Below are 230,686 nucleotides of genomic sequence, written 5' to 3' on the forward strand. Positions count from 1 at the left end.
TCAACAACTTTTTCTGGTGTTTTTAATGGGCAACCAGAGCCATCTACTACAGTTCCAGAAGGTGTACCCGGACATTTATCCAATTTATCAGCAACACCATCACCATCAGTATCAGTTAATAAGTTATTTAAATCTGAACGTAATTTAGCATTTTCAGCTTTTTGAGCATCCAAATCAGATTTTAATGCATTTGCTATGTTTTTAGCAGCTAAAGCTTCATCATACGTTGCAGCAACAGGGTTATGGAAAGCCAATTGTTTTCCTTTACCCAAAGCAAATTCTAAACCTGCATAACCGTAGTTATATTTATCATTACTTCCTCCTTTGTATAATCCATCAAGATTATCACCATCAACATAGTTAATTGTCCAGCCTAAATCGATGTTAATACCGTCAGAAACTTTAAATTTCGCACCAACACCTACAGGAATAATTAATTCACTGATGGTTTTGTCGCCAGCATAAGCTGATGTACCTGCAGCAGTTGTAATAGTTGGTTTATAACCAGCTAAACCAGCACCTACAGAAGCATAAAGTTGAACAGCATTTTCTTTTCTAAACATGTCAATATTAAACATGTTAACAACTGCGTTCAAACTTGCTGAATAATTAAGTTTAGTATCAAAAGCAGATACGGTGTTTGTTGGCGTAAATCCACTATCAAAAGCTTCAGTATTATCACCTTTCAGTTTTCCCATAACTCCGTCTAAACGTAGTGAGAAATAATTTGTAAATTGTTTTTTGATGTACAATCCGTAACCAAAACTTGTTTTGTTGTTACTGAAGTCATTTTTTCCACCTAATGGAGATAATGGAGTTAATGCACCTGCGTTAACGCCAATAGACCAAGTTCTGAATTGAGATGTTGGTGCTACTGGCTCCTGAGCCATTGCTGCAGTACCCGCGAATAATCCGGCTAATATAACCGGTAGAGATTTGAATAAATTTGATTTCATGTCTTTTAAGTTTAACGTTAGCAAGCGTCTCAGACCTGGTACAATCACCATACCAAAAAGTTATTTTCGAAGAAATATTTTTCCACTTATCAACAATTAATAACCAATAGCGTTATCATCACCACGAGGATCTGCCCCTCCCTGATAAGTACCCCACTTTGTTCTCAAAATAGCATCAACCCTTCCTATTGAGCCACGAGACATTATTTTATATCCTTTCGCCTTCAATTTTTCAGTTGTTAAACTATCTAAAGCATCCTTTTCCACATAAACTTCATCGGGTAACCACTGGTGATGGAATTTCTTTGCACTTACAGCAGATTGCATTTGCATTTCAAAATCTATTACATTTATGATGGTTTGAAAAACAGACGTTATAATTGTAGAGCCTCCGGGAGTACCGACAACCATAAACAAATTACCATCTTTTTCCACAATACTGGGTGTCATAGAACTTAACATTCTTTTATTTGGGGCTATAGCATTTGCCTCGCCACCAACTAAACCATACATGTTAGGCGAACCTGGCTTAACAGAGAAATCGTCCATCTCGTTATTTAAAAGAAATCCTCCGCCTTTCACAACAACCAATGAGCCATATGAACCATTCAAAGTTGTTGTTATTGAAACTGCATTACCTTCTTTATCTACTATCGAAAAATGAGTAGTTTCTTCGTGTTCTTTACCACTAACATTCCCTGCAAGAACCGAACTGCTTGGTGTTGCGCTGTTCCAATTGAAGGTTGACATTCTATTTTTATTATAGCTATGCTTTAAAAGTTCGTTTTTTGGAACCGCATAAAAATCAGGATCGCCTAAATGAGTAGCCCTATCTGCATAAACCCTTCTTTCTGCTTCAACAATTAACTGAACTGTGGAATCAGCGTTATGCCCCCATTTTTTTAAGGGATAAGGCTCCACGGATTGCAATAACTGAATCAAAGCTATTCCGCCACTTGAAGTTGGCGGCATGGTAATAATTTTATAGCCGCGATAAGTCCCTGTAATTGGTTTTCGCCAGGCAGAATGATAATTTTGTAAATCTATTTTGGTAATTAATCCTTTTCCGTTTTGCATTTCCGCAACAATAGAATCCGCAACAGCACCCTCGTAAAAACCTGCTCTTCCTTTTTCCTGTATTAACTTTAAAGTATTTGCCAACTCGTTTTGTACCAACAAATCATTTTCTTTCCAGGTACTTTCTAAATTAATAAAAGCAGTTCCATTTGGATTAAACTTCATGAAATCTCTGTGCAAACCATTTAATTCTGATGCTTGCCTTTTAGTGATTTTGAATCCATTTTGAGCCAAATCAATTGCGGGCTGAACAACTTGATTCCAATTCAATTTGCCGTATTTTTTGTGGGCCTCTACCATGCCATCTACAGAACCAGGAACGCCAACAGCCAATTGACCATATAAACTTTTATCCACTATTGGATTGCCAACAGAATCCAAATACATATCTCTGCGTGCTGATGAGGAAGCTTTTTCTCTGAAATCCAGTGCATTTATTTCGCCCTTTGCCGAACGATAAACCATAAAACCACCACCACCCAAATTACCCGCATTAGGATAAACTACCGATAATGCGAACTGAACAGCAACTGCTGCATCAACCGCATTTCCACCTTTTTTTAAAATCTCTATGCCAACTGCTGATGCTTCAGGATGAGCAGAAACCACCATTCCGTTTTTGTACTCGCCACCATTATTTTTACCTAACTGACCACTAACACAACTGGATATTAAAGTTAGAGATAGAAAATAACCTAAAAAAGAAACTCTAATTTGGTGCTTTGTAATCTTCCGCATCTTTATAAATCTTTTCAACTATATTTTTATTTTTCTCAGTGATAACTTTTCTTTTCAGGCTTAATTTTGGAGTAAGTTCCCCACCATCAATACTCCATTCTTTTGGTAAAAGCGCAAATCTTTTAACTTGTTCCCATTTTCCAAAGCCTATGCTTGCGGCCTCAATTACTTCATTATATTTTGCTAAAACTTGCTCATTTTTAATAATTTCTTCGTTCGAAGTAAATTTGATTCCCTTTCTACCTACCCAAGTTTTAAGTGTTTCGAAATTTGGCACAATCAAAGCGGAAGGAAACTTTTTGTTCTCACCTAAAACCATTATTTGCTCGATAAAAATAGATTCCTTGTATTTATTTTCAAGCATTTGCGGGGCAATATATTTACCACCTGCTGTTTTAAACATTTCTTTTTTACGGTCGGTAATTCTTAAAAAACGACCATCAACCAATTCGCCAATATCACCGGTATGGAACCAACCATCAGCATCAATTGCTTCCGCGGTTAAATCAGGGCGATTGTAATAACCTTTCATTACCTGATGTCCGCGGGTTAAAACTTCCCCATCTTGGGCAATTTTAACCTCTACACCTTTTATAACTTCGCCCACCGAGCCAAACATTGTACCGCCAAAGTGATTAACCGTAATAACTGGCGAAGTTTCTGTTAATCCGTAACCTTCGAAAACAGGCATTCCTGCAGCCCAAAAAATTCTGGCTAATTTTGGATTTAATGCTGCACCCCCTGAAACAATAACTGTAATTTCCCCACCCAGAGCCTCCTGCCATTTTTTAAAAACCAGTTTACGGGCAATGCCTAATTTAAAATTATACCATGCACCTGCATCAATGGTATATTTTTCGGCCAAAGCAACAGACCAAAAGAAAATGCCTTTTTTTATCCCTGTTAAAGCTTTTCCTTTTTCCATTATTTTATCGTAAACTTTCTCAAGCAAACGAGGAACTGTAGAGAATGAATTTGGTTTTACATGTTGAATATCTGCAACAATTGTATCCATACTTTCTGCGTAATAAACCGAAGTTCGATTAAATAAATAAAGATAAATTATCATTCTTTCGAAAATATGCGATAATGGCAAAAAGCTTAATCCTTTTTTTACCCCCTCAGGCATTACTACAGCAGAATTTACAAAATTAGCAACTAGATTATTGTGTGTAAGCATTACACCTTTTGGTGTTCCTGTTGTACCGGAAGTATATATAAGCGTTAAAATATCTTCTGGTTTTATTTTGTCTCGGTATTCATCAAGATTGATTTCAGTACTTGCTTTACCTTCATCAATTAGTAAACTCCAGTTTTTCGCACCGGTAACTTCACTAAAGGTATATATTTTTATTTCTGGATTAGCGGCCTCGACATTTGGTTTCACCTTTTTATACAAATCTTCATCTGCAACAAAAATAACTGAGATTTCTGCATCTTTTAATATGAATTGTATATCATGATCTGCAAGTGTTGGATAAAGAGGAATTTGGTACGCACCTATTTGATTTGAAGCAAAATCTGCAATATTCCATTCAGGTCGATTATGAGACATTACACCAATACGACTTCCCTTATCAATTCCTACTTTTATTAAACCACGACTCAAATTATCTACAGCGTCGCAAAATTGTTGTGTAGTATAATTTATCCAATTACCTTTAATTTTTCCGCTGATAAATTCTTTTTGGGGTTCTTCAAGACTATGTTTTAGGAGATCGAATACCCTTGTGATTGCTGCAGCCATATAATTTATAATATTTGGTTAAGTTAAAAAATCAAAACATAAAGATGTATAATCCTATATTTTTAAATCGGTAAAATTTTGTCCGAGGTAAAAATACCGAATTTGAATACGGTATAAAATACTCGAATAAACTTAGCAATTAGAAAATTACTATGCAAGCATTGTTTTTATACATTTAAATTTTTACCTAAAAAACATAATCGGCATCAAAGTTGTTATGCTGATTATTATTTAAAAAACATATAAACATTTAGATTATGAAAAAATTACTTTTTACTATTTTTGGATGCGCAGCATTATTTACTTTAACTATAACAGAAGTTAAAGCTCAGAATTACAAAACTGGTGTTGGTTTAGGCTTGGATTTTGGCGATGGTGCAACATTAGTTGGTCCTTCACTAAGACATCATTTTAGCAGAAAAGGCGCAGTACAAGGAGAGGTTTTATTCGGTGGAAATTCTACAATTATCCAGGCTTTTCTTCAATACAACACGCCAATTAAAGGTGCTGCAGGCTTAGATTTTTATGCAGGAGGTGGTCCATCAATTCAATTGTATGATGGCGGTTCAAGTTTCTATTTAGTGCCAATGGCTGGTTTGGATTACAAATTTAAAGGAGCACCTTTAGCACTTGCTTTAGACTGGAGACCAAGACTTTATATAGGTGATAACGACAGCGATTTCAATGCTGGCAGATTCGGTTTAGGTTTTAGATATACTTTTTAAGCTTAAATAGAAGACGCTTAAAGCAAAAAACCCGTTAGAAATTATCTAACGGGTTTTTTGTTATTATAAATTTTATGAATTAGTTAAATACCCATCCATTTTTTAAGAACCGCTTTTTGTGTGGCCGTAGCACGCTCATCAATTGTTGCTTTTAAGCGAACATTCGGGTTTGCTTTTAAAGTTAAAGATATTTCTTTTTCAATTCCATCACGTTTAACTTTTAATTTTAAAACGTCGCCAATTTTCTTTTTTGAAACAATGGGTAATGATTCTAAAGAAACCATTGGAGAGCGCAATTTTATTGTACTTAATGCATCACCAACTGTTGTATCATCTAGTGAAATTATTATATCATTAACGTTCAGGCCAGCATCCCAAGCTGCAGAACCTCTAGTTGTAGATGTTATTGAAATGCCTTCATTTCCTAGCTGACCAGCTGCTCCTGTTACAGGTTTATCGGGTGTAGCATTTTCTGTTGATACATTTACGCCTGCATAACTGAAATACTTAACATATTCAGCATCGTCTACACCATTAACATATTTTGTCCAGAAATTAGTAAAACTAATACCTGAAATTTTCTCAACCATTACTTTAAATTCTGCATCAGTATAACCACGTTTTAGTGTTTTGCACTGCAGGTACATTGCTTTCATCACATCATCTAAACTTTTAGCTCCTTTTGTAGCATTTATAATTTCTAAATCCATCAAAATACCGATTACCTCACCCTTGTTATAGTACGAAACAGAGATATTTTTAGAATTTTCATTAGGACGATATCCGATAATCCATGCATCATAACTTGAAGCCGCTGCTGATTGAACTTTTGCCCCAGGTGTGTTCAAAACTGTGGCAATTCCGCCGGCAAGCGCATTAACAAATCCATTCTGATCATCAAAACCTGCCCTTAAAATATATTTATTCTCGTAATAGGATGTAAAACCTTCTGCAATCCAAAGATTTGTTGTATAATTTTCGTTATCATAATCAAATGGGCCTAAAGCAATGGGGCGTAAACGTTTAACATTCCAAAGGTGATGATATTCGTGAGCAACTAAACCCAAAAATCCTTTGTAGCCGGCATCAGTTCCATAAGCATTTCTGCTTGCACCTAATGTGGTAGAGTTTAAATGTTCCAAACCGCCGCCTCCACGAGCAAAATTATGAACAATAAACAGGTAATATTTATTTGGATTTTCTCCATAAACTGCTGTTTCCTGCTCTATAATTTTCGCCATATCTAATTTAAGCTTTTCTTTATCATAGTTACCACCGCCGTACATTGCAACTTCGTGTTTAACGCCCGAAGCCATAAACTCAAATGTATCCTGGTTACCAACTTCAATAGGGCTATCATATAAAATATCGAAATCCTTTGCGCTGTAAGTGAAAGTTTCTCCTGCAACTAAGGGCATACCTGTAGAAACTTTACTCCATGTGTTATAAGGAATAATTTTTACAGAACTGGGCGATTTAATCATCCCGGCAGGATGCATAAAAATACCTGTTGGTGATAAAAATGCATGAGATTCATCAATAAATGCTGTGCGAACAGATATTTCGAAAGCATAAACACGGTAATTAATTTTGATATTATTTGCTTTAGCTGAAAAAACTCTCCATATATTTTTTCTAACTTTTTCTACTTTTAATGTTTTACCAGAAGCCGATGCTGTAAATCCTTCAACACTTTTTTCAAATTCACGAACCAGATAAGAACCTGGAGTCCAAACAGGCATTTTTATATCAACATAATCTTTAGCTAAACCTGAAATATTCATTTGCACTTCGGCATAGTGTGCCTGAGGTTCTTTAAAGGAAACCTCGAAACCTATTTTTACCTGCGCCTTCGCTACCATAATGCTTGTTAGTATTAGAACTAAACTTAATATCGATTTTTTAATAAACATATAATTGTGTTTTGACACAAATTTATAGTTATTGATGAGTTTTTGGAATTAAAAAGAAAAATTAGTTAGCAGTTGTAAGTCAGCAGTCAGAAGATTATAACCTGATAACACTAAATTCTTATAAAATTTGAAATTAAAAAGGTTAATTATTCGCATTACCAACCATTCTGCTATTTCCATCTAAACTTTGCATGCCCGACCCCTGCCTTACGACTTATTTAGTAACATCCTTAATACAACAAATTTATGCTTAAACTATTTGAATATTTTTACAGGCTTTTACCGGGTATTTTTACAACTATAGCTCGGGAATTAAAGAATTACACACATACAAATGAAGAAAAGATATATTATTTACATTGTTTTGGCTTTAGGTTTGGCCTATCTTGTTTACTACAGAATAAACGCAAATAAAAAATTAGAAGGTAAAGGTGGTGCCACTGCTGGCGGAGCAAAAGAAGGTAAAGGTGGTAAAGATGCAAAATCGGCACCAGCAATGGTTGTTGATGGTATAGTTGTTAAGCTTTCTAAATTTGATACAGATTTGGAAGTTACAGGCGCAATCGAAGCAAACGAATCTGTTGTACTGAAAAGTGAAGTTTCTGGTTTGGTTACAGGCATTTATTTTAAAGAAGGTACAAATGTTACCAAAGGCAGTATTTTGGTTAAAATCAATGATAGAGATATTCAGGCACAGTTGCAAGATGCATTAACAAAACAAAAACTATCAGGCACAAATGAGAACAGGGCAAAACAGTTACTAGCAAAGGGTGCAATTAGTCAGGAAGAATACGATACTTCTTTAGCTGATTTGAGATCCTTTCAATCGCAAACAAACTTAATAAGAGCACAACTTGCCAAGACCACAATTCGTGCGCCATTTAGCGGTAAAATTGGTTTACGCAGTATCTCTGCAGGAACTTACTTAACGCCGGCAACAGTTATTGCAAATCTGGTAAGTACAAACCCTGTTAAAATTACCTTTTCGGTTCCTGAAAAATATACAGGACAAATTAAACTAGGTTCTGAAATTTCTTTCACTACTGATGGATCATCAAAACAAAATACAGGTAAGGTTTACGCAATTGAACCAGGAATTAATACCGCAACCCGTACTTTACAAATACGTGCACTGGCTCCCAACGCAGACAACGTACTTCTTCCGGGTTCTTTCGCTAAAATAAAACTTGCACTAAATACCTTACAAAATGCTATTCTAATTCCTAATGAGGCAGTAATTCCTGTTTTAAAAGGTAAGATTGTGTACATCCAGCAAGATGGGAAAGCAAAAGAAGTTAAAGTAGAAGCTGGAACGCGTACAGATGAAAACATTGTTATTACCTCTGGATTAAAAGAAGGCGATACAGTTTTAACTACAGGTTCAATGGCATTAAAAAAAGATGCACCCATTAAGGTTCATTTGGTTAAACAATAATTATGAGTATCTCAACCACGAGTATAAAAAGACCGGTTCTTGCCATAGTTATGAACCTTTTAATTGTCCTTTTCGGGATAATTGGATATAATTTTTTGGGCGTTCGCGAATATCCATCTATTGATCCAACAGTTGTTTCTGTTAGAACATCCTATCCTGGAGCAAACTCTGATATTATAGAATCGCAGATTACTGAACCGCTTGAAAAATCAATCAATTCAATCGATGGGATAAGAAACATCTCCTCATCAAGTAATCAGGGAACAAGCAATATCACTGTAGAATTTAACCTTGATAAAAATATTGAAGAGGCAACTAACGATGTTCGCGATAAAGTTTCGCAAGCCGCCAGAACTTTACCAAGAGATATAGATGGATTGCCGATTGTAAGCAAAGCCGATGCAAACTCGGATGCAATTTTATCAATGACCATACAGAGTGATAAAAGAAATACGTTGGAGCTAAGTGACTTTGCAGAAAATGTAATTGCAGATAGAATTCAAACCATCCCTGGAGTAAGTAGTGTTCAAATTCAGGGTCAAAGAAAATATGCTATGCGTATTTGGATGGATCCTAATAAACTAAGTGCTTATGGTTTAACTTCTCAGGATATTGTTACTGCACTTGATAATGAAAATGTGGAGTTACCTTCGGGGAAGATTACTGGCGAAACCACAGAATTAACCGTAAAAACTTTAGGAAAATTAACTAACGAAACCCAGTTTAATAACCTCATCTTAAAAACAGACAGTAACCAGGTTATCAAATTAAAAGATGTTGGGTATGCCGTTTTAGGTCCTGAAAATGAAGAAACAATTCTACGCGAATCTGGCAGGCCAATGGTTGCAGTGGCGATAATTCCGCAACCAGGTGCAAATTATTTAGATATCAGCAACGAATTTTACAAACGTTTCGATAAACTTAAAGCGGATATTCCTCAAGATATAAAATTAAAAGTTGCCCTAGATACCACGCTGTTCATTAAACGTTCCGTTACCGAAGTTGCTGAAACCATTGGTTTATCATTAGTATTGGTAATCCTTATCATTTATTTATTCTTTAGAGATTGGGGAATTGCTTTCCGTCCATTAATTGATATTCCGGTTTCTTTAATTTTTACATTCTTTATCATGTACGCTTTTGGTTTCTCTATTAATGTGCTTAGTTTATTGGCAATTGTATTGGCCACAGGTTTAGTAGTTGATGATGGAATTGTAGTAACCGAGAATATTTTCAAAAAAGTAGAGGAAGGTATGTCGCCGTTTGAAGCTGCAATTAAGGGCTCAAACGAGATTTTCTTTGCCGTAATTTCCATTTCAATTACCCTTGCAGCAGTATTTTTACCAGTAATATTTTTACAGGGATTTGTTGGGCGATTATTTAGAGAATTCGGGGTTGTAATTGGAGCTGCAGTATTGGTTTCTGCATTTGTATCGTTAACATTAACCCCAATGCTAAATGCGTATTTAATGAAAAAAGGCGGACATAAACCATCTAAATTTTACAATTGGACGGAACCCTATTTTGTTAAACTAAATGATTCTTATGAATCAAACCTGAATAAATTTTTAGATAAAAGATGGCTATCCATTCCAATTATTCTGGTTTGTATGGGAATGATTTTCTTATTTTGGAAAGTATTACCCAAAGAAACCGCACCTTATGATGACAGAAGTGCAATTAATATAAACGTAACAACGCCTGAAGGCTCATCATTTACTTATACGGATAAGTTTATCATGAAAATCAATCAAATGGTGATTGATTCAGTTCCTGAAAAAAATGTAAATATTACGATAACATCTCCCGGTTTCGGAGGATCAGGCTCCACAAACTCAGGTTTCGTAAGAATGGGTTTAGTAGATCCTGAAGATAGAGAGCGTTCTCAAAAAGAGATTGCCGATATGCTAACCAAAATCACCAAAAAGTATAGCGAAGGTAAAACGATTGTTAATCAGCAACCAACAATTTCTGTTGGTCGCCGCGGTGGTTTACCAATCAGCTACATTATTCAGGCGCAAAATTTTGAAAAACTTCGTGAAAAGGTGCCTTTGTTTATGGATGAAGTTAGTAAAAATCCAACTTTTACTGTTTCTGACGTGAACTTGAAATTCAACAAGCCAGAAATAAATTTAACTATTGATAGAGATAAAGCAAAAAACCTTGGCGTTTCCATCTCGGCAATTGCACAAACATTAAACCTGGGCTTAAGTGGCCAACGTTTTTCTTACTTTTTCATGAACGGAAAACAATATCAGGTTATTGGGCAATTCGACAGAACAGACAGAAAAGATCCTTTAGATTTGAGTTCTGTGTATGTTCGAAGTGATAATGGTACACTGGTTCAGCTTGATAATGTGGTTACGGCAAAAGAAGAAAGTAGTCCGCCGCAATTGTATCGCAATAACCGTTTTATTTCAGCAACAGTTTCTGCAGGCTTAGCACCAGGTAAAAGTATTGGTGAAGGAATTGATGCTATGGATGCGATTGCGAAAAAAGTATTAGATGAAAGCTTTTCTACCGATTTAAGTGGCGAATCACGAGATTTCAAAGAAAGTTCGTCAAATACATTTTTTGCTTTTGGATTAGCGCTATTGCTTGTTTATTTAATTCTATCGGCACAATTCGAAAGCTTTAAAGATCCGATTATTATTATTTTAACCGTACCAATGGCTGTTGCAGGTGCTTTTTTATCCCTATGGCTTTGTGGTCAGAGCTGGAACATCTTTAGCCAAATCGGAACCATTATGTTAATCGGTTTGGTAACCAAAAACGGTATTTTAATAGTAGAGTTTGCCAATCAGTTAAAAGAAAAAGGAGTACCTATTCCTGAAGCTATCAGGGAAGCGGCTGTATCTCGCTTACGTCCCATTTTAATGACAAGTTTGGCTATCGCAATTGGTGCATTACCTATTGCCCTAGCTTTAGGCGCAGCAGCAAAAAGCAGAATGAGTATGGGAACTGTTATTGTAGGAGGAACAATGTTTTCCTTAATTTTAACATTATTTGTTATCCCTGCCATTTATTCGTATTGGGCGAAACCATATAAACCAAATAAAGATTTAAAAGAAGCAGAGCGCTTTGAACATGAAGCATTGGAAGGAGCAAAATAAATAAAATGATTAAAAGAATAAATCTGTTTGTATTGCTATTGAGCATATTATCTTTCGCCTTAAAAGCGCAGGAAAAGTTGACTTTGCAAGATGCTATTACCATTGCAATGCAAAATAATTACGATATAAAAATAAGCAAGAATAACATTACCATTGCAAAAAACAATGCAAATATTGGTAATGCAGGCATGTTACCAAATTTAGCTGCGACTTATTCAAATGGTGGAAGTATTCAAGATACGAGGCAAACACCTGCAACAGGAGCCGATAGAGTTATTACCGGTGCAAGAAGTACCAATAATGATTTAGGTGCAGATTTAAACTGGACCATTTTCGATGGCTTTACTATGTTTGCAAATTACGACCGCCTGAAAGAATTACAGAAACAAGGTGAGGTTACCTCACGCCTTGCGATTTTAACAACAATAGCTGACGTTATTACAGCCTATTATGATGTGGTAAGGCAACAAAAATTAGTTATTGCTGCAGATAGTGCTATCGACATTTCTGTATTCAGGGAAAAAATTGCCAAAACTAAATTACAGTTAGGTCGTGGTTCAAAGCTTGATGTTTTAACTGCACAGGTAGATTACAATACCGATACATCAAATTATCTGCAACAAAAAAATGCTTTACAAGTTGCTAAAGTTCGTTTAAATCAATTAATGGTTCGTAATGTTAACCTTATATTTTCAGTTGATAATAATATCGACATTGATAAAGCACTAATTTATAGTCAATTGGCAGAATTATCTGCTAAGCAAAATCCAAATGTCCAAAATGCATTTATAAATCAAAGGGTTGCTTCATTAAATCTGAAATCAATTAAAGGTGCAAGATATCCTGTGGTTAGCTTAAATTCTGGTTATAGCAGATCAAACAGCACAAGTCCAACAGGGTTTAATCAAAAATTTGCAGCTAATGGATTTACTTACGGTGTAACTGCAAGCCTGAATCTTTTTAATGGTTTTTTACAACGGCAGAATGAAAGAAATGCCAAAATTGATATCGAAAACTCAACGCTAAATCTTGATAAAACAAAACTTGATGTAAGTACGCAATTATTAACCGCCTACCAAAATTATAGTACCTACCTGGATTTGGTTAATCTTGAACAAAGAAATGTTGATATAGCAAAAGAAAATTTAGATATTACTTTAGCCAAATACCGCTTGGGTAGCATTGCACCTTTAGAATTAAGAGAAGCACAACGAAATTCGATAGACGCTCAAAATCGTTTCATTGAGATTCAATATCAGGCAAAACTTGCAGAAATTACCCTCAAAGAAATCACTGGTAATATAGATTTATCCAATTAATTTTTATATTTATCGATATGATACTCGTTGCAGACAGTGGCTCATCAAAAACCGATTGGATGGGTTATTTTAATGGAGAAACCATTAAATTTAATACACAGGGAATAAATCCTTATTTCCTTAATGAGCAAGATATTAGCCGTATAATTCTAAAGAATGAGATAATAGCACCTTTGGCAGACGAGGTTAAAGAAATTTATTTTTTTGGCGCAGGCTGTTCATCACCCGATAAACATGAAGTTGTATCAAACGGATTATCGGCTGTTTTTGCCAATGCATTTATTTCGGTTGAGCACGACCTTTTAGGTTCTGTTTACGCAACCTGCGGAGATTCGGAAGGATTAAACTGCATTTTAGGTACTGGTTCTAATATTTGCTATTTCGACGGTAAGAAAATACATGATGGCCACCATGGTTTAGGCTACGTTTTAGGCGATGAAGGCTCTGGAACATTTTTTGGTAAAAAGGTATTATTAAGCTATTTGTACAAAAAATTGCCAGCAGATTTGGAGGCTGAATTTAAAAAAACCTTCACTGTAGAGAAAGAACAAATCATAACCAATGTTTATCAAAAGCCATTCCCGAACATTTACCTGGCAAGCTTTAGCCGCTTTCTGGCTAACAACCGCGAACACCCTTTCATCTACGAAATTTTAAAAAAAGGATTTCAAGAATTTGTGGATACAAATGTTAAAGATTATCCCAATTATAAAACTGTTCCTTGCCATTTTGTTGGCTCAATTGCATATTATTATCAAGATGTTCTAAAAACAGTTTTAGAAGAAAATGAAATTACCGTTGGGAAAATTTTGCAAAAGCCCATAGAAGATCTTTACAACTTCATTCTTCAAAAAGAAGGTGTTGTTAAACAAGGTTTTTAAATAATAAATAAATATTAAAAAGATATAAACATAACATTAATCATTTTGTTATAATTATAAAGCACATGAAAAATGCTTAGATGATATGAAGAGAATACTGGTAGTTGATGATGATATTGAGGTTTTAGAAACCATACAATTAATACTTGAAATAGGCGGCTTTAAAGTTTCTGCTCTTAACAATGGTGAAGAAGTATTTAATAGAATCGAAAGCTTTAACCCGAATTTAATATTACTTGATATCTCTCTTGGTCAAATTGATGGACGCGTTTTATGTGAGCAATTAAAATCTATAGAAAGTACCTCCAAAATTCCAATTTTATTAATCTCCGGTTTATATGACCCTAAAGACTTCACAACTTTAAATTACGGACAGGATGATTTCCTTTCTAAGCCTTTCCAGATGGACGTATTAATGAAAAAAATTACTAAAATTCTTTCTTTAGAACAAGATGAAACCTTTTTGATGAATTAAAATAATTGCTTAAAAATATATAGAAGCCGAATGTTTACAAACATTTGGCTTTTTACGTTTTTAGAAATGTGCCAGCAGGCATAATCTTATTATAATAATGCGAAAAATTCCTCTTTAAAAAGATTGCTATATTAGAGTTATTAACGCTACCAAAACATAATGCTGTCATTTTGGCAAATAAGACGCTTTGGAACAACCATTGTTATGCAGCATGTATATTAAACAATTTATTTACATATGAGCATACAAGAAAAAGGAAACATCTCGATACATACCGAGAATATTTTCCCGATAATTAAGAAGTTTTTATACTCTGATAACGAGATTTTTCTTCGTGAATTGGTTTCTAACGCAGTTGATGCCGTTCAGAAAATTAAAAGACTAGGTTCATTAGGTCAGTTTAATGGAGAAATTGGCCAACCATTGGTGCAAGTTGCAGTTGATAAGGAAGCAAAAACTATAACCGTTAGCGATAATGGTTTAGGTATGACTGCCGAAGAAATTAAAAAATACATTAACCAAGTTGCATTTTCTGGCGCAAGTGAGTTTGTAGAAAAATTTAAAGATGCTAAAGACGCGAATGAAATCATTGGTAAATTTGGTTTGGGCTTCTATTCCGCTTTCATGGTTTCAGATTTAGTTGAAATTAATACTTTATCTTATCAGGAAGGTGCAGAACCAGCGCGCTGGATTTGCGATGGAAGTACTGAATTCGAGATTACAGAAGGCACAAAAACTACTCGTGGAACAGATATTATCCTTCATATTAACAAAGATTCCATAGAGTTTTTAGAAGAGTCTAAACTTCAGGAGATTCTTGACAAATACGCTAAATTTTTACCTGTTCCAATAAAATTTGGCACTAAAACAGAATCCGTTGAAGATGGTGTAGATGAAGAGGGAAAAGCAAAATATAACGATGTTGAGGTTGATAACATCATCAACACAACCAATCCAATCTGGGCTAAAGCTCCTGCAGATTTGTCAGACGAGGATTATTTAAGTTTCTATCGCGAATTATATCCTTTTAGTGAAGAACCGCTATTCTGGATTCACTTAAATGTTGATTATCCGTTTAACTTAACTGGTGTTTTATATTTCCCGAAGTTGAAAAACGACTTCGAAATGCAACGCAACAAAATAAAGTTATATTCTCGCCAGGTTTTTATTACCGATGAAGTAAAAGACATTGTTCCGGAATTTTTAATGTTATTGCATGGCGTTATCGATTCACCAGATATTCCATTAAACGTATCGCGTAGTTTCTTACAGGCTGATAGTAATGTTAAAAAAATTAACAGTTATATTACTAGAAAAGTTGCCGATAAACTAGGTGAATTATTTGTAAAAGATCGTAAATCTTACGAAGACAAATGGAAAGACATTGGTATGTTCGTTAAATATGGAATGATTAGTGAAGATAAATTCTACGATAAGGCAAAAGATTTCGCCTTGGTTGGAAATACTAAAAATGAGCTTTTCACTTTACCAGAATACAAAGCGAAAGTTGCACCATTGCAAACCGATAAAAACGGAACAGTAGTTTATTTGTACACTAATGATGCTTCTAAACAAGATGCTTTCATTCAATCGGCAAACAAAAAAGATTACGATGTTTTGGTTTTAGATTCTCCTATTGATAATCACTTTATTAATCAATTAGAGCAGAAATTGGAGAAAACATCTATAAAACGTGTTGATTCTAGTGTTGCTGATAAACTGATTGAGAAAGACGAAGTTAATGAGCATGTTTTAAGTGAGGATCAGGCTAAAGAAGTAACAACTATTTTCGAAAAAGCAATTACCAAACCAGGTATGCAGGTAGAAGTGGTAGCTTTAAATCCAGATGAATTGCCCGTTACTATTACCATGGATGAATTTATGCGACGTATGAAAGATATGGCTGCGATGGGTGGTGGAATGGGCTTTTATGGTCAAATGCCTGATAGCTATAAAGTAGCAATCAATGGAAACCATAAATTGGTTAGCAAAATTTTAAAAGCAGAAGGTGAAGAGCAAAGCAATTTAGCTAAACAAGCCATAGATTTAGCTTTATTGGCTCAAGGCATGTTAACTGGTGCAGAATTAACTGCATTTGTTAGTAGAAGCGTAGAGTTAATTTAAAGAAAGAGGCTGTCTCATAAATAATTTACTTTTTGAATGTTGTCACGTGAGCCTGTAGAAACGCTTAAAAATTCTATTTTTATAAGTCCTTCAACAGGCTCAGGATGACAATTCGTACTTATGACACCGCCAAAAACTTTCTCCTTTTTTATATAAAATCAAGAGCAAAAAAAAGTCCTAATTTGCATCAGGACTTTTTTAAATATCAGCTTAAGCTCACCTTAACTTGCAATATTTTGCTTAACATTAAAGTAATCTTTGTGTTCCTCCAACATTTTAGCAATTGTTGCAGCCTTAGTATCTTTTATATTGAAAACAAATAATGGTTCTTGCTTCTTTTTGCTTCTAACCATTTTTTCTGTGTAGAAACGATATTCTAATCCGTTTGTTAATAAACCATATTTAGCTTTAGTTTTGCGAAAGTACTTAGATAAACGAGAATCGTTAATATCTAAACTATCTTCATGATGTTTACATTCAACCAAAATAGCTGGTTCACCATCTTTCATAATTGTGTAATCAACTTTTTTACTTTTTTTAACACCAAAATCCAAAACAGCTTCCGATTGAACTTCAGAAGGATTAAAAACGTCGAAACCTAATATTTGAATAAAAGGCATGACCAATGCATTTCTTGTTAAATCTTCAGATTGAACTTGAGGAAGCATTTTCTTAATTCTTACGGCAAATTGCCCGATTTCGTCTTTAAGTTCCATGTTAATATATTTTTAGGTATTTGTGTATTAATCTTAATTAAAATTCTTTCGCTTAGCTGCTAGAAATAGTATTTCAATTTATATTTTGTTTACCACTATCATTACCTAACCCAGGTTGTATGGCCTGTTGAGTTCTTTCACAGGCTACACAAACGATGGGCAGGCAGATGATTTTATAATTGAAAAATTTAATTTAAAAAGCTTTCCAATTATCTGTTTTTGGCAAACAGTAATAAAGATTAATAAATAGCTTGAAGTTGTTGCTTTTTTTACATCAACCTACCAGAATATTACATCAACTCGTAACAAGGCCTTGCTAAAGCTGGAAAAGATTTTTTTCAATGATATATAAAGAAATTCTTTTTTTAGCTAACTTGCGTTGAAATCATTCCAAACACACTTTAGTACACCATCATGAATTTAAAATGCGTTGTTATTGACGATGAACAACATGCTATTGAGGTATTAACTGACCACATAGCTGAAATGCCCGGTTTGACTGTCTTTAAAACCTTCACAAGTCCTGTGCAAGCCCTTACCGAAATTAGTGTTGGAGATGAGATTGATTTATTGTTCATGGACATTGATATGCCCGGAATAAATGGATTGGAATTAGCAAAAAACATTAGGGAAAAAGCCAAATACCTTATTTTTACCACAGCCCACCCAGATTATGCATTACAAGCATTTGATGTACAGTCTGATCAGTATTTACTTAAACCCATTTCATTTGCAAAATTTGCTCTTGGAATAGATAGAATTTTGAAGAAAGAGGCGAACAACGCTAAAAATGCAATGAAAGAAGCTGATCAGGTTGCAGCTTTATACATTAAAGGCGACCATAAATATGCTTTCTCGAATATTTTAATTGATGATATTTTATATATCAGGGCTTTGCAGAATTACATTCAGATAATTACTAAAACCGAAACAAACACAACTTACCTTACTTTAAAAGAAATTGAAAAGGCTTTAGAGAATCACGCATTTATTCGTGTAAACAAATCAAACATCGTTGCTAAGGCGGCCATTAAAAAAGTAGATGGCAACATTATCAGATTGGTAAATAACGAAATGATTCAGATTGGGGAAGGCTATAAAGAAGCTTTTTTCGCTTATATACAAAGTAGTTTATTAAAATCTGGAAGAAGTTAACTACTTGTTAAAGATTTGTGACATTGATGAATTAGTCATCAAAATTGTATTTGCTGTTGGATCAGTGCTAAAACTATTTTGAGACTTAACATTTTTAAAAACAAATGCAGTATTCTTTTTCAATTTAACAGTGATTTGAGTTTTCATATTGCTAGTTATTAAAAATATTTGGCATTCCAAATAGGTGTATTATTATTTATTGAAGATTTGAGACATTGAAGAGTTGGTCATTAAAATTGTATTTGCTGTAGGATCTGTACTGAAGTTGTTTTGACCTTTTATATTTTTATAAACAAATGCAGTGTTCTTTTTTAATTTACTGATATTTTGAGTTTTCATTTGATTATTTATTGAAAATTTGAGACATTGAAGAGTTGGTCATTAAAATTGTATTTGCTGTAGGATCTGTACTAAAGTTGTTTTGACCTTTTACATTTTTGTAAACAAATGCAGTGTTCTTTTTTAATTTACTGATATTTTGAGTTTTCATTTGATTATTTATTGAAAATTTGAGACATTGAAGAGTTGGTCATTAAAATTGTATTTGCTGTAGGATCTGTACTAAAGTTGTTTTGACCTTTTACATTTTTGTAAACAAATGCAGTGTTCTTTTTTAATTTACTGATATTTTGAGTTTTCATGTGATTATTTATTGAAAATTTGAGACATTGAAGAGTTGGTCATTAAAATTGTATTTGCTGTAGGATCTGTACTGAAGTTGTTTTGACCTTTTATATTTTTATAAACAAATGCAGTGTTCTTTTTTAATTTTGTATTGATTTGAGCTTTCATAATTATATTTTTCTTATTAGATATTGTTGTTTTGATTAACTGATGTAAAGGTGCGGCGAAAAAGAAGGCAGTCCGAAATTTTTACACAAAACCGCTATTTTTACAGATAAACCCCCTGTTTTAGTAGACAAAAACCACTTAAATGAACATTCTTAAAATAAAAAACTGGTATAACCGAAATGACATTCATGTTAAAGCTTGGTTGCTTTTCATAATCTATGAGGTATTTATCACAGGTATTGCAACGAGATGGTGGGGTACACCTGGCAATTATATTTTTCATTATTTACTTAACATATCTTTATTTTACTTTCATGCTTACGGCACAAGAAAAATTCTTTCAAGAAGTTTTAGATATAAAAACTGGCTATTTATTCCTTTTGTAATATTTGAATTAATAGCCTATATAGCAATAGCATTCCCCGGTGAGTACTTAATCTCTATCACAATTAGTACAGGTTTTAAAGATCCTATGAAAATTACAGAAGTATATGTGCTTAGATCAGTATGGAGAGCCTTATACTTTATCGGTTTTAGTACGGGTTATGTGTTTCTATTAAACTCCTTGAAAGAGAGAAAAAGAGTTCAAAAACTAGAGAAACAAAGCCTCGTTAATACCATAGAGAAACAAGCTTTAGAAAATGATTTGGTTCAATCTCAAAATAACTTCCTGCGGAGCCAAATCAATCCGCACTTTTTATTTAATACATTAAACTTTATATATAATGATGCAAGAAAGAAAGCGCCGCTAGCTGCCGATGCAATTATGAACCTTTCTGAAATGATGCGCTATGCTTTGAAAAGACCAGAAGCATCTGAATTAGTGCCTTTAAGCGAAGAAGTAGAGCAAATTGAACACCTAATCAACCTACACAAATTACGTACAGCTAATACCATCAACTTCAATTTAGAAATAGAGGGAGATTTATTTGGCATTCGTTTTCCTCCGCTCATATTGTTAACATTGGTAGAAAACATGTTTAAACATGGAAATATAGCGCATTCTGCACAACCATCAATTGTACAGATAAATTACGACAAAGCCAGCTTAAAAATTACAACCATTAATATGATTAATGATGTTAAAAAGAAAGAGCTAGAAAGCCACCACGTAGGGTTAGAAAATATAGATAAGCGCTTAAATAACTTTTTTAAAGACAAATATTCGTTCAAATTCTACAAAGATGATATTAATCGTTATTTCACAGAAATAAAAGTAGATATTCATAATCCTTTAGCAGGGCTGAATTAATTACTGCTTAAGGCATTTCTGCGCTGAACATCTTTTAATAAGAAATAATAGATAATCATTTCATGAGTACGTTGATCTTTATTAAAAAGACGATTAACGTGCATGTGCAATAAATCACTAAAAAGTTGTATTCTCCTGGTATCATTACAAGCTTTTAAAACATTTATAAAAGATAAACCAAATTGTTCAAAAGCATTTTCCTGATTTTCATTAAAGTCAACTGCGTCAGCTTTCCGATAAATTTGATATTGAGCGTTTATTTTCTTGAAATCTGCCGGTTCTAAATTATGTTCATCATTAAATGAATCAGACATTATTCTGATTACATTAGCAAAAACATTATTTTCGAATAAAGCTGAATTTTGCACCTTTTCAACTAAATCAGCACACATTTTATATTTATTATTTGCCTCTGGTTGTGTTTCTAGAAGCGACAAAACAAATTCACTATCTGTAGCAAAATGCTTTTCTACATCTTCAATCAAATCATTTCCGTATCGATGCGTTTCCCTTTTATATGTTCTTAATTGTAAATCAGAAACTAATCCTGTCGATAAATCTTGTTCCAAATAATTAGCCAATGCAGTTGTTAACTCCTGCCCGTCTTTTTCATCATTCAGTAAAAATCTTAGGCGCAAGTGATAGCCATTTTCATTGTAACGAATAAAAAACCAGGATTTGATTTGAAGTTTATGCGCATCCAAAAAATAAGCAATTGGTCCGCCAAGTAATGCATCGGAACGCTGTTGATGGCAATAAATCTCAAAATATAACCACTCCTTTCCGGGAGGAAAGACCTGCTTAACATTTGTTTTACTCTGATCGCTTTGTTCAAATCCATCATAAATTTTTTCCTGATGATAGATATTAAGAATAAATTGAGCTAAATATGGCTTTCCTTTTTCATCAATAACAATACTACTCTCCGGAAGTATAACTTCTTCCAGATACACTGTAGATTGCTTTTGCATGTATTGAATAAATGCCTCAATATCCATGCTATTATCTCGTTCGAAACACAAGGTCTGATCTGACAGGCCAGCTTTAAAATGTTTACTTACACCGATTTTACTTAAATACGCACTGCATTCAGCAGCGGATAATCCGATAAGACTTGCCTTTTTAACTTGCCATTTCTGTTGAGATAAAACAATATTTTGATATTGAACTTTGGGATAATACTCCAATTCGGGAAATAGATTCTCGATAAAAAGGGAAAGATTTGTTTGTATATTTTGATGCTGCAAATCGCAAAGGAGCCGAAAAACAGATAAATCGGAGCGTGAATAATTATAGGCAGATGCCATACGTGGAACAATCCGTTTATTTAGCCTTTTTGACCTCAGAATTACTTCATCACCTTGGACTGAAAGCATTATATCATCGAGTGTGAGTGGATCAGCAGATGTATCAAAATTTAGAATCGATAATTGTTTACTATAAACCAATTTACGCCGATTGATATTATCTACATTGGTTTCGACCATGTATGCAACATCAAAAAATAATATATCAGGGTTTGCAGATTGTTCTAAATTGGAAATATTATTGCAATGCTGATAAACTTTATGGTTAGCCATCGTAAAACGCCCGCTGAGGGCATTGGCTGTACTTCCACCAGTTTGGTCTACACAAATTAAATCATCTGCAACAGACATAAGCATACTAAAGGAATTTGGGATAGTAGCTGGTTTATCTGATAAATGGATACCCAATTTCTCTAAACGAATAACCTCTTTTGAACTAAAACCAGCTGGTTTGAATAATTTTTTAAAATTATCTTTCACCTTATCTGTTAAATCCTCCTTCTTTTTGTTTTGTTTTCCATAAAATTGAGCAATAAAATCATCTTCGCCACCAGCTTGCTCTAATTCATCATAACCTATTCCCATTTCAGGATCTAAAGCCAATGATAAGGGAACTTCCTTCTGTTCAAATTTTTTCATGAATTTATTTATAAACTGCTTCAGTGCATCGCGACCATCAATTGGTAAAATGTGCTGCATTAAATTTATTAAGCCTGGTATGCCATGAAGTAATTTTTCATCAATTCCACCAGAAATTACCTCACGCTCGGCTATCAAATACTTTGGAAAATCTACATGCGAAACCAGACCAATTCTTTGAAAATAATCATCTCCAATAATATTCGGGTCAGAGTTACTTAATAGCAGTTGTAAAGAGAGCATATCTTCTAATAGAGAAAATACTTCATCTATTCTTTCAGCAGAGATATTTAACCTTTCAATTAACTCATTAACATTTATTGGCTTTAAACATTTTTCTAAAATTTCGATAACAAAATCGTCTTTATCAATTTCTGCCAATTCAAATAAACCATCAGTACAGGCTATATATCGAATACTTGTTGTAGTAAAGTAATAGCTGCTGTTGGTAAAAAGCAAACAATTATTTTTCAACAAGTCTTTTAAAGAAAATGTTAAGGTATTTTTATAAGGCCAATCAATAAATTCATGAACAATTTGTTGCTCTTTAACAACCACTTGTAACTCTGTATTATTAAAAGCCTTATTTAATATGCTAAAGCCTGCAAAAGTTCCGTATGGTGTTGACCGAAATTTCGCCCTGTTAAAATATTTCCATATTGTAAAAAGTACCTTTGGAGGAAGTGAATTCAATTCTTCTGCTTTTACATCCCTAATTGTTTCATAAAAGGCATCTGAAGAAATCGAAATAGCAACTTTCAATTCTTCCCAACACTCAAATAGCGAAGATTTGTAAGAAAACTTAGGGGTTCTGAAAACGACATCCGGATATATTTTTACTTTCATGAAAGGAATTGATAATCGAAAATTACAAAGATTAATTTAATACACAGAATTTAACATCTTAAAATTGAATTGTTAATTTTTAAAAATTTACAAAAACTAAAAAGCCTTGCAAATTTTCATTACAAGGCTCAACATATATTATCGTTAAATTACTTAATCAAATTATACAATTCATCCAACTTTGGAGAAAGTACAATTTCAATTCTTCTGTTTTTACTTCTGCCATCATTACCAGTATTTGGCCCGAGAGGCTGGAATTCTCCTTTACCAGTGGCCGTCATACGCACACTTTCTACTTTTTCGGTTTCCGTTAAATAACGAACAACTGATGTAGAGCGCAGTACACTTAAGTCCCAGTTATCTTTAATTTGACCAAGATTATTTACTTTCTGATTATCAGTATGCCCTTCTACAGCAATGTTAATTTCAGGTTGTTCTTTTAAAACTTTTGCCAATTGCGCAAGTGCTTTCTTCCCGTTTTCATCAATAACTATGCTTCCTGATGGAAATAACAATTTATCCATTAACGAAACATATACCTTACCGTTTTTAATATCTACTGTTAAGCCACTTTTGGTAAAACCCAATAAGGCTTGTTGCAACTTCTCTTTTAATTGATTTGTAGCTTCATCACGTTTACGCAAAACCTCTTCTACTTCTTTCAAACGTTTTTCTCTGGCAGCTAAATCGCCAGATAGTTTAGTTATTTCTGTAGAACTGTTATTTTTAAGTTTACTGTAATTTGCATTTACATCATTAAACCTGGTTTGCAAATCACGCAGATCTTCTGCCATCAAAGAAGTATCTTTCTTTAACTTTTTGGCTTCATCTTCAAGGTTTTCAATTTTTATTTGACCCTCATTGAAAGCTGTATACAAAGAATCTTTAGTTCCCAATAAAGCTTTATACTTTTTTGGAGATAGAATAACGCAGGATGTAAGTGTTGAAGCGAAAAGAAAAATTGCAAAAGCTAGAAAGATATTCTTCATTTTTTTTAGTGTCAAGATTTTAGTATCAAGTATCGAGATTTTAGTATCAGGTATCAAGATTTTAGTATTGAGATATGGTTAATTGTGTACTTAGCTACAGTTCATTTATACAGTTAATAATTTTACGACTAAACATTTATTGCATTTCGTAAAAATACAACTAATGGTTGTACTGTATTGAAAGAAGTTATCAACTTATTAATGAGTGTAGGTTTAAAAAATTCTTCATCATCCAGTTTCATAGATGCTTCGAAACTTTTTAGTTTTAAATACTCAATATTTGGATCAGCAGGATCATATCCCTTTGGAGCATTTTTTAAGGCATCACCAGCACCGAAAATAAAATTCTTTTTAAATTCGCTATTGTTAATTATAACTTTGAAGTCGTCAATATTATAATCGATTTCCTGGCGGATTAATTTAACATGAGGTCCTTCGGGCATCCAGTAGCCGCCTGCTATAAAACTTTTGCCAGGCTGGATATGTAAATAATAACCTGGCTCATTTCCACCTTTACTTTTTGAAGAAAACCACATACCAAAGTTATTCTTATAAGGATCCTTATTTTTACTAAAACGTACATCGCGATAAATTCGCATTATGCATTTTTTAGGATCAAGTTCGGAAGAAATTAGCGGATCAATTTTGGAAAGTTCTGGAATAATTGCACTTACCAGTTCAAGAACATCTGCCCTGGCTTCCTCGTATTTTGGCTTATGCTCAGCAAACCATTCTCTGTTATTATTTTCTGCAATATTCCTAATAAAAACGAGTGTATCTTTTTTTAACATGTGCTCATTGGTAATTTTAATACAAAGTATTAATAAATTTATCCGTTAAGGATTATCATAATAAGGCTTATATTTTATATTAGGCGACAGGATATGAAGTAATATAATCCTGGAGTACCTATAATTGAAGGGAGATAATATAAAGCATCCAGCAAAAATCACAATCAAATAAGTCCAAAATGTGTTGTCTTCTAATGGCCCTACTAACAAATAGATAATGAAGCTAACAATCAGCATTTCTACCACATTCATTGCATAGCTAACATACATGGCTGCGTAAAAATAGCCTGGTTCTATTTCTATTCTTTGTCCACAACGAGAACAAACTTCTTTGGTGTGCTGAATGTTAAAACCATACATGCTACCTGTAAAAACATCTCCCCTGCGGCAATGCGGACATTTTGCATGAACAATTGCATACAGCTTAGAAGTTTTTTCAGCCATATTTAATTCAGATTAATTCTATCTGATTTCATATTGAGGTGAACATTCCTTTTACGATATTTTTTATACCAAAGTATACCTACTGCAGTAAACAGAAGATATGGAATTGCTAAAAGATACAACACGCCGGTGTTTAAGCCTGCAGCCTGAGTATTACCATTCTTTACACCTTGCTCGGCATTGATGGTACACATTGCACATTGTGCATTAACTTTCGGAGAAATTGTAAAAATTAAGGCAAATACAACTAAGATAAAAAATGCTTTTTTCTTCATCAGAACAAATATAATGATAAACCAAGTTAAGGATTTAAAAATTGTGTCATAAAAACACCAAATAATATTTATCCACTAAATTATTTTAATATTGATAATAAGGCGATATCATTAAATAAACAACTACTCCTGTAATTGCTACATATAACCACAACGGAAATGTAATTCTTGCTATTTTTTTATGTTTGTCAAACTTTTCTGCCAGTGCCCTAACATAGGTTACTAAAACAAGTGGAATAATTGCAATTGATAGAAGAATATGTGTAAGTAGTATAAAAAAGTATAAGTATTTAACAAAACCATCACCCCCAAATTTTGTTGATGGAGTTGTCATGTGATATGCGATGTACATAACTAAAAATAATAAAGAACAGCCAATAGCCATTTTCATTAAATTTTGATGAAGTTGAACTTTACCATTTTTAATTGCCCTAACAGCTACAATAAGTAAAACAGCAGTTATCCCATTAATTGTTGCATAAATTGGAGGCAAAAAGGGTAACGGACTTACATCTACACCTAAATCCTTTAATTTCACCATAAATAGCACGGCTACAGCCACAGGTATAAAAATAGATAATACAATTATCCAGATATTATATTTTTTTTCTATTGAGTTATTTTCCATGAGATACCAATTTACCAGGGATTTATTGTTTGGAGCAAATTAAATTATCTACCATCTTTAAGATTTCTTAGATCTTCAGCAACCAGCACTTTTATTTCATCATCAAGCTTTGCTAAAGCATCTGCATTAGTTGCTTCGTAATAGCCTCTTATTCTATGTTGATTATCAAGCAAAACAATTTGATTGCCATAAAGAAACTTAGGTTTCCCGGCTTCCTTGTAATAAATCATATCAAGCAGTAAGCCTTGCCTAACGAAAGGATAAATATTCATACTATCACCACTTAAAATATCCCACTTACCAGACTTTGCATTTAGCGTGTTGGCCAGCAATTTTAAAGAAGTTGGATTATCTTTAGGATCAACTGAAATGCTTAAGAAACGAATCAATGGATTTCTTTCGTATCCATCTGCAATCTTCTTAACATTCAAATTAACATCTTTTAATGGGCTTTCCAGATAAAATAGATTTAGAATAACAATTTTATTTTTTAAAGCTACCCAGTTTATGGTTTCGTTTTCCTGGTTTACCAAGCTAAAATCATTAACTATGTGGTAGATAGTATCAGGAATTTTTTTACCCTTTACAGAATGAAAAGTCTTTGCTACAATCTTCTCTCCGAATATTGGAAGGCTCTTATAGCGGTTTTTTGCAAAATGTGGCAACAAGTAAAAAAACAAAAATCCCGGTATAGCCAATATGCTTACCAGGATTAATGATTTTTTTATAGAGAATGATCTCATGAATGAGTTGCCATGTGTATGTTTAAAAACCCACCTTCAATAAGCATTAATACGATAAAGTACACGATAAAAATGAACGACACAGTTAGCGCTAATTGTAAGCCTAATTTCTCAAACTTTAAGTGCATAAAGTAAGCAACAATGTAAAATGCTTTTACTAAAGTTAAAGCTATGTATATGTAGTTACCCACATGTTGAGGTATATGGCCTCCTGGAATTGCCCAAAGTGCAATAATAAATTCTATAGCTGTAATTAGTGACAAAATACCAGCTACTTTCCAGATTTTTGATTTAGTCATTCCTGAATGATCATCGTGTTGGTGACCTTCGGCTGTATTAGAATGTTCTGACATGTTAAATATTTTTATAAATTAAAATTAAACCAAATAGAAGAATGTAAATACAAACACCCAAACTAAATCTACAAAGTGCCAATATAAACCAACTTTTTCAACCATTAAGTAATGACCTCTTCTTTCGAAGGTACCATTAATAGTCATTACTAAAATGATTATATTAATCAAAACTCCGGTAAAAACGTGAAAACCGTGGAATCCTGTAATGGTAAAAAACAAGTTAGAAAACTGTTGAGCAGATACCAAAGAAACCTTGCCTGTAAATAAATGATGCAATGTTTCTATAGGTGGGATTTTACCCCAACCAAATCCTTCATGAAAAAGGTGAGTCCATTCTAAAGCCTGACAGCCCAAAAACATAAAACCACCAATAATGGTTGCAATCATCCAACCAATAACTTCATTTTTAGCTCTACGGTGACCAGCTTCTACAGCCATTACCATAGTTACTGAACTTAAAATCAGAATAAAAGTCATAATACCCACAAAAACTAATGGAGCACCACTTTCTTTTAAACCAGGAATAGATTGGAAAACCAAATCCGGATCTGGCCATGCTGACTTAGAGAAGCGCTGAGCGCCATAATAGATCAACAAAGATGAAAATGTAAAAGCATCTGATAAAAGGAAAAACCACATCATGATTTTACCATATTCTACCGACCAGGGCGAACGACCACCATTCCATGGCCCGGTTTTAACTTGATCTAATTGTGATACTGAATTCATTGCAAATAGTATAATAGTTTGTTAACAAATTTAACGGTTCAAAAGTAAAAAAACATACAGATATATCCATAATATATCTATAAAATGCCAAAAAATAGAAGTAATTTCCATACGAAACTTATTTTTTGCCAAAGGAATATTTTTGTAGCTACCTGATAAGCTACTGGTTATAAAGCCTAAACCTGCAATAATGTGAAATAAGTGCATTAAAGGTACAACGTAGATAAAGGATATTGCCGCATTGTTTCCAACCATTGTTGCACCAGTTTTAACCATACTGCCCCAAGCTACAAATTGCATAAAGCCAAAAGCGAAGGCTAAGATAACCGTTAACCATAGCATTTTTCGCTGTAAACCAAAGTTTAACTTTTTTAATGCTCTCGATGCAAGCGTTAGTGTTACACTACTTGCAATGATTAATAACGTACTGTAAATAAAAGCATCAGGTAAAACTAAGCCATGCCCCTTTCCTTTCGAAGCTGCAAAAACCAGATAGTAGCTAGTAAATCCTCCAAACATGATGGTAGATGATACTACGAAAAGCCATACAATAAACTTCTTAGGCTTTGGGTCGAATATATCTTGTGTATTTTCCATTGATAAAACCATAAATAATTATTTTGCTATAAAATCAAACATTAATACCAACTGTACAGCAGGTATGTAAAAAAACGAACAGAACATAACTTTCTTGGCATCTATCAGTTCTCTGTTCATAAGAAGTTTAAATGCCAACCAGCTAAATACAGCACCCGCAATTATTGATAAACCTGTTATATAATAACCTCCAAAGCCATAAAAAGTTGGCAGCAAACTAACCGGAATTAAAATCAATGTACTTACAAACGTAAATATTGCAGATGTTTTATCTCTTTTTTTTGTGGGTAACAATCTAAATCCTGCTTTCTTATAATCATCATCCAAAACCCATGCAATAGCCCAAAAATGAGGAAATTGCCATACAAACTGAATAAGAAATAAAATTACGGCTATCTTATAATCAATATCTAAAAATAAATCTGCTTTTAAGCTACCAAAGGCAGCCAAATAACCAATTAGTGGTGGCAATGCGCCTGGTATTGCACCAACAAAAACGGCTATCGGTGATTTTCTCTTTAATGGTGTATAAACAAAAGCATAAAGCAAAATAGAAAACACAGATAATAATCCGGTTTCAAGATTCAATTGCCCTAAAAGCCATGTACCTAAAAATGCCATAAAAACACCTAATACCAACCCCTGACCTGTAGTCATTCTACCAGCAGGCATTGGACGATCTTTGGTTCGACTCATCAATTTATCCAAATCGACTTCTATAATTTCATTAAAACAATTCGCTGCAGCAGTAACTAAAAATCCTCCCGCTATCAAAATAAGCCAGTTACTCCAATCAATTGATGGAATATGTCCTCGGCCTATCTGCATTTTCTGGCCAATTAAAAACGAAATCGACGCAGAGAACACTACCGTAAAGGACAGTCTGAATTTAATGAGCTTAGAAAAATCTGAAAAAAATTGTTTCAACTTTTTTATTATTATTGTTTGTATGTTCTTGTGCGATAAACCAACAAGTACAAATAAAACTGTAAACTAAATAGCATTGTTGAAAATAATATGTGCAATGCTTGTGCAACAGGCGGCAGAGAAATATATGCTAATGCAAATCCTGTTAACAACTGAATTAACAATGTAAACAAAATAAATCTTGCAGTTAGTAAAGGAGCTGCCTTTCCGCTAAACCTGTCTAAAACCATTTTATAAATAACACCATTACAAATAACAACTAATATGGCCATGTCTCTGTGGTAATTAAAAACTTCTCCCACCTTTCCTATCCATGTATTCCTACCGCCAAACGATAAAGATTTTGCAATCGCATCTACGGCTTCCCTAACTTCTGTACCCATAATAATTTGAGCAACGCTAACTAAAAGTGTAAAGAACAAAAATCCTTTAAGCCATAAAATTCGATACATTATCACCGAAGGTTCTTTATGTAACTGTTTTGCATAGCTGTAAGTGTAAATGGATATTCCTAAAAGTACAAGTGCCAAAAGCATGTGTACTGTAACAAGCCATTGTGTCAAATTCGTTGATACAACGAAAGCACCTAACCATGCCTGCAGGATAATAATAAATACATTTAAAATACTTAAAAAAAATATTCTTTTCGCACTTTTCCTATAAATGAAAGAGAAAACGGCTGTTAATAAAATAAATATTCCTGCAACTACGCCTACTAAACGATTTAAGTATTCTGTCCAGGTTTTGGCAGGATTAAATTCTTCAGGTAAAGAAATCGTTTTATCATGCCTAATACTGTCAGCTAATTCCTTCTTACCAATTCCATCCAGATATTTGGCGAATTTTTCATTTTTCTTAATTCTGCCTACAACATATTTTTCCTTATAATTTGCAGGAAGCTGTGATACATCAGTTGGTGGTATATACCTGTCGAAGCACTTTGGCCAATCAGGGCAACCCATGCCTGAACCTGTACTGCGCACAACTCCACCTGCAAGTATAACCAGTAGCGTTACTATTATGGTTATAAAATTAATCCTGATAAAACGTTGTTCTGATCTGCTGATCATTATATGTATTAATGTGAAAAGGGTATCCGGATAAGCAGAAACTTAATCAGATACCCCTTTAAAAATTTGTTAAAGCTATATAATTAGCCTTTATTTTCTGTCACAGGATTGGATAATTCCCAATCTTGCTGTATTTTTTCTGCTTCTGCATTTCCTTCAAAATCATGAGGTAAATTAGAACTCATTGTTTGAGAGAAAGGGACAGTTTGAGGAATAAAATCAACATCATGGCCAGGTTTGCTGTAATCATAAGGCCATCTGTAAACAGTAGGGATTTCTCCAGGCCAGTTTCCATGTAAATGTTCTACCGGAGCAGTCCATTCTAAAGTATTCGATTCCCAAGGGTTTTGAGTAGCAACTTTTCCTTTGAATATGGAATAGAAAAAATTGAATAAAAATGCTACTTGAGCTAAAGCAGCCATAATTGCCGCCCAGGTTACAAAGATGTTAACCGTTAACCATTTCTTCATGAATTCGAACTCAGTAAAGGCATAATAACGACGAGGAACGCCATCTAACCCTAAGAAGTGTAAAGGAAAGAATACCAAGTATGCCGCAATGAACGTTAACCAAAAATGTAGATATCCTAATTTAGCATTCATCATACGACCGAACATTTTAGGATACCAGTGATAAACACCAGCAAGCATACCAAAAATAGCAGCAGAACCCATTACTAAGTGAAAGTGGGCAACTACGAAATATGTATCGTGTAAGTTAATATCTAATGATGCATTACCTAAAAATATACCGGTTAAACCACCTGAAATAAAGAATGATACTAAACCAATAGCAAATAACATTGCAGGAGTGAAACGTATATTACCTCTCCACAGCGTTGCTAAATAATTAAATGTTTTTACTGCTGATGGAACCGCGATAATTAAAGTGGTAATCATAAACACACCACCCAATAAAGGGTTCATACCTGTAACAAACATGTGGTGACCCCAAACAATGAACGAAAGTACAGTGATACCAATTAACGAATAAACCATTGCATGGTAACCAAAAATTGGTTTGCGTGAGTTTACTGAGATAACCTCAGAAGATATACCCAATGCAGGCATAATTACAATATATACTTCAGGGTGACCTAAAAACCAAAATAAGTGTTGCCAAAGAATTGGAGAACCACCTTCGTTAGGTAAAATGTTTGTACCCATTACGATATCAGAAAGGTAAAAACTTGTTCCAAAACTTCTATCGAATACCATTAATACAACTCCAGCTACAAGAACAGGAAAGGATAATATACCTAATATAGCTGTTAAGAAGAATGCCCAAATGGTTAAAGGCATTTTCCAAAGATCCATTCCTTTTGTACGCATGTTTAATATTGTACTTACATAATTTATACCACCCATTAATGATGATGCAACAAAAAGTACCATACTAATCAACCACATTGTCATCCCTAAGCCAGAGCCTGGAATTGCAGTTTCAATTATTGAAAGAGGTGGATAAACTGTCCAACCCCCTGATGCAGGTCCTGTTTGAATAAAGAATGAAGCCATCATTACCATACATGCAGTAAAAAAGAACCAATAAGAAAGCATATTCAAGAATGGAGATGCCATATCCCTGGCTCCGATTTGCAGCGGTATTAATAAGTTACTAAAAGTACCGCTTAATCCTGCAGTTAACACAAAGAATACCATGATGGTACCATGAATAGTAACCAGTGCCAGATAAAAATCAGATTTTATACGGCCACCTTCTGCCCATTTACCTAAAAAAGTTTCCAAGAAAGGGAAGTTCTTATCAGGCCATGCCAATTGAATACGGAATAAAATTGATAAACCCATTGCAATAACCGCCATGATAATACCAGTTATCAAAAATTGCTTTGCAATCATTTTATGATCCATACTGAAGATATACTTTGATATCAAAGTTTCTTTATGGTGCCCGTGATCAGCGTGATCGTGATTGTGTTCGTCGTGTAATGCTATTGTTGACATAATTCTTTCGCTCTTCGGTATATTATTTATTTAAAGCCATTTGGTTTGTTTTAACAGCTGCAGAATCTGTAGCTGTTGTATCTGAAACTGATTTTACAGGAGCAGGTGCCACTGGCAAATTAAATTCTTTTCTTAAATCGTCATTTAAATAGGTTTTTTGTTCAGCTAACCAGGTTTTGTATTCAGCCATAGAAACAACGCGAACTACTTTTTGCATGTTATAATGACCTGAACCACAAATTTTAGCACAGTAGAAAAGAAACTTGAAGTTTGGATCATTCGTTTCTTGTTGCATCTGAGTAGTTGTCTTCGTTGGCGTAAATTCAAATACGGTTTGCATACCCGGTACAGTATTTAGCTGTACTCTAAAGTGAGGCATGTAAAAACTGTGAATAACATCTTTACTGGTTAAAATAAGTTTGATCGGCTTATCTACAGGTATTACCATTTCATCAGCCATTTGATCATCACGAGATTTCAAATCTTTAAAATCAATCCCTAATGCGTTTGATGCGGTAGTTAATTTATAGTTTTTATGTCCTACAATACCATCAGCTCCAGGATAACGGATAGTCCATTTGAACTGTTCAGAAGTCATCTCAATTTGAATTGGCATGTTTTTAGGATCTTCAACTTTGTAGAATATTGATCTCCATGTTAAGAAACCCATTAATACCAATACCGTTAAAACTAAAGCAGGAACAATTGTCCAAATTTTCTCGATGGTATTATTATGAGGATAGTAGTAAGCTTTTCTTTTTGCAGAATATTTATAGATATAAGAAAATCCAAATAATAAAATGTGCGTTGCAATGAAAACAATTGTTGTAATGATTAAAGTCAGGTTAAACATATCATCAATACGCTTTCCATGCACCGAGGCAGCATCTGGAAGCAACATCGAACCATGAACGGTATATTCCCAATACACACCATACAAACCTAAAACCAAAAACAATGCAAATAAACTTGAATTTACTCTGTTCCAGTTAATACCAACAGGTTTACCTTGCGCTTCGCGACTTAGTTCATAAACCCTTATTGCTTTACCCACAATAGCGATGAATAAACATATTGCGAGGAACACCAGAATATAAAATATTACTGATTTATAAACCTCTCCCATATCAACTTTCGGTGCCGCGGCAGCTCCTGCTGCTGCATCTTGCGCAAATACGCTCGTGTTTGCAAAAACAGTAATTAATACTGCTAAAGCTGCGGTCGTTTTATTCGTGATAAACTTTCTTAAACTCATTTTCTTAAAAGTAGTACGCTGTACTTCTATATAATAATTAAAATATTCGCTTTATAAAATCATCAACTAAAGCTGATGATGCAAACTTTCTTGTAATAAAGGGTGATTCTTTGCTATCAAAGGTTTTTTGCTCAATGATGTTAACACGGTAAAAGTAAACAACCCAACAAAACCTATAGCTGTACCAATTTCAATAATTCCGAAACCATTGTGTCCATCTTCAACGGCACCTGGCATAATCATTTGATAATAATCAACCCAATGGCCTAACAACACAACGATAGCCACAAATAATAATTTAGCATCTGTTCTTTTATTGTCTCTATCCATTAACAACAATACTGGAGCTAAGAAATTCATTGCAAGGTTTAAGAAAAACCAAAACTTGTAATATTCAAAGCGTCTGTAGAAATAAATAGTTTCCTCAGGCATATTTGCATAGTAAATTAATAAGAACTGCGCAAACCATACATAAGTCCAGAAAATAGAAAAACCAAATATAAACTGACCCAAGTTGTGCAAATGGCTATTGTTAACCCATTGCATATAACCAGCTCTTCTTAATAGAATTATGATGATTGCAATTGTTGCTAAACTGCTAACCCACATTGCGGCGAAGTTATACCAACCAAACATTGTTGAAAACCAATGAGCTTCTAATGACATGATGGTATCAAAAGCAAAAATTGGAGTGGTAAAACCATAAATTACTAAAAAGATGCAAGCATTTTTAAAGCTTTTTCTGTAAGAATTTAATCCCCCAGTTAAATCTTCGTTATAAGAAAACTTAACAAATATTATAGAGAAAATACTGTATATACCTAAAAACAAAACCTGACGCCCTAAAAAGAAAGGTACATTTAAGAAAACAGATTTACCTGCTATCAAGGCATCGTAATTAGCACTATTAGGATCCGTTAATCCATCAGCATGCCAATGGTGGTATAAGTTATGCGTATATAAACCTGCGGAGATAATAACAACAAGTATTACAGCAGCAATAGGCAAAGTTTTTGCCATGGCTTGCGGTACACGTAAAATTGAAGCAGACCATCCTGCCTGAGCTACATATTGAACAGCAAGGAAAAATGTACCAGACATACAAACGCATGCAAAGTAGTATCCCATAAGTAACAGGTTGGCAAAAGTACGCTCATGCATTACTTTATCTCCGGCAATGAAACCATAAGCTACTGCAAGTACGCCTAAAGCTATACCAACTAAACTTAAAGTTTTTACTTTTCCTGTAAACTCAAATTGTTCACTAAAATTAATATTGTGAGTTCCCATTTATATTCTGCTTTACTTATTGTCCTTTTTGTAATTGTTGAACATACATCACTATTTTCCAACGATCTATTGGTAAAATTTGAGAAGCATGCGAGCCCATGTTATTTACGCCGTATGTAATGGTATGATAAATTTTACCAGCAGTAAGATCTATCATGTTACCACCTCTTGAAGAAGCACCTGTTAAGTATGAAGGAACACCGTTAAACTTTTCAATTTTAACTAAGTGACCTTGACCATCTCCTTTTTCACCATGGCATGGTGCACAGAAAACAACAAATGAGTGTTTACCTTGCTCCAGGTTAATGCTATCTGCAGTTAATGGATTAACCATTTTAGCACCCGCTTCGTTATATCCTTCTAAAGTATTAGGATATTCATCGTATTCTTCAAAACCAACTGGCTTTGTGTTTGCAGGTGGTAATTGTGCAGTTTTACCATCTTTAAAATTTTTATTTGGCTGATCAGGGTTATAAGCAATTGGATCATACATGTTCCTTGCATATTCTAATCCTGTACTGCGTTTATCTTTACAAGCCGAAAAAGTAGCTGCAAAAGCGATAGCTAAAAACGCGGCATAAACAAATTTATTCTTATTCATAGCTAATATACTTCCTTTCATTATACTTTACTTCTAAAGCACCAGCATCCTTTAATAAACCATCAATTACTACATGAGCTGCATTTTCATGTGCATCTACTGCTATAACAAAGCGATCGTTAGTAGCACGAAGATCCATTACTCTTGGTGATCTGCCTGGGAATAAATGGGTTGAAGCATAATAAGTTAAAACCATACCGAAAGCACAGAATAAAACTGTTAATTCGAACATTATCGGAATAAAATCCGGTAATGCAAATGATGGTTTACCACCAATATTTACTTTCCAATCAATAACTGCACAAAAATAAATTAAAGCGAAAGCTGCGCAGGTACCTGTAATACCAAAGCAAAATGCCGCTATATCGATTCTTGATCTTTTAATTCCTAATTTGGCTTCTATTCCGTGTATAGGCATTGGAGTATATACATCATGTATTGTGATGTTATTTTCCTGAAGCTTTTCAATGCCATGCATCATTTCGTCAGGGTCGCCAAAGCTGCCTAAAATATATTTGATATTACTCATTGTTATATTTTTGCGTATTCTTCTTGTTTAACACTATCAAATTTCTCTAAAGACTCTACGTATTCAGTTACATATTCTTTATTCTCATGCCCTTCTTTAATCTGTTTCATTTTAGCTTGCTCACTTGCAGATTTTAATAATAATTTAACCTCTGCTATCGCGATAGACGGTAATACCCTTAAGAATAATAAGAATAAAGTAAAGAATAGTCCGATTGAACCTACAAACACACTCACGTCAACCCAAGTTGGCGAAAACATTGCCCAACTTGATGGAATATAATCACGGTGTAATGATGTTACAATAATAACAAAGCGTTCGAACCACATACCAATGTTTACAACAATTGATAAAATCCATGTTGCTCTTATGCTTAATCGAATCTTTTTAAACCAAAGTAATTGTGGTGAGATTACATTACAAGTCATCATCATCCAATATGCCCACCAGTAAGGACCAGTTGATCTGTTGATAAATGCATATTGTTCATATTCAGAACCTGAGTACCATGCAATGAAAAACTCCGTTAAGTAAGCAACACCTACGATTGAACCCGTTAGTATGATAATTTTATTCATCGACTCGATGTGGAACATCGTGATGTAGTTTTCAAGACCTAAAACTTTACGTGCCACCAATAATAAGGTTAACACCATCGCAAAGCCTGAGAAAATTGCACCAGCAACGAAGTAAGGAGGGAAAATTGTAGTGTGCCATCCAGGAATTACTGATGTTGCAAAGTCCATCGATACAATTGTATGCACTGAAAGTACAAGTGGTGTAGAAATACCTGCTAAAATTAATGATACCGCTTCAAAACGTTGCCACGTTTTAACACTTCCACTCCACCCGAAAGAAAAGATAGAATAAATTTTTCTGCGTGTACCAACTGCACGGTCGCGGATAGTTGCAATATCTGGTAATAAACCCGTGTACCAGAATAATAAGGATACAGAGAAATAAGTGGAGATTGCAAACATATCCCAAACCAATGGCGAGTTAAAGTTTACCCATAATGAACCAAACTGATTCGGTAATGGTAAAACCCAATAAGCTAACCACGGACGTCCCATGTGTGACACTACATAAGTTGCAGCACAAATAACGGCAAAAATTGTCATCGCCTCTGCTGAGCGGTTAATTGAGTTTCGCCAGTTTTGACGGAAAAGCAATAGTACAGCAGAAATAAGTGTTCCTGCGTGACCTATACCTACCCACCATACGAAACCGGTGATATCCCATGCCCATCCAACTGTTTTATTTAAACCCCAAGCACCAATGCCATTCCAGAAGGTATAGCTTACTGCTACAACCCAAAGTAAAGCACCTAGTGAGGCAAAGATGAAACCAATCCACCAGGCTTTGTTTGGCTTATTTTCTACCGGGCCTAAAATATCATCCGTAATTTTTGCATACGTGATGTTATCTCCGGTAATTAATGGTTCTCTAAGTATTGATTCGTTATGTCCTGACATAATTTGTATTTTCTTTATACTAAAGCTTACGCTTGTACTGTTGTATCTGTATTTCTAATTTTTGTCATATATCCGATACCTGGTTTCACGTTGATTTCTTCCAATACGTAGTAGATACGCTCAGAACGTAAAGCTTTTGAAACTTCAGAATTAGGATCATTTGCATCACCAAAGATGATAGCATTTGCTGAACAAGCTTCCTGACAAGCCATTTTAATGTCGCCATCTTTTAATGGACGTTTCTCAATTTTAGCCTTCAATTTACCAGCCTGTATACGTTGAATACACATTGAGCATTTCTCCATAACACCACGTGAACGTGTAGTTACATCAGGATTTAAAACTAGTTGAGTAAACTCGTTATTTAAATAGTTATCGAAACGAGAATCATTCCAGTAGTTAAACCAGTTAAAGCGACGAACTTTATATGGGCAGTTATTCGCACAGTAACGAGTACCTACGCAACGGTTGTAAGCCATGTGGTTTAAGCCATCTGATGAGTGTACAGTTGCTAATACCGGACAAACGGTTTCGCAAGGAGCGTGATCACAGTGTTGACATAACATAGGCTGGTGAACTACAGAAACGTTATCTAAATCTTCCAATTTAGCAATTTCCTTTTCTCTTGTTACATCACCGGTTGGTGTTTCGTAGCTATAGTAACGATCAATACGAATCCAGTGCATTTCACGACGACGGCGAACCTCATCACGACCTACCACAGGAATATTATTTTCAACATTACAAGCAACGATACATGAACCACAACCTGTACAAGCATTTAAATCGATAGCCATAACCCAGCTATTACCTGGTTGCTCGTATTTATCCCAAAGGTCATAGTTTTTATGTCCTTCTTCGCTTTTGCCAGTACCCGCCGCCGGGTTTTTTAAATACTCTTTGAATGAAGCTTCGCGAATTACATTACGACCTTCAAAAGAGTGGTGTGTTTGTGTTTGAGCTAATTCGTAAGTAGCACCTGTTGGTGTAATTGTTACCGAAGTAGCATATTGCATTGTTCCATTTACAAAAGAAACAAAAGGGAAAGCATTTTTACCAACATCATTACCCGCTTTACCAACTTTAGTACGACCGTAACCTAATGCGATTGAAGCCGTACCTTGTGCTTGTCCTGGTTGGATAAGAACAGGCAAATCAATTGAATAGCCATTGTTACCTTTAACAGTTACAACATCAAATTCTTTTATTTTTAATTTCTCAGCGTATTTCGGTGCGATGGCAACATAGTTATCCCAAGTTACTTTTGAAACCGGATCAGGCAGTTCTTGTAAGAATGCATTATTTGCATTTTTACCATCACGCATTGGTATGTTTTCATAAACCTGTAATTCAACATCCTTAGCCAAACCTTTACTACTGTTTACGATTGATGTTGCCACTGCAGCTAAAGATAAGCTGAAAGAATAAGCAACTGCAGTTTTTGCAGCTACTGTTACAGCACCCTTTTCTAAAACATCGTTCCATTTCAAACCAAGCGCAGGTAGCATTTTGGTTTCCCAATTGTTACGAACAAATTGGTAGTAATCTTTAACAGGTGCATCAGCCCAAACTAATAAACTTTCTTCTGCCTGACGGCTATTGAAAACCGGGTTTATTGTTGGTTGCACGATTGAGTAGTATCCTTCGTAAGCATTTGCATCACCCCAAGATTCTAAATAGTTATGGTCAATTGCAATCGCATCGCAAATTGAAGCAGTTTCATCAGATCTATCAGCAAAAGAGATTTTTGCAGGAACTTTATTTAATGCATCAGTAAATTTTTTGCTGTCTATATAATCGTAAGCAGGGTTACTGTTTAAAAATAAAACAGCACCAACTTCTCCTCTGCTCATTTCAGCAACTAAGCCATTAAATTCGGCATCGTTACCGGCATATAAGTAGCAAGGGTTATCTAAATCGATAGTAGTACCATAACTGCCGATAGCGGCGTTAATGGCGTTTACTAAAATTTGTGTAGAAACATCGTTCGAACCACAAACTACTATTGATTTACCTTTAGCTTGTAATAATTCTTTAGCAACTAATTTAATTACTTTATCAGCAGTTGCATTATTAGGTAATGTTCCGCCTGGTAAAGCCTGACCAGTAATTGCGTTATATAAGGCAATTAAAGCAGGTCCTTGTTCAGATAATTTAACAGGAACACGGGTATCTGCATTAGTACCTGTTAAGCTCATTCCACTTTCAATTTGAATGTGGCGGCTCATTTTTTTATTTTCTAAGGATTTGTAATTACGGTTGGCGGTATATTGAGCAGTAAACTCCTCACCACTAATCCATGTACCTAAGAAATCGGCACTAAAACTTACTATTAAATCTGCTTTATCGAAATTGTATTTTGGTAAAACTGCTTTACCAAAACTATTTTGATTGGCCTGAATAATACCTGTGTAAGAAACTGCATCGTATTGAACCAGTTTTGCTGCAGGATATTTTGCAATAAATTCAGCAATTACTGCATTTGTAGAAGGGCTATTTACCGTCGATGAAACTAAGCGTATTTTTTTTCCTGAAACCTGAGCCTTTGCTAACTCTGATTTAACGAAAGTATCTACCTCACTCCAAGTTGCTTCTTTTGATTTAAGAACTGGCGATTTTAATTTAGATACATCATATAAATCTAAAACAGAAGCTTGTGCCCTTGCATCAGTACCACAATTGAACACACCTGCATTAGGGTTTGGTTCAATTTTAATCGGACGACCTTCTCTCGTTTTAACTAAAATACTTTGGCCATTAAAGCTCGAAGTATAATAGTTAGGAATGCCTGGAGTAACCTCTTCAGGCTTTACCAGATAAGGTATAGATTTTTTTAACGGGGTACTTTGGCAGGCTGCTAATGTTACCGCACCTAAACCAAAACCTAACGCCTTTAAAAAGTCGCGGCGTGGGGTAACGGTACTTAACCCTGCTTCATTTAAAACATCTTCTATTGGAATTGGCTCGGCGAATTCGTTTTTGTTATTTTTAACAAAATCGGGTGTATTGTTATACTCCTCTAAGCCTTTCCAGTATTTTTTATTGCTTTCCATTTAAGCTATATTACTGTTTATCGAACGTTCTTACTAAAACTTTAACTATTAATAGTGGCATTTACCACACTCTAAACCACCCAATAAAGCAGGTGTAATTTTCTCGCCTTTTTTAATTTTCTCATGCGCTTCGATAACTTTAGCGTAGAAAGCATTATTTTTCTGACCAGAAATATCTGTTTCTTTATGGCAGTTAATACACCATTTCATGGTTAACGGAGAATACTGATATATTTCTTCCATCGTATTAACCGGGCCGTGACATGCGAAACATACAGGCTCATTTGGCTGTAATCCTTTAGCTTTACGTATTGCATCTTCTGCAACAACTACGTGCTGAGAGTGATTAAAGTAAGCAAAATCAGGAAGGTTGTGTACACGCACCCACTCCATTGGTTTTTCTTTACTCTTGTCGTATTTCTGAGTTTCAGGATCGTAACCCAAAGCATTGTATATTTTTTTAATCTCAGGAGAAATCTCACCATCATAATTATCTCTTGCCTGCACCGCTTTGTGGCAGTTCATACAAACATTTAATGATGGAATTGTTGCGTTTTTAGATTTAAACGCACCGTTGTGGCAATATTGGCAGTCTATTTGATTAATACCAGCATGCAACTCATGAGAGAATTTAATTGGTTGTACTGGTTGATAACCTGTGTGAACACCTGTGTTCCACATACCCATCCAACCCCAAGAACCTAATGCAATAATTAAACACAAAATGAAGAACATAACAAATTTTTTGTTCTTGAACATTTTGCGAACACCCACCTTCAAAGGCACATCTTCTTCAATTTCGATACCTTGTTTTTGTAAAATTAAGCGCTCTAATAATTTAGAAGCACGACCTAAGATTACTAAAATTACAATAGCAACTAAAACTATACCTACGATACCAGCAATTGATAATCCTGATACATCACCATTATCAACAGGTGCAGTAGTACCAGCAGCACCAGCTTTCGGTTTTGGCTCGCCTTCTTTTATGTAAGCTAAAATGTCTTTAACCTTAGTCTCATCCAATTCAGGAAAAGAAGTCATTGCAATTTTACCGTTTTCGTTAAAAACTTTAACAGCAGCTGCATCGCCAGAAGCGATTAAAGCAGCACTGTTTGGAATCCACTTTAACAACCATTCTTCAGGATGACGATCAGTTACACCAGTTAAGGCCGGACCAATCATTTTCTGATCTAATGCATGGCATGATGTACACTTAGCCTTGAAAAGCGTTCTTCCATTTGCAGCATCTTGCGCATTAACGGTAGAAACCGCTATAACGGAAATAGCTGAAAACAGGAATAACGACTTCCAAACATTTTTTAAAATCATCGAGATATCTCTCATAATGAACACTTTATACTTATTTAATTTACTTTTTGTTGTGAAATTGATGCTAAGGATGAAATATCCCCACCAAAACATGAACAAAAGTATAACTTATTAATAAATCCCATGACATATAACTGACCTGAAATACAATTTATAATCATTCTAAACAAATGCGCATTCAGGCCAATCAGTTAACAAAAAAGCCCATTTTTCGAATTTATCTCCAATGGGCACAAAAACTAATTTGGTTTTGCAAAATTTTCTAATTATTGTTTTAATATCCAGGCAAACATCAAAGGTGCTACAATTGTCGCGTCGCTTTCTACGATAAACTTAGGTGTATGAATATCTAGTTTACCCCAGGTAATCTTTTCATTTGGAACTGCGCCCGAATAGGAGCCATAAGAAGTTGTAGAATCAGATATTTGGCAAAAATAGCTCCAGAAAGGAATATTTTCCATCTCCATATCCTGATAAAGCATTGGAACAACGCATATTGGGAAATCGCCGGCAATGCCACCACCAATCTGGAAGAAACCAATCCCTTTACCACCACTATTCGCGATATACCAATCAGCTAACCAACCCATGTATTCGATGCCGCCTTTAACGGTAGTTGCTGTTAATTCTTTTTTCATTACATAAGATGCAAAAATATTTCCCATTGTAGAATCTTCCCATCCAGGAACTACAATTGGCAAATTCTTTTCAGCCGCGGCCAACATCCACGAATTTTTTGGATCAATTTCATAGTATTGTTCCAAATCGCCACTTAAAAGCATTTTGTACATAAATTCATGAGGGAAATAACGCTCGCCGGCAGCTTCTGCATCCATCCATATTTTTTGAATGTGTTTTTGCAAACGACGGAAAGCTTCTTCTTCTGGGATACAAGTATCGGTAACTCGATTGTAATGGTTTTCTAATAAATCCCACTCATCCTGCGGACTTAAATCTCTGTAATTAGGTACACGTTTATAGTGAGAGTGTGCAACCAGGTTCATAATATCTTCTTCAAGGTTTGCGCCGGTACAAGAAATAATGGCTACTTTATCCTGACGAATCATCTCTGCAAGCGATATACCTAATTCGGCCGTACTCATTGCACCAGCTAAAGTAATCATCATTTTACCACCTTCATCCAAATGCGTTTCATATCCTTTAGCGGCATCCATCATTGCCGCAGCATTAAAATGGAGGTAATTACGCTCCATAAATTGAGATATTGGTCCTCTTGTGTTGCTCATCTTGTTTTGTCTTATTTGCCGCAAAAGTAATTAATCAATAAGCAAATAGCAATTAAGAGTTTACAATTTATGTTTACCTATCTACAATTCGTATTTGGGTTGAACGCTTTAAATATTAATAAACTCATGGTATCAGCCACGCATCATTTTTGTAATATTCCTGAAAAAACGTTGCAAAAGGGAACTTTCTTCGGTTATAATTTCAGCATCTGCCTGCATACCATTTTTAAGCACAATTTTACGATTGGGATCTTTGTTCTCAAATTGCTCAAAGCTAACTTTGGCTATAAATACACTATCCCGATAGGCTACATCTGAAATGTAGGTTAGTTTACCCCTAACCATACCATACTGTTCAAAAGGATAGCTACGAAGTTTAACCAGGGTCCGTTCGCCTTCACGGATTTTGCCCATATTGTACTGGGGTATCTGCACCTCACCAAAAAAATCGCTGTTGCCTGGGTTTATGATAAACACCTCCTGATTGTTCAAAATATTTTGGTTTTGCTGAACAATACCTGCGAAACTCAATTTACCTGCTACAGGTGCAGTTAAAATATGCTGTAATATCCAGGCATCGCTTTCCGTAAGGCATTGGTTCAGTGCCTGGAGAAATTTAGCCCGTTCTTCGGCAATAGTATGTTTTAATTCTAATAGTTCTTTTTCCTTTGTACTGTAATTACCATCATTGTTTAACAAAGCGGTTTCTGTTTGTTGTAAGGGATATTTTGAGCTTAAATATTTGTTTTCCTGTTGTGCAAATTCACTCCTGGAGATGACCTTATTTTTATATAATTTCTGGTAAGCTTTATACTCTTCTTCCTGGTTTGCATATTCTAACTTTTGTACTTTTTGCTGCTGGTAAATTTGAGCTTTTAAAACATTTATATCTCTTAAATCTTTTTCCAGGAATGCCATCCGGTTTAAATAATACCCATTTTTTTGGGTAGATTGGTATTGTAAATATTGCTGATAGAAGCTTTGGTAACTGCTTTGTAATTCGCCAAGGTTCAAATTTTCCGGCAAGCCAAATGGTGTTTTCGTACTATTGAGAACAGCTGACTGAATTTCTTTTAATGTTTTATTAAGCTGTAAAATGTGTTCAGGTTTTGCTGTACTTTCAAAATAAGCTAAAGGCTGGTTGATGTTGACCATTTGTCCATCTTGTACTAATAAAGCCGTTAACTTACCGCTTTGTTTGGCCAATACTGCCTTTGGCGAATTTAAAGAGTTTATTTTAAGGTTAACCTTAACCACATCAGGATATTCAATCAATGCCGATAGTAATATTAAACCGCCTAATATGGCTAATATCAGCAAAATTCCCCACCTTAATATCCATGATGGTACAGCGGTTATGATTTCCTGGACCTCTTCGCTATTTGTTTCCTGGTAGATTATTTCTTCTGTTGGCATATACTATTATTAATTAAGTTTTGGCTTAAACCTTATCCATTTTAATTTCCCAGTTCCAGCTGATTTTTAACCAACTGATAATACTCGCCTTTGGCACTGGTAAGTTCTTTATGTGTGCCTTGTTCTATAATGATGCCCTTATCCAGTACAACAATATTGTCCGCATGCTTCACGGTGCTTAAACGGTGGGCAACGACCACAACCGTTTTCCCTTTAAAAAACTTTTCCAGGTTTTCCATAATTACCTTTTCATTATTTGAGTCCAGGGCATTGGTCGCCTCATCAAAAAAGATATACTCCGGGTTTTTATATACGGCACGGGCAATTAAAATCCGTTGCCTTTGGCCCTGGCTGATGCCATTACCTTCAGCACCAATCTTAGTATTTAAGCCAAGTGGTAGGCTTTCTATAAATTCGCTAATGTTGGCCGCATGTATGGCATCTTTCAATTTAGCCATATCGGGATATTCATCACCCACGGCAATATTTTTTGAAATACTATCCGAAAAGATAAAGCCGTCCTGCATCACTACCCCACATAGACCACGCCAGTACCGGAAACTAATCTGGCTCAGGTAACCGTTACCTACTTTAATATCGCCTTTTTGCGGTTCATAAAAACGCAGCAATAACTTTAAAATGGTGGTTTTGCCGCTTCCGCTCATGCCGACTATGGCCGTGGTTTTGCCTTGCGGAATGTGGAGGTTAATTTGAGATAAAACTGGTTCATTACCTGCGCCCAGATAAGTGAATGATATATTTTGCAGCGTAATGCTTTTATCAGAAGGCAATTCGTTTACAAAGGTTTTATCCAGGGGTTCTTCATCATCCATTTCCCTGATTTCATTTAATCGCTCTAATGATATTTTTGCATCCTGTAATTGCTGTACAAAACCAAGCATCTGCTCTATCGGGCTATTTAATTGGCCGATGATGTATTGCACCGCCATCATAGCGCCCAGCGTAAGCTGTCCATCGATAACCGATTTGGCAACCAAAAAGGTAATGAGGATATTTTTCCCCTCATTAATAAAAAAAGTACCGGCCTGCTGGTACTGGCCTAAAGCCAGGCTTTTTACATTAAAACGGAAAAGACCGGCCTGGATTCGTTCCCACTCCCAACGTTTTTGCTGCTCGCAATTGTTCAGCTTGATTTCCTGCATGCCGCCAATGAGTTGTACAATTGCGGTCTGGTTTTTGGAAGAGATATCGAAACGCTTAAAATCCAGTGTTCGCCGTTTTTTTAAAAAAGCGATTACCCAAAGGCTATATAAAACCGTGCTGACCGCAAATATGATAAAAATGTTGATGTTGTAATAAGCCAGTACAACGGCAAAAATAACCAGGTTGAACATCGAAAAAACCACACTCAAGGTAGAACCTGTTAAAAATGTTTCTATTCTTTTCTGGTCATTCATGCGCTGCATAATATCGCCCGTCATTTTCGTATCGAAAAAGCTAATGGGCAGTTTCATCAGCTTGATTAAAAAATCGGTTAGTATCGAAATGTTAATCCGGGTACTGATGTGTAATAATATCCAGGAGCGGATAAAATCGACACTCATTCTCCCGATAAATAGCATACTTTGGGCGATAAGGATGATGTAAATGAAATTGAGGTTGCGAGTATTAATACCAATATCGACAATGCTTTGCGTAAGAAAAGGTAGTATTAATTGCAATAAGCTGCCCACAGCCAGCCCCGCAAATAGTTGCACAATAAGCTGTTTATAGCGGTAAAGATACTTTAACAGATAACTGAAATCCAGGCCATCGGCTTTATCGCCTTCCTGGCTGTAAAAATCGGGGGTTGGAGACAGGGTTAGTACAATCCCTTCGCTATGGCCGTTATTGTGTGTACTCAACCAATGTTTAAGAAACTCTGACTCGGCATAGGTAATTAACCCTTTAGCCGGATCTGCGATATGGTATTGACTATTTTTAACTTTATAGAGTATAACAAAATGGTTTTGGTTCCAGTGAAGGATAACCGGTAAATCTATTTCGGCAAGTTGTTGTAGGGATAACTTAATTCCTGTAGTTCGGAAGCCAATTTTTTCTGCGGCTTCACTAATGCCCAGAAGCGAAACACCTTCCCTATTAATTCCGCAAATCTCACGTAGCTTTTGAAGACTGAAGGTTTTGCCATAATGTTTGGCCACCATGCGCAGGCAAGTTGGGCCACAGTCCATCTGATCAGGCTGCTTATAAAAAGGAAATGCTTTCAATGATGTAGTGGTTAAAAAAAATTAATACTTAGAAAAGTACGATTTCCTCGATAATATTCAGAAATATTAATATTTGTTCATCTCAATAAATGGAAAAGTAAATATTTGGGACTCTACCCAAAGTAAATTAGTTTAAGGTTAGTAATATTCAATTTATAGAGTATAAATTATCTATTTTTAATAGGTATCATATGTTTAAAAAATTCATAAAACTTTTTGACTGACATCAAAGATATATCACTAATTCCATTAGTATATCACCTAATTTTTGATAACATGTAAATGTTTTACACCCTTTTTATTTAAAATATATTAGTTGAGATTTTCTGTTAAAAAATTTTTAAGTTCAGCAGGAAGAATATTTGTTGCAATTATCCTTCCAGATTGATTCACTAAGAAATTAGTGGGGAAAACTTTTATATTCAGACCCTTAGCCTCTAGACCATTTAAATCTAAATATTGTGGCCATGACATTTTATGTTTAACAATTGCATCCTCCCAGTCTTTTAGATACTTTTCCTTGTCTATAGATATTCCAATAATTTCAAAACCTTTGCTTGCGTATTGACTTCGTATTTTTATTAAGTCGGGGAACTGGCTAAGACACGGTCTACAGGAGCTATACCAAAAGTCAACTAATGTATACTTATTTAGGCCATAGGGCTTAGGGTGTATTTTCTCTCCTTTGGAGTTAATCACCTTGAATTCTGGAATAATAGCGCCAACTGAAATGGTTTTAGCAACTAGTATATTTTTATTAAGTTCTTTACCATAAGAGGAATTCTTCAGCGATACTGAAAAATAATCATATGCGGACCCTAATCTTTTGTTGTAGCCAAAATTAATAAGATGATATAACTTAAACAAGGCATAGTAGGAGCCTGGATTTATCTTTACGTACTCCATTATAGTAGAATCATAACTGTCAAAAGCCATTCTTCTTTCCTTCGCCAATGAAATTTTAATTTCTTCTGGAAGTTTATCTTTATAAATCTTTGCTAAACTATCGTATCGAATGTCGTACTTAGTTGTCAAATTATTTGCATTTGAAAAGAATTTATCAAATCCGGCAATTTCAGCAGTGATTGAATTACTATTTTTTGGTGATTGATAATTAGAATCTAAATTTAATATAATGGTTTGCTTACCAAAATCTATCGGAGTACTGGACGACACATATTTATCTCCAAGTCTAAATACGCACCAAATAGGATAATCGATTTTACCAGTAATATTGAATTTACCACCTTTAATATTTACTTTAATATTTTTAAAGTTAAGGGGATAAAGCTCCTTGACTTCAGCCATTTCGATGCTTATAGTTCCAGTATCTGCATTTACAATACCATAGATTTTAAACTCCTTAGATTTTGTATCTTGAGCAAAAATGGAAATTGGGACCAATATAAATATAATATATAAAATAATTTTCATGGTACATTAACTAATTCTGAAATAAGTATGAAGGTACGATAAATATACCTTCATACTCAATTATTGCAAGACTATTCCTAGCAAGTTGTTTGTGTTCTTGACATACACGTACCCTTAGCATCACAGCACCAATCTTCGGCTTTGCAAACTACATCTTTACAGTCCTTTGGCTCTGGTTGAGCATAGCCCGCTAAGATATTTTTCATTTCTGTTCTGCTCAATGCATTTGAAGCTCCTATAAAGCTATTTTGTTGTTTTCTCATGGTTTTAATTTTATTTTTTTTATCAGCCATTCACGCAAGGCCAATTTGGACGGTTCAGACATTCTTTTGAACTAGATTTTGAGGCATTTTGTTTGCAACCAAGTTGCCCCTGTTTTTGCAATTTTATTTTATATCTATATATTCCACTGCTATTTATTCTAAATAACTAAATATTTTAGATCCTCCAATCTGTAAGGCTCAGGCAATTTGTAACCATTTATTAGAATAGTTGGGGTATGCATAATTTCAGCAACGCCGCACCAGTTTTTTTGATTTTCAATCGCTTGAGCAATTTTATTGTTAATTATTACAGGATACTTTTTTATTAATTGATCGTAATTTAAACCACCATTATACCAATCTGCTAACACTTTTACCAAATTTTCTGTATTCCCCATTTGGCCTAATTCCATTAAATGTCTGGCGACCTTACTTCGTGCTTCCACTTTGTGGCTGCCAGCTGAAAAAAGTATATTTACTTTTAAATCATCAAGTATTTCAAGCCATTGAGACAATATTTCATGCGCCTTACTACACGGCCCACAAGTTGGACTACTGACAATAGTGATAACTGTTTCCCCGTTTGAATTACCCAAAACAATTGGCATCAGATCATCACTTATTGCATATCGTGGTTGGCCTGTCAACCTCTGTTTGAATAACTCACTATTGTATTTAAATAATTCAAGATGTCCTTTAACTAGCTTCAACTCTTCCGCTTTAAGAAATGATGGCTTTAAAGATGCCCACAAAACTATAGGTATGGCAAATCCTAACGTAAGGAAACTAATGTTTTGCAAATGAATTTTATTAGAGAAAGATTCAGAAGTTATTGCCGCAAAAAACTCAATCCATAGTAAAACCTGAACGATACAACATAATAAGCACCAGTTATTTTTGATAAACTGATATCGAATTGAGTAAATAGTATAAGGAATTGCTATAACATTTAACCAAATTACTATTCCAAAACTGCCAGAATGGATTAGTAAAGTAAGTAGTGAACCTGCAAAATAGAAAAAACCCATTTCGCTCCAACTTAGCCACGAAGTTATTTTAGATTCATCTGATCTTAGTATTGAATTACAATCATTATTACCTGATAATCCGCATAGATTCTGTATAAACGGATTGTTTGAATTTATACTTTGAATCAATAGCAAAACACTGACACCTAAACCAATCAGTTTAATAGTACAAATTATTATGAATATACCAGGCAAATCTATATAGCTAAGACTTAGATAAAATATTAGGGAAATCAGAACAATTAGTGATGGAAACTTTAGTTTGCTAAGGAAATACTTTAAAAAATTTTCATAATAATTTTTCTCGCCACTATTAACATTTTTTTCTGCTTGGATAGATATCCCATCCCAACCCAACAAGAAGTCTTCTTCTAAAATTTTGCCGGATTTACTGTTTTCATCAGAGAAATATACTATTCCACTAGTAATATTCTCTATGAAGATAAATCTTCCTCCAGATTCCTTTAAGTGGGCTAATAATGGAAATGATAATTGGGTCGGTTCGTAGCTTGATTTATTTATCTGGTACGCTCGATTCGGAATCTTAAATTCGGTTAATACATCGCTAATCGCTAATAGGCTTGGATAATTTGGGTGTTTTTGTAAACATTGAGAGATGGTTTCAAAATTTATTTTAATGTTAAGCTTTTTAACCAATTTGTTCGTTACAAATTCTAAATTTTGTTTCTTATGATTGAATAGATTCATATTTGCTTTAGTCGATGAAGTTACGGATAAGGTTTCCCAATAAAAATTTATAAGTTTGATTATATTTAATAGCAGATAAGCTAGGGAAATCCGGATGCGATTCTAAAATACCCTTCAATGTCGAATTATTTACTTTAACCTTTAGTGAACGCAATAAGGCTATTATGGCCCAAACAGTATTATGAATTGTAAACGGTTTCTTTAGATATATGGGCATGCGAATAATAATTCTAAGTGCGTATTATAATGGGTAAATTGTAGATTTCAGTTAATCATATTTTAATACTTAAGTGATGATTGACATAATGAAAACTGAATAGAACGCCGATAAAAAAAATGAACAATTTTTATTTTTTAAATAACTCTTAATTAATGTCTTAACTGAACTATGAAATTCGGTAATGGATTCGGTAAATCAAAGCGAATTACATGAATAGTACTATTTCCTGTACAGAAAGGTTATTTTCCGGCATGAAACGGTACAATTAAAGGATGAACACTCCCTATTTACCTGTGTTAGCGGTAGTGCTTAATACAGCAATTAAGTTAACGTTTGCGCGAGAAAATTTATTAGTGTGTGAATGGATAATTACTGATTATCTATATTAATGAACGAAATCAAGTGTTTAAAAAATTGATTGCCTGTTGGATAAGCAAGCTGAGTAAAAAACTCTACTTTTGCGCCATGAAAAAACTGGCTATTTTATTTTCTCTTTTGCTAATTGCTTTCTCCGGAATGGCTCAAATGAAACTGATAAAAAAAATGCTTTCCAATGAAAAGGATACAACCAGAAAAGCCAGTTTCTTACCTATCCCTGCTTTTGGCTACTCGCAGGAAACAGGCTTTGAGTTTGGCGTTGGAGCGATTTATTCTTTTTATACAAATAGAAAAGACACACTAACCAGAAGTTCAAATTTTTCGGCCAATGCAACTTATTCAACAAAAAAAACATATAACGTTGCTTTAAAAGGCGATGCCTGGAGCAAGGGGAATATTTACCACGCCATCGGCGAAATCAGATTCAAGAAAATGCCCTTTAATTTTTATGGGTTGGGCAATAACACCAGTAAAATAGATGAAGACAAGCTGGTTCAGCAACAAATTAAGGTAGCGTTTGATTTGGAAAAAACATTTATCAGAAATGCTTACACAGGTATTTCACTAGGCTTTGAAAATTATGATTTTATAGACCAGGTGGTTGGTGGTATTTTTTCTTCCGACCCCTCTATTTTAGGAAAAACGGGAGGAAAAGTAATATTTACCGGAGTTTCTCAAAGTTACGATACTCGAAATTCTAATAATTACCCGTCAAAAGGCTTTTTTGGAAGGATTAGTTACCAATATGCACCCGATTTTTTTGGCGGAAATAATTTCAACGGAAGTCAGATTAAATTAAATCTTCGAAACTTCTGGAAATTGAGCAACAAATTTATTTTGGGTACTCAAGGTTTATACCATACTGTACAAAGCGACAATACACCTTTCTATTTGTTACCTCAACTAGGGAATGATGAAATGATGCGGGGCTATTATACTGGTCGTTATCGTGATAAAAACTTATTGGCTTTGCAAGCTGAGCTTCGTTACAGATATAATAATCGTTTTGGCACTGTACTTTTTGCAGGTACAGGAACGGTTTGGGGGAAATCTGATTTTGCTCTTGACGCTTTTAAGCCAAATTTAGGCGGAGGATTGCGTTACTTCTTCGACCCGGCAAAAGGATTAAGCATTCGGTTAGATTATGGAATTGGTGAGAAAAAAGAAAACGAAAAAAGACAAAGCGGATTTTATATAAGTTTAGCTGAAGCTTTTTAACTGATAAAATTTCCTATTGATGTTCGCAGAAAGGAACCGCAGATTTACGCTAATTTTAACTGATTTAGTCGGAGCGGTTTAATGGTAGAATTTTCCACTGATGTTTGCAAATTTTCGGGAATAAAAATTAAAAATCAGCAGTTTTAAAATCAGCATATATCCGCGGCAAAAAAATTATAGCGATTTTTTCATTTTGCGATCAATAAACAAGTTTTTAAACTCCCAAAAACGTAGCTTTTAAACTACAAAAAAGCTTAAATTAATCAAAATTTCATATCTAAAAGAAATTATTAATCGATTTCATCAAAAGTTAAAGGTTAACAATCAGATACCAATTTGTAAACAAAAGCATACTATCGGTAAGATAAGTTACTAGTACTTTTGATTTAGAAAAAATTACTAACCAAAAATTAAATTAACCATTATGAGAAAAATTTTAATGTGTGCAGCACTTGCAACACTCTTTTTTGCTGCTTGCAAAAAAGAGGAAACTCCTCAACCCGCAGGAGAAGTAAAAGCAGATTGGACATCTGACAATAGTACAAACAATTACACAAGCAAAGTATATTCACCCTACACCGTTTTTAATAATGTTTGGGGTAGCGGTTCCGGCTACCAGAGCATCTGGGCCAACAGTGGCAATAGTTGGGGAATATGGTCAAATCATCCAAATACGTCAGGCATAAAATCATACCCAAATTCAGAAAGAAAGGTTCAAAGGTTGTTAAGCAGCATAAATAGCTTAACCTCACATTATGATGTAACCGTACCTGCTGATGGATCTTGGGGTGCAGATTATGACGTATGGACCAATAATGATAAATATGAAATTATGCTCTGGATGAATTATAGAGGTAATGTTGGCCCAATTGCAAGTGCATACCCAAATGGAGTTGCTCAGATTAATGTTGCCAATAAAAGTGTTGGCGGGCACACCTGGAACATTTACAAGGGCCCGGTAAATGCCAATGGCAGACAAGTCTTTTCCTTTCTACGCACCGGTAACTCTTTAGTTGGCGATGTAAATATAAAAGACATTATGAATTACTTACGAAACGACTTACAATGGATAGGAAACGAAACTATTGACCGGGTACAGTTTGGTTTTGAAGTAACCAGTACCGCCGGAGGAAGAGACCACAGGGTGAATAGTTACACCGTTTCTTTTAACTAAATCTATTTTTATTCTAATTAAATAGGCTGGCTAATTTTTTCTACCTAAATCCATAACCCAGTAGGTGCCGGTTTTTCCTGCACCTACTTCGTCATATTCAGCCTCCATCATAGCTTTGCAATGGCTTTCACTAGCCTTCCAGCCTTCAATAACCCCATCTACCGTATCGTAATTTCTGGCAATAACTTCACCAATGCTTAATCCGGTATAACCTTCCTGTCTGGAACGCTGTATTGCCGGAATACCTTCCAAACTGATGTGGCTAAAATAATTTCTGCTTACCATATCAGTTGCATGTGATTTGGCTGTTTTTTCTAGCGCATTATTCCATACTACTTTTTTTACCGCAGGCATTACATCAGTACCACATTTACATCCGTTCGCTCTTAAATCGTTCAACCTGGTTAAAATTTCTTCCTTAATTTCGATGTCAAGACTATTTTTATCATCTTTTTTGCAGGCAGATATGATAACAAGTATTATAAGTGAGATTTGGGATATTGGTTTAAGCAAAGGCTTCATTTAATTTCTTCCTGAATTATGTAAATATACAATAATGAAGATTTTAATTCGCTAATGTCAAGAAGGAAAGTAATAATATGAAATTTTGATGTGATTTTACACTTAAGGCTCAACAACTACATTTTCATTTTGCCAGATTTCTACTTTTCCATTCAAACTAAACTTAGCATACGAGCCTTTTATTTTTGTTCCTGAACCAACCTGTGTAATTACCATATTTTTGGCGGAGCCTAATTGAGTTTTACCGTTGTAGATAATTTCATCAGCATCTATCATTATATCTTTAAAAAACATTTTTATGGCAACCCAATCTATTTCTTGCCTTGTGACAGGCATTTGAATAATCTGAATTGGATGTACTTGCCGTGTTGAATATTGCGGTACTTCAGAAGTAAAAACGGGCGATACAAATTGCTCATCTTCTACATTCCGTTCAATATTAAATTGCATTGCAGGAATTACAAAACTTAAAAATAACACAATAAGCAAGTATAATCTGTTAATTTTAAAGAAGGTAAGCTTCCTCAAAACCAACAAATAAAAACTAAAGAACAAAGCTATACAGGTGCTTACTTTAAGCAGGTAAATTAATAATTCCATGCAAATTTAATTAGCAGCCACGTTTTGAAAAAGCGACAAATCCATCTAAAATCAGATTGCTGATTCTACGCATATTTTTTTCTTTATTAATATAGTTGAGCGTTTTTTCTTCTGAGATGTTTCCAAATTCAATTAAAATAGCGGGCACTTTAGATGCTCTTAACAACAAAAGGTTAGCGTTCTTTAAGGAATCTGTTACTTCTATACCATTCAGCTGTTTCAATTTACTCAAAATACCTGAACCCAAATCTTCAGTTACCTTAATCTTGCTATTCAGTTTAGAAACATAAACTTCGATTCCACTGAATGGCACTGCCCCATTTGCCAGTGTTGAATTATGATGGATAGAAATAAACGCAGTTGCTTCTTGATTTGGTAAACGATCTTTAAGAGACAAAAACTGATCAGTGGTTCTGGTTAATATTACTTTTATTCCTCTTTTAATCGCTTCTTCTTTCAAAATATTTACTGCTCTTAAGTTTAGGTCTTTCTCCTTCTGCCCATCTAATGCAACTGCAGCACCATCTTACCAACATGCCCGGCATCAATAATTAGTACGGGTTCTACTTCTTTAAGAGCCGACTTTACATATGGATTAAGCATCATATAACCAGCTAAATAATTTATGTCATAAACATTCTGTTTTTGGGCAGCAATTGATTGATTTTGATTAACTGCTAGTGTTTTCTCCACAACAATTTCTTTTCGATCCACAAAAGCCATACAGCAAATCAATAATACGGGTATTACTGCTACATAGACGAGCTTTTGAAACTTTACATTTGGTTCTTTGTACATCATCATAATTCTATTTTTTAAAGGGAGTTTACTAAAAGTGTTAATAGCTGTTTTTTTTGAAGAAATAGCCAGATTTAAAAGTAAAAAAGCATACTTTTTTTTATCTGTCACTTTTGAAGTTTCTCTATCCGCCAGAAATTCGTGATTATCATCGATAGCATTCCGCCAGAAATAAATGATTGGGTTAAACCAAAGGATTGTAGCCACCAGATTAATTAATAGTTTATCAACAGCATGTAATTGTTTTATATGAATATGTTCATGTTTGATAACGAGGTTCTTTTCTTCCGGCTGTAATGATGAATCGACGATAATTTGGTTGAAAAAAGAACAATTTTTCACGGTTGATTTCTTGTTAACAAAAATAATTGCATCATCTTCACTCACCACATGTTTACGCAATTGAATTTGGATGCGAAACATCATAAAAAGCATTCTACAAATAAGGATAGTTGAAATTGAATAATAACAATATTCCAATATTTTATTCCAATTTACTGGCGCATTAGCTGTTTTTACATCATCTACAAAATCCCGCTCCATATAACCATTATTACTATAAGTTACTTTTGTAGAATTTTCTTGCAAGGAAGTAATGATTTCCCTGTGATTTTCTATTGTTAATGCAGGTATGGTGAAACTTAAAACCAGCATAAATAAAAGATAAACTCTGTTCAAATTGAAAAATGTAAGTTTAGAAAGTAGAAAATAATAAACAATAAAGAACAATACCGTGCAGGCTGATACTTTTAAAAGATAAATTAAAATCATAGTGCTGAATTTTGGTTAATAATTTTCTTGATTTCTTCAATATCCTTTTCACTTAATTTTTCTTCTTTAACCATGAATGATAGTAGACTGGCAGGTGAACTATCAAAATAACCTGAAAACATTTTCGAAAAAGTTGTTTTTGCGTACTGATCTTTTGTAATGGCAGGGAAGTACTCGTATGTTTTTCCATAGGCCTTATAATTGATGTACCCCTTTTTTTCCAGTAACCTAACTATAGATGAAATGGTATTGTATGGTGGCTTTGGCTCATCATCCAATTCATCGATAATATCTTTTACAAATCCCTTTTGCAACTTCCATAAAACCTGCATAACGCGCTCTTCTGTTTTGGTTAATTCTTCCATAATCAAAAATATAACTTATTTTTCAGTTTTACAACTTAAAATTAAGTTATACGACTTAAAAATCAGTTTGAAATATAACCAACTGATTATAAGACACATTAATTATGCCTAGGACAAATTACTGTATCGCTAGGACAAACCTTGTGATGATATAGCGGTTTAAATACATGCGAAAGCTTAAACATTCCCACCTGCGTGGGAATGACGACTTGGGAAAAGGAATCGTCGAGATACCCGCTCTTGAATCCTCACTCTAAAAGGCTCTTAAAGGTGGAAGGTACTGGAAGGAGGATGGAGGTTAAGCATAAAGTAAATTTTTTATTATTTACTTAAACCAGCCAATGCATTTATGGTTAATGCAACAATAACGGTGTTGAAGATAAAAGAAATTATACTATGCAATAGCGTCAGTCTTCTAATTCTACGAGAAGATATTTCTACATCAGAAACCTGAAAAGTCATTCCTATAACGAAAGAAAAATAAGCAAAATCTATAAAATCCGGTTCTTCGTTGCCAGGAAAATCTAAGCCCCCATCTTTATTTTTACTATCACCATAAAATAAATGGGCATAGCGCATGGTAAAAGTGGTGTGAACCAAAGCCCATGACAGAAACATTCCTGATATTGCAGTTATTAAATCGAGTGTTTTAACTTCCTTATCGATTAAAAGCAGTACAACGGCGAGTAAGCCTGCAAAGGTTGATACAACTACAATAGCAAAAATTTCACCTCTGGTTTCATCCTGCATTTTTGCTTTTAAATGTGTTTGTGCTGCAGATGTATGAAAGAACATATACCAGTGAAGAAGAATGAGTACTAGGCAGAAAAAATCCCAGCCCAACATAATATGAGTTAAAATACTCATATCGGTAAAAAAAGAAATTCCGTAAATTAAAAGACCGGCAAAGAAGCTTAACAGCAAAATATGCAATGCAGATCGTTTCTGAATACCTATTAATTTTGGTACTGCTCTCATTGGCTAAATTTTAATTTGAAGTGTTCTTTCACCTGTCCTTTTTTAAAATAAACTAAACCTATCCAAAATAAATCTATTGTTATGGTAACATCTGGATGGTTTTTAATTTCTTCCCAGGCTTCTTTCATCCCCTGGCTCCAGTAAATATCATCAAAAATGATTAAAGAGTTTTCAGTAACTTTTGGCAAACACCATTTAAAATAGTTCAGTGTTGCATCTTTACGGTGGTTGCCATCAATGTAAACGAAATCTAAAGTTGGCTGGCGAGCAATAATATCAGGCAAAATTAAATCAAAATTTCCAACATGCAGTTTAATATTATTTAAACCCAAATCATTAAAATTTTCCTTTGCAACTGCAGCAGTTTCAGGACAACCTTCTATGGTAATAATTTTAGCTTCAGGGTTTGATTTTGAAAGATATGCCGAAGTAATGCCCAAACAAGTTCCCAATTCTATTGCAGTTTTAGGCTCAGTATTTTTAGCCAACCGATAAATAAGCTTAGCTAATCGCGGACTTTTTAAAGCATTTTTAGCAATTTGGCTTACCTTCTTGGTTCTGTTTTTATTGAGATGAGAACCTGCTCCAAGGTCAGTTACAGTGATTGTAGAATCGTCATTAAAAAGTTTTTTTCGCTGTGCTTCTATATTTTTATATTCAGGTTTGTTACTAAAATCGTAAATTACCTCGTCTGCAAGCTTGTAAACAAAGGGCGAGTGAGTACCATGCCTTGTTTTTGCAGTAAAACGGTGTTTTATGTAGTCTGTAATAAATTGAATTATCATATATATTGCAAAAGTAATTAATCGCCGCAAACGTATGTATGTTTTATGGAAAATAACACAGAGATAAGTGCTTTAGTGAAGTTGCTTGATGATCCTGATGAAGAAATTTATCAGCATGTTGAGCAAAAGTTGCTGGAATATGGTGGCGAGGTTATCCATTTCCTTGAAAATGCGTGGGAACAATCTTTCGACGGACTTTTACAAGAGCGTATTGAAAACATCGTTCATAGAATTCAATTTAATACCGTAAAAGAAGATTTAAACCTTTGGTATTTAAGTGGTGCTTTTGATTTATTGCAAGGCGCTTTAATTATTAACCGTTACCAATATCCTGATTTGGACGAACAAAAAATCATCGTTCAGTTGGAAGAAATAAAACGTGAGATTTGGTTGGGCTTGCAATATGAAATGAGCTCAGTTGAAAAAGTTAAGCTCATTAATCATGTTTTATATCAACAATTTGGTTTTGGTGGCAATACAAAAAACCATCATGACCCTCAAAATTCTTATCTAAATCAGGTTCTGGAAAGTAAAAAAGGCAATCAGATTACACTTGCAATAATCTATTCTACACTTGCCCAGCGGTTAGATATGCCAATATATGGCATTAATTTACCACAGCATTTTATTTTGGGTTTTATTGATGAAAGTAAACAGGAAGGTACAGAATACGGTGTTTTATTTTACATTAATGCTTTTAACCGTGGGAATATTTTTGGCAAACACGATGTGGATCAGTTTCTGCGTCAATTAAATTTAGAAGCATTGCCAGAATATTACAGACCTTGCAGCAATACGGATATTATTCGCCGGGTAATAAGAAATTTGATTTCAGCCTATGAAAATGCAGGTGCAGCGGAAAAGGTTGCTGAACTAAATGAATTACAAACAATTATTGCCGAAGGCGATAAAGAATAAATACCTCAGTTACTATCATAGAGTTAACCTTTATAATTTATCCGATGCTTAAAAAATTTATATCCTATTTTTCAACTTATAAAGTTATAGCAATAATCATTTTATTACTATCCTTCGAGATAACCGCAAAAGCACAAAAATCACTTAAACCAAATGTTATTGCCTACTATACTGGTGGAGGAGGAACGGTTATTGATAGCTTTCCTGTTGAAAAAATAAGTCACCTGATTTATAGTTTCGGCCATTTGAAAGGGGATAGCATGAATATTCATTCGGCTAAAGATTCTGCCTTGATTTTAAAAATGGTTGACTTAAAAAAGCGCAACCCCGATTTAAAAGTTATGCTGGCAATGGGCGGCTGGAGCGCTTGCCAGAACTGCTCAGAAGTGTTTAGCCGGGCTGAAGGAAGAAAAACTTTCGCCAAGACAACTAAGAATTTGCTTGATTATTTTCAGGCTGATGGGATTGACATTGATTGGGAATACCCTGCGGTTGTAGGCTTTCCCGGTCACAGGTATACTGAAGATGATAAACACAACTTTACTTTACTCCTAGCAGAATTGCGCAAAAAACTTGGCAAAAAAGCAGAAATTAGTTTTGCAGCCGGAGGAACAAAAAATTGCATCGACTCTTGTTTCGAATGGGATAAAGTAATGCCTTTAGTTAATAGGGTAAATATGATGAGTTATGATTTGGTGAGCGGTTATGCTACAAAAAGCGGGCATCATACGCCATTATATTCTACCAAAGAATTGCCGCTCTCGGCAGATTATGCCATTAACGAATTAATTAAATTAGGCGTACCTGCAAATAAAATCGCTTTAGGAGCTGCATTTTATGCCAGAATTTTCGAGAATACAACCGATGCAAACCAAGGTTTATACCAGCCCACCAAATTTTTAAGTGGCGTATCTTACAAAAATTTTAAAACAGAATTTTCAGAAGAAAACGGATACAAATATTATTGGGATGATGAAGCTAAAGCGCCCTATTATTACAATGCGACCACTCGCCGAATGGCTACTTTTGATGACCCAAAATCAATAGCTTTAAAAACTAAATACGTTATAGATAAAAAGCTTAATGGAATTATGTTTTGGGAACTAACTGATGATGCTTATACAGATGGATTGTTAAGTGTTATAGACAAGACAATTAAGGAGAATTAATTGCCTTGTCGTATGACTAAAACTTTTCTTTCTTCAACCAATGGGCCATTAATGTAAACCAATCTACATCAGAAGTTGGATTAATTAAGCCGAAACCGTGTCCACCTTTTTCGTATAGAAACATTTCTGTTTTAACCTTATTTGCTTTTAATGCATTGCTTAGCATTACACTATTTTCTACCGGCACAGATTTATCATCTTTAGCATGCACTAAAAATGTTGGTGGCGTTTTCTTATTTACATTCTTATCAGCAGAAAAATAATGTTTCAATTCCTTAGATGGATTTGGACCCAGTAAATTTTTCATTGTTCCTGCATGAACAGATTCTTCAAAACTAATTACCGGATAAATCAATACTGCAAAATCAGGTTTTAAAGATATTTTTTCAGGGTTATTAATTTTGATATCATCATAATGAGCTAACAAAGTTGATGCTAGATGCCCTCCAGCAGAGAGACCCATAATCCCTATTTTATTTGGTTTGATGTTAAACTTCTTTGCATCTTTTCTTACCAGATAAATTGCTTGTTCAGCATCTTGTAAAAGCGCATAGGTTTTATCAACCATAATTTCATCACTTGGTAAACGATATTTCAAAACGAAAGCTGTAATTCCAATTTCATTAAAACGTTTTGCAATGTTATAACCCTCATGGTTAATCGCTAAAATTGAGTAGCCACCACCTGGACAGATAATTACAGCGGTTCCATTTGCCTTATTGGCAGGCACAGGAAAAACAGTTAATGATGGGTTTGTAACCTTACTAATTCTATCAACACCATCACTTCCATTTTCTGTAACCTCTGCATAATTTGCTAAAGGTTTCGACCCTGGAATTGCTCCAGAATAAAGCGGAATAACTTGTTGAGCATTAAGGACAAAAACAGACATAGCCAATAAGATTGTAAACAAGAATGATCTATTCATTGCTAGAGATATTTAGAGTAAATGGATTAATGCACTTCAATAAAGGAACTTTAAAAAAGTCCTTATTATTATCCGCTATCAATGTTAAATTTTTTACTAAACACGTTGCAGCAATAAGTGCATCAGGAAGTTTTAATCCATAAAATTTTCTAACACGAACTGTTTCAGCAATAATTTCCTTTTCTAATCCAACAATAACCGAATTGGCTATAAAGTCTGTATAAACGTCAATGTCTTCCTCATTTGCAGGATTCCAAACTTGTAATTCTATTTCTGATATGAAAGATAGGATGCATTCATTATCCAAAATAACATCCATAAATCTTAACCCGCTTAAAGGAAAAGTTGAATTAAGATATTTTATAACTGCTGATGTGTCAATTAAATATCTCTGGTCCATTCATCACGTAGTTGATTCAATTGCTTATCTATATCAGCGTTATCCATAGGCGATTTTATTTTAAGGCGAAGGGATGAAAGTTTTTCAGAGCTTTTTTTTATGACTTTGATTAAATGTAATTCTTCCAAATCCATTAATAGCTTGTAAGCCTTTTTATCTGTCACCTCTATAATCAAAGTATCCATTTTAATAAATTTAAATGTCGAGTACTAAAACAAATATACAAAATCTAAAAAATGAATTTTAATTTAAAACTCCATTAAATACGCCTTTAAAAACTCATCTATATCACCATCTAAAACAGCCTGCGGGTTTGAAGTTTGGTAGTTCGTACGATGATCTTTCACTCTTCTATCGTCTAAAACATAACTTCTTATTTGCGAACCCCATTCTATTTTCTTTTTAGAACCTTCAATTGCTGCAATTTCTTCGTTTCGCTTGCGCTGCTCTACCTCATAAAGTTGAGATTTTAATAATCGCAATGCATTCTCCTTATTCTGCAATTGAGATCTCGATTCTTGATTTTTAATAACAATTCCAGAAGGTTTGTGGTATAACCTAACTGCGGTTTCTACTTTATTTACATTTTGGCCACCTGCACCACCAGCTCTGAAGGTTTCAAATTCAACATCAGCCGGATTAATGTAAATTTCGATCGTTTCATCAACTAAAGGGTAAACATAAACCGATGCGAAAGAAGTATGTCTACGGGCATTCGAATCAAATGGAGAAATACGCACCAAACGATGTACACCATTTTCCCCTTTCAGAAAACCGTAAGAAAAATCGCCATCGAATTGAAGCGTAACAGATTTAATTCCGGCTATATCGCCCTCCTGACTATCCTGTTCCGTTATTTTGTATCCATTTTTTTCGCCCCACATCATATACATACGCATAAGCATGTAGGCCCAATCGCAACTTTCGGTTCCGCCTGCACCTGCTGTAATTTGCATCACTGCCGAAAGCTGATCTTCTTTATTGCGAAGCATATTCTTAAGCTCCAAATCGGCAACTGCTTGTTTACTGTTTTCGAACTGTTCTTGTAATTCTTCTTCAGATGCGTCTCCAGACTGAAAAAAATCGAACATTACTGCAGCATCTTCTACAGAACTATTTGTTTTTTCGAAACCATCGGTCCATTTTTTCTTTGAACTAATTTCTGCAAGAATTTTTTCTGCCTTCTTAGGGTCGTCCCAGAAATCGGGCGCCATTGTTAATTTTTCTTCTTCGCGAATGGCGTAAAGTAGCTCATCGACGTCAAAGATGCCTCCTCAGAGATGTTATTCTATCTCTTAAATCCTGTATTTGTTCTTTGGTCATAATGGCAAATATATAAAATCGCTCCGAGCATAATGCATTGCAGGAAGCTTTAAAATATATTTTTAGATTAGAATCTATTTAATTACACGCTTAACATGCATAATTAAGATATGCGAAACCTAATTACTTTTTCATTGCCAGATAATCCAATGTTAAGTTAGATAATAATTTAACGCCTAAAACAAATCCACTTTCATCCAAATAAAAATCTGGTGTGTGGTGCGAAGGTGCTTTTAAAGGATCTTTCCCTTTGGGCATTCCACCTAAAAAGACGAATAAACCAGGCACTTTTTCCTGAAAAAACGAAAAATCTTCGGCACCGGTAACTGGCGGTCTTAATTTTACATGTGCTGCACCAGCAGTAGCTTGCATACTTGGCAACATTTTTTCAGTTAGCGCCACATTATTAAAAGTAACAGGATAATGATTGCTGTAAGGAATTTTAACTTCTGCTTTTCCGCCACCAGCTTCAGCAGTTTTAGTAGCAATTGTTTTGATTCTATCGATAAACATTGCTTCATCTTCTTTACTGAAATTACGAACTGTACCAAGCATTTCTACCTTTTCGGGAATAATATTAGAGCGAACACCACCATTAATTGCACCAATAGTAACCACACCTGGATTTTGAGTCACATCTAAATTTCTACTCACTATAGTTTGCAGGTTATTTATAATTTGAGCAGAAATTACAACAGGGTCTATACTGCTCCATGGATAAGCACCATGCGCTTGCCGGCCGGTAACTGTTATCTTCATATCATTTACCGCAGCCATTGTTCCACCAGGTTTGTAGGTAACATCTCCAACCTCGGTTTGTGAATTAATATGCAAGCCAAAAATCACATCAACCTTTGGATTTTCTAAAACACCTTCTTTAATCATTAAAGCTGCGCCACCCTCTTCGCCTGCAGAAACACCTTCCTCAGCGGGTTGAAAAATAAATTTCACCGTTCCGGCCATGTCTTTTTGCATAGATGCCAAAACTTCTGCAACACCCATCAAAATAGCAACATGACTATCATGTCCGCAAGCATGCATCACACCAACTTCCTGTCCGTTATATTGTGTTTTCACTTTTGATGCGAATGGCACATCAACCCTTTCGGTAACAGGCAAACCATCCATATCCGCTCTTAATGCCACAACCGGCCCGGGTTTCCCACCTTTCAAAATTCCGACTATACCAGTTTTTGCAACACCGGTTTTAACTTTTATACCTAATGATTCTAAATGTTTAGCAATGATACCGGCCGTTCGAACTTCGTTGTTGCCTAATTCCGGGTGTTCATGAAAATCGCGTCGCCAGGTGATAACCTTTTGCTCAATAGCATCAGCCTTTTTAGAAACAGTTGCATTTAATGGAGATTTTTGAGCATAAACGCCTGAAGTGACTGCAAGAAGAAATAGGGTGTAGATTTTTTTCATGAATGGGATTTAGTTTTGATAATGTAAAAAAGATTTATGTATTGAATAAAGTCTACAATATTTTTAATTAAACAAACCTTTAAGCTTGTCCATTATTCCTCCTGAGCCAGTATTTGCCCCTTTTTGTGCTTGCCCGCCGCCATTAAACATACCGATAACATCACTTACATCAAATTTACCATCAGCACCACCTGTTAAACTTCCCAATACATCTTTTATATTGAAAGAGTTATCATTTGGGTCTGCTGTTTTTTGAGTTAACTTACTTAAAATTACAGGAATCACTGTTGCTGCTAAACTTTTTGCTGTTGCTGCATTTATGCCTAAACCAGCTAACTTATCAGTAAAACTTCCGGCAGCTTGCTGGGTAACGGCAGAACCTTCTGCGTTGCCCGAATTAAATATTTCAGCTAGACCATCAACATTCCCAGAAGGGATTTGAGCTTTTAAAGCGTCAAAAATAGAGCCTGAAGCTGCCTGAATTACCGCTTCATTTTTTTCATTGGGAACTTCGCTATTATTAACAACGCTTTCCTGTACGTTCTCACGCACTAATGCACTTAAGTTTTCTAACATAATTTTTTTAATAAAACATAAAATACGATGTACAGAAATTCATGGGAAGTTATACCTAAGTTAACTTGTTTATCATAAATAATGAAATGTTATTTTTGAACATTAAAAAGACCATTTTAAATATTTGCTTTATTACTTTTACAAAAAAAGAAAAGAATATGTTACCAAAAATAAATTTTACCGAGACCGAGGCTTATAAGTACCTGGCCGATCATTTTGTAGATATAAATCAAAAAAGCATTAAAGATCTTTTTGCCGAAGATGCTAATCGTTTCACAAAATTTTCTGTTTTTTTTGAAGATATTTTATTAGATTACAGTAAAAACAGAATTAATGACGAAACTTTTGCTTTATTAATTCAACTCGCTCGCGAGTGTAAATTGGGTGAAGCTATTAAAGCGATGTACAATGGCGATAAAATCAATGAGACAGAAGACCGTTCTGTTCTGCATATTGCCCTACGCAATTTAAGTAACACTCCCATTTCGGTTGATGGTAAAGATGTAATGCCTGATGTAAATGCTGTTCTTGCCAAAATGGAAAAATTTAGTAACAACATTATCAGCGGAGAATGGAAAGGCTACACTGGCAAACCAATAACAGATATTGTAAACATTGGTATTGGTGGTTCTGATTTAGGTCCGGTAATGGTTACGGAAGCATTAAAGCATTACAAAAATCATTTAAACATTCATTTTGTTTCAAATATTGATGGAACGCATATCGCAGAAACATTAGCTGGCTTAAATGCTGAAACCACGTTATTCTTGGTTGCATCAAAAACGTTTACTACACAAGAAACTATGACAAATGCACATTCTGCCCGAACATGGTTTTTAGAAAAGGGTGGTATAGAAGATGATATTGCGAAACACTTCGCTGCCCTATCAACAAATGCAAAAGATGTGTCGGCTTTTGGTATTGATACCGAAAACATGTTTGAGTTTTGGGATTGGGTTGGCGGTCGTTACTCGTTATGGAGCGCAATTGGGTTGTCAATTTCATTAAGCATTGGTTTTGACAATTTTAAAGAATTACTTGCCGGTGCACATGCAACGGATAATCATTTTAAAACAGCAGAATTTGAAAATAACCTACCCGTAATTTTAGGATTATTGGGTGTTTGGTACATTAACTTTTACAATGCAGAAACACAGGTAATTTTACCATACGATCAATACATGCATCGCTTTGCTGCTTATTTCCAACAGGGTGATATGGAAAGCAATGGCAAACATGTAGATAGAAATGGAAACGATGTTGATTACGAAACTGGCCCAATAATATGGGGCGAGCCGGGTACAAATGGCCAGCACGCTTTTTACCAATTAATTCATCAGGGAACGAGAATTATTCCTGCTGATTTTATTGCACCTGCACAAAGTTTAAATCCGCTAGGCGATCATCATCCTATTTTACTTTCAAATTTCTTTGCACAAACGGAGGCTTTAATGAATGGCAAAACAGAAGAAGAGGTTTCATCTGAATTAAAAAAAGATGGCAAAACTGAAGAAGAAATAGTTAAGCTTGCACCATTTAAAGTTTTTGAAGGGAACAGACCAACAAATTCAATTCTATTGAAAAAAATTACGCCATATACATTGGGTAGTTTAGTTGCCCTATACGAACACAAAATATTTGTTCAGGGTGTAATCTGGAATATTTTCAGTTTCGACCAATGGGGTGTGGAATTAGGTAAACAATTGGCTAAAAAGATTTTACCTGAATTGGAAGGCAATGGAAAAGTTTCCAGTCATGATAGCTCTACCAACGGATTAATCAACCAATATAAATCCTGGAGGTAGTGAAAACAGAAAAAGCGAATTAAACATTCGCTTTTTCTGTTATAAAAATATTACTTTAGCATAATCTCCTACTTGTTTAGTTACAACAAAAAACAATTAACTTATTATTAAAAATTGATATTAAAGTTTAACCACCTTGATATCCAAACAGATTATTCAATGAAAAAAAGAATTTTTTTTGCTCTGGCCATTTCCGGTCTGTGCTTAAGCGCATCTGCTCAAAAAGTACAATTTACCGAATTTGATTTGGACAATGGCCTCCATGTCATTCTACATCAGGATAAAACCGCCCCGGTTGTTGCCGTTTCAGTTATGTATCACGTTGGTTCTAAAGACGAAGATACCACGCGTACAGGCTTTGCCCACTTTTTTGAACATTTGCTATTTGAAGGCTCTAAAAATATTAAAAAGGGAGAGTTTATGAAATTAGTGAGTAGTAACGGCGGCCAAAACAATGCCAACACTTCTCAGGATCGTACATTTTACTACGAAGTATTTCCATCTAACCAACTGGAATTAGGCTTATGGTTAGAAAGTGAGCGTATGTTACAACCTGTAATAAATGAAAGCGGTGTAAAAACTCAAAACGAAGTTGTAAAAGAAGAGAAACGCCTTCGTGTGGATAACTCACCTTATGGTAAATTCACAGAAAAAATCTTCGCTCACTTATTTGATGGGCATCCATACAGATGGCAACCAATTGGTTCAATGGCGCATTTGGATGCTGCAAAGCTGGATGAATTTATAGCCTTTAATAAAAAATATTATATTCCTAATAACGCTGTTTTAACTATTGCAGGAGATTTAGATATCGAAAAAACAAAAGGTTTAGTTAAACAGTATTTTGCTGAAGTTCCCAAAGGTGCACCAGTTGTTCGTAAAGAATATAAATTACCCGAGATAACCAAAGAAATTATTGATACTGCTTACGATGCGAACATCCAGATTCCAGCAATTTTTGCAGCTTATCGTGTCCCAGGCATGAAAAGTAGAGAAAATAAAGTTTTGGGAATGATAAGTTCAGTTTTATCTGGTGGAGGCAGCTCGAGGTTAAGCACCAAAATGGTTGATGAAAAGAAAACAGCTTTGCAAGTTGCTGCTTTCAATTATTCGCTAGAAGATTACGGCGCTTACATTACATTAGCTCTTCCAAATAAAAATACACCGCTTAACGATTTATTAAAAGATATTGATGATGAAGTGTTGCGTTTGCAAACCGATTTAATAAGCGAAAGCGACTATAAGAAACTTCAAAACCAATTTGAAAATAGTTATGTAAGTGCAAACAGCAGAATGCTTGGTGTTGCAGAAAATTTAGCGGCTGGATATACTTTCCATGATAAGGATACCAATGATATCAACAAGGAATTGGAGACTATCAGATCGATAACTCGAGAAGAAATAAGAGATGTTGCAAAAAAATATCTAAACAAAAACCAAAGAGTTGTTTTGTATTATTTACCAAAAAAATAACCGCTTTTCATATTACAATATTTAAGAAAATGAAAAAATTATTCATAATAGCTGCAGTTTCCTTATTGGCTCAAGGTATTTCAGCACAGACGATAGATCGTAGCCAAAAACCAAAACCAGGACCAGCGCCAGTAATTACAGTTGCAGACCCAGTTATCTACAAATTAGCAAATGGCATTACAATTCTTGTAGTAGAAAACCATAAACTTCCAAAAGTTTCGGCAAGCTACAGCATTGATGCGGGTCCAATTAAAGAAGGTGCCAAAGCAGGTGTTGTAAGTTTAATGGGTAGTATGCTAAATGAAGGTACAACAACCAAAACCAAAGCACAATTTGATGAGGCTGTAGATCAGCTTGGTGCAGATGTAAGTGCTGGCGCATCAGGCGGAACAGTTTCGGCTTTAACCCGCTATTTTAGTGCTGCTTTTATGTTAATGGCAGAAAGTATTCGCCAACCTTCATTTCCGGTTGCATCATTTGAGAAAATCAAATCACAAACCATTACCGGTTTAAAATCGAGCGAGAAAAGTGCAAAAGCAATATCATCTCGTGTTGTAAATGCCTTGGCTTATGGAAAAAACCATCCCAACGGAGAGTTTGAAACAGAAGCTTCTATCAATGGAATTACATTGGATGATGTTAAAACAGCCTATAAAAAATATGTTACTCCATCTCGTGGTTATTTAACTTTTGTAGGTGATATTAAACCCGAGGATGCAAAAGCTTTGGCAGAAAAAGCTTTTGGCGATTGGAAAGGAACTACATTGACTTTACCTGTTTTAACTAAGGTTGGTAATCCTGCTAAAACTGAAGTTGATGTGGTTAATGTTAGTAATGCTGTGCAATCAGAAATTACGGTTACCAATTTGGTTGATTTGCCACTAAGCAGTCCTGATTATTTTGCTATTTTATTAGCCAATCAAATTTTGGGTGGAGGTTCAGAATCGAGGTTATTTATGAATCTTCGCGAGAAACATGGCTTTACTTATGGTGCCTACTCCAGCACTGGATCAGGGCGTTTTCAATCTAAATTTACTGCAACAGCTGCTGTAAGAAATGAGAAAGCTGATAGTGCCGTTGTAGAGTTTTTAAAAGAAATAAATATAATACGTACAGTGAAAGTTTCAGCAGAAGAATTGCAAAATGCTAAAAACCTATATAATGGTTCTTTTGCATTAGGTTTAGAAAATCCTGCACGTACTGCTGGTTTTGCAAGCAGTATTCTAATTAACAACTTACCAAAAGATTTCTATCGCACTTATTTGCAAAAATTAAATGCGGTAACTACCGATGATGTTTTAAGAGTTGCTAAAAAATATTTTAATCACGATAATACACGTGTGGTAATTGTGGGTAAAACAGAATCTTTTGTTCCTGGCTTAACTAAAGCTGGTTTTACAATTAATACTTTTGATAATTATGCAGCACCTGTTAAAGCAGAAACTGCAACAAATACTACAACATCAAAATCTGCAAAAGAAGTAATTAGTAATTACATTACCGCAATTGGTGGAGAAGCCGCTTTGAAAAAAGTTACCGCCATTCAACAAACCGGAGAAATGGATATGCAAGGGAATAAATTAGGCATAGCTATGAAAAAAATGGCGCCTAATTTAAGTAGCATGGAAATGTCTATGGGTGGTCAAACTATGGTTAAGCAAGTTTTTAATGGCACAACAGGTTATGCAATGCAAATGGGTCAAAAAGCTGAAATGAAAGCTGATGAAATTGCCGATGCAAAAGCAGATAAAGGTTTATTTAACCAACTTTTTTATGGCACAGACGGAAGTAAGCTAGAAGTAACAGGAACCACCAAAATTGGCTCCGCAAATGCTTACAAGCTTGTGGTAACTTCTGCAACCGGAAAAAAGAAAACTGAATATTATGATGTAACCTCTGGCTTGTTATTGAAAGAAGAAAGTACAACGACTAAAGAAGGTACTGAAATTACACAAACAACTGATTATGCTGATTATAAAAAAGTGGGCGACGTTTTATTTCCCCACTCGATAATTCAAAGTGTTCAAACTGCAAAAGGTGGGCAAGAATTTAATATCGTAATTAAAGAAATCAAAGTCAATCCGGATTTAAAAACATCGGATTTTAACTAGTTAAATTTAATCTTTTAAAAACCGCTTCATATTAATTTATGGAGCGGTTTTTTTATGCCTTAGATTTTTTTCAACTCATAAGCAACCCAAAAGCTTTAGCCATCGTATTGACTATGATTTCAAAAAAACAAATCTATCCCACTATTATATTTCTTGACTTACTATCCTGACTAGAGGTTTGGATATAAACTTAACAAAACATTGTATCATGAATAATCTGAAAAAAACCTGCAAGCTTCTTGTCTTTTCGATTACACTATTTCTTTCTTTTTCCATACAAGCCCAAAACTATGTCGGCACTAACGTAAAAGTTAATCTGTTTTCATCAACACCAATAGAAGATATTAAAGCACAAAGCAATAAAACCAATGCGGTTATCATCTCAAAAACCGGAGAAGTCGCTTTTCAGATTCCAATTAAAAGTTTCGAATTCGAGAAGAAACTTATGCAGGAACACTTTAATGAAAATTATATGGAAAGTGATAAGTATCCTACTGCAAGTTTTAAAGGTGCCGTAGAACCAAATATCAGCTGGACCAAAGACGGAGATTATCCTGTACTTGCTAAAGGAAGTTTAACGGTTCACGGTATAACTAAACCAAGAACAATATCGGGTAACATTAAGGTACAAAATGGTACAATTTCTATTTCAACAAGTTTTGATGTTGCCTGTGTGGATCATAATATCGAAATCCCAATGCTGGTTTTTACAAAAATTGCGAAAGTGATTAATGTAAAAATCAACGGAACCTTAAACCTTAAAAACTAAACATATGATAAAAGCGACTACTCTAATCAGTTTTGCCTTGCTAATAACAGGAGGTGTTTATGCACAATCTGCAGATTCTTTAATGAAATCTATGACGGATACAGTAAAAGCAAGAACCATAAACTCAACTTTTAAATCGACACACATTGTTCTCTCTCACTCTACGGAAACAGAAAAAAAACATGATTTAGATTTACGGATAAGGCACCATTTTGGTGATATTGGCGGCGAATTTGGAAGTGCACACACATTGTATGGTTTAGATGTAGCTACAGATTTATTCATTGGATTGGATTATGGGATAACTGATAAACTAACGGTAAGTATTGGTAGAAGTAAACATGACGAATTATTTAACGGCTACTTAAAATACAAGTTGCTTGAACAAGGTGGTGGCAAAAATGGAAATATTCCTTTAAATGTTACCGTTTTAGGGCAAATGGGCTGGATTGCAAGAGCACCTTTTACAACAACTGAGTTTTCGAGTTACGCAAACCGTTTCAGTTACTTTTTGCAGCCTATTTTTTCAAGAAAGTTTTCTCAGAGATTATCGCTTCAAATTGCACCATCCATTCTTTTCAGAAAAAATGTTGTTGATGTTCGCGACCCGGAAAATTTATTTAGCATCGGCTTTGCCGGAAGATTTAAGCTAACCAAAAGATTATCATTTATAGCCGATTACACTTTGATTAATGGCTTAAACCGACCGACGGATTTATCACAACAATTTTATAATCCATTAGGTGTTGGGTTGGAGATTGAAACAGGCGGACATGTTTTCTCCTTGAACTTCATGAATTCGGAATACATTTCAGAAAACAGTTTTATTGCTAATACACAAAAATCATGGAAACATGGTGGTGTTCGTTTCGGCTTTACTATTTCCCGAAACTTCACACTTTTTAAATCAAAAAATAAAGATATCCAAACTAAAATTTACTAAAACAAAAAATTATGGAACGTAACGATTTTATAAAGTCATTAGGACTCGGAATTGCATTGGTTTGTACAGGTTCTTGCTTATCAGGCTGCGGAAGCAAGGGTAGCGATCCACAACCGAACAACCCGGGTGGCGGAGGCCCGGCAACAGGCACAACGGCAAATGTAGATTTAGCCACACAAATACTTAGTATTGGTGCTTCAGTAACTGTTAACGGGATTTTATTTATTCGAACTGCCGCAGGCAATACCACAAGTTCATTTGCGGCAACTCAAGCCGTTTGTCCGCATCAGGGCGGCGCATTAAATTTTATTCAGGCGAGTAATTTCATTCAGTGTGCTTTACATGCTTCACGCTACACTACAGCTGGTTCTATTTTGGCTCAACCCAATGATGGCGGAACAACATCTGCATTGAAAGTATACACAACATCAATCTCAGGCAATACACTTTCTGTAACTGTATAATTATTACTTTGTTAATTAGGGTTAGAGGCTCCTCATAAATACGAAATGTCATCCTGATCCTGTAGAAGGACTTGCAAAACTGCCTTTTAAGGCGATTCGACAAGCTCAACGTGACAAGGTGCAAAGACAAATTGATTTATGAGAAAGCCTCTTTTTTAATGCTTTCGAATTGGTTATATTTATGTAGTTTTTTGAAAATTCAATTGAGTTTATGGAAATACCTAAACTTCTACATCTTTAAATTGTTAAACATTCAAAACAACACACATGAAACACACGAAATTAATTTTGAGCTTATTGTTTATGTTAACAATAACTCATGCATTTGCTCAAACGGATAAAGAAACCACTACAAAAATAGTTGCCGATAAAAATTATATTTTTACTGCTAATAATGCAATGCCTTTAGCTAATAATGATATAAGCAGAATAATGAGCAGTTTTCCTGGTGGCCAGGGCGGAAGCGGAACAATTAATTTATCGGGTTCTCAATATGATTTAAAAGTAACCAAAGATAGTATTGTTGCTTACTTACCGTATTACGGAAGAGCTTATTCAGCACCTTATAACCCAACCGATGGCGGAATTAAGTTTACATCAAAAAAGTTCACATACAAAGAATCGAAAAACAAAAAAGGCACCTATTCCATTAATATCAGCACAAACGATTTAAAAAAAGAAAACTACCAGCTTTACTTAAGCATATCGCAAAACGGTTATGCCTCACTAATGGTAAATAGTATAAATAAACAATCAATTAATTTTAATGGCCTTTTGGAAGAACCTAAGAAAAAATAACGAGGATTTAAGGATAAGGCAGGGTTTTTAGACTCGTCAAAACTGAAAGGTAAGCCAAAAATTAGCAGATTATTTTTTTAATCTATAATCTGCTAATCATTGCCTTATTCTAAGTTTGGCATTTATTTCTTTATAATCTTAATTTCAAAAATGTAGGGCCATTTTTTTCCTGTAACAAAAAGCCGCTTTCCGATTTTATCATAAGCAATCCCGTTTAAAACATTGTTTCCTTTATCCCAATCTGTTTTAAAATAATCTGAAGAAAATAAGCCTGTTAAATCAATCTTACCATCTATAGCGCCGGTTTCTGGATTAATAATCACAATAGTATTAGTTTGATAAATATTAGCATAGATTTTCCCTTGACTGCCGGGCATGCCAGAATCAATATATTCCAACTCATTTATATTATCTCTGGCAGCTTTATCATCGAAAACGTCAATAGAACCAGTTTTTTGATACGTATTTTTATCCATAAAATAGATGGTATTAGAGCCATCCGACGTGTAAATTTTCTGCCCGTCGAAGGTTAAGCCCCAACCCTCTCTTCCAACGGAATATGGCAATTTTGATAATAACTTAAAGGAATTTTTATCGTAAACAAAAGCTGTTTTTTCTTGCCACGTTAGTTGTAATATTTTGTCTCCTAATATAGTTATACCTTCACCAAAATATGCTGTATCTAACTTTACTTGTTGCAAAACCTTCCCAGTTTGAACATTTACTTTACGTAGATCCGACTTTCCCTTTTCACCCGTACCTTCATAGAAAAAACCATCGTGATACTCCAAACCTTCGACATAAGCGGATGTATCATGAGGAAATTTAGCAATAACTTTATAAGTATATAAATCGGGTGCTTTTGATGCAAAAATGATAATATTTGAAGTAATATCATCTGACTTTTCTCCTTGATATATTTTAGCTGTTAGCAGGTGATTTCCTAATTTCAATCCTAAAGTTTTAAGTTTTAAACCTAATGTGTCTTTTGCTATTGCAACTTTCGTCGAATCGATTAAGTAAACTACAGAATCAATTTTTCTATTTTTCGCGAAATCAATCTTTATATCAATATCATTTCCTGAAACAAGGCTTGACCCTGCCGAAGGATTAGTGAATGTGTTGTAACCTGCTGAAGGTTCATTTTTACAAGAACTTGCCAGGTTTATTGCAATAACAATAAAAAATAAAATTTTAAAATGTTTAATCTTCAGGCCAAAAAGCATCGTTAATATGGTTTAGAGTATAAGTATTATCTTTTTTAAATGTTATTGCAATGATATCAAAACGGATTTCATTCTGATGAGACATAATTTCAATATATTTTAGCGAAGCCAGTTCCATTTGTTTCTGCTTAGCTTTTTGCACAAATTCTTCTGGCCGACCAAAAGCAACTGAAGTTCTGCTTTTAACTTCTACAAAAATCATTACCCCGTTTTTGTAGGCGATTAAGTCTATTTCAGCTCTTCCATAAACCCAGTTTTCATCAAGAATTTCATATCCTTTTTCTTCCAGATATGCTTTCGCGATACGTTCACCTTTATGGCCTAAGTCGTTGTGAATAGCCATTTATTCCAAAATATTGATTCCTAAAAAGTCGGCAATAATTTTTTCAACTCTTTTGATATTAGAATATCTAACCATCAAATCTTCTTGTGCTGTAGGATCCTTTTCAGATTTCAATTCTGATAAAATACCTTTCTTAATTAACTCAATTTTATTTTTTTTAAGATGATAAATACCTCCTAATATGGTTTTCTTCAAATCCATGGTTTCATCTTTAACATAAATCAAATGTTTCTTTAACCAATTCTCGCTAAGCTGATATTTACTGGTAGAAAGCGTGATGGCCAATTCGGAAATCTCTCTGTCAGGATTTTGAATAAAGTCTTTTTCGGTAGGCAAGTAACCCTTTTCTGCTTTATCCCAATAGTGTTTAATAATTTTATCATGAAGGCTTCTTTTAAAAACAACATCAGAAAGATTTTGTAAAATAAATGAACCAATATATAAATTTTCATTCTGATCCCAACTTACCATTATGTTTCCGTAAGCAAGCATTAGTCTAAGAATCTCTTGCTCTTGAGGCTCATCTTCATTAACTGCATTTTGTTCTGCCAAACCCGCATTATCGTCCCATAAATCATCAGGCGGACCAAGTGGATCGGTTGAGCCTGACAAATAAGGATTGTTATTTGAAGTACTGGCTCTTTGATTGCTTTCAAACGACTTCTTACTCTTCGCTGAGCGCATTTTATTTAACTCAGAAAGTAAAATCTTTTCTTCTATTTCCAGCAAACTACTACACTCTCTAATAAAAACCGAAGCTTTAATTTGGTCCGGAATTTTTGCAATACTTTCTACAATATCCCGAATTATACCTGCCCGTTTTATTGGGTCATCACCTGCATCCTTAAGCAATACATTTGCCTTATAGAGAATGAAATCTTTTCGATTATTTTCTAAATACGTTTTAAATGCACCTGCACCAACATGATGCATGTACGAATCCGGATCATGTCCATCCGGGAAGGAAACGATTTTAACATTTAGTCCTTCTTCAAGAATCATATCCAAACCACGGAGTGATGCCTTGATACCTGCAGCATCACCATCAAATAGAATGGTTACATTTTGTGTAAAACGACCAATAAGTTTAATTTGCTCAACAGTTAAAGAAGTACCAGAAGAAGCGACAACGTTTTCTATTCCTGCCTGATGCACGGAAAGTACATCAGCATAACCTTCGGCTAAATAACAGTTATCTAAATCGCGAATAGCCTTTTTTGCATGAAACAAACCATAAAGCACATTAGATTTATGGTAAATTTCACTTTCTGGCGAGTTAACATATTTTGGAACGTTTTTATCTGTTTTTAATGTGCGTCCACCGAAACCAATAACTCTACCCGTAAAATTATGAATTGGGAACATAACACGACCGCGAAAACGATCGTAAATTTTTCCGTTATCGTTTTTTATTGATAAACCCGTTTGCTCTAAAAACTCTAATTTATGACCAGAATTAATGGCATTTTGAGTCATTGCATCCCAAACATCGGGCGAATAACCGACTTCAAACTTTTTTAAAATATCCTCTCTAAACCCACGCTCCTTAAAGTAGCTTAGCCCTATCCCCCTTCCTTCATCAGTTTCCCAAAGTTGTTTTACAAAAAATGCAGCTGCAAATTGAGAAACAATGTACAAGCTCTCCTTTGCATTTTGAGCTTCGGTATCCTGAGGGGTAAGTTCAGTTTCCTCAACCTCTATATTGTATTTATTGGCTAAAAATTTTAATGCTTCCGGGTAGTTATACTTTTCATGGTCCATTATAAAACGAACCGAATCGCCACCTTTACCGCAACCAAAGCATTTATAAATACCTTTAGTAACTGATACGTGAAAAGATGGTGTTTTTTCGCCATGAAAAGGACAATTCCCAATTAAACTAGTTCCGCGTTTTTTTAAGTGTACAAAATCCCCTACCACCTCCTCAATACGGGCGGTATCCATTATCTTATCTATTGTTTCGCGGTTTATCAAAATAGTATTAAGTAGTTGGTATAAAGTATCAAGACAGATCCACTCTTTGGCTATTTTACCAATGGAAATAATTGGTCTGCAACCAGTTTATTGCCGGTTTCATTTAAGTGAACTCTATCTACGGTTAAAATTCCTTTTTCTTTATCTTCGGGATTGTTTTTTGCTTCGTATTCTGCAAATATTTTTCTTAAATCACAAACGGGTAAATTATTCTTGGCAGCTAATTGCCTTATACCTTCGGCGTATTTATTCAAATCTGCATCAAGTTCGTTTGTACCATCCCTTTTTTCTCCAACCACAGAAGGTGTTACTAAAACAACTTTGCTTCCAACACCCTGAATCTTATTAATTAAAGCCTGATAAAATTTTAAATATTTATCATAATCGGTTCCTGTGTGCGATGATTGTTTGTGCCATACATCATTAATACCGACATAAATTACCACTAAATCTGGTTTTTTATTTAGTACATCATCTTCTAGGCGTAAATACAAATCATATATTTTATTTCCACCAATTCCAGCGCCCATTACCGTATATTTGGTTGAGTCTAAAGATCTTTTTATTAATGTAACATAGCCTTTCGCCGATACACCCTGTTGAGTAATAGAATCGCCAAAAAAGATAATTCGTTTCGGTTTAAATGTCATTGAGGTTAAAAATAGTATACAAACTGAAAAAAATAAGGTGATTTTTAATGTGGTTCTCATAGTATTTATTTTATATTAGTTTTCTTAAAATCTAAATCCTGGAAATCAAAACTGAAATCCTTAAAGGGAGATAAAGCTTTCTCTATTGACAACATTAGAGATGCTTAAAGTTTGTTCCACAACACTTCATATTTGTTTTAAAGTTAAAATCTGTGCATATAAAGCATTAACTAAAAATAAAATATAAAGAAATAATATTCTAACTTTTTATCAAAAGTTAGAATGCATTTTTATCAACTGTCTTGATTGTTAAAGATAATAAATCTTTTTATCCGATAGATATTACTATTTAGCCTTTTCCTGCTTATAATCTTTATGAAGAATCAAGAAACTAGCTCGTTCCTCTTTTTTAAATGGATAATCCCAGTTGCCTTGATAAGTGATTTTTGTTGGCAGTTTATCTTCACCGAAGTAACCCATTTCAATATTCATTTGAACATCAAAATCAAAAAGCATGTTGCTGTATTTCATATCAACATAGCGACCTAAAATATTGAAGTTTCGCTTATCAAAGATGGTAACCAAATCCTTTATCATAAGACCGTCTTTAGTCCAGCTGCTTAAATCTGGTTTAACAGAAACTTTGAAACGGTAAACCGGAATCGAATCGAGATAAGTTCCGCTTGTGAAAGCATAATCATAATACTGACGCATATTTGCAGAGAAAATCTCTGTTTTGCTTCCAATAAAAGGAACTTTAACTGGGCGACCAGGATTAAAAATAAGCGTTTTTAATTTATTTTTATAACTTTCATTTGTACCACCTTTACCATCTTCTGCAGGGGCATTCGGTACGAAATCGGTATTGTAAGCATTCATAAAAATGTAATCGAACATTTCTACTGTATAAAGTTGGTACTTACCATTCTTCTTATACATCTTTCCTTCATCTTCTTTAACAAGGTATTCCATTTTATAAGGGCCGCTGTTGTTATGCTTTATCTTTCGATAAATCTTTCCATCAACTTTGTTGTTCTTATCGTAACTGTAAATGCGGTTTTCAGCAATAAATGTATATCTCTTCATATCCCGGAAAGCCTGATAAAAAGACGTATCATTCATTACCGCTTTAATAAAAGTTTCAACGTTTAACCGCTCAGCTTTAATGTTTACGGTCGAATCTAAAGTGATTGTTTTAACTGTATCAGGATTGAATCTATCGATAACCTGGCTATAGCTTTGTAGGAAAAAAAGCGATAAGGTTATTAAAAAAAGTAATTTTTTCATGTATTGGCTATATGTTCAAAAATGATGCCCTTTTAAAATATGTAAGAGGTAAAAGGGATTAAAGATAATTAAGATGGAAAATTCAGGCTCCATCTTACATTATTACATTTTACATCTTAATTAATTTCCCAGTTGTTTAACAGCAATGTAAGCCATTAATCCTGTAGACAATTTAAGTGCATCTTCATCGATGTCGAATTTCGGTGTATGAACGGAATAGGTTGTCTCTTTTGCAATGTTACCTGTTCCTAAGCGATAGAAGCATGCATCTGTAACTTGCGAGTAAAAAGAGAAATCTTCTGCCGCCATCCAGATATCCAAATCGATTACATTTTCTTTACCTAAAAAGTCTTCAGCGAAACTTCTTGCGTTGGCAGTCAATTTTTCCTCGTTAATCAAAAAAGGATAACCTCTATGAATATCAAAATCGCAGCTTCCACCCATACTTTCAGCCATTCCTTCAGCCATTTTTTTCATACGAATGTGTGCTTCATTTCTCCAGTTTTCATCTAAAGTTCTAAAAGTTCCTTCAATTTTAACCTCGTTAGGGATGATATTTGTTGCTCCGTTAGCAATTACTTTTCCGAAAGATAAAACTGATGGTAAACGAGGATCAGCATTACGACTAACAATTTGTTGTAAGGCGATAATAATGTGCGATGCGATAACAACAGGATCAATATTTTGATGTGGCTGTGCGCCATGACCACCTTTACCAGTTACTGTAACGTACAATTCATCAGTTGAGGCCATGTAAATTCCTGAACGAAAACCAACTTTACCCGCATCAATCAACGGCATAACATGCTGCCCAACGATAGCCTGAGGTTTAGGATTTTCCAAAACTCCTTCTTTTATCATTATACTAGCACCACCAGGTAATAATTCTTCAGCAGGCTGAAAAATTAATTTAATAGTTCCACCAAAATCATCTTTCAATTGATTTAAAATATAAGCAGTTCCTAACAAAGAAGAAGTGTGAACATCATGACCGCAAGCATGCATTACGCCATGATTTTTTGAACGATAAGGTTTATCATTTGCCTCATTTATTGGCAAAGCATCCATGTCAGCTCTTAAAGCGATAACATTTCCTGATGGTAAATTTCCTTTAATTAACCCAACTACACCCGTATTTGCACAATCGGTAAATTCAATTCCCCATTTTGCAAGTTTATCTTTAATGTATAAGGAAGTTTCAAATTCTTTAAAAGATAACTCGGGATTTGCATGTATATGACGACGGTAACCTACAACATCATTAAAAATGCTTTCGGCTAAGTCTTTAATTTTATCTTTGATCATCAGTGGTTGTATCTAAAGTTGGTGCATTAATTTTTTCCCTAAAAATAAATAAAGTCGGGAAGGTAGGTCTAAGCTCACTCATTAAGCGTTGCGCTTCTAACCGCGTACGGAAATCACCAACACGTAAATAATAATTAGGTTCCTTGTAAATAATGTAAGTATTAATTTTGGGGTAACTTCCTTTAAAACGTGATTGCTGGTTAAAAATTTCTCTTCTATCTGAACCGTAAAAAACCTGTACCCGATATCCATAATCAGATACAACCGGTTTATTTGGCTTCGTAGTTACATCGCCACCGGTTCTGTAAACTTCAATTCGTTTGGCAATTAAACTATCTATCATTGGATCCTTAATAACCGTAACCTCGCCCTTTTGAGCAAAAGAAGAAGTATAAACAGCTAGAAAGAAAAATATAGTATAAATTATTTTCATGGTAGTAAAGTCCGACTAAGCTAGAAACAAGAATGCCGAACTTCTTGCAAAATTCGGCATTCTTTATGGGTTGTGCAAATTACAAATTCGCTCCGTGGCAGTTTTTGTATTTCTTACCGCTACCGCATGGACAAGGTTCGTTACGACCAACTGTTGCTTCCTTACGAATTGGTTGTTGAGGAACAGCCTCGCGGGTATCCCCGAATTCAATTCCTGGTTCCTCACGACCAAACTCTTGTTTAGTGGTTTGTAACTTAGGTTGTTTTTTCGGAGCTGGTGCCTCTTTAACATCTTCAGGTTCTTGCTGAACCGGAATACCACCTTTATACAAGAAACTTACAACTTCTTTATTAACTGCGGTAAGCATATTTTTAAATAAGTTAAAGGCTTCCATTTTATAAATTACCAATGGATCTTTTTGTTCGTAAACCGCATTTTGAACAGATTGCTTTAAATCGTCCATTTCACGTAAATGCTCTTTCCAGCTATCATCTATTAAAGCAAGAACAATTGTTTTTTCGAATGAACGAACAACTTCTTTTCCTTTATTATCAATTGCTTTCTTTAAATCAACCGCAACCTGAATGCCTCGAATGCCATCTGTAAAAGGAACAACTATTTGTTCGATATGCTCACCACGTTCTTCGTAAACCTGGGTTAAAACAGGTAAAGATTGTTGAATAATAGCTTCTGATTTACGAGCATAAAATGTTTCAGCTTCTTCAAATAACCTTTCTGTTAATTGTGCAGCATTTGTTGAAGAAAATTCCTTTTCCGTAATTGCAGTATCTAAAGAGAAGTTTTTAATCACTTCAAGCTTGAAACCATCGTAATTTGATTCTTGTTTATATTCGCTAACGATATCTTCAGCTACATCGTAAACCATGTTGTTCATATCAACATCTAAACGTTCGCCAAACAAAGCGTTTTTACGTTTAGCATAGATAACAGTACGTTGAGAGTTCATCACATCATCATACTCCAATAATCGTTTACGAATACCAAAGTTATTTTCTTCTACTTTTTTCTGAGCACGCTCAATAGATTTGGTAATCATCGAATGTTGAATTACCTCGCCATCTTCTATACCCATCCGAACCATAATGCTTGAGATTCTTTCAGAACCAAAAAGACGCATTAAGTTATCTTCTAATGAAACGAAGAATTGCGATGAACCTGGATCGCCCTGACGACCAGCACGACCACGTAACTGCCTGTCGACACGACGAGATTCATGACGCTCGGTACCAACGATGGCTAAACCACCAGCATCTTTAACCCCTGCTCCTAATTTAATATCCGTACCACGACCAGCCATATTGGTTGCAATGGTAACCTGACCTGCCTGACCAGCTTCAGCAACAATATCTGCCTCTTTCTGGTGCATTTTAGCATTTAATACATTGTGTTTAATTCCGCGAAGTTTAAGCATACGACTTAATAATTCGGAAATCTCAACTGACGTTGTACCAACCAATACAGGTCTTCCAGCTTCGGTTAATTTTACAATTTCATCAGCAACGGCGTTGTATTTTTCACGAACTGTGCGATATACGTAATCCTGATCGTCTTTTCTTGAAATATCTCTATTTGTAGGAATTTCAACCACGTCTAATTTATAGATAGACCAAAACTCTCCAGCTTCAGTAGTTGCAGTACCCGTCATACCGCAAAGTTTGTGGTACATACGAAAATAATTTTGCAGGGTTACCGTAGCGTAAGTTTGAGTTGCATCTTCAACTTTTACATTTTCTTTTGCTTCAATTGCCTGGTGTAAACCATCAGAATAACGACGGCCATCCATAATACGACCAGTTTGCTCATCAACAATTTTAATTTTACCCTCATCAATGATGTATTCTACATCAATTTCGAACAAAGTATAAGCTTTTAACAATTGGTTAACCGAGTGAATACGTTCTGCTTTAACAGAATAATCACGCATTAAAGCATCTTTAGTGATAACCTTTTCTTCTAAAGGCAAATCAGACTTCTCTAAATCTGCAACTTCAGTACCTACATCAGGCAAAACGAAGAAATGAGGATCTTCACCCGATTGAGTGATTAATTCAATTCCCTTCTCTGTTAATTCAACCTGATTATTTTTTTCGTCGATATAGAAGAATAATTCAGAATCTACCTTTGGCATATTCTTAGATTGGTCTGCCATGTAGTGATTCTCTGCTTTTAACAACAAACCACGAACACCGCTTTCACTTAAGAACTTAATTAAAGCTTTATTTTTTGGTAAACCACGGTAAGCACGTAATAATGCTAAACCCCCTTCGCCTTCTTCTGTACCAGTATTACCAGCATTGATTAATTTTTTAGCTTCGTTTAAAGCTGAAGATACGTATGCTTTTTGAGCGTTAACCAAACGCTCAATGCGTGGTTTTAACTCATAAAACTCGTGTTCATCGCCACGAGGTATTGGACCAGAAATAATTAAAGGTGTACGAGCATCATCAATTAAAACCGAATCGACCTCATCAACCATTGCGAAATGCAATTTACGTTGTACCAACTGATCAGGCGTTTGCGACATATTGTCACGCAGGTAATCAAACCCGAATTCATTGTTTGTACCATAAGTTATATCCGCGGCATAAGCTTTTCTTCTTTCTTCAGAGTTTGGCTCATGTTTATCTATACAATCAACACTAATTCCATGGAATTCGAATAATGGACCATTCCATTCACTATCACGACGTGCTAGATAATCATTCACAGTTACAATATGAACACCCTGACCAGCAAGTGCATTTAAATAAGCAGGCAAGGTACTTACTAAAGTTTTGCCCTCACCGGTAGCCATTTCGGCAATTTTACCGCTGTGTAAAACAATTCCACCAATTAACTGCACATCGTAGTGAACCATGTTCCATACCACTTCTGTACCAGCAGCATCCCAGCGGTTTGCCCATTGTGCTTTATCGCCAACAATTTTAACATTGCTTTTTCTTGCCGCGTAATCTCTATCGAATTGTGTTGCCGTAACTTCAAGAAATTCGTTTTCGCTTAAACGACGAGAAGTTTCTTTAACTACCGCAAAAGCTTCTGGAAGAATTTCCAACAGCACTTTTTCCAGTTCTGTATCACGATCTTTTCCTAAAGCATCTACTTGATCATAAATTGCCGTCTTTTGGTGAAGATCTAAATCATCGCCATCAGCCTCAGCTTTCAAAGCTGAAATTTTACCATCAATATCAGATAAAAAAGTAGAAATTTTACCTTTAAATTCTATTGTTTTAGAACGCAATTCATCATTACTTATTGAAGATAACTTTGCGTATTCTTCATTTATTTTAACAACCAGCGGCTGGATGCTCTTAATATCTCTCTCTGATTTACTTCCGAAAACCTTAGCTAAAAATCCTAACATTATATTTTAAATCGTATTTATTATAAAAATGAGTGTGTTGCAACAACTAAGCCATTGTCTGGCTTAAGTCAGTTTGGCAGTTGTTGGTATAAATGGAGCAGAAAATCTTTTAAAGATTTTAAAAAGAGAATTAAGGACTGTTATTTTTTGGTTTTTTTCTTATAATTAAATCAGTAATCAACTGATTTACACTTATATATTCCAAAACCTTATATGGAGTTTGGGTTCCTATTAATGCAAGACTGGTATAAGATAACAAATAAGGATTGTGGTGTTCGTTGGGTTGAACAGAATCTTTATCAGTTGTATTAGCACTAATTTTATGCTCACTGCAATATTCATTTAATATTCTAAGCCCTTCAACACGCTCGGCTTTTGCCAAATGTGTTAAGCTAAAAAATACAAGAGATATGGTAACCAGGTGTTTCATTAATAGCGGCAAAGCTAGTTTTAATCTTTTATAAAAAGAAATTACATTATCGCAAAAAGTGTACCTCAATTTTTAATATTGTTGATAGGACTACTAATGCTAACTTATCTAAATCGATGCCTATCACTCATCATTTAAAAACCACTTCGGTTGCACCGTAACCAAACTTTTCTTTTCTCGCGTCCATGTACGTTTTAACATGAGGGTTTTTGCTAATCAGCTTGTGAATTTTATCTCTTAAAGTTCCATTGCCTGAGCCGTGAATAAAAATCATCTTATCAAAATGGTGAACAATCGCAGCATCTAATGCATTTTGAAAATGCGACAATTGAATTTGTATCATTTCATCAGCTTCTAAAAAGTGATGGTCGTCTCGAAGTTTTTCTATATGCAAATCAATCTCTTTTAACGGAACATCAACAGTTTTCTTTTCTGCAGGAGATTTAAAAAAGCTTTCTTTTAATTTTTGAGCATCTATTTTCACTAAAGGAAGTTCATCCAAACGGATTAACCAGCCTTTATTTTTCAATTGAGGCAATTCCTTTTGTTCTATAGAAAAATCTTTTGCCCTGAATTTTTTCTTTATTACTAATGGTTCTGCAGGTTTAACATCAGCTTTGCTGAATAGCAAAACCTGAAAAGTAAATTCTGGCCAAATATCTAAATCGGCTATTGATGCAGAATAAATCAGTTTCGATTGATAAGCTTCTAAAATCCCATAAAAAGAACCGCTGTATTTTTCTTTACGTTCGGAAGTTAAAGTTGTCAAAAGCACATTCGCCGATTGATTTTGCAAATGAAAGTGCACTACATTTCCAGCTTTATCATCTGTTGCCACTGCGAGGTAAATACCATTTTCTAACGTACTTATACTTGCTACATTAACCTGAATAGGTTTTGGCTTATCAATTTCTTCGGCAACAACGCCATGCCCATGAACAGAAGTTAAATTACTCATTGCTACAGGAATTTCAAAACCATCTTCGTCAGTTACACCCAAAGTTTGTGCATCAATAACTTTAGTAACATATCCTTCACGTTTTTCATCAACAAAACGCACAAAATCACCCAGCTTAAATTTCATTTTAAAAATATTGATTGGAGAACTTATATCATGAATTCGAAATGTCATCCTGAACCTGTCGAAGCACCTGTAAAACTTTTTTAAAGCGTTTCGACAAGTTCAACGTGACAAGATCCAATGATAAATCGATTATGATTCAGCCTCTTCGTTTAAGCGAAGGTACCTATTTTTAGATTAGGCTACGATGAGCATATTTCGAACCTGTTGCAACTCGCCATTTTGTAGGCGAGCATAATACACTCCTGGCGCATACCGTTGATTTTCGAAATTAATATTGTAAGTGCCTTCGTCCTTAACAGCATCAACCACTGTTGTCATTAATCTGCCCATCGTATTATAAATCTGAATTAAAACATGGCCGCCTTTTGAAGAGTATTTTATGGTTGTAGAAGTTGTAAAAGGATTTGGATAATTTGAAATTAAACTTTCTCCGCTTAAGTGATTTGCTTGTGCCAAACTTGTCGACATGCAATTTGTACCTGCCTGAATAAGTGGTAGTGATTGAAAATCTTTAAGCATTACGCCCGATAAAGTTGCTTTATCCACACAAAACCATTTCTCTAACAAAGTGGCATAAACCGATCTGAAATCATATTGCATGGGGATGTTATCGTTGACAGATGTTGTGGCAGATATTGTTGGATTTTTTCCCAAAACACCACCTTGAATGGCATCGCCAAAAACTATTAGCGGAGCCGCAGCTCCATGATCTGTTCCGTTACTGGCATTTGATTTTATGCGTCGGCCGAATTCGGAGAAAGTCATTCCGGCAACTCTTTTTGATGCACCAAGTCCTTTTAAATCATCCATAAAAGCTTTAATGGCATCACTAACTTTTTGAAGCAAAACCGCATGCGTACCTGTTTCGTTTGCACCTGTGTTTACTTGCGAAGCATGGGTATCAAAAGAGCCAATGTTAACCATATAAAGTCTGGTTTTTAAACCTCCACCAACTAACCTGGCAACAACTTTTAATTGATCTGCTAATGAATTATTAGTTGGATAAGTGCCTTGCTTAGTTACTTTACCAGCTGCAGTTTTTATCACCGAAGCGTACTGTTGCGTTTGTTGTGCAACCTGCCTAACATAGGTTAATTCTTTACCAGCATTGGTATTTGGAGCAGGAGATTGTATGCCATTTATAAGATTGTAAAAATTAACCGGATCGGAAATTGCCATACCCATATTTACCGATGGGCCTTGAAAAGCCGGCGATATAAAAGACCCGATTTGAATCGCCAATGGATCTGGCATAACCGTATTCGGATAACCTATCGGGAAATTTGTGTATTCTTCTGCCAAATATCTTCCCACCCAACCGCTATCTACAACCTGGTCAGAATCTGATGCAGAAAGCCAAATATCAGTAGCCCTAAAATGACTGAAGTTAGGTTGCGGATAACCAACCGATTGTACAACCTGAACTTTCCCATCATCATATAAACCTGCTAAACCCGACATAGCCGGGTGTATGCCCGTATTGTAACCTGAAAGCTTAATTATTTTATTTTTTGGAAGAATTATATTTGGACGAGCTAAAGTCAGATTATCATATTGATCTAATGGAAGAATCATGTTCAAACCATCATTTCCACCGTTTAGTTGAATAATTACCAAAACATGATCTGTTTCCTGGTTTGCAGCTGTTATTGCAGATAATAAGCTTGATGCACCAAAAGCCTTTAATGAAAAACCACCCAGTAATGAAGGAATTACCACACCTGCTGGCATTGCCTTAGTTAAAAAGTCACGCCTTTTCATGATAACTGATATTCTTCAAGGTTCATAATGTATTTATAAAACTCTTGTAATCGGGTTTGCACGATGGTGGTTTTCATGGTTGTTGGTGCAGCTTTATAATCCAACCAGGCGGTTGTCCAATAGTTATCCGTAACCTGATTGCTTAAAAGAATGCTTTTCAAAAACTTTTTAACCTCTGCACTTACATCAATTGTGTACAAATGAGCAATAGCTTCATCAACCAAAACATTTGGGTCTTCTGGTTTAGTAAATTTTGCCGTATAAGCTATTGGATCGATTACTATTTTCTTGCCATTTCTGGTATAACCTGTGCTGATAAATCTATCGGTAAAAATGTTTCGTTTGGGTAGTGTATCTGAATTAATCCATAATTCGTAATATTGCGGAACCTGATAATACGCAGGCCAACCAGAAACATTGGGCGGATCGCCCAGGTTTTGCTGTAAGTTCGATGCCGTACTTCTTAAATAATCACTCATGTAATATACATTCACATAATCAGAAGCATCCGGAAAAACGATTTCGAATTCTCTGGCCAATCCAACTACAAAATCTACTGGCGATTTAATACTACAAGAACGATTTTGCGGCAGAAAGAAATGGCTACTGGTGAGTAAGGCCTTTAAAACAGGCTTAATTTCATAGTTTGAATTTCGGAAAATTTCTGCCAGTGGCGTAATAATATTTGATTCAACATCTGAAGTTATTTCGTAATACACAAAGAAACGGTACAGTCTCCTACAAATATATTTACTCATTTCAACCTGATTAAAAATCATATCGAGCAAATCATCAACCTCTTTAGCACCATCAACACCTGTTCTGCCTTTAATTAATTTGCTGCCATAAAATGATGAAAATTGTTTGTCGGTAGCATCATGCCTATTGGCATCAAAAACTGTATTTATTGCTACACCATCTAACTTATAACCTGTTAATAATCGGGCAGCAGCCTTTACATCTGCTTCTGTGTATTTAGAATCAGGGCCTTTACCAACCGTGAAAAGTTCTTGTAATTCTCTGCTGTAATTTTCATCAGGGGCCGATTTTGTACTTGCATAACCATTTAAATAACGAACCATTGCCGGATCGATGGTTACCTGCTTAACTAAAGTTTTAAAATTACCGAAGGCTAAACTGCGAAGTAAATTATTGTGTTTGTAAATGTATCGAGCATCATCAACTGTATCGGCCTCTGTGGCAAAATGATTGTGCCAAAAAAGCGTCATTTTCTCTCTTAAAGAGATCGGTTGATTAAGCATTTGAGTAACCCACCAAGATTTAAAAGAAGCAACACGACGACTATTGGCAGTTCCATCGGTATAAATTGCATTTACCCAGGTTTGTCCTGCCGGAACATTTGCATCGGTGTAACCGGCATCGTTATAATTATTTATTGGAGGATTCGGAATTGGCAAATCCTTTAAAAGCAAATCGACAACCTGAATTACCGATTGACCCACAAGTGTATTGATATCATTTCTTTTGGCACCAAATAAAGTGCGCTTTAGTAAATGATTTAGTTCTTTTGACCCGAAATTTCCTGAGTAAACGTCTATTGCCATAAAATAACTGTAGGTAGGAATAAAACTAAGTATTATCTTACTGAATTTCAGTTATTTTACACGAAATGTCAAAATTTAGTTACGAAACGGCAAATTACCAGCGTATTAACGCACTTGCCCAGGTAAAACCCGAACCGAAGGCAGCTAAACAAACCAAATCGCCGTCTTTTATCTTACCTTGTTCCCATGCTTCGCATAGAGCGATAGGAACCGATGCAGCCGTCGTATTGCCATATTTTTGGATGTTATTGAATACTTGATCATCCTTTAAACCAAGCAATTGCTGTACATATTGGCTGATTCTCAAATTTGCCTGATGCGGCACCAACATATCTATATCTTTTTCTGTTAAATTATTTGCAGCCAAAGCTTCTTTTATTACTTCGGGGAATTTTACAACTGCTTTTTTAAAAACCGATGGCCCATCCATATAAGGTAATGCGGCACCACTTGCTAAAATTTCGGGCGTCATAAACAAACCACCTAATTCCTGATCTGGAAAGGAAGGTTTATCTTTCATCCATTTATTTGCATGAGAACCAGGATAGTACATGGCCAATATTTCGGCATCAGCACCATCGCTATGCAAATGCGTACTCAAAATGCCTTTGCCAGGTTCATCAGTTGGTTGTAAAACCACAGCTCCGGCTCCATCACCAAAAATTACAGATACGTTTCTGCTTCGGGTTTCAAAATCCATTGCGAAGGAGTGTTTTTCGCTACCAACAACCAAAACGTTTTTATACATGCCAGTTTTAACAAACTGATCTGCCACAGATAATGCATAAACAAAGCCTGAACATTGATTGCGAATATCCAATGCACCAATTTCGCCCATACCCATTTCGCGTTGCAATAAAACACCACAACCCGGGAAATAATAATCAGGACTCAAAGTTGCAAACACAATAAAATCAACATCTTTAGCTGTTATTCCTGCTCGTTCTATCGCGATTTTTGAAGCTTCGATACCCATTGTTGTAGTGGTTTCTTCATATCTATCTGCAAATCGACGTTCTTTTATTCCGGTGCGTTCCTGAATCCATTCATCGCTGGTTTCCATAAAGCGACTTAAATCATTATTGGTATATACATTTTTAGGAACGTAATATCCGATTCCTGCGATTTTGGATTGGTGCATGTTAATATTATATTTTGGTTAAACAAAGTTAATCATTTATTGGCGAAGGTATTATTATTCACTATGGAACAAAATCTTGATACTTGATACTAAATACTTGATACTAATGTTTATTTTTGCGCCATGTCTACAGAAACCAAAGAAGAGACCTTTACGCTCGAAGAAATTTTAACTTCACTAAAAACCGTACATCGACTTATTTTGTGGAATGATGATGTAAATACTTTTGAACATGTTATATATTGTATGATGAAGTATTTGGATTATAACGAATCTCAGTCAGAAAAAATTGCCTGGAAAGTTCATAATGAAGGTAAGTGCCCGGTTTTGGAAGGTTCATTTACCGAAATGGAAGTTTATAGAAAAATTTTACAACAAGAAGGTTTAACTGTTACTGTTGATTAGAATGCAACGAGTTATTTGTTTTTTGATTTTCTCCTTTATTGTTCAGAAAACAAACGCACAATCATTTGCTGATAAATTATTGGCAGATTCAAGTATAACCGGCTTACAAATCAATTATTCTAAAAAAGGAAAAATCACGGCTATTAATGCTGGTTTTTCAGATAGTGAAACCAAACAAAAAGTTTCATCAAAAACTATTTTTCAAGCGGCTTCTTTAAGCAAGGTTGTTTTAGCTTACATCTGCCTCGAATTGGCTAATAAAAAACAAATCGATTTAGATAAACCCCTAATTTCTTATTACGATTATCCGAGATTAAAAAACGATTCTGCGGCTAAAAAGATTACCGCAAGAATGGTTTTAATGCACACGAGTGGATTACCAAACTGGACAGAAAATCCATTGAAGAAATCATGGGCAACATCAGCGCTGAGCACCAGTTTTGAGCCCGGCAACCATTGGAAATATTCAGGCGAAGGGTTTGTTTTTCTCCAATTGGTAATTCAAAATATATTAAAGAAGGATTTACAGCAAATTGCAGATGAGATGGTATTTAAGCCATTAGCGATGAATAACTCTTCGTTCATCTGGAAGGATGAATTTGAATCTGTTGCCGCTCTTGGACATGATGATAAATCAGAACAAACACAGCAAATGCCCTTCTTTTTACCAAATGCAGCTTTTTCACTTTTAACAACGGCTTCCGATTACCAGACTTTTTTGAACGCTTTTTACCATAAATTTTTACCTAAAATAATTTCAGATTCAGTTTCTATTTATGATACAAAAGAACCTAAATCTTCAGCAAAAAGTTTATTTTGGGGCTTGGGCATGGGCATCCAAGAAAATGAGTTAGGAAAAATGCTTTGGCACTGGGGTGATAATGGCGATTTTCAAAGTTTTTTTATGATCGACCCTCGAAAAGATGAAATATTAGTATGTTTTACAAACAGCGCCAACGGGTTAAAAATTATGAAGCCAGTGCTATCTCATTTCTTTGGAACAACAAACTGGCCCGCAGCAAGTTGGTTAGGCAATTAAGCCCTTCAAAAGCTGATTAAATTCTGCTTGTGTAGTTTGCGTTTTATCTTTTGCATACCAACCGTGAAGTTTTTCTGATAAAATTGTCATTTCGGTAGTTTCTTTACGCCACTCTTTTAAAAGCTCTTGCAAAACTTGTGGTCGTGGCGCCCAAGTTGCCAGTACATGATCTGCAGTTTCATTAAGAATGATTAAAACAGGAATTGCTCTACCGCCATTGGTTAAGTGCGCATCAATTAAAGGCAAATTTTTATCGCGAAGGACGAATTTTAAATCAATTTTACCTAAAGATGCCATTGCAATTTTGTTAAACACCGGGACTATTTGTGCGGCATCACCACACCAACCTTCGGTAATTACTAAAAATTTATAATTTTCTTTAAGATGATTAACAGTTGATGTTAATTCATCGGTTAAGTTAACCGTCTTATCAACACGACTCATTCTTTGCACATTCATTTTAGTATAATGCAAATCGTAAGTTACATCACCCGTGGCCTTTCCCTCTAACAGAAGTTTATCTATCAAGGCACGATATGTTAAATAATCCATTCCTTGACCGCTGAAAATTTCGCTGTAATTAACCATGATATTTCCTAAAATTATAGTACAAAGTAAAGTAGAAAATCAACAAAAATAATCATTAGTTTGCAAGAAATATATCAAGGAAAATAATTAACTATCAATGGGTAAATTAAACTTTAGTCTGTATTTTTTTTGCAGATTTTATTGGTTCCTAAACCCGATTGAAATGGAAAGCCCGCAGCATAGCGAGGACTTAAAATGTAAAGCGGGGCCGCTGTAACCTAAACGTTCAGAAACCTGCTTTTCAAAAAATTTAAATTATTGCTAAAGAACTCACATGTTTTGTCAATTCTACAAAATCATCAACAGTTAATTGTTCTGCTCTTTTTTCAAAATAAATGTGGTTATCCATTTTATCTCTTGGCATAACTGCCGAAAGCGCATTTCGCAATGTTTTTCTTCTTTGATTAAAGCCAGCCTTTACCACACGCCAAAACAATTTTTCATCGCAATCTAAAGCCTCAACATCGTTTCTGGTTAAACGAATAATTGCAGAATGAACTTTAGGTGGCGGATTAAAAGTGCCAGGTTTTACGGTAAAAAGGTATTCGATTTTATAATATGCTTGCAGAAATACACTTAAAATACCATACTCCTTTGTGCCAGCAGGTGAAGCGCAACGCTGTGCCACTTCCTTTTGAAACATCCCCACCATTTCTACAACCTTATTACGGTTATCTAAAATTTTAAATAAAATTTGCGATGAAATGTTATACGGGAAATTACCGATGATGGCAAACTTATCTGGAAAAATATCATCGAAATTCATCTTTAGAAAATCGCCATTTATCAATTTATCGCCAAGCTGCGGATACTTTTCATTCAGAAAATGGAATGATTCTGTGTCAATATCAATAAGATAAGTTTGTAAATCTTCTCGTTGCAACAAAAAATCAGATAAAATTCCCATTCCCGGCCCTACTTCTAAAACTTGATTATACTTATCAGTACTTATCAAACTTTCTACAATTCGTTTGGCAATGCCTTTATCGGTTAAAAAATGCTGACCTAAATGTTTCTTCGCTTTTACTAAACTCATACCCTAATCCCGAAAAAACAGGACTTTTAAATTTAAATTATACGGCAAAGATAGGCTTAATATTCCTTTGCAAATAGCTTAGTGTTCTTTGCGGTTTCATTTTTTTTAAAGTCTTTAAACGAAAATCTGTAATTTGCGCTAAAATTTCCCGGTAATTATGAGTAATAAACTTAAAATTGGTATCAGTATAGGCGATGTGAACGGCATTGGTTTAGAGGTAATTATAAAAACATTATCAAATCCTGCTATTTTAAATTATTGTACACCAATTGTTTATGGCCATACTAAAGTTTCGTCTTTCCACCGAAAAGCAAATAACCTTGGCGACTTCAGTTTCAATGTAGTAAGCAATGCTGCACAAGCGCAGCCGAAAAAAGCAAATATGATTAATTGCTGGGAAGAAGATGTTAAAATAGAACTTGGCCAGGTTACCGAAACAGGCGGAAAATATGCGCTTTTATCTTTAGAAAGAGCAACAGCAGACTTAATAGCTGGAGATATTGATGCTTTAGTTACGGCTCCAATTAATAAACACAACATTCAATCAGAAACATTTTCTTTTCCTGGTCATACCGAATATTTGCAAGAAAAAAGTGGAAGCAAAGATGTACTGATGTTTTTAATCAGCGAAAACTTGCGTGTTGGTGTAGTTACCGGACATATTCCGGTTTCATCAGTTGCATCATCAATAACCAAAGAAAAAATTCTAAATAAAATTAAGCTTATTAACGAAAGCTTAAAGAAAGATTTTTGGATTGAGAAACCAAAAATAGCTGTTTTAGGCTTAAATCCGCATGCTAGTGATAACGGTTTATTAGGTACTGAAGAAGCAGAAATTATTACACCTGCTATTCAGGAAGCTTATGATAAAGGCATCATGTGCTTTGGCCCATATCCTGCAGATGGTTTTTTTGGGAACGGTAGCTACAAAAAATTCGATGCTGTATTGGCCATGTACCACGATCAAGGTTTAATTCCTTTCAAAACATTGGCTTTCCACAATGGGGTTAATTATACTGCAGGATTAAATTTCGTTCGCACCTCTCCCGATCATGGAACTGGTTACGATATTGCAGGAAAAGATTTGGCCGATTCTACATCATTTACCGAAGCGTTATTTTCTGCTATACACATCGTAAAAAACCGTAGAGAACAGGAAGAAATGCTAAGCAACCAATTACGCGGAGGTGGTAAAGTGGTAGAAACACAATTCGACATTAAGGATGATGCTTCATAAGGGTGAAGGCTGAGGGCGTGAAGGTTTGAGGTAAAACATAAAGATAGTATTCTTAAAATACTTTTTTGTAAAGCAGGGTTCGGTTTTTTATCGGTTCCAAAAGCCTTGCTTTTCCGGCTCGTCCGGCAGGTGGGCGTTCCAATCTTTTTCAAACCAATAAGGTTTTAAAAACCTTATTGGTTTTATCAAAAGTATTTCCACTTGTAGGTTTATTTTTGTTAAAGTTTTGCATTAAACTTAATTTCTAAATTAAATGATTTCAGTAGTATTGAAAACAATAAAATTTATAAAGACATGTCATTATCACCAATTATAAAGCCAGAAGAGTTAACCTGGCTAAATCAGGATGAAGAAATTGTTATTGTAGATGCCAGTGCCGGCTCGAAAGCAAGATATGATGCACAACATTTAGTCGGAGCATTATTTGCAGATGTGAACGAAGACCTAGCCAATATTGGAGACTTTGCAATAGGCGGGCGACACCCATTGCCAACTTTCGAACAATTTTCAAACGTTTTACAGAAGCTTGGAATTACAAAAGATTCTCGCGTAATTGTTTATGATGATAAAAGCGGTAGTAATGCGGCTGCAAGATTATGGTGGATGCTGAAATCAATTGGCCACAAAAAAGTTCAGGTAATTGACGGTGGATTTCAGGCAGCAATTAAATCAGGCTTCCCCGCATCAAACAAAATTGAAATACCAAGATCTGTAGAAAAATATGAAGCAAGCGTTTGGAATTTGCCTCTAGCAAACATTAACGAAGTTGAAAAAGTTGCTAAAACAGATGACTTCATTGTTATCGATGTTCGTGATGCAAACCGTTTTTCAGGATTAACAGAACCTATTGATTTAATTTCGGGGCATATTCCTGGTGCAACTAATATTCCTTTTACCGAAAATCTTGATGCTGACGGCCACTTTTTAAACCCAGAGGTTTTGAAAGAAAAATACACTTCTGCTTTAGACAAAGTTATGCCTGAAAATACGATTGTACATTGTGGCTCAGGCATTACAGCTTGCCATACGCTATTGGCAATGGATTATGCAGGCTTGCCTATTCCCAAACTGTATGTTGGGTCATGGAGTGAGTGGAGCAGAAATAATAAGGAAATGATTTTAAAAAGTTAGATCTATAAGATCTTGAAAGCTTTCAAGCTTTTTAAACGACAACAATTTTAAAAAAACATTTTTTATATAACTATTTTATCCATACATTTGCAGGCTAAAATTTTATAGTACTTTGAACCCGTTAAAACAATTTTCAGTACCGTTTACTGGATTAAAACTAGGAAGCCATCAGTTTGAATATGAACTAGATGACACCTTTTTTAATGCTTTTGAGTATTCGTTAATTAAAAGCGGTAATTTAAAAGTTGACCTGGAACTTGAGAAACAAGAAACCATGTTGCTTTTAAAATTTAAAGTTATTGGCAACGTAAATTTAGATTGTGATAAATGCTTATCTGAATTTCCTTTACCAATTAATTTGTACGAAAGACAAATTGTAAAATTTGCAGGTGATGATTTAGAAAGCGATGATGATGAAATTATCTCGTTAAGCAGAAAAGAAACCGCCATTGATATAGCTGGGCCTTTGTACGAAATGATTAACGTAGCTGTACCATACATCAAAAACTGTGAGCAAGCTGGTAAAGATTGCGATAAGGAAATGATCGAGAGATTGGAACAATTATCAATTGATAAGCAAGCTGAAGAAAACGAACAAAATAGCGACCCACGTTGGGAAGCACTTAATAAGTTAAAAAATAATTAGATTATACACCAATGGCACATCCAAAACGGAAAATCTCGAAACAGAGAAAAAATAAAAGAAGAACGCACTATAAAGCAGTAACTCCTTCTTTAGCAACATGCTCAGCAACAGGTGCTATCCACGTACCTCACCGTGCTTACAACGTTGATGGTAACCTATACTATAACGGTAAATTGGTTATCGAAAATACTCAAATCGGGTAATTTTCTTAAAAAATTGTTTGTGTTTTCAGCGGCTTTAGTCATACCTTAGTCAACTGAAAATTTTAGGATTAACCTAGAACTAACACAGACAGATTTTTTCTATGAAAATAGGCCTCGACATAATGGGTGGAGACTATGCTCCTAAAGCAATTGTTTTAGGAGCAATAGCAGCCCATCAATCGCTAAAAGCCGGAGAACACCTAGTTCTTATCGGCGACAGCGAGCAGATTAAACCGATTCTTGCTGAAAAGGGTTTTAATCCGGATCATTTTGAATACGTTCATACTGATGAGGTAATTGGTATGGGCGAACACCCCACCAAAGCAATCATTCAAAAACCTAAATCGAGCATTGCAGTTGGCTTTAACCTTTTAAAAGAAGGCAAACTCGATTCTTTCGCAAGCGCAGGTAATTCAGGCGCAATGTTGGTTGGTGCAGTTTTTAGCGTTAAAACTATTCCAGGCATTATCCGCCCATGCTTATGTACAATTCTTCCGAAAATTAAAGGCGGCACAGGCTTACTGCTTGATGTTGGCGCAAACGCAGATTGTAAACCAGATATTCTTTTGCAATTTGGCGTTTTAGGCAGTTTATATGCAGAAAATCTTTGGCAAATAAATAACCCTAAAGTTGCGTTATTAAATATAGGCGAAGAAGATGAGAAAGGAAACATGCTTAGTATGGCTACTTTCCCGCTAATGAAAGATACCAATCTATTCAACTTTGTAGGTAATGTAGAAGGAAGAGACTTATTTAACGATAAAGCTGATGTTATTGTTTGCGATGGTTTCACCGGAAATATTGTGCTTAAATTGGCCGAATCATTTTATGTACTTACCGTTAAAAAAGGAATGAAAGACGAGTTTTTCGATCGTTTTAATTACGAGCAATATGGAGGAAGCCCGGTTTTAGGTGTTAATGCTCCTGTTGTTATTGGGCATGGAATCTCTAGTCCTCTTGCTGTAAAAAACATGGTGCTTCAATCCAGAGAAATGATAACAACCGGTTTGGTAGAAAAAATTAGAATGGCATTTAAATAATTTATTAAAATTTTTAAAATGAGTAAAATTCACGCTGCTATTACAGCAGTAAATGGTTATGTCCCCGACTATGTGCTTACAAACGCAGAGTTAGAAACCATGGTTGAAACTTCTGATGAATGGATAACCAGCAGAACAGGAATTAAGGAACGTAGAATTTTAAAAGGAGAAGGCTTAGGTACATCAGATATGGCGGTTCATGCTGTAAACGGATTACTAAAAAAGAGAGGTATTGATGCAAAGGAAATTGAATTAATTATTTTTTGCACCACTACACCTGATTTTACTTTCCCAGCAACAGCAAACGTTTTAGCAGACAAAATTGGCGCAATAAATGCATGGGGTTATGATTTACAAGCAGCCTGTTCAGGGTTTATTTTTGGATTGTCTACTGGTGCTTCTTTCATAGAATCGGGCAAACATAAAAAAGTATTGGTTGTTGGTGGCGATAAAATGTCCTCCATTATTAATTACGAAGATAGAACAACATGCATTATTTTTGGTGATGGTTGTGGTTGTGCATTGCTCGAACCAAATGAAGAAGGTTTGGGTATTATGGATTCGATTCTAAGAACAGATGGTTCAGGAAGAAATTTCTTAGGCATGAAAGCTGGTGGCTCTGTTATTCCAGCTACACACGAAAGTATTAATGCAAAACTGCATTACGCACATCAGGAAGGACCAACAGTATTTAAATTTGCTGTAACTAACATGGCTGATGTTGCCGCAGAAATTATGGAGCGTAACGGCTTAACTGCTGATGATGTTGCATGGTTGGTTCCGCACCAGGCAAATAAACGCATTATTGATGCTACTGCAAACCGTATGGGCGTTACTACCGATAAGGTAATGATTAATATAGAGCGTTATGGCAACACAACAAACGGAACTATTCCTTTATGCTTATGGGAATGGGAAAGTAAACTGAGAAAAGGTGATAATATTGTATTAGCAGCTTTTGGCGGTGGCTTTACCTGGGGTTCTATTTACCTTAAGTGGGCGTACAATAGTTAGTTGGTTGTTTAGTTTTCTAGTTCATTAGTGTTTATAAAGTTAAATATCAAACATTGTCGACTAAACAACGAACACCCAGAAACTAAACAACTATAAATAAAACAAAAAAAGTATAACTTAGTTAATTCATTAACACTATTTTTTACATAACAAGCTTAAAAAATGGATATCAAACAAATACAGGAACTTATTAAATTTGTTTCTCGTTCGGGTGTAAACGAAGTTGCCATAGAGCAAGAAAACTTTAAGATTACGATTAAAACCAACCAAGCACCAACAGTTGTGCATGCTAGTGTGCCTCAAGCTCCGCTTTTACAAGCAGCTGCCCCGGTTGCTACCGCTCCTACTGTACCTGCTGCTACTCCAGTTGCCCCTGCTGCTGAAGATACATCAAATTACATTACAGTGAAGTCACCAATGATTGGTACTTTTTACCGTTCAGCAAGCCCTGACAAACCTATGTTTGTTAATGTTGGCGATGAAATTGGTACTGGCAAAGTAATTTGTATTATTGAAGCAATGAAACTTTTCAATGAAATTGAAAGTGAAGTTTCTGGTCGCATTGTTAAAATATTGGTTGATAATGCATCACCCGTAGAATACGATCAACCTTTGTTTTTAGTAGAACCTATTTAGTAGCTGATTTCATCGATTAATTTGATTTCACAGATTTCTTATGGTACCCGATTAAATTGGTGTAATCTTTAAAATTAGTGCAATCCTAAATTAAAAATTATGTTTAAAAAAATACTAATTGCCAACAGGGGCGAAATCGCTTTGCGTATTATACGCACCTGTAAAGAAATGGGCATCAAAACGGTTGCTGTTTATTCTACTGCAGATAGGGAGAGTTTACATGTGCGTTTTGCTGATGAGGCTGTTTGTATTGGCCCACCACCAAGTAAAGATTCTTATTTAAATATCCCGAATATTATTTCGGCGGCAGAATTAACCAATGCTGATGCAATTCATCCCGGTTACGGTTTCTTATCTGAAAATTCTAAGTTTTCAAATATTTGCCGTGAGTATGGTATCAAATTTATCGGAGCAACACCCGAACAAATTAATGGCATGGGCGATAAAGCTTCTGCCAAAGAAACCATGAAAATTGCAGGTGTACCAACTATTCCAGGTTCGGAAGGTTTGTTGGGAAGTGTAAAAGAGGGCATCAAAATTGCAAATGAGATGGGCTATCCAGTTATACTTAAAGCAACCGCTGGTGGTGGTGGCCGAGGTATGCGTGTGGTTTGGAAGGACGAAGATTTTGAAAATGCATGGGATAGCGCTCGTCAAGAATCTGGTGCAGCATTTGGTAACGATGGTTTATATTTAGAAAAGTATATCGAAGATCCACGCCACATAGAAATCCAGATTATTGGTGACCAGTTTGGTAAAGCCTCCCATCTATCTGAGCGTGATTGCTCGATTCAACGTAGACACCAAAAGTTAGTTGAAGAATCTCCTTCACCATTTATGACAGATGAACTTCGTGTTAGAATGGGTGAAGCTGCAATTAAAGGTGCAATGGCTGTAAATTATGAAGGTGCTGGTACAATCGAATTTTTGGTTGATAAACACCGTAACTTCTATTTCATGGAAATGAACACCCGTATTCAGGTTGAACATCCGGTTACGGAAGAAGTTATTAATTTCGATTTAATTAAAGAGCAAATTAAGGTTGCTGCAGGGATTCCAATTTCAGGTAAAAATTATTTCCCGAATATGCATGCGATTGAATGTCGCATCAATGCAGAAGACCCTGCCAACAATTTCCGCCCTTCACCAGGTAAAATTACCAACTTTCATTCACCAGGTGGTCACGGTGTTCGTGTTGATACACATGTCTACGCCGGTTATCAAATTCCATCTAACTACGATTCGATGATTGCAAAGTTAATTTGCGTTGCACAGACTCGTGAAGAAGCGATTTGTACAATGGAACGAGCATTAGGAGAATTTGTAATAGAGGGCATTAAAACTACCATTCCTTTCCACTTACAACTTATGAAAGACCCAAATTTTAGGGCCGGAAATTTCACTACAAAGTTTATGGAAACGTTTGAATTTGTAGATTTGCAATAAAGAAAATTAAAAAAAAACACAAAAGTCAAGTTTAATAGCTTGGCTTTTTGTGTTTAATATAATTTTTAGCTTAGAATTTTACTAAATTTGATTTATGGAAACTTTAATTGTACACCCAGAAAATTAAGCTCAACTAACTGCAATTAAGCATGTACTTAAAGCAATGAAAATTTCTTTCGAAAAAAAAGAAAAGTCTTATAATCCTGAGTTTGTAGCAAAAATTCAAGAATCTGATAAAAACTTTGATGAAGGTAAATTTAAAACGATAAAGGTTGAGGATATATGGAAATAGCATTTGATGAAGTTGCAGAAAAAGACCTTATTTTCTGGAAAAAATCTGGCAACAAAACTATTTAAAATAAAATTTAAGAAATCATACAGTCAATAACAAAATCTCCTTATGAAGGTATTTGAAAACCAGAGCCTTTTAAATACGGTCTTACTGGAAAATGGTCAAGAAGAATTGATAAAGAACACAGAATTATATATGAAGTATTATTGGATAAAAAAATCATCAGAATCAATTCACTAAGAGGTCATTATAATTAACCTTACAACAATGATATGCACAATATCAAACTCATTTCTCAGAATAATATAAACTATTTCTATATTTAGCACGTACATACCATTCTATTCATTTAGAATGGTATTTTTGTTTTCAACATGAGCGACACAAACAAATCATCACTACTAAAAGCTATTGGCAATAAAGGAACAACCTTAGAAGCAGAAATGTCTTTCTTTGACCACCTGGATGTACTGCGCAAACACTTAATCAGAGCTGTAATTGCCATCGGCGTATTTACCGGAATTGCCTTCTATTTCAACGAAGACATTCTGGATAAAATAATTTTTGGACCTAAAAAGCCTGATTTCTGGACCTATCGGATGATGTGCAAACTGGTAGAACATTTCCCTTCTTTAGGTAAGGATATGTGTATCACCAAAATTAATGGAGAAATTATTAACACGGAAATGGCAGGACAATTTAACCTCCAGTTAAATGTATGCGTAATGTGTGGCATTGTACTTGGTTTTCCTTACTTACTTTGGGAGATATGGCGTTTTATTAAACCTGCATTACACGAAAAAGAAAGAAAATCGGCAAGCGGTTTTGTATTCTTTGCTTCAGTTCTATTTATAATTGGAATCATTTTCGGCTATTTCATAATTTGTGCCCTGTCAATTAACTTTTTAACTGGTTACACGGTTAGTTCTGAAATCAAAAATACTTTCACTATAGATTCTTATGTCTCATCTATAACAACACTTACACTCGGAACAGGAATTATCTTTGAGCTACCAATAATCATATTTATATTATCTAAGCTTGGATTAATGACACCAAAGTTAATGAGATCAAGCAGAAGATATGCTGCCGTTATTATACTTATTATTGCAGCGATTGTTACACCAACACCAGATGTTCTAACGATGCTTACCGTAGCTGCACCGCTATTTTTACTATACGAAGCTAGTATTTTTGTATCTGCATATATTGAAAAAAAGAAGAAAAAAGCTGATGCTTCTTTTTATGCTAACTAACAAAAACATTACGAACAGATTTCATAATTCTCTATAAATTTGAGCAATGCCAAGTACAAAAATTAAAATCGCAATTGGGTCGGATCATGCTGGTTTTGAATATAAAGAAATGCTTAAAACTTTCCTTAGCGATTATGAAGTTAAGGACTTTGGCACGTATTCTCCAGACGCTGTAGATTATCCTGATTTCGCACATCCGGTTGCTACGGCAGTAGAAAGTGGAGATTTTAATTATGGGATTTTGATTTGCGGTTCGGCTAATGGCGTAGCTATAACAGCAAACAAACATCAACACATCAGAGCTGGCTTATGCTGGGTAATTGAAGTTGCATCTTTAGTTAGAAAACATAACGATGCAAATGTTTTATGCATTCCTGCTAGGTTTGTTTCAGAAGAAGAAGCAAAAGAAATTACCACAACTTTCTTAAATACCGAATTTGAAGGCGGTCGTCACCAGAATAGGGTTGATAAAATCTCATGTTGATTAATAAAAAACTAACTTTTACTACATAATGAATAAAAAATTTTTAACCCTTAGTATTGCGTCGCTCCTTACAGCGAGTTGCTTTGCTCAAGTTAAACCACTTGCGCCTAATAAAGATGCAATGAAGTTTAGCAAAGCTATAAATCCTGCGGATGGACTTAAACATCTTTCTGTTTTAGCATCTGATGAATATGAAGGTCGTGAGACAGGAACAAAAGGTGCTTGGATGGCTGCAGATTACATCCGCGATTATTTTAAATCTATTGGCTTAAAAGGTCCTGTTGATGGTGGATATTTCCAAAAAATCGATTTGGTAAATGTTACTTTAAAGCAAAGCCAGGTAACCGTAAACGGCCAACCCAAAGAATACCAAAAAGATTATGTTGTATCTCCTAGCTTAATTAGCGATAAAGGATTTACTTTTTCTACCGATCAAATTGTGTTTGTAGGCTACGCCATTAACAAAGATAATTATAACGATTTTGCCGGCGTGGATATTAAAGGCAAAGTGGTAATGATGTTTAGTTCTGGCGACCCAACAATGAAACCGGGAACTAGAATTGACAGAGCAACTTACCGAGCGATGTTAGAAAACAGAGCAAAATATTTTGCAGATAACCAGGTAAAAGCAATTATCCTTATCGACCCAATGGTGGATAGAATAACTGAAAACACCAAAAATGCTCAAAATAAAGGCAGAGTAATGGTTAAAACCAATGCAGCTATTGAAGCGCAAAAACAAAATGAAATTCCTCGTATTTCTATTTCTACCACAGTAGCAAATGAATTATTAAAAGCATCGAACACTACAGTTGCAGATTTACAAAAGAAAATTGTAGATAGCCAAGCTCCATCTTCATCAGTATTAAATGTTCCTTTCTCTGCAAGTGCTGCTAAAAATGAAGTTCCTGTTAGATGCGAAAATGTACTTGGATATTTAGAAGGTTCTGACCCTGTGCTTAAGAAAGAAGTATTGGTGCTTACTGGCCATTATGATCATATTGGTTTAGTAACCGACCCAAATGCCACTGATAAAGTAAATAATGGCGCTGATGATGATGGCTCTGGTACAACTGGCGTTTTATTGATGGCTAAAGCTTTTATGGATGCGAAAAAAGCTGGTAAAGGCCCTAAACGTAGCATTTTATTCATGACAGTTGTTGGTGAAGAAAAAGGTTTATGGGGTTCTGAATGGTATTCTGAGCATCCAGTTTTTCCTGTTGAAAACACAATCGCCGATTTAAATACAGATATGATTGGTCGTATTGGTGAAGAATATTTAGGCAAACCAGATTCTGCAAATTACATTTATTCAGTTGGCTCTAAAATGTTGAGTAGTGAGCTTTCTAACTTAAGCGAACGCGTAAATGCAACGTATACTAAAATGAAACTGGATTATAAATATGATGATCCAAAAGACACAGAACAAATTTATTATCGTTCAGACCATTATAATTTTGCAAAACTAGGTATTCCGATTATTTTCTTTTATGATGGTATGTTGCAACAAGACTATCACCGACCAGGTGATGAAGTTAGCAAAATTAACTTCCCGCTTTTGGCAAAAAGAGCACAATTAACCTACTACACTGCATGGGAATTGGCTAACCAAGCAAAACGACCAGCCGTTGATATGGATGGAAAAGGAAATCCAAAGAAATAATTAAGTTAAAATATTAAGCCTCGATAAACAATCGGGGCTTTTTTATGAGATAAAACCCATCCTTCATCAGTTTGAAATATTATTTAAAAACATTATTTTTGAATAAATCTAGAATTTATGAGTCAAGCTGAAATTTTCGAGAAAATAAAGTTAATACCTGTTGCATATCAGCAAGAGGTTGAAGACTTTATTGATTTCATCCTACAGAAAAAAAATATTGATTCGCCAGATAAGAATAAAAGAAAAATTGGATTGCTTAAAGACAAAATGAAAATGAGTACTGATTTTGATGAGCCGTTAAAAGATTTTAAAAATTATATGGAGTGAAACAATACCTTTTAGATACCCATACATTACTTTGGATGCAGGATGATAACCATTCGCTATCAACTAAAGCTAGAGAAATTCTTGAAGATAGTAGCTGTAATTTATATCTTAGCATTTCAAGTTTTTGGGAAATTACTATAAAACAATCTTTAGGCAAATTAAAATTAGAATATACTTTAGATGAACTATCAGGTTCATGTTCAGCAAATAACATCTTCATACTTCCGGTACAAATAAGCGCACTGAATATTCTGAAGACATTACCTTTTTTGCATCGAGACCCTTTTGACAGAATTATTATTTCTACAGCACTTGACATGGGATTTAATCTTATTTCAAAAGATACAAAGTTTCATAACTATGAGGTTAACATAGTTTGGTAACTACAAAACTATAATATCAAATTTTTCGCTCTATTAAATTTTCTGAACGTAAACTCGTGATGGATTCCTATCTTTGAGTTATGATGAAAACTGCCGAGGAATTTTTAGAGAAGTCTGATGAGAAAGCTTTCGATCTACCACATCGTAAAACCATAAATTACAATATTGGCAAATACAATGTAGCTGTAGAACGCGGCTTATCAAAATTCGAAAACCTGGAGGCATCAAAAAAGAAAGCGCATGTTGTAAAATGGCGTGTGATGGAAAATTTGGATAAATTTTTGCCCGAATTTGAATCGAATTTTCAACGCAGGGGTGGAAAAGTTATTTGGGCAAATGATGCCGAAGAAGCACAACAGGAGATTTTAAACATCATCAAAAGGAATAACGGCAAAACGGTTATCAAATCCAAATCGATGACGACCGAAGAGATTCACTTGAATGATTTCCTGGAAAGTAATCAAATTGAATCGTTAGAAAGTGATTTAGGCGAATACATTGTTCAATTGCTTGGCCAAGCGCCTTACCATATCGTTACACCTGCTATGCATTTAAGTGCGACAGATATAGCAAAATTGTTTCATGATAAGTTCGGAACGCCCATTGACGCAACGCCTCCTCAATTGGTGCAAAAAGCCAGAGAGTTACTTCGCGATAAATATTTAAATGCAGATATTGGAATTAGCGGAGGAAACTTTTTAATTGCCGATACTGGTAGTATTGCCATTACCGAAAATGAAGGAAATGCCCGTTTAAGTACAACATTTCCGAAGATACATATTGCCATAGTTGGTATCGAAAAAATAATTCCATCGATGGCAGATCTGGACTTGTTCTGGCCTTTATTGGCATCGCATGGAACAGGACAAAATTTAACAGTTTACAATACTATTTTAAGCGGACCACGCCAACCAAATGAAACTGATGGACCTGAAGAAATGTATGTTATCCTTTTAGATAACGGTCGTACGAATCTTTTGGCTCAAAAAGACCAGCGACAAGGTCTATACTGCATTCGTTGTGGTGCATGTTTAAATGCATGTCCGGTTTATAAAAATATCGGAGGTCACACTTATAACACTACCTACAGTGGACCAATAGGTTCGGTAATTACGCCGCATTTAAAGGGTATGGAAGAATTTAAGCACTTAAGCTATGCCTCCAGCCTGTGTGGTAAATGTTCTGAAGTTTGTCCGGTTAAAATCGACATACACAAAATGCTTTTGCTCAATCGCCGAGATGCAGCAACCAGCCACGAAAACGGTAAAGTTGAAGAAATTGGCTGGGGAATGTTTAACCGAATGATGCAAAAACGCAAGTGGATGGATTTATTTGGCGGGAAATTTAAAAATTTCATGCTTAAAACTTTCTTCAAAAAAAGCTGGGGTAAGTACCGAGAAATGCCAAAAGTAGCAGATAAATCTTTTGCAAAACAATGGGAAGATTTGAAGAAAAGTAAGGAATCTTAGGTTTCCTATCAACTGCTCACTAAAAACTGAGAACCGAAATGCAATTCAATCGAAAAGATAAAGACGACAAATTCTTACTGAATTTATACAAGAGACTGCTTTATCCTAGAATGGTTGAAGAAAAAATGCTCAAACTTTTGCGTCAGGGTAGAATTGGCAAATGGTTTTCGGGCATTGGGCAAGAAGCCATAGCGGTTGGCTCTACTTTAGCCATGCAAAGTGATGAATATATTTTACCAATGCACCGGAATTTAGGTGTTTTTACCAGTCGCGATATTCCGCTTAAAAAATTAATGGCACAATGGCAAGGCAAAGCAACGGGTTTCACCAAAGGCCGAGACCGCTCGTTCCACTTCGGCACACAAGACTATAAAATTATTGGGATGATATCTCATCTTGGCCCGCAAATGGCTTTGGCAGATGGTATTGCATTGGCCGATGTATTAGCCAATAAGCAAAAAGCAACTTTAGTATATACTGGTGAGGGTGCTACAAGCGAAGGCGATTTTCATGAGGCGGTTAATGTGGCTGCTGTTTGGAATCTGCCTGTTATTTTCTTGATTGAAAATAATGGTTACGGTTTATCCACACCAAAATCAGAACAGTTTAGGTGCAAAAACCTGGTTGACAAGGCAATTGGCTATGGAATTGAGGGTATTCAAATTGACGGAAATAACATCCTTGAAGTTTACAATACCATCAATCAATTGGCATCCGAAATTAGAAAAGACCCACGACCAGTATTGATAGAATGTTTGACATTCAGAATGCGTGGACACGAAGAAGCATCGGGTACCAAATACATACCTCAAGAATTATTTGATGAATGGGAAAAGAAAGACCCGTTAAGCAATTATGAATCTTATTTAATTACCCAGGGAATTTTAACATCCGATTCAATCATTGATATCAAAATTCAAATCAAAAAGGCTATCGAATTAGAAGTGGAAGAGGCTTTTGAAGAGCCTGAACCTCAAGTGGATTCCATTAGAGAGGGAAGCGATATGTATTTTCCTTTTGTACAAAAAGTAATCGAACCTGCACCGTCATCAACAGAAAAAAGATATTTAGATGCAATAACAGATGGCTTGGATTTGGCGATGCAGAAGTATCCCAATCTGGTTTTAATGGGTCAGGATATTGCGGATTATGGTGGTGCCTTTAAAATTACCGATGGCTTTACGGCTAAATACGGAAAAGGCAGAGTTCGCAATACACCAATTTGCGAGTCGGCAATTGTGGGTGCAGGCTTGGGTTTATCCATCAATGGTTTTAAGGCTGTGGTAGAAATGCAGTTTGCCGATTTTGTTACTGTTGGCTTCAATCAGATTGTAAATAATTTGGCTAAAACGCACTATCGATGGGGCGAAAAGGCTGATGTTGTAGTTCGAATGCCAACAGGTGCCGGAACAGGTGCTGGTCCTTTTCATTCGCAAAGTAACGAGGCTTGGTTTACTAAAACGCCAGGCTTGAAAATCGTTTATCCTGCTTTCCCTGAGGATGCAAAAGGTTTATTGCTGGCTGCAATTGATGACCCAAACCCAGTATTGTATTTCGAACATAAATATTTATATAGAAGTTTAAGCGGTCCTGTTCCCGACGGTTATTTTACAACGGAAATTGGCAAAGCGGTTAAGTTAACTGATGGAAAACAATTTACGATAATTACCTATGGCTTAGGTGTTCATTGGGCTTTAGATTACCTGAAAAATAACCCTGAAATTGATGCAACTCTAATTGATTTACGCACACTTCAGCCTTGGGATAAGGAAACAGTTTCAGCGGCTGTAAAATTGACAGGAAAAGTTATAATCTTACACGAAGATACTTTAACCAATGGTTTTGGTGCCGAAATTTCTGCATGGATTGGAGAACACTGTTTTCAATACCTGGATGCACCTGTAATGCGCTGTGCTAGTTTAGATACGGCAATACCCATGAACAAATCTTTAGAAGATAACTTTTTGGCAAAAGCCAGGTTAGCAGAAACGATAGAAAAATTATTAAAATTTTAGAATACTTTTGCCACGGAAAATATTAGTTTAATTCCAGGTCAATCTATACTTCCGTGACTAATTTATAAATAGAGAAAATGAGCAATTTTAAGGTTGAAGGAAACATTGTAGATATTACAGAGCGAAACATTTTCTTTGGCGAGGTTGAAGTTGAGCATGGGAAGATAAAATCCATCAATAAAATTGCTGAGCAAAAGGATGGAATTCCATTTATCCTGCCTGGATTTATTGATAGCCATGTCCACATCGAAAGCAGTATGCTTATTCCAAGTGAATTTGCGAGGCTGGCTGTTGTTCACGGTACAGTTGCAACCATTAGCGACCCACACGAAATTGCCAATGTTTGCGGAATGGAAGGTGTTGAATTTATGATAGACAATGGAAATACTGTTCCTTTCAAATTCAATTTTGGAGCACCTAGCTGTGTTCCGGCAACTATTTTTGAGACTGCTGGTGCTGAATTAAACCACGATGATGTTAAAGCACTTTTAGAGCGACCGGAAATAAAATACTTGAGCGAAATGATGAATTTCCCTGGTGTACTTTATAAGGATGAAGAAGTTTTAAAGAAGATAGCTGCTGCACACGCATTGGGAAAACCTGTTGATGGACATGCACCAGGATTACGTGGCAATACTGTTCAGCAATATATTGATGCCGGAATTTCTACCGACCACGAGTGTTTTACTGCTGAAGAGGCTTTGGATAAACTTCAAAGGGGTATGAAAATATTAATCCGCGAAGGAAGTGCTGCAAAAAATTTCGATGCTTTAATTGATTTATTAAAGGATTGGCCAGAAATGATGATGTTTTGCAGTGATGATAAACATCCTGATAGCTTGGTTGAAAGTCACATTAACGCACTTTGCGCCAGAGCAATTGCAAAGGGAATCGATATTTTTAATGTTTTACAAGCTGCTTGCATCAATCCAATTCTACATTATAAATTAGATGTTGGCGCTTTACAGGTTGGCAACTATGCTGATTTTATAGTGATTGAAGATTTGATAAACTTCCAGGTAAAGCAAACCTATATTGATGGAATTTTACTGGCAGAAAAGGGCGAAATGGTTGACAATTGGATACAAAAAGTTGAAGATAAGGCATCCGTAAATCATTTTAACTGCAGCTCAAAAAAAGAGGCAGATTTTGTGTTTCCCTTTTCTGGTCAGCAGCAAATACCAGTTATCGAGGCTTTGGACGGACAATTAATTACCGATAAATTGTTTTGCTTACCTAAAGTAGAAAATGGAAATATCATTAGTGATTTAGACAATGATGTTTTAAAAATGGTTGTGGTTAACCGTTACTTTGATGCACCAATTGCCATTGCCTTTGTTAAAAATTTCGGTTTTAAAGCAGGTGCAATTGCATCGAGCGTAGCGCATGATAGTCATAACATTATCGCTGTGGGTGTAGATGATAAAAGTATTTGTGAGGCGGTTAACTTGGTTATCCAAGAAACTGGTGGTGTAGTGGCTGTAGGAAATGGAAAAGAAGAAGTTTTGCCGCTACCTGTGGCAGGTTTAATGAGCAACCACAATGGTTATGAGGTAGCTGAATTATATACGTCAATTGATAGGTTTTCAAAAGAACTTGGCTCTACATTAGTAGCTCCTTTTATGACGCTTTCTTTTATGGCTTTACTGGTTATTCCACATTTAAAATTGAGCGATAAGGGTTTATTTGATGGGGATGAATTTAGGTTTTTAGTTGATTAGTTTATTTGTTTTTTGGCAGGTTAAAATTTGGGCAATCAAATATAGAAGACCAAACGCCTAAAAAACGAAATAACCAACAATCCAAACAACTAGATTATAAAAACCTCCGCCAAAGGATTAAAAAGATAAATCCGTTTGTCGTCTAAACAAACGCATCGATACCGCTTTCTTATTCGCTCTCCTTTGGTAAACCGCCTTCCATCTTTTATTCTGAAAATGGTATTTACTTGCAATTGTTCTAAATGTAAGGTTTCGGTTTTAGCAGAATCATATTTTTTTAAAGCTCTTGATAAATGTAAATCTGAGCAACTTGATGCGGCAGGATTCGACATATAATTATCTATCGCCTTATGAATATCATCTGGAAAAATATTCATTTCAAAAAATGGAACCATCATTCTTTGGAAGTTTTTTTTCCACTCTAACCCATGTGGTTTTACTTTGTTTTTGAAATCGTTCCAGGTTAAAAGATGTGCAAATTCGTGAACGGTAGTAACCAAAAAAGCGTAATGATTTAAATTGAAATTTACAGAAATTCGATGTCCTTTATCTCGATATGGATGTCGGTAATCGCCTAGTTTGGTAGAACGGGTTTTGGCAATTTTAAATTCGCACTGAAAATAATCTATCCATTTTGCAATTAGCGGTGCAGCCTGGGCAGGCATATATTGCGCTAAAACATTAACTTTCTCCACGAATGCTAAGATAGTATTTTTTCATTTTTTAACTACAGAGGCCATTAAGATTTTCACACAATAAACACAATTATATTACTCTAAACAATTGAGATGACCAGGCGTGCATGGTTCTTTTTACCACAGAGGTCATATAGATTTTCACAAAGGAAACTAAGTTTAATCAATAACCATTAATAACTCGTTTTATTCCATCTTTCAAGAGTAAAACATTAAAATTTATTAGCAAACCAAATTTGAACCCACCTAATTTCATATAAGTTAAGGTTTGCGCTAAATGTATGTCTGCAAGTTTTTCTACACTTTTTAATTCTAAAACTAAATTATTCTCCACTAAAATATCGATTCTATAACCACAATCTATTTTAACATCCTCAAAAGTTACTGACATCATTTTTTCCTTTTCAACTAAAAACCCTGCATTTTCGATTTTATAGAATAAGCATTCTTTATATGCGCTTTCGAGTAAACCAGGCCCAAGGGCTTTATGAACATCAATAGCTAACCCTATAATTGTTCTTGTTAACAAATCTTCTTTCATATTCTTATGTTCTCAGTGGGCCTTAAGAAAAATACAATGTAAAATGATACTAAAAAAATTTACCCAGTAAATTCATTGTGTTCTCTGTGCTTTACCTCTGTTTGCTCTGTGGTAAAAAATCCTATTTAGTTAATTCTAAATCTTCTATTATCAAGCTCCCTATTTTTTAAAACTATTTACTTTGAGTACTAATTTCCCCTACTCTTCCGATGGAAACAACGATGCCAACACTAACTTAATCTCCCCAAATGAATAATCTTTCCCTAAAAAATCCCGTATCACGGCCATCGATTTTGTTTTCTGACTTTCAACCGCATCTGCAATATTTTTTATTTTATTCGGTTTAACTAATTTAGCAACATCAATTTGTTGCGTAGAAACATAATACGCCAGGTGCCCTTCAATAGTCCCGACAGAAAAGCCTCGCTCTTTAGCTATTTCCTCTAAGCTTTTCCCTTTTTCGTATAATTCAAAGCTTACTAATTTGGTATCAACTTTTGGTTCCTTATTTTTCTTTTCTGTAGCAGATTTTACTTTTAATGTCATGCCTTTCAATTGAATTGCCTTCTGCAATTGTTGATTGCGTTCGGCAGTATTTAACAAAGCATCGGTGTCAGCTTTGCTAAATTCCTTCCCATCAATAATGGCTTGTAAAAGTGCTTTACTCTTGTGCATTTTTTTCAATTGCTCGTACACTAAAATCTCTAGTTCCAACAATTCTGTTAAATAAGTTTTAATCTGTTTATCTTCCTTAATTAACTCAATATGAGCTAAAAGCCTATCGGAAATTTCTCTTACCAACGGATTAAAATATTTCAAAGCTGCACCAACTCTTTTAGAAACATTAAATAAAGTGTGTTCCGTTTGTGTAGCAAATAAATTTTTAAGTTGATTAATAAAAGTATCAGCAGTTGCGGTAATTTTTTGAAAATCACGATAAAGTTCCATCGTCCACTCATCGTATTTCTGCTTGGTAGATTTTTCTCCCTTATCAAAAGTTTGAACATGCTCTTTTAAATAATAGCGAACCAAATTCAAATCGAAAGCTGCTAATAAATACGTTCTGATAAAATCGTAACTCTCAAAACTAATCTGCTGATTCAGCACTTCGGCAGGTTGTTTAGTTTTAGAAAAATAATGAATGTTTTGGTCTTGCTGCAAACCGTTTTCCCGCAAATGCGAGGTCAAAACCAAACCATTTAAAGAGCGTAAACGCGATAAAGCAACATACGCTTGCCCGGGGGCAAAAGCATCTCCAATATCTATAATCGCCTTGTCGAAAGTTAAACCCTGGCTTTTATGAACAGTAATGGCCCAAGCCAACTTTATTGGATATTGAATAAAAGAACCAGCCACAGTTTCCGAAATCTCATTTGTAGCTTCGTTCAATTTATATTTTACGTTCTCCCAAGTATATGGCGAAACATCAATCACTACCTTATCTTCAGGCAATTCAATTTCAATAATATCCTTTTCGATGTGATGAACAACGCCAATTTTACCATTGTAATAGCGCTTTTCGGCAGACATGTCATTTTTAATAAACATAATTTGAGCACCAACTTTAAGTTCTAAACTTTTATCGTTCGGATAAGCATATTCATTAAATTCTCCTTGAATTTTTGCATCAAAAAAATAAGATTTATTTTTAAGCTGAGTTAACCTTTCTCTGTTTATGCTATCGGCTTTGTTGTTGTGTGTGGTTAGTGTAATGTAATTTTCATCTGCCGATGGTTTAAAATCTTGCTTAAAATGTTGGTGCAATAAAGCCGTATCATCTGGAGTAATTTTATTATTCCTTAGGTTATTCAAAAGGTCGATAAACACTGCATCATCCTGACGATAAATTTTATCTAACTCGATATAAACTGGTGCATTATTCTGCAGAGCCAATGCATCAAAAAAGTAAATGCTTTTGTAAAAACCCGACATTACCCGCCACTCATCGTTTTTTACAACGGGTGGCAATTGGTGCAAATCGCCAATAAAAAGTAACTGAACACCACCGAAAGGCACATTTCTATTCCTCCGAACATAGCGTAAAACAAAATCAATCGCATCAAGCATGTCGGCTCGAAGCATACTCACTTCATCAATCACCAGCAGTTCCAACTCCTGAATCATACGTCGTTTATTGGTCTGCATATTTAAATGCTTAACAATTGAGCGTGGTGTATTGAAGTTAAAAGTGATGTTTTGGTTGATGATATTTGCTGCAGCATCAGGAAAAAACGACCCAAATGGCAGCTGAAAAAGTGAATGAATTGTAACACCTGCGGCATTAATAGCTGCAATACCAGTTGGCGCACAAATCACTGCCTTTTTATGGGTTAGCTTAATCAGTTTCCGCAAAAAAGTAGTTTTACCTGTTCCGGCTTTTCCCGTTAAGAAAACATGTTTGGAGGTATAATTTACAAATTTAGCCGCAATTTCTGCGGCCATAGAAGTTTCTTCTAATTCTGGCATTGGCAATAAGATTTTTGGTTGCTTTATTTTGAAGGGATATTTAAAGCTAACAATTTTAGCACAAAAATAAGTATGATTTGTAAGATTATCGTTTATAAGAAGGTTTTTAGTGTCGTTAACTATTAAAATACGATTCTGATTTTTTGGAAATGAGCGTTCAGTATTTCTTCGGGAACTGCAGTCCTGCCATTCGCTTTATACCGATGAAACCTGTGAAACAAGCAAGCATACCATACATTAATAAATATAGCCCAGGGTTTAAACCCTTGGCTATATGATAAAATTTAAACCTGAAAAAGGAAATTTACAGACTATAGGTTTTAAAAACAATCCAAAGAATTACTGAAGAAGTTATCCAAACCCGACAGAAATGGAAATCCTTTTTATTGCAGAAACCTAAGTTATACTTGTAAATCAGCCGATAGAACAAATGCTTTAAAACACAAAATGACAGGAGTTTAAAAAAAGATTGCAATGTATGGCGGGACTGAAGCAACCCAAGAACTACCGACATTGCTTTTCTTAAAATTATCTCTAAAAATCTTTTATGAACAGAATTATGGTCTCATAGTATTCTCGATTAACCAGTTCAAACAGTTAAGCAAATTTGCTATCTTTGCAGCCAGATGAAACAAAACTATTCAAATCTTATCGCAGTTAAATTCCTTTAACCAGGTTTCATCGCCACTTTTTACCCAAAATTTTATTATGCTTAACCCTGAAATAGAAAAACGTAAAACCTTTGCCATTATAAGTCACCCCGATGCAGGCAAAACCACATTAACAGAAAAATTTCTGCTTTTTGGAGGTGCAATTAACACTGCTGGAGCGGTAAAAAGGAATAAAGCGAACCAAAGCAACACTTCCGATTTTATGGAAATTGAGAAACAACGTGGTATCTCGGTGGCAACTTCGGTTATGGGTTTTGAGTACAGCGGCAAGCGGATTAATATTCTGGATACGCCCGGGCACAAGGATTTTGCGGAAGATACTTACCGAACTTTGTCTGCTGTAGATAGCGTTATTCTTGTTGTAGACTGTGTGAAAGGCGTTGAGGAACAAACCGAAAAACTGATGTCGGTTTGTAGAATGCGGAATACGCCTGTAATTATTTTCGTTAACAAGATGGATAGAGAAGGTAAGGAAGCTTTCGATTTGTTGGATGAAATTGAGGAAAAACTGAACATTAGTTTATGTCCACTTTCTTGGCCAATTGGTTTAGGGCATACTTTTAAAGGTGTTTATAGCATCTATAATAAACATTTAAATCTTTTTCAGCCAGATAAAACTAAAATCTCTAACTCGGTAATTGCCGTTGAAGATTTGGATGATAATAACCTTACGAATTTCTTAAAAGAAAAAGAAATCAGCAATTTAAAAGATGACTTAGAACTCGTTGATGGCGTTTACGGGCAAATTGACAAGGAACTTTACAACGAGGGTTTATTAGCACCAGTATTTTTCGGTAGCGCAATTAATAACTTCGGTATTAAGGAATTGTTGGACACATTTATCGATATTGCGCCAAGTCCGCGACACAGAGAGGCCGAGGAGCGTGATGTTTTGGTTGAAGAGAAAAATTTTAGTGGTTTTGTATTTAAAATTCACGCTAATTTAGACCCAAAACACCGCGATAGAATTGCTTTCTTGCGCATCTGTTCAGGTAAATTTGAGCGTAATAAATTCTATTATCATACCCGTCAGGATAAGAAACTGAAATTTTCGAACCCGATGGATTTTATGGCAAACGAGAAAAGCATTGTTGAAGAGGCTTGGCCAGGTGATGTGGTTGGTTTGTATGATAGTGGTAATTTTAAAATTGGCGATACCTTAACTGAAGGTGAAAAGTTGCAGTTTAAGGGAATTCCGAGTTTCTCTCCGTCTATTTTTAAAGAGGTTGAAAACATGGACCCAATGCGAACCAAGCAGTTGGAAAAAGGCATTGAACAATTAACCGATGAAGGTGTTGCGCAATTATTTGTTATGCAGCCAGGAAACAGAAAGGTAATTGGCGCTGTTGGTGAACTTCAATTCGAGGTAATTAACTTCCGTTTAGAGCATGAGTATGGTGCAAAATGTCGCTTCCGTACATTGAGTTATACACGTTCGAGCTGGGTAACATCAAGTGATAGAAAGAAATTAGAGGAGTTTGTTAAACGTAAACAACAACACATCGGCTTTGATAAAGAAGCAAATCCTGTTTATTTGGCCGATAGTGAATACATGATTAATTTAACGAAGCAGGATTATCCGGATATTGATTTCCATAAAACGAGTGAGTTTAAATAGCCTAAACCACTAAAGGGGCTTTACAAGCAAAAAAGTCCTATCATCTTTTCAAACTTGATAGGACTTTCTATATTTATTTAATGGAAAGCATTTAAAATATAATTTCCAATTTCTTAATAAAGTAGTGGTTCTTGTCTGTTATCCCAAAAGAAAAGAACCTCTATCCTATCGGATTTAACTTCATAAAATACTGATGAAAGCTTTTTTATTACTGCTTTTCTGATGTTTGGATTGAACTCGGTTTCCTTATAGATTAATGGTGAGTTGCTAATTAATTCAAGAGTTTTAATCGTATTTTTTTTAAAATCTTTTAAAGCTTTATCTCCAAGCCTATCCTTAATTTGAACACAAATTGATTCAAAAGTTTGGAATGCTGTATTTGATATTACTATTGGTAAACTCATCAAATAATGGCAATTTTTTCTTTGAATTCGTCAAATGACAAACTTTTACCAGATTTGATATCTTCCTTCCCCTTTTTAATTCCGGCTATGACATGAGCAGGAAGGGCTTCGTTACTATTAATTTCGTAAGGGACTTCCAAAGCTTTTAAAAAAGCTTTCAAGGCTTTTTCTTGAATTTTATTTGGATGGACTAGATAAGTTTCCATATTGACTTTGATTTTAAACTAATATACAAATTTAAAAATTATCCTTTTATGATGCTTACACACATTAACGAATTAAGAAAATATAAATTTAAAAAATCTATATTCTCAAAGCTTTAAGGTATTCAATCCTTACAGATTTTAAAAACCCGTAAGCATATTTATATATTTTATTTCAACTTACTAAGTGCTGCTTTAATTCTTGGCAACATGTCTTTAATATCTTGCAAAGTACATGCGCCAACAGATGCCCTGAACCATGGCATACTGTATTCATTACCAAAGGCAGAAAAAGGAACCAATGCTGCTCCAGCTTCTTTAATTAAGTAGAAGTTTACATCAGCACTATCTTTTAAAAGCTGACCATCTGTTGTAGTTTTTCCGATATAGTCAATTTTAATTGTTAAATAAATGGCACCCATCGGTTCAACGGCATCAACATTAAAGCCTTCATTTTTTAGTTCATTGAAGCCATTGTAAAGTGCATTTAAGCTATCCTGAATTTGGCTCTTAAAGTTGGTTAAGAAAGTATCAACCTGTGTTTTGTCATTGAAATAATTTGACATGGCAACTTGCTCAGCTTTTGGTGCCCAAGCACCCATGTGTCCAACCAAAGCCTTCATTCTGTTTACAATATCTTCCGGACCAAAACCCCAACCCACACGTACACCAGTTGCTGCCAAACATTTCGAACTGCCATCAACAAAAACAGTAAATTCTCGCATTGCAGGACGTAAAGAAACTGGATTTACATGTTCTTTACCAAAAGTAAGCAATGAATAAATTTGGTCGTACATTAAATACAATGGTTTTTCATCCGCTCCACGAGATGCGTTTTCTTCCAAAACAACGTCGCAAATTTCTACAAGAGAATCTGCGTCGAACATGGTTCCTGTTGGATTTAATGGTGAGCACAAAGCCAACAATGTGGCACCTTTTAAGTGTGGCTTCAATTGTGCAGCGGTTGGCATAAAATTATGCTCGGCATCAGTTTCTACTGCGACTGCTTTTGCCGAAGTTAAGTGACAATAGTGATTGTTATTCCAAGATGGTGCCGGAAAAACTACGGTATCGCCTGGGTCTATTAGTGCCAAATAAGTTGCGTAAATTAACGGACGAGAACCGCCTGAAACTAAAATGCTGTTGGTATTATATTCCAAACCAAACCTTTCTTTTAATAATTCTGAAACGGTTTCTCTTAATTGCAAAACGCCATCTGCAGGTGGATAATTGGTTTGATTGGCATGGTATGCATCTACAATTCCAGCTTTTAATTCGGTTGGGATTGGGTAGATGTTTGAATCGAAATCACCTATGGTTAAGTTAGCGATTGATGCGCCTTTGCGTTTCATCTCATTAACTTCGTTACCAATTTTTATAATTTCTGAACCAACTAAAGCGCTGGCTAATATTGAAACTTTCATATTATGCTATTAAATCTTCTATTGCTTTATTCACTTTCTCAAAACCAAATTGAGCCAAAATGTTTTCCATTGCTGCAGAAATTTGCTCGTTACAAAGATTGCCGATGCTCCCCTCGTGTGTATGATGTATTTGGCCTGATGGTGCAAAAGTACCATTTTCAATTTGTTCGCCAACTATTTTATAAGCCTCTCTAAACGGAACGCCTTGTAAAGCCAAATCGTTAACAACCTCAACACTAAATAGGTAATTGTACTTTTTATCCTTTAGTATATCATCTTTTATGGTGATGTTTTGGAACATAAAAGTCGCGATTTCAAGACATTCGTTTAATGAAGTAATTGCAGGAAAAAGGTTCTCTTTCAACAACTGTAAATCTCTGTGATAACCAGATGGTAGATTGGTAATCATCATCGCAATTTCATTAGGTAAGGCCTGAATTTTATTGCAACGCGAACGAATTAATTCAAATACATCAGGATTTTTTTTGTGCGGCATAATGCTCGAACCGGTAGTTAATTCGGGCGGGAAACTGATAAAACTGAAATTCTGATTAATGAATAAGCAAACATCCATTGCCATTTTGGCCAAAGTTGCTGCCACGGCACTCATCGCCTGAGCCAAAATTCTTTCTGTCTTTCCACGCCCCATTTGTGCATAAACCACATTATAATTTAAGCTTTCAAAGCCCAATAAATTTGTGGTTAAAGTTCTGTTTAAAGGGAAAGATGAACCATAACCCGCTGCAGAACCCAATGGATTTTTGTTGGTAATCTTCCAAGCCGCAAGCATTAATTCCATATCATCGGCAAGGCTTTCGGCATAAGCACCAAACCACAAACCAAAAGATGATGGCATTGCAATTTGCAAATGGGTATAACCTGGCATCAACTTATCTTTATGCGTATTGCTCAACTCAATTAATAGGTTAAACAATATTGAAGTTTGGTTCACCATATCCTCGATGCAGGCACGGAAAAACAGCTTTAAATCCACCAAAACCTGGTCGTTACGCGAACGCCCGCTATGAATTTTTTTACCGGCTTCACCGATGCGTTGAGTTAATAGCCATTCTACCTGAGAATGTACATCTTCAACCGTATCTTCGATAATAAACTTACCGGCCTCAATTTCGGCGTAAATATTTTTAAGTTCCTTTTTAACTGTGGCCAATTCATCTGCTGTAAGCAAATTAATGGTTTCTAACATTTGAGTATGCGCCAAAGAACCTAAAACATCAAATTTTGCCATTTGTAAATCCAATTCACGGTCTTTCCCAACGGTAAAAGTTTCTACAAATTTATTTACATCTATATTTTTTTGCCAGATTTTCATCAGGATATTTATTTATTTTTATTTTTGATGAAGCTTGCTACGCAGGGTTCATATTAATTTCTTTACCGCAAAGGTCGCTAAGTTTTTCGCAAAGCACACAAAGCTATTTTATCCTTTTTACCATCGAGTACGCCGAGTTTTTTAAAGAGAACGCAAAATTCATTTATAAAACATTTTGCTTGGCGGTAGTTTAACCATGTAAGATATATAAGAACATATAAGATAAGCATCCAATCCCTCAAAGTTACAACCTCCACCTTCAACCTTTAATCACGGGTTTTAGCATATTTACATAACCCTCTATACCTTCGGCAACTTCTTTAACATATAAAAATTCATCGGCCATGTGCGAGCGACCAGAAAAACCTGGACCACATTTTACTGATGGAATATCCAATAAGGCTTGGTCTGATGTGGTTGGCGAACCATAAGTTGTTTTTCCTAAACTTACACCAGCCTGAACTACTGGATGATTTTTATCAATCGATGATGGTTTTAAACGGATAGAACGAGGTGTAACATCGCAACTTACATTCGCACGAATAATTTCCAAAACTTCTTCGTTGGTATAAGAATCCGTTACACGAACATCAACGGTAAAAGTACAATTTGCAGGTACCACATTATGTTGCGAGCCAGCATTAATAATCGTAACTGTCATTTTCAGCGGACCGAAAACTTCAGAAACTTTCGGGAACTGATAATTTCTAAACCATTCGATATCTTTTAGTGCTTTGTAAATTGCATTCTCGCCCTCTTCCCTGGCCGCATGCCCAGCTTTTCCGTAAGCAACACAATCTAACACCAACAAACCTCGTTCAGCGATGGCCAAATTCATTTCTGTTGGCTCACCCACAATACCAAATTCCAGTTCACCCAAATCAGGTAAAACCAATTCCAATCCGTTATTGCCAGAAATTTCTTCTTCCGCCGTTGTGGCTAAACAAATGTTATACTTTAAATCTTTTTGAGGATAGAAATACAAGAAAGTTCCAATTAACGAAACCAAACAACCACCAGCATCATTACTGCCCAAACCGAACAACTTGTCGCCTTCAATGCAGGCATCATAAGGGTCGCGGGTGTAGCCAGAATTTGGTTTAACGGTATCATGATGTGAGTTTAAAAGCAATGTTGGTTTTGCAGGATCAAAGTGCTGGTTATAAGCCCAAACATTATTCATCTTACGATGAGTTTTTACCCCACGTTCTTCTAAAAATTGAGCGATTAAATTCGCAGTTCTATCTTCTTCCTTACTAAAAGATTGGATGCGGATCAGTTGTCGTAATAAATCTAAACTCTCTTTTTGTATATTTTCTAACAACATAGTATTGAGTATTTAGTATCAAGTATCAAGATGTTGTGCCAAGACCCTTCACCTTCAAACCTTCTACCATTAACCTTCTTTAGTATATAAATTCCCAGCTTTTAATGCCGAAAGTTTAATGCCTTTAATTAACGATGAACTAAAGCCATTATGTTCCATTTCGTTTAAGCCAGCAATGGTACAACCTTTTGGCGAAGTTACTTTATCTATTTCAGTTTCTGGGTGTGTGGCGTTAAGCAATAATAAATCTGCAGCACCTTTTGCCGTTTGTACTGCCATTTTCAAAGCTTCATCTGCATGAAAACCAATCTCAACTCCGCCCTGTGATGCTGCTCTGATTGCTCTTAAGAAGAAAGCGATACCACAAGCGCAAAGTGCTGTTGCTGAAGTCATTAAATCCTCATTAATCTTAACCACAGATCCAACTGTTTCAAACATTCTGGTTACGTTTGCTAAGTTTTCTACAGATGCATTATCACTAGCAAGGCAAGTCATAGATTGGCCAATAGCAATTGCCGTATTTGGCATCGCTCTGATTACTTCCACATCATTGCCCAATTTCTCTCTAACTGCAGCACAACTTACGCCAGAAATTACCGAAATTACCAAATGTTTAGCCGAAACTACCGATGCATTAATTTCATCCAAAACAATGTTTAGCTGTTGAGGTAAAACAGCAAGGATTACAACATCAGCATTGGCAACTGCTTGCTTATTGTCGTTACTTACAACAAATCCTGCCTCAGCGAAAGATTTTAAATGGTTGATATTTCTACGGGTAAGCGTAATGTCGGCAGCTTGCGCAAAGTCGGCCTTTACCAATCCCTTTGCTAAAGAAATTCCAATATTTCCAGAACCTATAATTGCTATTTTTTTTGTCATGATTAGAATATTTTCCTTCGGATTAATTGCACCGATTATATGATTTCACAGATTTACAATGTTTTAAAGAGCATAATTGATGTACGAAAAGCAATTTTTGGAATACTATTTTATGTTAGTCCTGCTATTCGTTACAAGTTTTGTTTGGTCTTCGACAAGCTCAGACTGACAAACAAAAGCTTTTCACTGCTATCAGGTTTAGATTGCAAATACAGTAGTAATAGGTTCGTTTTCACTTCAGCAGCCAATACCTTTTGCGTTATTTATTCCACCAAGGCAAAAGTTCACAATATCTATTTCCTTGGAGTTTTTGGTGTCTTTGTGGTAATTATTTACGTTATACTATTTATGCACATCGCAAAGACCTCCAACCATATACCTTTAACCTTCTACCTTATTTCAACATTTTAGTTCCAAAAATTCCATTTGCAAGTTCATTTAATTCATCGGCTTTGCCAATGTAAACTGCTGATACACCTTTTTTAATCGCCTTAAAAGCATTATGCAATTTAGGAATCATCCCACCTTGAACGGTTCCATCAGCTTTCAAACCCTCAAATTCAGCGGCTTTAATTTCCCTCACAACTGATGCATCGTCGTTTATATCTTTAAGTACGCCTTTTTTCTCGAAGCAATATACCAATCGCGTTTCATATAATGATGACATGGCAACCGCAACTGCTGATGCAATTGTATCAGCATTTGTATTTAATAGTTGCGAATCTCCGTCGTGGGTAATTGCACACAAAACAGGAACCAATCCTGCTTTAAGCAAACTATCTATCATTTCAAACGAGACAGAGTTTTCATCTAAATCGCCAACAAAACCATAATCAATTTCAGCCCCCTCCAAATCTCCCCCAGACGGGGAGACCTTTATTATTGGTCGCTTTTTAGCTTTGATAATATTTCCATCAGCACCAGTTAAACCAATGGCATTAATACCTTTTCCTTGTAATTGGGCTACCATATTTTTATTAACCAAACCAGCATAAACCATCGTAACGATGCGCAAAGTTTCAAGATCGGTTATTCTTCGCCCTTCAACCATTTTAGCTTCAACGCCTAAGCTTTCGCCAAGTTCAGTCGCAATTTTGCCACCACCATGAACCAAGATTTTATCACCAGGCAAAGCTGTAAAATCCAATAAAAACTGATGTAAGTTTTCAGAGTTATCGATTACGTTTCCGCCGATTTTTATGATTGTAAGTTGTTTATTGTTCATTTCTATAAAAAATTTCTGAGAGTTGATTCAATTTTTCTGCAAGCAGTTTTTTGTCAATCAACTTGGTTTCATAATCGGCTATTAATGCAGGGGAAATGTTTCTAGACAGCGCATATTCAACTACTTCTTCATCCTTGCCTTTGCACAATAAAACACCAATGCTTGGATTTTCGTGTGGTTTTTTTACATCTCTATCTAAAGCCTCAAGATAAAAATTTAGCTTACCCAAAAATTCAGGTTGAAATTCTTCAATCTTTAACTCAAATAAAACCATGCATTGTAAATCACGGTGATAAAATAATAAATCTGTGTAATAATCTTTATTTCCAACCTGCAACCTATACTCGCTACCCACATAAGTAAAACCTTTGCCCATTTCTAAAATGAAATTTTGAAGATTTTTAATTAGCGCTTGTTGTAAATCATTTTCAGAATGAAGTTCTGGCAAGGCTAAGAACTCAAAAATATATGGGTCTTTAAAAATACCTGTTGGTATTTTTGAAGTAATTGCCGTACTAAATTTATTTCCGAGCATCGTCCGCTCAAAAGTAGCTGAATTTAATTGGCGTTCAAGTTCTCTTTTAGACAATTTTTCATTTAAGCAATGATTTAAATAAAAAAGTCTCTCTTCAATGCTTTTTGTCTTTGATAAGATTAATAAGTGATGAGTCCAGTTTATCTTTGATAATATCCTTTTACAAAATGTAAAAATATTATCTTCTAATTGTGCCACCACTGGTGTCACTTTTTGATTATTGCTTTCAACTTGAAATTGTGTCACCAGTGGTGACACAATTTCTTCATTGCTATAAACTTCATAAAATTGTTTCATTCTGTAAAGTCCGCGGCGATTGAAACCTTTTAATAAAGGCTGTTTTTCGGTAATGTATTCTGCTAAATCATTTACAGTTCCATCTCCCCAATTTCCTATCGAAACTTTTTCAGAAACAATTTTCCCAATATTAAAATACAACGTAACCAATTCGGCATTTGCCTTACTGTAAACCCTATTTCGAGCTTCGGTAATGAGCATAATTACTTGCTCAAAATCGGATGAAGTATTTTTGATTGGTTTAGTCATTTATTTCAATTCCTCCAACATTGCCTTAATCACAGCCTGTGCTGCCCATAAACGATTTCCAGCCTCGTGAATAACCAATGAATTTGGTCCATCTAAAATTTCAGAAGACAATTCTAAATCGCGACGAACTGGCAAACAATGCATCACTTTAGCATCATTTGTGAATTTCAGCTTGTCGTTGTTCATCATCCAGCCATCTGGATAGTTTAACACCTTGCCATAATCTTTATAGCTGCTCCAATTCTTTACATAAACATAATCTGCGCCTGCTAAAGCTTCATCTAAATTATGTTCGATAGTAGCGCCAGTTATAAATTGTTCTGCTAGCTCGTAGCCCGCTGGATGAGCAATTGTAAAATCAATCAATTCTTCCTCTTTTGCTTTGCACATCCATTCGGCAAATGAATTTGGAACGGCTTGCGGCAATGCTTTTACATGAGGTGCCCAAGCCAAAACAACCTTAGGTTTAGTTCCATCAGGTTTCTTTGTCCACGTTTCGTAGATGGTAATTATATCAGCAAAACTTTGTAGCGGGTGGCGAGTAGCGCTTTCCAAACTTACCACAGGAACAGCACAATATTTTACAAATTTGTTAAAGAAATCTTCGCTGTAATCCTCCTCGCGGTTATTCAATTTGGGAAACGAACGTAATCCTAAAATATCGCAATATTGACCCATTACGGCGGCTGCCTCACGAATGTGTTCTACGGTAGAACCATTCATCACTACGCCATCCTGAGTTTCTAAAGCCCAACCCTCTTTATCCAGGTTCATCACCATTACATTCATGCCCAAATTTAAAGCTGCCTTTTGAGTGCTTAAACGGGTACGCAAACTCGGGTTCATAAAAACTAATCCTAAGGTTTTATTCTTACCTAAAGCCTGGTGTGCATAAGGATTTGCCTTTAATTCAAGCGCATCTTTTACAAATTGTTTGATGCTTTTAACATCATGTACGGAAGTGAAAAGTTTCATCTTTTTAAGCTTAAAGGTTAAAGCTTAAGGCTAAAAGCTTTCTGCGAGAAGCAAAAATATAATACCTAATCTTTAACTAAATTATGTTCTCAATCGTTTCAGCAAGCCAATTAGCATTGCTTTAACTTCATTTGTTTTACTATTTATTTCTAAATACTTCTCATCACCTAAGTACTTTAAATCTTTTGCAAGTAAGCACGCATATTCAGCTTCGTGGCAAGACCCTAAAGCCATATCCAAAAACCTTGCGAAATCCATATCAAAATTTCTGCCTGCTCCTTCAACAATGTTTAAAGGAACAGAATATGCAGCTCTTTTAACTTGGCTATGCAAATCATACTTTTCAGATAGCGGAAATAATGGAAGTATATATGAATAAACAAACAGCACCATTAAATGTGCTTTTTTCCATACTTCTAATTTTTGATAATCTCTCATTTTCGTTTAAACTTAGTGTTTAGCAACGGACAAAGTCTTTGCAATTGAAAATAGGGATTCCTCTAATTTAGTTCTTTACCATCATATTTGCTAATTGCAACCTGCTTTCAGCTTTACTCTTTAAGCTTTAAGCTACTTTACTAACTTTCCAAAAGCACTTAAAAATTCATCAGCATGTGCTCTAGTTAAATTCAAGGCTGGCAATAAACGAATCACATTTGGTTTAGCCTCGCCTGTGAAAATGAAATGTTTAAATAGCAATTCCTTTTTTACATGCGATAATTCCTCTGGTAATTCAATTCCAATCATTAATCCACGACCACGAACTTCTTTTACCTGCTCAAATTTATTCAGTTCAGCGATTAAATAGTTCCCGATTTCTTCAGCGTTTCTCATTAAGTTATCTTTTTCCATCACTTCCAAAACTGCCAAAGCCGCAGCGCAAGCTAAGTGGTTACCGCCGAAAGTTGTACCCAATTCGCCATGCCAAGGTTTAAACTTTGGCGCAATTGAAATTCCAGCAACAGGAAATCCATTTCCCATTCCTTTAGCCATTGTATAAACATCAGCCTCTACACCAGCATAATCGTGAGCATAAAATAAACCTGTTCTGCCATAACCGCACTGAACACTATCTGCGATGTAAACTGCATTATATTCATCACAAAGCGAGCGAATTTTTTGTAAGAAACTTTTTGAGGCTTCTTTGATTCCGCCCACTCCCTGAATACCTTCAATAATTACGGCTGAAATATCATTTCCCTGTGCTTTGAAAGTTTCTTCCAAAGCTACTTCGTTATTAAAAGGCAAAAATATTACGTTTTCAGTTTGGTTAACAGGTGCAACAATTTTTGGATTATCGGTAACGGCAACCGCTAAAGAAGTACGACCGTGGAAAGCACCCGTAAAAGCAATTACTTTCTTTCTGCCATTGTAAAAAGAAGCTAATTTAAGTGCGTTTTCATTCGCCTCAGCACCAGAGTTTACTAAAAACAGTTGGAAATCTTTTTTACCAGAAACCAGACCCAATTTCTCTGCAAGCTGAACCTGCAAAGGAATTTTAACTGAATTAGAGTAAAAGCCAACTTTGCTTAACTGGTCGGTTAAGCGACTTACATAATGTGGGTTGGTGTGACCAATTGAAATCACAGCATGACCGCCATATAAATCTAAATATTTTTGTTCGTTAGCATCCCAAACATTGCTGCCAGAAGCTCTAGTTATTTCTATATCGTTAAGTGGGTAAACGTCGAATAGTTGCATTTTATTAAGGTGTAGGGTTTGAGGTGTAGGGTTTAAGGTTTAGTCGTACTACCTCTCAAAAATTTTAAAAATGAAATTAGCATTGCTCTAACTTCGTTAATTGATTGATTCACATTTAGATAATCATCCTCACTAATGTACTTTAATTCTGATGCGAAAAGGCAGCAATAATCAATTTCATTTGTAGAGCCTAAAGCAGTATCTAAAAAATGTGCAAAGTCCTTATCAGTAAATCTTCCGCAACCTTCTACAATATTTAGAGGAATGGATAGGGAGGCTCTCGTAAGTTGAGATGTCAATTCAAACCGTTCTTCTTTTGGAAATTGTGTTGCAATATTTTTCTTGATGAACATATTCAACTCATGTGACTTTTTCCAAACATCAAGCTTTTTATAATCTCTCATGCTATTTTACCTTAAGCCTTAAACCTTCCGCCTTTTACCATATTTAAAAATAAGCAGCCTTCAACTTCAACCCTGCCGTTTCTTCCAAGCCAAACATTAAATTCATATTTTGTACTGCTTGTCCGCTGGCACCTTTTAATAAGTTATCGATAATGCTGATGATAAATAATTTATTTCCATGTTTTTCTACATGAACCAGCGCTTTATTAGTGTTTACAACCTGTTTTAAATCTATGTTTTTCGCACTTACGTGAGTAAATGGATGAGCATTATAATAATCTTCGTAAATAGTTTGAGCTTCTTCTAAAGTTAAATCACTTTCTAAATACATTGAGGCTAAAATCCCTCTTGTAAAAGCTCCACGTTGTGGAATGAAACTCAGCTCCACCCCGGCTCTCCCCGAAGGAAAGGGAGTACCAAGTGCATTAGCCTGCAGTCTATTTAAACTTTCTCCGATTTCATTCAAATGTTGATGCTCAAAAGCCTTGTAAATGGAAAGATTATTATTTCTCCAGCTAAAATGCGACGTTGTTGATAAGCTTTGTCCGGCGCCCGTTGAACCAGTTGTTGCATTAATATGAACTTCGCTTTTTAGCAAACCTTTTGCAGCTAAAGGCAATAAACCTAACTGAATACAAGTTGCGAAACAACCTGGATTTGCAATGTTTTTAGCTGATTTGATTGCATCACGATTTAATTCTGGCAAACCGTAAATAAAAGCCCCACCCCGACCCTCCCCAGAAGGGAGGGAGTTGGCCTTTAACCTAAAATCCTGAGATAAATCGATGATTTTGATGTTTTCATTTATTGAATGTGCTGCTAAAAATTTCTTGGCATCGCCATGGCCAACGCATAAAAATAAAACAGCCCCCTCCAAACCTCCCCCAGAAGGGGAGGCTTCAAATAGCGTCTCAAAATCAGTTCTATCCGTAAAACGTAAATCTGTATCACCAATTAAATCAGTATGTACGTCTGAAATTAAATTACCAGCATTGCTTGTGCTATTTACAAAAGCGATTTCGACGTTTGGATGGTTTACTAAAATACGGAGCATTTCGCCACCTGTGTATCCGGCACCGCCAATTATTCCTGTTTTAATTTTATTATTCACAATCTGTTCTATCATTTTGTGTTGATGGATAAGAGAAAAGTATAAATTCTAAATCTTGATTTGTTTCATTCGAGATTTTATGTTTTGAGCCTGCCTTTATTTGCAGACCAGTATTTGCGTTGACTAAAATGGTTTCACCTTCAATAAAAAATGTTGCCTGTCCTTTCAAAATATAAAAGAACTGTTCTGCGAAATTATGAAAATGTAATTTCTCCGCAGTTTGAGCAGGCATTAATTCTTGCTTAATTGCAGCCTCAGGTTTACTTACAAAATTCCATCCATCACAATTATCACCCCATTTGTAATGGCTTAAACAATTTTCTTTTGAAAGGATTTCTATCATATTTTATCTATTGTCCTTTGACAACGCTCAGGATGACAACGTGGAAGGAAAGCTTTCCCCTTTAGTCTTAGCTTTCTGCTTCTTCTCCGTTAACTTTATGCCAAATCATTACCTGGTTACCAAATATTTTAGAGAAACCTTTTACATCATCTCCGCTCCAGGCGTTGTTCATTTCGCCATAGCTGCCAAATTTATTGCTCATTAAATCATGGTGAGATTCTATTCCAATAATTTGGAAACGATATGGTAACAACTCTACAAATACTTTTCCGCTTACCATTTTTTGGGTATCGGTTAAAAAAGCCTCTATATTCCGCATAACTGGGTCATGAAATTGACCTTCGTGTAACCAGTTTCCGTAAAACGATGACAATTGCTCTTTCCAGCTTAACTGCCATTTAGTTAGAGTATGTTTTTCTAAAGTATGATGTGCTTTTATAATTATGATTGGTGCCGCAGCTTCAAAACCAACACGACCTTTAATACCGATGATCGTATCACCAACGTGAATATCTCTGCCAATGCCGTAAGGTTGTGCAATTGCTTGTAATTTTTGAATTGCTTTAACAGGCTCTAAAGTCTCGCCATCAATGGCAATTAATTCACCTTTTTCAAAAGTCAATTCAACTCTACGAGCTTCAGTTTCTGAAACCTGAGTTGGCCAGGCACTTTCTGGTAAAGTTTCGTTAGAAGTTAAAGTTTCTTTTCCTCCTACAGATGTTCCCCATAAACCCTTGTTAATTGAATATCTTGCTTTTTCCGCACTATATTCAACACCATGTTGGGCTAAATAGTCTATTTCCGCTTCGCGGGATAATTTTAAATCTCTAATTGGCGTAATAATTTCAACCCCTGGAATAAGGATATTGAAAATCATATCAAAACGAACCTGATCGTTTCCAGCACCTGTACTTCCGTGAGCTACGTAATTTGCACCAATTTTTTTTACGTAATTGGCGATTGCAGTAGCCTGACTAACTCTTTCTGCACTAACTGAAAGTGGATATGTTGCATTTTTTAAAACATTACCGAACACTAAATATTTGATACAGCCATCGTAATAGCTTTCGGTTTCATCTACCACAGCGTGAGATTTTACACCTAAAGCGTAAGCACGTTTTTCAATTTCTTGTAATTCTTCAGCAGAGAAACCTCCTGTATTTACAATCACGGAGTGAACTTCCAATCCACGATCCTGAGCTAAATGTATACAACAAAATGAGGTATCTAATCCTCCGCTAAATGCTAAAATAACTTTTTTCATCTATTTATTAAATAAAAGGGTAAACAATACTAAAATGGATTTTAATCCAGACTTTGGCTTAACAACTAAACGCTGCTTAATGCGCATAAAGCGTTCGTATAATTTTGGTTTCTTCTGCAATTCTTCTGCAAATTTCTTAGCCGCATCGTGTTTTTGAGTTGCAGGATCATATAGCATAGCTGTACACATACAGTTTTTACGTTCCTTCATTTTCAAAATTTCGAAGTTTATACAGCTTTGGCAACCTTTCCAAAATTCCTCATCCTGTGTTAATTCAGAATAAGTAACAGGTTCATAACCTAAGTCAGAATTGATTTTCATTACCGCCAAACCAGTAGTTAAACCAAAAATCTTTGCTTTAGGATACAATGCTCTGGAAAGTTCGAATACTTTTTCTTTGATAGCGTGTGCCAATCCTGCTTTTCTATATTCAGGAGAAACAATTAAACCCGAATTGGCTACAAATTGCCCATGACTCCAGGTTTCTATATAGCAAAAGCCAGCCCAAGTACCATCTTTATGAAATGCGATAACGGCTTTGCCTTCCTTCATTTTATTGGCAACATATTCAGGCGAACGCTTGGCAATACCAGTTCCGCGTGCTTTTGCAGATTCTGCCATTTCAGTAACAATCTGTTCTGCAAAGACATGATGCTCAGCAATGGCGACTTGTACTATAAATTCATTAATATCCATTCGTTTTCTAACGAAAAATTAAGGTATTCTTGTTAATTGGGTTTTTAGAGAGGATCAATTCCTCATAATATTAGTAAGATGAACTAAATACGCGGCGTAAAATTTTGCCGACTTAAGGGATAGTAGAATACAGGCTGAAAACGATTAATAAACAAACTCTTCTCAGCAACATATTGTGCTGTGAAAACAGAAAGTTTATGTAAAAATTGTTTAATCATTTCTTGCGTATTAAAACGGCTTTAACTCTATTGAGGTGCAAAGGTTTAAATAAAAATCGAGTTACACAATGTTTTTTACATTTTTTACATTTTAATAATTTAATAAAAAGCAAAAAGCCCCAAAATTTGGGGCTTCATTTTATTTTTTTATCAATCCAACGGATACTCGGGTTCCATCTAAAAAGAAGTGGAGCTTATCTGGATTTGTTGAAGCAGGGAGTTGAAAGATCCAAACTGCTTCTGTAGACGCTTCGGCATCTGGCTCTGTATTTCCAGCTTCTTTACGCCCAGGAACGGAAATTTTATTATCCAATTCTAATCTTGCATCAGAAGCAGAAATCGAAAAGTATTTTTTTGCATCCAAGGTGCTTTTGTTTGTTATCAAAAGTTTAGCGGTTAGCTCAGAACCTGTAGATTTACCATCTGCATCTTGTAAAACAATAGATTTGGCTTCGGTTATTTTTACAAGTGCCTCTTTATTTTTACCAAGAATTGCTTTATCAGGAGTAACGTTATAATCAACACTTTCAGGTGCATTTTCTTCTTTAGATGGAACCGTTACTGTTGTTTTTGTAATTGTTGTATCAGCTGATTTATCTTTTGATGAGTTACTGCATGATGAAAATGCAAATACCCCAGCAGAGATGATGGCAAATTTTTAGATGTTTTATTGATTAATCAAAATTATAGTTCAGAATATGAATTACTGTAAAGCTTATTAAAAGCTTATGTAAACTTTATATGAACAGATAATTTATTTTTTGTTTTTCATTAAAATTAAGGTTTAGTCTGCAATAGAATTTCTATTGTTAAAAAGGCATTCAAACTTTAACATCCACTTAACAACATTTAACATTCTTAATTCTATTTAAACATAATATTTGTAGGGTTGTAGCGATAGCTTTTCGGCAATCGTTTTAATAGTGGTAATAAATCTAAAATTTAATCCTAAATAATTTATGAAAACTTCTACAAATTACACGTTAAGAAAATCCAATTTTTATTTTTTGTTTACACTGCTTGTTGCAGCCATGGTAAGTTCCTGCGCTAAAACTGATGAGACCGATACAACCATCTCCTATCTAAGAGTAACCAACGCTTCACCTACTCTTGCAACTTACAATGTATATTTAAATGGAAGCACAATAAATTCTGTAGCATTGCCTTTTGCAGGGTCGCTTGCATATACGTCCAGAACGGCAGGAACCTACAGTTTAAAGTTTACTACTGGCAGCAATGTGGAAAACCTTTTAACAAAAGATGTTGTTTTAAATCAGAATACAAGCTATTCTTTTTATTTAGTTAACAAACCGGGCCAATTAGACGGTTTACTTATAGGAGATGATTTAAGTATTGCATCAACAGATAAAGCTTACATTCGTTTTATAAATTTATCGCCCGATGCACCTGCACTCGATTTAGCTAAAACTAGCGCAACAACGTCTTACGTTACCAGCAAAGCTTTTAAAACGGCTAGTGGATTTGTTGCCATTGATGCTGGAACTTATTCTTTAGATGCGAAAGATACATCAACGGGCTTAGTAAAAACAACTAAAACAGATGCGGTATTTGCAGCAGGGTATCATTATGATGTTATCTGCGGAGGTTTAGTTACACCTGCAAATGACACAGAGAGGCCAATAAGCTTACAAGTATTGACCATAAAATAATTTATTTTTATCCAAAAAATAGTCAATTGATTAGGATTACCTCAAAAAGGGTAATCCTTTTTTTGTGCTTTTATAACTTTTGATTACTGAATAACAGTCAAATAACCTCAATATTTATTCTAATTATCAACACTTTTCACGTTAACTTACTGTATTTCCCGCACCCCCCCCCCTTATTTAGAATTATTCAAAATAATTTGGATTATAAATTTTTCTGACGTTATTTTGCGTTGTTTAGAATTAATCCAAATAAATTTAAGATGCATAAAATCAGACCTTTCGTTTTTACGTTTTTACTTTCAATTTTTAGTTTAGCAACTTTTGCACAACAGCTTTCAACCATTAAGGGAACAATAACAACATCAAATGGCCAACCAGCTGCGTATATATCTGTAAGCTTAAAAGGAAAGGGGCTTGGGAGCACTTCAGATAACAATGGTAATTACTCCATAACAAAAGTAAAACCTGGAAATTATATCATAAAAGTTTCTGCAGTTGGTTTAAAATCAGAAGAAAAAACAATTTCAATAATTGCTGGACAAACTTTAACATCAGATTTCACTTTAGCAGAGAACTCAGATCAATTAAAAGAGGTAAATATATCTACCAATAAGCGTAATAAATTCGCAACAAAGGCAAGTACTTATGTGGCTAAGTTGCCATTAAAAAATCTGGAGAACCCTCAAGTATATACTACCATTTCGAAAGAATTAATGGAGGAGCAAATTACTACAGATTTTAGTTCAGTACTTAAAAACACATCTGGATTAGATAAACTTTGGACATCTACAGGAAGAAGTGGCGATGGTGCAGCCTATTATAATATAAGAGGATTTGTAACCCAAGTTTCTATTATAGATGGTATTGCAGGACAAACAAATGGTGATCTTGACCCAGCAAACATTGAAACTGTTGAGGTAATGAAAGGTCCATCAGGCACATTATATGGCGGTGCATTAACGGGTTTTGGTGGCTTGATTAACGTGGTTACCAAAAAACCATTAGATACTGCCGGAGGAAATGTTTCTTATTCAACAGGAAGTTTCGGCTTAAATCGCTTAACCGCCGATGTATACAGCCCAATAAACAAAGAGAAAAATTTACTTTTTAGAATTAATGCTGCTTATAACAAACAAAATAGTTGGCAGGATGCTGGTTTTAGTAGGTCTACTCTTATAGCTCCGGTTTTAGAATACAGAGTTAGTGATAAACTTACGCTAAATCTGGCCGCTGATATTTACAATTACGAGGGTACAAACCCAGCAATGGTTTTCTTGAACAGAAGCAGACAATTAATTGCCCGTACACCAGATGAATTGAATTTCGATTTTGGCAAATCTTACACCAGTAATGATTTAACCATTAAAACACCAACATTTAATGTTCGTGGAAAAGTAACCTATAAAATTTCTGATGAATGGACTTCTCAAACTAACTTTTCGCAGAATAACCGTAAATCTGATGGTTTCTATTCTTATATCATGTATTTGGGTGCAACAGATGATATCTTATCAAGATACATCAACATTCAAAACTCTACCAGCAACACTACAAACATTCAACAAAATTTTCTTGGCGATTTTAAAATTGCCGGAATTAGAAACAGAGTAGTAATCGGTCTGGATTATTTAAATCAGGAAACAAATAATAGCAACTCACCTTACGTTTTATTTGATTTGGTGAGCAGTATCGGCACACCTGCAAACTATGCTAGTATAACCCGTAGCGCTGTTGAGAACAGAATTGCTACAACAGCTGGCCCTGCAAAATCTTCTACACAAACTAAAGTGTATAGTGCATACGCCTCCGATGTGATTAATATTACAGATGCATTAGCTGCTATGTTGAGCTTAAGGATTGACAGATTTGACAATAAAGGATCATATAACATCGCTACAGGCGTTACAACTGGTAAATTTTTGCAAACGGCTATCTCACCAAAATTCGGTTTAACTTATAATATTGTAAAAGATCAGGTGGCTTTATTCGCCAATTACATGAATGGTTTCCAAAATCTGGCACCAATAATTCAGCCATTGGCTGATATTAACGGTGTTTTTAAACCAAAGCAAGCCAATCAAATCGAAGGTGGTGTTAAGGCTGATTTATTTCAGAATAAACTAAATTTTACCGCTAGCTATTTTAATATCGAGGTTGATAATATTACCAGAGCAGAATCAATTGTTAGGAACGGCGTAAACTATAACATTACTGTGCAAGATGGTACACAAAGAAACAAAGGTGTAGAGTTTAACTTAAATGCAAACCCAATTGCCGGTTTAAATTTAACCGCTGGTTATAGCCACATTGATAGTAAAATTACCAGAGCGGCCGCTAGTGTTGAAGGTAGAAGACCAGTTGATGCTGGTCCGGAAGATATGGTTAATGGTTGGATTAGTTATACTTTAACAAGAGGAAACTTATCTGGATTAGGCTTAGGTTTCGGCGGAAACTACAATAGCGAAAATGTGATTACCAACACTTTGGCAACAGGCACTTTCACACTTCCAGCTTATACGGTATTAAATGCTACTGCCTTTTACGGTAATAACAGATATAGAATCGGCGTAAAGTTGGATAACATCACCGATAAAAGATATTATAAAGGTTGGACAACTGTTGAGGCACAAATGCCTAGAAGCTTCGTAGCAAACATCACTTACAAATTTTAATGTCTTTAGCCATGAAAAAATTAAAAAAATATACTTTAACAGTAGCGCTACTGTTGAGCTCGATCATTTCATTTGGGCAACAAACTTCGATAATTAGTGGGAAAGTTACTACTGCTGATGGCAAACCAGCACAATACCTATCTGTTGGATTAAAAGGAAAAGGAATTGGCAACATCACAAATGAAACGGGCTTTTATGAAATTCAAAAAGTTAAGCCAGGCTCATATATTTTAAAAGTATCGGGTGTTGGAATTCAAAATATGGAGAAAACCATTACTGTTATTGCCGGTGAAAATCAAACATCAAATTTTACGATTAGTGAAACCTCAAATCAGCTTAGCGATGTAAACATCAGTCAGAATAAGGCTAATAAATATGCGACTAAAAAAAGTGATTATGTTTCAAAAATGCCACTTAAAAATTTAGAAAACCCTCAGGTTTATACTACAATTACTAAAGAAACGCTTGCAGATCAATTGATTTTTTCTGTTGATGATGCAACCAGAAACGCAACAGGTATCCAAAAAATGTGGGAATCTACTTCCCGCGGTGGCGATGGAGGTGCATATTATGCATCAAGGGGATTTATTGTACAAGCAAAACTTAGAAATGGTTTAGCAGGTAGTGTTACCAGTCGGAATGATGCCGCAAATTTAGAAAGTGTAGAAATTATTAAAGGCCCATCAGCCACACTATTTGGAAGTACTTTAACCTCTTATGGTGGTTTAATAAACAGAGTAACCAAAAAACCCTTTGAAGGCATTGGTGGCGAAGTAAGTTATTCTGCCGGCAGCTTTGATTTTAACAGGGTTAGCACAGATTTTAATTTCCCGGTAGACAAATCAAATCATGTTTATGCCCGCTTAAATGCTTCGTACAATTACAAAGGTTCGTTTCAGGATAATGTATATGACAGGGGATTCTTTCTTGCCCCAAGCTTAGCCTACAAAGCGAATGATAAATTAGATTTCACATTTGATGCAGAAATCGCAAACGGAACAAACACTTTAAAACCTTTTGTTTTCTTTTACTTTCCTGTTGCTCAATTGGGTTTCGACAGAGCAGATCAAGCCGGTGTAAACTACAATAAATCTTTTATTGGCGATGGAATAAAGCAAAAATACAATAGCACAAACTTCTTTGCACAGGCAAATTATAAGTTTAACGATAACTGGTCATCACACACTAACTTTTCAAGCAGTTACAGTTTCTCTAATGGCCGAGGTTCTTATTTCTTTTTAGTTCCTAACAGCTTTTTTAATGCAGCTGCAGCTCCTGGTGCAGATAATTTATCAAGGGCAGATCAATCTACCGATAACAGCAAAATATACACCTATGAGGTACAACAAAATTTTAACGGAACATTTAATTTAGGTTCTGTTAAAAACAGGGTTGTAATTGGATTAGATTATTTACGTCAGAATTCTGATCAGTTGTTTTATTCAATCAACACATTCGATATTACCAATAAAAATGGTAACGATCCTAATTACAATAATTTTACGGAAACAAATTTGGCCGCCTTTTATGCCGCTAATGCAAATGATCCGAACGTAGTTTTTAATTATCCACTTAATTATAAATCGAATACTTATAGTGCCTACGCTTCTGATGTGATTAATTTATCTGAAAAACTTATTGCATTAGCGGCTTTGCGAGTGGATAGGTTTGACAATAAAGGTAATTCTAATCGTGCAGGTGTCGCACCCACCGGAGCATATAAACAAACTGTTTTCTCACCAAAATTTGGTTTGGTTTATCAACTGGTTAAAGATCAACTTTCCTTATTTGCCAATTATCAAAATGGCTTCAATAATATAAATGGCATCGATTATCAGGGCAATACATTTAAACCTGAGCAAGCCAATCAATTTGAAGGTGGTGTTAAAGTTAGTGCATTTGGTGATAGACTTACAGGTACAGTTTCTTACTACGATATTAAAGTTAAAGATATTGTTAGAGGCTACAATAGTGATCCTTTAAATCCAAACGCTCAAATTCAGGACGGAAATAAATTAAGCAAAGGTATAGAAGCAGAAATTATTGCAAATCCGGTTAATGGCTTAAATATTATTGCTGGTTTTGCTTATAATGATAATCATTTACAAAATGCTTCTCCAGATGTTGAAGGCAGAAGAGACGCTTATTCTGCAGCACCATATTCGGCAAATGTTTGGGTGAGCTACAAATTTTCGAACAATGCATTGAAAGGATTTGGTTTCGGTGCCGGTGGTAATTATGCTAGCGATAATAAGATTTTGAACAGCGTTAGTCAGGGTGTATTTATCCTCCCGGCTTACCAAGTATTTAATGCATCCGTATTTTATGACCACCAAAAATTTAGAATTGGTGCAAAGGTTGACAACTTTACCAACGAAAGATATTGGACAGGATATGGTACCATGAATCCTCAAGATTTAAGAAGCTTTACCGGAAGTATCACCTATAAATTTTAATCAATCGCCAGTAAAAACTTATAAGATGGTTTTTACTGGCTTTAAATCATTAAACTAAAATATCATGAAAACTAAATTATCCCTATTATTTTTCTTCCTTGCATTTAGCATAACAAGTGCTTTTGCACATGCTTTATGGATTGAAACAACAGCAAACGGCAAAAAAGGACAAGCACAAGAAGTTAAAATTTACTTTGGCGAATATGAAGCCAACGAACCAGATTCTGCAATAAAATGGTTTAGCAACTTAAAACAATTCAAATTGGTTTTAACTGCACCAAACGGAACTACAAAAGTTTTATCTACCTCGCCCGATGTTCATTTCTACAAAGCAAGTTTTACTCCTGAACAAAATGGCACTTACAAATTATCAGTTGTACATGAGGTAGCTGATATATACGATAAAGCTAAAATCGAGTATTACGCTTTTGCAGATGTAGCCGTTGGAAGTACTAAAATTAATACTTCATTCCCTATTGAAGCAGCTTTAACCATTAGACCAGAAAAGCATGTTTTAAAACAAGGACAATCTGCGGTTTATCAAGTAATCTACAGTAAAACTCCTTTCGCCAAGCAAAAAATTACACTGGTAAACGCAGAAAGAAAAGCAATTCCAACAGAAACTGATGCTGATGGTAAATTCACATTTAAGCCATCACAAAAAGGAAATTATTTTTTCGAGGCTTATAAAGAAGATAAAACTGCCGGACAATCAAATGGAAAAGATTACGAAAAAGTTTGGCATTTAGCAACCTATACAACTCAGGTAAACTAATATAATTTATTAAAATCCAAATGGCACAAACCAAACCAATACAGAAGAAACCAAAGAAATCGCGGATTAGAAAAATCAGCGATTGGCTGCATTTATGGCTTGGTATTGCATCTGGCCTGGTTGTTTTCCATTTGGGTATAACGGGTTGCATTTTTGCTTTTCAAAAAGAGATAACAGAATTTATTCATAAGAAAGAAATTTTTGTTGACGTTCCTGCAAAAACACAAACTAAACCTTTAAGCGTTTTAAAAGCAACTGCAGAGAAAGCCTTAGGCGGAAATAAAAAAATATCATTCATAACTACTTACAAACAACCAAATAAAGCCTGGGAATTTGGTGCTTTTAAAGCTGGCGATCCTAAAGCATTTTGGTATTTCGATTCTATAGACTATTACGACTTGGTACTCATTAATCCTTACAATGGTAAGGTTACTTTGGTGGCAGATCACAAATATGAATTTTTTGCTATCATAAAAATGCTTCACTGGAGTTTCCTAATCAACCATCCCATTGGGCAGCAAATTATAGGTTGGGCAACATTGATTTTTGTATTCTTGCTTATTTCCGGCATAGTAATGTGGTGGCCAAAAAACCTTAAAAAATCGAACTTCGATAAAAGCTTTAAAGTAAAATGGAGCGCAAAATTTAAACGGATTAATTACGATTTACATAATGTTTTAGGATTTTATGTGATGATAATTTGCTTAATGCTGGCACTTACAGGCATGGTTTGGGCTTTTAAATGGTTTCAAACAACCATTTATGTAGTCGCATCTAGAAGCATAACGCCTCCTGCCCGTGTTAATGTAGAATCAGACTCAACGAAATCAATTTCTGCTATTCCTTTTGATATTGCCTTTGAAACTGCAAAAGAACAATTTAAGGAATTTGATAGAATTGGGATGTCTCCGGCTGGCCCTGGCAAGGCTACAATTTATGCTACTGGATATCATGGCAATGAAACCTACTGGAATTTCGATGTAATACAATTCGATCAATATTGTGGAAAATTATTGCATCGCAAAACTCAAACTGATAAAAATGCAGGAGAGGCTTTAATCGGTATGAACTACGATATCCATGTAGGTGCGATTTTAGGCTTACCAGGTAAAATTTTGGCATTCTTTGCCAGTTTCATTGCGGCAAGCTTACCCATAACTGGTTTCATTATTTGGTGGGGCAAAAAGAAGAAAAAGAAAAATCACGCAGCTGTAGAACATAACATGAAATCTTAAAATTAACATATAATGAAAATTTTCAACTTAATATTTTTACTCGCAGGACTTGTTTCCAGCAGTATACATGCTCAAGACAAATTAGAGCAAGACAGGAAAGCAATTAAATCGCTTGCTGGTTTCTATAAAGTAAATTTCAATTATGGCGAAGTCACTTCTCCAAATCCTGATTATGAATTTAGTAAGCCATACAAAAGCCATGGTAAGGAGTGGGCACAAATAATTGTTGATGAGCCAAGAAGAATTGTTATTCAACATATACTAGCAATTAATGATTCAACCGTTATTAAGCATTGGCGCCAGGATTGGACTTATGAAGACACCGATATTATGCTTTATACTCAAGATAATACTTGGAAAAAAGGCAATTTAACTGCTGCTGATGTAAAAGGAAAATGGACCCAAAAAGTTTATCAGGTTGATGATAGCCCACGTTACCAGGGTTACGGTATCTGGAGCCATGTGGGCGGCCACGATTCATGGTCGAGTGAAACCGATTCTCCATTGCCTAGACGAGAATCAACCGTTCGTAAAGATTATAATGTTTTAATCCGCGGAAGCAGAATTTCCATTACCAAAGATGGTTGGATGTTTGAGCAAGATAATAAAAAAACACTTCGTACACCCGAAGGCGATAAAGTAATTGCTGTAGAAAAAGGTTATGAAGAATTTACTAAGATAGACCCTAAAGTTTTTGCCTATGCTCAAAAATGGTGGAATAGCCAAAATACCTATTGGGCAGATGTACGTAACGTATGGACGGATGTAATTGGCTCCACCGATACCGTTAAAGTAAAAACGATGGCTAATGGCAAATTGCTTTACGAAACACTTTTCACACTTGGCGACCAATCTATCAAAGAAAAATGGTCTGCCTCACAAAATAAAGAAAAAATCAAAACAGCCTTACAGCCATATCTTGCAAAATAGTAATTTGATAATTGTATCCATTGAAAAGCCGGTTAATTTAAATGTTGACCGGCTTTTCTTTTTAATTTGATTTTGTAATTGTTACAATGCTTAAATTTGAGCCATGCAAATTTTATCCTTTAAAAAATTTAGTTTATTAGTGCTTCTAATGTATTCTTTAAATGGTTTCGCACAAGATTCTGTTTATGTAAGGCAAACGATTAAGCAACTAACATCCAAAACATTTTGGGGAAGAGGTTATACTAAGGATGGAATGGCAAAAGCGGCCAACTTCTTATCTGCTGAATATAAAAAAATTGGCCTTCTACCATTTCAAGGAGATTATAAGCAATCTTTCAATTATCCTGTAAATACGTTTCCCGGGAAAATGCTGGTTATAATTAATGGAAAAAAACTAATACCCGGGAAAGATTTTATCATCAACAATGAAAGCCCTTCTTTGAAAAAACAAGCTACTGTTGATAAGATAGATTCAGTTAATTACAAGACTGGTTTAAATCTTCAGATTGTGTTAAAAGATAAGCTTACCTGGTCGGTAGCTACAGAAGTTGCTGATAAAACCATTATTCAAATCAATAAGAAAACATTTGCAGAAATTCCAAAAACGATTAATGTTGATATAGAAAATAAATTTATTCCTGATTTTAAAGCCTCCAACATATGCGGTTTTGTAAAAGGTACAAAATATCCAGATTCGGTATTGTTGATAACCGCTCACTACGATCATTTAGGCGGAATGGGAAATGACACCTATTTCCCCGGCGCAAATGATAATGCAGCAGGCGTAGCAACACTGTTAAGTTTAGCAAAGTATTATGCCGCAAATCCACAGCCTTATTCGGTTGGTTTTATTTGTTTTGCCGGCGAAGAAGTGGGCTTGCTTGGTTCAAAATATTTTACTGAAAACCCATTACTGCCGCTAAGTACCATTAAGTTTTTGATAAATCTTGATTTGGTTGGTACGGGCGAAAGTGGAATGACAGTTGTAAATGCTAGTGTTTATCCTAAAGCGTTTTCAATTTTAAATCACATTAATGCTGAGCAGAAGTTAATTACTAAAATTAATTCGAGAGGTAAGGCAGCAAACAGCGACCATTATTTTTTTACCGAAAAAGGTGTTCCTGCTTTCTTTTTCTATACTCAAGGAGGAATTTCCGCCTACCATGATGTATTTGATAAAGCTGAAACGTTGCCGTTAACCGAGTATAACGACTTATTTAAACTGATAATATCTTTTAATAAAAAGATGATGGAATAGTCCTAGTTTTTAGGACGAAAGCTTTGAATCTAAGTATAAACATGGGATTTAGAGTTATCAAAGATTTAAATCTATTTCTATTTATTGGGATAATATTTAAACCCGTTGGGATAATTAAATTTAACACCCGCCTTTGTATAATCATCTTTGAATCAACAAATCAAAAACAAGATTCATTATGAAAACCATACAAAAACTTAGCCTAGCATTTTTATTCTTTATCGCTTTAGCTGTAAAGTCATATGCTCAAATTGAAATTGTGATTGTCGCATCAAGTCACGATAATTCTAAATCCAATCAAAATTTTCAGGCTGTTATAGATAAGTTAAAAAACTTTAAACCTGATATGGTTTTTGGTGAATACTTGCCAGCAGAAGATTATCCCAAAATCGAAGATGATAATTGGGCTAAAGAGGCTTTCCAAAAAAAAGTAAATTATGTTAATCGCTTAAACCCCGAAACGCCAAAGAATATTCCATCCCTAATAAAAAGGAATCAAAAGGCATTAGCATCATTTGCATTCTACCACAAAACCAGAATGAACTTAGCGCTAGAATACGCCAAAATTTGGGATAGAGGAAATTTCGATTATCAAATGTTTGTGTTAGAAAACATCATGAAGCCAAAATTCGGCAAAGAAGAACTGGAGGAGTACAATATAATGTTTGGAAGCACCGATTCCTTAAAAAAATTGGGTATTAACAGACCAGGAAGCGAATACAACAAAATATATTTTCCGCTAATATATCAGCTTGGTCAAAATCAAATTTACAATATGGATTGCCAAGCTTATGATAAACCTTGGAGCGTTGCCTGGGCGAAAACTGATTCTCTTTTTAAAATTATGGCAACAAAAGCAAAAGCCGATTCTTTATCGCCAGAGGGCAAAACTATGAGTGCCATTGATAAATATTGGGGCTTTAATCCTGAAGAAGCTAAACAATTTAATGCCGACCAATATGCAGGCATGAATACCGCAAAATACGGAGCGTTAATAGAAGCCTGGAATTTTTACGGTGGACGCAAATTTTATGGATACGCAGGTTTCCCAACCGAAACTGTTAAAGAAATGGTGGCGCAGTGGACTTTAAGGAACGAAGGCATGTGCAAAAACATTATCGAGCAAGCAAGGGCAAGAAATGCTAAAAGAGTAATAGTTGGTGTTGGCGCAGGGCACCGAACCTGGATGGAAGAAATTTTAGCCAAAAATAAAAACGTAAAAATTGTGAATTATAACGACTTGAAATAGAGTGCTACGCTAAAGACAATCTTTTGGGAAAACAACTTATCAAATGACTGATAAATCTAAACTAACAACTATTCCTCCATCACAAAAATGATGGGGGTTTTTATTTATGTAATTTTCTTGTTGCCCGTTGCAATTATATCACTCCAAAACTATCTTTACCTAAAAGTTTAGTTAATTTTTAATTTTAATGCAACATCCTGATATTAAAATTGTCTTCTTTTTGAAATGTGGGAATAAGATAAATTTCATCACAGTCAAAAACCCGTTCATCACATTAAAATAATTGATAAAACCCAACTCAGTATACTTGCCAACAAACCAACATTTTATGAAGAAACTTTTCTCGATCCTAACTTTGCTTCTTATCTCAATAGCAATTTTTGCACAAAAAAATGGTAGCATTAGTGGCATCCTGGCCGATAGTGCAAACCATAAAACCACGCTAAATTATTCAACGGTTTCAGTTTATAAAGTTGGGGATAGTGTATTAACAACATACAAATTATCTGATGATAAGGGTATTTTCAAAATTAATAACCTGCTAACCGGAATAAAATATAGATTGGTTATAACTGCCTGGCAATATGGAACATATCGCAAAGAAATCGAATTAACAGCTGATAAGCCAACAGTAAACTTAGGCACAATTTATCTATCAACAAAAGCTAACGATTTAAATGAAGTAAACATCATTGCAGAAAGACCGCCAGTTATCGTTCGGAAAGATACAATTGAGTTTAATGCAGAATCTTTTAAAACATTGCCATCAGCAGTAGTAGAAGATTTATTAAAAAAGCTACCAGGAGTTGCTATAGCCGCCGATGGCTCTATCCAGGTTAATGGCAAAACAGTAAGCAAAATTTTGGTTGATGGAAAGGAATTTTTTGGCGGCGACCAACAAATTGCTACAAAGAACTTACCCGCAAATATTATAGATAAAGTTCAGGTGATGGATGATAAAGATGCAAAACGAGCCGACCCTGATTTGCTTGCTGTAAACACACCTCAAGTAATAAATCTTAAACTTAAAAAAGCAATTAAGCAGGGTGCATTTGGAAAACTATATGGAGGCGTTGGAATACCAAATGGTCGTTATGAAGCTGGAGGAATAATGAATTTTTTTAGAGATACAACTCAGGTTAGTATTTTGGGTTATGGCAATAACGTTAACAAACCTGGCTTTGCTATAAGTGACATTATGAGAATTGGCGGCATGCAACGCACTGGCGTAAATTCGATTATGATTAATAGCGATGGGGGATATGCACTTAATGGTATAAGTTTCGGCGGCACTGCAAGTGGTATACAAAAATCGGCAGGTGCTGGTGCAAACTTTAATACGCTAACTAAAAAAGGAGCCAAATTAAACTTAAAATACTTTTTTGGCTTAAGCAATCAAGAAAATATTACACTTACAGATAGCAGGCAAAGTTTAGGAACAGGTGATTTATTATTATCAACCAACCAGAATCAAATAAATAAAGGATACAATCACAGTATTAGTGGACGTGGAGAATTTAAGCTGGATAGCTTGAACCAGCTTATTATTTCGCCATCGGTTAATATAAATAATACAAGAAATAATGCCTTACTCCTTACCGAAACCCGAAATGTAAATGAAGTTAAATTAAATGATGGCTATAATGAATCGAGAACTGTTGGTGATAATATTGATTACCAGATATCGACAAATTTCTGGAAAGATTTTAGAAAAAGCAAAGGTAGCCTGAACGCAACCTTAAACTTAACCAAAAAGAATAATCTTACTGATTATTATAACAATACAATTAGTAACTTTTACATTCCAAATTCTACTCAGGTATTGGATCAGTTGCGAGATATTAACATCAAAAACCAGGGTATATACTTAAGTTTAAACTTTACAAGAAACCTCACAAAAAAACTCAGTTTAACGTTTGCCACAAACGGAAATTATTTACATAATGAAAATGCATTAGTAACTTTCTACAAAGATCCGAACAATCAGGCTTATGATATTGCAATACTTACGCTTTCGCAAACTGTAAATCAAGAAGGCTACAAAACTAATAATCGTGCCTCGCTAAAGTGGAAATTGACTAAAGACTTTACCATACAGCCAGGTTTAGTTTTCAATACCATTGATTTAGAAAATAGCTTTACAAGTTACCCATCGTTTAATCAAAACTTTAAGTTTTTTGCGCCATCTGCAAATATTCGTTTTAAAGATTTCAGTATTGATTATACCCCAAGTTTTCGCGAACCGGATGTTAATTATATTCAGCCCGTTGCAAATAATACCAATCCATTATATGTTCAGAATGGAAACCCAAATTTAGCACCCACAAAAACCCATCAAATTTATTTAAACTTATATAAGTATGATGTAAAGCGTACACTTAATTATAATGCTTATGGTAATGCCAGCATAGATAATGATGCGGTAATTATGGCAAGAACTATTGCTCCAAATGGGTTACAAACTTCTACACCGATAAATGTTGATGGCATAATAAGATTAAACGCTGGCTTAAATTTTAGTAAAGATATTAAGCAGGATAAGAGACAGGTTACTATTGGTACAGGTTTTTACACAAACTTTACCAGAAATCTCGTGCTTGTAAACGATATACGAAGCTATGCCAAAATTTTAAGTTTTAGCCCGAGAGTGAGTGGTAAATTAAACTTGAATGATAAATTAGAGATTTCTACCAGCTATAATTTAGGCATAAATAGCAGCAGGTACGACGATAGCTATTTTACCAGTATAAACTATTTTACCCATCTAAGCGAAAGCGAGCTAATAATACGTTTACCTAAAAAATTGGTTTGGGAAACAACCTATCGCATAAATTATAATACCCAAACGGTTGCTGGTTTTAATAATAAAATTCAAATCTGGAATGCCGGTTTAACATATCTATTCATGAAAAATGATAGAGCTCAACTAAAGTTTTCTGTTAATGATATTTTGAATACCAATACCAGAAGATATGTATCAATTACTGAAAACTCAATCCGCGATGCTCGCTATAATAATTTAGGTAGGTATTCAATGTTTACTTTTACATACAACATTCAAAACTTCGGGGGCAAAGTTGGAGGGAAAGACACCTTTTTTAGGTTTTAGAAATAGGCAGATCAGACTTACTAAGTTTCTAACAGAATTAGCTATTTGAACTTCGTAACTCTACTAGTGGAATTTCAAAGTCAATCTCACCAAATATTGGTCTTCATCATCATCAAAAATGACTTCACTTTTCCATCCGGTTTCTGAAGCAATTGTATCTATTGTTTCTACATCAACATATAACCAATCAAACCAATCGCCTTTTTCGCCTTTGTATTCATATTGATAAGAAACTTCACCAAAATATTTATCTTCAGGTTTTTCCAAATCATCGTACAAATAAGAGATGTCTGAAGTATCGAAAAGTACTTGTCCGCCAGGATTTAACAAACTTTTAAGCTTGATTAAAAAATCCTTAAACCCCGATAATGTTCCCGTTAAACCGATGCCGTTCATGAGCATTAAAATGCTATCGAATTTAGCGTCTAAAGTGAAAACATCTTGTAAAAGTGCATTTTTAACACCTCTATCTTTCATGATATCAACCGCAGCTTTTGAAACATCGATTGCAGTAACATCCACGTTAAACGCCTGCAAAACTAAAGCATGGCTTCCAACACCGGCACCAATATCTAAAACTTTTCCTTCACACATTTGCAATGCCTGAAGTTCCATAACAGGCATATCTTCATCGTCACGAAAGAAAAAATCAACAGGCATTTCTTCTGGTTCACCGTAAGAATTATTTAACCAAAGTACCTCAGCTTCGCCGGTTTTATAGAAATCTGTTAAAGCTTTGCCAAAAACATCCATGGTTCCAAAGATAGGGATGAAAGACTAAAGCTAAAAGAATAAAGAACAAAGATTAAAGACCAAAGATAACGTTAAGCATTATCCTAATTCTCCTTCGGAAACGGCTTAGGTGAGGCTAAATTCTTGATGATATTCTGGAATCGCTACATTTTTAAACCCATGATTTTTTAAGCGTTCAGCAAATTTCTGTTGTACCTCGAATTCACCATGAACCAAAAATAATTGCTTAACTTTTTTAGGATCCTGACCGGATAAAAACTGCAATAAATCTTCATAATCGCCATGAGCACTCATCGATTTTATAGAACGTACTTCAGCTTTTACTTCATAATCATCATGGAATATATCAACAACTTTTTGTCCGGCAATTAAGCGGCCACCTAAAGATGAAGGTTCGCAATAACCAACCATTAAGATGGTATTTTTATAATTACTGATGTTATTACGAATGTGATGCTTTACCCTACCGGCTTCTGCCATTCCAGATGCTGAAATAATTACACAAGGGCGAAGATCATTATTTAAAGCTTTCGATTCTTCAACAGACTCTACGAAACGTAATCCTTTAAACCCAAAAATATCATGGTCTATTTTTAAAGTTTCTTTAACCCCATTATTGTAAACTTCTGGGTGATTTCTTAAAATTTCGGTAGCCTTAGATGATAGTGGACTATCAACATAATAAAGGACATCTGGTAATTTACCTTTCAACTCTAACCCGTTAAGCGCATATAAGAGTTCCTGCGTTCGCCCAACACTAAATGCAGGAATAATTACTTTACCTTTTTTAACATTACAGGTGTTTTCGATTATTTCGAGCAGCATATCTTCAATCGGATCTAAATCTTTATGCAGCGAATCGCCATAAGTAGATTCTAATAATATATAATCAGCCTGATCGAATTGTTGTGGGCTTTTGAGTAATAAATCACCATAACGACCAACATCGCCACTAAAAGTGATGTGAGTAGGTTTATTATTTTCTGTAATTGTTAAATGCACTGCCGCACTACCTAAAATATGCCCGGCATCAGTAAATTTCAATTTAATACCAGGCTCAATTTCAAAATCTTTCTCGTATTCAACAATTTTCATCTGACCAACCGTTTTAGTTACATCTTCATCGGTATAAAGTGGCTCTTCTTTCTCCTCACCAGGCTTTAAGTGTCGGTTTGAAAATTCGGCATCCTGCATTTGTATTTTTGCAGAATCCATCATTAGAATGCGAGCTAAATCCATCGTTGCTGAAGTACAAAAGATTTTTCCATCAAAGCCTTCTCCCACTAATCTGGGCAGTAATCCACAATGATCGATATGGGCATGAGATAAAATAAGGTAGGTAACCTTCTTGGCATCGAAACCGAAATAGCTGTTTAGCTTACTAGTAATGCTACCCATGCCCTGAAAAAGGCCACAATCTAATAAAATTTGAGTTTCGTTGTTGAGCGTTATAAGGTGCTTACTTCCCGTAACTGTTCGGGCAGCACCATGAAAAGAAATTTTCATTTTTAAATGGTTAGAAATTATAATTGAATAAAAATGCCGGAATTATCCGGCATCTCCAATTATTTTTAAGCTTTTATATCAGCTATTTTATCTTTTACCTTATCTGCTACGCCAGATGCTTTATCAGCAAGACCTGCTAGCTTATCTTTTGATGAATCTAAAATGTCGCTTAACCAATCGGATACTTTTCCTTTTAAATCATCAGTAGAATCTGAAGATAATGCTAATGCAATTGTTGCTCCTAATGCCGCTCCGGCTAATACACCAACTATAATTTTTGTTTCCTTTGTCATAACTTTATTTTTTTTAATTAATAAACATAAATAAGCTCTTGCTGTTTTATTTTTTTAACAATACAAAAACCAGTCCATAATGAAAAGCATTTTTTTTATTGATTTAGATAATACCATCTATTTTACAAAACCCAACGAGGAACAACTTATGGGTGGATTATATAATGTTTTGGATAAACAAGATCTGGGGATTTCCGAGCAATTATATCTTTTGGCAAAGAAAGATATGTTGAGAATGCCTTTCCAAAAAGTTGCAGAAAAATATGGATTTAAACAAGTTGCGATTGATAATGCAATAGATTTTTTAATTACGGGCGAAGTGACCAAACCCTTAACGCCCAGTAAAGATTATCATTATATAAAATCGTTAAGAGGACGTAAATTTATTGTAACAGCAGGGTTTTTAAAAAAGCAAACTACTAAAGTTAAAATGCTTGGCATTGAAGATGATTTTGAAGAAGTTTATGTTGTTGATGTTACAGCATCTGACGAAAACAAAAAAGATGCTTTTGAAGCGCTAATTGGTAAATACGGCTTAAATACAGAAGAAATATTAGTCATTGGTGATGATGCAGAATCAGAGATAAAATTTGGGCTGGAATTAGGATTAACCACATTTTTGTTAGATCCTGAAAACCTGCACCCAGATGCTGAAACTACTTTTAGAGGAAAAGATTTTAGCAATTTACAGCAGGCTGCTGGTCAAGTTTAATATTGTAAGAAAACGATATTGTAAGGCATTTACACTTAAAATAAAAAGTCCCGATTTTAGTCGGGACTTTAATTTTTTTAATTCATTTTATCTTCCGCCTCTACCAGGCCTTCCACCTTCTGAACTTCTTTCTCCACCACGACTTTGTTGTTGAGGAGGTGCTTGCTGCCTAGCTTCAGCCGGGCGTTCTGCTCTTTGCTGACGCTGTTGTTGCATTTGTTCACGCTGTTGAGATTGTTGAGCTCTTTGTTGCTGAGCCTGCTCATTACGCTGTTGCTGCATTTGCTGTGAACGCTCTTGTTGTTGTTGACGTTGTTGATCTGCCTGTTGAGAACGTTGAGCTCTTTGTTGTTCCATTTGAGCTGAACGTTGTTGCTGAGCTTGTTGATCGCGTTGAACCCTTTGCTGCTCCATTTGAGCTGAACGTTGCTGTTGCATTTGCTGGCGTTGCTGATCGGCTTGTTGAGTACGTTGTTGCTGACCCTGAACATCGCGTTGGGTGCGTTGCTCACCCTGACTCATTCTATCCTGCTGATTTCTTTGTTGCATCTGCTGAATACGTTGTTGATCACGGTTACCTTGCTCTTGAGTACGCTCACCTTGTCTATTTCTCTGCTCAGCAGAACCCAAATTTTGGTTTGCACGATCGCCTCTTCCATTTGCATCACGGTTGTAAACATCTCCCCTATTATTTTGCTGATTACTATTATCCCTGCGATTGTCTACATTTCCATTTTCACCTCTGTTTGGTTGAGCCATTCGGTTGTTATCATTTCGCTGCTGGCCAATTCTATTATCATTATTATTTCCACCACCTCTCTGATCACGATTCGAGTAGCTGTTATCTCCTCTTCCGTTTCTATTAAAGCCTGCATTTCCTTGCTCAAATTTTCTAGGCGCAGCACTGCGATTATCAACTGTTCCTCGTTCTGGTCTTGGCCTATATATAGAAACCGATCTGTTATCAATTCTACTTGCCCCTGGTCTATTACTTTGAGCATACCTGTAAACTGTTACATTGCGATTTGTTGCACGTCTGATATCTTCTACTCTCGGACCACCATAATAACTTCTTCTATTGTAAACATAAGTATTGTTAATAATCGTTGTGTTGCGGATGTAAACATTATTACGCCCATAGTCATACCTTGGAAAGGTATTAATATAAATACTTGCCTGAGGGATAAAATTCCAGCAGAATTCTGGTACTACATAACGGCGACCAAAACTTAAATTTATATTTATACTCGGAGCCATAGGTGCCCAGCCGTACTGTCCATCACCACTTCTCCAATCTACCCAGGCTGGTCCCCAGTTGGTATCTGGTAACCAAATCCATTGCCTGTAACTATTAATTACCCAACGGCCGTAGTGGAACGGTGCCCAACCCCAGTTATAATTAGAAACCCAAGTATTGCCATATTCTGTCATTGCCCAACGACCATTAGTATAGTAAGGGCGAAATTCATTCTGATCTACATCAGGACGCCAAACATAACCATACTGTGGATCCTGAATCCAGGTACCATAGGGCGAAAGTTCATCGTAAAATGTTTGAAGAGAAACATTACCGGTGTTGTAACCATCATCCTGGTAATTTTCTTCGTAGCCTTGTGCCCTGGCTAAGGTTGTGGTTCCGGCAAGGAGCGCAAAAAGCCCCAGCACAAGTGCCGTAGTTTTCAGTGTTTTCATTTGTGTATTTATATTTAATAACCTAACATGCGTGTATCAATTAGAGAACCAAAATTATTGATGGTTTAATATGCAAGCATAGTTTCTTTCATTTCATCGAATTATTGCAATACAAGGCATATTTAACTATTATTTAACGTTTTACACCTCATATAATTGTGCAGAAAACAAGTCAATTAAAAATAAAATTTGCTACAACATTGGTTACAAAAGAGATTATATTGTACAGTTATTAAACTTTAGAACTTAAATTCTATTAATTGTAAGTATTTTTGTGACATGCAAAACGGCACATTATATTTAATCCCTGTACCTCTGGCAGAAGAGGTAGCCCACAAAACCTTCACACCATATCTGGTTGAGACGATAAATCAAATTGACACATACATTGTAGAAAATAGTAAAACAGCCCGTAGATTTTTAAAAGAAGCGGGTTTAAAAACTCCTCAGAAAGATTTAATTGTTCATGATTACGGCAAGCACAATAGAACCGACTTAGGTCAGTTTTTTACAGAACTTAAAGCTGGTAAAGATGTTGGATTAATGAGTGAGGCAGGTTGCCCGGGCATTGCAGATCCTGGTGCCGATATTGTGGCCGAGGCACACAAACGCAATATAAAGGTAGTACCACTAGTTGGTCCGAGTTCTATTCTTTTAGCTTTAATGGCTTCAGGTTTTAACGGACAAAGTTTTGCATTTTGGGGCTACTTGCCAATTGATAAAGAACAACGTACCAAACGCATTAAAGATTTAGATTTATCGGCAAGCAGATACAAGCAAACCCAGATTTTTATTGAAACACCTTTTCGTAATAATCAAATGCTCGAAGAAGTTTTAAAAAGTTGCAACCCTAAAACACAACTTTGCATTGCTTGCAATTTAACCGCTGAAGATGAATTTATAAAAACGCAAAGCATTTATAACTGGCGTAAAGAAGAGATAGATTTGCATAAAAAGCCAGCAATATTTTTGTTGTATTAATCATTATACGCTATCTAAAACCTATGAGGCTTACTCATAAAAGTTTAAATTAGTAGAATTAAACTTCTAAAATAAACGCCATGAAAAATTCAATCTTTATAATTGCTTCAATTTGTTTAACTATCCTTTCATCATGTAAAAACAATGAAAGTTAAACTTCAATTTTTACAAGATTAGAGCCGAGTAACAAAGATTACAAGGATGCGTTAGCTAGAAAAATTGCAGGAGAAACAAATAATATAAATTATACCTTAAATTCTTACAAAGAAGATAACGGTAAAGGATTCTTAAATGTAAATATAGAAGGATCTGATTTTAATGCGACAGGTATCATTTTAGTCGATAATTGGAATAAGCTTGAAAAAATTAAAGGAACGAAAGGCTTAGGCTATTCTGGAGCAGAATTAAAAGGCATAAAATTAAGCATTGAAGAAAACACTAATGGGGCCATTCTGAAGTATAAAGACCTTAAAGAAATAGTCGACTAAATTTCCCTTAACGATACATCCCCTTGCCTTCAATAAAATCTATAACTTTATCAGGTAAGAAAAATTGAACATTCTTCTTTTCTTTTACCGCCTTGCGGATAAAGGTTGAAGAAATTTCCATAAATGGTGTTTTTGTAAAAGTTATTGAAAGATGATTTTCCCATTCTGAAACATCAGAACCTGGGCGAGGATAAACATAAATATGGTAGTTTTTTAACAGAATTTCATAGTTCTTCCATTTCTTAAACGAAACCAAATTATCTGCCCCCATAATAAGTACAAACTCCTTTTCAGGATATTTTTCATGTAGATAAGTCAGCGTATCAATTGTATATGATGGTTGGGGTAGCGAAAACTCAATATCACTTACACGAATATTTTCTGCATTTTCAGTTGCCAGTTTAGCCATTTCAAGCCTATCGTACATATTGGTTAAGCCACTTTTATTTTTTAAAGGATTGTGTGGAGAAACAACCAACCAAACTTCATCGAGTTCGGTATGGTTAGCCATGTAATTGGCAATAATTAAATGCCCGGTATGTATGGGATTATAAGAACCAAAGAATAGGCCTGTTTTCAGTTTACGGTTTTCAGTTGACATTATTCAGTTTTCAGTTTGAAATTTTCTGTTATCACCCTTCGAATCGTGATTTTTAATTAAATGCTACTAAAAAAATAATTAAACAACGCCATATTTTTCAGGGTTATTCATCATGTGGTTTAATAATTTTCCAACCTCGTCGCTTTGTAACGTCAATTTATTATATTCATTCTCACCAAGGTATTTACACTCAAGCGCAAATTTTAACCACGCCTTAGTTTCGCTGTTTTCCATGTCACTATCAGAAAGTTTGCTAATAAAGTGTGCCTTATATCTTCTTTTCCTATATGCTTCAACCATACAAATATTTGTTGAACGCGAATACCTTCTTATTTGATCCGTTAAAGAGTACATTTCTTCTTTTGGAAAAGACTTACTCACTTCAAAAATACACATTGCTAAATCAAATGATTTTTTATAAGCCAACAAATCAGAGAAATCGCCCATATACTTAGTTACATATTCAAATTTTTTTACCAGGTATTTACTATCAGAGGATTATGGATCCAAAACTGATAATTACTAATTGCGAACTGCTAACTTCTTAAAAAATCTCCTACCAGTTTTTCAGCTTCAGCGCAGGCGGTTGCCAAATCATAGTTTTTTAAAATCACATCAAACTTATCAGCGTAGAGTAATTCCTTTTCTGCTTTAACAAAACGTTCCTGTAATTTTTCCGGACTATCCGTTCCACGACCGCTTAAACGCTCTTTTAAAACTTCTAAAGATGGCGGCTGAACAAAAATTGCCAAAGCATCATCTTCATATTTTCTTTTTAAACGAATTCCACCTTCAACATCAATATCAAAAATGACGTGTTTTCCTTCATTCCAAATACGTTCAATTTCCGAACGTAAAGTACCATAGAAAGTCCCGTTGTAAACCTCTTCAAACTCAACAAATTCCTGACGGGCAACTTTATGTAGAAATTCTTCTTTAGTAATGAAGTAATAATCGTTTTCATGTTGTTCAGCACCCCTAAGTTCTCGGGTTGTTGCAGAAATAGAAAAGCTCAGTTCAGGAAACTTCGTTAATAAGTGATGTACTATTGTGGTTTTTCCTGCTCCGGATGGAGCTGAAAATATGATAAGTTTGCCTTGTTTCATTTTTTCGAGACTAAAGCTGAAAGCTAAAAGCTTTGGACTTTCAGCTTTCAGCTTTCTATAATACGTTTAATAACTGTTCTTTTATCTTTTCTAATTCTTCTTTCATACCAACAACAAATTGTTGCATTTGCGCATCATTTGCTTTGGCACCCATGGTATTTATTTCCCTACCAATTTCCTGCGAAATAAAACCAAGTTTTTTACCATTTGCTTCTTTACTTGTTAAAGTTTGAACAAAATAATCACAATGACTTTTTAAGCGAGTTTTTTCTTCTGTAATGTCTATTTTATCAATGTAATAGATTAATTCCTGTTCAAAACGATTCTGATCAATATTCACTTTACCTACAGCATCATCCAAAAATTGTGAGAACTTATCGCGAATAGCAGTTAACCTTTTAGGTTCTAATTCTTCAACTGATTTAAAATAGGAAAGAATATTTTTGATTCTTAATTCCAAATCAGCTTTTAGAACTGTACCTTCATCTTCTCTAAAACTATTGAAATTTGCTAAAGCTTCAGTAAATATTCTGTACAATTGATTCCATTCATCTTCACTTACGCTTTCTTCTTTATAGCTTATAACTTCAGGAAAAGTTAAAGCTGTTTGCAACAAATTGCTGCTGTTGGCATTCAATTGATCGTTAACCGCAATTAATTGATTGTAATAATGCGCCAGAAGAGCAGTATTTATAGTTGCGCCAGTAACTTCTCCAGAACTACGCTCTACTGTAATGCTTAAACTTACTTTGCCGCGTTCGATATCTTTACTACAAACATTGCGTAAAATTAATTCTTTATCAGAAAAGGCCTTAGGATATTTTAAATTGAGCTCAAGAAATTTACTGTTGAGCGATTTGATTTCGACACTGTATTTTGCATTCGCATAATCGGCTGTTGCCAAGCCGTATCCTGTCATGGATTTTATCATGCGCAAAGATAGAAAAAATTAATTTACAGTTCGCTTTGTTGTAAATGTTTGGATTTTAATATGGTCAAAAAACCAGATAATTACGAGGAAAATATTTTTCTTTATACAACAAAAAAAGTACAGAGACAAACATTCTAACTGGCATTAACGTTCTTTTAACAGTTTAGTTAGTTAACAATTGTTAATTTTACCAAAAATACTATTTAAGATGAAAGCCCGCTACTTCTTTTTTTCAATTGTTTTTTCTCTGATTATTACAGCTTCCTCAATTGTAGGTGCTCAAGAATTCATTGTAAAAGGAGTTGTGCTAGAAAAAGGCTCGAATGTTAGGGTTGCGCTTGCTAACATTACTAACCTACGAACGAGGATAGGTGTAACCAGTAATGACTTGGGTATGTTTCAACTTAAAGCAACTATTGGAGATACCTTGTTAATTGGAAAAACATATTTAAACGATCAGCGAATTTTGGTTCTTGGTAGGCAAGACATTTTAATTTACATGATTCGCGGCAGTACAACGCTGGATGAGGTTACTATCCTTGGCAGTACCAAAAAACAAGATTTGGCCGATATCAAAAGAGATTTTCAAAGCAAGGGCGTATTTAATGGAGGCAAGTCATCGTTTCTGTCTGCAGTATTTAATCCGATTAACGGATTGTACAATTTGATTGGTAAAGACCCTAAAAATGCCAGAAGGTTTAGCAGGTATGCCGATAATGAAATTAAACAATCGCAAATTGACGTTTATTTTAACCCGAGCATTATTAAAAACAATACAACTTTAAGAGGCGATACATTGGAAACATATATGATAAATTATCGCCCAGAATTTCAAAAGGCACAATATTGGAATAGCTACGATTACATAAAATACATTAAAGAATCATCAAAGAAATTTACAGATACCTTAGGAAAAGGGAAGTAATTCAGTTTTCAGTTGGCAATTGCAGTTAAACAATTACCAGAATAAGCAGTTTATCACCTTACTAAAACCTAAATAGCAAGTGTTTCACATGCTTTTTCAGCGGCTAATTTTTCAGCGTTTTTCTTATTATAATCCCGCCCTGTTCCAACTTTCTCGCCTTCAACAACAGCACTAATCGTAAATAATTTAGCACTTTCACCCTCACCGTTTGCAGCAAGTTCGAATAATACGTCTTTACCGTGACGCTGGCACCATTCAATTAACTTACTTTTAAAATTTGTTTCAGTTAATTCAAGCGTATGAATATCGATATGTGGCTTTACGATTCTGCGTAGCAAAAAATCTTTAGTAAAATTATATCCCTTATCCATATAAACAGCACCAATAATGGCTTCAAATGCATCGCCTAACATAGAGTTATGTTTAGTTTGAATGCTTACAGAGCGCTGATCGAACTCAATTAATTTATCGAAGCCCATTTTTTTTGCCAGCTGATTCAAATTTGCACGATTTACAATTTTAGAACGCATTTCAGTTAAGAAACCCTCTTCTTTATAAGGATAGTGCTTGAAAAGCAATTCTGCAATTACCGAACCTAGAACTGCATCGCCCAAAAACTCCAATCGTTCGTTACTGCTTCGTGTTCCATTTTTTAAAACCTTAGCTGCAGAACGATGCCTGAACGCCATCTTATATAGCGTTACGTTTCCTGGCACAAATCCCAGAATGTTTTTCAGCTTTTTAACAAACTCCTTTTCTGGAGAGAGATAAAGTTTATATAATCTTAATATCGGCATTAAATAAATAACACAATTAACGGCTAATCAGCATATTTAACTAAGTTATCTATTTTTAATTAGCATACAAAATTATATAGCAGGAGTGGTTTAATTAATCTTTGTATTTTTTGAAAATTACTGACGCATTGTGACCACCAAAACCAAAAGTATTACTTAGTGCCGCTCTGACAGTACGTTTTTGAGCTTTGTTAAAAGTAAAATTTAATTTAGGATCAAATGCAGGATCATCTGTAAAATGATTAATTGTAGGTGGTACAATATCGTTTTGAACAGAAAGAATTGCAGCAATAGCTTCAATAGCTCCAGCAGCACCCAATAAGTGACCAGTCATTGATTTTGTTGAGCTGATGTTTAAGCGATAGGCATCTTCACCAAATAAATCTGCAATGGCACGAGTTTCACTAATATCACCAAGTGGCGTAGAAGTTCCGTGAACATTAATATAATCTATATCGGCCGTGGTTAAGCCTGCGTCTTTTAAAGCGTTGGTCATAACCATTCTGGCGCCCAAACCTTCAGGATGTGGTGCTGTGATGTGATTAGCGTCAGCACTCATGCCTCCACCAACAAGTTCTGCATAAATTTTAGCACCCCTTGCTTTAGCGTGTTCAAGCTCTTCCAAAATAATTGTTCCTGCGCCTTCACCTGCCACAAAACCATCTCTATCCTTGTCGAAAGGACGAGAAGCTGTTGTAGGATCATCATTTCGCGTAGATAAAGCGTGCATGGCATTAAAGCCACCCATTCCTGCTTCGTTAATAATTGCTTCAGAACCACCACTTATAATCACATCAGCCATACCCAAACGGATATAGTTAAATGCATCGATCATTGCGTTTGTAGAAGAAGCACATGCCGAAACAGTTGCAAAATTTGGCCCGCGTAAGCCATATTTTATAGAGATATGCCCTGGAGCAATATCAATAATCATCTTAGGGATAAAAAACGGATTGTACCTTGGCGTACCATCTCCCTTGGCGAAATTAGAAATTTCATCTAAAAAAGTTTTTAATCCACCAATGCCCGCACCCCAGATAACTCCAATTCGGTTGGTATCCAACTTTTCAAAATCAAAACCACCATCCTTCACGGCCTCATCTGTTGCTACAAGAGCATATTGTACAAACGGATCTAACTTACGAGCTTCTTTTTTCTCCAGAAAATCTTCCGGATTAAAGTTTTTTACTTCACAAGCGAATTTAGTTTTAAACTTTTCAGTATTAAAACCTTTAATAGGAGCAGCGCCACTCACCCCATTAGTCAACCCTTCCCAAAAATCGGGAACATTATTGCCTATAGGAGTGAGCGCACCCAACCCTGTTACTACTACTCTTTTTAATTCCATTTATACTGAAAAAGCGTAATTCTATTTAACGTTTTTTTCCAAATAAGCGATTGCTTGACCAACTGTACCGATGGTTTCAGCCTGATCATCAGGAATAGCTACATTAAATTCTTTTTCAAATTCCATAATTAATTCTACGGTATCTAAAGAATCTGCACCCAAATCGTTGGTGAATGAAGCCTCCGGCGTAACTTCGCTTTCGTCAACACCTAGTTTTTCTACGATAATAGCCTTAACTCTTGAAGCAATATCAGACATAATTTTATAATTTAATGGTTAAATAATTCTGTGCAAAGAAAAATAAATTCTTACAATTTTCAAATGTTTTTATTTCGATACCTAAATTTGGCTCTCAAATAACAAGCGAATATAGAATTAGTTTTTTAATTTCGTTCTGTAAATAATTTATTTCGACTTGAATAAAACTTATCTAAAATTAACGCTAGACCTTGATTTCATATTAATTGCAGTAACCGCACCGCTAAAAGACTATGTATTGTGCCACAAAATTAATACGCGATTAAATACGCAGTTTGCTAAAGTTGAGGATCATGAAATATTTTTCAACATTGATGAGCCAGCCTGGTCTTTCTCTAAATATTACTTTTTTGTTGAACAAGGCGATGTTGAATACTACCTTATAAGCAATAAAAGTAGCGATGGTGTGCTTGTTCCGGAAATGAACAACGTGGATTTTTTTATTATAATTAAAGAATTTATAGATAAAGAAGACCTTGATTATCTCCTTAACGGACTAAACAAACTTCCTGATATACAGGTAGCTGCAAAAATAGAACCTGCTAAACTAAAATCGAAAGAGAATTTGGTAATATAAAAATTATACACTTGGTGTATTAATTACACTATATTTGAGGGTTATAAAAAACTGTACAAAACAAAATATACATAAAAATTTAATGTGGTTTAATTAATTTTAACTAATTAATTAATAAAAAACTGCATTGCTAAATCAATTATTAAATGAAACCTTTTCATTCCAGAACAAAAATTGTAGCCACACTCGGCCCCGCTTCAGCTAAACCAGATGTATTATATAGTATGTTTAATGCCGGTTTAGACGTTTGCCGTTTAAATTTTTCTCACGGTTCTCAGGCAGATCATCAGGCCGTTTTAGATACCATTCGCGATTTAAATAAAAAATACGATTACAATGTTGGTATTCTTGCCGATTTACAAGGTCCGAAAATTCGTATCGGTTTAGTAAAAGAAGGTGGTATTAACTTAATTAATGGCAAAACGACTGTAATTACCACTACCGAGTGTATTGGCAATGAAGAACGTATTTATATTACATATCAAAGCTTTCCACAAGATGTTCAGGCAGGAGAAATTATCCTTTTGGATGATGGAAAACTGCAAATGAAAGTTATTTCAACAAACTTAAAAGATGAGGTTGTTTGTGAAATCGTTCACGGTGGTATTTTGACTTCGAGAAAAGGTGTAAATCTTCCTAACACGAAGGTTTCTATTCCGTCTTTAACTCCAGAAGATCGCGAGAATTTAGAATTTGTTCTTGAAAATAATGTAGAGTGGATTGGTTTATCTTTCGTTCGTAAGGCAGATGATATTATCGAACTTAAAAAAATAATTGCTGAGCGTGGTAAAACTGCTCGCGTTATTGCTAAAATAGAAAAACCTGAAGCCATAGCTAACATCGATGAAATTATTGCTGTATCAGATGGCATTATGGTTGCCCGTGGCGATTTAGGTGTTGAGTGTCCGATGGAAGAAGTTCCGTTATTACAAAAAATGATTGTTGCCAAATGTAGAGCAGCTTCTAAACCTGTAATTGTTGCTACTCAAATGCTTGAAAGTATGATTACCACACCTCGCCCAACTCGTGCTGAGGTAAACGACGTAGCAAACTCTGTACTTGATGGTGCTGACGCAGTTATGTTAAGTGGTGAAACTTCGGTTGGCGAATTTCCATTAATCGTTATCGAAACGATGCAAAAAATCATTCAGAACATTGAACAAAATAACTATCCGTTTAATCCTGATAAATTTTTGAAACCAAAATCTCCATCTTTTTTAAGTGATGCGATTTGTGATTCTGCTTGTTTCTTAGCTAAGCAAACTAATGCTGTTGGTATTGTATCGATGACATTAAGTGGTTACACAGCTTTTGAAATTTCAAGCCACAGACCGGAAGCTTTAACTTTTATATTTACCAGCAACCGCTCTTTATTAAATGCAGTAAGCTTGCTTTGGGGCGTAAGAGGTTTTTATTACGATAAATGGGAAAGTACTGATAATACCATAATCGAAGTTAATGAGTTTTTAAAAAGCAAGAAAATGGTTAAACAAGGTGATATCATCATTAACACGGCCGCTATCCCGATGGAAGCAAAAGGTAAAACCAATATGTTAAAAATTACGGTTATAGATTAATTTATAACTTTTAAGAATATGGATGCCTGGGTTTTTATCCAGGCATTTTTTTTCCAATAAAAAAATATAAGTTTGCAACCCCATTCGGAGAGGTGTCAGAGTGGTCGATCGAGCACGCTTGGAAAGCGTGTGTACTGCAAGGTACCGCGGGTTCGAATCCCGCCCTCTCCGCAAAATAAGAAATGTCTTTGGTTTTTAACCCAGAGACATTTTAGAATTTATTTACTAGTCGAAACGGTTAAATTACCTGCTTTTAATCCTTTTGATAAAACCTGCAAATTTATTTTTCCAGTCTGCTCGCCTGATTGTATGGTTATTACCAATTTACCTTTAAAAGCTTTCATTTTTGGTAAATGAAATGGTTCTAAACTTGTAGCATCACCATTGGCAACTACTTTAAACTGTCCAGCACCTTTAACATCAAATGATAAACTATTATCTGCATCAGGGCATAAATTGCCATTTACATCAACTATACTAGCGGTTACATATGCTAAATCTTTACCATTAGCGGTTAAGGTTTTACTATCTGTTTCTAACAAAATATGGTGCGGTTTACCAGCAGTTTTAACAACTTCTTCTGCAACAGCTTTACCACTTTCATCATAAGCAATAACTTTTATAGTGCCAGGCTGGTATTTTACATCCTTCCACATTAACCTATATCTATTGGTATTGGAAGAATTGTTTTTGGTTTGCTTTCCTTGGCTTTTACCATTAATAAAAAGCTCTGCCGAAGGATAACTGGTGTATACAAAAACCGGAGTGACTTTTCCTTCCCTACCTGGAAAGGTCCAATGTGGTACAATATGCAAGGTTGGTTTTTCAGTATTCCATCTGCTACGGTACAAATAAAATCTATCTTTCGGAATTCCGGCCAAATCTATTATCCCAAAATAAGAACTGTGCGAAGGCCATTTTTCATCATAAGGTGTAGGCTCGCCAAGATAATCGAAGCCTGTCCAAACAAATTCGCCAATTACAAATTTCAAATCATCTTGTTTTACAAACTCATCATCAGGAATTTGAGACCAATTACAATATTCAAAATCGTATGATGAACTTTGATTATCATCATACATTTTCATTTTAAAAAACTCTACCGGAAATTTATAAACTCCTCTAGAACTTACCGTTGAAGCCGTTTCTGTACCTAAAATAAAACCTTGTGGAAGACGATTATAAGCATTTTCGTAAAGCATTGGCTTATAATTAAATCCTGGAACATCCAATACAGAAGCAAAGTTATTATCCAAAGCATTTTGAATGCGGTCCATACCAACGGTTACAGGCCGGGTTGGATCTTCACGGTGACAAATATCCTGCAGGAATTTTAAGATTTTTCCGCCATTTTTAGTTCCCTGGTCTGGCACTTCATTACCAATACTCCACATTACTACACATGGACTATTTCTATTGGCATGAATCATATTTACCACGTCTTTTTCTGCCCATTCATCAAATAAATGACTATAACCATTTTTAACTTTCGGTTCTTTCCATTCATCAAATGATTCTACCATCATCATAAACCCCATTTCGTCACAAAGTTTTACTAATTCTGGAGCAGGCATGTTATGAGAGGTTCGAATGGCATCGCATCCCATATCTTTTAATAAAGTAAGTTGTCTGCGTAAAGCTGCTGTGTTTATTGCTGCCCCTAACGGACCTAAATCGTGGTGATTACAAACGCCCTTAAACTTTCGGTAAACCCCATTTAATGAAAATCCCTTTTCAGCTTCAAACTTAATTGTTCTAATACCGAAAGTGGTAGCATATTCATCTTTAAGGATTTTTCCAGCATATAATTTTGTTTCTGCATGATATAAATTGGGCATTTCTGGCGACCATAATGCAGGATTTTTAACAACCAAATCTTGTTCAAATTCTTGTAAATCAGTTTCGCTTAATATTTTGGTTGTAGTGGCTACCGTTTCTCCTCTGGCGTTTTTGATGGTGGTTTGTAAACTCAAGCCATCGTATTTACCGCTAGTAGAATTCACCTTCGTTTTTATTTTAACCTTCGCAAAATCCTTATTAATCAATGGAGTGGTAATATAAGTTCCCCAAACCGGAATACTAACATCTTCGGTTATAATTACGTGTACATTTCTGTATAAGCCTGCTCCCGGGTACCAGCGTGAAGCTTCGGGCAGGTTTTCTAAGCCTATTGATAATACATTTTTGCCCTCTTTCATTTTATTGGTTACATCAATTGAGAAAGAATTATATCCGTAAGCCCAATGGCCAACTTCTTCGCCATTTAGGTATACAATAGGATAACTCATCGCACCATCAATTAAAATAACTGCCTTTTTGCCCTTTTTAAAAGTTGGTGCAGTAAATGTGTTTCGATACCAAGCTTTTCCAATAAAAGGCAATCCACCTGTTCTACCTGTTTTCTTCGAAGCTTGTTTCTCGCCGTTTTGCACTATGGCAACTTCCTGACTATCGTTTGCACCATCAAAAGGACCCTTTATTGCCCAATCATGTGGAACTGTAACCGTTTCCCAACTACTATCATTGAAATTTTCTTTAATAGATTCGGGATGATTGCCTTTACTAAATTTCCAGTTTTTTTCTAGTAAGTATTCAGTCCTGGTTTGAGCTGATGTATTTGTAATTAAAAATGCGGATAGTAATAAAAAAAGTATCGGCAAACGATAATGTTTTGAAAAACTCATTTTTTGAAAATTATGGATGGTATGATTATAATTTATTTGATGTGGACTTGGCTATAATATTTTAACTAAATCAATAAAACGAAGTTATCAAAAAATGATAAATGTCTATATAACATTTATTAACAAGCAAATTTTATATCACAAACGGCTAATAGATATAAATAGCAGGGATTAGGAATTATTTGTATCATCATTAATACCAATCGTTTTATAAAACAGTGGTATTTTTATGCTCAAGAACAAAAAGAATATGAATAAATATTTACTATCTGTAGCAGCCTGTGCAATAGCGGTTTCAACCAATGCACAACAAAATGCATCGCTTACTGCAAAAGATTATGAAAACGCTGAAACATTTTTAAGCTACAATACTGCGAAATATATTGACCACACATTTTCGCAACCGAACTGGTTAGAAGGAGATAAATTTTGGTACACCACAAGAACTGCAGATGGCGAACAAACTTTTTTAGTTGATCCATTAAAAAAAACTAAAACCTTAACTACTGAATATAAAGGTAATGGTGGCGGCACACAAAATTTCCGTCGAGGTGGCAGAGGAGAAGTTGTATCTCCAGATGGCAAAAAATCGATATTAATTAAAGACTACAACCTTTACGTTAAAGATATCGCATCAGGAAAATTAACTCAACTCACAACCGATGGCATAAAAGATTACGGTTACGCAACAGATAATGCCGGCTGGAAACATAGCGATGGAGCAATTTTACGTTGGTCGCCCGATTCTAAAAAGATTGCAACCTTTCAGCAAGACCAAAGAAACACGAAAGATATGTATTTAGTAAGCACAAATGTTGGCTCGCCAAAGCTTAGTGCATGGAAATATCCTTTACCGGGCGATAAGGAAATTGCAACCATCAGAAGAGTTGTTATTGATGTAGAAAAGCCAAAAGTAGTTTCATTAAATGTTCCTCTAGATCCGCATCGTGCCACTTTGAGCGACGATATTTCAAGCAGCGGTACTTTTGATGATATTGACTGGAAAGCTGATGGGACTGAAGTTGCTTTTGTATCCACATCGCGTGACCATAAAAACGAAAAATTCCGTATTGCAAATTCAGAAACAGGTGCTGTTCGCGAAGTTTTTGAAGAAACCGTGAAAACTCAATTTGAATCAGGTCAGGGTGCTATTAACTGGCGGTATTTACCTTCAAGTAAAGAAATTTTGTGGTACTCGGAAAGAGATAATTGGGGTCATTTATATTTGTATGATGCTACAACAGGCAAAGTTAAAAATCAAATAACTAAAGGAAATTGGGTTGTTACCCGTTTACTTAAAGTAGACGAAAAAACGCGTACACTTTATTTTATGGCTAACGGGCAAGATAAAACCAATCCATATTTTGGGCATTTTTATAAAATTGGTTTTGATGGGAAAAAGTTAGTTGATTTAACCCCAGAGGTTGGCAATCATACAGTTTCCATTTCACCTTCGGGAAACTATTTTGTAAATACTTATTCTCAGCCTGATGTTCCATCTGTAAGTAATTTCCGCGGCATGGATGGAAAGTTAATTATGGAGTTGGAGAAAATGGATATTTCAAGATTAGTAGCAACCGGATGGAAAGCGCCTACACCTGTTTCGGTAAAAGCTGCTGATGGCAAGACAGATATTTATGGCTTGGTTTTTACACCAACTAAGATGGATGCCAGCAAAAAATATCCGGTAATCGATTATATTTATCCTGGCCCGCAAGGTGGAAGTGTGGGCAGTTGGTCTTTCGCGGCATCTCGTGGAGATAATCAATGTTTAGCAGAATTGGGTTTTATAGTAGTCGTAATGGAAGGAACCAGCAATCCCGACCGTTCAAAAATTTTTCACGATATGAGCTACGGCAATATGGCAGAAAATACTTTGCCAGACCAGATAACCGCTATTAAACAACTATCGACAAAATACCCGATGGATACCACAAAAGTTGGTATTTGGGGACATTCTGGTGGTGGTTTTGCAACTGCAACAGCCATGTTTCGTTATCCTGATTTCTTTAAAGTGGGCATTTCAGAATCTGGAAACCATGAAAATAGAAACTACGAGGATGATTGGGGTGAACGTTATAATGGATTAGTCGAAAATGCTGATTATGAAGCACAAGCCAATCAAAATTATGCTAAAAATTTAAAAGGAAAATTAATGCTTGTACATGGAATGATGGACGATAATGTTCCGCCATACAATACTTTATTAGTTGTAGAAGCCTTAGAAAAAGCAAACAAATCTTTCGATTTGGTAATATTCCCGAATAGTGCGCATGGTTATGGTGCGTACTCGCCATACATGATGAGAAGAAGATGGGATTATTTCGTGCAGAATTTATTAGGTGTACAACCACCTTATGATTACCAAATGAAACCAACAACATTGAGGTAAATTTAATATTTATTGAAAGTCTCGACGCAAGTTGAGACTTTTTTTTGCAACAACCTTAAATGATAAAACTAAAAAAGTTAAGATGTGTTAAAGTTTATATCAGCAGCAATTTATATTCTATTTTAGTTTAAATCTAACCCGAAACATGAGAATATTTATCGTCCTTTCCATACTCATTTTATCGAATAAACTTTATGCTCAACAGTTTAATGGACAAGTTTTAGATTATCAATCAAAATTACCGATTGAGCAGGTGATTGTTAGTTATGGAAAACAAACTATTATTACAGGTGCTGATGGAAGATTTAAATTGGATAAAATTCCATCAATATCAACCGTAAAAATAAAAAAGCTTGGCTATGAAGAATATGAATTAAATTTAAATAGCAGTTTGCCAGATTTGAATGTTTATCTCCGAGCCGCCTCAATAGATTTGAATGATGTTACCATTTTATCAAAACGGGATTACGTTGCCGATTCGTTAAAAATGAGAGCAGATAATGAGCAAGTATTTGCCTATAAAGCACCTACCCTAGAAGATGTATTGGTGCAAAAAGGTTGGCAATATCCAACAATTGGATATAATTTAGTTTCTAATTCTACCTCATCTATTGTAAGCTTGGACGTTTTAAAAACCATTGGCTTAATTACTAAAAATAAATCATCTATATCTAAATTGCAAAAAGTTGAGTTAAAAGATGAAGAGACAACTTACATTAACCGCCGCTTTGACGCTAAAAAGATTGCCGATATAACTAAACTAGAGGGAGATTCTTTAAAAAACTTTATAAAGCAGTATAAACCATCGGCAATTGAGGTACGGAAAATGAACGATTACCAAATACTACTTTATGTAAAGAAAAGCTATAGCGAATTTATCAAGCCAGAAATAGAGAATTAGTGCTAATTTTATCCAAACAAATTTTTTATGGGAAAATCGAGATCAGAAAATAACGTGATTATAACTGGTGCTACAGGCATGGTTGGCGAAGGTGTTTTAATACAATGTTTAAATAGCCCAGAGATTAATTCCGTTTTAGTGATTAACCGTAAACCTTGTGGATATACCCACCCCAAACTGAAGGAAATTATCCATCAAGATTTCTTTGATTTCTCAACAATAGAAACTCAACTTATAGGTTACAATGCTTGCTTTTTTTGTTTGGGAATTACTTCAGTTGGTGCCGATGACGAAACTTATTACAAAATGACCTATACCTTGACTATGCATGTTGCTAAAACGCTGGTTAAATTGAATGAGGCTATGACATTTTGTTACGTATCAGGTAGTGGAACCAATGAAAACGGAAGATTAAAATGGGCTCAGGTTAAAGGGAAAACGGAAAGTGACTTGATGAAATTACCTTTTGAACAAGTGTATAATTTCCGCCCAGGTTTTATAAAGCCATTACAAAACCAAAAGTATGCCCATAAATTTTATAAATACATTAACTGGTTGTTCCCAATAGGAAGAACTATTTATTCTTCTGGATTTTGTACAATGATAGAACTTGCTAATGCGATGATAAACACCTTAACTCATACTAATGGAAGAAAAATTTTAGATGGAAATGAGATTATTAAATTAGCAAAAGAATCAACTTAGGAAAAATGGAAAATGGGATATGGTAGAGGTAAAATGTAAGATGGAGCTTTTAGGTGGTTAAACATTGTCCATTTTACATTTCACATCTTCCATTACGTTATTTTTTATTATCGTGCTTACGCTGGTTATCTTTATTAGATGTTTGGTCTGAACGTTGTCCGCCGCCATTCGTAATCCCTTGAATTTTTTTGTCAATTTTAACATCGTGGTTAGCTCTGTCTGCTATCGAACTTCCTTGCGTAGTAGGATTGTTCTTCGGTGTGCTTACATTTTTCATAATTATAAAATTTAGTTAAATATTTGCAAAGCGTTAATATTATAACCGCTTTCATTAAATTATGTTTTATTTTTTGATTAAATCATTTACTAAAACAGGGCTTTAATAAGTTTTGTTTAGCACTAACTTTGTTAATAAACCCGATGATAGCGATAGCCCGAGCTTTTCCAGCGAGGCTTTAGCGAACAGCGGGGCTGTGGATACCTAAGAACTAATGACCGTTCGTTTTCAAATTTTGAAAAACCTAATGCTATACATTGTATTAAATTAATTACTTGGATTGGTTTTTGTTTAATTCGCTTTTAACTTATTAATTTAGCCATCTGGTTTCAATAAAACATCGTGAAAAAAAACTTATTCTTATTACTAATATTCTTCGTTGCCACTTTCTCGGCAAATGCTCAAAAGCAAACCTACCTGGATTTATTAAGCAATCAGCCGAAATGGGTTGATTCTGTTTTTAAAAAACTTAACCGCAGAGAACGCATTGCACAAATGTTTTTTGTTCGGGCGCATACCAATTTGGGCAAAAAGTACTCTGATTCGGTTGGTATGGTAATTAAAAAAGAGCAGCTTGGTGGCGTTATCTTTTTTCAAGGTGGCCCAGGCAGACAAGCGGCGGTAACAAATGCCTATCAAAAGGTAAGTAACGTACCTTTAATTATAGCTAATGATGGAGAATGGGGACTAGGTATGCGCTTAGACAGCACAATTGCTTATCCTTATCAAATGACTTTAGGCGCCATCCAAAATAAAGATTTGATTTATAAGATGGGGCTGGAAGTAGCTAAAGATTTTAAACGTTTGGGTATGCAAATGAATTTGGCACCCGATGCCGATATTAATAACAATGCAAAAAATCCTGTAATCAACTACCGTTCTTTTGGTGAAAATAAATATAATGTGGCCAACAAAACGGCTGCATATATGAAAGGGATGCAGGATGGTGGCTTGTTAACTACATTGAAACATTTCCCTGGTCATGGCGATACAGATGTAGATTCGCATTACGATTTACCGCAGCTTACTTTTAGTGTAGCCCGATTAGATAGTTTGGAAATGTATCCTTTTAAAGAATTGATTAAGCAAGGCGCATCGGGAATTATGATTGCGCACATGAATATTCCATCATTAGATAATACTCCAAATTTACCATCTACGCTGTCGAAATCTATTGTTACGGGCATTTTGAAAGAGAAACTCGGCTTTAAAGGCTTAATTATTTCTGATGCGATGGATATGAAAGGTGTTGTAAAATATTTTAAAAATGGAGAAGCAGATTTGCTTGGCGTTATTGCTGGTAACGATATTTTAGAACTCTCGGAAAATAGCGACAGAGCGATTCACTTAGTTCGTAAAGCGGTGCGTCAAGGCAGAATTGATATAAAAACCATTGACGAAAGTGTACGCAAGATTTTAACTGCAAAATACTGGGCAGGCTTGGATAAACGCGATACCATTGTTACTGAAGGCATTGTTGCGGGCGTAAATCGTAATGCAAGCAATGCATTGGTACAGGAACTGGCGAATGCATCAGTTACTTTATTAAAAGGAAAAGACTACATTAAGAATATGATTCCGATTAGAAGAACAGCCATTATAAGCATTGGGGTTCCTTCGGTTACTAAATTCCAGAAAGAAATTTCTAAAGGCTTTTACAATTCAGTTTACTATGTGCTGGACAAAGATGCAACTGCAACGCAAATTTCTAACATTGCCCGCGAAATTGGTGCTTTCGACCAGATAATTGTGGGTATTCACGATAGTAGAGCAAGACCAGGAAATAACATACCCTTAAATGCTGGTGTTAAAAATTTTATTAAGGAATTATCTGGCAAGAATGCTGTTTTCGCACTATTTGCCAATCCATATAATTTAGCTGGTTTGCCAGGATTAGAAAATAGTAAAGGCTTGGTCATTGGTTATCAGAAAGAAGACTATATGCAGATTTCGGCCGCAGCAGTTATAAATAATCGTTTGGTGCCAACAGGAAAATTACCTGTGAGTATTTTGCCGAATTATGAGTTTGGCGATGGGTTATAGGATAGCTTTACCACAAAGACACGATGAATAGAAAGGACATGTCAGGTAAATCTATCTGGCATTTTTTGTTTAAAGATTTGCCACGGAAACACAAAATTTACGGAACAGTTTTGCCAGCCAAGCCTTTGGTCTTTCTGCTTTAGTCTTTTAGCTTTATAAAAACTTAAAACAATTATCTCTTCTAAATCATTATCTATTTATAAAATTCAAAGTTATGATAGACCCAAAAGACGAAGATTATTCTAACGACCCGAACGATGCTTTACGCAGAGAGGATGATACTGAAAATATTAATGAATTAGACGGCGACGGAACCAACATAGAACACGATAAAGATTTGTTGGAACAAGCCGATGAAGCATCGAGAGCATCTTATGAATTGAATGTAGATGACCTTAAAGATGATGAAGAAGATTTAGATGATTAGAAAAGAAAGCCGCTGATTCGCAGATTAATATCTGAAAATCAGCGGCTTTTTTTGGTTATTTGGTTTAACCCTCAACCATCTTACCTTTTACCTTATACCTTTTTTCCCTCTATCTTACTTGGCTTTTGGCTTGTAAGTTTCTGGTTTTACCGCCGCAACCGTCCACCCTTTTAAAAACGAGGTGATTTTTTTTACATCGTGACCAACTTTTTTCTTTCCATTTGCACCAATTTCATCGGTTTCTAAATAAGATGAATTTTCGATGTGTAGTACTTTGCCTTTTCCATCCAAAACTACAAAAACTGGATACCCAAAGCGATTTGGGAAACCAAGATATTTCATAGCTTCATCGTTATGGTGGTCTTTATCCCAATTTACCAGAACATATTCATAATTATCATTAATGGTTTGCGTTAAAATTGCAGTTGTATCTACCAAATTATGAAAAGCGATACACCAGCTACACCAATTCCCTCCTACCTGAACCAATACATGTTTATTGGATTTAGCGGCCTTATCCGTAGCGGCTTTTAAGTCTGCCAAGGCATTTGCTTCAGGATTGTAAATATGTACACCTTCTTGTTTCGCCTGACTAAACGCTGCACTAGAAATTAATACAGCTGTAAGTAATATTAATATTTTTTTCATGATTTATTAAGAATGATGCTGTAAAAATAATAAAGTCTACTAATTTTATAGATTATTTATTGATTCTTTACAGACTAACTACATTTATATTTTTACACCACTAACGAAATGCAATATCTTGATATTCATACACATCAATCATTACAACAAAAAGATGTGAAAAGTATTTTAAGTTTATCATTAACAGATGGAAATTTATATCCATTAACTTGTAATAGGTCGATTTCTGTAGGCATGCATCCTTGGTTTGCCAAATTAGAAAATCTGGAGGTTCAATTAAAACACCTAGAATGCAAAGCACAGCAACCAAACGTAAAAATGATTGGCGAATGTGGTTTGGATAAACTAAGAGGCGAAAGCATAGCTCATCAAATTATCATTCTGGAAAACCAAATCAGATTGGCAGAAAAATTAAACAAACCTATTATCCTCCATTGCGTAAAAAGTTTCTCAGAATTATTGGAGGTTAAAAAACGGTTAAAAGTGAATGCACCGATGATAATTCATGGTTTTAATAAACACAAATCGCTTGGAGAACAATTAATTGCAAATGGTTTTTATTTATCATTTGGTACTTCCATTTTAAAAAAGGATTCTGGTGCCGAACAACTGATCCAAAATACGAATAACTTCTTTTTAGAAACTGATGATTCGAAAATTTCAATACAAGAAATTTATGAAGCCGCAGCAAGTTTAAAAAAATGTTCTATTGATGAACTTAAAGCACGTATTTTTGCTGACTGGAAGAAATTTAATTTATTATAAAATTTGTCATTCTGAGCTTGTCGAAGAACAGAATAAATAATTAGCAATATGTCTGATACAAGCTGGCTTTCACGCTCTGCACTTTTAGTTGGGAATGATGGGATTGATAAACTGCAATCCAAACATGTTTTAATAATCGGTTTGGGTGGTGTAGGTTCTTTTGCTGCTGAATTTATTTGTCGTTCGGGTATTGGCGAAATGACAATTGTTGATGGCGATGTTATTGACCCAACAAACAGGAACAGACAATTACCTGCCTTAGCTACCAACCACGGAGTAAGCAAAGCCGAAATTATGCAAGAACGCTTACTTGCTATAAATCCTGAATTGAAATTACATGTGGTGAATACTTTTTTAACGCCAGAAAAATGCAGGGAAATTTTACAATCAAATTTTGATTATATAATGGATTGTATTGATAGCGTAATGCCAAAAATAACTTTATTGGGCACCGCTTTAGAAAAAAATATTCCTATTGTAAGTTCCATGGGTGCCGGTGGTAAAATGGATCCAACCAGATTAAGAATTGCGATGCTACCCGACACTTACCAATGTGTATTTGCCAGTTATGTGCGCAAAAGGTTAAATAAATTAGTAAATGCAGGCAAAATTAAAGCCGTTTTCTCCACCGAAGAGATGGATAAAAACTCCATGATAATGACGGATGGAAGTAATTTTAAACGTTCGGCATATGGAACTGTTTCTTATTTGCCTGCTGCTTTTGGTGGCGCTTGTGCATCGGTAGTGATTCGAGATTTATTAGGTCTAAAAATTGAAATGGCGGAAAGACCATTAAGAATTAGTCATAAAACTTTGGCGAAGAAAAAAGTAAATCATAAAAACGATTAAACCAAAAATGTATATTTGTGTATGGTACATCCAAGCTTACAAAAATATATGCCTCAAATTATCACCTTGTTAAAAAAACATAAGGTAACAAGTGCGTATTTATTTGGCTCAGCAGTTTCTGATAGGTTTAACGAAGAAAGCGATGTTGATTTTTTGGTGAACTTTCAAGAAAATTTAGACCCACTTGAAAAAGGTGGTTTATTTTGGGATTTACAAGATGCATTGAGAGAACGCTTAGGTAGAGAAGTAGATATCCTATCTGAGAGAGCACTAAAAAACACATACTTTATTCAAGAAGTTAATGAAACTCGCGTGAAAATTTATGGATAAAAGTCATTATAAACTTCTACAAGATATTTCCCTGGCTATCCATCGGATAGATTTTTTTATTGGGGAGCCTAGAATTTTTAAAAATTTCCTTGAAAACTTGATGATGCAACAGGCAGTTGAGCGCAATCTTGAAATTATTGGAGAGGCAGTTAACCAGTTATTAAAGCTTAATACTGATTTAAGCATAACTGATGCCAGGAGAATTGTTGATACACGAAATAAAATAATTCATGGTTATGATGAAATTGAACCAGAAAATATTTGGAACATCATCATTACCATTATTCCTAGACTAAAAAAAGAGGTTGAAACATTGTTAAATCAAGATTAAGAAATATAAATGCAAGTAAATCTTGATCCGATCCTCTTATCACACCCTTTTAGCAAATTTTTTAATTATAACGTTCACAATAATCGCTTAGCAGAAGATTTATTATGCCAAATAAACCCGTAAAAATTCTTCAAGCTTCTGCCGGTTCTGGTAAAACGTTCAGTTTAACGGCACATTACCTTACTTTACTTTTTTCCGGAGAAAACAAATACCGCGAAATTTTAGCCGTAACCTTTACCAATAAGGCCACTGAAGAAATGAAATCGAGGATTTTGGAAGTTCTTGTAGGTTTAGCGCAAGGAAATCCATCAGCCAAAATTGATGATTATCGCAAACTGATTTTAGTTGCTTATCCACAATTAACACCTCAAAATCTACAGTTCAAAGCAGATAAAATTTACAGAAAAATCCTTCACGATTATAGCCGTTTTTCGGTAAGTACAATTGATGGTTTTGTACAAAAAGTAATTCGCGGTTTTGCCTTTGAACTTGGTTTAAATGCCGATTATAATTTAGAAATGAATTATGATAAGGTTAAAGATGATTTGGTTATCAAACTTGACAATGCTTTAAACGACAATAAACAGCTTTTGCAATGGATTATCGATTTGGCCATCGAGCGAATCAGCGATAACAAAAGCTGGAATTATAAAATTGAGTTGTATAACCTCATTGGCGAGATTTTCTCGGAGCGATTCCAGATTTTTGAATCAGCGGTTGAAGAATTAGGCCTGGAAAACATTGATGAACTCTTCAAAAAATACATTAACGTTACCAAAGAGGAAATTAAAAATTTTGAGGGTGAAATAATTCGATTGGCAACTGATGCGCATTCGGCACTTGAGGTTTTAGGCGTAGAAAACGACCAGCTTAAAGGAAAATCAAGAAATCCGCTAACAAAGTTAATTTTAGTAGCACGCGGCGATTTCTCGAAAATAGAATCAACATTTAATCTTATCGACGAGCCCGAAGAGTGGTTTCAAAAAAACGCCGGCATACCTGAAGCGTACGACACGGTAAACCCAATCTTGCAAAAGATAAAAACACATTATTTTATGCATTTGCCAAACTATCAATTGGCCATCGCTTTCAATAAAAATCTGTATTATTTGAGGTTAATGCAAGAAATTGCTGTGTTGTTGAAAGAATATCGGGCAGAAAATGATAATCTTTTAATCAGCGATGCGCAAAAATTAATTTCAGGAATTACAGAAGATGCAGGAGATAATCCATCTTTTATCTGGGAGAAAGTAGGGAACCGGTATCGCAACTTTTTGTTTGATGAATTTCAGGATACATCTACCAGTCAGTGGGGAAGTTTTAAATCGCTTTTAACCAATGCCATTGCTACGCCAAGCATAGATTTAACCGACCACCTAATTGTTGGCGATACCAAGCAATCCATTTATCGTTGGCGAAATGGTGATTGGAACATTTTGCATAAACATGCTAAAACAGATGTTGGCGCACACAATGTTATCGAAGAAAGTTTAGAAGAAAATTATCGAAGTGCTGAAAACATCATCACTTTTAATAATTTCCTGTATCGTTCTATTCCATTAACCCTCCAAAATGAGCTGAACCAAAATTTGGAAAGCAAGCCAGAAAGTATTTCATCCTGGTGGAACGCTCAAAATTACAGCTCAATTATTACTGATATTTATGCAGGTTCTACACAGAATTTTGCTTCCAATACTTTAAAAGGTGGAACAATTAAAATCAAAAAATTTAGCAAAGAACATGCGCCAAACGAAGCACGTTTCAGCGAAACGATTTTTAGAGATATTGCTTTAGACGATGTTATCAAAGAAATTCTCTATTTAAAAGATGAGCAAAAATATGCCTTGAAAGATATTGCAATTTTGGTTAGATCGAATAGTGAGGCCATGCTCACTGTTCAGAAACTGATGGAGCAAAAACTGCCAGTGCTGTCTGGAGATGCATTGTTGATTTCGAATAATTCGTCTATTAAACTCATTATTAATACGCTAAAAGTATTAATTGGTTTAGATGCGCAAACAGCATTATACAAGGCAAATTGTATTGCGCTTTTTCAATCTTTGCATGAAAAAGAACCAAATCCAAACCATTACATTAATCTCAATAAAGTTTCTTTAAGCACACTCAGCAATATACTTCCTAAATCGCTTTGCGAAAACTGGCAATCGTGGCTACAACTTCCTCTACCAGAGTTAGTTGAAATTTTGATTGAAGCTTACGATTTGAAAAACCTAACACAACATCTTCCTTATTTATTAGCATTTAGAGATTTAACAGCAAACGCAGGTAGGTTAGGTGAAAAAGGAATAATCTCATTTTTAACCTGGTGGGATGAAGATGGCATAAAAAAGTCGCTTCCATCACCTGAGGGTGCAGATGCCATTCAGATTATTACGATTCACAAATCTAAAGGATTGGCTTTCAGGGCAGTTTTTGTTCCTTTCTGCAATTGGGAAGTAAAAGGCAAGCCCAATTCAACTTTCTGGGTTTCATCAGAAGATACAGTTTATAAGGAGCTTCGCGGAATTCCGTTGAAATACAATAAAGACTTAGCCGATTCTTCCATCGCAAAAGCATATTACGAAGAATTGCTTTACAATAATATGGATGCTTTAAACATGCTTTATGTTGCTACAACACGCTCAAAAGATTATCTATATATTGCTACAATGGGCAAAGCCGAAGCAAAAGGAAACAAAGAAGTTAACTTATCTAACATTGGCGATGTTATCAACCTCACTTTCGATAATGAATTTGATGAGAATGGTATTTATGAAATCGTTGATTATGTGACTGTAGAAAACAAAATCACCAATGCTAATTTTATTACTTTAAACAGTTATCCAACTACTACTCGTTTATCTGAACTTTATATTCCATCAGAAGAAAAACATTTAAAGCATTTGGTAAACATAGAAAAATCAGGGAGAAAGGGTTCCTTACTTCATGATATTTTGGCTAGTGCAAGTACCGAAAAAGGTGTTTTTGATTACACCACTAATCTTGTTTTACAAGGAAATATTAAAGAAGAAGAGAAGCAAAAGTTGATTGATTCTGCCTTGGAAGTATTTAACCACCCAGAGCTTAAGGAAATTTTAAATAAAGCAACCGAAAGCATCACCGAAAAAAACATTATTGATGCCAATGGAAAGCTTCACCGCCCGGATAGGGTTTTAATTAATGCCGATGAAGTTATTATTCTGGATTATAAATTTACTTTGGAAGAGAGCAATAAACACATCGAACAAGTAGATAAATATAGAAATCTACTGGCCGAGATGGGGTTTAAAAACATAAAAACCTATTTATTTTATGCAGTAAAAGGCAAATTGAAATTGGTATAACATGAAGACTCAAATGAAACCATTTTTACAAGAAGTTGCCGAAGATTTAGTCGCCAGGTTTGGAAATCAACTGGAAAATTGTGCTATTGTTTTCAATAACAAAAGGCCAGCTGCTTATTTGCAAAAGCATTTTGCAGATATCATTGGTAAACCTTTTTTCAGTCCCTCGTTTTTTACCATACAGGAGTTTTTTGCCTGCTCAACAAGTTATAAAATTGCCGATTTCTATTTGCAGTTTTTTACACTTTACAAAATATACAATCAACTACTGGCAGAAGAAAAACTGGAAACGATTTCCAGCCATAAATTTTTTCCTTTAGCGAAGATTATTTTAAGCGATTTTAACCAAATTGATGCTGATTTAGTCGATGCAGAAAAGCTATATCGCGATTTGGAAGACATTTCTGTCATCAATAAAGAGTTTGATTATTTAAGTCCTGAGCAATACCAATTTCTTGCTCAATTCTGGACTTCCTATTCTGAAGGAAAACATAAAAAACAGCAGGAACTATTTATAAAAATGTGGCGCAGAATGCCAAAGCTGTATCAAAAATTTCATGAGAAGCTGAAAGACCAAGGTTATTTAACTAACGGTTCGGTTTATCGCCATTTGGCCGATGACATCACAAATCATCAGGAATTCATCTCCAATTTTGATAAAGGAAAAATCATTTTTGTTGGTTTCAATGCATTAAGCCGTGCCGAAGCTAAAATATTTACCCAGCTACAGGAAGCTGATAAAGGACTATTTTACTTTGATGCAGACAGCTATTATTTAGATGATAATCAACAGGAAGCCGGTTTATTCTTAAGGAAAAACTTACATCTTATTGGATTAAAAAATGAGTTTTCTGGCAAGGAAAGTTTAATGAAAACCGCTGAACATAACGTAAATGTTTTCAAAGTTCAAGGGCAATCTGCACAGGCAAAAATCCTTAACACAATTTTAGAAGAAGATTATAAGAACTCAGAAAGTGTTGGTAAAACTGTTGTGGTTTTGGCAGATGAAAGTCTGCTCATCCCAACTTTGCAAACCATCCCTACAATTTATAATGGTTCGGCAATTGACCTGAATGTTACGATGGGTTTTGCTTTATCTACTTCGAGTATTTTTGGTTTGGTAGACTTATGGCTAACAAGTCAGTTAGAGACATTACAAGCCGATAAAGTCACTTATAAAAATGTTGAGGCATTTTTAACGCATCCCTTAACGGGTTTAACGCAAAAGATGCGAGATAAAATTTTAACGGCTTTATTAGAAGAAAATCAAGTTGAAGTTGACCATAAACGTCTTTTAAGACAAAGTGGTTTATTTGAAGTTTTTTATAAAAAAATTGAAGACCCACAATTTGTAGTTACCAATTTACTGGAGGTTTTAGATTTCGTTTTAACCAGATTATCAAATGCGAAAACACTGAAGAAAATTGATGCAGAATTATTTGTTAAAACCATTCAGGAGTTAAACCGACTACACGATACATTTAGCAATCACATTGGCAAAGAGGAAATTCCTTTCGTAATTTATTTGGTTCAAAAATCGTTACAGGCTATTGCTGTTCCACTTTCTGGCGACCCATTAAATGGAATTCAGGTAATGGGCTTATTAGAAACCAGAAATCTAAACTTTGATAAAGTAATAATTTTAGGTTTTAATGAGGGAATTATTCCAAAATCATCCATCGGCAATAGTTTTATTCCTGATTCTATCCGAAGAGTTTATGGTTTGCCCGTATTGGAAAATTTGGATGCCATTTCTTCTTATATGGTTTACCGGTTAATCCAAAGAGCAAAGAACATCAACTTTATTTACAACAGCTTAACTGATGAATCTACATCAGGCGAAGCCAGCAGAATTTTAAAGCAACTGGAATACGAAAGTGGTTTTAACTTCATGTATCATGAACTTAACCTTGAGGTAAAAACAGAGCAATTTAAAGAAGTTAAAATCGAAAAAACAAGCAATGCGTTTATTAAGGAAACGCTACAGAAGTACCTCGATAAAAAGAAAATTCTTTCTCCATCGGCTTTAACACAATATATTTCCAATCCGATAGATTTTTTCTTCAACTATATTGCTGAAATTAAGGAACCCAAAGAGATCAGTGCCGTTGTTGAGGCCAATGAAATTGGTTCTATTTTACATAAAGTGATGGAGTATTTTTATGCGGATTTAAGAAAAGCTGAAATCACAGAAGAGCGAATTAAGGAGCAAAGAAAAAGTATTCCTAAATTGATTCAGAAAGCATTTAATGCTGTGATGTTTAAACATCCCGATTTGGTAATGGAATATAAGGGTATGCAAAAGGTAATCTTAGCCATTGTTGATGCTTACGTAAACATTATTCTAAACCAGGATATTTCACAAACGCCTTTTACTATCATTAGCCTGGAACAAAAAATTGAGGCTGAAATTAGTTTTCCATTAAACGGTAAAGAAGAAAGTATCAAAATTTTCGGTTATATCGACAGGGTTGATGTTAAAGATGGCATTACCAAAATCATCGATTATAAAACAGGAAGCGACAAATTAGCTTTTAAAGACATTGATGAGCTTTTTAATTCTGATGGAAAACACATTAACAAAGCACTAATTCAAACGCTATTATACACTTATGCTTATGAACAATTTGCCAGCAAAACTTGTGTAGAGCCCAATTTGTATATTGTTAAAACCATGAACGACCCAACTTATGGCGGTGTTTGGTTTAAATCTAACCGGCAGGTTTTGCGTGGCGATTTTCTTGAAGAAATTAAACCTTTGTTTTTAGCAAAGCTTAAAGAAAAACTTACTGAACTTTTTGGTGCACCATATTTTAAGGCTAGCGAGGTTCAGGATAATTATAAGTATTCGATTTATAAAACGCTGTTTGGAAAGTAGGTTTTTAACCGCAAAGTTAGAGAAGAAAAATCGCTAAGAACGCTAGGCTTTGATTTCTATATAACCACAGAGAAAAAAAAGAAAAGTACAGAGGGCATAGAGTATAGGCTAAAGTATTCAATCTCTTTCTTCTCGGTGAAAACCTCTGTGTCCTCTGTGGTAATAAAACTTTAAATCCTTTGCGAAAAACTTTGTGTGCTTTGCGGTTAATCTTTAAATTTAAAAATGCTAATCCTCAATTTCAATAAATTCCCAGTTCTAGAAACCGAACGCTTAATTCTACGAGAACATGCTCTTTCGGATGCTGAAAATATATTTAAAATGCGCACAAATGAAGCAGTAATGAAATATATCGACCGCGAAAGACCAAAAGATTTGGAAGATGTTAAAACATTCATTACTACATTTAACGAAGGATTCGAAAATGGCGACAATCTAGCCTGGGTAATTGCACTAAAAGAAAACCCAAGTCAAATGATTGGCTCTGTTGGCTATTGGCGAACTGATTACCCCAACCACAGGGCAGAAATTGGCTACATGCTACATCCAGATTATTGGAGAAAAGGTATTATATCCGAAGCTTTAAAAAGAACAATCGATTTTGGTTTTAACGATATGAATCTCCATACCATTAAAGCAAATATTAATGTCGAAAATGATGCATCGCGACAAATCCTAATCAAACATGGTTTTGTAAAAGAAGCACATTTTAAACAGGATTATTATTTCAGAGGAAAGTTTTTAGATAGTGAAATTTACGGATTGTTAAATCCGAAGCATTAAATCAATCCATAAAATATTTATATTTGATTATGTATCGTTTAGACAGAACAGCATTTAAAGCCCAAACTGCAGAAGAAGCTTCAAAATCTCATGCCGAATATTATCTTACTTTAACCTGGCAAGAACGTTTGCGAATTGCAAACTATTTAAACAGCATTGCCTACAATTTCCCTGAAGAGAATCCGCCACGAATGGATAAAACAAAATTTAGTGTGAGAGCTAGAAATAAATAATGGGAAACATTTTTAATGAAGATTTTCGTGATTTTGTCGAGGCTTTGAACAAGGCTGATGTTCGATATATTTTAGTTGGAGGCTTCTCAGTAATTCTTCATGGTTACTCAAGAACTACGGGTGATATGGATATTTGGGTGGCAAGAACTTTAGACAACTATGGCAAAATCAAAAATGCATTTTTAAATTTCGGGATGCCTGTATTTGATATGACTGAGGAAAATTTTCTCACTCATAAAAATTGGGATGTTTTTACTTTTGGCATACCACCATCAGCAATTGATTTGATGTTAGCTGTAAAAGGTTTAGATTTTGATGCCAGTTATGATAACGCAATATTATTTGAAGAAGATGGTATCCAAATTAAAACTATTCATTTAGACGATTTAAAAAAAGCCAAAAAAGCTGCAGGCCGTCCAAAAGACCTCAACGATCTTGAAAATCTCTAAACCATATCGCAGCAATATATTTTGTTAAACCAACAAACCTTAACACAATTACCACCTCATTAACAGATATTCACAATATTATTTTAAATATCTACAAAACTCAACAATGGTTTAAAGTTTTGGTCGAAAAAACAGCATTAATCAACCATAATTATTACAAAACACACGCTTAATTCCCTTTGGTTTCAAAGCGATTAATAATTATATTTGCCACCGTTATTAAAATTTACAATGAGAGAAATCCAATTTAGAGAAGCCCTACGCGAAGCTATGCAAGAAGAAATGCGTAAAGATGACCGCGTTTTTTTATTAGGTGAAGAAGTAGCAGAATATAATGGAGCGTACAAAGTGAGTCAAGGTATGCTTGATGAATTCGGTGCGAAACGCATTATCGATACCCCGATTGCCGAATTAGGTTTCGCAGGTATAGCAACTGGTGCCGCAACAGCTGGCCTTGTTCCAATTGTAGAATTCATGACATTCAACTTTTCATTGGTAGCAATCGACCAAATTATCAACGGTGCTGCTAAAATTTTATCAATGAGCGGTGGTCAGTTCTCATGCCCAATGGTTTTCCGTGGTCCAACAGGTAACGCAGGCCAGTTAGGTGCACAACACTCTCAAAACTTCGAAAACTGGTTTGCAAACACACCAGGTTTAAAAGTTGTAGTTCCAGCTACACCATATGATGCAAAAGGACTATTAAAACAATCTATTATCGATCAAGACCCGGTTATCTTCATGGAATCTGAAGTAATGTATGGCGATAAAGGCGATGTTCCAGCAGAAGAATACTATATTGAGTTAGGTAAAGCAAACGTAACCAAAGAGGGTACTGATGTAACCATTGTAACTTTCGGCAAAATGTTAACCCGCGTGGTAAACCCGGCCGTAGAAGAATTAACTAAAGAAGGAATCAATGTTGAAGTTATCGATTTACGCACCGTTCGCCCTATAGATTATGATACAATCATTGCTTCAGTTAAAAAAACAAACCGTTTAGTAGTGGTAGAAGAAGCTTGGCCATTAGCATCGCTTTCAGGCGAAATTGCTTTTATGGTTCAAAAACATGCATTCGACTATTTAGATGCACCAGTTTTACGCATTACCTGTGCCGATGTTCCACTTCCATATTCGCCAACTTTAATCGCCGCTAGCTTACCAAATGCAGAACGTGTTGTTAAAGCTGTTAAAGAAGTAATGTACGTTAAAAAGTAATTTTAAATTGTTAGTCTGAGTTTATCCAAGACTAAAAATATACAAATCCTCCAAAAAAATTTGGGGGATTTTTTTTGCTTTATACTCTTCCAAATAAGCTTATATAATTTTATATCTCTTGTAGGGTAAAATAATTTGAAAACCAACGTTCACGAATTTTTCGCGCTCAGCAGTCCCGCTGTTTGCTATAGCCTCGCAGAAAAAGCTCTGTCTGCCGCGTCCATCTGGTTTATTTAACAAAAGCTTGTTTAAAAAATGCAGTTCTCTTCCTGCCTAAATCCTAAAAATCAAACGGTAATTTTTACCTTCGCTAAAAAACACATCCAATGTCCGATAATTACATAGCTGAGCAAACATTCAACAAAGAAGATTTTAATTCAAAAGCATTACCAAAAGCAGAATACGAAAATTGTAAATTTACTAACTGCAACTTCTCCAACTCAGATTTGAGCGGTATAAAATTTCTTAATTGTGAATTCATTTCATGTAACTTAAGTTTAGCAAACTTGACCAAAACTTCATTTAATGACATTATTTTTGGCGATTGTAAAATGCTTGGACTCCGTTTCGAAAACTGTAACGATTTCGGTTTAGCTTTCAGTTTTGACAATTGCAAATTAGACCACTCCTCTTTTTATAAGCTAAAACTAAAGAAAACCAATTTCAAAAATACCCAGCTTCATGAAGTCGATTTTTCGGAGTGCGATTTGGCAAATGCTATTTTCGACAACTGCGATTTACTCAGCGCAACGTTTGATAGAACGATTTTAGAAAAAGCCGATTTCAGGAGAGCATACAATTTTTCAATCGACCCTGATAACAATCGCATTAAAAAAGCAAAGTTTTCTAAATCCAGTTTAGCAGGCCTTTTGCACAAATACGACATCCAGATTAGTGAATAAATTAATTCAAGTTTTGTATTTTCATATCAAGATTTAAATGCTATGGAAAAACCAGAACCAAAAACAATTGATGAATACATTGCCATATTTCCACTAAAAACTCAGCAAATTCTACAACAAATTCGCGAAACCATTCATAAAGCTGTACCAAATGCAAAAGAGGTAATTAGTTATAAAATGCCAGCCTTTAAACAAAATCATGTTTTGGTTTATTTCGCCGCTTACAAAAAACATATTGGTTTTTATCCAACTGGTTCGGGCATCGAAGCTTTTCAGCACGAATTTGGAAATTACAAATGGAGTAAAGGAGCTGTTCAGTTCCCAATAGATAAACCCATACCTTTAGATTTAATTACGAGAATAACCAAATTTAAAGCAGAAAAGGATTTGGAGAAAATATCGAAAAAGAAAAAATAACTTTTAACTTTTTCTACACCAAGCAACCAAAAATAACAGCAATATCCAAGCTATCTAAACGGGATTGAAGCGGTATACTTTTAAAATAGTAGCAACTCTGAATATGTTGTCATCAGCAACAGATGAAACAGATGCTTCATGCCTCAAAAGCAGAAGCTGTTTTTAAAAGATATAGCGTAAAGCCCGACTAACATTCAATTATACCATGTCATTGCTTTCCGAAAAAATGGAAACTACAAAATCTTAAAAATCCTTAAATCCCGCAAATCCTGGTATGCGAAGCGATTAATTACCAATAATTTCAGTGGAAAACTTCATCTTAAAAATCCTTAAATCCCACAAATCCTGATTAGCTTTGCCCCTTTAATTTTTGAATATGTTAGCTCACCATAAAACAATTGCAACCGAATTAAAAGTTGCAGAAAAACAAGTTACCGCAACCGTAAACTTACTAGACGAAGGTGCAACCGTGCCATTTATTTCGCGTTACCGCAAGGAATTAACGGGCAGTTTAGATGAAGTTCAGGTTGCGGCAATACGCGATAGGGTTTTGCAATTACGTGATTTAGACAAGCGCCGCGAAGCCATTTTAAAATCAATGATTGAGCTTGGAAAGCTAACGCAAGAGCTTGAAAATAAAATAAACGAAGCAGAAACCATTTCGCTTTTAGAGGATATTTATTTGCCTTACAAACCGAAACGCAAAACCCGTGCTTCGATGGCGAAAGAAAAAGGTTTGGAGCCTTTGGCTTTACAAATTTTCGACCAGCAGAATTTCGATTTAGAAGCTCTGGCAGATACATTCATTGATGCAGAGAAAGGAGTAAATTCTTTGGATGAAGCTTTGGCCGGCGCTCGCGACATCATTGCAGAGATGATATCAGAAAATGCAGAAGCCAGAACTAAAATGCGTATCTATTTTCAGGAAAAAGCAGTTTTTAAATCTGAAGTAATTAAAGGAAAAGAAGAAGAGGGCATAAAATATAAGGATTACTTTGAGTGGAACGAGCCTGTGAAAACTGCAGCTTCGCACCGCGTTTTAGCTATGCGCCGTGGCGAGAAAGAATTGATTTTACGTTTAGACGCTTTACCGCCTACTGAAGATGCTTTAACAATTTTAGAAAACCAATTTATTACGGCTAACAACAGTGCATCGAAGCAAGTTCAGCAAGCATTGGAAAATGGTTATAAACGTTTGTTAGAACCTGCAATGGAAACTGAGCTTCGTGTATTAACCAAACAAAAAGCAGATGAAGAAGCCATACGGGTTTTTGCAGAAAATGCTCGCCAATTGTTACTTTCTGCGCCAATGGGGCAAAAAAATGTACTGGCTATCGACCCTGGTTTTCGTACAGGCTGTAAGGTTGTTTGTTTAGATAAGCAAGGTCAACTGTTGGAAAACACCGCAATTTACCCACATACCGGACAAGGAAACATAAAAAATGCTGAAGTAGTTATTCGAGAACTTTGTAAGAAATACGATATCGAAGCTATCGCAATAGGAAATGGTACAGCAGGTAGAGAAACAGAAGCTTTTGTCCGTGGATTAAACTTGCCAAATACCACTATTGTAATGGTAAATGAAAGTGGTGCATCAATTTACTCGGCATCTGATGTTGCCCGAGAAGAATTTCCTACACAGGATATTACCGTTCGTGGAGCTGTTTCAATCGGTCGCAGATTAATGGATCCCTTAGCTGAACTGGTAAAAATCGACCCAAAATCTATCGGCGTTGGGCAATACCAACACGATGTTGACCAAAATAAATTACAAGCCAGCTTGGATGATACAGTAATTAGTGCCGTAAACGCGGTTGGTGTGGAGTTAAATACGGCATCGAAACAGATTTTAGCCTATGTTTCAGGCTTGGGGCCAACTTTAGCACAAAACATTGTTGATTACAGAAACACACATGGTGCTTTTAAAAACCGAGAAAGCTTGAAAAAAGTTCCTCGTTTGGGTGATAAAGCTTACGAACAAGCAGCAGGTTTTTTACGCATCCGCAATGCCGACAATGTCTTAGACATAAGTGGCGTTCACCCTGAGCGTTATGATGTTGTAGCTAAAATGGCTAAAGATTTAGGCACAACCGTTTCAGTTTTGATGAAAGATACGCAGTTGCAAAAACAGATTAAATTGCAGCAATATGTTTCGGATGAAATTGGTTTACCAACCTTAACCGATATTTTGAAAGAACTCGCAAAACCTGGTCGCGATCCGCGTGAGCAATTCGAGGCTTTCAGTTTTACCGATGGTGTAAATGAAATCGGTGATTTAATAATCGGAATGAAGCTTCCAGGCATTGTAACTAACATTACTAATTTTGGTGCTTTTGTAGATATCGGCGTTCATCAAGACGGCTTAGTACATACCAGCCAATTGGCAAATCGATTTGTAGCTAACGCAAATGATATTGTTAAAGTTCATCAAAAAGTTGAGGTGACGGTAATGGAAGTTGATGCGGCTCGTAAAAGAATTTCGCTGTCGATGAAGACGGAAGTTAGTCCGAAGTCGGAAGTTCGCAGTCGGGAGCCTAAAGTGCAGAATCAAAAGCAAGAGTATAAACCGAATAATCAGAAGCAAAACTTCAAACCACGTAATGAACCAAAAGATGTAGACGGAGATTTACAAGAAAAATTGGCGAAGCTGAAAGGAATGTTTAAATAGTAGTTCAAAATTTTCATACTGAGTTTGTCTAAGTACTTTTAGTGGTCTTCGACAGGCTCAGACTGACAATCTATCTATATCCCATCAAGCTTATCCTTAAACTCCAGCCTTTTCTTTGGTAAACTTTCAGGATAATTGGTTTGAATAAAGGCAATCATCGCTTCGCGGATATTACACCGTAAATCAAAAGCACGGGAGGAATTTGAAGCACTCATTAAAAAACGAACTTCGATCGAGCCGTCTTTAGTGCTATCGGTAACCTGAACCACATTTACTCTTTTATCCCAAAGCAGATTTGAACTTAAAAGCCTAGTCATTTCCTGACGAAGCGGTTCGATGGGAATGGTATAATCAAGGTAGAGAAAAACTGTTCCGAGTAAATCAGCTGAAACCCTTGTCCAATTTTGAAATGGTTTTTCAATAAAATAAGTTATAGGCAAGATCAATCTCCTCTGGTCCCAAATATTTACAACAACATACGTTAACGTAATTTCTTCAACCTTTCCCCATTCCCCCTCCACAATTAAAACATCATCAATTCGGATGGGTTGCGTAAACGCGATTTGAAAACCAGCCAATAAATTACCGAGTGATTTTTGGGCTGCAAAACCAATAATAATTCCTCCGATACCAACTCCAGTAAGTAGCCCGGCTCCTATTTTCCGCATACTTTCGAAGCTTAATAAAATAATTGCAGCAGTAATTAGAATTATTAACGAAACAATAAACTTACGTACAAATTGAAGTTGTGTTCTTATTTTTCTTTCTTTTAAATTATTCTCTTTGTTTAAATCATATTTTAGATAAAAATAATCTTCAAGAACATTAATAAAACGAATCAGGATTAAAGCAAATGTAACAGTCAATGCTATTTCTAACGTTTTCGTTAGTGGCAATCGCCAGGCAGCACTCATTACCATCAACGACGACGAAAAGTTTAAAAACAAAAGTGGAATAAATAAACCTATCGGATTTCTAAGGTGCTTGATGGTTGATTTAATAATAATTGAACTCCACCAACGTGATAACAGCAAGAATAATTTATGAATGATAAACTTTACGAAAGCACCTATTATTAATGCTACTATACCAATTATAATATTTTTTAAAAACAGAGGAATGGGATAACCGAAAATATTATCGAGATACTGCATACATTAAATTTGATGGTTAAGGATTTAACAACAGCTATTGGATATTGTTTGAGGTCACAAATTGTGGCCTCAAATCCAAATCAATTTTTGTATCTTACATTTTAAATCCAAAAATGATATGACAGCTAAACAAAAGCTCTCAATCATCCCTGAAAATATTTTAGTTAACAAAATTTATGAAATCCGTGGGCATAAAGTTATGCTCGATAGTGATTTGGCGGAGCTTTATGGAGTTGAAACGAAAAGATTAAATGAGCAAATACATAGGAATCAAGATAGATTCCCAGAAGATTTTATGTTCCAACTTACGGAAAGTGAATGGCAAAACTTGAAGACGCAAATTGCGACTTCAAGTTGGGGTGGAAGAAGAAAACTTTCCTTTGCTTTCACCGAACATGGTGTGTTTATGCTTTCTAATGTTTTAAATAACCAACAAGCAATACAGGTAAACATTCAAATTGTAAGAATATTTACAAGATTGTGAAAATGTTGAACTAAAATATGAGATTGAAGACATTAAAATGAAACTCAACAATCAAGATAAATCAACAATCAAGATAAAAACATTGAATTGGTTTTTACTTACTTAGATAAGTTGATGGAAAAGAAAATTGAACCAAGAAAAAGGATTGGATTTAAACCTGAAGATTTGTAGATAATGACTAAATTTTACCGTTATGCAAGTCCCAGATAGGAAAACACATTTCAAAATCATTCCATTCGATATCACCGAATTCAATATTGAAGTTTTTAAACGCTTCTATTTCTAAGTATTTACTGGACATTGGATTTTTAGATGATTTTAAAAAATCTCCAAAATCAACTATTTGACTTACACCATCAGAAAATTCAAATGCTATTTTATAATCTTGCAAGTATTCGGCTTTATTAATTTCTATAACCATGATTATAATTTTTAGCTATTACTTCAGTTGGGGATAGGTTTTTCTATTGATATGTGATTAATTAAAGTTCTTCATACTCAATGAGCTTCTCATTTTTATCGAAAAAGAATTTCATTTTATATAACTCATTATTGATTCTGTAAAGACCATAATATATAAATCCAAAAATCTCTTTGTCTTTTTTCTTTTCAATATCAATGTATTTGTAAATGGAATCTCTACTTTTTAGATTTTTAAATTTCTCGTAAGCACTAAGTTCTTCAACCAGTTTCTTTTGAAACTTATTCTCATAAATAAATTTTTGGCGAAAGTCCGAATAACTTTCATTTACAATTGCATTTAAGAAAATATTTGGTGTACTATTAAAATCTGTATAATTAACATTATCCTCACGAATATATTCATGCAATTTTCTCGAAAACGGCTGATACAACCAATCCATATCTTTGTAAAAATCTGCATTATAATTAGAAGCAGTTGTATCGACAGTGACAGGTGTTTCATCTTCAGAATATTCAATAAAAGAATTCGTCATTTTTATTGAATGATAATCTGTTACATACACTGTATCATACAGGTTTAGATTTACTAATTCGTACTTGCTTTTATCAAATTTATTGGCTGTATGATTAAGAAAATCATAGATTTCTTTTTCCTTTTTATCTTTTGTTTTGCATGAAACTAAGATTACCAACAGAATTGAGAGAGTTAAAATATTTTTCATTTTCAAATATAAATAAAACAATAAACTAACACTAAATCTCATAGTGCTCTTTTAACAAAAAAATCGTTGAAATAAGCAATTTTATTGCAGTTTTTTTATTATCGACAATAGCGTCACAATTCTAATTTCCCCAAACCCGATTGAAGTGGAAATACTTTTTTGCTGAAACTGAAAAATGAAATTGCTTCGTCGTACCCACTAGCAACTAAGAATATAAAAGCAGGTGCTTTAACAAAAAAGATTGGAACAAAAAGCGGGGCCGAAGCCAACAAAAGAACTACTGTTATTGCTTTACAAATCACTAAAAAACACCCCGCCTTGCAGGCACCCCTCTAAAAGAGGGGAATTACCCCTCACGACGACATGACTTTCATATTAAAACTTATAACTTTCAATTTTTTCTTTCCAACTATTTGATAATAAAAGTTTTCTATCTATCTTTGCAGTCCCAAATTTAATGGGAATAAATAATTGTTTAATAAATTAAATACAAGCAAGTGAATACGTTAAGTTACAAAACTGTCTCTGCCAATGCGAAAACTGTTAACAAACAGTGGATTGTTGTTGATGCACAAGGCGAGATTTTGGGGCGCTTGTCATCGAAGATCGCTATGATCATCCGTGGTAAAAACAAGCCTGAGTACACCCCACACGTAGATTGCGGAGATAACGTTATTGTTATCAATGCAGACAAGGTTAAATTGACAGGAAACAAATTCAGCGAAAAGCAATATGTTTCTTATACTGGTTATCCAGGTGGTCAACGTTTTATTTCTCCTAAGGAGTTAATGGCGAAACACCCTCAACGTGTAATCGAGAAAGCGGTACGTGGTATGTTACCGAAAACTAAATTGGGTAAAAAATTATACACAAACCTTTTTGTGTATGCTGGTGAAACTCACCCTCATTCAGCTCAATCTCCAAAAACCATTAAACTTTAAGAAATGTCAGTTACTAACACTTCAGGAAGAAGAAAAACAGCTGTTGCACGTATCTACTTAAAAGATGGTGCTGGAGCAATTACCGTTAACGGTAAAGATCACAAAGTTTATTTCCCAACTTTACCTTTGCAATATATCGTAAACCAAAGTTTAGAGGTTTCTGAACTTACGGGTCGTTATGATATTACTGTAAACGTACAAGGCGGTGGAGTAAAAGGACAAGCAGAAGCTGTTCGTTTAGCTATTGCTAAAGCGATTGTTGAACTAGATGCGGAGAAAAAACCTGCATTACGTGCTAAAGGCCTAATGACGCGTGATATGCGTATGGTTGAGCGTAAGAAACCAGGACGTGCTAAAGCTCGTAAGAAATTCCAATTCAGTAAACGTTAATCACAGGAGGCAAAGACAATGGCAAGAACAACTTATCAAGACTTATTGGATGCAGGTGTACACTTTGGTCACCTTACCCGTAAATGGAATCCAAAAATGGCTCCTTACATTTTCATGGAGCGTAATGGAATTCACATTATAGATTTAAATAAAACTTTAACTAAAACTGAAGAAGCTGCGGCTGCGATTAAACAAATCGTAAAATCAGGACGTAAAGTATTATTTGTTTCAACAAAAAAACAAGCAAAAGGAATCGTAGCTGAACAAGCTAAAAAAGTAAACATGCCTTTCGTAACCGAGCGTTGGTTAGGTGGTATGTTAACTAACTTCGCTACAGTTCGTAAGTCAATTAAAAAGATGGTTACCATCGATAAAATGACTAAAGACGGTACTTATGCTATCTTATCTAAAAAAGAGCGTTTGATGATTCAACGTGAGCGTATTAAATTAGAATCACTTTTAGGTGGTATTGCTGATTTAAACCGTTTACCTGCAGCTTTATTCTTAATTGATGTTAAGAAAGAACACATTGCAGTAACTGAAGCATTAAAATTAAACATCCCAACTTTTGCGATGGTTGATACGAACTCTGATCCTTCTAACATCGATTTCCCTATCCCGGCGAATGATGATGCTACGAAATCAATCTCTTTAATTACTGATGTAATTATCAAAGCTATTGAAGAAGGTTTAGATGAGCGTAAACGTGAAAAAGATGATGAAGCTGAAAAAGAAGCAGTAGCAGCGAAAGTTGCAGCCGATGCTCCTGAAGTTAAAGAACCTAGAGCAGCTGGTGAAAAAAGACCAACTACTAAAAAGGTAACTGCTGAAGCAGAAGTTGAAGCACCTTCATCAGAAGAAACTAAAACAGAAGGGGAATAATAGCCCCTCCCAACCCTCCCCAGAAGGGAGGGCTTTCAAATAACTTATTAAGATAAACATCTCGCTCCTCCCCCTTCTGGGGGGAAAGAGGGGGGCAAATAATAATAAAATGTCTACAGTACAAATTACTGCCGCTGATGTAAACAAATTGCGCCAACAAACTGGCGCTGGTATGATGGATTGCAAAAAAGCTTTAGTAGAAGCTAACGGCGATTTCGAAGCAGCTGTTGATTTATTGCGCAAAAAAGGTCAAAAAGTATCTGCCGCTCGTTCTGGTAACGCTACTTCTGAAGGTTTAGTTTCTATCGCTGTTTCAGCGGATGGCACTAATGGCAAATTAGTTGCTTTAGCTTGTGAAACTGAACCAGTTTCTAAAGTTGAGGATTTCCGTAACCTTGCTCAAGCTGTTTTAGCTGCAGCAGTTGCCAACAATCCTGCTAATGCTGAAGAATTATCAGCGATTACTTTGGAAGATGGACGTACAGTTGCCGAAACCATAACTGAACTAACCGGTAAAATCGGAGAGAAAATTGTTATCCAAGAATATGCAAATGTATCTGGTGAGAAAATTGTTTCATATATCCACTCTAATGGCAAAATGGGCGTTTTAGTAGTATTTGAAGGTGCTAATGGTGCAGATATTACAGAAGCTGGTAAAGATGTTGCAATGCAAATTGCTGCAATGAACCCAATTGCTGTTGATAAAGACGGTGTTGATCCTGCCACTATTGAGCGTGAAATCGAAATTGCTAAAGATGTTATTCGCCAAGAAGGTAAACCAGAAGAAATGGTAGAGAAAATTGCTGCGGGTAAATTAAACAAATTCTACAAAGACAGTACTTTATTAAACCAAGAGTTTGTTAAAGACAGTTCAGTAGATGTTCGTAAATTTTTAGATAACACTTCTAAAGGTTTAACGGTATCTGCTTTTAAACGCGTACAATTAGGCGCTTAAGCAATTATAAATAGTATTAAAAAATCCCGGTGTGAATCGGGATTTTTTTTTGCTCCTGTTTTCAGGACTAAATTTAAAATTATATGATTTTTCAAAACTTCGGTTGTAATTTAGCCATCGCCTAAAACTAGGAATATGTTACAACTAGAAAACATCAACTTCTATCAAAATGATATTTTAAATGAAAATTACAATATTGAAATTAATGAAGGAGTAATTTCTACAATCGAAAAATCAACCAAAATTGTTAAAGATATTAACGATCTTGTTGTTCCAGGTTTTATAGATTTACAAATTTATGGTGCCGGCGGAAGGCTATTTTCAGCAGAACCAACAGTTGAATCATTAACTATAATAGAAGATGACTTGCTGAAGAAAGGAACAACCGGCTTTTTAGCTTGCATAGCTACAAATACACCACAAGTTTTTAACGAATGCATAAGCGCTGCGAAAGAACATCGCTCATCATCGAGAAATTGTTTAGGCTTACACCTTGAAGGACCATTTCTAAATCCAAAACGTTTAGGTGCTCACATTCCGGAATTTGTTAGAAAAGCTTCGCTTGATGAAATTAGAGAATTACTTGATTTTGGAGATGGAGTAATTAAAATGATGACCATTGCCCCAGAATGTCAGGATGATGAAGTCATTCAATACTTATTAGATAATGATATTGTCGTTTCTTTAGGCCATAGCAACGCAACCCTTGAAGAGGCAACAAGGGCTTACAACCAAGGTATTCAAACTACAACTCATCTTTTTAATGCAATGAGTCCTATTCATCATAGGGCACCAGGAATACCTACGGCAGTTTTTAATCATGATAAAGCGATGGCAAGTATTATAGCAGACGGACAACATCTGGATTTTGAAGTTGTAAAGTTTGCACATAAACTTTTGATGGAACGATTATTTTTAATTACTGATGCAGTTACAGCATGTTCAACTGGGCCATATCAGCATATTTTAAATGGCGAAAAATTTGTAATGCCCAATGGCACACTTTCAGGATCATCATTAACGATGTTACATGCAGTTAAAAACTGTGTTTCTTATTGTGATATTACTTTACCACATGCCCTAAACATGGCAACATTACATCCTGCCAAATTAATTAATCAAACTATTTCAATTGGGGTTATTGATAGTAATAGAAAAGCCAATCTAGTTCTACTCGATAAAGATTTGAATTTAAAGCAAGTAATATTTAGGGGTGAATTGCTCTCAATCTAAATAATTACATCATTTGTTAAAAACCATAGCGAGGTATTAAAAAATTGTTAATATTTTTGAGGTCATGAAATACAAACGCATCCTACTTAAGCTTAGTGGCGAATCGCTAATGGGCGAAAAACAATATGGAATTGATAATGAACGTGTTAAGCAATACGCAATCGATATCAAAGCTGTACACGATAAGGGGCTTGAAATAGCAATCGTAATTGGAGGTGGAAACATTTTTAGAGGTTTAAGTGCCGAAAAAAGTGGGATGGACAGGGCACAAGCCGATTATATGGGTATGTTAGCTACTGTTATCAACTCAATGGCCTTGCAAGATGCATTAGAGAAAGTTGGTTTAAAAACACGTTTGCTTACCGCAATTAAAATGGAGCAGATATGTGAGCCTTTTATTCGCAGAAGAGCTGTTCGCCATTTAGAAAAAGGTAGAATAGTTATTTTTGGAGCTGGAACAGGAAATCCATATTTCACAACGGATTCTGCAGCGGCTTTACGTGCCATTGAAATTAAAGCGGATGCAGTTCTAAAAGGAACTCGTGTTGATGGAATTTATACCGCCGACCCAGAAAAAGACCCATCAGCAACAAAATATGATGAGATTTCTTTCAGAGAAGTTTATGCAAAAGGATTAAACGTAATGGATATGACAGCCTTTACACTTTGCGAAGAAAACCAAGTACCAATTATTGTGTTTGATATGAATAAACACGGTAATTTTATGAAAATTGCCAATGGCGAACCAATTGGCACTCTGGTTAAATAACCATTTAAAAAAATTACTATTTTTGTAGAAATACACAAAATTATGAATGAACTCATACAATTACAATTAATGGATGCCGAATCTGCTATGGATAGAGCTATCGATCATTGTGAATCTGAATTAACTAAAATTAGGGCAGGAAAAGCATCTGCAGGGATGCTTGATGGTATTTTCGTAGATTATTATGGTGCTTCTACTGCATTATCTCAAGTATCAAGCATTAATACACCTGATGCAAGAACAATTGTTATTCAGCCTTGGGAAAAATCACTTTTAGTTCCTATTGAAAAAGCAATACAAGTTGCAAATATTGGCATAAACCCTCAAAATGATGGTATTGTTATCCGTTTGGTTGTACCACCATTAACAGAAGAGCGTAGAAAAGATTTAGTAAAAAAAGTTAAAGAAGAAGCTGAACGCGGCCGCATTACTGTTCGTAACATTCGCAAAGATGCCAATACCAAAATTCAAAAGCTAAAAGGCGAAGGTGTTTCTGATGATGAAATTAAAACAGGCGAAGGCGAAGTTCAAAAATTAACTGATGCCTACATTATCAAAGTTGATAAGCATGCAGAAGTTAAAGAAAAAGATGTAATGACCGTTTAAAGTCACAAAATAAATTTTTAAAAGAGAGCAGATTTTTCTACTCTCTTTTTTTTACGTTTTTCTTAAACTTGAGCTGCGTATATTCAATGTTGCAGGCAGTACAATTTGTTTCTTCTGTGATTTATCACTTTCATTATTAAGCCTGGATAGCAGCGTTTTCATTATATTTTCTGCAATATCGTTAATAGGTTGTGCTATCGCAGTTATTGGTGGGCTATAGAATTCTAATAATTCAAAGTCATCAAAAGATATTACAGCGAGATCATCAAATGGCTTAATATTCATTTCCTTGAAGGTTCTTAAACCATCCATGCAAATATAATTAGCGGCAAAAATAACAGCATCCAACTGCTCTTCAGTCTTAAAGAAATCAATCATTTCCTTAATCATGTTATCAGAGTTTTTATATTTAATTTTTTTAATCAGGGAAGTTTGTTTATTACTACCTACCGCCTGCTCATAACCCGATAATCGATCGAGCATTTGTTGCTGCTCAGTTTCTATAGTTACAAAACCAATATTTTTATAACCATTATCTATAAGATGTTGCGTTGCTTCAAAAACGATTTTACTATTATCGGTAAGAACGTAATCAGTTTCCATACCTTGCACGTAGCGATCGAATAATACAACGGGCGCCTCCGTTTTAATTAACTTTTCAATTTCACTTTCAAGCCCTTCGGGAAGTGCAATCACATATCCATCTACATGCCTATCTCGAAAAATTTGAAGTAATTCTTTAGCTTTCTCCGTATTATTTCTGGTGCTACTAAAAAGAATTTTATAACCGTGCTCTGAAGCCTTTTCGTCTATTAAACGAGCTATTCGAGAGAAAAATGGCTCGGAAATATCATCAACCAGAAAACCAATAATTTTTGATTTACCTGTCCTTAAACTTTTGGCTAATGAATTAGGTTGATAACCCCATTCCTGTACAAGATCTAAAATCTTTTTAGTAACAGCCTGACTTATATTTTTTTCTTTGGCTTTGCCATTTATTACAAATGAAACAGTAGTAACAGATATTTTAAGCTCTTCGGCAATATCTTTTATCTTGATTTTTTTACTCATTAAACTAATAAAACTTATCCTAATTAATTAATATTGAAATATACATTTTTTTAACGAGGGATAGGTATAAAAGAAAAAGAGCAACCCATCCGGGATTGCTCAATTAACTAACTTATTATTCATAAAAAATGCTGTTGGGGAAGGAGTCGAACCTTCAAGGGGTAGTTAGCTACAGTTCAAAAAATTAATTGTGGTCAACCCAATAAACTGCGTTTGTCCCATTATTCCCCACCACCGAGACAAGGAGGCGTGTCTGCCAATTTCACCACCCAACATTTTAAGTATTCAGTAAGCAGCTTTCAATTATCAGTTATTACTAACTGTATACTGGCTACTGCAAACTGAAACTGCTGTAGGGGAAGGAATCGAACCTTCAAGGAGTAGTTAGCCATTGCCGGTTTTCCATATTCTCCACCACCGAGACAAGGAGGTGTGTCTGCCTGTTTCACCACCCTACATTATGTAAGCAATTGTTAAAGAACGTTTCCTTTTGTTAATTGCTTGATACAAATGTAAAGGAACAACTAATACCTTGCAAATTTTTTAATCATTTAATTTTATTTTTATAATATTGATAATTTTTATTAAATTTGCTTAACAGATTTAGAAAATATGCTTAAAAAAGACAATTCCAATTTAGAAATTGACAACCTTGATATTGATATACTAAAACAATTGATGCAGGATGCTACAAAGCCGTATACGGAAATTGCCAAAGATTTGATTGTTTCCGGTGGCACAATTCATGTAAGAATGAAGAAATTACAGGAAATGGGCATTATTAAAGGCTCTCACTTAATAATTGACCCGCAAAAAGCGGGATATGATATATGTGCTTTTTTGGGTATATACCTGGAAAAAGGAATTCAGTATAAAGATGCTGTGGCACAACTTAGCAAAATTAAAGAGGTTGTCGAATTACATTACACAACAGGTTCTTATAGCATGTTTGCAAAAATTATTTGCAGAGATACAAATCATTTACGTCATGTTCTTAACGAAGAGATACAAGCCGTTAACGGGATTCAACGTACAGAAACATTAATATCATTGGAAGAAAGTATTAAAAGGCAGATTGAGTTGGGATAAAGGAGTAAAGATAAACGAAGAACTAAAAGCTTTATACCTTAAACATTTAAAAGTAACAAATTTTTTTTTGATATAGACCCGATTATAGTGCGCACGAAGCCTCAGCATTTTCTGCTGTGTGCGTAGTAAAATGGAAAGCAGGAACTACTTTAATAGTATCAGGGAACTTCCTCTTCTAATTTTGAAAAGTGAGTTCTTGTTAAGGGAAATCGGGCAAAGTTATTTAAGCAGCTGATAGGCAATTAATGCAGCGAAATATGCCATTGCGGTCATATAAGCTAATTGTATTATTGGCCACTTCCATCCTTTTGTTTCGCGGTACACAATTGCAACAGTACTCATACATTGCATTGCAAATGCATAAAATAACATTAACGAAATACCTGTTGCAAAAGAATAAACAGGCAAACCTGTTCTGCTATTAACTGATGAGGCCATTCTTTCTCTGATGGTCAAGGTATCTTCATCACCTCCATCTACGCTATAAATTGTTGCCATTGTACCTACAAATGCCTCACGAGCTGCAAATGAGGTAATTAAACCGATGCCAATTTTCCAATCGTAACCTAAAGGTCTTATTGCCGGCTCAATCCAATGCCCTAATATACCCACGTAAGAATTCTCTAACTTTTCAGTAGCAATTAAAGTTTTTACATGTTCGGTTTTGGTTGTATCTAGCAATGCAGACTGGTATTTATTATCGATATTTTCGAAACGCTTTCCAGGGCCAAAAGATGCCATTACCCAAAGAATAATGGAGATGGCGATAATAACTTTACCTGCCTCAAAAACAAATGTTTTTGATTTTTCGAACATGGTATAGAAAACGTTTTTCCATCGAGGCATACGATATACCGGCAACTCCATAATAAAATAGGATTTCTCTTTAGATTTAATAATGATTTTCATTACCCATGCAACCAGAACGGCGGCAATAAAACTAATTAGGTACATTATCATTAATGCCAAGCCCTGAAGACTTATTATGCCTAAAATTGTTTTAGATGGAATTATGAGTGAAATTAATAAAATGTAAACTGGCAACCTTGCAGAACAACTGATTAGTGGCGTTACCATAATCGTTATCATTCTATCTTTCCAGTTTTCTATATTTCTTGCAGCCATTATAGATGGCACTGCGCAAGCCAATCCACCAATCATAGGCACAACAGATTTTCCATTTAAACCAACCTTACTCATGATTTTATCCATCATAAAAGTAACTCTAGACATATAACCGGTATCCTCAAGAATGGATATAAAGGCAAACAAAATTGCAATTTGAGGGATAAAAACAAATATGCCGCCGAGGCCTGCAATTATACCATCTAAAACCAAATCTGTAAGCATTCCGGCAGGCAAATATTTATGCCCAGCTTCTGTTATATACCCAAAACCAATTTCTATCCAATCCATTGGGTAGGATGACCATGCAAAAATTGCGTTGAATATGACGAAAAGAATTAAAAGGAAAATCGCAAAACCCCAAACTTTGTGCGTTAGTATTGAATCTAACTTATCGCTGAATGAGAATTTTTCTGCTGTTCCTTTATCAATTACCACATCTGCCAAAATTGTACTTAGGTGTTTGTATCTGGCAATTGTTTCTGCGGCTTGTATTTTTGATGATTCAAAATGGTTAGATTTTTCAATATCCTCTATTTCCTGTTGTTCTTTTTCTGAAAAGAAATTTAAATGCTCATGCTGATGCAAAACCTGTAAGGCATAATAATCATTATCAGAATTTATTTTAAATTTTATTTCATCTATGGCTTTAGGTGCTAAAAAATTAACTTCAACAGCATTAATCTGTGTGGCTATTTTGTTTGTATAAGCAACAGCAGCTTTCAATTTATCTATTCCAACATTGTTCCTGGCCGAAATTGGTATTACCTGAATACCTAGTTTCGCAGCCAATTTATCTACGTGAATATAAATCCCTTGCTTATCAGATAAATCCGTCATGTTTAAAGCCAAAACCATGGGAATGCCTAAATCAGCAACTTGAGAGAACAAAAGCATGTTTCTTTTCAGATTGGAAGCATCGACAATTAAAACAATTACATCAGGATAACTACTGTTTTGCTTATCTGCAAGAACCTGAAAAACAATACGTTCATCGTTACTTTTCGGGTAAAGACTGTAAGTACCAGGTAAATCTATAATTTCAGCATTTCTGCCTTCAACAAGTTTAGTATATCCTGTTTTTTTATCGACTGTAATACCAGGAAAGTTTCCAATTTTCTGATTTAACCCTGTTAAGCGGTTAAACAGTGTAGATTTACCTGTATTAGGATTACCAACTAATGCAACTTTAATATCCAAACCTAAGCCAATTATTGAATGATGATAACTGCAGCTTCGCTTTTACGTAAACAGAGCTGATAACCTGCCACGCGAATGGCCATCGGGTCTCCGAGTGGAGCAAATCTTTCTACTTCAACTATCTCGCCTGGCAGACAGCCCATTTCCATCAATTTCACAGACATTTCCAAATCTGTAAAAGCTACTATTGTTCCTGTTTCCCCAACTTGTAACTGCGAAAGTTTCATCTATTAAATTTGACGCAAGTTAGCCTTTCTTTAGATTTATTCCAAATAAGAAAGCTGGTATTATTAATTATTTAATCAGGATTTTAATTCCTTCGCCCTCCTCCAAAACCACCACTCCGATTACCACCTTGGCCGCCGCCACGCTGCATATTATTTCTATTTTTCCCACCCATTCTGTTCAAGGTATATGTGAATGAAAACATAAAATAGCGTTTTAATACATTATAACGCACATCCTGTATGGTATTGTTATTTGCCGTTCTGGTTATGCCCTGATTTTCGTTCAATAAATCATTAATTGCAGCTTTAAAGGTACCTCGGTTTTTAAAGAATTGTTTGCTGATGTAAGAATTAATGAGCGTAAAATGCGTATCAAAACCTTCTCCCCTTCCGGTATTTTGATTATAATCTGCATCTACAGCTAAGCGAATTTCGCCAGGGAATAGATAACTCACACTTATATTTGGACTAAAAGTATAATATCTGGTATTAGAATTTGCCTGAACTGAATAAGTAGATTGATTTATAGAGCCATTAACTCCGGCAGTTAAATCGAGTTTATCTAAATTAGAAACCAACCGATATCCATTTGTAATAGACCAGCTATTGGTGATGTTTTTAAGGGAATTGGTAAAATTCACATCACGGTCATAACTGCCATTTACATTAATATGAAAATTTAATTTATTGTCAGGCATTAAAGGTAAACTTAGAGATGATGAAACAACCCCTGCATAGGTTCCGCTAACGTTTACAGGTAGAAGGGCAAGCTTACCTTGATTTATACCACTTTGTATTAAACTACTACTATTTGCTATTTTATTTGATGTTTGCGTTAAATTAAGGTTGATGAATAACGACCGATTTTTACCAACCGTAAAAGTATTATAGACAAACCTCAAAGTATTGTTAAATTCGGGTTTCAAATCCGGATTTCCGACAGGAATGCTTTGTGTATTTGTATTGTTTGGAATGGGCTGTAATTGTTGTATAGTTGGTTGGTTAGTACTACCTCGATAGTTGATAACCAAACGCTTGCTGTTGCTAAAATTGTAGCGGTACATTGCAGAAGGCGTATAGTTAAAAACATTCTGCTTTAGTGTAAAATTCTGCGTTAAATTATTATTTACTCTATCAGTATTTTGAACCGCCATACCAACATTCCAGTTATACTTTTTGCCATTTCCATTAAAGCTAAAACCTGCTGTATTAGTTGAAATTGTATTTTCATAGGAATTGCTATAAGTTAAATCCAATAAATCGTATTGTAGCGTAGCCGAATTAAAATTATAGGTAAACCTATCGGAAGTATTGTGGTTATAGCCATTCTGATAATTAAATTCCAGACTCAGTATTTTTGATATCGGCTCCGTATAAACCAAACGAGAAGTTTGATTAATAGATTCGGATTGCTGATCGTTGTACTGATTTGTGATTTTCTGTGTTGTAATATCCGCATTTAAAGTATTATCAGTAATATTATTATAGTTATCGGCATCGTTATTATTAATACTGGTATTAAAGTTTAGTGAAAGCGTTCTACCCCTACGCATAAATTTCTTGCGCAACAAAATGTTATTACTTATTGATGGTGCCGTATTATGACTATTTAAAGATTGAGTACCATTTGTGGTGTAAGTACTGTAATCTCTATTGTAAACGCTATTATTATAACTCTGATTATTGGTATAACTTAAAGTTGGCTGAATGCGTAATGATGTTAGAGAATCAATTTTGGTATCAACCATAAAATTTAAACGCTGGTTTAACCTATCCGAAGTATTGTTTTGGTTATTGTTAAAAACAGTTGTTATATCGCCCAATAGGTTTTGAGTAACGCTATTTCTTAAGATTAAATTTTCAGTTTTGTTGAAGAAGTAACTTGCACTAATTTGTGTCTGATCTGTATATGTATCGGCGAAATTAAATCCTAAGGCATTGGTATTGGTAATGCCTGTACTTCTTCCGCCCGCACCACCATTACCGCCTAAACCACCACCAAAGTTTTGTTTGTTTACATTATTAAATTGTGCAACAACACTCATTTGCTGGTCTTTATCAAATCGATTTACATTAGCATTAACATCATACCTATCATCAGAGCCATAGCCAATGCTACTGTTTCCGAAATAGCCGTTCTTCTTATCTTTCCTCGTTGTAATATTTATTATTTTAGTTCTGGTTCCATCATCAATTCCTGTAAATTGTGCTTGATCGGAAAGTTCATCTATAATCTGAATTTTATCAACCATATCTGCCGGAAGATTTTTAGTTGCCAGCAACGGATCGCTGCCAAAAAACTCTTTCCCATCAACCTTAATCTTGGTAATAGTTTCACCCTGTGCTTTTACCGCTCCGGCTTTGTCAACTTCAACACCAGGTAATTTTTTTAGTAAATCTTCAACCACTGCATTTTCTATCGTTTTAAAAGAACTTGCGTTAAACTCCAATGTGTCTTTTTTCACTACAATTGGTGGCACTTCTGCCTTAATTTCTACAGTTTGTAAATCAATGCTGCCAGCTTCCAGAATTACATCGCCCAGGTCCACGTCATCTTTATTGGTAATGGTAAAATCTTTATTAGCGTTTTTTAAGCCGAGAAAAGCTGCGTATAAGCGATAAACACCTGGCTTTAGATTTTTAAAAACAAATTTACCATCTGCAGTTGTAGTAGTTGCGCCAACCATGCTCGAATCTTTTAGGTTTTTTATCGCAACTGATGCATAATCTACAGGTTTTTTATCATTTGCTTGAAGAATGCGCCCGCTAACAGCACTTGTTTTTTGTTGAGCATAAATAAAAGAATAAGTAAAGAGCAAAAAGCAAGTAAAAAATATCTTCATTCGATTTAATAATGTGTTCTCCTATTTGAGACTTTAATTACAAGCGAAGGTTTGTTCTATACAAGTAACAATTGAAATACAAAATTATTGAACAAAAAAGCCCGCTTGATTTACAAGCAGGCTGTATGTCTTTTTTAAGATAGATTAAAACCTTGGGCGTTGACCACCTTGACCACCCATACCAGGCATTTGAACATCATTACCAATGTTACGGCCGCCAATACGAGTTAATGAATAAGTGAAAGAGAACATATAATAACGTTTCAATACGTTGTAATTTAAATCGGTAATGGTATTTGCTGTGGCTGTACGACTAATACCTTGATTTTGATTTAATGCATCATTTACTGCTACTTTAAATGTACCACGATTTTTAAAGAACTGACGGCTGATGTAAGAGTTAACAATCGTATACTCTGTATTAAAAGCTTCGCCACGACCAGTATTTTTAAAATAATCTAAATCTATTGCTAAACGGATATTTAACGGCAAAACGTAAGAAATATCAAAGCTTGGGTTTATTGTATAAAATTTGTTATCTGAATTTGGCTGAGCGGAATAAGTGGCGCTGGTAACCGTTCCTCCAATACCTGCGGTAATATCCCATTTATCTAAATTGGTTACAAAACGATATGTATTTCCTAAACTCCAGTTATTCGTTATATTATTTATTCCGCTAGTCACATTTGTTCCTTTAGAGTAAGATCCTGTTAATGTAGCGTTCAAATTTAATTTGTTATTTGGAATAATAGGTTGACCTAAAACGATGTTTGCATTACCACTGTAATTACCATCAACATTAATATATGTTGATGCAATTTTACCATAGTTTACATCATTAATATCAGTAACCGCTTGCTGACTTGAAGCGAAAGCATTAAATGTTTGGGTTAAATTTAAGAATACGGCAAAGAAACGCATTTTTGCAAAAGCAAAATTATTATACCTAACATTTAATGTGTTGTTAAATGCTGGTTTTAGATTTGGATTACCAAGTATTACTGATTGAGTATTCGTATTATCAGGAATTGGCTGAATCTGGTCGATAGTAGGCTGTTGCGTTGTACCTCTATAGTTAACAGACAATCTTTTACTATTGCTAAAGTTGTATCTGAATTGAGCAGATGGCGTTAGGTTAACAAAATTCTGGGTAAACACAACACCTGTAGTTAAGTTAGTATTCTCTCTGTTCGTTTGTTGTCCTGCAACACCAATATTCCAGTTATACTTTTTTTGGTTAACGGTATAGCTCAAACCTGCAGCATTGGTCAATGTCTGATTTTCAAAATGATTTGAATAAACGTTGTCAACAATATCAAAATTACCTGTGGCTGTGTTAAAGTTTAAAATATTACGATCAGAAGTACTGTTGTTGATACCATTTTGATAGTTCAACTCCAAACTCGTTGTTTTTGATAAGGGCTCTGTATAAACAACTCTTGTTGTATTGGTAATGTTATGACTGTTCAAATCATTCAACTGATTGGTTAGCTTTTGAGTTGAAACACCATTAACCGTGTTGTTATCAAGAATATAATTGATATTATCAGAATTACTATCGTTAATGGACGTATTAATGTTTAATGATAAAGTACGGCCTCTACGCTGAAACTTTTTACGAACTAAAATATTATTACTGATAACAGGTGTAGAACTTTCTGTTGTATAGCTTTGATTACCAACTGTATTCGATATACCTGATGCTATAACATTATTTCTAACGTAATTATTTAAACTCAGCCCATTATTTTCTGTATATGCTATGTTTGGTTGAATCTTAATGCTAGTTGTTGAGTCCAATTTGGTATCAATCATAAAGTTTAATCTATGATTGGTTTTATCGCTATTGCTATTTAAGTAGTTGTTTACATTTTGAGATGTATTACCTAAAAGCGTTTGTGTATTGCTAGTTTGCTCATTAAATACAGATGATTTGTTGAAAAAATAACTTCCCTGAATTTGAGTTCCATCTTTATAAGTATCGCCAAAATTTAAACCTGCTGCATTGGTTGTTGTAATTCCACCACCAGCAGAAGTGCCACCGCCGCCGCCTCCACGGCCACCATTACCACCGCCACCAAAACCATTTCCTTGACCATTACCGCCACCAAAGTTCTGCTTATTAACATTATTAAACTGACCGATAAAACTGAATTGCTGGTCGTTATCGAACTTGTTTACATTTAAACTTGCATCATAACGATCATTTGTTCCGTAGCCAACAGTGCTATTACCAAAATAGCCTTTTTTCATGCCGCTTTTGGTGGTAATGTTTAATATTTTGGTTCTTGTTCCGTCATCTATACCGGTAAACTGTGCTTGTTCAGATAGTTCATCAATAACCTGAATTTTATCTACCATATCGGCAGGAAGGTTTTTTGTAGCTAAAAGAGGGTCGCTACCGAAAAATTCTTTACCATCTACCTTTACTTTGGTAACAGTTTCACCACCGGCTTTTATACTTCCGTCTTTCGCAACTTCAACACCCGGAAGTTTTTTCAAAACATCTTCCACAACTGCATTTTCACGAACTTTAACCGACTTCGCATCGTATTCTAAAGTATCTTTTTTAACCACAACAGTTGGCACTTGCGCAACAACATTTACATCGTTAAGGTTTAAACCATCATCTGCCATTGCAATATCACCAACGTTTGCTGCCGCCTTTGCAACCGTAACATTCTTACTGGTTGTTTTTAAACCAAGAAAAGCAGCTATAACTCTATAGTTTCCCGCAGGGATATTTTTAAAGGAAAAGGTTCCATCAGGATTAGACTGACCGGTTGCAACAACACTTGAGTCTTTTAAACTTTTAACAGCTATGGTTGCGTAGTCTACAGGTTTCTGGTCTTTGGCATTAATAACTCTACCGTTTACCGAGCCAGTGTTTTGAGCGTTTGCCAGGTATCCACAAAAAATAAGAACAAGAAATATTGCTCTTTGAACGTAAATTTTCATCAAAATCTAAATATAAGTATTACAAAACTATGCTATCAGACTAAAAGAATGCTGAAAGGTTTGTTAAGGTGTGTTAAAAGTTAGGTAACATTTTAAATACAGCGCCGAGTCCACGGTTAAGCTGTAAATCAAAACATTATGAATACCTATTTGTATTGTGCCGGATAAGATTTATAGTAAACTTTAGGACAATTACAGTTTTTTTTAAAAATACTACATCCGTTTAAACCTATAATTACCACTAAACAGATTAAACTAATCGATCTTTTCATTAAAATTTAATTTATGCAATAAAATATAACTAAAAACTGCCATAAAACAGCCAAGCATATCGCAACCGAAATCCCACCATTCTGCGGAGCGATAAGTGAAAACTTTCCATTGCAATAACTCGATAACGCCGCCAATTATTGCGCTGATAAGAATTATCTTAAAAATGGTTAATGTTCTGAAGCCGAAGTTGTGCTGGTATTTTATCTTACCATAAAAAAGCAGTACAGACAAAATAAAGAAGAAACCTAAATGGGTCATTTTATCAAAACCAGTGAAGAAAAAACCTTCTCCTTCGGTTTCAGGCATTCTTATATTACAAAGCACTAAAATAACGATTGTCCAAAATATGGCCCATTTTTGATGTTTTAGTGCTTTGAACAAGGTATCGGGATTATGCACCAACTAAGGCTTGATAAGCATTAGCAGTAAGTAATTCTTCAATTTCAGCTAAGTCAGATAGAGAAACTTTAACCATCCATCCTTTACCATAAGGATCAGAATTTACCAATTCAGGATTATCATTTAATTCTGCATTAAGCTCTAAAACTGAGCCTGTAAGTGGCATAAATAAATCAGAAACTGTTTTAACGGCTTCTACCGTTCCGAAAACTTCATCCTTAGCTACTTCAGTACCCACGCTGTTAATATCAATGTAAACAATATCGCCAAGCTCTTTTTGTGCAAAATCAGTAATACCGATAAATGCTTCGTTACCTTCTACTTTAACCCACTCGTGGTCTTTAGTGTATTTTAATTCTGATGGAAAATTCATTTGTTTTAAATTAATGTGTGTCAAAGTTAATCAGGATTTTCAAGAATTAGTGGTGTTAGCGCTAAAAACTTGTAATATCAGCATTTTTAAATATAAAAGTCCCCACTAATTCAAAGTAAACCTAAGGCTAAATCCAAAATTACTAAACGAAGTATTAAAACTTTGCGATGTGTAAGGTTTAGTTATGTTTGAATCGTAAAATAGTTTAATATTAAATTTCTGGTTCAGTACATAATCAACACTCGGCCTCAATGTAATGTTTTTAGCACCCGATGAAACCTCTGCCTCTTCAACATCGGCACGATAAATCACAGTTTTATTATCTCTAATGGCAACATCCAATTTAAAATCCATGTTATTATCCATTTTTAAACTTTTAAACCAGCCAAAAGGAAATCTGAATTTTGTGGTGCGATAACCCAAGCCTAATACAACATTATTTTCTGATAGTTGAGCGAGCTGGCTATTTGATAAACTTAAACCTAATAATCGCGAACGGTTTAACTCAAATGTTGCTGTAACGTTGTTTTTCAATCTGGTATCAACACCAATTAAAGGCGAGAAATACTCTGAAACCGTTACCTGAGCAAACTGGAATTGAGGTAAAAAGTTATTATTTGCATCTCTACTGCTTGCAAAACCATCATTTTCCTGGTAACGCAATAAAGAGTTGTAACCGTTAATGTTGTACGCAGAGCGATAACCATGTTTAATATCAACTGATGAAAATCTATCGGCAATAAAAGGAATACGTGTTAAACCATTATATGTTAAACTCCAGTTTGGTAAAGGTATTTTAGGAAATGAGTTCATTTTCGAACTTCCAGCATCTTTTCCCGAATATGCCGCAAGAAACGCAGAAATAACTACATCCTGACTTTCCTTACCATACCCATCTGCATAACCATTTGTGGTACCTGCTGAATTAGGATTTTGAGCACCTAACCTTTGCGAAATGATTAACCTGTTCGACATAAACCTATTGTATAAAGTAGAAACAGTACTTGCATTATTCTCCTTAAATGCAGTTCCTATAGCGATATATGAGATACTGTAATCTCCTGTGGTAATTGCACTTAGATTTTCAAAAGATGAAACGCTTGCCACGTACCTGAAATTGGTTGAAAAGTTTTGTGTTTGTGCCCTGTTTGCACGAAGTGTAATCCGTAAATCTCTAATTGGTTCCAGTTGCCCGGTAAGCTGAAAATCCTCACGAAGGGTATTTACATACATTTGTGTTTGGAGCGTATCTGTAGTTAACCATCCATTATTTAATGCCATTTCCCTGATATCACGCTGACTACCAAAAACAAAACCAAGTCCAGGTGCACCAGTAATATTATCAATACCTAAATACCTTGTTGTAGGTAAATAGCCCGGTAAAAATGTGCCTTTTGTTTGCACGTAGTTTACGTTAACATTTTTTAAACTGGTTAGTAGATTGATGAAGAAATTCTTAGCATTGCCACCTTCCTGATTATTGCCAGCGTTTCTAACAAACCCAAACTTATTATAAAGTGATGTTAAGTTTAAAGTAGGATTAATTTGTATGTTTCTGCTATTTTGAACCGTGTTGCCTAAGTTTATATACGGATCGCGAAGTGTTGATAGTGGTTCAGTTTGCCAGTTGAAGTTTGTTCCGTATTTAGTTAATAAAGTTATCCAGTTTAAGCCGGGTATTTTATTTATTGGTACTGCATAAGTTACGTTCAAATTGTGATTGTAATCTGTTGTGCGACCCAAGCGCTTTAAATTTTCCCAGACCGTATCACGTTTTAAACCTTCTATTCGGCCATCAGGCTCATCAATAATCGAATAATTGGTTGCATTAAAATCTAACTGTAGAGAACGTGTTAAATTCCAGGCGATACCGTAAATACGGCTCATTCTAAAGTTTTTATTAAATGTTGTACCGTAACCACTCTGATAAACAGGAATGGAATTATTCGGATCATTATTTCTTAACGTATTTTCTGAATATAGGCGATCAACATCAACTCTGAAATTAATGGCACTAGGTAAAATACTAAAGTTAAAATCTCTCAAAATGGCCAGCATGTTCGATTTTATAATCTTCTCAAACGGAGCAAAACTCTTGGCTTCTTTTGAGTAGCTATACTGTAAAGATCCTCTGTAGTTATTCTGAATACTGCTTTGATTGATAAAATCGCGGTGGTTATATTGAGTGTAAGCATAACTTACCGCAAAATTTTCTATATCCCAAAGTCGAACTGGTTTGGTATTATTTGTACGTTCCTTACGCACATTGGTAAAGTTAATACCCCTTCGAACGGTATAATCTTGGGCAAAATTTAAAATTGAATCTTTCTGCTCTTTAGTTGCCTGATCTAAAGCATTTTTGAGTTCTATATCTGGTGTTTTCGGATTGTACTGTGGTGTGGCAATTTGCTTAGAATAACTTACATACATTGGGATTTTCACACCCGATTTCTGCGGAAGGAACTTGCCTAACTCAACAGCCGATGAAACATCCAAAAGTGTATTATCCGCCCGGTTTCTTTCACTTACTTTAGAATCGATAGAACCAAAACCAATTGTTGATTTACTGCCTGAGATATTGACATCTGCAAAATCTGCAAGTTTTAAATTTAACCTGGCAGTTGCAGCCCAACCTCCACGTTCATCAAATTCTGTTAATCTTAACTCATTAAACCAAACCAATACATTTTTATCCAATCCATCGTCACTTTCAGGATTAATCTGGCTCCTTAATGGATTTTTAACACCCAACATGTAAACCCTAACTTTACTCATGTCCGGCTGACCTTTAACCACAATTGTTCTCGTTCCATCGGTATAGGTAAAAGGAACATTAATTGGCCAGGGCTGTCCATTTGATTGTTTTGCAACATTCCGGGCAAGTTTTGCATTTTGGAACAATAATAAATCAATATCCATTCTGTTTGCTTCAGGCCAGATCGCATCAGGATCAGTTGTTCCTGCAGACGTTATTTTTAGTGGCAAAATATATTCGTAATAATTATCCTGGTTATCAGTACCGATCCTTAAAAATGCCTGAACATCGCCATCATTTAGTAATTGGTTATTTATTGCTTCAGCGTGAATAAACATTTCCAAATGTTTGTAAGAACGGAAATCGCTGTAAGCCGTTTTAAAAGCTGCACGACCATACCCATCTCTTAACGTTTTTACTGTAACCGATAAAGACTGCTCGTTTAAACGTGTATCGCCTCGGTAATTACTATAATCTCGCTCACGTATAATTCCTGGAGGTGTAACGTAAGGAATTGGTGATCGTTTTCCATTTTCTTCAATGTTTACTGTTGAAACCTCAATGGTAGAATTATCAGGCGTTAAAGCAGGCAATGATGGATCGACAATTACCTGATCAGCAGTATTTTTTGTATTATATTCTCGCCACTCTCCTCTTATCAATTGTAATTTCGCAAAACGCATTATTGTAGTATCTGCGAAATTTGTCATAAACATTCTTAAAAACCGGATGGATTTAAAATCCTGAATGTTACCAACCCTTTGCTGATACTCACCAATAGGGATTCTGAACTGATACCATGAAACGGCCTGTGTATTTCCATTAGCCAATTTAACCTGAGATGTAACTTTATCAGTAATGAAATTTTGTCGGACAGTTAAATCACCCGGACGAACAGATACTTTATACTGAAAATACTCATCACTTTGAGTCATGTTGTTATCGCGGTTGATATCTTCGCCATCTGGCAATGATGTTGATGCCGAGTTTTCAATACCCAATTCATCTTGCGATTGCTGCGAAGTTTTAGAGTTCCCCTCTGTACCGTTATACTTTTCGTAACGCTTTAATATACCTGCATTTGCCTGATCTAAGAGTGGGCCTCTGAAATAAGTATAGTCATCCGATGATGGATCGGAATCAATTAAAGCTGCTGCAGCAGGACTTAACTGAGCTTTAATCGTATTTATGGCTGCTGCGAATTTTGCTCTTTCATTCTCATTTGATAATCCGTCTAAACCAACATCCTGAGCCTTACGTGCATCCGGACTATTATCAAATGCCTGAACAACCGGCTGCAATTTTGGTATACGACCCCAGCTTGTTTCATCATACTTTGTTGGGTCATCGGTTGCAGGCAAACCGTTTTCTAAAGATTTTCTGCCATCCTTTAAAATATCTTCTGATATGTTACCAAGATTAAAATATAAATCGCCACCAATAGAGTTGGTTTTATTTATAAACGGATCCATTACCCAAAACTCAATGAAGCCAATATTTAGCGCTTCAAAATCGTTGGTTTCTATTTTGCGTTGAAAACCCGCCCAATTATTTCGGGGATTTAGCAGAGTCCCATCACGGTTAAAACCTGCTGTACGAAAATTGTAAGGCCCTCGAATAGTTGGATAATATGCGACATCAAGCGTTGTAATATTTAAAGCCTGACCAGTTGCGGTTTGTTTGAAAGGAAAAACTTCTTGCTCTATAACCTCTCTAACATAATTATTAGATAGCTCATTTCTGTTATTACGAATGTTGGCAGGCGTTGTTGATGCCGCAGAATTATAGAAGGTTGGGTCGATATTGTAGAAAGCAACCCTTGCCCGATTATAACCATAAGTCAAATCATTAACCAGCTGCGATTCTGAAAACATTTGTGGTGTTCCTGATAACTGCCAGGAAATTGCACTTTTTAAATCAATAACCGATCGTGATGCTTCAAAATCATCTAAATAACTTACACCATTTTTACTTCCTGCAAAATCTAAAGCCCTTGGATGCCCAGGAATTAATTGGGCATATTCACCATAAAAGGTAACACTCGAAGGTGCTTTTGTAGATATAAAAGGGAGTTTATCTACGAGTTTGGTTAAAAATCTTGATGGTGAGCTGTAATTAACATCTGCACCCCAAATGGTATTTGAAATTGGTTCTTCACCGAGATTTACCTTTTGAGTGAGGGGTTTCTCAGTAAGATTCATAATTGTACCGCCAAAATTTAATTTATTGTTTACGCGATAATCTAATCGGGTTCCGAAAAGAGACCGTTGCTGTAGTCCAAAAAGCTCATTATTTTCTGTTGTGATTCTAATTGGCTGGCCAGATATTAATAAAGCCTGATTGATTATGCTTACTCTTCCACCCTGGTAATCTACTGTAAAATCTACACCTTCAGTTAAAGGCATCGTACCTGCAAAAACTTTAACCGAGCCTTCAGGAACATTAATTGCATTTAAACTGAATTCTGACGATACATCTGATTGATAATTACCCTTAATGATGTACCTGTTTTTGTTTTGAAAAAGTTGCTTGGCAATAAGTTGAGTCGAATCGTATAAAGCAGTAAAAGTATATTTATCAATTAAAGCCTGTTCTCCTGGTGTAAATTTAGCAGCTAAATCTTTACCAAAAGGTTCTATATTGGGGAAGATAATCCGACCATTAGCAGGGTCTATCGTAATATATCCGGTGTTGGTATTGGTAATTAATGAAGCCAGACCAGAGCTGGATAAGTTAGAGCCAAAGGTGCTACTACTATTTGCTGTATAAGAGTTTGAAGCAGAACCAAACGCATTATTTGCAGGAACAAAGTCGAAAACACCATCCGATCTTCTTTCATTTTGCTGATTTAACCTATCAAATTCGACCAGATTAATCCATTGCTTATTTGCCGTATTTTGACCTTCGGTCATTACTGGGTTTTCTACACCACTTTCATTATCTATTCGGTAAATATCTAATCTAAAATTTTGACTGCTAATTTGATAACCACCTATAGAATAGATGTTTTTCATCATTAAATCCCAGGTCGGCAGGTTAATCTTTGTGGTTTCATTTTTTAATAATTTCGCATATAAAACCTTCGGATTGGTTGCATCGAAAGTAACATCAGTAGAAAATTCTCCAACCTGGTATTCAACACCATTATAAGTATATCGATAAGCAACAGCTAAAACTTCATCAGAATTTAAAGCATTATTTAAAGAAATGTAACCAAGCTGAGGTTGGAAAGTAAACTCCCTATCCGTTAATTTCCTTGCGTAAGTAAGTTTGGCAAAGTTATCTGTAGCACCGTTAGCCTGAAAATAAGAAATTACATCGTTAGAATTGGTAAATCTTGCACCTGCCGGCAAATTTTGCAATAAGTTATTCGATTGTTGAGGAAAACCTGTTGCAGTAGTACCACCAGGTAATGCAGAACTGCCTCCTGTTATCAGCGCTGTATTATACGGCACATTTTCACCCAAGTCAAGAAAACCCAATACATCTCTTGAATCTGTTGTGCTTCCGGCTTTATTGGTTATCCAAACCTCAATTTTGGTAATTTGAATTGGAGAAGTGATTATCGGAGCGTTTGCCAGATTTTTGTTATAATTATTACGGAAATATTGTGCTAAAAAGTAATGTCGGTTACCCTCATAGTTATCGGCGCTTAAGCGAAACTCATTAGATTGAGCACCATTCGTAATCTTTATCTCACGCGATTGAGATTTTTGTTGCGTGTAAACACTCGTTATATTTAATTTACCAAATTGTAATTGAGTTTTTAAACCAAATAACGCCTGCGTTCCAGTAATCAAACTCGTATTTAGGGGCAAACTTACATTACCAGCTTCAATTTTTTTTATTATATCGTCTGGCCCGCCTGTATAATCTAATTTAATTTGATTTTCGAAATCGAACTGTGCTTCGGTATTATAATTACTCTTAATTTTAAGCTTAGTACCAATGTTCCCAACCAAATCCATTTGAATACGCTGATTAAAATCAAAATTAGTTTGAACGCGTTGACGCTCGTTAAAAAGTGGGTTTTCGTTTTTATTTATCCGACCTAAAAAAGTAAGTTCCGCCTCGCCACGTGGTTGAATATCGATAGTTGTTCCGCCAAATAGTTTCTCGAATGCTTTGCTGTTAATCTGTATTTGAGGAATTATTCCTGTGTTACGAAAATCGCTTACTTCGGCATTAGAAATGCTTCGCCAATTATTCCTTTTTATTTCGCTGTTAACCAGCCTTTGATATTCATCAACAGTTAAGTATTGAGTATTGGTAACATATTTATCGCCAACAAGATCCTTAATGATATAACGTTTATTTTTTGCATCATATTCAACTACCCTTTTAATACCATTAGGTAAAGGGTAAAAAGGATTAGTTGTTGGACTTAAGCCAAGTAATTGTTTTTCGCGTAAGCTAAAGTTATTTTTTAACAAAGCGGTATCGGCTCTGCCTGTAACAACCTGGGATGAGGCGTATTTAGCGGCAAATAAAAGTGGGATGAGAATGAGTAGGGTAAATATTCTCTTCAAAGGCGGTTAGATCTATAAGTTTTTCAAAGCTTGTTTAATTAGTTGCTCTACCGAAAGCGTTCCTTCTGTCACTTTTAAAATCTGATCGATAGTTTTTTCGGCTGTTTGTTTGGCGAAACCAAGCATCACTAATGCAGATAACGCTTCATCTTTAACGGTATTGTGTTGAGGCATAGAAATTAATGAATCTACACCTTCCTTTTTTAATTTATCCTGTAATTCCAAAACCAAACGCTGGGCAGTTTTAGCTCCAAGACCTTTAATCCGTTGAATTAAAGGATAATCTGCTTGCACAATTGCAGTTTGTATTTCAACAGGAGTTATCGAAGATAATATCATTCTACCTGTATTCGGGCCAATACCTGAAACAGATATTAAGTGTAAAAATAAACGACGCTCGCCTTCATCTACAAATCCGTATAAAGTATGTGCATCTTCTTTAACATGTAACCAGGTATATAACTTGCAACGTTCTGCATCAGCTAAGCCGCTGTAAGTATTTAAAGAAATATTAATATGATAGCCTATACCTCCGGCTTCAACCACAACATAAGCAGGGTTTTTAAAAGTTAATTTACCATCGATATAGGCGTACATTTGATTTACGATTCTAGATTTACGATTTTAGATTTGTAATCTCTAAAATCAATTTATTTTTTAACTGATGTTTTCCCGAATATCCCTTTTTTTTGTGAAGCTGCCAATTCTTCTTTAGCCTGCACATCTACAACAGCAATGGTTACCATGTTAACAATTTCGCGTACTGAACTACCCAACTGAACAATATGAACAGGTTTATTTAATCCTAATAAAATTGGTCCTACAGCTTCTGCACCACCTAATTCCTGCAATAATTTGTAGGCAATATTACCCGATTCTAAGTTAGGAAATATTAAGGTATTTGCAGGTGCATTTGCTAAAGTACTGAAAGGAAAATTATCTTTTAATAATTCGTTATTGATGGCAAAGTTTCCCTGCATCTCTCCATCCACAACTACATCGGGATGTTCTTTATGAAGAATACTCACGGCTTTTCTAACTTTTTCAGGCACAACACCGTCATTTGAGCCAAAGTTAGAATAAGAAAGAACAGCTACACGAGGTTTTATGTTAAACTGTTTAACAGATTTTGCGACCAACAGTGTAATATCGACTAATTCCTCGGCGGTTGGATCTACATTTACAGTTGTATCACCAAAAAAGACAGGGCCTTTTTTAGTCATCATCATATACATACCAGCAACACGTTTAACTGCTGGATCTGCACCAATAACATGTAAAGCAGGTTTTATTGTGGATCCATAATCTTTGGTTAAACCAGAAATCATAGCATCGGCTTCTCCGAATTCGACCATGGACGCACCGAAATAGTTGCGGTCTCGTAATAGTTTTATCGCATCTCTTTCCGAAATCCCCTTGCGCTGGCGCTTTTGATAAAGTGCGTTTGCGTATTTTTTGGTTTTTTCTGGCTCTTGCATCTGGTCGATGATTTCAACGCCTTCCAATTCTAAGGCATGCGAATCGATTATTGCTTGTATTTTATCTTTATTGCCTAAAAGAATAGGAATTGCAATTTTTTCATCGCGAACAATTTGTGCTGCTTTCAAAATCTTATAGTTATCCGCTTCAGCAAAAACCACGCATTTAGGATCTGACTTGGCCTTGTTGGTAATGGCTCGCATAATTGCATCATCCAAACCTAAGCGTTTTCTAAGTTCTTCGCTGTATGCATCCCAATCGGTAATGGCCTTTCTGGCAACGCCGCTTTCTATGGCCGCCTTTGCTACGGCGATAGAAACTTCGGTAATTAACCTAAAATCGACTGGTTTTGGAATGATATAATCTCTGCCGAATTTCAAATTACGGGCATTATAAGCAAGATTAACTGCTTCAGGAACAGATTTTTTAGCTAATTCAGCAATCGCTTTAACGGCAGCAATTTTCATAGCCTCGTTTATACTGGTTGCACGAACATCTAAAGCACCACGAAAAATATAAGGAAAACCCAAAACATTATTCACCTGATTCGGATAATCAGAACGACCTGTAGCCATAATTAAATCTTTGCGGGTTTTAACCGCCAGTTCGTAAGCAATTTCCGGATTAGGATTTGCCATTGCAAAAACAATTGGATTTTTTGCCATACCAACCAACATTTCTGGCTGGATAACGTTACCGGCAGATAGACCAATGAAAACATCAGCACCTTTCATGGCATCGCCAATGGTTTTAATATCTGTTCTGAAAGTCGCGAAACTCATTCGCATTTCATCCAAATCGGTACGGTGAATATCGATTAGTCCATTAATATCGAACATCACCAGGTTCTCCCGCTTTACACCAAGCGATAAATACATTTTAGAACACGACACCGCAGCGGCACCTGCTCCACTTACTACAACTTTAATTTTATCAATTTTTTTCTTCTGGATTTCGCATGCATTCAATAATGCTGCACCAGAAATAATTGCTGTTCCGTGTTGGTCATCGTGCATTACAGGAATATTCATTTCCTGCTTTAACCGCCGCTCGATTTCGAAACATTCTGGCGCTTTAATATCTTCTAAGTTAACACCACCAAATGTTGGCTCTAAAGCCTTAACGATTTTTACAAAATCATCCACATTTTTGGTGTCTAATTCTAAATCGAATACATCAATATCAGCAAAGATTTTAAAGAGCAAACCTTTTCCTTCCATTACCGGTTTACCCGCCTCAGGACCAATATCGCCAAGACCTAAAACCGCTGTGCCATTGCTAATTACTGCAACCAGATTCCCTTTTGCAGTATATTTATAAACATCTTCTTTATTTTCTGCTATTCTTAAACAAGGTTCGGCAACACCAGGCGAATAAGCCAGTGTTAAATCGCGTTGAGAATTTGTTGGTTTTGTTGGAACTACTTGTATCTTTCCCGGCCGCCCTTGCGAGTGGTAATCAAGCGCATCTTGCTTTCTGTTTTTATTACTCATTAATTGTAACTAAATAGTGACGACACAAAGGTACAATTCTTTTATGGTGGGTTGAAATAAATAAGAAAATGAATAAAGTGGGTGAAAAAAGTTTTTGTGCTCGAGTTGAATTTTTTATATTTAATTGCAGAAATATTATTATAATGTGCTAATGCTGTTGAATACATTCTTTTTACTCTCTGAATCATCCATAAAAGATTCTATAAGCTTTTGTAACGCTTCAATTTGCTTCTTAGATTTTGTATCACTATAATAAGATGAAATCTTATTTAGATATTCTATTGCCACAACTTTACCCTTATAAAACATAAGCATATAGGCAACAACCTCATCATAATACGAATTTTTTCGCCTGTGCTGAGCAACATTTTTCAATGCTAAATCGTATGATTTTTTATAATATGGAATAGCTAAATTCCTTTTTTTCAGATAGCTTTCGTAAATAACGCCTAATTTAATATACGAATTGAGATCTTCAGGATTATTCAAAATCATTCGATTTACAACTGATATTGCAGAATTGTACTTTTTTAAACTTAGCAAAGGTCTGAGTTTGTTTGAGTAAGCAGAATTGTATGTAGGCTCAATAATTGTAGCGCTATCAAGAATCTTAATAATTTGACGATTAAGTATATTGTCTCTTGCACTAGAAGTCATGAGTAACTTAAAAGCCTTGGTATTTAAAGCAAATGCTTTGGAATTGTGCTTTACTTTGTTGACTTGAGCTAAAAGGGCAACTGGTAAAATCAAAAGAAAAACTAGAAATATTTTGAAAGACATTATTTAGATTTAGGTAGAATCAAATTTAAGTCCAAATCAATAAGACAAATTCGGAAAGTATTTAGAATTATTTTTTAAAAAACATCTTTACTCAACTCGTTTCATGTAATAGCCTGCTAAATTATCATTAATAAATTGTTTATCATTCATCTTAAAGACAAAATAAAGCCTAATTTCATTTTTACTTAATCGATGGTATTTCATATAACCTGATTCAGTAAGTAAGGAATTCATAAAATGCTTCCTTTCAATAAGTGTATCACCATTTATAGGATTTATAAACATTCTTATTTTATTAGAACCGGTATGGCCGCCCATGTTATAATAAAAAACATTTTTATCAATTTTCAAAGTAGTTTTAACAACGGTTGTATCTTTTAAGGTTTTAGAAATCCATTCGCCTCTCCATTTTCCTTGTAGCTCGGCTTCAATGTCTTTCCTACTGGCTTCGAGGTTACAACTTAAAAGTATTAAACAAATAAATATAAAACACAAACCAACTAATGAAAAATTTTTATTTTACTGATTGATATCTTGCATTATGGCTGATAAAATCTTGAAACTGTAAACTATTTTGATATTCTAAATCATTACGCCATCAAACTTCTTTGCAATTTCTGAAAGCGTATCGCTAGAATTAAAGACGATATTGTATTTAAATTTTAAGGTATCCATAACATACTTTCTTTTAAGTTGTATGGATTATACCTGATTTCGACTAATACTGGTAATTTTTGTTTCCGAATTCGTTGTAATTCATTAGCATTTATAAAAGAATATTTCAAGAAGCAAGAATCTGTGTGGATAATACCATTCACAGTAAATGAATATTTAAATTGAAGAAATTCCAAATGTGATACATTTCCATTAGTTTTGGTTTGAATATTATTTATAATCTCTCTCCTTTCTATGATTTCGCCTTTTGTCTTCGCCGATTTTTGAAGTGATCGCCAAAGCATTCCAAAATATGAGAAATTAAAAACTATAAAAAAGAACAATATAATTAAGAAAAAAAAGCCAAATAGCTGAAAAAAAATTTCCAATCGAAAAATGATAAGCTATTATACTTCTTAAATTTTATTACCTTCTTCAAGTGTGTTATGATGATATTTAGAAAGAATAAATTTAGCAACTAAAATAGAAGAGTTGCAGAATGGTTAAGATCCTTTAGTAAAATTCATGACGAATAAATTAATATTGATAATAAAAAAATCAGTTTTAATTTACCCCTTACTAATTTTCAAAACCATACCAACTTGCAAACCAGCTCTTGCTAACCTGTTATCTCTCTTGATGTTTTGAACGGTAGCACCTTCAAATTTTTCGGCAATTTCAGAAAGTGTATCGCCACGTTTAACTTTGTAGCTTAGATATGAAGCCGGAGCTTTGTAAACAGTGCGTTTACTGGTATAAATTTTTAGCTTTTGTCCTGGTACAATGGTTTTGGTTTTTAAATTATTCCAAACTTTTAAATCTTGTACTTCTATACCATATTTATCGGCAACTGCATTTAAATTCTGACCTGAAGATACCTTGTGGTAAACAACTGAAGAAGCAACTATGGTTGAAGGTTTTCTTTTACGCAATTCACGAATATCATCTGTATGGGCTTGAATAACTTGCATTTTGTTATCTAAATCTTCATTATTAAGCACATCATACAAACCAGCTAAATCAGCGCCTTTCATTTTGGGTAACACCAATCTTTTGGGCATATCAGCTGTTCCATTAATAATTTTTTTCTTGTATGATGGATTTAATGCAAAAAGCGATTCATCTTCTACATTTAAAACTTTCGCTAATGCAGATAACGATACAAAATGATTTACCTGCATGGTATCTGTTTTCAAAAACAAGTTGCAGGCTTGTTCTGTAATCTGGTGTTTGTTCGAATAATTCATCACATAAACTGCAGCAATAAAAGCAGGCACATAATTTCTTGTTTCCTTTGGTAAATATGGTCTGATAACCCAAAAATCTCTCGAACCAGCTTTATCAATGGCTCTGGTAACATTTCCTTTGCCACAGTTATAGGCTGCAATGGCTAATAACCAATCGCCCAGTTCTTCAAATGCATCACGAAAATAAGCAGCGGCAGCATAACTTGCCTGAACCGGATCTTTACGTTCATCAACAAAATTATCCATCTTTAATCCGTAAGCTTTGCCGGTACCAAACATAAACTGCCAAATACCTGTTGCACCTACTCTAGAAACCGCTTGCGGATTCATTTGAGACTCTACAATGGTTAAATACTTTATTTCCTGAGGAATGTTATAATCTTTTAAGGCCTTATCAAAAATTGGGAAATAGTAATTCGACAAACCCATCATTTTGCCAAACATATCTTTACGCTTTGCATAAATATCGATGTATTGCTGCACATATTCATTATGTGGTAAAGGCACCGACCTGGTAATAGAGTCTAAACGAAGTTTATAAATGTAATTCTGGTTCAGCAACAGCGGATTTTCAATAGCAAGCGGCACAGTCACCGTATCGTTGTTAATGAAAATATTGTTTGATTGTTTGTAAAGGCTATCGGCTTTTAAAATTTGCTGTGCAAATGAAGAGGAAAATAATCCGGTTAAAGCACAAATTGAAGTAAAAAGTAATTTTTTAATCATGGGCTAATTGGTTTTGTCAGCATTAGTTATTCCCGTTGCTATGGCTTGTGTCATCACAAACCATAATTTCAATCTTTAGCAAAAGATTGCTTCGTAACTCGCAATGACGACTTATGATAAAAATGCCTGAGAAAAAGCGAGTAACTGTTCTTCCTCAAAATGTTTGGCTATAAACTGAATACTTAACGGTAAGCCCGCTGAATTATTGCCTATCGGCAAAGCAATAGCCGGATTACCACTTAATGATGGCAAAACTGTAAAAATATCGGCCATGTACATAACCAAAGGATCTTGCATATTATCGCCGATTTTAAATGGAGGCGTTGGTGCCACAGGTGATAAAATTAAATCATAATCCTGAAATAATTGATCAACTTTTTCTCTGATTAACCTACGTACCTGCTGTGCTTTTTGATAATACGCATCGTAATATCCAGCACTTAAAACAAAGGTTCCTAGAAGAATTCTGCGCTTTACTTCATCACCAAAACCTTCTGCTCGAGATAATTTATAAAGTTCTGTCAATGATTTTGCCTCCATATTACGATGCCCATAATGTACGCCATCATAACGGGAGAGATTTGAAGATGCTTCTGCTGTGGTTAAAATGTAATATGCCGGAACAAGATAATCCAACAAATCAAAAGAAACATATTCAACTGTATGCCCTTTACTTTTTAAATCTTCTATTGATTTTAAAATCGCAGATTTAATTTCAGCATCTAATGCTTCGCTCTCAATTGTTTCTTTTAAAACAGCTATTTTTTTTGGCTTAAATTGATTTAAATGAGCAGAATAATTAGGAACATCTAATACTGAAACCGTAGAGTCGCTATCATCAGCCCCGGCTAAAACTTCTAAAAGTAAAGCGGCATCTTCTACTGATGAAATAATTGGACCTACTTGATCAAAAGAGGAAGCGTAAGCAATTACACCATATCTTGAAATCCTTCCGTAAGTTGGTTTTAAACCGATTTGTCCGCAAAATGCAGCTGGCTGCCTTACCGAACCACCTGTATCGGTACCTAATGCAGCTAAACACATGTCTGCCTGAACAGCGACGGCAGACCCTCCAGAAGAACCACCAGGCACTAAATCTGGATTTGCCGCATTTTTTACCGCTCCGAAATATGATGTTTCGTTAGAACCGCCCATCGCAAATTCATCACAGTTTAAGCGGCCGATAATTACGGCATCTTCCTGCAATAAACGTTCTACCACAGTTGAAGAATATGGAGAAACAAAGCCATCAAGCATTTTTGAAGATGCTGTTACGATGTGATCTTTATAGCAAATATTATCTTTAATGCCGATAACCATACCAGCAAGTTTACCTGCTGTACCATTTTCTATTTTTTGCTGTACTGATTTCGCCTGAACTTCTGCCGAATAAAAAAACACCTCATTAAATGCATTGAGGTGTTTGTTATCTTCAATTTGCTTAAAATAATAAGCCAATAAATCGGGTAATGTGAGTTGCTTTTGCGAAATGAGCGCTTGTATCCCTTTTAGAGAACTGTATTTCTTCAAAACTTAAAACTATTATTAAACGGTTTTATCACGGTTAGATGGATCAACTTGTTCTCCATCAACACCATCTTTACCATCTTTAAATTCTTTAACACCTTTGCCTAAACCACGCATAAGTTCAGGAATTTTTTTACCACCAAATAATAACAATACCACTACTGCAATAATGATTATTTCTGGTGTTCCAAGCATTGCTGCTATTGTTGTATTTAACATAACTTTTTTGTTTAAACTTTTTGACTGTCAGTTACTATTTTATCGTCGATGGGAGTGCTTTGTGGATAGGGTACATTTGCAGCTTCTGTATGCTCATCGGCTGCAACAACTGGTGCATTTGGATCAACAATAGGTGTTTCAGTTGGGTGATGACGTTCATTATTGTTTGCTACAGTTTGGTCTGCATCTTCTTTATCCAAATCCATGGCGTTAATATTCCTATGAATTTCACGCTTTACACCATCAGAAGCATCTTTAAACTCTCTAATTCCTTTACCCAAGCCTCTTGCTAATTCAGGTAATTTCTTACCTCCAAACAACAAAAGAACAACTACTAAAATGAGTACGATCTCAGATCCACCCATATTTAAAAACTCTAATAACGTGCCTTGATACATCACTAATTTATTTTATACAAATATAAACATTTATAAACTGTCTTCAATTTATTTACTAATCCAAGCCTCGGGGTTTAAAATAGAGCTACCCCGCCATATCTGAAATTTAAGAATTGCATCATCACCAGTAGTTGCAACTGCCCCCAGTACTTGTTTTGTTTCTACAGTGCTTCCTGTAGATACTTTAACATCCCTCAAATTCTGATATATTGTGAAATAATCACCGTGCATAATAATTACTACGGCTCTCCCCTGTATATAATCAACTTTAATAACCTTACCTGAAAACACAGCTCTAACTGATGTACCTGGTGCAGTTGTTATATCAACACCATTGTTTGTATATGATGCCTGATCTACTTTGTGCATCCCAAATCTTTCAGTTATTTGACCAGTAGCTACCGGCCAAGGCAACCTTCCTCTATTGCTTTCAAATCCTTCTGATAGTTTTGCCGATTCGGGGGTTGCAGTAAGTGCCTCGCTATTTGTTTTGGCTTTAGCTACCGGAGCAGCAACAGGCGCTGGTCTATTCTCTGCTTTAGCTTTTGCTGCTTCAGCCTTTGCTTCTGCTGCGGCTTTTGCCGCTGCAATTCGAGCTTCTTCCGCGGCTTTCCTTCTCGCCTCTTCGATAGCTCTTTGTATGGCCGCCCTAATTGCTCTATCTATTTGAGCCTGTTGTTTTTTCTTCGAAGCGATATCCTGTTTAAAGGTTTTCTCCTGCTTGCTAAGGCTATTTAAAACAGCAGATTGTTGGCTTTTATCTTTACCCAAACGTTCTCTCTCACGCTCCTGCTCTTTTAACAAATCACTTTTCTCTTTCAACGTCCTATCCAGAACTTTGATTTTTCCGTTTAAATCTTGTTGAGTATTCTCAATATAACCAGCTTGTTTCTTACGGTATTGACTAAACTGCTGTAAGTATTTAATTCTTTTATAAGCCTGATTAAAATCCCTTGCAGCGAAAATAAACATCATTTTATCATATGAGTTTCTGTTTCGCTGTGCAAAGCGAATCATGCCTGCATATTCTTTTTTAAGATCACCTAACTGACCTTGCAAAGTATGTACGGTATTTGTGTTCTGAGAGATTTGACTATCCAGATTTTTTATTTCTGAGTTAATTGCTCCGATTTTATCCTGGCGTAATCTAATTTGAGTATTTATTACGTTAATTTGCTGCAAAGTAAGTTTTTTACCACTTGCTGTTTTATTAAGGCTCTTTTGAAGTTGTTCAATATCACGCTGTATTGCTTCTTTTTTTCTTCTAAGTTCATTTGCAGTTTGAGCCGATACCGAAAGTGCAAATAAACTAAAAAACAGGATAAATACGAGTTTGTGTACCTTCATTAAGCCAAAAGTATAAAAATTTTGCAGTAAAATATATTAAAATTGATATACCTGAGATACAATTGCTAAGTAAGGAAGAATCTTCACTTAATCTTCATGCTGTCCTTGCTAAAGAATAACTTTTCAAGCTATGAACTAGCGAGGTTTAAAATAAAGTTATTTTACTAAAGTATATCTTTTTGGTACAGTAAACGGAAAATCGACAGGAACATTGCCATCAATTTTAACATACTGTAAATCGATATTTATTTTTTTAGCTCCCGAAAGGGTATTTATCTTTAAGGCACCAGGAAACAATGATTCATTCAGTTTCTGATAATCGGTATAGTTAACTTTTAAAGCCTGGCCACTTTTAGCATCATTAAGATTGGTTTCTGCAACTTTAAAAAGTGTATTAAAAAGCAATTTATAATCTAAATTTTCTTTAGCACCAGATACAGCATACACACCATTTTCTTGCTTAACATCCGATTTATCTGTCAAAAATTCGCCCATTGCATTGCCAGTTAAAACAGCCTGTAGCGTATTAAAGTTAACTTGTTTATTGGTAAAATTATAAATGTAGCTAAATGGCTTTTTTAAATATTCGCTTTTTAGCTTGTTTTGAATTTTAATACTATCAGGCGTTATTAAAGCTCTGGCCACTTCAGCCATCCCACCTAATGCGGTAATACTTACCCAAATGGTTTCCTTGTCTTTCATACGAAAGTTCATGGTAACGTCATTGGCATCACCAGAAATATCAAGCGTAGCTTTTGCTTTTAAAGAAAGGGTGTTAAATTTTAATTGCTTACTATTTAGCAAGTTTAATGCCTCTGCTTTTGTATTATCAACTTTAGTTTCTGTTTTAGCAGGGGGAGTTTCAACAATTACTTTTTTAGATTTACATGATGTTGATAAACCTAACACACCCAAAATAAACAGGCTATTTAAAATATTTCTTTTCATTTATCTTCTTATTTAATACTTCTGAGCCATTACCAGCTTCTTTTGCTTTTTGCCATTGAATTAATGCAGCATCTTTATCACCTTTCATGAAAAGAATATCTCCATATCGCTCCAGATAAACACCGTTTTTACTGCTATTGTTTTGCAATGCCTTTTCTATCCAAGTTTGTGCCAAAGTATATTTTTGCTGCTTAAATAATATAAAGGCGTAAGTATCTGTAACAGATGAGTTTTCTGGCATTGCTTGAGCCGCCTTTTCTGCATATTGAGCTGCTTTACTCAAATCATCATTTTTAAGTGCTAGATAATATGCATAATTATTCATGATAAGGTAATTATCTGGCTCAGTTGAAATTGCCTTTTCAAATGCAGTTTTTGCTAAAGGAAAATTGTTTTGGTTGATATAAATGTCGCCCTGTAAGGCATAAACCTGGGCTTGTAAAGCTTTATTGTCAGCATCCAATTGTTGCACAGTTTTTAAATTATTTAAAGCCGAATCGTATTTTGCAGTTTTAAATAATGCATAAGCCATGTAGTAATATAAGCCCGCTTGATTGGGATAGATGGTTAATGCTTCATCACCAAATTTAATGGCTTCGGCATAATGCCCAAGCAAAGTTTGAATATTTATGACTTGCTCCCAAACCACATATACTTGCTCATTAATTTTTAATGCCGCCTGATATTGTATTAAAGCATCATTTAATTTATTTTGCTGATATAAAACATCGCCATATAGTGCTAAAACTTTTGCATCAGCAGGATTTTTTTCAGCCAAACCTTTACTTAACTCTGTTACATTTTTGGCTACAACAGGCTGCTGAATTTTGGAAAATAGTGCAGCAATAATTTTTACTTTTTCATCAATTGGCATCTCTGGGCTTTCGAATGCTAGTTTTAAGGAAGCAAAAGCCATTTCATCATTTTTTTGTTTTCGATAAACATCAGCTAAGCCCAAATTAACGTCAAAATTATTTGGCTCCAGGCTTTGGGCCTTCATTAAAACCTTTAAAGCTTCGGTATCATTACCTTTTTGCAATAACAAACCAGCTGCATATAAATAGTTTTTTAAGTCAGCCTGACTGCCTTCTAACAATTTTACAATATCGCTCTCGCTTGGATTACCATTCTGCTGAAATCGTCTTTTGGCATTTGCTAACTCTCTTGATTCACCAAATTTCTTTTCAATGGCATCGTAAGTTTTTTTTGCTTCTTCAGGCTGATTAAAAATAAACTGAGCATTTGCCTTATCAAAATAATACCCATCATTATCTGGCTCAATTCGAATTAACTGATTAAAAACATCTATCAGCTGGGGTATTTTATTGGTGCGCTTATAAACTTCGGCCTGAAGTCTCAGATACCATTTATTATCAGGACTTAATTTAACGGCTTTTTTAATATTCTGTTCTGCTTCAGCAAATTTATCCAAGCGTAGACTTGCATTTGCCAGTTCGAAATAGGCTGCATGATTAGCAGAATCTACACTTACAATTTTGGTGAAATTGTTTGATGCAGCTAAATAATTATCAGATATTTTTTCTTTCAAACCAGCAAAAAATATCTGTTTTATCATATTGCTATCGCGATTCGAGTTTTGCGCAGGAATGACTTGCGCAAAAGCTTTACAGCCAAGGGCTAAAACAGCAAGAAAAATATATCCTTTAATCATAATATTGAATTTTGAATGCGTGAGTTTTGAATGAGTGAATTTAAGCGATACGATTATTAATTTTGAATGAGTGAGTTTTGAATGAATGAATGAACTTAAGCCATAAGATTATTTTAATCTTGAATGAATGAGTTTTATATATTCTCTCATCCCAATCACTCTCTCATTCTCTCGATCTACCTATTCTCTCAATCAATCATTCTCTCAATCAATCTTTTCTTTTAAGCATTTTCATCAAATCCCCTTTTTCGAAGTATGCAATTGCCACAACAAAAACGATCAACATCCCATTTCCAATGTAAATATTTCTATCGAAAAGAAAAAATGAAGAGAATACAATAATTGTTGAAATGATTAAATAGATTAAAATTCTTTTTAAATTATAAGGAATAGGATAATATTTTTGACCGAGAATGTAAGACAAAACCATCATCACAAAATAAGCGAGCATACTTACCCAAGCGGACCCCATGTAGCTATACTTGGGGATAAGTACAATATTTAAAATGATTGTAATTACTGCACCAGCTAAAGAAATATATAAGCCAAAGCGAGTTTGATCTGATAGGCGATACCAGATAGATAAATTCATGTAAATGCCAAGACAAACATAACCTGCCAACAAATAAGGTACTGCTGGCAAACCAACCCAATATTCTTCCTTTCGAATGAAGAACTTTAAAAGTTCTATGTTCGCTATAATACCTACAAAAAGAACAGATAAGGCAATTACAAAATATTTTAAAATTGTAGCGTACGTATTTTTTGCATTTACTTCTTTTGCATGATTAAAAAAAAATGGTTCTGCCCCTAATCTAAAAGCGGTGATAAATAGACTTAAAAAGATTGCAATTTTACATACAGCGCCATAAATACCAACTTCACCATCAGCTATTTCGAGTGGTAGCAACTTTTGAAGCACAATTTTATCTAAATTTTCATTTACGATAAAAGATAAATTCGCAACTAGAATTGGCCAGCTGTAAGAGAACATATCTTTAAAAAGTTTTTTGTCAAAACGCAATTGCAGTTTAAGAAACTCTGGAAAAAGATATAACAATGTAGCAATCGAAGCAATGAGGTTTGACAAAAAAACGTAACCAATCCATTGGTATCTGTACCATGAATTAATCCAGCTGGCACCAATCCAATTATGTTTAATTATTGAAGGCAATACAAAAAGGAATATTAAATTAAAACCAACAAAGCAACCAATATTTAAGAATTTAGCAACGCTGTATTTAAAAGGTCTGCCATCTGCACGAAGCTTTGCAAAAGGAATAACGCAAATAGCATCAACAAACAAAATCCATAAAAAAAAGCTTACATAATGCCCGTAATCTGATATTTCATTAGGTTTATTTGCTAAATAACCTGCTATTGAGGAAGAAAAAGTTAAGCCTGTTATTAAAAAAAGTATAGAAATAAATGCGATACAAAAAAATGAATTATTATAAACTTGCTGCCTTTTATCTTCGTATTTATTTAGATACCTGAAATAGGTGCTTTCCATTCCAAAAGCTAAAATAGCATTGATTATAGAAGCATTGGCATACATATTAGTAAATATACCGTAAACACCCTTTTTATATACTGAAGTATATATTGGAGTTAGGATAAAATTGAACAGCCTTGAGAAAACAGTACTGATACCATAAACCATTGTTTGCCCAAGAAACTTTTTATATACAGACATTTAGTATCAAGATAAAAATATCAGGTATCAAGATTAGCACAATAATAGCTGTTTTGCTAATTGACACTAAATGCTTGCTACTTTTTAAAGACTTCAAAATTACGATAGTTTTTCACTTCGCCTTCGGTTACCGAAACATTTTCTACACGAGAGCGATCAGGCCCCTCATGGCACCAGTTTACAAACTCTTCGAGAAAAATATCTTCACCCTCTGCTTCAATGTAAACCGAACCATCTTTTTCGTTTCTCACATACCCTTGAACCATCATCTGATTGGCAATAATTTTAGTAGTTTCTCTAAAGCCAACGCCCTGAACTTTTCCGGTAATAGTAATATTGAGATGTTTCATAATTAGACAAAGTTAGTTTTTTTGGTTGATGTTAGGATTGCTTTTTAAACTCGTTTCGTCCAAAAGAAACTAAACCAAACGCAATGGCAAATATTGTATAAATTGTTAATGGAATTAGAAGAAAAGTAGATTCAAGGTGTTTTGAAAAGTATTTTGCGAGTGTTATAGCGCCAACAATAAAATGTAAAAAGTTTCCGAGTGAAACTGGTTTGCTGTAAATTCCTCCAATTAGATTTGATTTTGCCGTCCAGTTTAAAATGGCAAAGCCTAGAAAAAGCGCACCAAGCATTTGAATCATAATTGCTAATAATTCAATACTTGCAAGACCTCCATATTTTAAAATTTCCTCAGGAGCAAAAGCGCATGAGATTCCTACTAAAGCTAAAAAGATACTGCTAGAAATCATTAAATATTTTGTATTCATATATTATAAATTTTAAAAGAAATTAAAATTAGAGATTCGTGTTTTCTCCAGAAGAAATTCTTCCAAAATCTCATTCAGAATCTGTTTTGCTGGTTTAATTTCTTTCAGCATGGCTGATATCTGCCCAATTTCTAGTTCTCCATTTTCCATATCGCCCTCAAACATTCCTAATTTTGCTCTTGCCTTACCAAGCAATTCTGATAATTGAATTCGGCTTGCGCCTTCTGCCTCTGCACTTGCAACCGCATCAGCAAACTCATTTTTGAGTAACCTTACCGGAACGAGCTTTTTCATTGCCAACTTGGTATCGCCTTCGGCGGATGAAATAATTCTATTTTTAAATGCAGGATGAGCAGATGATTCCTCTGCCACGGCAAAAGCTGAACCAATTTGAACGGCATCAGCACCAAGGACAAAAGCGGCCAACATAGATTTTCCGCTTCCTATTCCGCCAGCGGCGATAACCGGAATTTTTACCGCATCTTTTATCATTGGGATTAAGCACATTGTTGTGGTTTCTTCTCTGCCGTTATGTCCACCTGCTTCAAAACCCTCTGCAACAATAGCATCAACCCCGGCTTCTTGTGCCTTCAATGCAAACTTTGTATTTGCAATAACATGAACAACTGTAATGCCTTTATCTTTCAAAATGCTTGTCCAAGTAGCCGGATTACCTGCCGAAGTAAAAATAATTTCCACTTCTTCTTGAATTACAACATCAATTATTTCGTTAATATTTGGATACAATAAAGGAATATTAACTGCAAAAGGCTTATCGGTTGCGAGTTTACATTTTTGAATATGCAATCTTAAAACTTCTGGATACATAGAACCTGCACCAATGATGCCTAAACCACCAGCATTTGAAACTGCAGAAGCAAGTTTCCATCCGCTACACCAAACCATACCAGCTTGAATAATCGGGTATTCTATCTTAAAAAGTTTACAGATTGGGTTCAGCATCAGATTTTATTTTCTATAATGCCCACGAAGAGAATAAATAATAATAATCTTGGATTTTACTTCGTAAATTAAACGATGCTCTTGGTTAATTCTTCTAGACCAATTGCCCGATTGTTCGTATTTTAGTGCTTCAGGTTTACCAATTCCAGTAAAAGGGTTCATTTGAATATCTTCTAGGAGTAATCTAACCCTTTTTAAAATAGAATTATTTCCAGATTTTTTAAAGTATTTTAAATCTTCTAATGCAACTAGAGTAAACTCTATTTCCATATTTCATCCAAACTAACCTTAACGGTTTTACCATCTTTTGCTTGCTGTTTACTAATTTTCATCTTATTATTAAAATCAGCATTATATGGATACTTATTTTCTTCAAATGCAATATTGAAGGCTTTCATAAAAGCTTTAAGCGCAGATAGTTGCTCTTTATTTTCAGGATGTACTATTAATGTTCCCATATACTCAAAAATACATAAAACTTATTATTGAACAATAGTTACCATCATAAATCCTTAAACTAATTTTGTTACAACATCATTTTCAATCGCAAAATCTTTTGATAGTGAAACCAAGTTTAAACCAGGTTTTTTACCAACCTCAATTGTTCCGAATTGCTTATCTAAGCCTAAAAATTCTGCCCCGTTAATCGTGGCCCATTGCAATAATTTTTCAAAACCGATATTTTTATGCTGTTGCAAAGTTTTCATTTCAGCTAAAATATTAAGTTGGTTATTACTTGCCAGGCTATCCGTACCTATGGTTATTTTCAGGTCTTTTTGCATCCATAAATTTACATCTGGTAATGTATCCTCGATGTATAAATTGGCTTTCGGACAAATACACCAATATAAATTCTGATGATTTTGTAATGCAAATTCAATATCTTCTTTACTTGAAACCGTGTTATGCACCAATAGTAACTTTTGGTTTTTTATATTAGGCAACCAGGTTTGTAATGATGATTTTTCGCTTGGTTGGAAGAAGCCAATATCTAAAGCAAGAAATTTATAGAGTTCTAAAAAACCACCAGTTTTATCAGTAAAAAACGAGTTTTCTTCTACTGTTTCCTGATTATGAATGCTAACAAATGCTTCATCGCTTTCAGCCTTTTCGTTAATTAACTTAAAAAGTTCTGGAGAAACTGAATATGGAGCATGTGGAACAACAGAAGCCGGCAAAGGAAAAAACTCGTTCTTTATACCAATTGCATAATCCATTATAGCTTTAGCCCTTTGTGGATTAAAACCCATTGCTTCTACAAAGGTGTGGTAGTATATTTTACTCTTTTGCTTAATTTCTCTTGAAAAAATTTGATTGGAGATATCTCCAACTGCAACTATTCCATTGGTAAACATTTCTTTATCAGCATTTTGCATAGATGATTTAATTTCATCATTATCTGCCTGTCTGCCAGTAATTATCTGTTTAACAAAATCTACCAAACCCGTATGATTGGGGATTTTACCTAATAAATGTGATAATTCTAAATGGCAGTGTGTGTTAATGAATCCTGGAACAATTGCACCTTT

At 35.0% G+C, this 230,686-nt stretch carries 207 protein-coding genes, 3 tRNA genes and 1 pseudogene (2 of these 211 running past the window's edge); 83 read left to right on the forward strand and 128 right to left on the reverse strand.

The window, feature by feature from the left end; all coding sequences use genetic code 11:
* From IEV50_RS01290 to IEV50_RS01300, 3 genes are all read right to left on the reverse strand, one after another.
* A protein-coding gene (locus IEV50_RS01290) for a DUF6089 family protein (RefSeq protein ID WP_188411446.1) crosses the window boundary here: on the reverse strand, positions 1–956 show its 5' portion. 367 nt of this gene lie to the left of the window's left edge; 956 of the gene's 1,323 nt are visible here — the first part of the coding sequence; it begins with the start codon at positions 954–956; its stop codon lies off the left edge, out of view.
* Positions 957–1,052: 96 nt separating this feature from the next.
* Positions 1,053–2,771 carry a gamma-glutamyltransferase gene (gene ggt / locus IEV50_RS01295; RefSeq protein WP_188411447.1) on the reverse strand — a complete coding sequence of 573 codons (1,719 nt, stop codon included), beginning with the start codon at positions 2,769–2,771 and terminating at the stop codon, positions 1,053–1,055.
* A complete protein-coding gene (locus IEV50_RS01300; RefSeq protein WP_188411448.1) occupies positions 2,743–4,518 on the reverse strand; it encodes an AMP-dependent synthetase/ligase in 1,776 nt (591 codons plus the stop codon). Before IEV50_RS01300 ends, ggt begins: the two co-directional genes overlap by 29 nt.
* Positions 4,519–4,775: 257 nt before the next feature.
* On the opposite strand from IEV50_RS01300, the gene IEV50_RS01305 reads away from it, so the two are divergent.
* A complete protein-coding gene (locus tag IEV50_RS01305; RefSeq protein ID WP_188411449.1) occupies positions 4,776–5,243 on the forward strand; it encodes a hypothetical protein in 468 nt (155 codons plus the stop codon).
* Between the two features lie 83 nt (positions 5,244–5,326).
* Here the strand turns inward: IEV50_RS01305 and IEV50_RS01310 are convergent, their stop codons facing one another.
* Positions 5,327–7,156 carry a M61 family metallopeptidase gene (locus IEV50_RS01310; protein WP_188411450.1) on the reverse strand — a complete coding sequence of 610 codons (1,830 nt, stop codon included), beginning with the start codon at positions 7,154–7,156 and terminating at the stop codon, positions 5,327–5,329.
* A gap of 334 nt (positions 7,157–7,490) precedes the next feature.
* Between IEV50_RS01310 and IEV50_RS01315 the strand changes: the two genes are divergently transcribed.
* The 6 genes from IEV50_RS01315 to htpG all read left to right on the forward strand — a co-directional run bounded on the left by IEV50_RS01315 (position 7,491) and on the right by htpG (position 16,503).
* Positions 7,491–8,591, forward strand: coding sequence for an efflux RND transporter periplasmic adaptor subunit (locus tag IEV50_RS01315; RefSeq protein WP_188411451.1), 1,101 nt, complete (start codon positions 7,491–7,493; stop codon positions 8,589–8,591).
* Positions 8,592–8,593: 2 nt separating this feature from the next.
* Entirely contained in the window at positions 8,594–11,704 is a 3,111-nt protein-coding gene (locus IEV50_RS01320; RefSeq protein ID WP_188411452.1) for an efflux RND transporter permease subunit, read from the forward strand.
* Positions 11,705–11,709: 5 nt separating this feature from the next.
* Positions 11,710–13,023, forward strand: a complete 1,314-nt coding sequence (locus tag IEV50_RS01325; RefSeq protein WP_188411453.1) for a TolC family protein — start codon at positions 11,710–11,712, stop codon at positions 13,021–13,023.
* Between the two features lie 17 nt (positions 13,024–13,040).
* Entirely contained in the window at positions 13,041–13,904 is an 864-nt protein-coding gene (locus IEV50_RS01330) for an N-acetylglucosamine kinase (RefSeq protein WP_229746582.1), read from the forward strand.
* An 85-nt stretch (positions 13,905–13,989) separates the two neighbouring features.
* Positions 13,990–14,379 (forward strand): response regulator, encoded by a 390-nt coding sequence (locus IEV50_RS01335; RefSeq protein ID WP_188411454.1) that lies wholly within the window; start codon positions 13,990–13,992, stop codon positions 14,377–14,379.
* 237 nt (positions 14,380–14,616) lie between these two features.
* A complete protein-coding gene (htpG, locus tag IEV50_RS01340; protein WP_229746583.1) occupies positions 14,617–16,503 on the forward strand; it encodes a molecular chaperone HtpG in 1,887 nt (628 codons plus the stop codon).
* A 221-nt stretch (positions 16,504–16,724) separates the two neighbouring features.
* Here the strand turns inward: htpG and IEV50_RS01345 are convergent, their stop codons facing one another.
* Positions 16,725–17,219, reverse strand: a complete 495-nt coding sequence (locus IEV50_RS01345) for a type I restriction endonuclease (protein WP_188411455.1) — start codon at positions 17,217–17,219, stop codon at positions 16,725–16,727.
* Between the two features lie 414 nt (positions 17,220–17,633).
* On the opposite strand from IEV50_RS01345, the gene IEV50_RS01350 reads away from it, so the two are divergent.
* Positions 17,634–18,374 (forward strand): LytR/AlgR family response regulator transcription factor, encoded by a 741-nt coding sequence (locus tag IEV50_RS01350; protein WP_188411456.1) that lies wholly within the window; start codon positions 17,634–17,636, stop codon positions 18,372–18,374.
* 192 nt (positions 18,375–18,566) lie between these two features.
* Here the strand turns inward: IEV50_RS01350 and IEV50_RS01355 are convergent, their stop codons facing one another.
* The 4 genes from IEV50_RS01355 to IEV50_RS01370 are packed head-to-tail and all read right to left on the reverse strand — an operon-like array spanning position 18,567 to position 19,166.
* On the reverse strand, positions 18,567–18,713 hold the full coding sequence (locus IEV50_RS01355; RefSeq protein ID WP_188411457.1) for a hypothetical protein: 147 nt from the start codon (positions 18,711–18,713) through the stop codon (positions 18,567–18,569).
* Positions 18,714–18,717: 4 nt separating this feature from the next.
* The gene (locus IEV50_RS01360; protein ID WP_188411458.1) at positions 18,718–18,864 is read right to left on the reverse strand and encodes a hypothetical protein; all 147 of its coding nucleotides are present in this window, start codon (positions 18,862–18,864) and stop codon (positions 18,718–18,720) included.
* Between the two features lie 4 nt (positions 18,865–18,868).
* Positions 18,869–19,015 (reverse strand): hypothetical protein, encoded by a 147-nt coding sequence (locus tag IEV50_RS01365; protein WP_188411458.1) that lies wholly within the window; start codon positions 19,013–19,015, stop codon positions 18,869–18,871.
* Positions 19,016–19,019: 4 nt separating this feature from the next.
* Positions 19,020–19,166 (reverse strand): hypothetical protein, encoded by a 147-nt coding sequence (locus IEV50_RS01370; protein ID WP_188411459.1) that lies wholly within the window; start codon positions 19,164–19,166, stop codon positions 19,020–19,022.
* Between the two features lie 142 nt (positions 19,167–19,308).
* Between IEV50_RS01370 and IEV50_RS01375 the strand changes: the two genes are divergently transcribed.
* Positions 19,309–20,418, forward strand: a complete 1,110-nt coding sequence (locus IEV50_RS01375) for a sensor histidine kinase (RefSeq protein WP_188411460.1) — start codon at positions 19,309–19,311, stop codon at positions 20,416–20,418.
* Here the strand turns inward: IEV50_RS01375 and IEV50_RS01380 are convergent.
* From IEV50_RS01380 to IEV50_RS01505, 26 genes are all read right to left on the reverse strand, one after another.
* The gene (locus IEV50_RS01380; RefSeq protein WP_188411461.1) at positions 20,415–23,210 is read right to left on the reverse strand and encodes a lantibiotic dehydratase; all 2,796 of its coding nucleotides are present in this window, start codon (positions 23,208–23,210) and stop codon (positions 20,415–20,417) included. The genes IEV50_RS01375 and IEV50_RS01380 overlap by 4 nt on opposite strands.
* 149 nt (positions 23,211–23,359) lie before the next feature.
* Complete coding sequence (locus IEV50_RS01385; protein WP_188411462.1) at positions 23,360–24,199, reverse strand: OmpA/MotB family protein; 840 nt, start codon at positions 24,197–24,199, stop codon at positions 23,360–23,362.
* Positions 24,200–24,327: 128 nt separating this feature from the next.
* The gene (locus IEV50_RS01390) at positions 24,328–24,990 is read right to left on the reverse strand and encodes a DUF2461 domain-containing protein (RefSeq protein WP_188411463.1); all 663 of its coding nucleotides are present in this window, start codon (positions 24,988–24,990) and stop codon (positions 24,328–24,330) included.
* Between the two features lie 45 nt (positions 24,991–25,035).
* Complete coding sequence (locus IEV50_RS01395) at positions 25,036–25,434, reverse strand: DUF983 domain-containing protein (RefSeq protein ID WP_188411464.1); 399 nt, start codon at positions 25,432–25,434, stop codon at positions 25,036–25,038.
* A 2-nt stretch (positions 25,435–25,436) separates the two neighbouring features.
* On the reverse strand, positions 25,437–25,709 hold the full coding sequence (locus IEV50_RS01400) for a CAMCR motif-containing small membrane protein (protein ID WP_188411465.1): 273 nt from the start codon (positions 25,707–25,709) through the stop codon (positions 25,437–25,439).
* Positions 25,710–25,794: 85 nt separating this feature from the next.
* A complete protein-coding gene (locus tag IEV50_RS01405) occupies positions 25,795–26,337 on the reverse strand; it encodes a DUF420 domain-containing protein (RefSeq protein ID WP_188411466.1) in 543 nt (180 codons plus the stop codon).
* 44 nt (positions 26,338–26,381) lie between these two features.
* On the reverse strand, positions 26,382–27,080 hold the full coding sequence (locus IEV50_RS01410; RefSeq protein ID WP_188411467.1) for an SCO family protein: 699 nt from the start codon (positions 27,078–27,080) through the stop codon (positions 26,382–26,384).
* Entirely contained in the window at positions 27,077–27,433 is a 357-nt protein-coding gene (locus IEV50_RS01415) for a cytochrome C oxidase subunit IV family protein (protein WP_188411468.1), read from the reverse strand. The genes IEV50_RS01410 and IEV50_RS01415 overlap by 4 nt, the downstream gene beginning before the upstream one ends.
* A 24-nt stretch (positions 27,434–27,457) precedes the next feature.
* On the reverse strand, positions 27,458–28,165 hold the full coding sequence (locus IEV50_RS01420) for a cytochrome c oxidase subunit 3 (RefSeq protein WP_188411469.1): 708 nt from the start codon (positions 28,163–28,165) through the stop codon (positions 27,458–27,460).
* Positions 28,166–28,195: 30 nt separating this feature from the next.
* Positions 28,196–28,762 carry a cytochrome c oxidase subunit 3 gene (locus IEV50_RS01425; protein WP_188411470.1) on the reverse strand — a complete coding sequence of 189 codons (567 nt, stop codon included), beginning with the start codon at positions 28,760–28,762 and terminating at the stop codon, positions 28,196–28,198.
* Between the two features lie 18 nt (positions 28,763–28,780).
* Complete coding sequence (gene cyoE / locus IEV50_RS01430) at positions 28,781–29,689, reverse strand: heme o synthase (RefSeq protein ID WP_188411471.1); 909 nt, start codon at positions 29,687–29,689, stop codon at positions 28,781–28,783.
* An 11-nt stretch (positions 29,690–29,700) separates the two neighbouring features.
* A complete protein-coding gene (locus tag IEV50_RS01435; protein WP_188411472.1) occupies positions 29,701–30,759 on the reverse strand; it encodes a COX15/CtaA family protein in 1,059 nt (352 codons plus the stop codon).
* Positions 30,760–30,842: 83 nt separating this feature from the next.
* On the reverse strand, positions 30,843–32,723 hold the full coding sequence (locus IEV50_RS01440) for a cytochrome c oxidase subunit I (RefSeq protein ID WP_188411473.1): 1,881 nt from the start codon (positions 32,721–32,723) through the stop codon (positions 30,843–30,845).
* Between the two features lie 22 nt (positions 32,724–32,745).
* Entirely contained in the window at positions 32,746–33,978 is a 1,233-nt protein-coding gene (locus IEV50_RS01445; protein WP_188411474.1) for a cytochrome c oxidase subunit II, read from the reverse strand.
* Positions 33,979–34,044: 66 nt separating this feature from the next.
* Complete coding sequence (locus IEV50_RS01450; RefSeq protein WP_188411475.1) at positions 34,045–35,268, reverse strand: quinol:cytochrome C oxidoreductase; 1,224 nt, start codon at positions 35,266–35,268, stop codon at positions 34,045–34,047.
* A gap of 16 nt (positions 35,269–35,284) precedes the next feature.
* Positions 35,285–35,869: a c-type cytochrome gene (locus tag IEV50_RS01455; RefSeq protein WP_371870259.1), complete on the reverse strand. Its 585-nt coding sequence runs from the start codon at positions 35,867–35,869 to the stop codon at positions 35,285–35,287.
* Entirely contained in the window at positions 35,862–36,398 is a 537-nt protein-coding gene (locus IEV50_RS01460; RefSeq protein WP_188411477.1) for a DUF3341 domain-containing protein, read from the reverse strand. The genes IEV50_RS01455 and IEV50_RS01460 overlap by 8 nt, the downstream gene beginning before the upstream one ends.
* A gap of 2 nt (positions 36,399–36,400) precedes the next feature.
* Positions 36,401–37,873 carry an NrfD/PsrC family molybdoenzyme membrane anchor subunit gene (gene nrfD / locus IEV50_RS01465; RefSeq protein WP_188411478.1) on the reverse strand — a complete coding sequence of 491 codons (1,473 nt, stop codon included), beginning with the start codon at positions 37,871–37,873 and terminating at the stop codon, positions 36,401–36,403.
* Positions 37,874–37,899: 26 nt separating this feature from the next.
* The gene (locus IEV50_RS01470; protein WP_188411479.1) at positions 37,900–40,926 is read right to left on the reverse strand and encodes a TAT-variant-translocated molybdopterin oxidoreductase; all 3,027 of its coding nucleotides are present in this window, start codon (positions 40,924–40,926) and stop codon (positions 37,900–37,902) included.
* 48 nt (positions 40,927–40,974) lie between these two features.
* The gene (locus tag IEV50_RS01475) at positions 40,975–42,273 is read right to left on the reverse strand and encodes a c-type cytochrome (RefSeq protein ID WP_188411480.1); all 1,299 of its coding nucleotides are present in this window, start codon (positions 42,271–42,273) and stop codon (positions 40,975–40,977) included.
* A 251-nt stretch (positions 42,274–42,524) separates the two neighbouring features.
* Complete coding sequence (locus tag IEV50_RS01480) at positions 42,525–43,505, reverse strand: deoxyhypusine synthase family protein (protein ID WP_057931708.1); 981 nt, start codon at positions 43,503–43,505, stop codon at positions 42,525–42,527.
* A gap of 132 nt (positions 43,506–43,637) precedes the next feature.
* Complete coding sequence (locus IEV50_RS01485) at positions 43,638–44,921, reverse strand: HlyD family secretion protein (RefSeq protein ID WP_188411481.1); 1,284 nt, start codon at positions 44,919–44,921, stop codon at positions 43,638–43,640.
* Between the two features lie 41 nt (positions 44,922–44,962).
* Positions 44,963–47,149 carry a peptidase domain-containing ABC transporter gene (locus tag IEV50_RS01490; RefSeq protein WP_188411482.1) on the reverse strand — a complete coding sequence of 729 codons (2,187 nt, stop codon included), beginning with the start codon at positions 47,147–47,149 and terminating at the stop codon, positions 44,963–44,965.
* Positions 47,150–47,461: 312 nt separating this feature from the next.
* Complete coding sequence (locus tag IEV50_RS01495) at positions 47,462–48,583, reverse strand: TlpA family protein disulfide reductase (protein WP_188411483.1); 1,122 nt, start codon at positions 48,581–48,583, stop codon at positions 47,462–47,464.
* A 77-nt stretch (positions 48,584–48,660) separates the two neighbouring features.
* Positions 48,661–48,846, reverse strand: coding sequence for a hypothetical protein (locus tag IEV50_RS01500; protein ID WP_188411484.1), 186 nt, complete (start codon positions 48,844–48,846; stop codon positions 48,661–48,663).
* Between the two features lie 158 nt (positions 48,847–49,004).
* Positions 49,005–50,582: a vitamin K epoxide reductase family protein gene (locus IEV50_RS01505; RefSeq protein WP_188411485.1), complete on the reverse strand. Its 1,578-nt coding sequence runs from the start codon at positions 50,580–50,582 to the stop codon at positions 49,005–49,007.
* Positions 50,583–51,267: 685 nt separating this feature from the next.
* On the opposite strand from IEV50_RS01505, the gene IEV50_RS01510 reads away from it, so the two are divergent.
* Together IEV50_RS01510 and IEV50_RS01515 are read left to right on the forward strand one after the other, a co-directional pair.
* Positions 51,268–52,398: a BamA/TamA family outer membrane protein gene (locus IEV50_RS01510; RefSeq protein WP_188411486.1), complete on the forward strand. Its 1,131-nt coding sequence runs from the start codon at positions 51,268–51,270 to the stop codon at positions 52,396–52,398.
* 424 nt (positions 52,399–52,822) lie between these two features.
* Complete coding sequence (locus IEV50_RS01515) at positions 52,823–53,572, forward strand: GH12 family glycosyl hydrolase domain-containing protein (RefSeq protein ID WP_188411487.1); 750 nt, start codon at positions 52,823–52,825, stop codon at positions 53,570–53,572.
* Between the two features lie 30 nt (positions 53,573–53,602).
* Here the strand turns inward: IEV50_RS01515 and IEV50_RS01520 are convergent, their stop codons facing one another.
* From IEV50_RS01520 to IEV50_RS01550, 7 genes are all read right to left on the reverse strand, one after another.
* On the reverse strand, positions 53,603–54,094 hold the full coding sequence (locus IEV50_RS01520) for a CAP domain-containing protein (RefSeq protein ID WP_188411488.1): 492 nt from the start codon (positions 54,092–54,094) through the stop codon (positions 53,603–53,605).
* Between the two features lie 102 nt (positions 54,095–54,196).
* A complete protein-coding gene (locus tag IEV50_RS01525) occupies positions 54,197–54,694 on the reverse strand; it encodes a hypothetical protein (RefSeq protein WP_188411489.1) in 498 nt (165 codons plus the stop codon).
* Positions 54,695–54,704: 10 nt separating this feature from the next.
* Positions 54,705–55,154 carry an N-acetylmuramoyl-L-alanine amidase family protein gene (locus IEV50_RS01530; RefSeq protein ID WP_229746584.1) on the reverse strand — a complete coding sequence of 150 codons (450 nt, stop codon included), beginning with the start codon at positions 55,152–55,154 and terminating at the stop codon, positions 54,705–54,707.
* 44 nt (positions 55,155–55,198) lie between these two features.
* Positions 55,199–56,146 carry a M56 family metallopeptidase gene (locus IEV50_RS01535; RefSeq protein ID WP_188411490.1) on the reverse strand — a complete coding sequence of 316 codons (948 nt, stop codon included), beginning with the start codon at positions 56,144–56,146 and terminating at the stop codon, positions 55,199–55,201.
* A gap of 113 nt (positions 56,147–56,259) precedes the next feature.
* Positions 56,260–56,628 (reverse strand): BlaI/MecI/CopY family transcriptional regulator, encoded by a 369-nt coding sequence (locus tag IEV50_RS01540; protein ID WP_188411491.1) that lies wholly within the window; start codon positions 56,626–56,628, stop codon positions 56,260–56,262.
* Positions 56,629–56,949: 321 nt separating this feature from the next.
* Positions 56,950–57,606 carry a DUF1345 domain-containing protein gene (locus IEV50_RS01545; protein WP_188411492.1) on the reverse strand — a complete coding sequence of 219 codons (657 nt, stop codon included), beginning with the start codon at positions 57,604–57,606 and terminating at the stop codon, positions 56,950–56,952.
* A complete protein-coding gene (locus IEV50_RS01550) occupies positions 57,603–58,391 on the reverse strand; it encodes an O-methyltransferase (protein WP_188411493.1) in 789 nt (262 codons plus the stop codon). The genes IEV50_RS01545 and IEV50_RS01550 overlap by 4 nt, the downstream gene beginning before the upstream one ends.
* 45 nt (positions 58,392–58,436) lie before the next feature.
* On the opposite strand from IEV50_RS01550, the gene IEV50_RS01555 reads away from it, so the two are divergent.
* Both IEV50_RS01555 and IEV50_RS01560 read left to right on the forward strand, forming a co-directional pair.
* Entirely contained in the window at positions 58,437–59,309 is an 873-nt protein-coding gene (locus IEV50_RS01555) for a transglutaminase-like domain-containing protein (protein ID WP_188411494.1), read from the forward strand.
* A 44-nt stretch (positions 59,310–59,353) separates the two neighbouring features.
* The gene (locus IEV50_RS01560) at positions 59,354–60,478 is read left to right on the forward strand and encodes a glycoside hydrolase family 18 protein (protein ID WP_188411495.1); all 1,125 of its coding nucleotides are present in this window, start codon (positions 59,354–59,356) and stop codon (positions 60,476–60,478) included.
* Between the two features lie 16 nt (positions 60,479–60,494).
* On the opposite strand, the gene IEV50_RS01565 is transcribed toward IEV50_RS01560, so the two are convergent.
* The 6 genes from IEV50_RS01565 to IEV50_RS01590 all read right to left on the reverse strand — a co-directional run bounded on the left by IEV50_RS01565 (position 60,495) and on the right by IEV50_RS01590 (position 65,133).
* Entirely contained in the window at positions 60,495–61,406 is a 912-nt protein-coding gene (locus tag IEV50_RS01565; protein ID WP_188411496.1) for an alpha/beta hydrolase, read from the reverse strand.
* A complete protein-coding gene (locus IEV50_RS01570; protein ID WP_188411497.1) occupies positions 61,399–61,806 on the reverse strand; it encodes a type II toxin-antitoxin system VapC family toxin in 408 nt (135 codons plus the stop codon). The genes IEV50_RS01565 and IEV50_RS01570 overlap by 8 nt, the downstream gene beginning before the upstream one ends.
* Entirely contained in the window at positions 61,788–61,991 is a 204-nt protein-coding gene (locus tag IEV50_RS01575) for a hypothetical protein (RefSeq protein ID WP_188411498.1), read from the reverse strand. The genes IEV50_RS01570 and IEV50_RS01575 overlap by 19 nt, the downstream gene beginning before the upstream one ends.
* A gap of 63 nt (positions 61,992–62,054) precedes the next feature.
* A protein-coding gene (gene prfB / locus IEV50_RS01580) for a peptide chain release factor 2 (protein WP_188411499.1) occupies positions 62,055–63,129 on the reverse strand; the annotation gives its coding sequence in 2 pieces (ribosomal slippage) (positions 62,055–63,068 and positions 63,070–63,129; 1,074 coding nt in all).
* A gap of 123 nt (positions 63,130–63,252) precedes the next feature.
* Positions 63,253–64,557 (reverse strand): amidohydrolase, encoded by a 1,305-nt coding sequence (locus tag IEV50_RS01585; protein ID WP_188411500.1) that lies wholly within the window; start codon positions 64,555–64,557, stop codon positions 63,253–63,255.
* 63 nt (positions 64,558–64,620) lie between these two features.
* Complete coding sequence (locus IEV50_RS01590; RefSeq protein WP_188411501.1) at positions 64,621–65,133, reverse strand: hypothetical protein; 513 nt, start codon at positions 65,131–65,133, stop codon at positions 64,621–64,623.
* A gap of 158 nt (positions 65,134–65,291) precedes the next feature.
* Here IEV50_RS01590 and pgi point away from each other — a divergent pair, with 158 nt between their 5' ends.
* The 7 genes from pgi (at position 65,292) to IEV50_RS01625 (ending at position 73,496) form a co-directional block, all read left to right on the forward strand.
* On the forward strand, positions 65,292–66,938 hold the full coding sequence (pgi, locus tag IEV50_RS01595) for a glucose-6-phosphate isomerase (RefSeq protein ID WP_188411502.1): 1,647 nt from the start codon (positions 65,292–65,294) through the stop codon (positions 66,936–66,938).
* A 159-nt stretch (positions 66,939–67,097) separates the two neighbouring features.
* Positions 67,098–68,411: a M16 family metallopeptidase gene (locus IEV50_RS01600; protein WP_188411503.1), complete on the forward strand. Its 1,314-nt coding sequence runs from the start codon at positions 67,098–67,100 to the stop codon at positions 68,409–68,411.
* Positions 68,412–68,440: 29 nt separating this feature from the next.
* The gene (locus tag IEV50_RS01605; RefSeq protein ID WP_188411504.1) at positions 68,441–70,522 is read left to right on the forward strand and encodes an insulinase family protein; all 2,082 of its coding nucleotides are present in this window, start codon (positions 68,441–68,443) and stop codon (positions 70,520–70,522) included.
* Positions 70,523–70,730: 208 nt separating this feature from the next.
* Positions 70,731–71,291 (forward strand): YceI family protein, encoded by a 561-nt coding sequence (locus IEV50_RS01610; protein WP_188411505.1) that lies wholly within the window; start codon positions 70,731–70,733, stop codon positions 71,289–71,291.
* Positions 71,292–71,295: 4 nt separating this feature from the next.
* Positions 71,296–72,234, forward strand: a complete 939-nt coding sequence (locus IEV50_RS01615; RefSeq protein ID WP_188411506.1) for a DUF5777 family beta-barrel protein — start codon at positions 71,296–71,298, stop codon at positions 72,232–72,234.
* Positions 72,235–72,245: 11 nt separating this feature from the next.
* Positions 72,246–72,698 carry a QcrA and Rieske domain-containing protein gene (locus tag IEV50_RS01620; protein WP_188411507.1) on the forward strand — a complete coding sequence of 151 codons (453 nt, stop codon included), beginning with the start codon at positions 72,246–72,248 and terminating at the stop codon, positions 72,696–72,698.
* Between the two features lie 267 nt (positions 72,699–72,965).
* Positions 72,966–73,496, forward strand: coding sequence for a DUF4251 domain-containing protein (locus IEV50_RS01625; protein WP_188411508.1), 531 nt, complete (start codon positions 72,966–72,968; stop codon positions 73,494–73,496).
* Between the two features lie 122 nt (positions 73,497–73,618).
* Here the strand turns inward: IEV50_RS01625 and IEV50_RS01630 are convergent, their stop codons facing one another.
* The 13 genes from IEV50_RS01630 to IEV50_RS01690 all read right to left on the reverse strand — a co-directional run bounded on the left by IEV50_RS01630 (position 73,619) and on the right by IEV50_RS01690 (position 90,077).
* Positions 73,619–74,722, reverse strand: a complete 1,104-nt coding sequence (locus tag IEV50_RS01630) for a glutaminyl-peptide cyclotransferase (RefSeq protein ID WP_188411509.1) — start codon at positions 74,720–74,722, stop codon at positions 73,619–73,621.
* Entirely contained in the window at positions 74,700–75,065 is a 366-nt protein-coding gene (locus IEV50_RS01635; protein ID WP_188411510.1) for a YraN family protein, read from the reverse strand. Before IEV50_RS01635 ends, IEV50_RS01630 begins: the two co-directional genes overlap by 23 nt.
* Positions 75,066–77,039 (reverse strand): DNA primase, encoded by a 1,974-nt coding sequence (gene dnaG, locus IEV50_RS01640; protein WP_188411511.1) that lies wholly within the window; start codon positions 77,037–77,039, stop codon positions 75,066–75,068.
* 50 nt (positions 77,040–77,089) lie between these two features.
* Positions 77,090–77,749, reverse strand: coding sequence for an SGNH/GDSL hydrolase family protein (locus IEV50_RS01645; protein ID WP_188411512.1), 660 nt, complete (start codon positions 77,747–77,749; stop codon positions 77,090–77,092).
* A gap of 285 nt (positions 77,750–78,034) precedes the next feature.
* Complete coding sequence (locus IEV50_RS01650; RefSeq protein WP_188411513.1) at positions 78,035–78,976, reverse strand: hypothetical protein; 942 nt, start codon at positions 78,974–78,976, stop codon at positions 78,035–78,037.
* 120 nt (positions 78,977–79,096) lie between these two features.
* A complete protein-coding gene (locus tag IEV50_RS01655; RefSeq protein ID WP_188411514.1) occupies positions 79,097–80,281 on the reverse strand; it encodes a M20 metallopeptidase family protein in 1,185 nt (394 codons plus the stop codon).
* Positions 80,268–80,714: an SPOR domain-containing protein gene (locus tag IEV50_RS01660; RefSeq protein ID WP_188411515.1), complete on the reverse strand. Its 447-nt coding sequence runs from the start codon at positions 80,712–80,714 to the stop codon at positions 80,268–80,270. Before IEV50_RS01660 ends, IEV50_RS01655 begins: the two co-directional genes overlap by 14 nt.
* A 79-nt stretch (positions 80,715–80,793) precedes the next feature.
* Entirely contained in the window at positions 80,794–84,096 is a 3,303-nt protein-coding gene (secA, locus tag IEV50_RS01665) for a preprotein translocase subunit SecA (protein WP_188411516.1), read from the reverse strand.
* Positions 84,097–84,226: 130 nt separating this feature from the next.
* Positions 84,227–84,595, reverse strand: coding sequence for a hypothetical protein (locus tag IEV50_RS01670; protein ID WP_188411517.1), 369 nt, complete (start codon positions 84,593–84,595; stop codon positions 84,227–84,229).
* Between the two features lie 61 nt (positions 84,596–84,656).
* Positions 84,657–85,610 carry a Smr/MutS family protein gene (locus IEV50_RS01675; RefSeq protein WP_188411518.1) on the reverse strand — a complete coding sequence of 318 codons (954 nt, stop codon included), beginning with the start codon at positions 85,608–85,610 and terminating at the stop codon, positions 84,657–84,659.
* A 174-nt stretch (positions 85,611–85,784) separates the two neighbouring features.
* Positions 85,785–87,371: a DUF1501 domain-containing protein gene (locus IEV50_RS01680; RefSeq protein WP_188411519.1), complete on the reverse strand. Its 1,587-nt coding sequence runs from the start codon at positions 87,369–87,371 to the stop codon at positions 85,785–85,787.
* The gene (locus IEV50_RS01685) at positions 87,368–88,936 is read right to left on the reverse strand and encodes a DUF1800 domain-containing protein (protein WP_188411520.1); all 1,569 of its coding nucleotides are present in this window, start codon (positions 88,934–88,936) and stop codon (positions 87,368–87,370) included. Before IEV50_RS01685 ends, IEV50_RS01680 begins: the two co-directional genes overlap by 4 nt.
* 94 nt (positions 88,937–89,030) lie before the next feature.
* Positions 89,031–90,077 carry a 3-oxoacyl-ACP synthase III family protein gene (locus IEV50_RS01690; protein WP_188411521.1) on the reverse strand — a complete coding sequence of 349 codons (1,047 nt, stop codon included), beginning with the start codon at positions 90,075–90,077 and terminating at the stop codon, positions 89,031–89,033.
* A 123-nt stretch (positions 90,078–90,200) separates the two neighbouring features.
* On the opposite strand from IEV50_RS01690, the gene IEV50_RS01695 reads away from it, so the two are divergent.
* Both IEV50_RS01695 and IEV50_RS01700 read left to right on the forward strand, forming a co-directional pair.
* The gene (locus IEV50_RS01695) at positions 90,201–90,482 is read left to right on the forward strand and encodes an ATP-dependent Clp protease adaptor ClpS (protein ID WP_188411522.1); all 282 of its coding nucleotides are present in this window, start codon (positions 90,201–90,203) and stop codon (positions 90,480–90,482) included.
* 1 nt (position 90,483) lies between these two features.
* Positions 90,484–91,521, forward strand: coding sequence for a serine hydrolase domain-containing protein (locus IEV50_RS01700; protein ID WP_188411523.1), 1,038 nt, complete (start codon positions 90,484–90,486; stop codon positions 91,519–91,521).
* Here the strand turns inward: IEV50_RS01700 and IEV50_RS01705 are convergent.
* Both IEV50_RS01705 and rsmA read right to left on the reverse strand, forming a co-directional pair.
* Positions 91,510–92,109: a thioredoxin family protein gene (locus IEV50_RS01705; protein ID WP_188411524.1), complete on the reverse strand. Its 600-nt coding sequence runs from the start codon at positions 92,107–92,109 to the stop codon at positions 91,510–91,512. The two genes, IEV50_RS01700 and IEV50_RS01705, sit on opposite strands and share 12 nt — an antisense overlap.
* A 250-nt stretch (positions 92,110–92,359) precedes the next feature.
* The gene (gene rsmA / locus IEV50_RS01710) at positions 92,360–93,145 is read right to left on the reverse strand and encodes a 16S rRNA (adenine(1518)-N(6)/adenine(1519)-N(6))-dimethyltransferase RsmA (protein ID WP_188411525.1); all 786 of its coding nucleotides are present in this window, start codon (positions 93,143–93,145) and stop codon (positions 92,360–92,362) included.
* A 157-nt stretch (positions 93,146–93,302) separates the two neighbouring features.
* Here rsmA and pdxA point away from each other — a divergent pair, with 157 nt between their 5' ends.
* The 18 genes and pseudogenes from pdxA (at position 93,303) to ade (ending at position 110,108) form a co-directional block, all read left to right on the forward strand.
* The gene (gene pdxA / locus IEV50_RS01715) at positions 93,303–94,382 is read left to right on the forward strand and encodes a 4-hydroxythreonine-4-phosphate dehydrogenase PdxA (RefSeq protein WP_188411526.1); all 1,080 of its coding nucleotides are present in this window, start codon (positions 93,303–93,305) and stop codon (positions 94,380–94,382) included.
* Between the two features lie 294 nt (positions 94,383–94,676).
* Entirely contained in the window at positions 94,677–95,513 is an 837-nt protein-coding gene (locus IEV50_RS01720) for a sulfurtransferase (protein ID WP_188411527.1), read from the forward strand.
* 112 nt (positions 95,514–95,625) lie between these two features.
* Entirely contained in the window at positions 95,626–96,159 is a 534-nt protein-coding gene (locus IEV50_RS01725) for a YceD family protein (protein WP_188411528.1), read from the forward strand.
* An 11-nt stretch (positions 96,160–96,170) separates the two neighbouring features.
* Positions 96,171–96,362 (forward strand): 50S ribosomal protein L32, encoded by a 192-nt coding sequence (rpmF, locus tag IEV50_RS01730; RefSeq protein ID WP_025143959.1) that lies wholly within the window; start codon positions 96,171–96,173, stop codon positions 96,360–96,362.
* A gap of 101 nt (positions 96,363–96,463) precedes the next feature.
* Positions 96,464–97,402 (forward strand): phosphate acyltransferase PlsX, encoded by a 939-nt coding sequence (plsX, locus tag IEV50_RS01735; RefSeq protein WP_188411529.1) that lies wholly within the window; start codon positions 96,464–96,466, stop codon positions 97,400–97,402.
* A gap of 18 nt (positions 97,403–97,420) precedes the next feature.
* Positions 97,421–98,416, forward strand: coding sequence for a beta-ketoacyl-ACP synthase III (locus tag IEV50_RS01740; RefSeq protein WP_188411530.1), 996 nt, complete (start codon positions 97,421–97,423; stop codon positions 98,414–98,416).
* A 162-nt stretch (positions 98,417–98,578) separates the two neighbouring features.
* Positions 98,579–99,052, forward strand: coding sequence for an acetyl-CoA carboxylase biotin carboxyl carrier protein (gene accB / locus IEV50_RS01745; RefSeq protein WP_188411531.1), 474 nt, complete (start codon positions 98,579–98,581; stop codon positions 99,050–99,052).
* Between the two features lie 99 nt (positions 99,053–99,151).
* Positions 99,152–100,498 carry an acetyl-CoA carboxylase biotin carboxylase subunit gene (gene accC, locus IEV50_RS01750; protein ID WP_188411532.1) on the forward strand — a complete coding sequence of 449 codons (1,347 nt, stop codon included), beginning with the start codon at positions 99,152–99,154 and terminating at the stop codon, positions 100,496–100,498.
* Positions 100,499–100,661: 163 nt separating this feature from the next.
* Complete coding sequence (locus IEV50_RS19725) at positions 100,662–100,790, forward strand: DUF2683 family protein (protein ID WP_262890397.1); 129 nt, start codon at positions 100,662–100,664, stop codon at positions 100,788–100,790.
* A 134-nt stretch (positions 100,791–100,924) separates the two neighbouring features.
* Positions 100,925–101,047, forward strand: a pseudogene (locus tag IEV50_RS19560) (type II toxin-antitoxin system YoeB family toxin); the annotation flags it as partial.
* A 117-nt stretch (positions 101,048–101,164) separates the two neighbouring features.
* On the forward strand, positions 101,165–102,046 hold the full coding sequence (tatC, locus tag IEV50_RS01760) for a twin-arginine translocase subunit TatC (protein WP_188411533.1): 882 nt from the start codon (positions 101,165–101,167) through the stop codon (positions 102,044–102,046).
* 46 nt (positions 102,047–102,092) lie between these two features.
* Positions 102,093–102,530, forward strand: coding sequence for a ribose 5-phosphate isomerase B (gene rpiB, locus IEV50_RS01765; RefSeq protein ID WP_188411534.1), 438 nt, complete (start codon positions 102,093–102,095; stop codon positions 102,528–102,530).
* A gap of 28 nt (positions 102,531–102,558) precedes the next feature.
* Positions 102,559–104,193, forward strand: a complete 1,635-nt coding sequence (locus IEV50_RS01770; protein ID WP_188411535.1) for a M28 family peptidase — start codon at positions 102,559–102,561, stop codon at positions 104,191–104,193.
* A gap of 117 nt (positions 104,194–104,310) precedes the next feature.
* On the forward strand, positions 104,311–104,520 hold the full coding sequence (gene vapB / locus IEV50_RS01775) for a type II toxin-antitoxin system VapB family antitoxin (protein ID WP_188411536.1): 210 nt from the start codon (positions 104,311–104,313) through the stop codon (positions 104,518–104,520).
* Entirely contained in the window at positions 104,517–104,903 is a 387-nt protein-coding gene (locus tag IEV50_RS01780) for a type II toxin-antitoxin system VapC family toxin (protein ID WP_229746585.1), read from the forward strand. Before vapB ends, IEV50_RS01780 begins: the two co-directional genes overlap by 4 nt.
* 80 nt (positions 104,904–104,983) lie before the next feature.
* Complete coding sequence (locus IEV50_RS01785) at positions 104,984–106,372, forward strand: LutB/LldF family L-lactate oxidation iron-sulfur protein (RefSeq protein WP_188411537.1); 1,389 nt, start codon at positions 104,984–104,986, stop codon at positions 106,370–106,372.
* Positions 106,373–106,410: 38 nt separating this feature from the next.
* Complete coding sequence (locus IEV50_RS01790; RefSeq protein ID WP_188411538.1) at positions 106,411–108,387, forward strand: alpha-ketoacid dehydrogenase subunit alpha/beta; 1,977 nt, start codon at positions 106,411–106,413, stop codon at positions 108,385–108,387.
* 77 nt (positions 108,388–108,464) lie between these two features.
* On the forward strand, positions 108,465–110,108 hold the full coding sequence (gene ade / locus IEV50_RS01795) for an adenine deaminase (RefSeq protein WP_188411539.1): 1,644 nt from the start codon (positions 108,465–108,467) through the stop codon (positions 110,106–110,108).
* A gap of 89 nt (positions 110,109–110,197) precedes the next feature.
* Here ade and IEV50_RS01800 read toward each other — a convergent pair whose 3' ends face one another.
* The 3 genes from IEV50_RS01800 to IEV50_RS01810 form a co-directional block, all read right to left on the reverse strand.
* Positions 110,198–110,803 carry a SprT-like domain-containing protein gene (locus tag IEV50_RS01800; RefSeq protein WP_188411540.1) on the reverse strand — a complete coding sequence of 202 codons (606 nt, stop codon included), beginning with the start codon at positions 110,801–110,803 and terminating at the stop codon, positions 110,198–110,200.
* A 163-nt stretch (positions 110,804–110,966) separates the two neighbouring features.
* Positions 110,967–111,344, reverse strand: a complete 378-nt coding sequence (locus IEV50_RS01805) for a GxxExxY protein (RefSeq protein WP_188411541.1) — start codon at positions 111,342–111,344, stop codon at positions 110,967–110,969.
* 198 nt (positions 111,345–111,542) lie between these two features.
* Complete coding sequence (locus tag IEV50_RS01810) at positions 111,543–113,810, reverse strand: helix-turn-helix domain-containing protein (protein ID WP_229746586.1); 2,268 nt, start codon at positions 113,808–113,810, stop codon at positions 111,543–111,545.
* Between the two features lie 708 nt (positions 113,811–114,518).
* Between IEV50_RS01810 and IEV50_RS01815 the strand changes: the two genes are divergently transcribed.
* Entirely contained in the window at positions 114,519–116,099 is a 1,581-nt protein-coding gene (locus tag IEV50_RS01815) for a peptide chain release factor 3 (RefSeq protein ID WP_188411542.1), read from the forward strand.
* A gap of 113 nt (positions 116,100–116,212) precedes the next feature.
* Here the strand turns inward: IEV50_RS01815 and IEV50_RS01820 are convergent, their stop codons facing one another.
* The 17 genes from IEV50_RS01820 to IEV50_RS01900 all read right to left on the reverse strand — a co-directional run bounded on the left by IEV50_RS01820 (position 116,213) and on the right by IEV50_RS01900 (position 131,054).
* Positions 116,213–116,503, reverse strand: coding sequence for a type II toxin-antitoxin system RelE/ParE family toxin (locus tag IEV50_RS01820; RefSeq protein WP_188411543.1), 291 nt, complete (start codon positions 116,501–116,503; stop codon positions 116,213–116,215).
* A complete protein-coding gene (locus IEV50_RS01825) occupies positions 116,503–116,709 on the reverse strand; it encodes a DUF2683 family protein (RefSeq protein WP_188411544.1) in 207 nt (68 codons plus the stop codon). The genes IEV50_RS01820 and IEV50_RS01825 overlap by 1 nt, the downstream gene beginning before the upstream one ends.
* A gap of 167 nt (positions 116,710–116,876) precedes the next feature.
* The gene (locus IEV50_RS01830) at positions 116,877–118,130 is read right to left on the reverse strand and encodes a pyridoxal phosphate-dependent aminotransferase (protein WP_188411545.1); all 1,254 of its coding nucleotides are present in this window, start codon (positions 118,128–118,130) and stop codon (positions 116,877–116,879) included.
* A gap of 1 nt (position 118,131) precedes the next feature.
* The gene (gene argH, locus IEV50_RS01835; protein WP_188411546.1) at positions 118,132–119,463 is read right to left on the reverse strand and encodes an argininosuccinate lyase; all 1,332 of its coding nucleotides are present in this window, start codon (positions 119,461–119,463) and stop codon (positions 118,132–118,134) included.
* Between the two features lie 259 nt (positions 119,464–119,722).
* Entirely contained in the window at positions 119,723–120,790 is a 1,068-nt protein-coding gene (locus IEV50_RS01840) for a M20 family metallo-hydrolase (RefSeq protein ID WP_188411547.1), read from the reverse strand.
* A gap of 69 nt (positions 120,791–120,859) precedes the next feature.
* Positions 120,860–121,672, reverse strand: a complete 813-nt coding sequence (gene proC / locus IEV50_RS01845; RefSeq protein WP_188411548.1) for a pyrroline-5-carboxylate reductase — start codon at positions 121,670–121,672, stop codon at positions 120,860–120,862.
* Between the two features lie 394 nt (positions 121,673–122,066).
* A complete protein-coding gene (gene argB / locus IEV50_RS01850; RefSeq protein WP_188411549.1) occupies positions 122,067–122,897 on the reverse strand; it encodes an acetylglutamate kinase in 831 nt (276 codons plus the stop codon).
* A complete protein-coding gene (locus IEV50_RS01855; RefSeq protein WP_188411550.1) occupies positions 122,887–123,978 on the reverse strand; it encodes a PDDEXK nuclease domain-containing protein in 1,092 nt (363 codons plus the stop codon). The genes argB and IEV50_RS01855 overlap by 11 nt, the downstream gene beginning before the upstream one ends.
* Complete coding sequence (locus tag IEV50_RS01860; protein WP_188411551.1) at positions 123,979–124,953, reverse strand: Rossmann-fold NAD(P)-binding domain-containing protein; 975 nt, start codon at positions 124,951–124,953, stop codon at positions 123,979–123,981.
* An 81-nt stretch (positions 124,954–125,034) separates the two neighbouring features.
* Positions 125,035–125,391, reverse strand: coding sequence for a four helix bundle protein (locus IEV50_RS01865; RefSeq protein ID WP_188411552.1), 357 nt, complete (start codon positions 125,389–125,391; stop codon positions 125,035–125,037).
* A 132-nt stretch (positions 125,392–125,523) separates the two neighbouring features.
* The gene (locus IEV50_RS01870) at positions 125,524–126,654 is read right to left on the reverse strand and encodes an aspartate aminotransferase family protein (protein ID WP_188411553.1); all 1,131 of its coding nucleotides are present in this window, start codon (positions 126,652–126,654) and stop codon (positions 125,524–125,526) included.
* A gap of 32 nt (positions 126,655–126,686) precedes the next feature.
* The gene (locus IEV50_RS01875; RefSeq protein ID WP_188411554.1) at positions 126,687–127,058 is read right to left on the reverse strand and encodes a four helix bundle protein; all 372 of its coding nucleotides are present in this window, start codon (positions 127,056–127,058) and stop codon (positions 126,687–126,689) included.
* Positions 127,059–127,101: 43 nt separating this feature from the next.
* Positions 127,102–128,184: an N-acetyl-gamma-glutamyl-phosphate reductase gene (argC, locus tag IEV50_RS01880; protein WP_188411555.1), complete on the reverse strand. Its 1,083-nt coding sequence runs from the start codon at positions 128,182–128,184 to the stop codon at positions 127,102–127,104.
* Positions 128,162–128,512, reverse strand: a complete 351-nt coding sequence (locus IEV50_RS01885) for a cupin domain-containing protein (protein WP_188411556.1) — start codon at positions 128,510–128,512, stop codon at positions 128,162–128,164. Before IEV50_RS01885 ends, argC begins: the two co-directional genes overlap by 23 nt.
* A 67-nt stretch (positions 128,513–128,579) precedes the next feature.
* The gene (gene argG, locus IEV50_RS01890; protein ID WP_188411557.1) at positions 128,580–129,776 is read right to left on the reverse strand and encodes an argininosuccinate synthase; all 1,197 of its coding nucleotides are present in this window, start codon (positions 129,774–129,776) and stop codon (positions 128,580–128,582) included.
* Entirely contained in the window at positions 129,777–130,472 is a 696-nt protein-coding gene (locus IEV50_RS01895) for a GNAT family N-acetyltransferase (protein ID WP_188411558.1), read from the reverse strand.
* A 357-nt stretch (positions 130,473–130,829) separates the two neighbouring features.
* On the reverse strand, positions 130,830–131,054 hold the full coding sequence (locus tag IEV50_RS01900) for a hypothetical protein (RefSeq protein WP_188411559.1): 225 nt from the start codon (positions 131,052–131,054) through the stop codon (positions 130,830–130,832).
* Positions 131,055–131,649: 595 nt separating this feature from the next.
* On the opposite strand from IEV50_RS01900, the gene IEV50_RS01905 reads away from it, so the two are divergent.
* From IEV50_RS01905 to IEV50_RS01945, 9 genes are all read left to right on the forward strand, one after another.
* Positions 131,650–132,360 (forward strand): DUF4397 domain-containing protein, encoded by a 711-nt coding sequence (locus IEV50_RS01905; protein WP_188411560.1) that lies wholly within the window; start codon positions 131,650–131,652, stop codon positions 132,358–132,360.
* A gap of 260 nt (positions 132,361–132,620) precedes the next feature.
* Entirely contained in the window at positions 132,621–135,032 is a 2,412-nt protein-coding gene (locus IEV50_RS01910) for a TonB-dependent receptor (RefSeq protein ID WP_188411561.1), read from the forward strand.
* A gap of 11 nt (positions 135,033–135,043) precedes the next feature.
* Positions 135,044–137,488, forward strand: coding sequence for a TonB-dependent receptor (locus tag IEV50_RS01915; RefSeq protein WP_188411562.1), 2,445 nt, complete (start codon positions 135,044–135,046; stop codon positions 137,486–137,488).
* Between the two features lie 64 nt (positions 137,489–137,552).
* Positions 137,553–138,263 (forward strand): DUF4198 domain-containing protein, encoded by a 711-nt coding sequence (locus tag IEV50_RS01920; protein ID WP_188411563.1) that lies wholly within the window; start codon positions 137,553–137,555, stop codon positions 138,261–138,263.
* A gap of 20 nt (positions 138,264–138,283) precedes the next feature.
* Positions 138,284–139,498, forward strand: coding sequence for a PepSY-associated TM helix domain-containing protein (locus IEV50_RS01925; RefSeq protein WP_188411564.1), 1,215 nt, complete (start codon positions 138,284–138,286; stop codon positions 139,496–139,498).
* 12 nt (positions 139,499–139,510) lie between these two features.
* Positions 139,511–140,428 carry a DUF6607 family protein gene (locus IEV50_RS01930; protein ID WP_188411565.1) on the forward strand — a complete coding sequence of 306 codons (918 nt, stop codon included), beginning with the start codon at positions 139,511–139,513 and terminating at the stop codon, positions 140,426–140,428.
* Positions 140,429–140,531: 103 nt separating this feature from the next.
* Entirely contained in the window at positions 140,532–141,686 is a 1,155-nt protein-coding gene (locus IEV50_RS01935; protein WP_188411566.1) for a M28 family metallopeptidase, read from the forward strand.
* A 178-nt stretch (positions 141,687–141,864) separates the two neighbouring features.
* Complete coding sequence (locus IEV50_RS01940) at positions 141,865–142,935, forward strand: DUF5694 domain-containing protein (RefSeq protein WP_188411567.1); 1,071 nt, start codon at positions 141,865–141,867, stop codon at positions 142,933–142,935.
* A 328-nt stretch (positions 142,936–143,263) separates the two neighbouring features.
* Positions 143,264–146,044 (forward strand): outer membrane beta-barrel protein, encoded by a 2,781-nt coding sequence (locus IEV50_RS01945; protein WP_188411568.1) that lies wholly within the window; start codon positions 143,264–143,266, stop codon positions 146,042–146,044.
* Positions 146,045–146,107: 63 nt separating this feature from the next.
* On the opposite strand, the gene IEV50_RS01950 is transcribed toward IEV50_RS01945, so the two are convergent.
* The 3 genes from IEV50_RS01950 to IEV50_RS01960 form a co-directional block, all read right to left on the reverse strand.
* A complete protein-coding gene (locus tag IEV50_RS01950) occupies positions 146,108–146,797 on the reverse strand; it encodes a class I SAM-dependent methyltransferase (RefSeq protein WP_188411569.1) in 690 nt (229 codons plus the stop codon).
* Positions 146,798–146,902: 105 nt separating this feature from the next.
* Positions 146,903–148,303, reverse strand: coding sequence for an MBL fold metallo-hydrolase RNA specificity domain-containing protein (locus tag IEV50_RS01955; protein WP_188411570.1), 1,401 nt, complete (start codon positions 148,301–148,303; stop codon positions 146,903–146,905).
* Positions 148,304–148,368: 65 nt separating this feature from the next.
* Entirely contained in the window at positions 148,369–148,596 is a 228-nt protein-coding gene (locus IEV50_RS01960) for a YtxH domain-containing protein (protein ID WP_123204884.1), read from the reverse strand.
* Positions 148,597–148,675: 79 nt separating this feature from the next.
* On the opposite strand from IEV50_RS01960, the gene IEV50_RS01965 reads away from it, so the two are divergent.
* Positions 148,676–149,308: an HAD family hydrolase gene (locus tag IEV50_RS01965; protein ID WP_188411571.1), complete on the forward strand. Its 633-nt coding sequence runs from the start codon at positions 148,676–148,678 to the stop codon at positions 149,306–149,308.
* A gap of 87 nt (positions 149,309–149,395) precedes the next feature.
* Here IEV50_RS01965 and IEV50_RS01970 read toward each other — a convergent pair whose 3' ends face one another.
* Positions 149,396–151,000, reverse strand: a complete 1,605-nt coding sequence (locus IEV50_RS01970) for a DUF6600 domain-containing protein (protein WP_188411572.1) — start codon at positions 150,998–151,000, stop codon at positions 149,396–149,398.
* A gap of 279 nt (positions 151,001–151,279) precedes the next feature.
* On the opposite strand from IEV50_RS01970, the gene IEV50_RS01975 reads away from it, so the two are divergent.
* Complete coding sequence (locus tag IEV50_RS01975) at positions 151,280–151,981, forward strand: SAM-dependent methyltransferase (protein WP_188411573.1); 702 nt, start codon at positions 151,280–151,282, stop codon at positions 151,979–151,981.
* A 495-nt stretch (positions 151,982–152,476) separates the two neighbouring features.
* Here the strand turns inward: IEV50_RS01975 and nadD are convergent, their stop codons facing one another.
* The 4 genes from nadD to IEV50_RS01995 form a co-directional block, all read right to left on the reverse strand.
* Positions 152,477–153,070 carry a nicotinate (nicotinamide) nucleotide adenylyltransferase gene (gene nadD / locus IEV50_RS01980; protein WP_188411574.1) on the reverse strand — a complete coding sequence of 198 codons (594 nt, stop codon included), beginning with the start codon at positions 153,068–153,070 and terminating at the stop codon, positions 152,477–152,479.
* 78 nt (positions 153,071–153,148) lie between these two features.
* Positions 153,149–153,517 (reverse strand): four helix bundle protein, encoded by a 369-nt coding sequence (locus IEV50_RS01985; protein WP_188411575.1) that lies wholly within the window; start codon positions 153,515–153,517, stop codon positions 153,149–153,151.
* 89 nt (positions 153,518–153,606) lie between these two features.
* Positions 153,607–154,176: a guanylate kinase gene (gene gmk / locus IEV50_RS01990; protein WP_123204891.1), complete on the reverse strand. Its 570-nt coding sequence runs from the start codon at positions 154,174–154,176 to the stop codon at positions 153,607–153,609.
* Positions 154,177–154,231: 55 nt separating this feature from the next.
* Entirely contained in the window at positions 154,232–155,095 is an 864-nt protein-coding gene (locus tag IEV50_RS01995; RefSeq protein ID WP_188411860.1) for a YicC/YloC family endoribonuclease, read from the reverse strand.
* 220 nt (positions 155,096–155,315) lie between these two features.
* On the opposite strand from IEV50_RS01995, the gene IEV50_RS02000 reads away from it, so the two are divergent.
* On the forward strand, positions 155,316–156,032 hold the full coding sequence (locus IEV50_RS02000; RefSeq protein WP_188411576.1) for a hypothetical protein: 717 nt from the start codon (positions 155,316–155,318) through the stop codon (positions 156,030–156,032).
* A 68-nt stretch (positions 156,033–156,100) separates the two neighbouring features.
* Here the strand turns inward: IEV50_RS02000 and rnc are convergent, their stop codons facing one another.
* The 3 genes from rnc to IEV50_RS02015 all read right to left on the reverse strand — a co-directional run bounded on the left by rnc (position 156,101) and on the right by IEV50_RS02015 (position 158,435).
* Positions 156,101–156,829, reverse strand: coding sequence for a ribonuclease III (gene rnc, locus IEV50_RS02005; protein WP_188411577.1), 729 nt, complete (start codon positions 156,827–156,829; stop codon positions 156,101–156,103).
* Between the two features lie 94 nt (positions 156,830–156,923).
* Complete coding sequence (gene fabF / locus IEV50_RS02010) at positions 156,924–158,177, reverse strand: beta-ketoacyl-ACP synthase II (RefSeq protein WP_188411578.1); 1,254 nt, start codon at positions 158,175–158,177, stop codon at positions 156,924–156,926.
* 21 nt (positions 158,178–158,198) lie between these two features.
* Positions 158,199–158,435: an acyl carrier protein gene (locus tag IEV50_RS02015; protein ID WP_008508386.1), complete on the reverse strand. Its 237-nt coding sequence runs from the start codon at positions 158,433–158,435 to the stop codon at positions 158,199–158,201.
* A gap of 157 nt (positions 158,436–158,592) precedes the next feature.
* On the opposite strand from IEV50_RS02015, the gene IEV50_RS02020 reads away from it, so the two are divergent.
* From IEV50_RS02020 to IEV50_RS02030, 3 genes are all read left to right on the forward strand, one after another.
* A complete protein-coding gene (locus IEV50_RS02020; protein WP_188411579.1) occupies positions 158,593–159,012 on the forward strand; it encodes an IPExxxVDY family protein in 420 nt (139 codons plus the stop codon).
* Positions 159,013–159,158: 146 nt separating this feature from the next.
* Entirely contained in the window at positions 159,159–160,589 is a 1,431-nt protein-coding gene (pyk, locus tag IEV50_RS02025) for a pyruvate kinase (RefSeq protein WP_188411580.1), read from the forward strand.
* A gap of 86 nt (positions 160,590–160,675) precedes the next feature.
* A tRNA-Ser gene (locus tag IEV50_RS02030) sits at positions 160,676–160,760 on the forward strand.
* Between the two features lie 47 nt (positions 160,761–160,807).
* Here IEV50_RS02030 and galB read toward each other — a convergent pair.
* Positions 160,808–163,273, reverse strand: coding sequence for a beta-galactosidase GalB (gene galB, locus IEV50_RS02035; RefSeq protein WP_188411581.1), 2,466 nt, complete (start codon positions 163,271–163,273; stop codon positions 160,808–160,810).
* 250 nt (positions 163,274–163,523) lie between these two features.
* Between galB and IEV50_RS02040 the strand changes: the two genes are divergently transcribed.
* The 3 genes from IEV50_RS02040 (at position 163,524) to IEV50_RS02050 (ending at position 167,271) form a co-directional block, all read left to right on the forward strand.
* On the forward strand, positions 163,524–165,665 hold the full coding sequence (locus tag IEV50_RS02040) for a S9 family peptidase (protein WP_188411582.1): 2,142 nt from the start codon (positions 163,524–163,526) through the stop codon (positions 165,663–165,665).
* Between the two features lie 145 nt (positions 165,666–165,810).
* Positions 165,811–166,566 (forward strand): peptidase associated/transthyretin-like domain-containing protein, encoded by a 756-nt coding sequence (locus IEV50_RS02045; RefSeq protein WP_188411583.1) that lies wholly within the window; start codon positions 165,811–165,813, stop codon positions 166,564–166,566.
* A gap of 27 nt (positions 166,567–166,593) precedes the next feature.
* Positions 166,594–167,271, forward strand: coding sequence for a Rossmann-fold NAD(P)-binding domain-containing protein (locus IEV50_RS02050; RefSeq protein ID WP_188411584.1), 678 nt, complete (start codon positions 166,594–166,596; stop codon positions 167,269–167,271).
* A gap of 97 nt (positions 167,272–167,368) precedes the next feature.
* Here the strand turns inward: IEV50_RS02050 and IEV50_RS02055 are convergent, their stop codons facing one another.
* Positions 167,369–167,548: a hypothetical protein gene (locus IEV50_RS02055; RefSeq protein WP_188411585.1), complete on the reverse strand. Its 180-nt coding sequence runs from the start codon at positions 167,546–167,548 to the stop codon at positions 167,369–167,371.
* A 342-nt stretch (positions 167,549–167,890) separates the two neighbouring features.
* On the opposite strand from IEV50_RS02055, the gene IEV50_RS02060 reads away from it, so the two are divergent.
* Positions 167,891–169,591, forward strand: a complete 1,701-nt coding sequence (locus tag IEV50_RS02060) for a glycoside hydrolase family 3 protein (protein ID WP_188411586.1) — start codon at positions 167,891–167,893, stop codon at positions 169,589–169,591.
* Positions 169,592–169,805: 214 nt separating this feature from the next.
* Positions 169,806–170,018 (forward strand): hypothetical protein, encoded by a 213-nt coding sequence (locus IEV50_RS02065; RefSeq protein WP_188411587.1) that lies wholly within the window; start codon positions 169,806–169,808, stop codon positions 170,016–170,018.
* 114 nt (positions 170,019–170,132) lie between these two features.
* On the opposite strand, the gene IEV50_RS02070 is transcribed toward IEV50_RS02065, so the two are convergent.
* Positions 170,133–170,666, reverse strand: a complete 534-nt coding sequence (locus IEV50_RS02070; protein ID WP_188411588.1) for a thioredoxin family protein — start codon at positions 170,664–170,666, stop codon at positions 170,133–170,135.
* A 108-nt stretch (positions 170,667–170,774) separates the two neighbouring features.
* Here IEV50_RS02070 and IEV50_RS02075 point away from each other — a divergent pair, with 108 nt between their 5' ends.
* From IEV50_RS02075 to IEV50_RS02135, 13 genes are all read left to right on the forward strand, one after another.
* Positions 170,775–171,431 carry a TatD family hydrolase gene (locus tag IEV50_RS02075; RefSeq protein WP_188411589.1) on the forward strand — a complete coding sequence of 219 codons (657 nt, stop codon included), beginning with the start codon at positions 170,775–170,777 and terminating at the stop codon, positions 171,429–171,431.
* Positions 171,432–171,479: 48 nt separating this feature from the next.
* Complete coding sequence (locus IEV50_RS02080) at positions 171,480–172,280, forward strand: tRNA threonylcarbamoyladenosine dehydratase (protein ID WP_188411590.1); 801 nt, start codon at positions 171,480–171,482, stop codon at positions 172,278–172,280.
* 21 nt (positions 172,281–172,301) lie between these two features.
* On the forward strand, positions 172,302–172,610 hold the full coding sequence (locus tag IEV50_RS02085) for a nucleotidyltransferase family protein (protein ID WP_188411591.1): 309 nt from the start codon (positions 172,302–172,304) through the stop codon (positions 172,608–172,610).
* Positions 172,603–172,941, forward strand: coding sequence for a HepT-like ribonuclease domain-containing protein (locus IEV50_RS02090; RefSeq protein ID WP_188411592.1), 339 nt, complete (start codon positions 172,603–172,605; stop codon positions 172,939–172,941). The genes IEV50_RS02085 and IEV50_RS02090 overlap by 8 nt, the downstream gene beginning before the upstream one ends.
* 104 nt (positions 172,942–173,045) lie before the next feature.
* A complete protein-coding gene (locus IEV50_RS02095; RefSeq protein ID WP_188411593.1) occupies positions 173,046–176,285 on the forward strand; it encodes a UvrD-helicase domain-containing protein in 3,240 nt (1,079 codons plus the stop codon).
* Position 176,286: 1 nt separating this feature from the next.
* Complete coding sequence (locus IEV50_RS02100; protein ID WP_229746587.1) at positions 176,287–179,163, forward strand: PD-(D/E)XK nuclease family protein; 2,877 nt, start codon at positions 176,287–176,289, stop codon at positions 179,161–179,163.
* 225 nt (positions 179,164–179,388) lie between these two features.
* On the forward strand, positions 179,389–179,946 hold the full coding sequence (locus tag IEV50_RS02105; protein WP_188411594.1) for a GNAT family N-acetyltransferase: 558 nt from the start codon (positions 179,389–179,391) through the stop codon (positions 179,944–179,946).
* A 29-nt stretch (positions 179,947–179,975) separates the two neighbouring features.
* Positions 179,976–180,179, forward strand: coding sequence for a hypothetical protein (locus IEV50_RS02110; RefSeq protein ID WP_229746588.1), 204 nt, complete (start codon positions 179,976–179,978; stop codon positions 180,177–180,179).
* On the forward strand, positions 180,179–180,628 hold the full coding sequence (locus tag IEV50_RS02115) for a DUF6036 family nucleotidyltransferase (RefSeq protein WP_188411595.1): 450 nt from the start codon (positions 180,179–180,181) through the stop codon (positions 180,626–180,628). Before IEV50_RS02110 ends, IEV50_RS02115 begins: the two co-directional genes overlap by 1 nt.
* A gap of 231 nt (positions 180,629–180,859) precedes the next feature.
* Positions 180,860–181,846 carry a pyruvate dehydrogenase complex E1 component subunit beta gene (locus tag IEV50_RS02120; RefSeq protein WP_188411596.1) on the forward strand — a complete coding sequence of 329 codons (987 nt, stop codon included), beginning with the start codon at positions 180,860–180,862 and terminating at the stop codon, positions 181,844–181,846.
* A gap of 326 nt (positions 181,847–182,172) precedes the next feature.
* Positions 182,173–182,748: a pentapeptide repeat-containing protein gene (locus IEV50_RS02125; protein WP_188411597.1), complete on the forward strand. Its 576-nt coding sequence runs from the start codon at positions 182,173–182,175 to the stop codon at positions 182,746–182,748.
* A 42-nt stretch (positions 182,749–182,790) separates the two neighbouring features.
* Positions 182,791–183,165 (forward strand): iron chaperone, encoded by a 375-nt coding sequence (locus IEV50_RS02130; protein ID WP_188411598.1) that lies wholly within the window; start codon positions 182,791–182,793, stop codon positions 183,163–183,165.
* Positions 183,166–183,541: 376 nt separating this feature from the next.
* Positions 183,542–185,833, forward strand: coding sequence for a Tex family protein (locus tag IEV50_RS02135; protein WP_188411599.1), 2,292 nt, complete (start codon positions 183,542–183,544; stop codon positions 185,831–185,833).
* A gap of 74 nt (positions 185,834–185,907) precedes the next feature.
* Here IEV50_RS02135 and IEV50_RS02140 read toward each other — a convergent pair whose 3' ends face one another.
* Entirely contained in the window at positions 185,908–186,987 is a 1,080-nt protein-coding gene (locus tag IEV50_RS02140) for a mechanosensitive ion channel family protein (protein ID WP_188411600.1), read from the reverse strand.
* Positions 186,988–187,105: 118 nt separating this feature from the next.
* Between IEV50_RS02140 and IEV50_RS02145 the strand changes: the two genes are divergently transcribed.
* Entirely contained in the window at positions 187,106–187,471 is a 366-nt protein-coding gene (locus IEV50_RS02145) for an ORF6N domain-containing protein (RefSeq protein WP_188411601.1), read from the forward strand.
* Positions 187,472–187,649: 178 nt separating this feature from the next.
* Here the strand turns inward: IEV50_RS02145 and IEV50_RS02150 are convergent, their stop codons facing one another.
* The gene (locus IEV50_RS02150; RefSeq protein WP_229746589.1) at positions 187,650–187,892 is read right to left on the reverse strand and encodes a DUF2442 domain-containing protein; all 243 of its coding nucleotides are present in this window, start codon (positions 187,890–187,892) and stop codon (positions 187,650–187,652) included.
* Positions 187,893–187,953: 61 nt separating this feature from the next.
* Positions 187,954–188,616, reverse strand: a complete 663-nt coding sequence (locus tag IEV50_RS02155) for a hypothetical protein (protein ID WP_188411602.1) — start codon at positions 188,614–188,616, stop codon at positions 187,954–187,956.
* Between the two features lie 497 nt (positions 188,617–189,113).
* Between IEV50_RS02155 and rplM the strand changes: the two genes are divergently transcribed.
* From rplM to frr, 7 genes are all read left to right on the forward strand, one after another.
* Positions 189,114–189,557, forward strand: a complete 444-nt coding sequence (gene rplM, locus IEV50_RS02160) for a 50S ribosomal protein L13 (RefSeq protein ID WP_116248884.1) — start codon at positions 189,114–189,116, stop codon at positions 189,555–189,557.
* A gap of 3 nt (positions 189,558–189,560) precedes the next feature.
* Positions 189,561–189,947 (forward strand): 30S ribosomal protein S9, encoded by a 387-nt coding sequence (rpsI, locus tag IEV50_RS02165; RefSeq protein WP_055913282.1) that lies wholly within the window; start codon positions 189,561–189,563, stop codon positions 189,945–189,947.
* Between the two features lie 18 nt (positions 189,948–189,965).
* Positions 189,966–190,829 (forward strand): 30S ribosomal protein S2, encoded by an 864-nt coding sequence (gene rpsB / locus IEV50_RS02170; RefSeq protein ID WP_188411603.1) that lies wholly within the window; start codon positions 189,966–189,968, stop codon positions 190,827–190,829.
* Between the two features lie 109 nt (positions 190,830–190,938).
* Complete coding sequence (gene tsf / locus IEV50_RS02175) at positions 190,939–191,784, forward strand: translation elongation factor Ts (RefSeq protein ID WP_188411604.1); 846 nt, start codon at positions 190,939–190,941, stop codon at positions 191,782–191,784.
* 135 nt (positions 191,785–191,919) lie between these two features.
* Complete coding sequence (nagA, locus tag IEV50_RS02180; RefSeq protein ID WP_188411605.1) at positions 191,920–193,017, forward strand: N-acetylglucosamine-6-phosphate deacetylase; 1,098 nt, start codon at positions 191,920–191,922, stop codon at positions 193,015–193,017.
* 64 nt (positions 193,018–193,081) lie between these two features.
* Complete coding sequence (gene pyrH / locus IEV50_RS02185; RefSeq protein ID WP_188411606.1) at positions 193,082–193,786, forward strand: UMP kinase; 705 nt, start codon at positions 193,082–193,084, stop codon at positions 193,784–193,786.
* Positions 193,787–193,828: 42 nt separating this feature from the next.
* Positions 193,829–194,392, forward strand: coding sequence for a ribosome recycling factor (gene frr, locus IEV50_RS02190; RefSeq protein WP_188411607.1), 564 nt, complete (start codon positions 193,829–193,831; stop codon positions 194,390–194,392).
* Between the two features lie 51 nt (positions 194,393–194,443).
* Here the strand turns inward: frr and IEV50_RS02195 are convergent, their stop codons facing one another.
* From IEV50_RS02195 to IEV50_RS02205, 3 genes are all read right to left on the reverse strand, one after another.
* On the reverse strand, positions 194,444–195,463 hold the full coding sequence (locus tag IEV50_RS02195; RefSeq protein WP_188411608.1) for a LacI family DNA-binding transcriptional regulator: 1,020 nt from the start codon (positions 195,461–195,463) through the stop codon (positions 194,444–194,446).
* A 131-nt stretch (positions 195,464–195,594) separates the two neighbouring features.
* Positions 195,595–195,738, reverse strand: a tRNA-Asp gene (locus IEV50_RS02200).
* Between the two features lie 75 nt (positions 195,739–195,813).
* Positions 195,814–195,921, reverse strand: a tRNA-Asp gene (locus tag IEV50_RS02205).
* A gap of 154 nt (positions 195,922–196,075) precedes the next feature.
* Here IEV50_RS02205 and IEV50_RS02210 point away from each other — a divergent pair.
* Positions 196,076–196,552 carry an Lrp/AsnC ligand binding domain-containing protein gene (locus tag IEV50_RS02210; protein WP_056848148.1) on the forward strand — a complete coding sequence of 159 codons (477 nt, stop codon included), beginning with the start codon at positions 196,076–196,078 and terminating at the stop codon, positions 196,550–196,552.
* A 219-nt stretch (positions 196,553–196,771) separates the two neighbouring features.
* On the opposite strand, the gene feoB is transcribed toward IEV50_RS02210, so the two are convergent.
* The 25 genes from feoB to IEV50_RS02335 all read right to left on the reverse strand — a co-directional run.
* A complete protein-coding gene (feoB, locus tag IEV50_RS02215; RefSeq protein WP_188411609.1) occupies positions 196,772–198,877 on the reverse strand; it encodes a ferrous iron transport protein B in 2,106 nt (701 codons plus the stop codon).
* A gap of 11 nt (positions 198,878–198,888) precedes the next feature.
* Positions 198,889–199,104, reverse strand: coding sequence for a FeoA family protein (locus IEV50_RS02220; protein ID WP_188411610.1), 216 nt, complete (start codon positions 199,102–199,104; stop codon positions 198,889–198,891).
* A gap of 83 nt (positions 199,105–199,187) precedes the next feature.
* Positions 199,188–201,947 carry an outer membrane beta-barrel family protein gene (locus IEV50_RS02225; RefSeq protein ID WP_188411611.1) on the reverse strand — a complete coding sequence of 920 codons (2,760 nt, stop codon included), beginning with the start codon at positions 201,945–201,947 and terminating at the stop codon, positions 199,188–199,190.
* Between the two features lie 144 nt (positions 201,948–202,091).
* Positions 202,092–204,905, reverse strand: a complete 2,814-nt coding sequence (locus IEV50_RS02230) for an outer membrane beta-barrel family protein (RefSeq protein ID WP_188411864.1) — start codon at positions 204,903–204,905, stop codon at positions 202,092–202,094.
* 255 nt (positions 204,906–205,160) lie between these two features.
* Complete coding sequence (locus IEV50_RS02235) at positions 205,161–205,484, reverse strand: VanZ family protein (RefSeq protein ID WP_229746590.1); 324 nt, start codon at positions 205,482–205,484, stop codon at positions 205,161–205,163.
* Positions 205,485–205,569: 85 nt separating this feature from the next.
* A complete protein-coding gene (gene gcvH, locus IEV50_RS02240) occupies positions 205,570–205,950 on the reverse strand; it encodes a glycine cleavage system protein GcvH (protein WP_188411613.1) in 381 nt (126 codons plus the stop codon).
* A 105-nt stretch (positions 205,951–206,055) separates the two neighbouring features.
* Positions 206,056–213,234, reverse strand: coding sequence for a T9SS outer membrane translocon Sov/SprA (sov, locus tag IEV50_RS02245; protein ID WP_188411614.1), 7,179 nt, complete (start codon positions 213,232–213,234; stop codon positions 206,056–206,058).
* A 12-nt stretch (positions 213,235–213,246) separates the two neighbouring features.
* Entirely contained in the window at positions 213,247–213,831 is a 585-nt protein-coding gene (ruvA, locus tag IEV50_RS02250) for a Holliday junction branch migration protein RuvA (RefSeq protein WP_188411615.1), read from the reverse strand.
* Between the two features lie 53 nt (positions 213,832–213,884).
* On the reverse strand, positions 213,885–216,206 hold the full coding sequence (locus IEV50_RS02255) for an NADP-dependent malic enzyme (protein ID WP_188411616.1): 2,322 nt from the start codon (positions 216,204–216,206) through the stop codon (positions 213,885–213,887).
* Positions 216,207–216,344: 138 nt separating this feature from the next.
* A complete protein-coding gene (locus IEV50_RS02260; RefSeq protein WP_188411617.1) occupies positions 216,345–216,986 on the reverse strand; it encodes a tetratricopeptide repeat protein in 642 nt (213 codons plus the stop codon).
* 87 nt (positions 216,987–217,073) lie between these two features.
* Positions 217,074–217,481: a hypothetical protein gene (locus tag IEV50_RS02265; RefSeq protein WP_188411618.1), complete on the reverse strand. Its 408-nt coding sequence runs from the start codon at positions 217,479–217,481 to the stop codon at positions 217,074–217,076.
* A 728-nt stretch (positions 217,482–218,209) separates the two neighbouring features.
* A complete protein-coding gene (locus tag IEV50_RS02270; RefSeq protein WP_188411619.1) occupies positions 218,210–219,613 on the reverse strand; it encodes a lytic transglycosylase domain-containing protein in 1,404 nt (467 codons plus the stop codon).
* A gap of 111 nt (positions 219,614–219,724) precedes the next feature.
* Positions 219,725–221,143: an Asp-tRNA(Asn)/Glu-tRNA(Gln) amidotransferase subunit GatA gene (gene gatA, locus IEV50_RS02275; RefSeq protein ID WP_188411620.1), complete on the reverse strand. Its 1,419-nt coding sequence runs from the start codon at positions 221,141–221,143 to the stop codon at positions 219,725–219,727.
* A 15-nt stretch (positions 221,144–221,158) separates the two neighbouring features.
* Positions 221,159–221,359 (reverse strand): Sec-independent protein translocase subunit TatA/TatB, encoded by a 201-nt coding sequence (locus IEV50_RS02280; RefSeq protein ID WP_029287719.1) that lies wholly within the window; start codon positions 221,357–221,359, stop codon positions 221,159–221,161.
* An 11-nt stretch (positions 221,360–221,370) separates the two neighbouring features.
* Positions 221,371–221,757 (reverse strand): Sec-independent protein translocase subunit TatA/TatB, encoded by a 387-nt coding sequence (locus tag IEV50_RS02285; RefSeq protein WP_188411621.1) that lies wholly within the window; start codon positions 221,755–221,757, stop codon positions 221,371–221,373.
* 48 nt (positions 221,758–221,805) lie between these two features.
* Complete coding sequence (locus tag IEV50_RS02290; RefSeq protein ID WP_188411622.1) at positions 221,806–223,104, reverse strand: murein hydrolase activator EnvC family protein; 1,299 nt, start codon at positions 223,102–223,104, stop codon at positions 221,806–221,808.
* Positions 223,105–223,260: 156 nt separating this feature from the next.
* Positions 223,261–224,052, reverse strand: coding sequence for a lipoprotein insertase outer membrane protein LolB1 (gene lolB1, locus IEV50_RS02295; RefSeq protein WP_188411623.1), 792 nt, complete (start codon positions 224,050–224,052; stop codon positions 223,261–223,263).
* Complete coding sequence (locus IEV50_RS02300) at positions 224,030–225,724, reverse strand: tetratricopeptide repeat protein (RefSeq protein WP_188411624.1); 1,695 nt, start codon at positions 225,722–225,724, stop codon at positions 224,030–224,032. Before IEV50_RS02300 ends, lolB1 begins: the two co-directional genes overlap by 23 nt.
* A 208-nt stretch (positions 225,725–225,932) precedes the next feature.
* Positions 225,933–227,420: an oligosaccharide flippase family protein gene (locus IEV50_RS02305; RefSeq protein WP_188411625.1), complete on the reverse strand. Its 1,488-nt coding sequence runs from the start codon at positions 227,418–227,420 to the stop codon at positions 225,933–225,935.
* Between the two features lie 77 nt (positions 227,421–227,497).
* Complete coding sequence (locus IEV50_RS02310) at positions 227,498–227,770, reverse strand: acylphosphatase (RefSeq protein WP_188411626.1); 273 nt, start codon at positions 227,768–227,770, stop codon at positions 227,498–227,500.
* A gap of 31 nt (positions 227,771–227,801) precedes the next feature.
* The gene (locus tag IEV50_RS02315) at positions 227,802–228,194 is read right to left on the reverse strand and encodes a hypothetical protein (RefSeq protein ID WP_188411627.1); all 393 of its coding nucleotides are present in this window, start codon (positions 228,192–228,194) and stop codon (positions 227,802–227,804) included.
* 12 nt (positions 228,195–228,206) lie between these two features.
* A complete protein-coding gene (locus IEV50_RS02320; RefSeq protein WP_188411628.1) occupies positions 228,207–229,157 on the reverse strand; it encodes an NAD(P)H-dependent flavin oxidoreductase in 951 nt (316 codons plus the stop codon).
* Positions 229,158–229,163: 6 nt separating this feature from the next.
* Entirely contained in the window at positions 229,164–229,427 is a 264-nt protein-coding gene (locus IEV50_RS02325) for a Txe/YoeB family addiction module toxin (RefSeq protein ID WP_188411629.1), read from the reverse strand.
* Entirely contained in the window at positions 229,418–229,615 is a 198-nt protein-coding gene (locus IEV50_RS02330; protein WP_123207486.1) for a DUF2683 family protein, read from the reverse strand. The genes IEV50_RS02325 and IEV50_RS02330 overlap by 10 nt, the downstream gene beginning before the upstream one ends.
* A 54-nt stretch (positions 229,616–229,669) precedes the next feature.
* A protein-coding gene (locus IEV50_RS02335) for an amidohydrolase family protein (protein WP_188411630.1) crosses the window boundary here: on the reverse strand, positions 229,670–230,686 show its 3' portion. It continues 144 nt past the right edge of the window; the window shows 1,017 of its 1,161 coding nt (coding positions 145–1,161); its start codon lies off the right edge, out of view — the gene reads right to left on this strand; its stop codon occupies positions 229,670–229,672.

This window comes from Pedobacter mendelii (assembly GCF_014635725.1).
Classification (GTDB): Bacteria; Bacteroidota; Bacteroidia; order Sphingobacteriales; family Sphingobacteriaceae; genus Pedobacter; species Pedobacter mendelii.

What these genes read in the sequence shown, in the direction of transcription:
- ggt (WP_188411447.1), bottom strand. Translation starts at nt 2,771, where the DNA reads ATGCGGAAGATTACAAAGCACCAAATTAGAGTTTCTTTTTTAGGTTAT.
- IEV50_RS01300 (WP_188411448.1), bottom strand. Translation starts at nt 4,518, where the DNA reads ATGGCTGCAGCAATCACAAGGGTATTCGATCTCCTAAAACATAGTCTT.
- IEV50_RS01305 (WP_188411449.1), top strand. Translation starts at nt 4,776, where the DNA reads ATGAAAAAATTACTTTTTACTATTTTTGGATGCGCAGCATTATTTACT.
- IEV50_RS01310 (WP_188411450.1), bottom strand. Translation starts at nt 7,156, where the DNA reads ATGTTTATTAAAAAATCGATATTAAGTTTAGTTCTAATACTAACAAGC.
- IEV50_RS01315 (WP_188411451.1), top strand. Translation starts at nt 7,491, where the DNA reads ATGAAGAAAAGATATATTATTTACATTGTTTTGGCTTTAGGTTTGGCC.
- IEV50_RS01320 (WP_188411452.1), top strand. Translation starts at nt 8,594, where the DNA reads ATGAGTATCTCAACCACGAGTATAAAAAGACCGGTTCTTGCCATAGTT.
- IEV50_RS01325 (WP_188411453.1), top strand. Translation starts at nt 11,710, where the DNA reads ATGATTAAAAGAATAAATCTGTTTGTATTGCTATTGAGCATATTATCT.
- IEV50_RS01330 (WP_229746582.1), top strand. Translation starts at nt 13,041, where the DNA reads ATGATACTCGTTGCAGACAGTGGCTCATCAAAAACCGATTGGATGGGT.
- IEV50_RS01335 (WP_188411454.1), top strand. Translation starts at nt 13,990, where the DNA reads ATGAAGAGAATACTGGTAGTTGATGATGATATTGAGGTTTTAGAAACC.
- htpG (WP_229746583.1), top strand. Translation starts at nt 14,617, where the DNA reads ATGAGCATACAAGAAAAAGGAAACATCTCGATACATACCGAGAATATT.
- IEV50_RS01345 (WP_188411455.1), bottom strand. Translation starts at nt 17,219, where the DNA reads ATGGAACTTAAAGACGAAATCGGGCAATTTGCCGTAAGAATTAAGAAA.
- IEV50_RS01350 (WP_188411456.1), top strand. Translation starts at nt 17,634, where the DNA reads ATGAATTTAAAATGCGTTGTTATTGACGATGAACAACATGCTATTGAG.
- IEV50_RS01355 (WP_188411457.1), bottom strand. Translation starts at nt 18,713, where the DNA reads ATGAAAACTCAAAATATCAGTAAATTAAAAAAGAACACTGCATTTGTT.
- IEV50_RS01360 (WP_188411458.1), bottom strand. Translation starts at nt 18,864, where the DNA reads ATGAAAACTCAAAATATCAGTAAATTAAAAAAGAACACTGCATTTGTT.
- IEV50_RS01365 (WP_188411458.1), bottom strand. Translation starts at nt 19,015, where the DNA reads ATGAAAACTCAAAATATCAGTAAATTAAAAAAGAACACTGCATTTGTT.
- IEV50_RS01370 (WP_188411459.1), bottom strand. Translation starts at nt 19,166, where the DNA reads ATGAAAGCTCAAATCAATACAAAATTAAAAAAGAACACTGCATTTGTT.
- IEV50_RS01375 (WP_188411460.1), top strand. Translation starts at nt 19,309, where the DNA reads ATGAACATTCTTAAAATAAAAAACTGGTATAACCGAAATGACATTCAT.
- IEV50_RS01380 (WP_188411461.1), bottom strand. Translation starts at nt 23,210, where the DNA reads ATGAAAGTAAAAATATATCCGGATGTCGTTTTCAGAACCCCTAAGTTT.
- IEV50_RS01385 (WP_188411462.1), bottom strand. Translation starts at nt 24,199, where the DNA reads ATGAAGAATATCTTTCTAGCTTTTGCAATTTTTCTTTTCGCTTCAACA.
- IEV50_RS01390 (WP_188411463.1), bottom strand. Translation starts at nt 24,990, where the DNA reads ATGTTAAAAAAAGATACACTCGTTTTTATTAGGAATATTGCAGAAAAT.
- IEV50_RS01395 (WP_188411464.1), bottom strand. Translation starts at nt 25,434, where the DNA reads ATGGCTGAAAAAACTTCTAAGCTGTATGCAATTGTTCATGCAAAATGT.
- IEV50_RS01400 (WP_188411465.1), bottom strand. Translation starts at nt 25,709, where the DNA reads ATGAAGAAAAAAGCATTTTTTATCTTAGTTGTATTTGCCTTAATTTTT.
- IEV50_RS01405 (WP_188411466.1), bottom strand. Translation starts at nt 26,337, where the DNA reads ATGGAAAATAACTCAATAGAAAAAAAATATAATATCTGGATAATTGTA.
- IEV50_RS01410 (WP_188411467.1), bottom strand. Translation starts at nt 27,080, where the DNA reads ATGAGATCATTCTCTATAAAAAAATCATTAATCCTGGTAAGCATATTG.
- IEV50_RS01415 (WP_188411468.1), bottom strand. Translation starts at nt 27,433, where the DNA reads ATGTCAGAACATTCTAATACAGCCGAAGGTCACCAACACGATGATCAT.
- IEV50_RS01420 (WP_188411469.1), bottom strand. Translation starts at nt 28,165, where the DNA reads ATGAATTCAGTATCACAATTAGATCAAGTTAAAACCGGGCCATGGAAT.
- IEV50_RS01425 (WP_188411470.1), bottom strand. Translation starts at nt 28,762, where the DNA reads ATGGAAAATACACAAGATATATTCGACCCAAAGCCTAAGAAGTTTATT.
- IEV50_RS01435 (WP_188411472.1), bottom strand. Translation starts at nt 30,759, where the DNA reads ATGATCAGCAGATCAGAACAACGTTTTATCAGGATTAATTTTATAACC.
- IEV50_RS01440 (WP_188411473.1), bottom strand. Translation starts at nt 32,723, where the DNA reads ATGTCAACAATAGCATTACACGACGAACACAATCACGATCACGCTGAT.
- IEV50_RS01445 (WP_188411474.1), bottom strand. Translation starts at nt 33,978, where the DNA reads ATGAGTTTAAGAAAGTTTATCACGAATAAAACGACCGCAGCTTTAGCA.
- IEV50_RS01450 (WP_188411475.1), bottom strand. Translation starts at nt 35,268, where the DNA reads ATGGGAACTCACAATATTAATTTTAGTGAACAATTTGAGTTTACAGGA.
- IEV50_RS01455 (WP_371870259.1), bottom strand. Translation starts at nt 35,869, where the DNA reads ATGAATAAGAATAAATTTGTTTATGCCGCGTTTTTAGCTATCGCTTTT.
- IEV50_RS01460 (WP_188411477.1), bottom strand. Translation starts at nt 36,398, where the DNA reads ATGAGTAATATCAAATATATTTTAGGCAGCTTTGGCGACCCTGACGAA.
- nrfD (WP_188411478.1), bottom strand. Translation starts at nt 37,873, where the DNA reads ATGTCAGGACATAACGAATCAATACTTAGAGAACCATTAATTACCGGA.
- IEV50_RS01470 (WP_188411479.1), bottom strand. Translation starts at nt 40,926, where the DNA reads ATGGAAAGCAATAAAAAATACTGGAAAGGCTTAGAGGAGTATAACAAT.
- IEV50_RS01475 (WP_188411480.1), bottom strand. Translation starts at nt 42,273, where the DNA reads ATGAGAGATATCTCGATGATTTTAAAAAATGTTTGGAAGTCGTTATTC.
- IEV50_RS01480 (WP_057931708.1), bottom strand. Translation starts at nt 43,505, where the DNA reads ATGAGCAACACAAGAGGACCAATATCTCAATTTATGGAGCGTAATTAC.
- IEV50_RS01485 (WP_188411481.1), bottom strand. Translation starts at nt 44,921, where the DNA reads ATGCCAACAGAAGAAATAATCTACCAGGAAACAAATAGCGAAGAGGTC.
- IEV50_RS01495 (WP_188411483.1), bottom strand. Translation starts at nt 48,583, where the DNA reads ATGAAAATTATTTTATATATTATATTTATATTGGTCCCAATTTCCATT.
- IEV50_RS01500 (WP_188411484.1), bottom strand. Translation starts at nt 48,846, where the DNA reads ATGAGAAAACAACAAAATAGCTTTATAGGAGCTTCAAATGCATTGAGC.
- IEV50_RS01505 (WP_188411485.1), bottom strand. Translation starts at nt 50,582, where the DNA reads ATGAATCTATTCAATCATAAGAAACAAAATTTAGAATTTGTAACGAAC.
- IEV50_RS01510 (WP_188411486.1), top strand. Translation starts at nt 51,268, where the DNA reads ATGAAAAAACTGGCTATTTTATTTTCTCTTTTGCTAATTGCTTTCTCC.
- IEV50_RS01515 (WP_188411487.1), top strand. Translation starts at nt 52,823, where the DNA reads ATGAGAAAAATTTTAATGTGTGCAGCACTTGCAACACTCTTTTTTGCT.
- IEV50_RS01520 (WP_188411488.1), bottom strand. Translation starts at nt 54,094, where the DNA reads ATGAAGCCTTTGCTTAAACCAATATCCCAAATCTCACTTATAATACTT.
- IEV50_RS01525 (WP_188411489.1), bottom strand. Translation starts at nt 54,694, where the DNA reads ATGGAATTATTAATTTACCTGCTTAAAGTAAGCACCTGTATAGCTTTG.
- IEV50_RS01535 (WP_188411490.1), bottom strand. Translation starts at nt 56,146, where the DNA reads ATGCTGGTTTTAAGTTTCACCATACCTGCATTAACAATAGAAAATCAC.
- IEV50_RS01540 (WP_188411491.1), bottom strand. Translation starts at nt 56,628, where the DNA reads ATGGAAGAATTAACCAAAACAGAAGAGCGCGTTATGCAGGTTTTATGG.
- IEV50_RS01545 (WP_188411492.1), bottom strand. Translation starts at nt 57,606, where the DNA reads ATGAGAGCAGTACCAAAATTAATAGGTATTCAGAAACGATCTGCATTG.
- IEV50_RS01550 (WP_188411493.1), bottom strand. Translation starts at nt 58,391, where the DNA reads ATGATAATTCAATTTATTACAGACTACATAAAACACCGTTTTACTGCA.
- IEV50_RS01555 (WP_188411494.1), top strand. Translation starts at nt 58,437, where the DNA reads ATGGAAAATAACACAGAGATAAGTGCTTTAGTGAAGTTGCTTGATGAT.
- IEV50_RS01560 (WP_188411495.1), top strand. Translation starts at nt 59,354, where the DNA reads ATGCTTAAAAAATTTATATCCTATTTTTCAACTTATAAAGTTATAGCA.
- IEV50_RS01565 (WP_188411496.1), bottom strand. Translation starts at nt 61,406, where the DNA reads ATGAATAGATCATTCTTGTTTACAATCTTATTGGCTATGTCTGTTTTT.
- IEV50_RS01570 (WP_188411497.1), bottom strand. Translation starts at nt 61,806, where the DNA reads ATGGACCAGAGATATTTAATTGACACATCAGCAGTTATAAAATATCTT.
- IEV50_RS01575 (WP_188411498.1), bottom strand. Translation starts at nt 61,991, where the DNA reads ATGGATACTTTGATTATAGAGGTGACAGATAAAAAGGCTTACAAGCTA.
- IEV50_RS01585 (WP_188411500.1), bottom strand. Translation starts at nt 64,557, where the DNA reads ATGAAAAAAATCTACACCCTATTTCTTCTTGCAGTCACTTCAGGCGTT.
- IEV50_RS01590 (WP_188411501.1), bottom strand. Translation starts at nt 65,133, where the DNA reads ATGTTAGAAAACTTAAGTGCATTAGTGCGTGAGAACGTACAGGAAAGC.
- pgi (WP_188411502.1), top strand. Translation starts at nt 65,292, where the DNA reads ATGTTACCAAAAATAAATTTTACCGAGACCGAGGCTTATAAGTACCTG.
- IEV50_RS01600 (WP_188411503.1), top strand. Translation starts at nt 67,098, where the DNA reads ATGAAAAAAAGAATTTTTTTTGCTCTGGCCATTTCCGGTCTGTGCTTA.
- IEV50_RS01605 (WP_188411504.1), top strand. Translation starts at nt 68,441, where the DNA reads ATGAAAAAATTATTCATAATAGCTGCAGTTTCCTTATTGGCTCAAGGT.
- IEV50_RS01610 (WP_188411505.1), top strand. Translation starts at nt 70,731, where the DNA reads ATGAATAATCTGAAAAAAACCTGCAAGCTTCTTGTCTTTTCGATTACA.
- IEV50_RS01615 (WP_188411506.1), top strand. Translation starts at nt 71,296, where the DNA reads ATGATAAAAGCGACTACTCTAATCAGTTTTGCCTTGCTAATAACAGGA.
- IEV50_RS01620 (WP_188411507.1), top strand. Translation starts at nt 72,246, where the DNA reads ATGGAACGTAACGATTTTATAAAGTCATTAGGACTCGGAATTGCATTG.
- IEV50_RS01625 (WP_188411508.1), top strand. Translation starts at nt 72,966, where the DNA reads ATGAAACACACGAAATTAATTTTGAGCTTATTGTTTATGTTAACAATA.
- IEV50_RS01630 (WP_188411509.1), bottom strand. Translation starts at nt 74,722, where the DNA reads ATGCTTTTTGGCCTGAAGATTAAACATTTTAAAATTTTATTTTTTATT.
- IEV50_RS01635 (WP_188411510.1), bottom strand. Translation starts at nt 75,065, where the DNA reads ATGGCTATTCACAACGACTTAGGCCATAAAGGTGAACGTATCGCGAAA.
- IEV50_RS01645 (WP_188411512.1), bottom strand. Translation starts at nt 77,749, where the DNA reads ATGAGAACCACATTAAAAATCACCTTATTTTTTTCAGTTTGTATACTA.
- IEV50_RS01650 (WP_188411513.1), bottom strand. Translation starts at nt 78,976, where the DNA reads ATGAAAAAATTACTTTTTTTAATAACCTTATCGCTTTTTTTCCTACAA.
- IEV50_RS01655 (WP_188411514.1), bottom strand. Translation starts at nt 80,281, where the DNA reads ATGATCAAAGATAAAATTAAAGACTTAGCCGAAAGCATTTTTAATGAT.
- IEV50_RS01660 (WP_188411515.1), bottom strand. Translation starts at nt 80,714, where the DNA reads ATGAAAATAATTTATACTATATTTTTCTTTCTAGCTGTTTATACTTCT.
- secA (WP_188411516.1), bottom strand. Translation starts at nt 84,096, where the DNA reads ATGTTAGGATTTTTAGCTAAGGTTTTCGGAAGTAAATCAGAGAGAGAT.
- IEV50_RS01675 (WP_188411518.1), bottom strand. Translation starts at nt 85,610, where the DNA reads ATGAAATTTAAGCTGGGTGATTTTGTGCGTTTTGTTGATGAAAAACGT.
- IEV50_RS01680 (WP_188411519.1), bottom strand. Translation starts at nt 87,371, where the DNA reads ATGAAAAGGCGTGACTTTTTAACTAAGGCAATGCCAGCAGGTGTGGTA.
- IEV50_RS01685 (WP_188411520.1), bottom strand. Translation starts at nt 88,936, where the DNA reads ATGGCAATAGACGTTTACTCAGGAAATTTCGGGTCAAAAGAACTAAAT.
- IEV50_RS01690 (WP_188411521.1), bottom strand. Translation starts at nt 90,077, where the DNA reads ATGCACCAATCCAAAATCGCAGGAATCGGATATTACGTTCCTAAAAAT.
- IEV50_RS01695 (WP_188411522.1), top strand. Translation starts at nt 90,201, where the DNA reads ATGTCTACAGAAACCAAAGAAGAGACCTTTACGCTCGAAGAAATTTTA.
- IEV50_RS01700 (WP_188411523.1), top strand. Translation starts at nt 90,484, where the DNA reads ATGCAACGAGTTATTTGTTTTTTGATTTTCTCCTTTATTGTTCAGAAA.
- IEV50_RS01705 (WP_188411524.1), bottom strand. Translation starts at nt 92,109, where the DNA reads ATGGTTAATTACAGCGAAATTTTCAGCGGTCAAGGAATGGATTATTTA.
- rsmA (WP_188411525.1), bottom strand. Translation starts at nt 93,145, where the DNA reads ATGAGTTTAGTAAAAGCGAAGAAACATTTAGGTCAGCATTTTTTAACC.
- pdxA (WP_188411526.1), top strand. Translation starts at nt 93,303, where the DNA reads ATGAGTAATAAACTTAAAATTGGTATCAGTATAGGCGATGTGAACGGC.
- IEV50_RS01720 (WP_188411527.1), top strand. Translation starts at nt 94,677, where the DNA reads ATGTCATTATCACCAATTATAAAGCCAGAAGAGTTAACCTGGCTAAAT.
- rpmF (WP_025143959.1), top strand. Translation starts at nt 96,171, where the DNA reads ATGGCACATCCAAAACGGAAAATCTCGAAACAGAGAAAAAATAAAAGA.
- plsX (WP_188411529.1), top strand. Translation starts at nt 96,464, where the DNA reads ATGAAAATAGGCCTCGACATAATGGGTGGAGACTATGCTCCTAAAGCA.
- IEV50_RS01740 (WP_188411530.1), top strand. Translation starts at nt 97,421, where the DNA reads ATGAGTAAAATTCACGCTGCTATTACAGCAGTAAATGGTTATGTCCCC.
- accB (WP_188411531.1), top strand. Translation starts at nt 98,579, where the DNA reads ATGGATATCAAACAAATACAGGAACTTATTAAATTTGTTTCTCGTTCG.
- accC (WP_188411532.1), top strand. Translation starts at nt 99,152, where the DNA reads ATGTTTAAAAAAATACTAATTGCCAACAGGGGCGAAATCGCTTTGCGT.
- IEV50_RS19725 (WP_262890397.1), top strand. Translation starts at nt 100,662, where the DNA reads ATGAAAATTTCTTTCGAAAAAAAAGAAAAGTCTTATAATCCTGAGTTT.
- tatC (WP_188411533.1), top strand. Translation starts at nt 101,165, where the DNA reads ATGAGCGACACAAACAAATCATCACTACTAAAAGCTATTGGCAATAAA.
- rpiB (WP_188411534.1), top strand. Translation starts at nt 102,093, where the DNA reads ATGCCAAGTACAAAAATTAAAATCGCAATTGGGTCGGATCATGCTGGT.
- IEV50_RS01770 (WP_188411535.1), top strand. Translation starts at nt 102,559, where the DNA reads ATGAATAAAAAATTTTTAACCCTTAGTATTGCGTCGCTCCTTACAGCG.
- vapB (WP_188411536.1), top strand. Translation starts at nt 104,311, where the DNA reads ATGAGTCAAGCTGAAATTTTCGAGAAAATAAAGTTAATACCTGTTGCA.
- IEV50_RS01785 (WP_188411537.1), top strand. Translation starts at nt 104,984, where the DNA reads ATGATGAAAACTGCCGAGGAATTTTTAGAGAAGTCTGATGAGAAAGCT.
- IEV50_RS01790 (WP_188411538.1), top strand. Translation starts at nt 106,411, where the DNA reads ATGCAATTCAATCGAAAAGATAAAGACGACAAATTCTTACTGAATTTA.
- ade (WP_188411539.1), top strand. Translation starts at nt 108,465, where the DNA reads ATGAGCAATTTTAAGGTTGAAGGAAACATTGTAGATATTACAGAGCGA.
- IEV50_RS01805 (WP_188411541.1), bottom strand. Translation starts at nt 111,344, where the DNA reads ATGAAAGAAGATTTGTTAACAAGAACAATTATAGGGTTAGCTATTGAT.
- IEV50_RS01810 (WP_229746586.1), bottom strand. Translation starts at nt 113,810, where the DNA reads ATGCCAGAATTAGAAGAAACTTCTATGGCCGCAGAAATTGCGGCTAAA.
- IEV50_RS01815 (WP_188411542.1), top strand. Translation starts at nt 114,519, where the DNA reads ATGCTTAACCCTGAAATAGAAAAACGTAAAACCTTTGCCATTATAAGT.
- IEV50_RS01820 (WP_188411543.1), bottom strand. Translation starts at nt 116,503, where the DNA reads ATGAGTTTACCAATAGTAATATCAAATACAGCATTCCAAACTTTTGAA.
- IEV50_RS01825 (WP_188411544.1), bottom strand. Translation starts at nt 116,709, where the DNA reads ATGGAAACTTATCTAGTCCATCCAAATAAAATTCAAGAAAAAGCCTTG.
- IEV50_RS01830 (WP_188411545.1), bottom strand. Translation starts at nt 118,130, where the DNA reads ATGAAAGTTTCAATATTAGCCAGCGCTTTAGTTGGTTCAGAAATTATA.
- argH (WP_188411546.1), bottom strand. Translation starts at nt 119,463, where the DNA reads ATGAAAATCTGGCAAAAAAATATAGATGTAAATAAATTTGTAGAAACT.
- IEV50_RS01840 (WP_188411547.1), bottom strand. Translation starts at nt 120,790, where the DNA reads ATGTTGTTAGAAAATATACAAAAAGAGAGTTTAGATTTATTACGACAA.
- proC (WP_188411548.1), bottom strand. Translation starts at nt 121,672, where the DNA reads ATGACAAAAAAAATAGCAATTATAGGTTCTGGAAATATTGGAATTTCT.
- argB (WP_188411549.1), bottom strand. Translation starts at nt 122,897, where the DNA reads ATGAACAATAAACAACTTACAATCATAAAAATCGGCGGAAACGTAATC.
- IEV50_RS01855 (WP_188411550.1), bottom strand. Translation starts at nt 123,978, where the DNA reads ATGACTAAACCAATCAAAAATACTTCATCCGATTTTGAGCAAGTAATT.
- IEV50_RS01860 (WP_188411551.1), bottom strand. Translation starts at nt 124,953, where the DNA reads ATGAAACTTTTCACTTCCGTACATGATGTTAAAAGCATCAAACAATTT.
- IEV50_RS01865 (WP_188411552.1), bottom strand. Translation starts at nt 125,391, where the DNA reads ATGAGAGATTATCAAAAATTAGAAGTATGGAAAAAAGCACATTTAATG.
- IEV50_RS01870 (WP_188411553.1), bottom strand. Translation starts at nt 126,654, where the DNA reads ATGCAACTATTCGACGTTTACCCACTTAACGATATAGAAATAACTAGA.
- IEV50_RS01875 (WP_188411554.1), bottom strand. Translation starts at nt 127,058, where the DNA reads ATGAGAGATTATAAAAAGCTTGATGTTTGGAAAAAGTCACATGAGTTG.
- argC (WP_188411555.1), bottom strand. Translation starts at nt 128,184, where the DNA reads ATGATAGAACAGATTGTGAATAATAAAATTAAAACAGGAATAATTGGC.
- IEV50_RS01885 (WP_188411556.1), bottom strand. Translation starts at nt 128,512, where the DNA reads ATGATAGAAATCCTTTCAAAAGAAAATTGTTTAAGCCATTACAAATGG.
- argG (WP_188411557.1), bottom strand. Translation starts at nt 129,776, where the DNA reads ATGAAAAAAGTTATTTTAGCATTTAGCGGAGGATTAGATACCTCATTT.
- IEV50_RS01895 (WP_188411558.1), bottom strand. Translation starts at nt 130,472, where the DNA reads ATGGATATTAATGAATTTATAGTACAAGTCGCCATTGCTGAGCATCAT.
- IEV50_RS01905 (WP_188411560.1), top strand. Translation starts at nt 131,650, where the DNA reads ATGAAAACTTCTACAAATTACACGTTAAGAAAATCCAATTTTTATTTT.
- IEV50_RS01910 (WP_188411561.1), top strand. Translation starts at nt 132,621, where the DNA reads ATGCATAAAATCAGACCTTTCGTTTTTACGTTTTTACTTTCAATTTTT.
- IEV50_RS01915 (WP_188411562.1), top strand. Translation starts at nt 135,044, where the DNA reads ATGAAAAAATTAAAAAAATATACTTTAACAGTAGCGCTACTGTTGAGC.
- IEV50_RS01920 (WP_188411563.1), top strand. Translation starts at nt 137,553, where the DNA reads ATGAAAACTAAATTATCCCTATTATTTTTCTTCCTTGCATTTAGCATA.
- IEV50_RS01925 (WP_188411564.1), top strand. Translation starts at nt 138,284, where the DNA reads ATGGCACAAACCAAACCAATACAGAAGAAACCAAAGAAATCGCGGATT.
- IEV50_RS01930 (WP_188411565.1), top strand. Translation starts at nt 139,511, where the DNA reads ATGAAAATTTTCAACTTAATATTTTTACTCGCAGGACTTGTTTCCAGC.
- IEV50_RS01935 (WP_188411566.1), top strand. Translation starts at nt 140,532, where the DNA reads ATGCAAATTTTATCCTTTAAAAAATTTAGTTTATTAGTGCTTCTAATG.
- IEV50_RS01940 (WP_188411567.1), top strand. Translation starts at nt 141,865, where the DNA reads ATGAAAACCATACAAAAACTTAGCCTAGCATTTTTATTCTTTATCGCT.
- IEV50_RS01945 (WP_188411568.1), top strand. Translation starts at nt 143,264, where the DNA reads ATGAAGAAACTTTTCTCGATCCTAACTTTGCTTCTTATCTCAATAGCA.
- IEV50_RS01950 (WP_188411569.1), bottom strand. Translation starts at nt 146,797, where the DNA reads ATGGATGTTTTTGGCAAAGCTTTAACAGATTTCTATAAAACCGGCGAA.
- IEV50_RS01955 (WP_188411570.1), bottom strand. Translation starts at nt 148,303, where the DNA reads ATGAAAATTTCTTTTCATGGTGCTGCCCGAACAGTTACGGGAAGTAAG.
- IEV50_RS01960 (WP_123204884.1), bottom strand. Translation starts at nt 148,596, where the DNA reads ATGACAAAGGAAACAAAAATTATAGTTGGTGTATTAGCCGGAGCGGCA.
- IEV50_RS01965 (WP_188411571.1), top strand. Translation starts at nt 148,676, where the DNA reads ATGAAAAGCATTTTTTTTATTGATTTAGATAATACCATCTATTTTACA.
- IEV50_RS01970 (WP_188411572.1), bottom strand. Translation starts at nt 151,000, where the DNA reads ATGAAAACACTGAAAACTACGGCACTTGTGCTGGGGCTTTTTGCGCTC.
- IEV50_RS01975 (WP_188411573.1), top strand. Translation starts at nt 151,280, where the DNA reads ATGCAAAACGGCACATTATATTTAATCCCTGTACCTCTGGCAGAAGAG.
- nadD (WP_188411574.1), bottom strand. Translation starts at nt 153,070, where the DNA reads ATGTCAACTGAAAACCGTAAACTGAAAACAGGCCTATTCTTTGGTTCT.
- IEV50_RS01985 (WP_188411575.1), bottom strand. Translation starts at nt 153,517, where the DNA reads ATGGGCGATTTCTCTGATTTGTTGGCTTATAAAAAATCATTTGATTTA.
- gmk (WP_123204891.1), bottom strand. Translation starts at nt 154,176, where the DNA reads ATGAAACAAGGCAAACTTATCATATTTTCAGCTCCATCCGGAGCAGGA.
- IEV50_RS01995 (WP_188411860.1), bottom strand. Translation starts at nt 155,095, where the DNA reads ATGACAGGATACGGCTTGGCAACAGCCGATTATGCGAATGCAAAATAC.
- IEV50_RS02000 (WP_188411576.1), top strand. Translation starts at nt 155,316, where the DNA reads ATGAAAGCCCGCTACTTCTTTTTTTCAATTGTTTTTTCTCTGATTATT.
- rnc (WP_188411577.1), bottom strand. Translation starts at nt 156,829, where the DNA reads ATGCCGATATTAAGATTATATAAACTTTATCTCTCTCCAGAAAAGGAG.
- fabF (WP_188411578.1), bottom strand. Translation starts at nt 158,177, where the DNA reads ATGGAATTAAAAAGAGTAGTAGTAACAGGGTTGGGTGCGCTCACTCCT.
- IEV50_RS02015 (WP_008508386.1), bottom strand. Translation starts at nt 158,435, where the DNA reads ATGTCTGATATTGCTTCAAGAGTTAAGGCTATTATCGTAGAAAAACTA.
- pyk (WP_188411580.1), top strand. Translation starts at nt 159,159, where the DNA reads ATGAAACCTTTTCATTCCAGAACAAAAATTGTAGCCACACTCGGCCCC.
- galB (WP_188411581.1), bottom strand. Translation starts at nt 163,273, where the DNA reads ATGAGTTTTTCAAAACATTATCGTTTGCCGATACTTTTTTTATTACTA.
- IEV50_RS02040 (WP_188411582.1), top strand. Translation starts at nt 163,524, where the DNA reads ATGAATAAATATTTACTATCTGTAGCAGCCTGTGCAATAGCGGTTTCA.
- IEV50_RS02045 (WP_188411583.1), top strand. Translation starts at nt 165,811, where the DNA reads ATGAGAATATTTATCGTCCTTTCCATACTCATTTTATCGAATAAACTT.
- IEV50_RS02050 (WP_188411584.1), top strand. Translation starts at nt 166,594, where the DNA reads ATGGGAAAATCGAGATCAGAAAATAACGTGATTATAACTGGTGCTACA.
- IEV50_RS02055 (WP_188411585.1), bottom strand. Translation starts at nt 167,548, where the DNA reads ATGAAAAATGTAAGCACACCGAAGAACAATCCTACTACGCAAGGAAGT.
- IEV50_RS02065 (WP_188411587.1), top strand. Translation starts at nt 169,806, where the DNA reads ATGATAGACCCAAAAGACGAAGATTATTCTAACGACCCGAACGATGCT.
- IEV50_RS02070 (WP_188411588.1), bottom strand. Translation starts at nt 170,666, where the DNA reads ATGAAAAAAATATTAATATTACTTACAGCTGTATTAATTTCTAGTGCA.
- IEV50_RS02075 (WP_188411589.1), top strand. Translation starts at nt 170,775, where the DNA reads ATGCAATATCTTGATATTCATACACATCAATCATTACAACAAAAAGAT.
- IEV50_RS02080 (WP_188411590.1), top strand. Translation starts at nt 171,480, where the DNA reads ATGTCTGATACAAGCTGGCTTTCACGCTCTGCACTTTTAGTTGGGAAT.
- IEV50_RS02085 (WP_188411591.1), top strand. Translation starts at nt 172,302, where the DNA reads ATGGTACATCCAAGCTTACAAAAATATATGCCTCAAATTATCACCTTG.
- IEV50_RS02090 (WP_188411592.1), top strand. Translation starts at nt 172,603, where the DNA reads ATGGATAAAAGTCATTATAAACTTCTACAAGATATTTCCCTGGCTATC.
- IEV50_RS02095 (WP_188411593.1), top strand. Translation starts at nt 173,046, where the DNA reads ATGCCAAATAAACCCGTAAAAATTCTTCAAGCTTCTGCCGGTTCTGGT.
- IEV50_RS02100 (WP_229746587.1), top strand. Translation starts at nt 176,287, where the DNA reads ATGAAGACTCAAATGAAACCATTTTTACAAGAAGTTGCCGAAGATTTA.
- IEV50_RS02105 (WP_188411594.1), top strand. Translation starts at nt 179,389, where the DNA reads ATGCTAATCCTCAATTTCAATAAATTCCCAGTTCTAGAAACCGAACGC.
- IEV50_RS02110 (WP_229746588.1), top strand. Translation starts at nt 179,976, where the DNA reads ATGTATCGTTTAGACAGAACAGCATTTAAAGCCCAAACTGCAGAAGAA.
- IEV50_RS02115 (WP_188411595.1), top strand. Translation starts at nt 180,179, where the DNA reads ATGGGAAACATTTTTAATGAAGATTTTCGTGATTTTGTCGAGGCTTTG.
- IEV50_RS02120 (WP_188411596.1), top strand. Translation starts at nt 180,860, where the DNA reads ATGAGAGAAATCCAATTTAGAGAAGCCCTACGCGAAGCTATGCAAGAA.
- IEV50_RS02125 (WP_188411597.1), top strand. Translation starts at nt 182,173, where the DNA reads ATGTCCGATAATTACATAGCTGAGCAAACATTCAACAAAGAAGATTTT.
- IEV50_RS02130 (WP_188411598.1), top strand. Translation starts at nt 182,791, where the DNA reads ATGGAAAAACCAGAACCAAAAACAATTGATGAATACATTGCCATATTT.
- IEV50_RS02135 (WP_188411599.1), top strand. Translation starts at nt 183,542, where the DNA reads ATGTTAGCTCACCATAAAACAATTGCAACCGAATTAAAAGTTGCAGAA.
- IEV50_RS02140 (WP_188411600.1), bottom strand. Translation starts at nt 186,987, where the DNA reads ATGCAGTATCTCGATAATATTTTCGGTTATCCCATTCCTCTGTTTTTA.
- IEV50_RS02145 (WP_188411601.1), top strand. Translation starts at nt 187,106, where the DNA reads ATGACAGCTAAACAAAAGCTCTCAATCATCCCTGAAAATATTTTAGTT.
- IEV50_RS02150 (WP_229746589.1), bottom strand. Translation starts at nt 187,892, where the DNA reads ATGGTTATAGAAATTAATAAAGCCGAATACTTGCAAGATTATAAAATA.
- IEV50_RS02155 (WP_188411602.1), bottom strand. Translation starts at nt 188,616, where the DNA reads ATGAAAAATATTTTAACTCTCTCAATTCTGTTGGTAATCTTAGTTTCA.
- rpsI (WP_055913282.1), top strand. Translation starts at nt 189,561, where the DNA reads ATGTCAGTTACTAACACTTCAGGAAGAAGAAAAACAGCTGTTGCACGT.
- rpsB (WP_188411603.1), top strand. Translation starts at nt 189,966, where the DNA reads ATGGCAAGAACAACTTATCAAGACTTATTGGATGCAGGTGTACACTTT.
- tsf (WP_188411604.1), top strand. Translation starts at nt 190,939, where the DNA reads ATGTCTACAGTACAAATTACTGCCGCTGATGTAAACAAATTGCGCCAA.
- nagA (WP_188411605.1), top strand. Translation starts at nt 191,920, where the DNA reads ATGTTACAACTAGAAAACATCAACTTCTATCAAAATGATATTTTAAAT.
- pyrH (WP_188411606.1), top strand. Translation starts at nt 193,082, where the DNA reads ATGAAATACAAACGCATCCTACTTAAGCTTAGTGGCGAATCGCTAATG.
- frr (WP_188411607.1), top strand. Translation starts at nt 193,829, where the DNA reads ATGAATGAACTCATACAATTACAATTAATGGATGCCGAATCTGCTATG.
- IEV50_RS02195 (WP_188411608.1), bottom strand. Translation starts at nt 195,463, where the DNA reads ATGAGTAAAAAAATCAAGATAAAAGATATTGCCGAAGAGCTTAAAATA.
- IEV50_RS02210 (WP_056848148.1), top strand. Translation starts at nt 196,076, where the DNA reads ATGCTTAAAAAAGACAATTCCAATTTAGAAATTGACAACCTTGATATT.
- IEV50_RS02220 (WP_188411610.1), bottom strand. Translation starts at nt 199,104, where the DNA reads ATGAAACTTTCGCAGTTACAAGTTGGGGAAACAGGAACAATAGTAGCT.
- IEV50_RS02225 (WP_188411611.1), bottom strand. Translation starts at nt 201,947, where the DNA reads ATGAAGATATTTTTTACTTGCTTTTTGCTCTTTACTTATTCTTTTATT.
- IEV50_RS02230 (WP_188411864.1), bottom strand. Translation starts at nt 204,905, where the DNA reads ATGAAAATTTACGTTCAAAGAGCAATATTTCTTGTTCTTATTTTTTGT.
- IEV50_RS02235 (WP_229746590.1), bottom strand. Translation starts at nt 205,484, where the DNA reads ATGCCTGAAACCGAAGGAGAAGGTTTTTTCTTCACTGGTTTTGATAAA.
- gcvH (WP_188411613.1), bottom strand. Translation starts at nt 205,950, where the DNA reads ATGAATTTTCCATCAGAATTAAAATACACTAAAGACCACGAGTGGGTT.
- ruvA (WP_188411615.1), bottom strand. Translation starts at nt 213,831, where the DNA reads ATGTACGCCTATATCGATGGTAAATTAACTTTTAAAAACCCTGCTTAT.
- IEV50_RS02255 (WP_188411616.1), bottom strand. Translation starts at nt 216,206, where the DNA reads ATGAGTAATAAAAACAGAAAGCAAGATGCGCTTGATTACCACTCGCAA.
- IEV50_RS02260 (WP_188411617.1), bottom strand. Translation starts at nt 216,986, where the DNA reads ATGTCTTTCAAAATATTTCTAGTTTTTCTTTTGATTTTACCAGTTGCC.
- IEV50_RS02270 (WP_188411619.1), bottom strand. Translation starts at nt 219,613, where the DNA reads ATGATTAAAAAATTACTTTTTACTTCAATTTGTGCTTTAACCGGATTA.
- IEV50_RS02280 (WP_029287719.1), bottom strand. Translation starts at nt 221,359, where the DNA reads ATGTTAAATACAACAATAGCAGCAATGCTTGGAACACCAGAAATAATC.
- IEV50_RS02285 (WP_188411621.1), bottom strand. Translation starts at nt 221,757, where the DNA reads ATGTATCAAGGCACGTTATTAGAGTTTTTAAATATGGGTGGATCTGAG.
- IEV50_RS02290 (WP_188411622.1), bottom strand. Translation starts at nt 223,104, where the DNA reads ATGAAGGTACACAAACTCGTATTTATCCTGTTTTTTAGTTTATTTGCA.
- lolB1 (WP_188411623.1), bottom strand. Translation starts at nt 224,052, where the DNA reads ATGAAAAGAAATATTTTAAATAGCCTGTTTATTTTGGGTGTGTTAGGT.
- IEV50_RS02300 (WP_188411624.1), bottom strand. Translation starts at nt 225,724, where the DNA reads ATGATTAAAGGATATATTTTTCTTGCTGTTTTAGCCCTTGGCTGTAAA.
- IEV50_RS02305 (WP_188411625.1), bottom strand. Translation starts at nt 227,420, where the DNA reads ATGTCTGTATATAAAAAGTTTCTTGGGCAAACAATGGTTTATGGTATC.
- IEV50_RS02310 (WP_188411626.1), bottom strand. Translation starts at nt 227,770, where the DNA reads ATGAAACATCTCAATATTACTATTACCGGAAAAGTTCAGGGCGTTGGC.
- IEV50_RS02315 (WP_188411627.1), bottom strand. Translation starts at nt 228,194, where the DNA reads ATGAATACAAAATATTTAATGATTTCTAGCAGTATCTTTTTAGCTTTA.
- IEV50_RS02320 (WP_188411628.1), bottom strand. Translation starts at nt 229,157, where the DNA reads ATGCTGAACCCAATCTGTAAACTTTTTAAGATAGAATACCCGATTATT.
- IEV50_RS02325 (WP_188411629.1), bottom strand. Translation starts at nt 229,427, where the DNA reads ATGGAAATAGAGTTTACTCTAGTTGCATTAGAAGATTTAAAATACTTT.
- IEV50_RS02330 (WP_123207486.1), bottom strand. Translation starts at nt 229,615, where the DNA reads ATGGGAACATTAATAGTACATCCTGAAAATAAAGAGCAACTATCTGCG.